Here is a 230,686-nt window from a genome sequence, read left to right on the forward strand (position 1 = left end):
TCCATACCACACGCGCAGCTTTAGGCTTGGCACGCTTACACGGCATCGAAATGCCTATCACCGAGCAGATGGCGCAAATTCTGGACGAGGGCAAATCGCCACAAGTTGCAATGCATGAGCTGATGACCCGTCCGGGACGCGACGAATAATCAAAACGCTATAGACTCAGACTGAGCGGGGATCATGATTCAGACGCTGTTTGGCAGTTTCAAACCTAAAGAAGACGAGCCCGAGAAGGAGAAAAAAGGCTTCTTCGACCGGATGAAACAGGCTGTCTCGCGAACCCGCGAGAGCCTGAGTGAGCGCATCGAAAGCGTCATTGCTCTCACACGCGAAGTCGATGAAGCTACTCTCGACGAGCTTGAGATGAGCTTACTGGCCAGCGATCTCGGCGTTACAACAACAACCGAAATCCTGGACAATCTTCGCGACAGAGCAAAGCGTCAGGGGATCAGCAGTGGAGCAGAACTTCGCGAACTGCTGAAGGAACAGCTCAAATCTATTCTGGATGAGCAAAATCGCCCGCCGCTACAGCTCGCAGAAGGGCCTGAGGTCATCTTCCTGGTCGGTGTTAACGGAACGGGGAAAACAACCACTTCCGGCAAATTAACCGCCTACTTCCGTGCTCAGGGGAGAAGTGTTCTTCTCTGTGCGGCCGATACCTTCCGTGCTGCCGCCATCGAGCAGCTGGAGGTCTGGAGCCAGCGCTCCGGTGCTGAGATGATCAAGACCAAGCAAGGCGGCGATCCCTCTGCGGTGCTCTTCGATGCCATGCAGGCGGCGCAAAATCGCAAGATTGACGTTCTGCTGGTCGATACGGCGGGCCGTCTCCATACAAAGTCCGGACTAATGGCCGAACTGGACAAGATGCGCCGCACAGCGCAACGCTTCATTTCCAGCGCTCCGCATGAAGTGCTTCTGGTGATGGACGCTACGACCGGGCAAAACGGGCTGCAACAGGCAAGACTCTTCAATGAAGCTGCAGGAGTCACCGGAATCGTACTGACAAAGCTCGACGGCACGGCAAAGGGCGGTATTGCTGTAGCTATTGCGCGAGAGATGAAGCTCCCGGTACGCTTCGTCGGTATCGGCGAGAAAATTGAAGACTTGCTTCCCTTTGATAGCGAGGCCTTCGTCGAGTCGCTGCTTGGAGCATCGTGAAGCCGTAAAATGCCGGTGAACAACACGAGTTCCGAAGACTATCGCTGGATGGAGCGGGCCCTGACACTGGCCGAACAGTCGGTAGGAGTGTCCTCTCCCAATCCCGCCGTAGGATGCGTATTGATCAAGAATGGCACTCTCATAGGAGAAGGCTTCCATCAATACGAGCTTAAGGACCATGCAGAAATCGCTGCTCTGAAAGCCGCTACAGATTCTCCCCGTGGAGCTACAGCCTACGTCACCTTAGAACCCTGCAGTCACACCGGACGGACAGGACCTTGCTCGACGGCATTAGTTGAGGCAGGCGTACAAAGGGTGGTTGTAGCTACAGGAGATCCGAATCCTCAGGTTCGAGGACAAGGATTCGAGAGACTTCGCAATGCTGGAATCGAAGTCCTGACCGGAATCAAACAAGACGAAGCACGTCGCCTCAATGAGGGCTTTGCCCGATGGATTCAAACGGGACGCCCCTTTGTGACCCTCAAAGCTGCAATCACACTGGACGGCCGGATTGCTCCCGCATCGACGCAAAGAAGCGCTCGCGAACCTTGGTGGATTACCGGAGCTGAGTCTAGAGCCGAAGTGCAAAAGATGCGGCACACCAACGATGCGATTCTGACCGGCGTAGACACCGTCCTGGCAGACGATCCGCTGCTAACGGATCGTAGCGGACTTCCACGCCGTCGGCCGCTGAAACGCATCGTCCTCGATTCGCAGTTGCGGACACCGCCAGCCTCGAAACTGCTCCAGAACAGTGCTAATCCAGCAACCATTTTCACCACTTGCAAAGACAGAGCGCGCATTCAGATGCTGGAGCCCTTCGGCGCCGAAGTTATAACGATGCCATCTGCAGAGGGCCGTGTTTCCCTCGATGAGGTCTTTGCTTATCTGGGTAAGAATCAGATTCTCAGCGTGTTAGTCGAAGCGGGAACGCGACTGAATACTGCACTGTTGGCTGGTGGATTCGTCGATCGCATGCGTCTGTTCGTGGCACCAATACTCTTAGGTGGCGATGCAGTACCTGTCTTCGAAGCTCTGCCGGAAGCAATGCGTTTCCCCGCCATTGAGACAATTCCTTACGGCAACGACTTGGCATGGAACGCTCTGCTGCGAGATCCTTGGGGAGAGACAATAAACTAGAAAAGTATGTTCACTGGAATCATCGAGCAAACAGGCACTATCGTCAGCGTAGAAGAACATGCGGGAGTTCGCCGCATTACCGTCGAAGCTCAGGGAATTGCGGAGCGCCTCAAAGAAGGCGACAGCTGCGCCGTCAGCGGCGTGTGTCTGACGGCCCTAGATGTAAACCCCAAATACTTCTATGCCGATCTGGCAGCAGAAACAGTCTCCAGAACATCGTTGGCGGCACTCAAACCCGGTTCGAAAGTAAATCTGGAACTGCCCACAGCAGCGGGCAGCCCATTGGGTGGTCACGTGGTTCAAGGACACGTAGACGGCACAGGAAAGCTTGTAGCTCTCGATCCTGTTAAACCCGGTGCAGAAGAAACAGACTGGTGGCTTAAAGTAACCATTCCACCAAACGTCCGCCAATACATGGTCGAAAAGGGTTCAATCGCTATAGAAGGCATTAGCCTGACTATCGCAGGATTCGATCGCGAGCAGAATATTGTCTCTGTCGCCATTCTTCCGCTTACCTATTGGCGCACCAATCTCCACTCGCTGGAAATCGGACAACCTGTAAATATCGAAGCCGACGTTCTGTTGAAGTTCGCAGCACAACAACAGCAGGACTCCTTCCAGCTCACAGAGACTTTTTTGATAGCCAATGGCTACTAAAGGATTTTGCGCTCAGGCCTGAACCGAAACACAAAATTTGGCAGCTTTCTTGCCGCGGGCATACCTGCAAAAAGCATCAGGGCATGATGGAAAATCATGCCCTGATGCTTTTTGCTTCCTTATCAAGTCTTATTCGTTTAGAGCATTTTTCGAATTAGTGTAGACCATTTATACAGAGACGGAACCAAGCCTGAGCATTATCAGGGGAAATAAGCTTGAGAGCGTCGGCTATAGCTTGCTCAAGGGATTCTCTGGTTCTAGCTTTGGCAGCCCGAAGCAGTTGTTTGAGCTTAGCCCAAGCCTTTTCGATCGGATTCAGATCGGGCGAGTAAGGCGGCAGGTATAGCAATTCTGCTCCAGCGGCCTCGATCAGCCTCCGTACGCCGTTGACCTTATGGGAACTCAAGTTGTCCATTACCACCACATCGCCAGCTGTCAGTGCCGGACAGAGTATGTGTTCGACATAGGCTAGGAATATCTCCGCATCGGTAGCGGCTTCGATGGTCATCGTTGCTACCATGCCACGAAAACTCATTGCTCCCAGGATGGTCATGATTTTCCATTGTCCTCCAGGAGTAGATTCGTGTATACGAGTGCCTCCGAGGCAACGGGCATAACGCCTCGTCATCGAAGTTGTCACACCACTCTCGTCAAGGAAGATCAGCCGTTCCAGACTTGTCGCCTGGATCTTGGCGACAAATTCTTGGCGTCGCTGGCGGTTCGCTTCGGTATCGCGTTCACTGGCATAGAGCGACTTTTTTTCAGCCGTAAACCCAGTTTCCGAAGTAGAAACCAAATCCGCCCCAAGCTCAGTTCCACGCTTGCTTCATTGTGCAACTTTGCTTGCACTTCAGCCAACGTTAAATCCGGCTCCGCTTCCACCCACGCTATTACCTGCTTTTGCTCTCTGGCTCCGACGTGTGGTTTTCTCCCGGGACGATGAACAACTCGCTCGGCTTGACCACTATGCTTCCGCTGGCTGGAAACCTTCTTCGCCCAACCTACACTTACTCCAAATAGCTCTGCCAATTCCTCCAGCGTCCCATTCCCATCATCATAGGCTGCTAGGAACTTACGTCGCAGATCATCTTCGTAGGCTTTCGCCATTGCTTTGCTTGTCGCTGAGTTTCGCCATGCTCAGTCTACACTAATTCGAAAAATGCTCTAGCTCTCGCACTTTTTGGGCTGCAAGCCCGGTAAGCCTTGTAACTCCGGTCTACACCTTTGCAGGAACCACTCCGGTAGGTTGCACCAGAGGGAGAGTAATCTGGCTATTTCGCATAATGCCAGACTTATGTCCTTGGGAATAAATAAGGGCGGCCAAGATAACTAACAACACCACCAATCCCACGAATAGCCACAATACAAACCTACCTACACCCTTCGGAGATGCCTCGTGTGCTGTTCCCACTACTTCCTCCATAGACACTTAATGGCTAGGAATCATGGGAAAGCAATGAGGTTGGACGGAAACGCCTTCCGTATGCCGAGAACCTTAAGTACTCAAGGAAGAAGTAACGCACAGAGCTTTTCGGCTGAGAAACTTAGCTGGGCGTAATAATGCCGCCAAGCAGATGACGGCGAGGAAGCAGAATCCCTCGATGATCGATCTCGGCAGACGGTCTTCCGGAAGGATCAGGACTATCTGCCTTCTCCTTCAATGCGGAAAAACACCGGGAGCACAAGGCGCTTTCCGGAGAAGCTGCCGTAGCTTCATGACAACAGACGCATATGTCCTGTGGCTGCATGATCTTGCTTCGTTCCCTTTCCGCGGAGTGCACAGTCAATTCGATTTTAGAGCATTTCAGCGGTCTGAAGTTCTAGGCTGCCTCGGCACGGCCCCAAACCATTCTGCGGAAACGTCTCACTGTATTTCGCAAATCGGGCATCATATGTAGCGTCTTTTGAACCATGTCCTGCCGTATTGTCGAAAAGGGGACCCGGCCATGAAAGACACGCCAGGAAAGAAAGACATACTCGAAACAGATCCGCCATTTCGGAAAACCATCGAGCTGCAAACGAGGGCGTAAACGTTCCGCCTTAGTATCTATCTCCATAGGATCGAAAAGATGCATCTCCTCGGATAGCTTGAAAAGCTTTGTACCCGAGTAGGGATAGAAGATCGATTCATAGATATCAATCGGCTCGCAGGCCCTTGCAACAGCTGCAGTCTCCAGAAAATCTGCCGCAGTCTCCGTAGGGGAACCAATCAAAACATACAGAACCACCCGGATGCCGTATTGCTTTGCGACTTTGCAGAAGGTAATCAGATCGGCATTGCTATAGGCCGGGCGATTCAGGATCTCCTTACGAATCCGCTCCGATCCCGACTCCAACCCCACATTCAGGCAAGTCAAATTCGCCCGCTGAAAAGCCGATAGCAAGGCATGCAGTTCGTCGCTCTTCTGGACCAGACGAGAAGTCACGGCGAGATTGGCGCGAAACACAATCGGCTGCTTTCTCTGAGCATTGAACTCGGCCAGACGATCACATAAAGCAATGGCCATAGCAGGAATCGAACCAATGGTCTCGATTTCCAGATAAAGACGGTTGATCTCAGGAAAACGGTCCACCAGCTGATTAATTTCTGCAATCACATTTTCGGGAGAGCGGTAACGAACGTATTTCCCGGTACTCACCTTTCGAAGTGCGTGATTTGAGCAGTATGTACAGCTGTAAGGACACCCGCGCCCAATGACCACACGGAAGGTGCGGTCTCCCTTCTTTACCCAGCGGGCCCAGTGATCGGGATTCGTCAAAGGAAGACTGTCGAGATCCCCGTTAAACGGAAGCGGAGCAGTACGATCAAGAACCGCCGTCCCAGGGACCTTGATCCATAAACCAGGGATACCGGAGGGTTGAAGATCCTGATCGACAGCCTCCGCATAAGCGACGGAGGCTGTCTCTCCTTCCCCCAGGCAAATTGCATCTACCGATTCACAAGCGATTGAATCTTCTGGATTTAAGCTGGGATGGGCACCGCCCACCAGTATCTTGACCTCACGGTTGAGAGCCTTGATTGCCTGGCACTGCTTAGCAATGATCGGGAATTGGGTGGTAACCGCTGTTGCCGCGACCATATCGCAGCCAAAATCGTTCACCATTTCTGCCGCAATTCGATCCAGCGGCGTCGCCGGACAGATTACCCAACAACGTACATCATGACCAGCGGATTCCAGACAGGCAGCTATCAGGCTCAAACCAAAGGGAGCTTGGCTCCAGGCAGGAAGAGGACGTTCGATATCCTCGAACTCTTCTACTGAAAATAGACAGGCAATGCGGGCCATTTCTTACCCTCTTCCTCCATGGCACCCAAAGTCGAAAAGCTAATCAAAAAATGAATCTCTAGAATAACAATGGTACTCTTTTGCCATTATCTTTTCTATAAACATATTATTCGATTAACTTTCCAAGATTCACGACAATCCTCCTTCAAGCTGCAACTACTCACACCGCCAATATTACGGTTTAGTTAACAGAGACAAAGTACCAGGCAAGACCATTCCATTCCCGTTTGCAGAATGGGATTTTTCGTGAATTTTGGACCACGAAGTTGCCCGACTGGCACGGAATTACCCCATACCGAGCTCTAGCCCGATAAACTATGAGAGATGGATCCCTCCGCGGTACGCATGATTGCAGTAGATATCGATGGAACCCTGCTCCCCGGAGTCGGACTTGCCATTAGTCAACGAAACTGTGCTGCCCTGCTGGCGGCAGAAGCTGCTGGAATTGAAGTGGTTATCGCCACTGGACGGCGGCAGAATTATGCCATGCCGGTGCTGGAACAGATCGGATTAAGCTCCGAGACAGCCATCATCACTTCCAACGGCACGGTTACCAGTACATTCTCCGGCAAGAACATCAACCGGAATACCTTAAGGCCAGAAACAGCTCGTGCCTTATGCGCTCTGCTGCGTAGCTTTGGAACTGTTGTTTTCACCTTTGATCGCGAAGGTCCTGGAACACTGGTCCTCGAATCGATTGACCGTCTCAGTTCACGGATATCACTTTGGGTCCAGGCAAACCGCTCCCAGCTGCTGGAGATAAAGCCTCTGGAACGAGCCTTTGATTCCGGAGAATCCGCGATCCAGGGTATGGTTGCCGGTTCTTTGGCCGAGATGGAACAGGCCGAAAACCTGATTCAACAAAGCCCCTTTGCCGGGGAAGTCGAGCTGCACAAAACGGAATACCCGGAACGAAATCTCTGTATTCTCGATCTCTTACCCCCCGGAATCTCCAAAGGCTGGGCTCTGAGAAAGCTTGCTGAAACCCGGAATCTTCCCCTGCAGGCAATTATGGCCATAGGGGATAACTACAATGATCTGGAGATGCTGGAAACGGTCGGACACCCGGTCCTGATGGGAAATGCTCCTCCTGAACTCCAGGAGTTAGGTACCCGCAATGGTTGGGAATTGGCCCCTCGGAATGATGAGGATGGCGTTGCCGTGGTCATTGAAGAGCTTCTGGAAAGATTGTCTCCTGCTGAAGACAAAGAGCAAGGAATGGTAGAGTTTTCGTGATGCGTGTTCACGTAGCAATCCTGCTGACAGCGGCGATCATGGCTGGCGGAAAGGCCCGTGCAGCGGAACACATCACTTTGACAAATGGCTTCGATCTGATCTGTGACCACCGTGAAGCAAACGGAAGCCATGTAAGGCTCTACACAACCTCTAACAATTTTGTTGAAGTTCGTGCGGACGAGATCGCTTCCATTGAAGCAGCGCCTGAGCCGCCTGCGGCGCCCCCGATTGCGCCCCTGGTTCCGGTAGTAAAAGCGCAAACAGACATCCCCACTATCACCAACCGTGCAGGGCAGAAACATAATGTAGATGTCGATCTGCTTGCCAGCGTCATACGAGCTGAAAGTGGGGGAAATCCTCGCGCTACCAGCCGCGTCGGGGCAGCCGGGCTAATGCAACTGATGCCTTCAACCGCGCAACAACTCGGAGTAGCAGACAGGTTCCACCCCGAACAGAACATCAACGGGGGAACGGCATATCTTGACTCTCTTCTGGTGAGATATCACGACAATCTGGCTTTGGCATTGGCTGCATATAACGCCGGGCCTGCTGCGGTTGATAAATACCATGGCATTCCGCCTTATCGAGAGACGCGCGCCTATGTGGCCCGAGTCATCCGGGAATTCAACCGGCGTGTTACAGCCAGACAAGCAGCTGCTGCTTCTTCTGTAGCAAAAGCCCCGTCAGATGTAGCCAGTCTGGCCCCCGCACAAACGCAAGACGGGGAAAAACATTAGGATTTGAAAAACAGCAAGGTGCAAATTTGAAAAAGAAACAGCTGATTCTCGGGCTGATCGTTACCTCAATCTTCATCGCTCTGATCGTCTGGGCATATCATCACATCCACTTCGATGGAAAGACCTTTCGCGAGCAGATTACACAGGCCGATTGGCGTCTCTTTCTCGCAGCAATCGGATGCATTTATCTGGCTTATATCTTCCGTGCCTATCGTTGGGCACTCTTACTTAAGCCGGTTAAGAAGGTTTCACCTTGGACGATCCTGGGGACTCAGGTTATTGGCTTCACAGCAGTCGCACTGCTAGGACGCGCCGCCGATCTTGTTCGTCCATACCTGGTAGCCAGGCGCGTTAAGCTTCCGATTGGCTCGCAGATGGCAGTCTATGTCGTTGAGCGGATGTTCGACTTTGGCTCAATGGCGCTAATCTTTTCAACAGTTCTGCTCTTCGCACCTAATCGTGCTGACTTACCACATCCAGAACTCCTTAAAAAGGTTGCAACCAGCGGCTTGCTGGGAACTTTTGCCCTCGCCGTATTTACAGTTGTCGTGCGCCTTTCCGGCGGAATTGTAGCGGGCCTTGCCGAGAGACTGCTTACACCTCTCTCTTCAAAATTTGCCCACTCTGTCGGGGAAAAGATCCGAACCTTTCGTGATGGTCTGAATACTCTGGCCACACCTCTCGATGTTGTATTAGCAACCGCCAACTCGCTCCTGATGTGGATACTCATTGTCTCGGCTTACTTTCTCATCATGCGAGCCTTCGTTGTATCGCCTCAGCTTGCACATATCACGCTCTCACAGGGTATGGTTATCGAAGCAACCAGCATGGTAGCCAGCGGGTTTCAGCTACCTGTTATTGGATGGTTTACCCAAATCGGAATTGTTAGCGCGGCGATGCGTACTTTCTTCGGTGTGGCGTGGGAACCGGCATTGGGTTGCGGCGCCATGTTGCTGATCATTACGTTCCTGTCCGTAATTCCGGTGGGACTTATCTGGGCACAGTTCGAAAACGTCTCGCTACGCAAGATTACCGAAGAAAGCGAACATGCCGGAGAAGAAGCATCTACGGAACCGGTCGCGCAGTAAACACCGACTAAACCCGACTACTACAAAAATCCGTGTGGCCCACTTCGCTTGCGAAAACAGGGCCACACGGATTTTTCTTATCTATTATTCGTTGAATGACTACAGTGAACGGCTACATCACAGAGCGAAGGGCTGCTGCATACTTTTCTGGCAGCGTCTTTTTCTTCATCTCGTGATCACAGAGGATATGGGTACTTTGAGCTTCGGCAAGTAATAGATCATCGGAGACGCGGACAGCCCGATATCCAAAGCGGATAACCGCACCACGAAGCAGTACCGGACGAGTCTCGATTCGAACTTCGTCATCGTATTTTGCAGAAGCTTTATATCGACAGCTCACGTCGACAACAGGCAAATGGCAGTCATCCTGAATTTCCATTTGCTTGTAATCAAATCCGAGATGGCGAAGTAATTCCACCCTGCCAATTTCAAACCAGACAAGATAGTTTGCGTGATACACAACACCCATCTTGTCTGTCTCGGCATAACGAACTCGTACTGTTGTAGCAAAACCAGACATTTCTCTTAAGTGTATCCTTCACGGAAAAAATTTAATTCCGAGATGTATCCATTTGTGTTTCAATGTCTTGCAGCACATCCTGACATGGAAATATATATTTGTCCTAACTGGCTGATTAAGAAACTACCGCTTCAGCCTTCGCAACAGATTCATGCTGGCTATCTTTTTTCGGCATTATTTGCCCTGCTCTTTGTATTCGTAATGCAGTGGATTCCGCACGTATGCCTGATGCGAGTATGTTTTGGAATTCCCTGTCCTGGTTGTGGAATTACCCATTCTCTTAAAGCTCTAGCAACTGGACACTGGCAAGCGAGCAGAACAGCCAACCCTGCAGGATTAGCTGTTGGACTTTGTTTCGTCTTTCAACTGGTCGCACGCCCACTTGCCATTACCCACATAGAGTTTTCCACCTTTGTACACCGGGGATCTCGCATATTAGGCGCCATCGCCTGCGGAGTAATCCTGATCCATTGGCTTTTTCAACTTTTCTTAGGGAGAATTTGATGCTCGTTTCCTGTCCTAAATGTACTCAACCTGCACCTACTGCTGGCTATCCAACGTGGGTAATTGTGGTCTGTATCTGCTGTTTCCCGGTGGGCTTTCTTGCCTTATTAGCAGGCAAGAAACCCTCAACATGTCCTCATTGCGGCTATATCTGGCAGGCATAGCACTAAATGATCCGAAGAACCAGAAGGCGATAATCATTTCGCCTTCTGGTTCGAGAAAGGTTCTATCCCTCTTTCTTAGGCTCCTTAGGGTTAGCTGTTTCGTCAGGAATGCGTGCCGTATGTTGCGTCTCAGGCTTGAGGATGTTGTGTTCCCGGCTGCGCTGTTTGTTCACATAAGCGCCCACGACCTGAGAGGCCAATACAGCCGAACCATTTCCCCAGCCACCGTGCATCCATAAAACTGCGACCACAATCTCAGGATTGCGCCTCGGAGCAAACCCTACAAACCAGGCATTCGCGCGGGTACTCTTATCTGCCGACACCTGTTTGTCACCGAAACTATGGCTGACAACTTGCGCTGTACCAGTCTTCCCTGCGAAATCGATGCCTTCCAAATGAGAGGTGTAAGCCGTTCCTCCCGGACCAGTCACAGCAGCCATACCGTCTGTAAGAACCTGCCAGGTAGAGGGCGAAATTGGAACAGTGGCATCTCCGCTGCCCGTAAAGCGCTCGAGTGTGGCCTGCCGGTACTCAAGCGGAAGCTGATCGAGATTGACCAGATGCGGCCGCTTGAAGACACCTCCAGAAGCAATACCGCCGATGGCACGAGCTAGCTGAATCGGAGTCACCTGCAAAGCGCCCTGCCCAATACCGACAGAGATTGTCTCTCCAGCAAACCACTTATCGTGGTAGTTCTTCAGCTTCCACTCTTCGGAAGGCACAACCCCGGAAACCTCATTCGGCAAATCGATTCCCGTCTTCTGCCCCAAGCCCAGGCGATGAGCCCATTTGGAAATGGTTCCGATGCCGAGTCTCTGGGCAAGTGTGTAGTAGTACGTATCGCAGGAGAATGGAATCGCGTTCTGAATGGTTACCGAGCCATGATGAGCATCGCAAGCAAAGAAGCGCCCGTAGAAGGAAGCGCCGCCCTGGCAATTTACGCGCAGATCTTGAGCTACATTCTCTTCCATTCCCGCAACCGACATGATCATTTTGAAGGTCGATCCGGGTGCAACCTGAGCCTGAATCGCATGATTCATCAATGGATGTTCGGGGTTCTGAAGATAGCTATTCCACTGGTCTCTCGATATATGGACAGAAAAATCATTTGGATTGAACGAAGGATGACTTACCAGCGCCAATATCTCGCCAGTGCGAGGATCCATGGCGACAATAGCGCCTTGTCGATTCCCTAGAGCCAGCTCTGCAGCCCGCTGAATATCGATGTCGATTGTCAGCTTAAGATCTCTACCCGGAATTGCCGGTTCTCTACCCACATTACCGACGACACGGCCATGACTGTCTACCTGAACATCCCGCGATCCGTCGGTTCCCCGCAGATATGCGTCGTAGGACTGCTCAATCCCCGACTGCCCGACAACATCTCCTGGCTCGTAGTACGCATAGCGGGGATCGTTGAGCATGTTGTCATTGACTTCACCCGTGTAGCCAATCAGATTGGCGGCAAAACCATTCGCCGGATACAGGCGACGCTGTTCATCGATCGTCTCCAGCTCCGGGAGTTCATTTCTGTGCGCTTCGATGAAGTCGTCTTCGTCCTGCGTGATATCGGTTTTCAGAGGAATGGGCTGATACTTGGGAGCATACCGATAGTGATCGAGAATTGCCTTGATTTGTTCCACTGACATGTGCAGACCAGCTGCGATCATCGGCAAATCTGCATCGATATTGTGGCCGGAGTCTCGGACCAGAAAACAGCTTTTCGAAGAATAGCTATCTACCAGTAAACGCCCTTCTCTATCATAGAGGCGGCCGCGGGGTGCAAGTATGGGGAGCTTCCGGACACGATTCTGCTGTGCAAGCTCGCGATAGTTTTCAGCACCAAGGACTTCCGCCTGCCATAGTCGGCCCAACAGGACAAGAAGAACCGCCACAATCACATATTGAAAGATTGAGAGTTTATAGGCTGGTAGTTTGCTTTCCTGTGAGAGTTTGTCTTCTTTGTCCAACATTGTGAAATGGCTCTTAAATCTCGCTTCTCTTCAATGATATAGCGGATTTCCGCGATAACTGGCCTGTCCACAACATAAGATCGGGAAAGAGCTTTCTCGTTCATTTTTCACATAGGCCAGCCAATGACGAAAGGAAGCTGCACACTCTATTTACAGGAAACCCTTACATATCAATTCAAAAGAAAAGGCGCCCGAACTGGGGCGCCTTTTCTTTTGAATTGATTCCAGCTTATGGCTTCAGCTTCGAGAAGATAGGAAGTTTCGCCACATCGTTGAACATCACGAAGACAGCAAAGAGCACCAGGACAACAAATGCCACCTGATAGATACGCTCCTTGAACTCTTGATTGATATCCCGGCGAATCAGACCTTCAATCGCCAGTAACAGAATCAGACCGCCATCGAGAATCGGTATTGGCAGCAGGTTGAAGATACCGAGGTTCAAGCTAATGATCGACATGAGCTGGATAATCGGTTGCCAACCTGGCATGCTGACGGCCAAACCCGTCTGTCGCGCGATTCCGACTGGACCGGAGAGGGTCTCCATTGCCATCCGACGCGTTACCATCCGGTGCAGAACATCAACAATCAAGCTTGAATTATGAAGGTTGAAGCTGACCGATTGCTGAATGGCCTGAGGTAAAGGCATCTGCTCTACATGGAAAGGAGGCTGCTCAGCCTCAAATCCAATCCGATAGAGTTTTCCACCACCGCCGTTCTCCGAAACCTGAGGCTTCAGAGTCAGATTAAGAACCTGAGAACCACGCTGAACTGCGATCTGAAGAGGCTTTCCCGCATCCTGTTGCAGAAAGGCAATCACTGACGGAACGGAATGCAGCTGTAATCCATTGACCGACAACATCAGATCGCCTGCACGCATTCCAGCTGGTCCTGCGGGCATAGCTGCTTCAACATAGCTGACCTTAATTGGAGTCGCCTGAACCCGTGGCAGCAATCCGAGTTTCTCGATTGAAAAGTCCTCTCCGCGGGTCGTGTCTACGATGTCCAGATCGGTAGAGATCTTCTGTCCATTACGCATCACCGCGACGGGTACCGACTGATTCAAGTTCAGAGCGGCACGGATACGGACCTGCTCCCAGGAGGGATTATCTTGCGTATCGAAATGAACAATCAGATCCCCCGGTTGAAGACCTGCACGGCCTGCCGGAGAATTGGCTGGAACGAAATCGATCACAGCCGGATCTGAGAGGTAATCCATCACCTCGTTGTGCATCATGTAGAAGCCAGTCATGAGCACAAAGGCCAGGATGAAATTGGCTGCCGGACCCGCAAATCCGATCAATACCCGCTGCCAACGAGGATGGGAGGTAAACTCTCCAGGATCTCCACTGGTAGCTTCGGCGGGATTCTCTCCCGTCATCTTGACGTAACCACCAAAGGGAAGCAGCGAAATCCGGTAATCGGTATCTCCGCGGCGAAAACCGCATATCCGCTTTCCGAAGCCGATGGAAAAGACTTCAACACGTACACCAAAGAGTTTGGCGACGATGAAGTGACCGAACTCGTGCACAAGCACCATGATGCCAAGCACGATGAGCATGGAGACAAAAGCAGTTAGGGCGAAGGGCATATTGGACGCTAACACCTTTTCCGCAAGAACGATCCGTTAATCACCCTATCGGGAAACGGGGGAAGCCTCGCGGGATGAAACAACAACCTCTCTGGCGGTTTGCCGGGCCTGTTGATCGAGAGCAAGCACCTCGTCAATCGTCGCCGGGTGGGTTTCGGGAGTTGCTTCGAGTACTTTCTCAATTGTACGCGGTATACCGAGAAACGGTATTCGTCTTTCGAGAAAGGCCTCCACGGCAACCTCGTCAGCAGCGTTCAAAGCAATGGGATGCGCCCCACCGTGCTCCGCAGCCTCATAGGCTAACCGTAAACAGGGAAAGCGCTCAAAGTCTGGCTGCTCAAAATCCAGATGGCTAAGTGCTTTCATATCAAAAGTTAGGGTCGACGCCGGCCTTTCCGGATAACTCAGCGCATAAAGAATCGGCAAACGCATATCCGTTACGGAAATCTGAGCCAAAATGGAACCGTCGATATACTCGACCAGCGAATGCACCGTCGATTGCGGATGAACGGTCACCTGAACCCGCGAAGGAGGGACGTCGAAAAGCCTGCAGGCCTCGATAATCTCCAATCCCTTATTCAACATGGTGGCGGAATCGATGGTAATACGCCGTCCCATCACCCAGGTCGGATGCTTCAAAGCCTGCTCGGGCGTAATGTGCTCGAAATCGGCCAGAGGCAGCTTACGGAAAGGCCCGCCTGAAGCCGTCAGCCATATCTGCTTGATTTCTTTAGCTGTTCCCACCCGCATGCATTGGTGCACGGCATTGTGCTCCGAATCGATGGGCAGGAAAGGAACCTTATGCTCGCGAGCGGCGCGATTCAGAATATCGCCGGCCGCAACCATACATTCCTTGTTCGCCAAGCCGATGGGCTTTCCAGCCAGAACTGCTGCATAGGTAGCCTGCAATCCAGCCACGCCGACGATTGCCGAAACTACGAAATCGACCTCGGGAAGAGTGGCACAGGCCACAGTCCCCTCAGTTCCATGCAGAACGTCAATACCGCTAATGCCCTGAGCCTTCAGGCGCTTCGAGAGCTCCTCTGCTCCTTCTTCCGTAGCAAGAGACACAACGCGGGGCCGCCAACGAAGACACTGCGCGTAAGCAGCATCTATGTTGTGCCCTGCAGCTAAAGAAGCCACAGCGAAGCGGTCAGGGTAAGCTTCGATGATTGAAAGAGTGCTTTGGCCTATTGAGCCGGTAGATCCGAGAATAGAAATGCGCTTCAAAACGGTTGGGAACTCGTGATTTAGAAATACTGTTGCGCTATCTGAGCGTACCACAGGACTGGCGCAGCCAGCAGTAAGGCATCGATCCGGTCCAAAATCCCACCATGACCCGGCAACAGGGTTCCAGAATCTTTTACCCCTGCACCACGCTTTAAAGCCGACTCCGCAAGATCGCCGAGCTGTGCCACTACATTCAGCACAATCGCCAGCAGCAACCAGTGAAATACAGATCCAGGATACGCCAATGCGCTGCTACCCCGCTTTGCAAAAAGGCTGGCAAGGAAAATCAGGAATAGCGTAATCAGGATGCTGGCCACAACCGAGGCAATGCTGCCCTCCCAGGTCTTGTTCGGACTGACAGCCGGTGCCAGCTTGCGGCGGCCATAGCTTTTGCCTACATACAGGGCCGCAGTATCACCAATCCAAACGACACAAAAGAGAAAAGTTAAGAGCGAGGGGCCATTTGCCTGTGCCCCGATCCAAGGAAGAGTGAGCAGAGAGAATCCGATGTAAATTAAACAAAAGACAGAGGATGCTACATCAGGCAATACCCGGTCCAAAGGACACCGCCAGATGCACACCACAAAGATCAACAAACTGAGAGCACTCAGGACCGGAGCAATCAGGTCCGGCTGTTGAAAACTGATAAAGAAAAGGACCGCCAGTGAAACCAGCAGGAGGATGCGGGGAGTGCGAGCACCCGCCCCATCCGCGATTGAGAGAAATTCCCAGGCTGCAAGTTCCGCCACAACACCCGTGGCAATGGTCAACAACCAAGTTGGAGCCTTAAAGACAAGCAACAGGACTAGGGGGATCAGAATCGCCGCTGTAAGGATTCTCTTCATTTTGCTGAGGATACACGGTCTAAGCCACTCTAGGGTAGCGGGCAGAACTCGATATCCGGAACCCGTTTCTATAGCCGGGACGTCTAAGGAACAGAAGGTTAAATTTATGAGCAGAAAAATCTTTCAGGGCTTGGTTGCCGGACTCGCTCTGGCTCTTGTGGCACCACCTTTTTTGCAAGCCCAGAGAAATGCGCAAACCGTGGTGACAATCACCCCGAAGGCGAAGCGCGAAGTAGCACCCAAAATACAGCAAGATGCAATTCGGGTCTCCAGCACTTCCGGAGCTGCTGAGGTAACCCAGTGGGACTGGGCGGGTGATAGCAGGTTGCAACTGATGGTTCTGCTAGACGATTCAACTTCAGGAAGCTTTGGACGCCAGCTTAGCGATGTCAAAGATTTCATTCTTTCGCTGCCGCCAAATACCGAAGTCAGCGTCGCCTACATGCAAAATGGCAGAGCAGTACCGACCTCGAATTTCACGCTCGACCATAAAGCCGCAGCCAACAGCGTACGTATGCCTCAGGGTATTCCAGGCGGAAATGCCAGTCCTTATTTTGTGATCAGCGATGTTGCCAAGAAATGGCCCTCCCTGAATCCGGCAGCACGTCGGGAAATCCTCATGATCACCGATGGCGTAAATCCCTATTCAGATAGCTACTTCGATCCGCAGGACCCCTATTATTTAGCATCTGTCCATGACGCCCAAAAGGCCGGACTAATCATTTACTCCATCTATTACCGTGGAGCAGGAAGATTCGCACACAATCCTTGGGTAGTCGACGGCGGCCAGAACTATTTGACTGGAATCTCAAAGGCTACAGGCGGGCATAGCTACTTTGAAGGCTTAGGCAATCCAGTCTCCTTGGCTCCCTTCCTCGAGGACCTGAGCCGACGTTTGCAGAATCAATACGAACTGAGCTTTACGTCTCCGCACGAATCGAAGAAAGAAACTTTGGCGGACCTGAAGCTCAAGGTGCAAACACCGGGAATGGAAGTCGAAGCTCCTGAAAAGGCACGCATAGGGCAACCGCTCACTCCGGGCTCGTAGAACTCACAAATCGTGGCATATACTTTCCGCTCTTTTCAGGGACTCCAGGGAAAGCAAGGCGGAAAGTATAGCCACACCGGCCTGCAAAGGGTCCTAACAGCAACTCATCTTTACAGGCCTCTCGGCCGGCCGTTCCATCTCGTCGGACGCGGACGGAACTGGCACGCCATGCAATGTTTCCCAGCATCTACGGCAAGAGGCTACTACTACCAGGACCACGCCTATAACAAACAGGCTCATCAGCGTTGCATCCAGATAACCCTGTAGAGCTGTTTCAGGCTTCTGCGTCATCGGCCAGAAAATCTCTACAACCGACTGAATAGCTGCAGCCAAAGTTGTGATTCCGACAAATAGCATTGGAATGAATGTGACCCACACATATTTCTGTTTCCCATGATTAACGAGGTACACGGAGCAAATCGCTAAAGCGACGGTGGCGAGAAGCTGATTCCCTGCACCAAATAGAGGCCAGATTGTTGCAATCGATCCCGTGTAGATCAAATATCCCCAAGACCCGACAACCATGACCGTGGCACAGATCAAGCCAGGAATCCAATTGGGATTCCCGAATGGCTTATAGACCTTGCCTAGCAACTCTTGCACAACATAACGAGCTACACGCGTTCCAGCATCCACCGTCGTAAGGATGAAAAGAGCCTCAAACATAATTGCGTAGTGGTACCAGTAACCGACCAACTTACTCATATACGGCAGGCCACGAAAGATATGAGCCATACCGATTGCAAGAGAGACACCACCTCCGGTTCTGCCCGCCAGATTCTCCCCAACTTCTCGCGATAAAGTATTCAAATCCGATGTGTGCAGCCCTAGCTTTGCAAAGACAGCGGGAGGAACATTGATTGCATAGTAATCACCAGGATTAAGGGAGCAAGCGGCGACTAGGGCGACTACTGCAACCAGGGCTTCAGCTGCCATTGCTCCATATCCGATGAAGCGCGCATCAGTTTCTTTATCCAGTAATTTGGGCGTAGTTCCCGATGAAATCAACGAATGAAAGCCTGAAATGGCTCCACATGCAATCGTCACAAACAGGAACGGAAAGAGTTTCCCGTGAATAATCGGGCCTCCGCCGTGAACATATGCTGTTACAGCAGGAAACTGCATTTGCGGATGCACGATAAAGATACCCAGGACAAGTAAGGTAATCGTTCCAAGCTTTACATATGTCGCCAAGTAATCGCGCGGCTCAAGCAACAGCCATACCGGCAATGCCGAAGCAATAATGCCGTAAGCCATCAGGATAAGAGTAATCTGATGACCGGAAAACACCAGGTAATGGGAATACGAGGACTGAGCAACAACATGTCCTAAGAAAACGGCTATAAGCAGCAGAATGATTCCGGCAATCGATGGCCCTCGTACGACAATCTTTCCAGCCTGCCCCTTAAACATCCAAATGCCCATCATCATGGCAATTGGGATAATCATTGCAATTGTGAAGACACCCCAAGGACTATTCGACAGCGAGTTAACAACTACAATACCGAGTCCACCTAAGGTCACCAGCAGAATTGATAGCACAGCAAGCATCGTAATAAAGCCAGCTACCGGCCCGATTTCGGCTTTTGCAATATCAGCCAAAGAGCGCCCCTTCTGACGCATTGAAGCAACCAGTACGGTAAAGTCGTGGACACAACCACCCAAAACAGCTCCGGCTACAATCCACAAGAAACCGGGAGCAAAGCCAAACTGAGCAGCGAGCGTTGGCCCGATCAGCGGTCCCGCACCGGCAATTGCTGCAAAGTGGTGTCCAAAGAGAACCCACTTAGGAGAAGAGACATAGTTCCGTCCATCTGCATATTTGTGGGCCGGCGTATCGCGTTTGTCATCGAGAGTAAGAACCTTTGCTGCAATAAATGCCGAATAGTATCGATACCCCAAGATAAAAAAGCACAACGCTCCAACAAGAACTGCTAACGTGTTCATTCAACTTATCCTTAGCTAACAATCGTGAAATGCAGTGGGGCAATCCCCTTATCGGATAGCCGCAAACTTAAAGATCATGTCTCCAGCCACCGTAAGTTGATTTCGAGAGTAAGATGTAGCACCTACAGGCCCGAAGGATGGTTGTCCGGCAAAATCGCCACGTATTTCCGGACGGAAGGTAAGCCACCGGGAGGGACTATACGCAACACCGATGGTGGCTTCGCCAAAGGAGCCGGGTCGAGAGGTATGCACGCCCTGCTTATCGTAGAACCATTCCCCCCTTGCATTGAGGTCGAACTTTTTGTCGAGGTGAAAGACAGTCATCGTCGAGGCTCCATAGGTTGCAGAGGTATTTCCGTTGTTTTTCTTATCCGCTGCGGACCAGGAAGAATCGAACTGCACGATCTGCTGCACTCTCGAATGCCAGTTATAGCGTGCTTCTGTATCGAGTACGGTCTGCCAGGAATCGGTATGGCCAGCGGCGATCGGAGCAGGTCTGGGACCTGTAAAAACTGTCGTTAAGAAAGATAAATTTCGAGAATGATTCGGCCGGTAAGTTACACGGGAAATATAATCCGGTGCACGCCCTCGCATCTCAAAAACCGTGTTATATCCGGCAACGACGCCTCCCGTTACATCCAGCGACGAGGTCGGATGCCAGGTTGCGATAGCCGCTGTTGCTGCCACTTGGAAGTTAATCCAAAAGTACGTTTGCGAATAGAGCGGCCGATATGGAGCCATGAGCGTTTCATAGCCAAGAGGCATGTTTTGACGGCCAAGCTGTAAATCGAGCGATCTTTTTGCTGGAATATGTACAGAGAGATAGAGCTGGCGAAAATCAGTCCCCATGTGCTTGCCCTGGGGACCAAAGTTATTCATCGGCCGCAACAGCGCAGCGTCCGACCCTCCATAAAAATCGGATCGGAAGCCCCAGGATAAGCTCTCTTTATCAGCCGGACGTTCCACAATCAGCCAGGCGCCATTGAGTAAAAACTCATTACCGAAGCGTGTCGGAGAAGGGGCAACACCCAACAGTCCATCTCCACTGGAGGCATAGCTATAACCGCCGTCGAGCCAGCCGTAAGATCGTACTCTGTGAGAGGAAAGCCATGCCGTGGTTGCATTGTCACGAAATAATGGAGTGAGATCTTCGGGGGAAGTTGCCTGGTAGCCTGTCTGATTCTTGCTAGGTTTCAGAGCATCCTGACTGCCGTTTATTTGTTTTTGTGCACGAGCAGCGCCGCACAAAACAACGACACAAACAAGTAACTTTTCCAGCGAACAAACAAGGCGTCCTAAGTATTGAAAGCTTCCTATTTCCCCTGTTCGTTGTTGCATATCTAGCATGGCATTCATCAACCTGAGCGGAATTTCTATGAATTCCAGTTCAGCACAATTCCACCCGGAGAAACAGAAGTGAAAATACGCATGCATTGTGCATTTTTTCTCAGCCAACAAACCTGGAGCATTTTCCGGATAGATATAGATTTGCCAACGATGGGAAAAAGCAGCTTTCTATCCGGCAAGCCTAAGGCAGTATTGCCAGGAACTTCGGCTTTTGATCGTCGGGAAACATGTTGCAGAAAGGGTGCAGGGAGAGCGTAGTTTGAAGTTTTGTTGTGGATGGCCCAATAAGACTAAGTCCGCAGCTAAGGTGGAATCTTGTCGAGATCTCACCTTAGCGTTGCTGGCAGAAGCTAGCTTTCACACTTAGTGTTAGGCCTGGCTGTCCTTCCCAATCTGTTCGATGTGATGTTGGAGATGTGCCAGATAGTCGCCGACCCAATCCTCAAGGCTCATCTCTGCCTGTCCAATTTTCACACGGGCATTCAGAGCCGTAGCTGGAGCATTCTCAAGGACTCGTCCTAGCAAACGATTCTCCAGACGCCACAAATCAAGAATCTCCGTCCAGGAATGTTGAACATAGCCGTGAAGGCTCACCCATCGCTCCTGCTCGTATTCAGGACCCTCGTAATGACCGTCGAGAACTGCCTTGACGATCCGTACATGGTTGTTCACCGCCGAATCACAGAGATGGCCTAGAATCTGTTTCCGCGTCCATCCGCCCGAACGCCAGGATTGCTCAGCACGTTCTTCTGTAACTGTGTTCAGAACTTTTTCCGCGATGGAAAGAGTGGAGAAAAACCTGTTAGCCAACTTGCCATTCTCAGCCGGGCTAGCGATATCGACTGCTGTCATCGAAAAGACTCCTCCGTCAATTCTTCTGGGGCCAAGGCAGACTTCAGCACGCCTGAATGCGTATGATTCGTAGACTGCTTGAGCACATGCAAAATCTCATGCGCCATCACACGCCCTGTCGCGCGAGCCAGAAGTTGCCGTTCTACCGTCCTAGGCTGAGAATTTAGCAGCACAGAAACCGAATCGGCGATCCGTTCGCAAGAGATGTGAATAAAGGGCTGTATCTCTCCATCCACATTGGGAACCCAGCCCAAAGGACCAGGAACAACTCTCTTGTCTTGAGCTACCGCACCACACCTGCCTGTAAAAGAAACATCCAGTATGGTTGGTTGACCTTCGTAGGACGCACTCTCTTTCGGGCCTAATTGCACCCATGAGGCTCTCTCCCAAAAATCCTTTGGCAGCTCTTTCTTCAGCTGTCGTGTAACTTCAGACCAATAGTCCGAAGACACGGGATGTTGAAGATGAAAGAAGACCAAAATCTGATCTTCACTTTTGGATACATCCGCTCCATTCGCAAAAGGCGTAATAGCCGCAAACAAAAGTGCGAGAAAAAGAGGCGCTACCCAAGATTTACATCTCGCGTAGCGCTGGAGGTAGTGATACAGAAACATCTCGGTTTCCTGAACAGCCATCAATTTCCGTTTCCGCGATGGCTGGTTCTATCCTGTTCGACGCAGCAGAATTGCGCTCTCCGAAACTTGCGCTCCAAATTCTATGCCTTCGAATCGGCCCTGATTGTTAGCTTGGACACAGAACATAAATCAGTCCAATAGATTGTTCAGATTGATATAATCTCTATAAGAGATTGCTATGGAATTCCGTCAACTCCAGATTTTTCTTGCTGTTGCAGAAGAGCTAAATTTCACACGGGCCGCCGAGCGAGCGCACTGCGTCCAGTCAAACGTAACTGCGCAGATTCAATCTCTTGAACAGGAGCTGGGCACCCCTCTCTTTGAGCGCCTGGGACGGAGAGTCCTGTTAACGGATGCAGGCCGTAGACTTCGCCCTTACGCTGAAAAAGTCCTCGGAACCATCAATGCCGCTCGAAAAGCAGTCTCCCATGGAGATGTTCCGCAAGGGCCGCTCTACATTGGAACCTCGGAATCGGTCTTGACCTACAGGCTGCCAGGGGTTCTGAAGAGCTTTCGGGAAGCATATCCGGCAGTGGAATTAGTCTTTCGCCCCTGCTCGGATGAACGCCTGACAGAGCAGCTGGAAACAGGAAAGATCGATCTGGCCCTTAGTATGTTGGACGATATCGAAAACCCGCGTCTGCAATGGGTTCGACTTCTGACCGAGCACATGATTGTGATTGCCAGCCCGGATCACCCGTTGAGTGCAAATCGCAAGATTGCACCCGACGATCTGAATGGGCAGACGTTGCTGCTAACCGAACCAGGATGCGCCTATCGACTACGTCTCGACAAGATCATGGCCACAAGGAATCTGCACCCTGCCAGCATCACAGAATTCACCAGTTCCGAAGCGATAAAAGAATGCGTTGCCTTGGGAATGGGACTAGGAGTTCTGCCGAAGATCGTTGCGGCATCGGAACTGCGGGAGAGACGGCTGGTAGCACTGGAATGGCAAGGACCGGCACTTGATATTGCAACCCACGTCGTCTGGCACAAAGACAAGTGGCGCTCAGCAGCTTTTGACATCTTCCTGGAAACTCTTGAGCGCGAACTCACCGAAAAGACAAATTAAACAAAACTTCACGAACATTTCGGTATTCGGATGAGTGCCTGATAGCGAGCTTATCGAGCGATAAGCTTAGGCTGCGATTTCGAAACCGGCTCCGCCTGCGCATTCTGGCCTAGGCCACCATATCGACGTTCGCGGCGCTGGTAGTCTTCGATTGCTTCGAGAAGATGAATTCCGCGGAAATCAGGCCATAACCGATCCGTCACATAAATCTCAGTGTAGGCGATCTGCCAAAGCAGGTAATTGGAGATGCGCATCTCTCCGGATGTCCGAATCAGCAGATCTGGATCGGGCATATGCGCGGTATAGAGATGCCTATGAATATCGGCCTCGGTGATGTGATCGATGGAGGTACCCTTCTGGGCCATCTCCTGATAGAGAGCACGGAAGGCATCGACCAGTTCGGAACGGGCTCCGTAGTTGAGCGCCAGCGTGAGAACAGTCCCGGTATTGTGGGCCGTGGACTCTTCCGCCCAACGCATCTTCTCCTGAACCTCTGAGGGCAGTTCTCCAATCCGGCCGATGTAGCGAAGCCGGATATTATTGTCCAGCATGACGCGTACATTGTTTTCCAGGTAGGAGCGCAGCAGCCGCATGAGGAAGTTCACCTCTGCCCGGGGTCTGCGTAGATTATTTTCCAAAGAAAATGCGTACAGAGTCAGCCAGGGAATACCGATACGAGCGGCGGTCTCGGTCACCAGACGAACCGTCTCGGCACCTTGCTGATGCCCGAAAAAGCGCTTCAAGGAACGCTTTCCTGCCCAACGCCCATTGCCGTCCATGATGATAGCGACGTGCTCGGGTATACGCCCGGGATTAAGACGACGGTAGACAGCCAGTTCTTCGGGCGAAAGTTGGTCGACGCGAATGGTCCGTTGGAATGACAAACGACTTCCTCAACTTTCTGACCCTAGCACATGCGAGAAAGCGTCGCAATGTGCAGTCAGAACGAGGCGTCGGAGGCGAGCCGAGGGTAGCCTCGGCTCGCGCAAGGAAAAGAGATCCAATGCCTGGGTAGAAACGCTATTCCGCCTATGTTTAGGCGGGACGACGCCGACCCAATGCCATATCCCGCACCTGGTTCAGGAACACAGAGCGCTGGAAGGCATCCAACTGCGAAACATAGGGCGCCAACTCCGACAAGAATGGATCGGCAAGAATGGCAGATTCTTCCTCATGTCTCCGGCTACGGGAATCCCGCAGCAAATCGCAGATATCTACTTCAAGTGCATGCGCAAGACGATCCAAAGACGAGAGGGTTGGAATAGCCTTCCCATTCTCGATCTTGGAGATGTAGGTGCGCGGCACCTGCATCCTGGTCGCAAGCTGACGCTGGCTTAGATGACGGGAACGCCGTAAATCACGCACAGCCCGGGAAACCTGCAGCCCCTCTTCTTCGACCTGTACGACTGCAGCAGGTGCAGACTGCACAAGTTGAGGTTCAGCTACGGGTGTTTCCTCTATGTCCAAAGGCTTGCGGCAACGCCGGCACAGAGAATTCGCGGTGCGAAACTGCACGAGATTGCAGTGCTCGCAACGAAGTACTTCACGCGCCTCAGCGGTGGCTAAGGTAGTTGCCATAGGTTGTAACGGAGTGCCAGAGCAAGGCCCCCGCAACAAGTGCGAATATTGTAAGCTCGCAACTCGTTGAGTCGTAATCTAGACTGCTAGTAAGGTATCTGCTTTGTCAAGTGAAAATTTAAGGACAGACGGGTACAAAATCCGAAAAAAACCTAGAACCTCCTAAAAATACCAAAGAAGACCGAGGATTCCCTGAGATGACACAGGAGTGTACCCGCCAACGAGCCTGGGAGTTGTTGACCGAATGGACCAAGGGAGACAGCCTGCGGAAACACGCTCTGGCCGTAGAGGCCTGCGTTGTTGCGTATGGCGAAGAGGAAGTTCTGCAAATGGGTCTCGTAGGCGAAGATGCAGAGGAGAAGATCAACCTCTACTCCGCAACCGCGCTGCTGCACGATTTCGACTATGAGCGCCATCCTTCACCCGAAGAGCATCCCTTTGTGGGAATCCGTCTGCTCACCGAACAAGGCTGGCCGGAAGAATTGCGCACCGCCATCCTGGGACACGCTGAATACTCCGGCGTGCCACGAGAAACGCATCTGGCAAAGGTACTGTTTGCCTGTGACGAGCTTGCAGGCTTTCTTACGGCTTGCACCTTGGTGAAACCCTCAAAATCCATTCACGATGTGGAAGTACCCGGAGTGAAGAAAAAGATGAAGGACAAGGCCTTCGCCCGTGGCGTGAATCGTGACGACATTCGCAAGGGAGCCGAGGAACTCGGAGTCGATCTCGACAAGCACATTCAGTTCTGTCTCTCCGCAATGCAGCGCCACGCCGTGATTTTGGGATTGCAGGGAGTAAATCACGCAACATCTCAGGTTGAAAGCACCAGTGAACAGGCATGAGCAGAGTCCGGAAGTGCCAGTTATCGCAAGATCGCCTTCAACTGCAGCCGGAAGATTGAGGCATCCCGGTTGCCCACTATAGCTGGCCTAGCCCTCCGTATTGCACCTAGAGCACGGACTCACCGCAGTTACTGATTAGCATTGCCCGCAGCGGTTATGCTCGCTCTATGGCTTCTCGGTCGAAAAAGAAAAAACATCAGGGAATCCAGTCCTGGTGGCCGGTCATCCTGGGAATCGCAATCACCCCGTTCACAGCCAAGACGGCAAGCATCCTGGTACTGAGCGGTCCATGGCCACTCCGAATGCTCTACCCTTTTGCGCAACTGCTACAGAGGCATGAATTGGGGCTTGCAGAAGCTACGGGAGAAACCTTTGCCCAGTGGATGATGTACCTGCAGTTCCCTCTTGAAGGACTGCTGATGCATTTCCTCCTCAAGCGCCGTTCTCTGGCGTTTTCCTTCCTCTGCGTTGCAGCAATCCATCTCGTCGCGGTGGGCCTGCTTACCTGGCTGAGCGGCGGAGTCCGATAGACCTTCTCATATGGTGGTAGTTACTCCACTTTTCGCGGAGATCGAAACTCGATACCAGATTTTCTCGCTCATTCCATTGAAAAACGATTAATCTTCCTGGAAAGCCACTTTCTTCCAATGGATCCGATAGACATAGCCGATAAAGCCATCGGGAACTCATTCACAAAAAAGAAGATCCGTGGCAGAAAGAAGTGCAGGAACAAACAGTGAGCATAGCAACATACTCGCGACGCAAGCGAATACTGAAACGGATCCTTCTTAGCCAGCTTAGAGTCCGTTTTCTGGTAGGACTGTGCTCGCTTCTGCTCGGCTATTTCCTTCTTATCACTGCTTTTTTCTGGGTATGGAAACGGCAGGGAGATGCTCATGCCGAGGTCTTTGGAATCCTTCTGAATTTCTCGGGATCGATCGTTACTGCCGCCGTCACCTTGGTCTACTTACACGTCTCCCGCAGGTCGCTAGCTACGGCTGAAGCAGCAACTGAACTTCAGCGGGAAGAGTGGCGAATGAGAATGACGGTTAAGCCCCGCTTCTGGCTCGTCCCCCAGCCGAATGGCAAACCCGTAAGCATTACTTACCGCCGCGATGAACCTGACGGCTATCGGAAAGATTCTCCCCGCGTGCATTACCACTACGACACGCTGACCTGGCCGGAGTATGTCGTGGACGTCTGGAATGACGGCGAGCGATCTATGCGCCTCTCCAGCTACAAACTCTGGGTAAAGGATGAAGAAAACATCTCCACCTCTGGCGAACTAGTCGGTTTCGTGGTTCCGCCGAATGAACTGAGAGTCTTCCCAGTCACAAAGGAGATTGTTTCCTTGCTGTTTCGCCGTCGAGAATTTGAACAGCGCTATGAGCGCACCCCTTGTGCGGAGACGGTCCTAGGTTTGCGACTCTACTACTCTGATTGGAGAGACGACGATCACGCCAGTCACGATATGTTCTACCTGATCCTGACTCCACCCTTTGTCAAAGAGATCACGGTTACGGCAATGGACCGGCGGAGATAAGCACCGCCTTCCGGCTCTGCTTTCGCAATTTGACGTTCAGTTACACCCGAAAGACATAAGCCCCATCTCAGGATGGGGCTTATGTCACTAACGAATCTGGCAACCTGTTTAGGCAAAGGGATCCTGAGCACGCAATTCGGCGACGATCTCAGCAGCTGCTTCACGCGCCCTGCCCTCTTGATCGGGAGGAAAGCTGATGGCTCCCACTCTGGCGTGTCCGCCACCACCGTAGCGTTCGCAGATCGAAGCCAGATTCACCATCTTCTCGGGATCGGCTTTGGTCCAGGGATTAGATCCCACGGCAACCTTGGTACGGAAGCTGGATTTCGACAGACCAATCGAGTAGGTCGCCTGCGGATGCAGATAGTAGGGAATGAACTTGTTGTATCCCTCCAACGGATGGTCGGTAATATCGAAATAGATCGTGCCGTTCTTCTCTTCCGAGCGATCACGAATCAAAGCCAGAGATTCCTGATGACGCTGCAAAAGCGGCGGCAGCAGGCTGGCCACGAATGGCTGCTCCAGAATTTCGGCAAGAGGCATCGAGGTCAGCAAGGGAATGAGGCGCGGAATGAAAGCTGGATCCTGCGTCGATTCGATAATCAGAGTCAACTTCATCGCCGGAGCCGGCATCTCTACTGCCGACTGTGGTGATTCATAAAGAGCCCCATCCACGATATTCGCCCAATGAATCAGGTCCGCCACCGGTTTGGTGTCGAATCCAAACTTCGTGGAAGCAATATGGGCTATAAAACTGGTGCAGGACGTGTAGTCGGGATCGAAAAACTTCCGCTTCTGGCCTCCAGGATCGCGCTGGCAGGCCAAAAAGTGTTCGTGATCCTCCGGCGTCAAGAACGCGCTCAGATGGTGATCGAACCACCAAGTGATGTTCGGAGAAGCCGAATACTTGAAGTCGACAATCGCGTTTTCGTCACCGGTAAAGTCAGATTCGTTAAAAAGAGCACCCGCGCGATGTACCAGCCCGTGGTACTCGTAAATGGCATCCTGCGCAATACATTCACGATGGAAACGGGAAAACAGCGATGCCGAGCAGGCTCCATCGAAGCACTTGTCGTGATAGAAAACGCGAACCCTCAACGTAATAACGCTCCCTGCCTTGCTAGATAATTTCACCAATCGGAAACTCTTAGCATTGCTTTGTATGAGCGGTCTGTCAAGCACTGGCTTCGGAATATCCCTTTTCGGGAGTCACATAATTTTCAAAATCGGCGGTGATCGGGGCCAAGATCGCCCCGAATTCCGCCATTTCGGGTGAGAAAATGAAATTTCGGCTCAACAGGCTGGGAAACTGCGCCACACCAGGCCCGAAAACGCGCTGTTGGTAAGGGAAGGAACGATTGCACGCCGCATCTCGTATGCTTGCATTACCACATTCCGTTTTTTCACAGCCTGTCAAAAGCTCCAGGACAAGATGAGAGACACAGAACTCACAAAGAAACATCGGCGGCCGTTCTTGCGGCTGCTGGCTTGGTTTGCGGTATTTCTGATCCTGCTGGCCGGTGTAGGAGTCGTCAGCGGTGCATTTTGGCTTCGACGCAGCATGCAGACCTCTCTGCCCCAGTTGGACGGACAAACTCGCCTGCAGGGCCTCTCGGCAGAGGTAGTCGTCAAACGCGATCAGCACGGCGTCCCGCATCTTGCCGCTCAATCTCTCGACGATCTCTTCGTGGCGCAAGGATACGTCACGGCACAGGACAGACTGTGGCAAATGGACATGCTTCGCCGCAACGCTGCCGGGGAACTGGCAGAGCTTCTCGGCCCCAGTCTGGTGGAGCATGATAAGGCACAACGACTGTTGCTATTACGCGCCACAGCCGAACGCATCACCGCATCGCTAAACGACCGCGACCGGCGTTTTTTCGAAGACTATGCCCGTGGCGTCAACCAGTACATTCAAGATCACAAGGACAATCTGCCCGCTGGCTTCCATGCCCTTGTTTATACCCCGAAACCCTGGCAAGCCTCAGACTCCATCCTGGTCGGCTTGAATATGGTCCAAACACTCGATCAGCACTTCCAGGACAAGCTAGGCAGAGAGCAGGTTGAAGCCCATCTGGGCCAAAAACTAGCAGCCGACCTATACCCAAGCGGATCGTGGCGAGATCATCCGCCTACTACTCCGACTCCGGATCTGACGGCGCCGCAGCAGGATATACCCGATGTCCCCCTCGACGAATCGCAGACAAAGCTGGAAGACCTGGTTCATCTGCGTGAAGTTCTTGGTAAACCCTCCTGTGCCGGATGTGCAGTCGGCTCTAATCAGTGGGTAGTTAGCGGGCTCCATACCGCGAGTGGCAAGCCGCTACTGTCGAATGACATGCATCTGGGGCTTTCGGTCCCGAATATCTGGTACGAAGCGGACCTCAAGGCACCGGCCTTCCACGCAGCAGGAGTCACTCTACCGGGAATGCCCTTTGTCATCGCAGGGCACAACGACCATATTGCGTGGGGATTCACCGCTCTCTACGGAGATACTCAGGATCTTTACGTCGAGAATCTCAACGGACGTGGCGAATATGAAGCAGCCGATGGTTGGCACCCCGTCCAGCATTCTGTTGAGGAGATCAAAGTTCGCGGCAGCAGGAATGTCACCCTCGATATCCAGAAAACGAATCACGGGCCGATCATCACTCCAATGTTGAAGCACGAATCGCGTGCAATCGCTCTACACTGGTCGCTCTATGAAAATATCGCCGGTGGAATCCCCATTTTTGATCTGAATGCAGCTTCGAACTGGCTGGAATTCCGTGCGGCAATGCAGAAATGGTGGGGACCGACGCAGAACGTAGTCTATGCCGACGACCAAGGCCACATTGGCTATCAGGCTGTTGGAGCTATTCCCCTACGTCCACAGGGCATTGCAGGAGTTCCGATCACCGATAAGCAGCATGAATGGCAGGGCTATGTTCCCTTTGAAGCATTGCCCTCCACGATGGACCCTCCCGCGGGAATACTGGCAACGGCAAACTCCAGAATCACCCCTGACGGTTATCCCTATGCTCTTACCCAGGGCTGGGCTTCACCATATCGCACGGAGCGCATCTACAAGTGGCTGGCGGGAAAAGACAAGCTGACCCGGCAAGACATGCTCACACTGCAGATGGACGTCTACAGCGAAGTCAATCATGAAATTGCCCAGCGCTTTTCCTACGCTATCGATCATGCTCAGAAGACAGACGAACGCCTGAGACAGGCTGCAGACCTGATGCGCACCTGGGACGGAACGATGACAGAGGACTCGGCTGCGGCTTCGATTGTAGAACGTAGTCTTGAAGCGCTTTGGCCTCTACTTCTCTCCCCAAAACTCGGCCACAACTGGGAAGCCTACCAATGGCCGGCTTCCGGCTTTGCCGAAGAAGAGATCATCATGCACGCCTCGCCCGATTGGCTGCCCAAGAACTACCGCAACTGGGACGACCTGATCGCAGACGCTGTCAGAAAAGGCATGGAGAATGGCAAGGCACCTTACGATGTGAAGAACTGGGTCTATGGCTCCTGGCATGTAGTCGACCTGGAGCACCCACTCTTCAAGCTGCTGCCATGGTTCAAGGATTGGACAGGAACAGGCAGCCGTCCGCTCTCCGGCGACCACACCACAGTGAAGGCCTCAGGACGTGAGTTCGGTGCCTCGCAGCGCTTCACCATGGATTGGAACGACATCGATGGTTCAACCGAGAACATCGTGATGGGAGAATCGGAAAATCCGCTGAGCCCCTACTACAGGGATCAATGGCCGGACTGGTACAGAGGAACGACATTTTCCCTTCCCTTTACGGATGGCGCGGTACAGGCGGCAACGACACATACACTGCGGCTGGTCCCCTGATGACGGAAAGGCTAGCTCCGGTTAGACGATCCCATTGGCAAGTTCTCCTGCTTCTCGGGGTGATTTCACTAATCGCAATTATCCCTCTCCTCCGGTGGGGAGCTTCGTGCGGACATGACTTCGATTTCCATCTTGTCTCCTGGATGGAAGCTTTGCGCTCCTGGCATGACGGAATCCTCTACCCTCACTGGACGACGAGCCCGAACTTCGGCGCGGGAGAGGCTCGCTTTGTCTTTTATCCGCCTCTCACATGGATGTTAGGTGGAGCTTTGGGCGCTATCCTCCCCTGGAGTTGGACAGCTCAAGCCTTTACATTTCTTGCTCTCTGGGCATGTGGCGCATCGCTGTACTTTTTCGCGAAGGAGTGGCTCACGAGAGAAGCCGCAGCTCTTGCGGCCTGTCTGTACATTGTCAGCCCCTATACGCTCTTTAACGCCTACGAGCGCACCGCTTATGGGGAACTGCTCGCCGGAGCCTGGCTTCCGCTCATCGCACTCTTCGCACTAAGACGGAAAAATTCCTGGATATGGCTAGCCCTCGCACTTGCAGGGATATGGCTCACCAACGCACCGGGTGCCGTCATGGGCGAGTATCTCCTGGCTGGGGTGGTAATCACTGCAGCAATTCAGGAGCGATCTCTCACACCGGTAATACGCGCCGGAAGCGCACAAATCCTCGGGCTGGGCCTGGCAAGCATTTACGTTCTTCCAGCAGCATACGAGCAACGCTGGGTAAGCATTACGGAAGCCATTGGCCCGGGAATGCGAGTACAGGACAGCTGGTTATTCGAACACACGGGACAGGCATTTCACGATCAGGTTCTGCATACTGCCTCCTGGTTAGCCGTTATTCTGCTCGCCGTTGCTGTTATCGCAGCTATGTTGACGTGGAAAAAGACAGAACGGGAAACTCGGCGCTGGCTATTGCCGCTGATGCTTGCCGTCCCGGTAATTTTCTTTCTGCTGCTGCCGCCCAGTGAATTTCTTTGGCAGCATCTTCCCAAGCTGAGGTTCCTCCAGTTCCCCTGGCGGTGGCTTGTGGTCGCCAGCCTTTCTGCTACAGTCCTCTTGGCCAGCGCTGGGAAGAATCTTGTTCATGGGAGATTTCAACGGTTCGTATTGCCAGTCTTGCCGCTTCTGGCTGCGGTACTTGTCTTTGTCTCATTCAAGTCCTTCCACTTTTACCAGTCTTGCGACGAAGAAGATGCAGTCTCGGCCCAGGTAGATCTTTTCAAGCAAGGGACCGGAATCGAAGGAACAGATGAGTATTCGCCACTCGGAGCAGACAATACCGCTATCCAGCAAGGGCTACCAGTAGTCCGCATTCTGGAAGACGCAGATGCCGATGCTGCTCCGGGAAATATTCCTAACCCGGAATGGAGCGGAGAAGAAGCCGACACAATGAAAGCCGCCATCAAAGTGGTGAGCTGGCAACCGGAGCACAAGCAGATTGTCGTCAGAAGCGAAGAGGAAGGCTATGCGGTGCTGCGATTGAGGGAATATCCAGCCTGGGAGGCTCGACGCAACGGGAAAGAGGTTTTGTCCCGGCCACAGCGTCCTGACGGGCTGATGGTTGTTCCCGTCGGTATAGGATCGAACGAGATCACAATTATTTGGAAAGCGACACCTGACGTCCTGGAAGCGCGAATAATCACCGGCCTTGCTATTCTGGGCCTGCTGGGAGCTGCACTTTGGAACCGAAAGGGTGCGCGTCAGGTATCATGAAGCCGATGCAAGTTGATGTAAAAACTCTCCTCTCTTCCGGCGCTCAATTAGCCGATGCGGCGCTGGAGTCACTGCTTCCTCCGGGAACGCAGGTACCGGAATCCATACATAAGGCAATGCGTCATAGCGTCTTTGCCGGGGGTAAGCGCTTACGGCCCATTCTGGTGATGGAAGCTGCACGGATGATCGCAGGAAGGCTACCTGAAGGCGTGGAACGTTTGGGAGCAGCCATTGAGATGCTGCACACCTATTCGCTCATCCACGACGATCTCCCGGCTCTGGATAACGACGACCTTCGCCGTGGCAAACCCACCTGCCATGTCGTCTACGGGGAGGCCATCGCGATCCTGGCTGGAGATGCGCTGCAGACTACGGCCTACGAGGTATTGGCGGGAATGCAGTGCCCGGCACCGGCCACCGTCGAGATTATTCGTCAGGTTGCTAACGCCACGGGAACAGTGGAAGGAATGATCGGCGGACAGGTCCTCGATCTCGAGGGCGAGCACAAGAAGCCGACCGCGGAAATGGTAGATGCTATCCACAGGGCCAAGACCGGAGCACTGATCCGTGTCAGCATCGTCACCGGCGGAATCTATGCAGGAGCGACCAAGGAAGACGTCGAACGTCTGGACATTTTTGGACGCAAGGCCGGACTAGCCTTCCAGATCGTGGATGACGTGCTCGATATGACACAAGATTCCGCACACCTGGGCAAAACCGCCGGGAAGGACCTCGCCAGCGACAAAGCAACATGGCCGGCAGTCTTCGGCATTGAGCAGTCCATACAAGACGCAGACAGGCTCATTGCTGAAGCCTTTGCTGTCCTCGAGTCCTATGGAGATCGCGCTGAGGGCCTCAAGGCTGTCGCCCATTATCTCGTCCAACGTAAGAACTAATTTGTATTCTCAGCGAATCACATAAGAAGCGCGGTTTCTGCAAGCAGACCGCGCTTCCTGCTTTTTGCGAACGATGATGAGAGGGATTTGATGTCTCTGACGGAATCCGATGTTCTGACTGCATTACGAGACTGCTTCGATCCCGAACTGAAGCTGAATCTCGTAGATATGGGCTTGATCTATGGAATCAGGCTGGAACCGGACACGGAAGCTACGCCAGCCTTCCCCAGACAGAAAGTGACCGTCCGTATGACGCTCACAACTCCAAACTGCCCGGCAAGTGGGCTGATTCTGGAACAGGTGCGTAACCGCCTTGCCGGCATTCCAGATATCAGCTCGACGGAGGTTGAACTGGTTTGGGAACCGAAGTGGACTCCGCATCGAATTAGTGAAGCAGGGCGCAGGCAATTAGGCATCGGAGCCCGCATCGGCTGATAGAACCTTTGCGGCTATTTCGTCAGCAGATCTTTCGCTCTGCGTCCCTGCTCTGCAATGTCCTCGACAATATCTTCCACTTTACCGAGGAAGTGCTGGGCGTTCTTGATATAGCTTGGAATATTCTCCCAGCACTCACGGGCAAGTCCAGGCTCCGAAAGTAGAGCGAGGGTGGTACCAGCGGCTGCGGTGGCAAGAGCCGCTTTTCTCTTTCCCGCAATTAAGAGCACCGCGCTGGCAATTAACGTCCCTGCGGCCGCGGTACGTGTGTAAGGAACCTCCGAAAGCTTGGGGAAACGTGCTTCCTTTTCGGGAAGAGTAAGAATTTCCATGTCTGTAATCTCTCTTTTTCGAAAATACTGATTGGGCTATGCTCGGACGAATATCTCAACTGAAATTTAAGATGCAAATCACTGTAGCCGGACCAGACCCCGGCTACTCCGTCACGAACATCTTTTGGGAGAGCAAAGACTTAATCGAGATCGAAATCGCGTATCGGCTTTACATCCGGAGATTCTTTGGACTTCCGGAGAGCCTCGGCAAACTTCTTCTCAAGCAAATCGGCCTTGTTTCGTTCAGCCTCTACCGATTGGCGGAAGATACTCTCCTTACGCTCATCCTGCTCACGCATCGCACGAGCAGCTGCTTCGAAGTCCTCGAAGGTCTTCTTGGATGGAGCCGGAGTGTGGCTGATCACGGCGCGTGTTTCTGCGTCGATCTTCAACATGGCCCCGCAATCGGGACATGCTACCTCAAAGATCGGGTTTTGCTTCTTTGCCATAACTGAAGGGTATTGTAGGACAAGAGAAAAGCGGCAAACAAGCCGAGAAACTTTTCCACCCCTCCTGGCTCCTGACAGCTCCAGCCCTGTCACACCTCATCTCAGATCGTGCAAGAGGGAGGACCTGCGCCAGGGCCCCCATGCACGATTCTGGAAGATCATTTCGGCTATTCCAGTGTCAAAGCAACTTTTACATCGGCATCGACGTCGCTCTTGTGCAAAAAGCCCATTGCTCCCGGATTGCTCTTAATAAAGGCCTTCACCGCTGCCGGCGTTGGCGCGTCACGAACGGAAGCCGCTGTCTTGCCGGTAAAGCTAGCCTGTAGCTGATGACGGGTGTATTCGCTTTCACTCATCCCACAGACCTTCTTTAGTGCTGCGGAGCGGTCGCCGCTCCCGGCCGCTCCCAGTACAACTACAACCTTTGCACCACCCGGCCAGTTGTTTACCTCTCCCAGCATCATCTTCTTAGCATCGTTTTTGCTAATTGCCGTTACTGGATTCCCTTTGTTTACTACTACAACCAACTCGCTCGCCCCTTGGGCAAACGAAGTCGATTCTATCTTCGCACTCCAGCACACCACTCCTACAACCAGAGCGCATAGCCACCTTACTTTCGCCTGCTTCATGCTGCGCTCCTTTTAGAAGGTGTATGTTAACTGCATCCCCACTTGGTTAATGGTCTTGTGCTGAACTGGCAACTGCTGGTTACCGTTCTCATCCTGGCTGAAGTTTTTCCAATCGTAGTGTGAATACTCGGTCTTCAGCGCAACGAAGGTATTCATATCCCAGCGCAATCCCACATCTGGGCCAACCCATCTACCAACCCAAGCATTATTGGGATCATGAAAATTGGGATTCAACCACTGATAACGGAAATAAGGCCGTAGAACTCCAAAGGCCTCTGAAATCTGCGCATAACCGCCGGAAGTATAGAGCGGCTGATTGGAACCACGGGCCTGATCCCGCATCGCCGTCCCCTCTGCCATAAATTCGAACTTCGGCTTGATATAAATCACATGACCCATGAAGATATTCTGTTTGTAATACGAAGCCGCATCGGGGAATGGAAATGCCGGAGTTCCATAACTTGGTAACGACGAAACTATCGGCACTAAACTTGCGTGATACCAGCTAAAACCCGTTTGCAGCCCACTTAGCCAATCCGGTCTAACATACACACCAATGTTCGTCGACTTACCTGTGTGATCTGCTAGGACATTAGCCGGTGTAGCTGTAGCTTGTAAGGAGTGAGATTGTTTCCCATTGCCCACCTCAGCGAACCAATGCAAACCAGTACTGCCACTGGGAAGCTTTCCCATTAAGGAAATGCCCACGTTGTGAACTGGCAAAGGACCACCGAGATCCTCAAAATTGAAGATTCGTGGACGATCAATCGTCGTCTGAAACCATGTCCCGTGATGAAAGGCCGTATTGTAATAACCCAGCATCGAATGCGTCCGACCAGCGGTAAAGCTGAATTTCTCACTTGGCGTATAGCTGATTTGCGCACGTTCCAGATCTACGCCCATTTCATTCGAAGCTTCTTCTGCCTCAAAGGCAATTTCAGAGAGATAGGAAAAATGATTTGCGATTTCCGATGTAACAAAAAGGTCCATCAGCCCCAAAGCAAAGGTACTATCTCCAGCCTGGGAGGGAACCATTGGCCCTGCCGGGTTACTACCAATCACAGCGAAATTCTGATCAGCAACGAAGGCACGCACATCTCCAAAGCCTCGAATCTTCAACTGCGGAAGATGTGGAATATTTACGGTTTCTCCTCCCATCCCAGCATCCATGGTATCCATGCCTTTGGCTTCAGCTTCTTTAACTGCTTCCGGCCCGGTAGATGCAGGCTGCTGTGGTGCAGTTTGCCCAGCTGAAATCGAAGATAGTGGAGCCTGCGGTGTACTCTTCGTCGCCAATGCAGTTCTCTCATTAGCTGCTTCGGACGCCTCCAAGGCCGCTAGCCTAGCTTCTATCTGCTTCATTTCATTCTTTAATTGTTCAATCTCGTCTCTTCTACTGCTTACCGCTTGTTGCCCAACCAATGGGAGCACTACACCAACAACAGCCAACATACTTATTCCGAAACGCACGCGTTGGCCCACCCACTTGACTCCTGTATACATAGAGACCTCCAAGAAGTTAGCCCAGCCTTCGCGTGTCTATCATGCGGCTGCATGATATTAGAAGGGCTATTTACGGCATGAAGCATTATCCAGAGATCTATCCATCGAGGCTATGGAGAAACGGTTCTGCAGGTTGATTTTTTGATATGCCAGCAGAGATTCATTGTGGGAATGGACAGACTGAAGCTACTGCTCTCTCATTTTCATAGAGATAGCTATGCTTCTAGTTCAAGCTCTACTTTCCTACTCTTTACAGGCGCAGAAGGAGATTCCGGCTATCTGTTGTTTATCTGCCGAACGCCGATATGAGATTTTGAAACCCCAGTCATTTTCGACCCTCTGGGCCTTGCTCGTGTTTCGTCATTTTTTCGACTGTCAAATTTTAGGGAGTCAAGTTAATGTTCAGAGGTTTGAGCATCAAGACCAATATCCTAGGGGTTCTCGCCACTCTGGGAGGGGGATACCTGCTATTGCTAGGAGTTGTGCAAGTTACAGCAAATGCTACGCACAACCACATGTACGGTATTTCTACCGCCATATTTCCGGCCGCAATCAAAATGCAAGAAGCAGAAGCATCTTTTGAACGGATGAAAAAACATTATGGCGAAGCAGTAGTGCTCAATGATTCCAATGTCTTACCCGATGCCGAAAAAGATGCAGAAGCCACTGCTGCAGCACTGGGAGAGGTTAAGAATGCACTACAAGGGACATCTGAGTTGGCGGGTCGCATCGAGACAATCTGCTCGCAATTTTCCACAACTCGCGAACAAGCTCGTAATCTCTATAAAAGTGTCGTCGGCAATGGTGTAGCCCCCAGCGAGACCTTGATGACCCAGATGAGTGAACTAGGCAAAACCAATGCCTCTCTCTCCGGTCAAATGTCTGACTTTAATAAGCAGATTGCTTCTAAATTCCAGGACGAACTCAATGCTGTAGATGGATGGTCCACGCGTAGCCGTATTTTCGGTGCGGTTATGTTCCTTTTTGCAATGACCGGATGCTTCTTCGCCTGGAGGATGATTCAGGTCAAAGTATTTGCCCCCTTACGCGCTTTGACTCTTCGTCTTCAGGACATCGCTGAAGGAGAAGGCGATCTCACCCAACGTATCGAAATTCAAGGCCGCAATGAGATCGATGAGGTTGGTATCTGGTTCAACGTATTTATTGAACGGATTGAAGGAATCTTTCATCAGGTCACGCTGAATGCTCAAACACTCGGCTCAGCCGCATCTTCTCTGGCTCAATCGGCCCGTGAAACTGCGGGCAGGGCTTCGAAGGAAAAAGATCAGGCAGCTAAAATCTCCGCTGTCATGGGAGAGATTTCCACTGCAATAGAGGAGATCAGCAAGACGACACAAGGAGCGGCCAACAATGCTCGCCAAGCAGAGCAGAATGCGCTTACAGGAGGCAATACCGTCCGCACCACGGTGGAAACCATTCTGCAATTGGTCGATGCCAACCGGCAAACTTCCACAAAAGTCGAAGAGCTCGGTCGCGCCTCCAATGCTATCGGGAAGATCCTCGATGTTATCAACGATATTGCCAACCAAACCAATCTACTTGCTCTCAATGCAGCTATCGAAGCTGCCCGTGCGGGAGAGCACGGTCGTGGTTTTGCAGTAGTTGCTGGAGAGGTTCGCCGCCTTGCTGAGCGTACTGGCCATGCTACAAAAGAAATTGACGAAACTATTCGCACTATCCAGCAGGGTACAACCGAGGTGGTCGCAGCAATGCGTTCCAGTTCGCAACACGTGGAAATCGGTGTTACATCCGCCCGTTCGGCAGGCGAGGCCCTCGACAATATCATTCACGGATCAGAATTTGTCGAGAAGATGATCACACAGATTGCTGCTGCAGCAGCAGAACAGTCCTATTCTCTCCAGTCGATGAGCGACAACATAAATGACATTGCTTCACTTATTCAACAGACGGCCGCAAGCTCGCAGGAATCTGTAGAGTCATGTCAGCAGCTTGACGGTTTAGCTCACGACCTTAGCCAATTGGTCGCCACCTTTAAGGTTCGTACAGTTGGGGCTCCCGTTGAAACAAGAGATGTGCAAAGGACTTACTTGCTTCAAACAAATTTTGCCGAAGCATAGCATACTTCCCGCATGGGTATAGACTGCCAAATACCAGTTTGAGCAATGGTGGATTGCCCCATTCTTGCGCAGCAAGGGTGGGTCTAGAGTCTCGACGTTTCTTGTGAAGGATACCAATAAAGAACAACGAAACATAACAGCAATTTCGGTCGTTGCAACCATTGGTCAGGCTTTGTGTCAGTCCTGCACCGGGGTAGCCGACCCGCGATAAATGAAACGGGAAGTCGGATTTTGATGTTTCTTATTAGGGATGGCCTTCAGGCCATCCGGAAATAGTCTTCGTTGAGAGAGATGAAACATTTTCGGTAACATATGCAACGGGAAGAACAAAGGCATTGAATCTATACCAGTTCGGGCGTTTTGGCCACAGCTTCCACGAGCGAAAGCTCTCTCCGCTGCATTCGTTACCGAGAATGCCTATTCATTATTAAGAGAATTTCCGCGGCTGGACTGAAGTCCAGTCCTGACACAAATCGATATCACAGCTTCAAGGCTGTTTCCTGATATTATTCCCTTGATTGCTGACGCTGGCTATCCTCTCTCGCAAAGGTAGAAACTCTAGGCCCCATTCTTGCGTAGCAAGGGTGGGGTAACAAAAGCTAGCAGTTCGGTAACCGTAACTTACTTCTCTCGCACGGTTACTGAAACTCAAGCCTACGTCATCCCAGATCCCTCTCTGGGAACACACCTATTCAGAAATAATCCAGGTTAGAGATACAGAACCTTATGCCCCGGACACTCGCTATCTGCAGCTTCAACTAAGGTATCTGCTAACTCCAGGCCATAGCGTGCGAAGAATTGGACACCGGTCAGAAAGCGCTCCTGAAGATGCTTCTGAGGATAGAGGTTTGTCGTAATCGCTGCGGCATGCCTTGCTAGTGAAGCTTCCTTCTGCAACTGGAAATTCGCAGCCATGCGGCGCAAGCGATTCATCTGGTAACGCATCTTGCTGGCAGAGGTATCAGCCGAGCGCCCCAGGCCGGGATCGACGGCGTGCATCCAGCTGGTAAGTGCTTCTAATTCGCTATCCAAAGCTCTTCCAGCGTTGGCCAGCTTCTGCTTTCCTTCAAGGGGCATGGCACGAGCAGCCAAGCGCTGCATCAATTCGTCTTCCGACTGTCCCCATAGGGAATCGACAGAGAGACCGTGCTTTTCCAGCAATTCTGCGATCGCCGGTTCGACGAGCGTAGCGGAAAAACGAGGAAGCACCGGAGTCGTACGCCCAAGAATCTTTTCGAACAAGACCTGCGACTGAGCGAAATAGGCTATCTCTGCGGGTCCACCGATATAAGCAGCTGTTGGAAGTACCGAATCCTGGAAGATTGGACGCAGTAGAGCACTGGGGCTCAAGCGCTCAGGCTCCGCATCGAGAATAGCCAGCAGATCGGCAGAAGAATAACGCTGATGCCCTGCTTGCCAATTTTCTCCACCGAGACGCTTTAAGGGCAAGCGTGCTCCGGTTTCAGCATCGATCAGGAAAAGGAGGCTGGTTTTGTCTGCGACCAAGACCTGCGAGTGGTAGCCGGCTGCCTGCAATTCGGTATCCCGTGCTGCCAGAGCATCATGGAACTCTTGTGCCCGCTCAATTGCCTGGCGAAGAACATTGGCACCTAATGCATGTACTTCACGAACAGAGGGATCGAAGACGATCAACCCTTGAGAGGCAAAAATACCGGAAATCAGCTTGGCAAAGGCCTGCGCGAAGGTCCTTCCCGGCTGATAAGCCTCGGAGATCAGATCCGCTACGTCGGAATACCCCAGAATGCCAACGGCTTCCTCGACTAACGGGATGATGGAATCATCAAGAATAATTTGACCGACGGGAACTTCAGCAGGGGGTTTTGCAGTGTAACGAAGAGTTTTGATCTCTTTGCCATCGATCAGGCTCAGATGATTGATCTCGGCAAAATCGTGATCTTCGGAGGCGAGCCAAAAAACCGGTACCGCAGGACAGTTTGCCTTAGTCGACTTTTGGGCCTTACAGATCGCGGTAGCAGCCTTGAAGGGCGTAAACAAGGGTCCGCCGAGCAATACGACCTGTTGTCCGCTAACAACAGCAGAAGCGCCTTGACGGAGGGCTTCGATTCCTACTCTCGCCTTTGCAGAGGAGTTTTGCTCCAGCAGCACATCGGCAATCCGCTGCCTGCGCTCCGGTGAGAGTTCCGGCTCGGCCAGATCTTCAACTTGCGTATAGGGGGTAGCGGAATAAAACGGCTTGATGGGAGACCGACGCTCGCAGTAGTCGAGGTATAGCCGGCTCATGTGCGGCAGAGTCGAAATTGGGTAACACTCAGCGTTCACGCAGCAGGCTCTCACTCTTCTTTCCTTCAGTTTCTCACGTACTTCAATCGGTTAACACCATCGCGTCTTTACATTCGATACAACTCAGGCAAGGATTGCAGCTACCCCCAAAGACTCCCCTTAACACAAAAAGCCCTTCGGGCCCTTCGACGAAGCAATCAGGAGTTTCTCAATCTCCCGCCGATTCCGCGAGGGCAGTTGCTCTAGGGCATACCTTGCCAGTTCACGATAAACGCGTGCAAGTGAAGGATGCTCATCCAGGGTCTGAAGATGCAAGGCAATTGTGCGGAAATCTCCCCTGGCAAACGGACCGCTAAAACTCTTTCCTGCACCGCGCGCCAAATAATTGCCAGTCGTCGCGTTAGCTATTCTGCCCACGAGCTGGCGGGCCCGGCTCCTAGAGAGCCCGGCAGAGATAGCCGCCTGTTCTGCCGCAACCACCGCTGTCAATACCAACGGCGAGGCCAAGGTTCCGGCAGCATGATAGATGGTTTTGCTCTCTGCCCGGAGAGCAAAGGAGCTTCCACCCAATCTCCGGATCAAGGCATTGAGCTCTCTCCGGACAACAGCATTCCCCGTCTCAACAGCAAAAGGAACGTCCTTCAGAGAGACGGGGCGACGCGTAGGAAAGCTCATCAGAGGGTGGACTGAAGCAATGGATGCCCCAGCCTGCTTCGCAGCGGCCAAGACCTCGGAACCGAGTGCACCGCTCGAATGCACAAGGACCTGCCCCTGAAGATTTCCACGATGGGCAACAATCTCTCCGCAAACGGTTCCGATTACACCATCCGGGACACAGAGCCAGAGAATCCGGGCATTTAACTTTGCCTTGCGGAAGGAGTCAGACACCTCCCCCTTCTTTTTCCGACGGATGATCTCGGAGATAGGAACTCCGGCACTGCGACAAGCTGCGGCCAACGACGAGCCCCAGTTTCCCAGCCCTACGATCACGACTCCAGGACGAACCTTCAAACTTGTACCAGAAGCCTGGGCAGAAGATGCTTTCATTGTAATTTCACACTATATTCTTTCGCCCGAAGATGTAAGCACTGAGCCATGCAGACCTCCTCCCGACCCATTCCAGCAAACGGGAGACTATTCCTACGGTGGTACCGTTAAAGATGCAACAGAACATTTCTGCTTTTCGCATGGCAAAAGCACACCGGAGCGTCTGCTTGCAGCTCAAGCAGCGTTCACTGGGGATTTTGAACAGATCGAAAAACAGAAATGCTCTCGTAAGATCACTTTCGACCTAAGGGAGAACAATGGCGAAACCAAAGAAGGCAACATCCGCAACCGCAAAAAAAGCAACACTGGTGAAAAAGTCGAGCAAGAAGGTAGAAGTTGTCTCGTCGAAACTTGCTTACAAGGGTCCCTTATTCAACGTCTACACCGATTACGTAAAGGAACCCGGCAAAGACTCAATGCGGCGCGACATCATTCGCCACAACGGTTCGGTTGTCATCCTTGCCGTCGACAACTCCAAGAGCAAGCGGGATCCATGGATTGTCATGGAGCGGCAGTATCGCCACGCAGCCGGTCAATATCTATGGGAACTTCCAGCCGGGAAATTGGAAGAGGGCGAAAATCACGTACTAGGAGCCAAGCGGGAACTATTGGAAGAAACCGGCTATAGCGCTCGTAAATGGTCTAAGCTCGTCCGTTACTACGCCAGCCCGGGCTTCCTCGGAGAATGGATGCAGGTCTTTCTGGCAGAAGGTCTGGTTGCAGGAGAAGCACAGCCGGAGGAAGACGAGTTTATCGATTTCCGTTTGGTCAAAATGTCGGAGATCTTACAAATGATCGACGAAGGCAAGATCATGGATGGCAAGACTTTGATCTCTGTCATGCTTTACGCAAGACAGCTTGGAGTAAGACGATAGTCTGAAATTTTTACCTAAATTTTTCATGACGAATTGCAATGTTTGCGCATAACTCTTTATTCACAGGAAAACCAATCGGCTTTGTCTTGCGTCTACGAAACAGCGGGCTTGAAAGCAGCCCGGCCTGAACGAATGCTCTGATAGGAAGGTCCAGGGCCTGTGGCTCAATATAAAGGCAAGGTGAAATGGTTCAATAACGCGAAGGGATATGGCTTTATCGGTCGTGATGACGGGCCAGATGTCTTCGTGCACTACAGCGCAATTCAACTGGAGGGCTACAAGAGCCTAAAGGAAGGCGACGAGGTTGAATTTGACATAGTTCAGGGGCAAAAGGGTCCCCAAGCGGACGCCGTCATTCGCTTGAGAGATACAGCAGCCTGAAAAACAAGCTAAGCGTACTGTAGTTTTGGCCATGAGAGATCTTCAAGGAAGGTAAAGAAGATTTGTGTGGTCTGAAACAATTAAAATGACCAAACGCTGGGTAAGGTCGCCTCTATCTGAGCGTTGCATCGATCTTTTCTGCAATGATCTTTTGAATGAAAGATCATTTCCACTCCTTCCGAGGGAGTAATCTTCAGCAAAGATCGTCTACAGTATTGAGGGAAGCGCAAGAGACCGACCCACGGTCTAGCTTCCCTTCTCTTATGGACAATCGCTCGATCGCCCAATTACTAGCCGAAACAGCCGATTTGCTGGAAATCAGCAATGGCGACCCCTTTCGTATCCGCTCCTATCGCCGGGCAGCAGAAGCCGTCGAACAATCGACAGTCCGCCTCAGCGATATCGCCGGAGACATGAAGAAGCTGCAGGAAATTCCCGGTATCGGCAAGGGAATGGCAGCAAACATCCAGGAAATCGAAAAAGCCGGAACCCTCCCCCTGAGAGAGGAGCTTCTGACGAAGTATCGCCCCTCCATGCTCGAACTGCTAAAGCTGCCGGGAATGGGCCCCAAAACCGTCGCTCTGCTCTGGGAGGCTCTGGAGATCGGCGATGTCGATCAGTTGGCTGCGGCCATAGATGCTGGCAAGCTCAATTCCCTGCCGCGTTTCGGCGCCAAGCAGATTGAAAAACTTCGCAAAGGAATTGAGGAATACCGCAAGAATACGGGACGCTTTCATCTGGACGAAGCCGAACAGGCGGCAGCACGAGTTTCGGAATACCTTCTCCGCCTCGAAGGGATCGAGCGCATCACACCGGCCGGTTCTCTTCGCCGTGGTAGAGAGACGGTTGGAGATCTCGATCTGCTGGTGACCGGTCCAGCCTGCGAAGAGTCCTGCGTAACAACTGCTGCAGAATATATGGCGGCATACCCCGGAATCGACAGCCTGATTGCCAAGGGGCAAAACAAGGTCAGCTTTCGGCTTCGCAACGGATTGCAGGTCGACGTCCGGCTTTTGCCCGAGAGTTCCTTCGGCGCCGCTCTGCAGTATTTCACCGGGTCAAAAACTCACAATGTTGCCGTAAGGCAGCGAGCGCTGAAATTTGGATACACCCTCAGCGAATACGCTTTGGCGCGCGTTGAGGACGGCTCCACGGTTGCCGCAAGGACTGAAGAAGAGATCTACAGCAAGCTGGGACTCGACTGGATTCCTCCCGAACTACGGGAAAACAACGGTGAACTGGAAGCGGCAGAACATCATCACCTGCCCCACCTGATCGAGAAGACTGACATTCGTGGCGACGTTCACATGCACACCGACGCCACAGATGGGCGAAATACAATTCGCGAGATGGCGGAGGCGGCAGCCGCACTCGGCTATCAGTACATAGCCATTACGGACCACTCAAAAAATCTTGCCATGACCAACGGCCTGGATGACCAGCGCGCACTGGAGCACGTCCGGCGAATCCGTGAGGTCAACGATGAGATGGAGGGGCGAATTCGCGTCTTCCCTGGAATCGAAGTGGACATCCTGGCTGACGGCGAGATCGATCTTTCCAATGATGTTCTGGCGCAAATGGATGTTGTTATTGCCAGCGTGCATACGCTGTTCAACCAGCCGGAAGAGCAGATGACAGATCGGGTCCTCCGCGCTCTGGAAAATCCCTACGTCCGTATCCTGGCACATCCGACAGGCCGTCTCCTGCTTCGCAGAGAAGGATTCAAGATGGACATGGAAAGAGTTCTGCGCCAGGCCTCGGCACTTGGTGTAGCCATGGAGCATAATGCCTATCCGGATCGCCTGGATCTCTGTGACCGGGATTTGCGGCTGGCAAAATCCTTAGGCTGCAGGATCGTTGTTAATACCGATTCCCACCACATTGGACATCTGGAAAAGATGAAATACGGCATCCAGCAGCTAAGGCGTGCCTGGCTGAAACCGGAAGACGTGCTGAATACACTCGACGCAGATGGCTTCCTAAGGGCATTGCGACCACGTCCATAATGCATCGAAAAGATATCGTTCTTTCCTTTGCAGTAATGGCAAAGCCAAGACTACGATGGAGAGTTTCTCCAGGCAGCACAATCCAGGCCGGAGTAAATAAGAACCGTGACACTATTCAAGTTCAACCCTCCGGGGCAAGAGCCCCCAAAAGGAACAACGGCGGATACCACTGCGCAGGCAGCAGACGCAAAGGCTCCAGCTCCGGAATCTGCTCCAGCAGCGACGGAAGCGCAGATTCAGCCGCAGGTGGAACAACAACCAGGCGCACCACAGAGCAATTTCGCTCCAGCGCCAGCACAGGCTCAAGAAATCCCCGTAAGGCCGAAACCCGCAGAGCCTCGGCCCCGACAGAAACCGACTGTCGCCAGCGAACGGATGCTTGCTGATTCCCCTGGGGGAGGAAGAAACGCCCTCATCGCGACGGTACTGGCCATGGTGCTGGTTGTAGCTGCCATTGGCTTATACGTCTACCTGGGAGAGAAACCTCCTGTTGCAGCCGGCGAAGTGACCAATATGTGGATCTACTCGGTTCACACCACGACCCGTCCTTTTTCCGGGGAAGGAGCAACGGGCCAGGCAAGCTCTTTCGACCAGGTTCTGATTGCCGCCAAAGTAAAACTGCGGAATCAGAGTAACCACCCCATTGTGCTTTGGGACATGTCATCGACGGTCAAAACCGATAGCGGGGAAACAGACGCATCGGCGGTAAGCAAAAATGATTTTCAGCGCGCTTTCGTTGCCTATCCGAAGTTGAGCCCGGCTAAAGGCACTCCTCTGATGCGCGAAACAATCCTTGAACCAGGACAGCAGATAGAAGGCATGCTGCTTACCCACTACACCATGACCAAGGACGAATGGGAAAAGAAGAGCAGCTTGAAGTTCAATATTATCTTCCGTTATCAGAAAACCCTCGTCCTGCAACCGCCACGCGAGATCGAAGTAATACAGTAACGCAGTACAAAAGCAGTGTAACGAGTACCAGAATCTCGCTGTATCCCATCAGTGCTGTTCAGCTCCATTCCAAATGTAACCTTTAGAAACACAAACCCCGTCCGAAGACGGGGTTTGTGTTTCTATTAAAGATATTCGGTTTACTGATTCTTTGGCGCTGAAAGATATCCGACTACCTGATTTTTGTTGTTGATCGAGTTCACAACGATCTCATAAAGAGCCGGAGTTTTGCCCGCATAGAACTGGATCGGCTCATTCAAAGTCTTGTCCTTCTTCTCAATCTTTTTGTCGTCCGCACTTACTTCCAGAGTGAAGCGATTGTGCTTCGAATCGGCTTTTTTCAATTCGAGACTGACGATGGAAATCGGCTGACGGGATTTCTTATTCAGAGTGAACTCAAAGTAATTCCGGTCTCCACGATGTTTCAGTAATTCCAGTTCGTCGTGATTGCGAGCAATCAAACCGCTTTGCATGCCCATATCACCGCGAACCGACTGCAGCTGAGAAAGTGCGCTCTGAGCATCGCTCTGCGCCTTTGTCACCTCGGTCTTCACTCCTCCGACATCGGTCTTGACGTTGGAAACCTCACTGGAGACAGCGCCGATCTGCTTACGATTCTCTTCAGCTGCAGCCTCAAGCCTCTTGGAATCGGTTTGCTGCTTTTGCAGCAGCGACTGAGCACGCATCTCAAACTGCTTCTGGGTGATTCCGACAGACTGCCCTAAAGCTTCAGACTCGACCTTGAGCCGGGCATTCGTCTTGTCCAGGTTTGCCGCCAGTTTCTCATTCTGAGTAACTAAATCTTGTGTCTGCTTGTCCTGCTGAGCAATACGTTGCGAAAGGTAATAGCTCCAGAGGATAGCAGCCAGCGCAGCCAAACCCACAACTACGATGGACACTATGACCGCGGGATGTGTTCCGGACCGGGAAGAGAATTCTGGCGAGTACTCGTCTTGTTCGTTCATAAATTTTGCCTTTCGTGATGAATCATGGCTGCGCCCGAGGACATGAGCATCCTACTGTACTGCAAAGGTAAATGTAGCTGAAAAATATCAGCACATTGCATTTTCCGATACGGACCTAAAATAGGCAGTATGGAAAAAACAGAAGTGATTCTCGCCGGAGCCGGCATCATCGGTCTGTCGACCGCCCTTCACCTGGCGCTCGCAGGCGTGCATGCCACTGTACTGGAACGCGGACGAGCGATGAGCGAAGCATCGGCGGCGGCGGCAGGAATGCTGGCAGCACACGATCCCGATAATCCTCCTGTTTTACAACCCATTAGCGAACTCAGCCTGCGGCTTTACCCCCGTTTCTTAGACGAAATTCAACGCCTAAGTCATCAAGAAATAAAAATGAAGACCAAGCTGACACTCCAGGGTTCGGCTCGGGGTAAGTCATTTTCCGAAGAAGAACGGAAATGTGGCCGATTGCTGAGTCCGCAAGAGGTCCAAGAACTGGTCCCGGGGCTAGTCACCACAGAACGGGACTTCCTCCTTCTTGAAGAAAATAGCCTCGATCCCCGGGAGCTCTGCTCTGCCCTGCCGAAAGCGGCAATTGCAGCCGGAGTCATGCTGCATGAAAATTTTGAAGTCACAAACATCGAGACCCTGGCAAACGGCATTCGCGTTCACTCGGACCAGGAAAGCTTTTCTGCATCGTCCTTTGTCAATTGCTGTGGAGCCTGGGCGGAAAAGCTATTGAGCAAAATTCAGAGCCCCGCTCCGGAATTCCTGGGCATCGAACCACGTAAGGGGCAAATCGTCACCCTCGCCAAACCCGAACTGGCTCAACTCTCTGTCGTCATCCGCACGCCGGAGGTCTACCTGGTTCCACGAGGGGATGGACGGATCCTGATTGGAGCTACCCTGGAGAGAGTTGGATTCAACAAGGAAGTCCGGGAAGGCACAACTCGCGCTCTGATCGAATCGGCGGAAGAGCTGTTCCCGCCAATTAAGGGTGCTCAGAGGCTTGAAAATGGCGTTTGGGCGGGATTGCGGCCGGGATCGGCCGACGGGTTGCCGCTAATGGGCCTTACCAGCCCTCGTCAATGGATCGCAACAGGGCACTTTCGCAATGGAATCCTGCTGGCACCGGCAACGGGCTACCTCATGGCCAAGCTGATTCGGGGCGAAAACTGCGAAATTCCGGTCGAAGTCTTTGGCCTGGAACGCTTTTCGCCAGCCGAGCTGTAATAATTCATTACTTCTCAATATTGTGAAGGGGAAAAAGCCATCTATTTCTCTAGATTGGCTACGACAAGTGACAACCGATAAAGCGCTGCGCTATAAAAATTGAATGTGATGTGACCTCCGATGGCGTTTTTCCCTAGTTCTACCGCCGCGGAGTCGGACACTTTTGCAGTAAGCATTCAACATCGTAAGCACCAGGAGAGTGGAACGCATGTCGACTACGGTCGCATCGAGAGGTCTGGAAGGAATTGTAGCCGCCAATTCCGGCGTTTGCTGGATTGATGGAGAAGCAGGAGTACTGGCATATCGCGGAATCGATATTCACGAGCTGGCAGCAAAGTCGACCTTTGAGGAGACCTGCTTCCTGCTGTGGAATGGGAAACTGCCGACCAAACCGGAGCTGAAGGACTTCTCGCAAGAATTAGCAGAGGCTCGTGTTCTGAATCAGGGGATTGTCGACCTGCTGAAGAGCTTCCCCACAAGCGCAACCCCTATGGAGGTACTGCGCACCGCCGTTTCGGCGCTGAGCTTCTACGACACCTACGAAAAGGCCAACAATCATGAAGCAAATTTGCGCAAAAGCTTTCATTTGACTGCGCAAATTGCAATGATTGTGGCGGTCTATGACCGAATTCGCAAGAATCTCCCCATCATCGAACCAGACAAGTCCTTAACCCATGCTGGCAATTTCCTTTGGATGCTGAATGGCGAAAAGCCTTCGGAGACGGCCACCAAGGCTCTGGACATTGCTCTGATCCTTCACGCAGACCACGAGCTAAATGCCTCGACTTTCACCGCTCGCGTAATCGCCGCAACCTTGAGCGATATTCATTCCGCTATCACCGGTGCAATCGGAGCTCTCAAGGGCCCCCTTCACGGCGGAGCCAATGAAGCCGTCATGCATATGCTCTTCGCAATCGATGCGGCTGGAGCCGACCCGGTTGAGTACGTTAAGCAAATGCTCGCGGAGAAGAAGAAGGTCATGGGCTTCGGACATCGGGTCTACCATACCGAAGATCCACGCGCGACTCACCTTCGCAAAATGTCGGAAGATCTAGGCAAATCGTCTGGAATTACGAAGTGGTTCGATATGTCGCGGAAGATCGAGCTCTACATCAATACGGAAAAGAAGCTGAATGCCAACGTTGATTTTTATTCTGCTTCCACCTACACCACACTGGGCATCGATCTCGATCTCTTTACGCCCATCTTTGCCGTTAGCCGTATTGCCGGTTGGACAGCACACGTCATTGAGCAAGTGGACGACAATCGCCTGATCCGTCCCCGTGCAGAATACCTTGGAGCTACCTACCCTGCGCCCTACATCCCAATAGAAGCGCGGTAAAACAACTTGTAAGACGTCCATAGGGGATGCCTCCAAATCTCTTGCTGAGATCTGGAGGCATCCCCTATACGCTTTATGGGAAAATTCCGCTGACAGCCAAGGTGCGTATTTCCGGAGCGTTACGTGAACCGCAGGTAGGTCAAGGTTGCGGAGTATGTTTTTGCTCGAAGGCCGGGCTGACTTTTCTTGTTTGATGACTTCTACGGCTGGTTTGCGCGGAAGCACGGTATTTGGGTAACAAGGAAGGCGAGTGATCCCGCCACAGCGAGGCAAGGGTAGCCGACAAGAATCAGGTTGCGCGCAAGCACACATCGAAGAAATATTTCTTGGGACACCGAACAGGTCGGACCTGCTGCGTCTCTGAACAAGTGAGGGCCGAAAGACGAACGATCGAGCTCAGGAAACGCTGCTGGTGCTGCGAGCCCAAGCAGGCGATGGCGAGGCGCTGGAACTCATCCTGCGACGAGCGCAGAGAGTGCTGCTCGGACATATCCGGAGAGTGACGGGAGACGAGTCCGCCCAGGATGTCCTTCAGGAGACTCTGCTCCAAGTGTGTCTGCACTTGAAGGAACTGCGAAAAGCAGAGTTTTTCCGGGCCTGGATGTATCGTATTGCAACGCGGGCAGCGTGCGCCTCTCTGCGACACTCGCGCTCGAATGATGGCCTGGATAAGGAAGTCGATGTCGAATTGCTGCCTCAGATGCGCGCTGCCTTCGACCCGGTCTTGGCAGACGAATTACAACGGATGCTAGAGCACCTTTCGCCCCCAACGCGTGCTGTCATCTCACTGCACTACTTTGAGGATCTACCAATTACTGAGGTTGCCGCAATTCTTAGCCTGTCGCCTGGGACAGTGAAGTCCCGGCTCGCATACGGGCTCCAAAATCTTAGGAGACTATTAGAACGAAACGGGGAATTACCATGACGGAGACGAACGAATCGATGCTTCGGCGGGCACTCGATGCCGCAGATCGTCGGCGCAAAGCCACTATTGCACTGACGATCGTATTCGCGGTCCTCGCTTGCTTTGTGATAATCGCAATGAATCAGGTAACGGACCTGCGAATCATGCTGATCGCGGGCTTCACAGGGATGGGGCTTCTCATTGCTGCCATCGGCTTGGCGAATATCGGGATTAACTACCGCAATACTGCGGCTGTACTAAAGGCGATCGCGCTAATGAGCGAGAAGGAGTGAGAAGCGGCGCGCACCGATTGGTCAGCGCCGTAACGATTCCCCTGAAATAGCGCCTTGCAGATCGCTCGATGCTCGATGGAACTTCCCGCCCAATCGGGAACGAAGCTACAAGAGCTTCAGCATCTGGCAGAGTTTCAGGTGGCAACAATAAAACCACATGACTATAGCGGCGGCCCAGACGTCGCACACAGCCCGGGAGTTGTAAGCAACATGCCTGGAGGGAGAGTGGAGGTCTGGGACATATCACTTCGGCTCGCATTGGCAACGGCTCTGGGTATGCATATGTCCGATGTTATAGGTGGGCCTAAATGGCTCTCTATTGACTGGAATTATAGAGATGGTTATGACATTGTCGCTATACCACCAGACAACTCCCCTGCCCGTAAACTCAAAGACCAGAGCTACGGTTGGTTAAGTGCCGAGTGGTATTGGCGGCAATATGGTTCGTATTCGATACCCCAACGAAATGCCACTCCTCTGAAGCAGAGGGATGCTTCCAAATCTCTTGCTGAGCACTGGAAGACATCCCCGGTAAGTTTTACTAAGAAGAATTTTGCCGACAGCCAAGTTGCTTATTTTCTGCTTGCGGGAGGAATAATTCCGTTCAACCGCAGATACTCAACCAGCTGTCCATAATGATCCATCATATGTGTCATGCCAATGGTGGCTGAACCGGCTCTGGTCCCACGCTCTGTCTGCTCAAAGGCATTCTGCGCTGTCATGCTGTCGATTCCCTTATGCGCTACCGCAAAGGATTCCTTCAGCGCCTGCACAATTGCAGCTTTGTTGCTCAGCTTCTTAATCGCCTCTCCGGCTGCGGGATCGGCATTAGCAGCTTTGCCGAAGAAGTAATAGTTCGACTCGGCAATATGTTTCACCATCTCGGCAAAGTTGTTCACGCCCTTGTATTCGCCTTGCGTGGGAACAAAGTTGTATTTGTCCTCAGGCATGGCATCCGCCAGGTCGACAATCTCCTTTTCGATACCACTGAGCAGCTTTCCGTAAACTTGTGCAGGAGGGACCTGGCTGCCGACAGCTGGATGGGTGGAAGATGACATCTGCGCAAACGTAAACGATGGCATGGCAAACAAGAGACACACCAGAAAAACGCGGATACTGAATCTCACGAAGTAGCCTCCTAGGGCAAATTGACAGCGCAAAAAGCCTAACAGCAAATTCAGCGAATATCCACGCGAGCCCCTAGATTCCCCTAAGTGGCTGCAATCAAAAAGCTTATTCGAAACGGAGATCCAAGTGTGTCATTTGAAAACCGGAGCTGGCCTTGGCGATTGCTTGGAATCGCATCGAATCGGGAACCTCGCTCATCCTCTTCTGTAGGGCAAACCCGGAAACATCTTAAAATGGAGGAAGAGGAGATTGAAACACAGCCGAAAGCTAATGGGTATTGACCCAAGCTGAAGCTGTTTCCCGTTATGCGGCGTGTTTACATGGATGCGAATGCCACCACTCCACTTCTGCCGGAAGTGTTGGAGGCGATGCGCCCATATCTGTTGGATCACTTTGGCAATGCCTCTTCGATTCATCAGCAGGGGCAACAGGCCAGGGCTGCCGTCGAGCATGCACGCGAGATTGTCGCAGAAATGCTGCACTGCCGTCCCGCAGAGATCGTGTTCACCAGTGGTGGTACGGAATCCGATAACATGGCGCTCTTCGGCCTGGTACAAGCAGGAGACCACGTCATCACCTCGGCAATTGAGCACCATGCAGTTTTGAACTCCGCAGAACGTCTTCGCGAACGGGGGATAGACGTAACCTTTTTAGGCGTCTCCGCGGAAGGAATTATCGATCCGGACGATGTGCGCCGGGCACTGACACAGAAGACAAAGCTGATCAGCGTCATGATGGCCAATAACGAAACCGGTGCTATCCAGCCGGTTGAGGAAATTGGGAAGATCGCTGCAGAAGCTGACGTTTATTTTCATACAGATGCAGTCCAGGCTGCGGGAAAGCTCCCTCTGGATGTGCGGAGCATTGGCTGCGATCTACTCTCGATTAGCGGGCATAAGATGCACGCTCCTCAGGGAACAGGAATCCTGTTCGTACGCCGTGGAACTCAGCTTGAGCCTCTCTTCTTCGGTGGACCCCATGAGCGGCAGCGCCGGGCAGGAACCGAAAATCTTCCCGGAATTGTCGGCTTGGGCAAGGCCGTTGAAATTGCAATGAAGAGCCTGAACGATGGCAGCCAGAAGAAAACGGTAAAGCTGAGAGACAAGCTTGAAAGCGGTATTCTGGCCGTGATCGGCGATGTCGGTATCAATGGCGGCAGGGTTCCGCGTGTTCCCAACACAACCAATCTCTGGTTCGATTATCTCGAAGGCGAAGCTCTGGTTATCGCATTAGATCTAAAGGGGTTGGCCGTCTCTGGCGGATCGGCATGCCAATCCGGGGCAACCGAGCCCTCGCATGTTTTATTGGCTATGGGATTGGGAGAAGAACGCGCACGAGCCAGCCTGCGCTTCAGCCTGATGAAGACCACCACGGAAGCCGATGTGGATTTTGCACTCGAAATCCTACCCGCTGCTGTATCCAGGCTTCGGGATATATCTCCCGTTTACGCCAAACGCGCGCTGGCTAACGCGCAATAAATCTCTGATCGGGTCGCCGAGCGACTAAGGAAAACAGTTTGCATACCGAGAACAACAAGACTATCGCCGTCGCTATGTCCGGAGGGGTGGACTCCTCCACTGTCGCGGCACTTCTGAAGGCCGAAGGTTACGAACTTATCGGCCTGACATTGCAGTTATGGAATCAGCGGCGACTGGCAGGAAAAGAGGGCATGCCGGAACAGGTTCAAGGGCGCTGCTGTTCCCTGGACGACGTCTACGACGCCCGCCGAGTGGCGGAGTCCTTGGGCGTTCCTTATTACGTTGTGAATCAGCAGGAGCGCTTCGAACGTGACGTTGTCCGTCCCTTTGTCAGCGAATACCTGGCTGGGCGGACGCCAATTCCCTGTTCCCTCTGTAATAACCACCTCAAGTTCGACCAGTTGTTGATCACGGCCCGGCAAATCGGTGCTGACAGGATTGCGACAGGCCACTATGCCCGGAATGAATACGATCCCGCTCGCGGACGTTGGATTCTGAAGCGCCCCTTGGATACGGCAAAGGATCAGACCTACTTCCTCTTTGGCCTTACTCAGGAACAGTTATCCCGTACGCTCTTCCCTCTGGGGACCTATACCAAGCCGCAGGTGCGGGAAATGGCAAGGGAACATGGCTTAGCACTGGCTTCAAAACCGGATTCCCAAGAAATCTGTTTTATCCCGGGTGGCGATTACAAGAAGTTTATCGATGCTTATCTGGAAGAACAGGAAGAAACATTACCGGACACAAAGGGTGAGTTAGTGAATACATCCGGAGAGGTTCTCGGAATCCACGAAGGGATTCATAACTTCACCATCGGACAAAGGAAGGGCTTGGGAATCTCATCTCCTAATCCGCTGTATGTCATTCAAATTAATAGTACTTCTCACGCAGTTACAGTAGGCAGTGAACCAGACCTGCTTAGCCCGGAACTCCACGCCCAGCAACTGAATTGGATTTCGATCCCGAGGCTGGAGGCCCCAATGCGGGTAACAGTTAAGATCCGCCATCGCCACGAACCGGCAGCAGCCACGATAGAAATGGTTGATACGGATACGGTTAGAGCAGTCTTTGATCACCCCCAGAGAGCAGTTACTCCTGGTCAATCGGCTGTTTTTTATGACGGGGATGAAGTGGTGGGCGGTGGCTGGATTTGCATGGCTAAAACAATAAGTCGTTGATTCTACAGTATTCAGATACTGGCAAGGTGTAAATAATTGATGTAACTATTTTTAGCGTTTCGAGAGTAAACTTTGCCAAAGATGGAACCTCTGTAGATCAAAAGGTACGATTGTGTCTTTAACACCACGCATAAGAAAAGCTACTCTCCAGATATCGCGCGTCTACGCGCCCAAGGAGATTTTCTATGCGCAACACACTTCGCAATGCAGCGATCATCGCCACCTTAACCTTTGCAATGACGTCATCCGCGTTTGCTTGGCCAACAGGTACCGATCCAAAACCCACGAGTCAAGCAATGATGTTCGCCATTCAGACTGTTCTCTCACTATTTGTCTAGCAGTCGAACCAATTTCACGTCAGAGCAACAGTGCATTGATTCTGGAGCTGAGCAAGAATGCATCTGCTCGTTAATAATGTTCTCTGGGCGATGGGGTTTATCGGCCACATCGCCTTGTTTTATATCCTGATTTTTCGCAAAAGGGCCCTAAACTTTCCGATTTTCACGGCGTCAATTGCATTTCTGATACTCAGAACTATCTCTCTGTTCCTGGTCCGTACATTCATGTCCAAGCATGCTTATTTCATAGCATTCTGGGCAGGAGCAATTCCCGACTATCTTTTGCAACTGGGCATACTGTACGAAATCGCGAGAAATGCATTATTCCCGGAGAGGCGACGGCCTCCAATCCAGTCATTTTGGATACTAGGTTTCCTTATTCTGTGCTCTATTGCTGTCACCATTATTGTGGCAAGTAACATGAACCATGGAGCTCCCAATTGGATTGAGAACCTGATCGAAACGACGAATCTGGCCTTTTCGGTCTTGAGATGTATGCTTTTTGCGAGCATCTCGGTCTTCTCAGGTCTACTGGGGATCACATGGAAGAACCATATTCAAAGAATCGCTACCGGGTTAGCCATATACTCTTTAATTGATTTAGTTGTAGATTATGAATATAGTGTGTACCATGCTGACTGGATAATTTATTATCACAGTATTGCTTATCTTTTTTCCCTAACTTATTGGATCTGCACGTTGTCTTTACCCGAGCCGGAACGAAGGCCACTCGCGCCCCAAGTTGAAGCATTGGTCTATAGAGTCCACCGGGCTGTCACTCTCGACAGGAAACTTCTAGAGGACTTTAGGGATCGCAAATGATCTGGCCACATATTGCAGTGCTACTTGCCTCACTGTTCTTGGCAGCAATGGGTTATTGGAGGCGCAGGCAAAGTAAACGCCTTACCTCGTGGGAATCCATCACCATGTCGATACGCTCTAATGCAGAGATTGAACGTGTCGTTGATCGTTTTGGTTGGAAAACAGAGTTAAAAGCCGGTAGCAACGAAATCTGGGATTGTATTGGCGGTCCCGCTGGCTTGGCCAACATATATCACAATGCCGGGATTTACGCGAAGCTTGCCGACTATGTCCTGCAGCATACCTCAACCATCCCCAAGACCATTATTGAAGAGATCTATACAGAAGCTGCCCAGGTAAGGCTTCTTGTTATTTTTGCTCTGGCCAATTATCTCCTCCTTCGCACTACGTCTTCTCACGTAAACGCTTATCGTGCGGTACAGCTTTACAGTGAAATGGCCAAGCACCTTACGGTGGTATTTCAGGAGAGGTGCCCTGCTCTCTTTCCCAAACTGATGGAAGTACTGTAAGCAACTTCATCAGCAGGAAAGATTCAGAAGAGAACAACCTCTCATTTGCAACTCCGCCGCTAATAGGCAGGCTCCGGCTGGAAGCTCTACCACTAGAGGGAATAATTAGATGCAGCACACATTTATCGATAACGCGATATGGGTGTTGGCCTTTTCGGGTGAGTTACTATTACTCTTTACTCTTATTTTTTATCGCTACGTCAAATCATTCCCTTTCTTTACCTTGCTAATGGCATACGAAATCGTGCGTGATGTAGTGTTGTTTCCAATCTATAGTTACTGTTCACCGCATACTTATTTCATTGCCTACTGGTCGTCGGCGGTTCTAGATTATTCACTGCAGTTTTGCTTCCTCTATGAAATTACAAGAAACCTCTTCTCTCCAGACAAGAAAGACCTACCAAGATGGACGTGGAAGAGGCTCTGTATTGTGGGAGTTCTATCCACTTTACTAACCTTACTTATTCTCTCGACGGTAAAGTTTAGCGCTCCCCAATGGACTAACAATCTCGTTGATGCAATCGACTTCACACTCACAGTTTTGCGTACATTGCTCTTCATAGGCATCGTCGCAGTATCAGGAATACTTCAAACGCCTTGGAAGACCTCAGTACAGAAGGTCATAACTGGCCTGGCGATATTTTCCATCATCGATTTGGTTGCTACCTACAATTACGCGATTTATCACACACTCTGGATAAATTATTACCAGCGAGCTGCATATCTACTCTCTCTCGGATACTGGATATGCACCCTCATCTCATGGCCTCAAATTTTAGTAATAATGGTGGCTCTGCTCCTGGCAGCAATTGGACAAGCGCAGAAAGTTAGTAGGAAACGCTTCAATTCCTGGGAGACACTAGCATCCTCCGTTCGTGTCTGCAGTGTCCTCCATTCGGAAACCGAAGGCCGGAGTGGTTACGTAGAAATTGATAAAATAAAGTTAAGAGATTTGCTGCACATCTATCACAACGCAGGTCTCTATGCTAAGCTCGCCGATTTTGCCAGTCAGCACACATCTTCGATTTCACCCGAAATCATCGAAGAGCTCTATACAGAGGCCACCCAAGTAAGATTATTGCTCTTATCGGCAATTGCCAGCCGCCTGGCCCACCGTATTGTCTCCTGCAAACTCAATACGGTCCGCGCTCTCAAGATCTATGAAGAGCTGATCGAACGCATCACAGCTGTCTTTGAAGAGAATTGCCCCACTCTCGTGCCCAGGTGGACTGAGATCCTATAAACACAATATGGCTCCCCAAACACGAACAGGCATCCCCTGTTGAGGGATGCCCGTTCGGATAAGCCGTTCGCTCTAGTTAAACGAAGAGATCTTTATCTTCGGGAGCATGAGATTTCCGCTCTTTGGAAAACAAGGTGTCCAGTCCCGCCCGGAGTCCGTTAAATACTCCCGAAATCTGACGAGCCGGTACTGAAACCACCTGCTGCACCACATTTGCGGCATGGTTCACACCATCCAGAGCCCCAGTAACCATGCTATTGATGCGCTCACTCTGCAAGCGGGTCTTGTCAACGATGCTCCCCACTGCGGAGTTGATATTTTCTGCCTGAGTCCGGAGTTCTTCCGAAGCAATGGTCAGATTTCCTACGGCTTCTTTAATTCTGGGGGCAACATCCTCCAGAAGATGCCGGGTAGAGATAAGAAGCGGTAATACCTGCGTCTTCATCTCTTCCGAAAGAGCATCGGCACGCCGCCATGCCTTGAGGCCTACAATAAGCATCCCCAGGAGAACCATGGCTTGCAGAAGAACGCCAAACGCAGTAACCGCAATAAAGATCTCAAGAAGTGTTGTTGGTTGAAATTGCATCGTTCTCTAACTCTCAGCCTGGTTTGGCGCTCTAATCCGGTTAAAGTGCTAGGTGATCATTAAGGGCGATCGTTGGCAGTGGAGCGATACGCCTGGCGTCCGGCATCGACGGCCGCTGTAACTTTATCACTCTGTTCGTTTACGAAATCCTTTCCTTTCGAAACGAACTCATCCCACTGTGCGCGGCCTTGATCGACATAAGTTTTGCCACGATCAATATACTCGCTCACCTGGGCCTTACTACGGTCAACCAGCACGCCTACCTGCTCTGCTGCCTCTTTGGAGCGAGCGCGAAGGTATTCTGTGCCTTCTCGTGCGCCTGCGGCTATGTCCTCTCGTGTTTCGCGTCCGCTTTTCGGCGCGTAAAGGACTCCGAGGAGAGCCCCCAAGCCCAGACCGGCTACGAACCAACCCAAACTGCTGCTACCTTGTTTTTCTGTCGCCATAATTTGGTTTCTCCTTGCTCCCGGAGACTCAATTCGAATCCAGGATAGTAACAAAACGGAACTTCCGGGGCAAATTCGTGTCTCTCCAGTTGATGCCCGAATTACCGGAGGTGCTGCCAGTAGTTTAGAGCAAATCCCGTATCGATATTGCTCCGCATAAAGAGGTTAGGCACGGTTTCCTCTAGAGGACAACCAGCAGCGGGTCCCCGTAGATTCGATATACGCCTGTCAGGAGGTTCGCTCCTCGCGTGCACTTCCTTGTGTGATGCGGTCCAAACTTCGACCGGACCAGTTGCTTACAGGGTTGCAGACGCGCAAAATTTCAGGGGGTTAGCCCCTGAAGAAGAGGGAATTTCGATAGGCTGAATACAAATGGCATAGACCAGCGTCTTATAAGAGATGGGACATGGCAGTGGCTAACGGAACTTTTCATTGCAAGAAGGGATTTAAAGAAATGAAAGCAGTGCAAAAAAGAACAGTTCAAATGCTGGGAGCAGCAATGATGGTCCTGCTGCTAGCCTTCAACTCTGGCTGCAAGAAAAGGACCGACACGTCAACCCAGCAGCCAGCAGCCCGTACAGATCAGCAGATCGCCAACGACATTCAGGCAAAGATTAATGGCGAATCAGCCCTCAATGGCCAAAACATTCAGGTCGCTGTTCAGGATGGCAAGGCAACTCTCGCCGGACAGGCAAACGACGACGCCTCCCGTGCTTTGGCCGCAAACGATGCCGGCTCTGTCGATGGCGTCAAGCAGGTAATCAACAACCTCATGGTTCAACCGCCCGCAACCGCCGCAGCACCGCCGGCAGCGGCACCGGCTTCTGAACCGGCACGTGATCGCAACAAGAAGAAGAATGCAGGAACCAGCTATCAGCAGCCTTCTTATCCACAGCAGGCCGCGGCTGCACCGGCTCCGGCTCCTGAACCAGTAAAGACCGTACCACCACCGGCTGCACCTCCGAAGCCCGTGGCGAAAACAGTCACCATTCCGGCTGGAACAGTCATTCCAGTTCGCATGACCGACGCACTGAACAGTCAGACGGCACAGCCCAACCAAAGCTTCCGTGGTGCTCTTTCCGGAGACCTGATTGCCGATGGCATGGTCGCAATTCCCGCGGGTTCTTCCATAATCGGCAGGGTTGTGGACGCGAAGGACGCAGCGCACTTCTCGGGTAGTTCTATGCTGTCGGTCGAGCTCACTACCATCAACGCCCACGGTCAACATCTTCAGGTTGTAACGGATGCTTACACCAAACAGGGTGCGGGACGCGGTAAGAATACGGCGGCAAAGGTTGGCGGCGGTGCCGCTCTCGGCGCCATTATTGGGGCTCTCGCCGGTGGCGGAAAAGGCGCGGCAATCGGCGCAGCTGCCGGTGGTGGATTGGGAGCTGGCGTAAATGGTGTCACTCGTGGCCAGCAGGTGGAAATTGCTCCGGAAACGCTCGTAAACTTCCGTCTGCAATCACCCATTACGGTTACAACTTCGCAGAATATCCGCAGCTACGACAGTACTCAACTACAGCAGCGCTAAGCCAATTTAGCTATTACCCGGAAATAAAGAAGGGGGAGAGTAGGGCGCAGGCCATACTCTCCCCCTTTTTCAATGTCTGATTCCGGCCAAGGAATAGAAAGTTCGCCCTCTCCCTGATATGTGTCGTTTCGCTGTGAATCGGAGACCGACAGCAGATCTGGTGTTGGGCGAAGATTTGGGGCGCCCGAACATCCTTGCAGGATTAATTCCTACGGATACCGATAACGCAACTATCAATCCTTGAGCTGGACCTGCACACATATAAAAGAGGGCCACACCTGGAAAGGAATGGCCCTCTTTGACTAGCAGCTAAGATTTGGTTCTCTTACGGCTTCGGTTATTGCACCGTCACGCGAAGAACCGTGTTGTGCACAACAGTCCCTTGATCGGGAACCTGAGTTGCAGTTGCGGTTACGACGATGTTGTAGCTTCCAGCAGTAGCTGAACTGCCGCCACCTGTACCACCACCTGTACCGCCGGAACCACCACCGCTGCTCTTACTACCACCACAAGCGGTCATTCCACCGATCAGGACCAGGAATAGGAACATCCCCAGCAGATCTCTCCAGCTTCTCCTGCGAGCAGGAATGCTAAAGAGGATGAGTGCGGCCAGGGCAACGCCGCTTCCAAGCCACCAGCGAGGATCTGCCTGATGCTGCAAGCTGCCTGTCGAGGTACTGGTTGTAATCGTTGCTGTTATCTGCTGAGGAGCCGATCCATTCAGCTGAACAGAGTTCGAAGAAAGCGAGCATGTCCCTGTAAATCCGGAAGGTGTCGCACAAGCCAATGTTACCGTTCCGGTATAAGCATTCACGGGGGTAAGGGTTAAGGAGAAAGTAGCAGTGGAACCAGCCTTTACCGCCGCCGCTGCTGGGGCAGGCAGGAAAGTGTAATCCTGCATCAACCCATTTTGGGTTAGCCGCAAGGAAGTGCTTCCGCTGGAGCCTCCAAGGTTATTGTCTCCGGTGTACTGCGCAATAAAGGTATCCGAACCAATTACCAAAGACTTTGCATTCTGCGATAAAGAGAAGGTTGTCGATGCTGTAGCGGTTCCTCCCGATCCGGAGAGAGAAGCAGCACCGAGAGAGGCTCCTGAAGTAAAGAAGTTCACACTTCCGGTTGGAGTCGTGCCCCCGCTTCCGGTGACGGTTGCCGTAAGTTGAAGCGTGTCACTGTCAACCGAAGAGAGAGTCACCTTCGTGTTGCTCGTCCCCGGAACAGAGGACAGAACTGTCACGGCTACAGAATTACTCGTTCCGCCACCATAGTTGGTATCGCCACCATACTTTGCTGTCAGAGTATTTGTTCCGACAACCAAGTTTGAACTCGCACTCTGAGAAAGGTTAGCAACCGAAATGACGCTGCCATTGGTGTCATATCCGGCTGTAAGCGGTGCGGTTCCCAGGATCGCTGTTCCGTTATAAAAAGTTATGTTGCCGCCAGGTTGCACAGCCACAGAACTGGCTTGAACAACTGCGGTCAAGGTAAAGCTTCCTGAGGCCGAAACTGTTGCGGCACTGCTCGCTAAAGTTAAGTTTGTTCCTGCTGCAGAAACTGAGACAGGCAGAGGGATTGAATTAGTATTGCTCGCGTTAAAGCTGGAATCTCCGCTATAGCTGAAAACCAGCGAATGTGATCCTAAGGATAGATTGCTCAAATAAACAGTTGCTATTCCGGTTACATCCAGGGGGAAGACACCTACTACGGTAGAACCATCTTTCACCGTAATAGCTCCGGTAGCCGGAGCGGGCATCTTGGAAAGGAAATCGGAACGAGAACTCGGTGTCCCTATCGCAGTGGGATAAACAGCGGCATCCAAAGCAATGGTGGTACCGTAGCCGATGCTCACATTGCTAAATCCTGTGATGAGGCTCCCCTGCGTGCTGGACTCATAGAGAGCAATCGCGCTGTTTTCCGGATTGACGGTAATCGTTGTAGCAGGAGAGGTACTTCCGGCAAAGATTCCGTCACCGGAATAATGAGCCGTCACACTGTAGGTGCCACCTGGCAATCCGGAAGAACTTGCACTGACAGTATTCTTCCCCTGCGACAAGGTTAGGTATCCATGATTCCCAGCTATAGGACTACCGTTGTTCGTGAGAAACGCAACATCGCCGGTCGGAGTCCCACCGGAACCATTCACTGTTGCGCTGAGGGTCACCGTCTGACCGTGGGTGATGCTGGTGGAACTCAACGATAATGACGTCGTCGTGGACTTAAGAGAAACAGTGTTCCAGTTACTTACCAGCTGACCGGCATCGACACTTCCTATTCCGGTCGCCAGATCATATCCAGTCTTTGCGGGATAACCGGAAAGATATCGAATTCCATTGATCGTAGGACCTGTGCAATCAGCCGTTCCAGCCGCACAAGCTACAGCATTTCCGCCAACGGTTATGTCGTGGAAGCTCGCAGGTTTCTGTGTCGCTAAGGGATAAAGAACAGCATTTGCGACACCCTGAGCGCCATACTTCTGCACCACGAGTGCCAGAATCCCGGCCATGGCAGGAGAAGCAGCTGAAGTTCCGCCTACCCCGGTAAACGGCAATGGGGAGGTCAAGCTGTTTGGATTTACATTTGCCGGACAATCGTCCGATGAAGCACAAACAGCGTAGGTACTGGAATTCAGACCAGTGGCAGCAAACAGAGAGACATCGGGAATATCTCTCACACCATCGGAGGGCACGCCGTTACCGGCTTGCCACGAGGGCTTCGAGTATCCGAGGCAAGAACCAGAATTGTTCACAAAGGCGCAAGTGCTGGGACCGCCTCCACCTGCACTGATGTTTGGATTCGCCGTTCCTTGATTTCCAGTTGGGTCCGAATCGTTCCAAACCTTCTCGGGGATGTATTTCAAAGCAGAACTGAAATCGGCATTGTTATTCGGAGGGGAAATAGAAAGATCTTTCCAGTAATTCCAAATAGAATTCGGGTCGCTGTAATAAAAATCGGTCCCGCCGACAGCGAGGTTATAAGGGGTAGAGGCGAAACCACTCACCGCTAGTCCCTGCTGCGCAGTGGTGTATTTATTCGGATCATCGCACGTGGCCGATCCACTGTCTCCAGAGGCGACAACAATGGTCATACCCGCTGCGGCCGCTTGTTCATAAAGACCAAGGATTTCTTGATTGCCGGAGTTTCCGAGACTGGTTTCGCAGGCACCAAAGCTGACATTCAGGACCTGCACCTGATTGTCTTCAATAGCGCGGATAAGAGCTAAATCGAGGCCATAGCCGACATTCGTATCTGCTGCTGTATAGAAATTAATGGTGGCCTTCGGCGCTACCGCACCGGCGATCTCGACATCGAGATAGGCCTCGAGTGAATCATTTGTGATGCCGGGATCATTCCCGTCAATAATGACGTTTGGAGTATTTGCAGGAAGGCCGAAGACTGAGCGGTAATTGTTAACGTAACTGAGATCGATATTGGAATCGCCGACAACGCCAATCGTTACTCCCGTTCCATTCGTACCTGCGCTCTGGAGCGATGACACGTTATAGATAGTATTCAGGTCGCCTGGAGTAACGGCAAAGAAATAGCTGGAACCACCATTGCTGGGATCATTGAATTGCGGAGTCGCCTTATGGCTCGTGGGATCCAGATTCATCTTGCCGAGAGTTTTTACCAACGGTTTCGGCCGGAAATTATTCAGCGATACCAAGCCTCTTACTACCGGAGATAATGCCGCAGGAATCTGCGGATCGGCAGTATTGGCGAAGTGCTTTTCTCCATTTACGACAAAGCTATGGATGCTGGTATGGAAAGCCTTCTGCACCTGACCGACAGTACCGGAGAACTCAATTGCAGTTCGTCCCTTGAGCACCCTCGAGACTGAAAAGCCTTGCTGTTGCAACCAGCCGCTAACGGCTTGAACATCTGAGTCTGCAGGACCATAAAGCTTCCCGAACTGCTCCGGAGTAAGCCATTTGTGAAAGTTCGGAGAGGCTGGATTGTGCACATCTTCAAGGAACTGCTTGAGTGCAGTTTCCTGCTCGGAGCTTCGCTGCAGTACCAACAGCATTCTTTCCGCAGGCGTATCGAGCGATGCCTGTCCTCTGTCGAACTGCGCGCGTGCTAAGGGATGGACATTCCCCCGCAACGTAATTCGCGAGTTCTCGTCTATTGCTTGTGTGATGTGGGGAACTTGGCTTCCGCCAGCGAATGCAGCTGACGTCTGCTGGGCCCTCAGAAGTTGTGCAAACATAGCCACACCAAGGAGCGAACTTGCTGTGACTAGCTTCAGGAAAGCAGAGCAATTGCGTACCATAGCTATCCTAAGAACACCTGGGTTATGGTTCTCCACTCGCACAAACAACGATAAATTTACGTTTTGTTGATAAGAAGAGAACGGCTAGACAACGCAAGACCGTTGGGGTCCCCTCCTCGCGGAGCACCGTGAGGCGGGATGGTAGATGGATATCTCGAAGCAAATTCCGGATATCAAGTTGCCTGAATACAGAGATTTAGAAAAGAGTTGCGCATAGAACTCTAATGGATTGTAGATCTTCCAATGAGCCACCAAATCTCAAATAGTGAATACCTCTAGGATCCTAATCCTTCTATCGTTATCCATCGGTTGTCACGATAAATGTGCAGCACGGACGAGTGTTCGATGACGGAATCTTCGATGCCGTCGTGATCGAAGCGTTGACCGGGAGCAAATTGCCGGAGTCTGGAGGGTGAGGCTGTATCAATGCCCCAGGAATAGCCTAAACGGCCACCGACATTTGTAGGCACCAAGCGGTCTAGATCCCGATAGGATGCCAATTCTACCGGTACGCCGATACCATCGCGAAAGACCAGAAGAGCCGACTCTCCATCGTGGGAGCACAAAACCGCCCAATCTTCGTGGCCTGCCTGATAGAAAGCACCATGAATCACATTCTCAGGCCGGCGAGCCTCCCAAGTCTGAGGCACCATACAGCTGCGCTGAGCCAAAACACTACGCACGGAAGGCGGCAATTCCGGAAAAGAAGAAAGAGGAAGCCGCCGAAGCCGATAAGGACGAGATTGCCCGGCGATCTGCAACTGCCCGGCTTCTATCTGCTCTTTGTCCTGCTCCTGCCCCCTCGTCTCACTTGCCGGGATTAACACCATCAATACAACGAGAATGACGATCGTTCTCACTAAGCTCACCGCAGAAAAGGTATTGTAAATCCAGCTAAGGACCGGACAGCCAAAAGGCGGTCAGCTGGTGAAGCGGTCAGCTAAAAACCGGTCAGCGTCGCTTCGTTCCTAGAAGAAAATCCTCTTCTCCAGTCATAAGCTATGGCCGTGTTTTGAAAACCAGCAGATTTGAATCATGCATGAACACCTTGTGCTAACAGAAGCGAAGCGACGCTGACCGGCTCTTAGCTGACCGAACTTTGGCTGACCGCTTTACCAGCTGTCCGCTTTACCAGCTGTCCGCTTTACCAGCTGTCCGCTTTTTAGCTGCTCCTTTATCGCTTATCCTTAGCAACGAGAGGATGCTCTATGCCTTTATCGTTTCGCACTTTCGTCGGAGGCCTGGTTCTGTTCGCAGCCAGCGCTCTGGCGACTCAGGGACAGGATCTGCAGTCGTTTGAAAAGCGGATTACGACCAAAGTGTTGCCCAATGGCCTGACCATCATCATCTGTGAACGCCCGGAAGCTCCGGTTTTCTCTTATTGGACTTTTGTCGATGCCGGCGATGTAGACGACCCTAGCGGCCAGTCGGGAATAGCCCACATGTTCGAGCATCTCGCCTTTAAGGGGACTACGAATATCGGCACAAAAGATTATGCCGCCGAAAAAACAGCCCTGGACAAGGTCGAATCGACCTACGCAGCTTACGACTACGAGTTCCGTAAGCGGGTAGGACAAGATCCGGCAAAACTGGCCCAACTCAAGACCGCCTTCGAAGAGGCTCGCAAAGAAGCCGATCAGTATGTAATACCTAACCAGTTCACGCAGATAGCCGAAGATAACGGAGCTGTCGGCCTGAATGCATCTACCGGCCTCGACGAGACACAGTACTTCTGGAGCATGCCTTCCAACCGCCTGGAGCTCTGGGCCTATCTGGAAAGCGATCGCCTCGCCAACACCGTCCCTCGCGAGTTCTACAAGGAGCGGGATGTGGTGATGGAGGAGCGCCGCATGCGTACCGACTCCAACCCGATCGGACGAATGGTTGAACAATTCCTGGCTACGTCTTATGTAGCGCACAACTATGGAAGATCCGGCATCGGCTGGCCCAGCGAACTAAGCCAGATCACAGCTTCGGAAGCCATGGCCTTTCATCGCAAGTACTACATCGGCTCCAACATCGTGGTTGCTGTAGTTGGCGACGTAAAAGCCAGCGAAGCCATGCCTGTCCTGGAGAAATACTTCAGCAAGGTTCCTGGCGGCCAAAAGCCCGAAGAGATGACAACCATCGAACCGAAGCAGTTCGCAGAGAAGTCGGTCATCTTGAAAGAACAGTCGCAGCCCTTCTACCTGGAAGGCTATCATCGCCCCGATTATCGTGACCCGGATGATGCCGTTTACGCCGCGATTACCGATATCATGTCCAATGGCCGCACATCGAGGCTCTATCGCAGCCTTGTTCGTGACCAGCAGATCGCAGCAGATGCTGAAGGCTTCAGCGGATTTCCCGGGGACAAATATCCAGGGCTTTTCGCTTTCTATGCCATGCCTCTTCCCAATCACACTCCAGACCAGATGAAAGAGGCTATCCACAAGGAAATCGATAAACTGAAGGCCAGCGACGTCAGCGACGAAGAGCTTGCAAACTTCAAGACTCGCGCACGTGCTTCATTGATCTATGGCCTGGGGAACAACGAAGGTTTAGCCGACCAACTGGCAAGCTTCCAGACTCGCTATGGAGATTGGAGAGAACTCTTCCACCAGCTGGACCGAATCGACAAGGTGTCGAAAGCCGACATTCGCCGCGTGGCGAATAGGGTCTTCGTCCCCACGAATCGCACCTACGCCATGATCGAAACCGAGGCACCTAAGCAACCGGCCGCAGCCGAAAAGGGAGAATCAAAGTGAAGAAGATCTTTGGGATCATCCCCGTCGCCCTCCTTACCCTGGTACTGCCCGGTGTTGCACAAAATACGCGCCCATGGGAACAGATTTCCGTTCCCAAGCTCCACGCTTTCAACCCCCAGCAGCCTAAGCGGGTAGTCTTGCCAAACGGCATTGTTCTCCTCCTTCAAGAGGACCACGAGCTGCCGGTCGTAAGCGGCTTCTTCGAAGTTCGAGGCGGTTCACGCGATGAGGATCCCGCCAAGGCCGGTCTGGTCGATCTCTATGGCCAGACCTGGAGAACAAGCGGAACAGCAACACAGGATGGAGACTCACTCGACGACCTGCTCGAATCGAAGGCTGCAAAGATCGAAACCAACGGAGACATCGACTCAACCTCCGTAAGTTGGAATTGCCTGAAGTCTGATTTCGACCAGGTACTTTCGCTTTCTATCGATCTTTTACTGCATCCCGCCTTCAAGGACAGCAAACTGCAACTTGCCAAGCAGCAGGAAGCCACCGGCATCATGCGCAGAAACGACGATGCCGGCGAGATTGCAAACCGGGAGGCAGCCAAGCTGGTCTACGGAGCCGCCAACCCCTATGCCCGACAGACTGAATTTGCGACGATCATGCCCATCACGATCGCCGACCTTGCAGCCTGGCACAAGAAGACAGTGGTTCCGAACAACATCGTTATCGGAGTTACAGGAGACTTCGATTCCGCAGCTGTTCAGCACAAGCTCGAAGAGGCACTCGGCAGTCTTCCCAAGGGAACCCCATGGAAGCCTGTAGAGCCTAAATTCGAGGGGCCCAAACCCGGCTATTACTTCGTCGACAAGCAGGATGTGAACCAATCCAACATCCGCATCGTAGGTTTGGGAACGCTACGCAGCAATCCCGATTACCCGGCTCTTTATGTGATGAATACGATCCTGGGTGGGGGTTTTGGTTCACGCCTCTTCCAGCAAGTCCGTACTCGCTTGGGATACGCTTACGCCGTTGGCGGTGGCTATGGTGCCTCCTATGATCACCCAGGCATGTTCCGCGCCATGGCCGGAACCAAAAGCGAAACTACGGACGATGCCATTCAGGCAGTCCTGCAACAAGTCGATGGCATGAAAACTCAGCCGGTAACAGAAGATGAGCTGAAAAAGGCCAAGGATTACATCCTGAACTCCTTCATCTTCGAATACGACTCGAAAGATAAGATCCTTGCAGCCAGGGCCAGACTGGAGTTCTACGGATACCCGGCGGATTACATTGAGAAGTTCCACGATGCCGTGGAGAAAGTAACCATCCCCGATGTAGAGCGGGTAGCAAAAAAATATATTGATACCAGCAAAATGGCTATTCTGGTGGTCGGCAACTCGTCTGAGATCAAGCCACCCCTAAGCAAGCTTGGTACCGTCCAACCGATTGACATAACTATCCCAATGCCTTCGGGCATGGGCGGAAAGGGTGAATAATCCCGTGAAGTTCGCCGTTATTATTATGGCCGCGGGTAAGGGCACGCGGCTGAAATCCAGACGCCCTAAGGTACTGCACGAAATTGGTGGCCGTGCCCTCTTGGCACATGTCATCTCCGCTGCGTCACAGATTGTGCCGCCGGAAGATATCTTTGTCGTCATCGGACATGAAGCCGAACGGGTAAAAAGCGCGGTCGCTTCCACCGGAGTGCAATTTGTATTGCAACAGGAGCAGCGCGGCACTGGACACGCTATCCAGTGCGCGGCACCGCACGTTAAGGATTATGATCATCTGCTGGTTCTCTCCGGCGATGTTCCCCTCATTCGTACGCAAACAATTCGTCAACTGCGCGACTTCCATATCGAAAAACACGCAGCCATGACGATTCTTACAACCGCCCCGGAAAATCCCTTTGGATATGGCCGCGTCATTCGCAGTCATCACGATCCCATCGAAGTAACCTCAATTGTGGAACAGAAGGCTCTGACTCCGGAACAGGAACGGATACATGAAATCAATTCAGGTATCTACGCCTTCAGGAAAGATGACCTTTTCGATCATCTGGGCTTCTTGAAAACGGAAAATAGCCATCAGGAGTACTACCTCACCGACATGGCCAAATTGCTGGTCTCTGCACACAAACGTGTCACGGCCATGCAGATTGAGCGTCATGAGGAGGTCCTGGGAGCCAATACCATTGCCGAGCTGGTCGCTCTGGACAGCACGTTTCGAGCGGAAGCTGCAAAGCGGCTTATGGATTCCGGGGTTACTATTTACAAACCGGAAACCTGCGTCATTGATGCAGAGGTAACAATTGGCCCGGATACTATTATCGAGCCATTTGTCCAACTACTCGGAAAGACCAGGATCGGTGAAAACTGCCGCATCCGGTCCTACTCTGTCCTGGAAAATGCCACGATTGGGAACGAAGTCCTTATCCGCAATGGCTGCATTATTGCCAATTCACAGATCGGCAGCCATGCACTGATTGGGCCTTACTCGCATGTCCGTCCAGACAGTGTGATTGGAGAGAAAGCCCACATCGGCAATTTCGTTGAGACAAAGAAGGTGAAGATTGGAGAAGGCTCCAAGGCGAACCATCTGACATATCTTGGCGATGCTGAAATCGGCAGCGGTACCAATATCGGCGCAGGTGTAATTACCTGCAATTACGACGGCGTCCACAAGCACAAGACCGAGATCGGCAATCAGGTCTTCGTCGGTAGTGACTCGACCCTCGTTGCTCCTGTCTCCGTCGGGGACGGGGCCTATGTCGCAGCAGGTTCTTGCATCACGGACAATGTTCCACCGGATGCTCTTGCTCTGGGCCGTTCCCGTCAGGTCACAAAGCCGGAATGGGTTAGCAATCGTCGCGCACAGGCGGTTGCAGCGAAAGAATCAAAGTAGATAAACCAGCAAAGAGGGGAGAGTGTACGAGCTTCAGTCTCGTACACTCTCCCCTTTGCTGTTCTCAAGCTTCTACCTGCGTTAGGGCATTTTGTCTGCATCAGAACTTCCCAGGAACATGGCTTCCAGGCGATAGGACAAAGACGATGCGTGATGTATTCAAGGGAGCTCTGGCCGGTTTGGCCGGGGGAATCGCAGGCTCAGCAGCTAACCCAACTTCCGCAGTTTGAGGTAGGCGAAGACTATTTTCGTAACCATTTGAGTACCTAGGAAGCAGCAAGTGACTTTGTTTGCAGTGAGGTCTTAGGGGAAGGATGGCTGCGATGAGCAAAAACACGATGTAGTGACGACCAACCCACTTGAATCTCGGCAGATAGTGGGTAGCATGGCGGCATGTACTTGCGGCGCTGCTACCGAAGCAAGGACGGTAAACGGCATGCGTATTGGGCCTTGGTGCAGAGTTGTCGCACGGCACGAGGACCGCGCCAGCGAGTTATAGCCTGGCTAGGCGCGATGGACGAGCAAGGGCGTCTGGGTATCAAGCATTGCGCCGAACAACAGGAGGAGCGTCAGCCCGGGCTGTTTAGCCAACCTGCAGCAGAGTGGGTCGAGGTCGATCTCAAACGGGTGCGGGTGGAACGGAAGCGAGAGTTTGGTGGACCGTGGATAGGCTTGGAGCTGATGCGACGTTTGCAGCTGGATCAGTTTTTCGCCGAGCACCTACCCTCTGGACGAGAGCCGGTACCGTGGCCTTTGATGGCGATGGTGCTGGTGTTGGGACGGCTCTGTTCCCCTTCCAGCGAATTGGGTGTAGCGGAGCGTTTCTACGAATCCAGCGCGTTGTCCGATCTGCTGGGAGTCCCTGCAGAGAAGGTCAACGAGGACCGCTTGTATCGGGCGTTGGATGCGCTATTACCCCACAAGGCAGAGCTGGAAAAGCATCTAAAGGAGAGGCTGGGCGAGTTATTCACGCTGGATTATGACCTGTTGCTTTACGACGTGACCAGCACTTATTTCGAAGGACAAGTAAAGGGCAACCCACAAGCCCAGCGAGGGTACTCCCGAGACCATCGTTCTGACTGTAAGCAGGTCAACATCGCACTGGTAGTAAGTCGTTGCGGAATGCCGTTGGGCTACGAAGTGTTCGCGGGCAATCGACATGATTCGACTACAGTCGAAGAGATCGTGCAGCATGTAGAGAAGCTGTACGGACGCGCCAATCGTATCTGGGTAATGGATCGTGGCATGGTTAGCGAAAACAACGTAGCGTTCTTGCGTGAAGGTGGACGGCGCTACATCTTAGGCACGGCCAAACAATCGTTGCGAAAGTTCGAGCGGGAACTGTTGGCCACCGATTGGCAACAGGTACAGGAGGGGCTGGAAGTACGAATCCTTCCAGCACCAGAAGGCGAGGAAGTTTTTATCCTGTGCCGCAGTCGGGAGCGGCAGGGCAAAGAGCAAGCTATGCATGACCGTTTCGAAGCACGCATCGAACAGGGATTAAACAAGCTTGCAACCAGTTGCTCGAAGAAAAAACAGCACCCCTTGGTAGTAGCCAATCGGGTGGGACGATTGTTGGGCGAGAATACGCGAGCCGCAGGTTTATTTGATGTTCAGGTGGAACAACAACCAGATGGCCGGGCTCAGCTGCGTTGGAGCAAGGTGGAAGCTTGGCGTCAATGGGCTCGCTTGAGTGAAGGCTGCTATATGCTGCGCAGTAACGTTGTCGATTGGAGTGGTGAGGATCTGTGGCGAGCCTATATTCAGCTGACCGAAGCCGAAGCTGCTTTTCGGGTTCACAAGAGTGATTTATCCATCCGCCCAGTCTGGCATCACAAGCAAGGCCGCGTGGAAGCACACATTCTGGTTTGCTTCCTGGCCTACGTGCTCTGGAAAACTCTGGCTGCCATGTGTCGTCAAGCTGGCCTGGGCGACGAACCCCGGCAGGTATTCCATATCCTGTCGGAGATTGCCTTGGTGGATGTTGTACTCCCCACTCGCAGCGGGCAGGAGCTTCGCAAACGCTGCATCAGCCAACCCTCCGAGCACCAACAGATCCTCTTGCACCGGTTAGCTCTTAAGTTATCCACTACACTGGAAATTTCACCAATGTAGTGGAAACTTTCACAAAGTCACGCTGAAAACAAAACTCTTACCGTTCTAACTGCGGAAGTTGGGCTAAGGCTTATGCGGAAAAGCTCATTCCGCCAAGAACCGAAGGCCAGGCACCGCCACCAGTTGTTCTGGTGGAGCGAACTGTCGAACATCCTCTTGATGAAAAAGAGAAAATAGTAGCCGCTCAGGGTCTTCACTGGGTCTTTGGAGCCTTTATTGGCGCAATCTACGGGGCGGTTGTGGAGTTCCGGCCGAAGGCCAAGGCTGCAAACGGCATCGCTTTTGGACTACTACTGAACCAGTTGACTCATGAAGGAATACTTCCCGCTTATGGGCTTGCAGCCACAGTTCCCGAACAACCGCGGAAGGGAAAACTGAGCGAACGGACCACTCACGCAATTTATGGAGCGGTCACGGAGCTAGTACGATCTGGAGTCCGCCGTCGGCTCTAATTCCCGGATGCAGGACAACTCGCACATATTCAAAGACTAAGGCACCTCTGCGGCTAATCCCCTCTCACTCATGAATTCATGTGGAAATGCTATAGAATCCGGCTATAGCGTTGTCGATATTCGATGTGGCCCAAAGAGACGGATACAAGACCTTCCAGCCGCAATCGACAAGAAACGCCGTAGCTACGATGAAATGTCCTTACTGTGGGTTTACGCAAGACCGGGTTGTTGATTCGCGCGAGAGCAAAGAGGCGGAGTCCATCCGGCGGCGCCGCGAATGTGAGCGGTGCAACAAGCGCTTCACTACCTATGAGCGCATCGACGAGATTCCTTACATGGTCGTCAAGAAAGATGGCCGCCGGGAAAAGTTTGAACGGCAAAAAGTATTAAGCGGTCTTCTGAAGGCCTGCGAAAAGCGGCCTATCTCCGCGGGAAAACTCGAAACAATTGTCAATGAAACCGAATCCTTCTTGATGGACTCGCCTGAACGGGAGAGGACAACCAAGGAGATCGGCGAGCTGATCATGGATCAGCTCAAGGGACTGGATACTGTCGCCTATATTCGTTTCGCCAGCGTGTACCGTGATTTCACGGACGTGCGCGAATTCAAGGAAGAATTAGAACAACTGCTAACCAGCAGAGACTCAGCTCGAAGGAAGAATAACCAAACGAAAACCTAACCCGCATTTGTATCCAAAACTGGAGAAAATACAACAATATGGCAAGTGGCAAGGTGCACAAGGTAACGCTCATCCCCGGCGACGGCATCGGCCCGGAGGTCTCAAATGCAGTCATACGTATTCTTAAAGCATCCGGCGTGAAATTCGACTGGGAGCGCTACGATGCAGGGGCGGATGCCTTTGCAAAGCATAACGAATACATTCCCAAAGAACTTTACGATTCCATCGAGAAAAATCGTGTCGCCCTCAAGGGCCCGGTAACGACCCCCATCGGGGGTGGCTTTAAATCCATCAACGTTACCCTGCGAAAGAAATTCGAACTCTATGCAAACTTCCGGCCAGTAAAGAATCTTCCCGGCCTGGAGACTAAATATCCCGGCGTCGATCTCATCATCATCCGCGAGAACACTGAAGGTTTATACGTCGGTCTGGAACATGAAGTCGTTCCCGGCGTCATCGAGAGCCTTAAAGTCATTACAGAAAAAGCCTCGACGCGGATTGCCCGCTTTGCCTTTGAATACGCAAAGAAACACGGCCGCAAGAAGATTCATGCGATTCATAAAGCCAACATCATGAAGCTCTCCGACGGGCTCTTTCTGAGCTGCTCCCGCAAGGTCTCGGAGTCCTTTCCTCAAATCACCTATGCAGAGCACATCATCGACAACACTTGCATGCAATTGGTCATGAATCCTTACCAATACGACATGCTGTTGCTTGAAAATCTGTATGGTGACATCGTCAGCGACCTCTGCGCGGCCTTTGTCGGCGGCTTAGGCCTGGTGCCTGGAGCGAATATCGGCGCTCAGTGTGCCATCTTCGAAGCGGTACACGGTTCCGCTCCCGATATTGCAGGCAAGGACATTGCGAATCCAACAGCGCTGCTGCAATCAGCAGTCCTGATGCTGCGCCACCTTGACGAAGGAGACGCTGCCGACCGCATTCAAACGGCACTGGAGAAGGTCTATGGCGAGAAGAAAGCACTTACCAAAGATGTAGGCGGCAGCTCCGGAACCAGCGCTTTTGCCGATGCGGTTGTCGCAGCTGTCGAAGAAACTGCTGCCCGGTCTTAGTTTCAGGATCTGCGGCGGAACAAAACACAAGATCGGTGCGACACGGACTCACATAAGCTATCGCCGCATGTGAGACGAAACACCATTGAGGCTTTGATTTCGCCGCCAGCCACAACCGAAGAGTACCGGCAGAACTCCGGTGTCATTCGGAATGTGGCACTCCTTTGATCGTGCCTTCGGCACACTTACCAAGAGTTTAAGAGCTAGGAGCCAAAGCTATTCATGAAGCAAATACTCATTTTCGGCTTAGCGATCATAGTTCTATCCGGAATTCCTGGTTGCAAGAGCAAAGCGGGACCGGAACGCGAAGGACAACCAGCAATAACCCGCCCCCTGGCGAAAATTGACTGGAACACGGCTGGAACAGTCACCGGCACAGTGAAGTTTTCCAAGAAAGCTCCGCCACCGGTTGAAATAGATATGGCACAAGACCCTGTCTGCGGTCTTGCCGCAACGAACATGAGCGAACAGTTCGTCGTGCACAATGGCAAGATGTCCAATGTCTTTGTGTACATCAAGGACGGTTTGGGCAATGTCAGGTATCCCATTCCGCAGAAACCCGTGATCCTCGACCAGAAAGGCTGCCGGTATGTCCCTCACGTCATCGGCGTCGTGGTGGGTCAGCCGGTCGAGTTCACGAACAGCGATGCCACGATGCACAACGTGCACATGATGCCTCAAATTGGCGGGAACCAGGGTGTCGACATCTCCCAGTCACCTAAGGGTGGAACCACCGCACGAACCTTCTCCAAACCGGAGCTGATGATTCCGGTTCGCTGCAACAATCACCCATGGATGCAGGCATTTATCAACATTTCCGAAAATCCGTTCTTCGCCGTCAGCGATGAAAACGGACATTTTGAGATCAAGGGGCTGCCTCCCGGAACCTACACTCTGGGACTTGTGCACGAATCTTTGGGCGAGAAAAGCGTAACTGTCACGGTGAAAAGCCAGCAGGCAACAACGCAGGATTTCCAGTTCTAGAGTTTCAAAAAGAAAGATCTGATCCCGCGATATAGAACGACATTGGGGCGGATACACATTTGTACGGTTCGAAACCCGCCCCAGTACGTTAAAATTTTCACCAATCCCATGCAAACGAAACGGCAAATCGGCATTTTAGGTGCGACCGGCATGGTCGGACAGAGATTCATCCAATTGATCGAAAACCATCCCTGGTTTGAGATCACATGGCTCGCGGCAAGCGATAAGTCCAGCGGCAAGAAGTACATAGATGCCGCCAAGTGGAAGCTCGACACTCCTTGCCCCAAGCGGATCGCTGAGATGACTGTCTCTCCCGCCACTCCGAAGGGTGCGCCGAAGATTATCTTTGCGGCGCTCGATGCGGACATCGCCCGCGAGCTGGAACCCCAGTTCGCCGAGGCTGGATGTGCGGTTATCTCGAACTCTAGCGCCTTTCGAATGCATCCGAACGTGCCGTTAGTGATCCCCGAAGTTAATGCGGAACACCTGCATCTGGTTGAAGAGCAGGAATGGCGCAAGAAGTCGGGTGGATACATCGTCACCAATCCCAACTGCTCGACCATTGGTCTGGTTATGGCGCTGAAACCGCTTGAAGAACGTTTCGGCATTGAACAGATCTTTGTCACCACGATGCAGGCGGTAAGCGGCGCGGGATATCCCGGCGTGGCCTCCATGGACATTCTGGGCAATGTTGTGCCCTTTATTAAGGGCGAAGAAGAGAAGATGGAAGCCGAGACCCTCAAGCTTCTCGGTCACTGGGAAGGCCACGAGGTCAAGCCCCTGGACGCAAGGATGAGCGCTCATTGCAACCGTGTCCCTGTCGAAGACGGCCACACGGAAAGCGTCTCCATCAAGCTCAAGAAGAAAGCGACGAAGGAAGAGATTCTAGCCGCCTGGGCCGAATTCCAGCCCTTGAAGGGGCAAACTCTTCCCATGGCTCCGGAACAGCCCGTAGAGTGGCTCTCCGCCCCAGATCGTCCCCAACCGAGATTAGATCGAATGCGTGGCAACGGCATGGCTGCCTCCGTGGGTCGCTTGCGGCCCTGCGGCCTGTTGGACTGGAAGTTCACGGTCCTGTCACACAACACGATTCGCGGCGCTGCTGGCGCGGCAATCGTAAATGCGGAATTGCTGGCCTCCCTAGGCAAGCTTGATCCGCTACCGGTGCACGCATGAGCTTAACGTTAATGAAGTTTGGTGGTACGTCCGTCGAAGATGCGGCGGCGATGGAGCGGACAGCAAAGATCGTAGCTGGACGCATAGCGCGCGGGAAACGGCCAGTCGTAGTCGTCAGCGCAATGGCAAAGGTAACAGACCAGCTGTTGGCAGCAGCAGCAGCAGCAGGCCGTGGAGACCGCAGCGGAGCTCTGGCCATCAGTGCCCGGCTTCGCGCCCGTCACCGCGACACAGCAGCCGAATTACTCTCTCCCCGGGGAGCAGCCCTCATGCAAGCCTGGCTGGATGAGAAATTCGACAGCCTGGATGAGATTCTTCGTGGTCTCGCCGCCATCCTGGAACTAACCCCTCGCATTTCCGATCTCGTAGTCAGCTACGGGGAACGGCTCTCCAGCAAGATGATTGCCTCGGGTTTCGCCGAGCGTGGAATCAAGGCTATCCACGTTGACTCACGCGATTGCATCATCACCGACTCGCAATATCAAAAGGCCACTCCACAGGAGGAACTGATTGAAAAGCGCTGTGCTGAGAAGGTTCGCCCCCTGGTAGACGCCGGTCAAGTGCCGGTAATGGGCGGTTTCATTGCTTCGAATGAAGCAGGTGTCACAACCACTCTCGGCCGGGGCGGCTCGGACTTCACCGCAGCACTTATCGGTGGAGCTATGAACGCCGAATCCATTGAAATCTGGACGGATGTGAACGGCATCATGACGACAGATCCTCGTGTCTGTCCCGATGCTCTGCGCGTAAAGGTCGTCAGCTTTGAAGAGGCTGCCGAAATGGCTTACTTCGGAGCCAAAGTTCTTCATCCTGCAACGATTCTTCCCGCAGTCAAGAAAAACATTCCGGTGCTCGTCCTGAATTCCAGGAATCCTGAGAATGAAGGAACACGCATCATTTCACTGGCTCCGCACTGCAAGAGCCCCTTCAAGTCGATTGCGGTAAAGAAAAAGCTCTCCATTATCGATGTTGTCGCCAGCCGCATGCTGATGACCCACGGATACCTGAAGGAGATCTTCACGGTATTCGATAAGCATCAGTGCGCCGTCGATATGGTCTCGACTTCCGAAGTCAGCGTTTCTCTGACCGTAGATTCGACAGATAAGCTGCCCGCTATCGCAGCCGATCTGAGCAAGCATGCCGATGTGAAGTACGAGGGCAAGAAAGCTCTTGTCTGTCTGGTCGGAGAGAACATTCGTGGACAGAACGGCATTGCCGTGCAGGTATTCAATGCCGTAAGCCACATCAACGTGCGAATGATCTCCCAGGGAGCAAGCGAGATCAACATGAGCTTCATGATCGAAGAGGAGGATGCAGATGAGGCGGTACGCTCTCTACATGCAGCCTTCTTCAAGGATCCCGATCCTGACATCTTCGACGTAGAGGCACGCGCTGCCGCTGCTCCTGCTGCAGGGGCCAAATAGCATGCTCTTTTTAGTTTTGGGTACAGGGAAAACGGGCTCGATTGTTGCACAGATCGCCCACGAGAGGGGCCATGGCGTACGGGTTATCGGTGAAGACGAAAATCATAACGCCTCGGCCTTGACCGCTCCATGTCTTGCCGGTGTAGATGCCGTTATCGACTTCACTACGCCGGAAGCTGTTGTGCCAAACATGAAAGCATGTTTGGCAAATGGCGCTCGTATGGTTGTCGGCACAACAGGTTGGTATCAGCATCTGGAGGAGATGCGCGCTCTGGCACTTCGCCGGAATGCTGGCCTTCTCTATGGAACCAACTTCTCTGTCGGGGTACAGACCATGTTTCGGGTAGTGCGAGAGCTGGCAACCGCAGCAAAAACCGGCTATCGCTTCTCTATCACCGAGACACACCACGTGACGAAAAAAGACGCTCCCTCGGGAACGGCTCTTTCCATTCGTCAGGTTGTGCAAGAGGTCAACCCGGACTTGGACGTAGAAATTACTTCCAAACGCGAGGGCGATGCTTCTGGAATCCATGTTCTCGAAGCTCGTTCCGAAAATGACGTTATCGAGATTCGTCACGAAGCGTTTTCGCGCCGAGGATTTGCCGAAGGTGCTGTTCGCGCAGCAGAGTGGGTTGCAGGAAAGACCGGCTGCTGGGACTTCCGGGAGATCTTCGAGCAGATATAGAAAAAGCAGCTAAGGTCCGGGCAGCTGGTAAAGCGGGCAGCTAAAAGCCGGTCGGCTAAGAACCGGGCAGCTAAACCTGCTATCAGCTCTAGACTTTCATCAATTATGAGCGCTACCGATCTCAACCCGGCAGCGCTCATCAGCTTTCCTAAGCCACTCGCATAACAATCAAACGCAATCTATTCATACAAGAATCTGGCAGCTATAGCATTTCCCGAAAAGATGTAGACCGAAGCAATAGAAGTTGGCGCGGCTTTCCGCCAAAGAAAGCCGCTCTTCACCCTACTTAGAAAATTCACAGTATTTCGGGAAATGCCTTAAGCACCTTTCTGCTGACCGCTTCACCAGCTGACAGGACCTTGGCTGACCGGCTTTTCGCTGACCGCTTCTCAGCCGCTTGATATAGACTCCAATTGTTATGGACGTGATGGGTTGTGGTACGGCGCTGGTAACTCCCTTTCGGGAAGACAGCTCGATTGATGAGCAAGCCCTTGTTTCGCTTGTAAATTGGCAGATTGAATCTGGAATCAACTTTTTGGTGGCCTGTGGTTCCACCGGAGAAGCAGCCACGCTGAACGACGAGGAATGGCTTCACGTTGTGCGGCTTGTGGTTGAAACATCGGCTAAGCGCGTTCCTGTATGGGCAGGATGTACCGTTAACTCTACCCGTGAAGCTGTTGCTAAAGCTGAAAAACTGGCAAAGGTTCCTGGCGTTGATGCAATGCTGACGGCCAGCCCTTATTACAACAAGCCCTCGCAAGAAGGACAGTACGTGCACTTCCGTGCAATGGCGGAAGCCGTCGCTCCGCTGCCGGTTGTGCTCTACAACATTCCGGGCCGTACGGCGGTTAGTATCTTGCCGGATACAGTGGTTCGGCTGGCACACGACGTTCCCAATATCATTGCAATCAAGGATTCAGGCGGGAATCTTGCACAGACTGCGCGGATGATCCATGCTCTTCCGTCGAATTTCCGCGTCTATTGTGGAGACGACAACTTAGCGCTGCCCTTCCTCTCTATCGGAGCCTCGGGTTTGATCAGCGTAGCTGCAAATGAAGTTCCCACAGAATTATCGGAAATGGTAAATGCCGGGATACAAGGAGATTGGGATACTGCTCGCAGCTTGAACAAGAAATATTTCCCTCTCATGGAAGCAAATTTCCTGGAATCTAATCCAGCCCCGGCAAAAGCCGTTCTCGCCATGATGGGCCGCATGAAGGAATCTTGCCGCTTACCGTTAATGGCACCCAGCCGTGAGACCAAAGCGCGTCTGGAAAAGATAGCGAGTGAATTGGGACTCCTGGCCCATGCGCGGATTGGCTAGAACAATTCCTCGTGGGTGTATCCCAGCGTAAAAAACCATTTATTCCCTATACCCCATTCCTGTCCGTGTGCCCTCCGGCGACCCGATACAGGTCGCAAGAGGGCATCCGGACTCCTCCTTCACGGAAGCTACCCCAAAGCCTTATGGCTTGAAGACTTCCCTGCTGGAAGCAGGATATTGTCAGTCAGGATCGTCGAAGGATCACAGGCCAAGTTGCAGATCCTGGTAGACTCTGGCATACGGAAAAAGACATGAGCCCCGATAATTCCCTAAAACCGCAAATTGAGAAATTTTTCGCAGCTGGAGCTGCAGCTGCCAACGATTCCGGAGCAGTCCACGCTTTCCTGGAACTGCGAGAGGCGCTAGAAAGCGGAAAGATCCGCTCTGCTGAACCTGATTCCAGCTCTCCTCTTGGGTGGAAGGTCAACGCCTGGGTAAAACAAGGAATCCTGCTTGGATTCCGTCTGGGTGTAATGCGAGAGATGGGCGGAGACGAATTTTCCTTTATCGATAAGCACACCTATCCGGCACGTCGCTTTGTCCCAGATGACGGCGTTCGCATTGTTCCTGGCGGTTCTACCGTCCGAGGGGGAGCCTTTCTGGCCAAAGGCGTTGTTTGTATGCCCCCGATGTATATCAACGTCGGAGCGTACGTGGATGAGGGCACGATGGTCGACTCTCACGCCCTGGTAGGAAGTTGCGCTCAGATCGGTAAGCGTGTGCACCTCAGCGCCGCAGCACAGATTGGTGGCGTTTTGGAGCCGGTCAACGCCAGTCCTGTAATCCTGGAAGACGACGTTCTGGTTGGCGGCAACTGCGGAGTCTACGAAGGAACCGTTGTTCGCCGTAGAGCTGTTCTGGCGGCAGGAACCATCCTGACTCGTGGAACTCCGGTCTATGACGTGGTTCGAGGAGAGGTACTCAAGGCAACAGCCGAGACTCCGCTCATTATTCCGGAGGGCGCAGTCGTCGTTCCCGGCTCCCGTGCCATTCGAAAAGGTAAGGGCATGGAATGGGAACTCAGCCTCTACACCCCTGTAATCATTAAGTATCGCGACGAGAAGACAGACCTGAGCACGACTCTCGAAGATTTGCTTCGGTAGTCTTTGTCTTGTATGGGTGTTAGCATCAAAGATTCAAACAATGCAAGCAGATAAGCTGAAAATCATTCCGCTGGGCGGCCTGGGCGAGTTCGGCATGAACTGCATGGTGCTGCGCTGGCAGGACGACATTATTGTGATCGATGCCGGGTTGATGTTCCCGGAAACCGAGCTCCTCGGCGTCGATATCGTCGTGCCGGATATTACCTACCTGGTTGAAAACCGAGAGTTCGTCCGGGGCATCATTCTGACCCACGGCCACGAAGACCACATCGGCGGCCTGCCGTGGATTCTGAGCGAACTGAACGTACCTGTTTATGGCACAGAATTCACCTTGGCGTATGTAGAAGGCAAGCTGGAAGAGCAAAAGCTGCTGGACCAGACAGAGTTGATCGAAATCGCCCCGAAGAAGAAGTTCACGATTGGCCCGTTCACAATCGAGCCAATTCACGTGACCCACAGCTTGGTGGACTGCGTCTCCTTGGCGATTACAACTCCCGTCGGGGTTATCATCCACACCGGCGACTTCAAGATCGACCTCTCGCCGCTGGACGATAAACCCTTTGATTTGCATACATTTGCGGATTACGGCAACAAAGGGGTGCTGGCTCTTCTTCAGGATTCGACCAATGTCGATCGTCCGGGATATACGCCGGGTGAGGCATCGGTTCGTCCCCGTCTGGATGAGATCTTCTCCCGGACGAAGAAGAAACTCTTCTTTAGCTGTTTCTCCTCCTCGATCTACCGGATGAAGATTGCGCTGGAACTGGCACAGGTACACCATCGTAAGGTCGCAATCATCGGTCGATCCATGGTCGAATCCTCTGAGATTGCCCAGGATCTGGGATATCTCAATGTGCAGCCTGGCTTGATCATCAATCCAGGACAGATTCGCGATTATGCTCCCGAGGAGCTGATGGTTCTGATCAGCGGCACCCAGGGAGAACCCATGAGCGCCCTCTCTCGGGCGGCCGTTGACAATCACAAACATGCTCACATCGAACCGGGAGATACGGTGGTTCTCAGTTCCAGGGTCATTCCGGGGAACGAAAAGAGCATCTTTCGGGTCATCGATCACCTTTACCGGCGGGAAGCTCAGGTCATCTTCGACGATCATGCTTCGGGTTTGATCCACGTCAGCGGACATGGCAGCCAGGAAGAATTGCGGCTCCTCATCAACTTGCTGCGTCCGAAGTTCTTTATTCCAGTCCACGGAGACTACCGGCATCTGAAAAAGCATGCCGATCTGGCGCTTGGCACGGGCGTAATTGACACAGCCCTCCTGCTTGAGAATGGCGACGTCCTCGAGCTCGGCCCGGACAGTATCCAGAAGGGCGACCGAGTACAAGCTGGTCGGGTGCTCATTGATTCCGGCTCCACAGCCGATGTAGTTGAGGATCTGGTGATTCGGGATCGCCGGGCTCTCAGCGAGGATGGAATTGTCCTGCCGATCATTACGATCAACAAGATCACAGGCAAGCTGGAAGCTCAACCGGAAGTCGTAACCAGAGGCTTCGCGGCTGGGGACCTGACGGAAGAGGCTCGCAGTGTTGTACTAAAGACCTTGGACGCCTCCACGGAAGAAGAACGCGGGGATTACGGTGTCGTCAAAGAGAAGATCCGTATCGATCTCAAGCGTTTCATCCAGAAATCGACTGGACGGCGGCCCCTGATCATGCCGGTAATTTTGGAGCTCTAAGCAATTTATTAAAGAGACAAAATTAGCTGGAAGATGGATTTACAGAGAGGGAAGGATACGGTTGAACCGTGCCCTTCCCTCAGCTTTTGCTGCCTACAAGAGTTGGGTCACTTCAACAAATCCATAAATTCTGCTGCACTCAGTACCTGCGTCATGGGCGTCTGAGGAAATACCTTATCGATCAGGCAGTTGTGTACTTCGGCATCCAAATCGGCGCAGCAATCCTTAATCACAATTGTCTGATAATCAGCGTCAGCGGCCTGAAGAAGCGTTGAAAGTACAACTCCGCTCGTAGAAATGCCAAACAACACAAGAGTCTTGATTCCCTGCGCTCTCAAGATCATGTCCAGAGCGGTACCTGTAAAGGCACTGGTTCGATGCTTGGCAATAACAACTTCCTCGCCAACAGGCCCAACCTCTGGGTGAATAGACATGTCGTGTTGTTCGACGAAGCTCTTTACCGTGCCGTATAGAGGATTACCCGAGCCTACCTCGGGAACTCCAGGCCGGAAACCGATCTTGGCATGAATAATCCTTAGCTGACGATCTCTGGCGCTCTTCATCAGCTGCGCAGTCCGTTCCAGAAATTCACCATCTTCCTTGAGATAGATATCTGTAATGGGGATCTGAAGATCCATGCTAAGTACAGCTGTACGTGGCAGATCCAGAGAAAATTGGTCCGTCATGGCCCTCCTCGAAGATATAACTTGCGACCGGCCGCAATCGTGCCGGCTCTCAACAACACACTCGAAAGGTAAATCTTCCGGCAATAGCGAGCAAATCAAGGGGTAAAGGACGCAGTCCCTGCCGTACGGCACAAGGGCAGTTGGACCAAAATCCAGTACGATTGAGATATATGGCACAGGAAGAATTGCTTCAACTCCATGAGATCCAGCAGGCTCAAAAGCGGATTTCCGGCGTAGCTGTCCATACTCCGCTAGTCCGTCTGGAATCGCCCAATCTTCAAGATCAGGCATTTCTGAAAGCTGAGAGCCTTCAACCGATTGGAAGCTTCAAGCTACGCGGTGCATACAACAAGATCGCCAGTCTCTCGGAAGAGCAACGCAGCCGGGGAGTAATTGCCTATTCCAGTGGGAATCATGCTCAGGGAGTCGCTTATGCTGCCCGGGTTTTAGGGATTAAGGCGGTAATCGTTATGCCGACCAATGCCCCGGAGGTAAAGCGGCAGGCGACGGTTTCCTTGGGGGCCGAAATTGTATCGGTAGGCCCATCCAGCATAGAACGCCAGCAGAAGGCCGAGGAACTGGCAGCAAATTGCGGCTACTCCATCATTCCTCCATATAACGATCTGGAAATCATTGCCGGACAGGGAACTTGTGGGCTTGAAATTTTGGAAGACCTTCCCGAAGTCGACCTGGTTCTCGTTCCTACAGGTGGAGGGGGACTTTTGAGCGGAATTGCAGCCGCAATCAAGTTGAGCCGCCCTGAGATCAAAGTGATCGGAGTCGAACCTTCTCTAGCAGCTGATGCCTCAGAGAGTTTCCACACCGGCCATATCGTCACCTATACGACAGAGCAGACCGCTCGCACGCTGGCCGATGGTTTGAGAACCCAGAATATCGGGGAAAAGAACTTCGCCCATCTGCGCGCTTTTGTGGATGCTATGGTCACCGTTACAGAAGAGGAAATTCGGGCAGCCATGCGCGAAATCGTCTTTCGCTCCAGATTAGTTCCGGAGCCAAGCGGCGCTGTAACCGCAGCAGCACTGTTATTCCACTCTGCTTCTTTGCCCTCATACAAAAAAGCAGTTGCAGTCGTAAGTGGCGGAAATGTAGAACCAAACGTCTTAAAAGCAGTACTAGACGAAGCATAGAGTAGATCTCCATCTATCGCAGCACCAGAAAGAAGACGGACCGGCGATGAACTCACGTATTCTATCCGCGATGCGGAAACTACATTTGCAACTTGCTTTTGTTTCGACCCTGCTGGTTTCAGCTGCCTTCGCTCAAGATCAGGCAGCACCTCCCCATGGGCAACGCGCAACCGTCCTTCGAGAAACGATGCTCTACGTCGCTCCGGATAAAGGGGCAGCGAAAGTAGGCCGCATTACTCCGGGCCGGGAGATGGTGATTGCAGAACATAGCGGAAAATGGCTACGCGTTTTCGCAAACACCGACACCATAGAGGCGCACGAAAAGGATGCTCCGATCTTTGGACAAGAGGCAGCTCCTCCACCAATCTCCGGGTGGATGGAAGAGAAGGGAGTCGTCTCGGACTCGACGCCTAAGGGAGATCTAATTCTCTATGGTGAGGCCGCCACACAGGAACGGGCAGCTAGCGAGCCACACTCTCCTCCACGAGCCGCACAGGATGCGCGCCTACTCTACCGCCGTCTGGTAGATTTCTTTCCCAGCTCCAATCTTTCTCCTGAAGGAGCATGGCGTGCCGCCGACATTCGTTGGCAGTTGCAGAAAGCTGACGCCTTCTCTCGTCCTAGCGCGAAAGAAAAGGAAAATTATGTCCGCGAGCGTCTGGACGATGACGAGCTCAAGAAGATCGAGAAGAAATATCCGGGCAGCAAGTGGGCAGATCTGGCAGCCTATGACCGCATTGACAATCAGGTCTGCGGTGACTGGCAAGGCTCCGAAAAGTGTCCAGAGAAAGAAACCAACATCTACGAGAAATACGCGGCGGAACATCCCGACGGTCCCAAGACCGCAGAGGCGCTCTACAACGCCGCATGGCGTCAGTCCGTACTGGTGGACATGTATGATGCAGATAACAACCGCAAGCGCTCTGAAGAAGCCAAGAAACACGCTCTAGATTTAGCTGCAAGGTTACAAAGTCATTTTGCAGCTTCGGATTATGCGGCAAGAGCACAGAGCCTGGTGTACAAATTGGAACAGGGTATTCCTATCTACGGAAATGAGCGCGAATAAGACCGGCTTTTCCCTGACTGCATCTACTGGATGTCGATATTGATCGACTCGTGTCAGAGAGAATGGCTATAGCCGCCGCCTGGATATTACGAAAGGACCAATCTAGCTTTGAACGATTACATCTTGTCTGTACTGCTGGGGATCGTCGAAGGCCTGACAGAATTTTTACCTGTAAGCTCGACGGCACACCTCCGGATTGTGGAGGCGTTGCTACATATTGACCTGACCAGCCCCTACTGGAAGATGTACACCATCGTGATTCAGCTTGGCGCTATTTTGGCACTCTTGCTGCTCTTCCTGGGTCGAGTGGTGGATTTCATTCGTACCTTCCCCAAGGGAGAAAACGGGGATCGGACAGTACTCAATCACCCGCTTACTCTCACGATTGTTGCTTTCTTCTTTACAGCCGCGCCATCTCTCCTCTTTACCAAGGTCATCGGAAAGCATCTGGAGAGCCTGTACGTCATGGCCTTTTCGCTGCTGATCGGCGGCATCATCATGTGGGTTGTCGATGCCATCAGCGACCGGCGCGATCCGGAGACAAAAGATGTCGAAGAAATGTCCCTCCTGCAGGCAATCTGGATTGGCCTGTGTCAGGTGACTTCGGCGGTCTTCCCCGGAACCTCCCGTTCCATGTCCACCATCGCAGCGGGACAAATCGCCAATATGACGCGCCCGGCAGCTCTGGAATTCAGCTTCCTGGTCTCAATCCCGACCATGATTGCGGCAACCGGATATGACCTTCTAAAGACGCTTCATCCCCACACCTCCGAAGCCACAGCCGCAATTGCTCCGCTGGTAATGACCGGACATGACTGGGTGATCCTGGCAATCGGCTTTATCGTCTCCTTTGTCGTTGCTCTGGGCGTTGTAGAGTGGTTTCTGCAGTGGGTTCGAAATCATGGCTTTGTGCCGTTTGCTGTTTACCGCATCATCCTGGGCATCGTTCTTCTGGGACTCCTGCTCAAGGGCGTAAAGCTCGGTTAAAGCTGAAATCTGGAACATCGCTGTCTCATGCCCCTGCAATGAGGATGGGACAGCGATAGTTCGAACCGCAGGACCCCCGCCGCGCAAGATTTATTCTCCCGAAGTGCTCAGTAGCAACTCCCTGCCGCTCCTCTGCTAACTCCTTTATTGGCAATAGTTGACAAACCAGACAGGCAAATACCTCTACCGGATCAATTTTCCCCGGTTTCCGAAGTCGATACCCTCAGGAGCCGGATCACATTTTCTCCTGCTTGGGCCCATCCCATCTTTGGGATAATCAATACTGCTCTGGTGTCTCAATATCTCGTTTTCAGGATCCGCTGCCTGCAAGCAAGGCACGGGGCTCTACTCTCTACGACTGAAAACGGGGTTGTGCCTCCTGCGTCCTCACTCGACGCCGAGAAAGCACGCCGCACGCTCTGAATGAAGCCAATCAAACTGGTACTTACACCCACTCGTCACCGCCGCCTCAATGAAATGATTGGGCTTATTCTGCTGGTGGCCGCGGCACTCCTTTTCCTCGCTCTTGTTTCGTATCACGCAACGGACCCCTCCCTCAATACCATCGGGGGATACACAACAGGACGGCCCGTTCGCAATTGGGTTGGAGTTGTCGGAGCCAATCTGAGCGATTTGCTCCTGCAGATCGAAGGCATTGCGGCCTTCTGCTTCCCGGTATACCTGGGAGCCTTGGGCTACACATGGCTTCGGTCACGTCCAACCGGTTCACCAAAATCGAAACTGGCAGGCCTGACACTCTGCTCAATCTTTACCCCAACCTTGGCAGCGCTCTTGCCAGGACATCTGCATTGGGCTCACGCCATTCCTATTGAAGGCCTCCTGGGACGCCTGGTAGCAGACGAGCTCATCACCTATCTGAACTTCCCTGGAGCCTGCGTCGTTGCCATTACGGTCGTAGGCATCGGCATTTATCTCAGCACCACCTTCAGCTTCAGCACTGCTAGCGAAACGCTTGCGATACGCATGGCCTTCATACATGCCTGGCGTGATCGCTGGAATAACTGGAAAAAACGCCGCCAGGCTCGTAAGGCCGAAGCACAGGAGAGGCGTGCCGCCGAAAGAGCCAGGAAGGCAGCAGAGAAAGAAGCCAAACGGAAAAGGCACAATCCGGAAAGCCCTATCGACGATCTGGATGTTCCAGCAGTGCGCCGTCAGGATGGCTTTGCCGAGCTATATCCTGAACCGGAAGCTCCGGCAACCCTCTGGGACGAAATGCCACGGGCAGTGGTTCCCGACCCCGAACCTGAGCCTGTTCCAGAGCCGAAGATCACCGAACCAATCCGCCAACCGCAGCCCGTTGCCGAGCAACCAGCTCCACAAGCAAAACCCCAGACCTCCGGAATCGCTGTCAACGAGCGAGCTGATGCAGCACTACAACCCGTAACCGTCACGCAAAAGCACGTTAGCGGTTACAAATTGCCACCGAGTTCCCTGCTCTTCCGTAGTGAGACACCTCAGGTTGTTCGGGAAGACGAACTGCGGGAAGAGGCGCAGATCCTTGTAGAAAAGTGCGGCGAATTCGATGTCCGCGGACAAGTGACGCAAATCAACCCCGGCCCTGTTGTCACGACCTTCGAATTCAAACCTGATCCTGGCGTGAAATATAGCCGCGTGACAGGACTGGCAGAAGATCTCTGTTTGGCAATGAGTGCCGAAAGCATCCTGATCGAGCGCATGGCAGGTAAAAGCACCGTCGGCATTCAGGTGCCAAACCATGATCGCGATACCATCTGGCTGCGCGACATTATCGAGTCAGACACCTTCATTAAGGCAAAATCCAGGCTTACCCTTTCCATGGGGAAGGACATTAATGGCCGCATCGTAACGGCAGATTTAGCCACGATGCCTCACGTGCTCATCGCAGGTTCTACAGGAAGCGGTAAGTCCGTCGCCATCAATGCCATGATCATGTCCATCCTCTACCGCTGCACACCGGAACAGGTGCGCATGATCCTGGTCGATCCCAAGCGCGTAGAACTGGGAATGTATGACGGTATCCCTCATCTCTTTACGCCGATCATCACCGAACCTAAGCTGGCAGCTAACGCTCTGAAAAATGCGGTCCGTGAAATGGAACGCAGACTCAAACTGTTAGCCTCGCGCAGCGTTCGGAACATCGATCAATTCAATAAGCTCTTCGAGAATGGCAGCCTCTTTGAGGATGATGACGAACAGGGACCACTTCCATACATCCTGATCATCATTGATGAGTTGGCCGATTTGATGATGCTCGATAAGGCCAATGTAGAAGAAGCCATTACACGTCTGGCCCAGATGGCTCGCGCCGTCGGAATACACCTTGTGCTTGCAACGCAGCGGCCATCGGTCGATGTCATCACCGGATTGATCAAAGCTAATGTTCCAACACGTATTTCCTTCCGGTTGGCAACCAAGGTGGACTCACGCACTATCCTGGACTCGAACGGTGCAGAGAGCCTGTTAGGTCGCGGCGACATGCTCTTCCTGCCACCCGGAACCTCGCGGCTACAGCGTTTGCATGCTCCCTTCGTTACGGAAAAGGAAACTGCAGCTGTCGTGGAGTTCTGGAAGAATCAAGGCGAAGCGCAGTATGCCGAAGGCTTCCTGGAATCGCCTAAGGACGAAAAAGGACGCGATCTTGACGGTGATGGCGGTGGAGAAGAGGACAACGATGAACTCTTCGACGATGCGGTAAGGCTCGTCTTTGAATTTGGAAAAGCCTCGACATCTCTGCTGCAAAGGCGTCTCCGCATTGGTTATGGCCGCGCTGCACATCTGATCGACATGATGGAGCGTGACGGACTCGTTGGACCTGCCGATGGATCGAAGCCACGCGAAATCTTGAAGTCTCCCGGATGGTTGAACGAGACCGAAGAGTCTATGAGATAAGGACAGGCCCTTGCCTGCGGTATTGGCGAGGGCTCACTCCGAATTCCGAACGAAAGGCCCGGTTAAAGTTCGATACATCTCCGAACCCACAGTCGAAAGCAATATCGAGGACCTTCCGAGGTTCATCCATCAACCTGACAGCTGCCTGACGCAGGCGGGACCGAAGGACATATTGATGAGGTGTTAGTCCTGTGACCTGCTCGAAGACACGTAAGAAATGGTATGCACTTAACCTCGCTATCTTTGCCAGCTGCTGAAGAGTGAAGTCGGCACTTGGCTCATGCTCCATCATCCGAATAACACGTGTTACCCGTTCCTCTGCCATTGGTATAGTCGTGCCAGTCCGAGGAGAGAAATCCCCCACAAGCTTCATTGTCTGAACAGCTAAGCGAATACCCAGCTCTTCCCAAGAAACAACTCTTCCGTACATAAGGCCAGCAAGAGCGCCAGCCACCAAGGGAGATAAAGACCGCAAAGGTGGAACCCTTATCGCTTGAAAAACTGGCCGTTGACTTCTATCCCCCGCACTTGAGGCAAGATCTTCGAACATCGCTTCTGAGTAGTGGAAAGCAATGCAACGGTCTCCAGTACCATGCTCGTGTCCACATTCAAAACTCTGTCCTGGATTACCAAGCAAAAGTGAACCTGGCATCATCAATTCACGAGTTGCCGTTGAGCGGCCACCAAGTCCGGTCCGATATTGGAAACTGCCTTGAATAACAAGCGCGATGGAAAAGGTTGAGTGCCGTTCTTCAAAAGAACGATCTTGCGGACCAGCGGTACAGAGAACATCGTCCACAGACCAATCATCACCGCTCGCCAACGAGCGAGAAGTAATCTCTCCGCGCGATCCTGTCACTGCACGACGGGTAAGAGCCCTTTTCAACGAGAAACCAGCATCACGGTGCGCAACTCTTCTTGATGAAAGGTCTGCGCCAGCTTTCGTGTCTCCACCACATCCATGCTGATTTTGTTTTGGTTCCACCGCAATTTTTGCCAAGAATTCGTCTCCCAGGGAGCCGTATAACCGGACCAGCAATACGGAAGGGATACATCTTCCCTTCTCCGATTGCATCTTGGATGTATTTTAGGAGCCTTTCGATGACTACTGGCACGATTGAAGAAAAAGTAGATTTCCTACAAACGCTGGCCGCAGCCGGTCGTAACTCCGAAATTCCTGAGGATCTGGATATTTATGGCTGGCTCATCGGAAGCTGGGAGCTGGACGTCCGATTCTATCGTACCGACGTTTCTACACAGAAGCTTAAAGGCGAAGCGCACTTCGGACGAGTATTGGAGGGCAGAGCGGTACAAGACACCTGGATCATGCCGCAAAGAACCGATCGCACAGCTGTTATCGACAGAACCTGCAATATGTACGGCACAACCTTTCGTATGTGGGATCCTGCCATTCAGGCATGGCGCGTGACCTGGATAAATCCAGTAACAGGCATGCGAGACGAGCTTATCGGCAGACGCCAGGGTAATGAAGTTATTCAAGTCGGAACTCATTCGAATGGAGTTCCCATACGCTGGATCTTTACAGAAATTACAGCCAACTCTTTCCGCTGGATTGGCGATGCTCTCGACACAGATGGAAAAAGCTGGAAGCGTGAAGGAGAATTTCTGGCTACACGGACTCGCTAAAGATGTAAGTATCGGAATCACTCAGGTATCCGCGCGGCCATTCTTTCAAGAACCGGAACAGACACTCCTTGAGTTGCTATCACTGCAACACGGTGGAAAGAATGGCCACACCTCAGGAACTTATTGCTGAACAACTAAGGTGAAATTCGAAGACGACTGTAACTTTCCGCATGTCGCTGTCACCACCACAGCATAGCTCGTAGAGTTCGAGGAACCTTGCCCCTTCAATGCCACGATGCCGGAACATCCAGCCAGTCCACCCAATGTCACAAGGAAAAGCATCAGAATCATAACCCGTTGGCGCGAAACTCTTTGTCTCCGTATTTGAAAAGGCAGTATTCCCATAAACGGCAGCAACATGCCGAATAAAACAGGCTTTCCAAACAGAGCACTCGCAGTTTGAACATGGCTCATATCGATCGTAAGAGTCACAACGGTTTCGGAACTGCCTGCTTTAACTACTTGCGGAGAAAATGTAGCAACGGCTCCCGAGGGCAGACCAGCTATCGAAAAGGTCACATCATCCGGCAAAGTTGACGCCCCACCGGGCATGACCGTAAAGCTATAGAGAATCGAAGACCCTTGTTTTACGGTCTGAGACGGAGAACCGGTCACACTCACGGAGAAGGTATCCATGACCTTTAATACAACGGTCGCCGTACTCGCCGAATAATTCTGTGTGTCCGCAGGGAAAAATGTAACGGAGAGGGTGTTGTCTCCACCCACGGGTGTGGTACCGGCTGCCGGGCTATAAACAAAAGATCCAGAGACGGAGGCCGTCGCATTCAGCTGGGTACTGCTCAAGGAGGCTCCATACGTTATCGGCTGCGGAGTCGCCCAGCTTATGACAGGAGTGGCCTTATTCACGGTCAATACAACCTTAGCCGACGTTGACTCACAGTTTGCCGCATCGTCGGGATCAAAGGTCACCGATAATGTCTGATTCCCGCTATCTAGGACCGTTCCCAGTGCCGGCTTATAGCTAAACTTTCCCGGGACAGAAGCCGCTGCATTCAGCTGGGTGCTGCTCAGAGAAGTTCCATACGTTATTGTCTGAGGGTTCGCCCAGCTTATGACAGGAGTAGCCTTATTCACGGTCAATACAACCTTAGCCGTGGTTGACTGATAGTCTGCAGTGTCATCGGGATCAAAGGTTACCGATAACGTCTGATTTCCACTCCCAAGAATCGCTCCAAGCGCCGGTTTATAACTAAACTTTCCGGAAACGGAAGCCGTCGCATTTAGCTGGCTCGCGCCTAATGGATTGCCATACGTTATCGGTACCGGTGCGGCCCAGGTAATCGACGGTGTTTGTTTAGCCGCCTTTACAGTTAGCGGCACTGTTGTTGTGACTATCGCATAATCTTCTGTGTCATTTGGAGTAAAGACAACTGAAAGGATATTGCTGCCTGCCAGCAACACAGATCCAGCCGCGGGATTATAGGCAAAGGAACCATCTACAGACGATGTTGCATTTAGCTGGATTCCACTCAATGCGGTTCCATAGACAATATCCGATGGCTTGGGCCAGGTAAGCGCAGGTATTGCCTTATCTACTTCAAGCATCATCGAAGCTGAAGCAGCATTGTATCTCGTAGCATCGGCTGGAGTGAAAGAAACAGCTAGAAGATGATTTCCAGCCTTAACAATTGCGCCTGATGCAGGGCTATACGTAAACGTACCGGCAACGGACGAGGTGGCATTCAACTGAACACTGCTTAACGCAGTTCCATAGGTAATCGCCATAGGCATAGACCAGGGAATTTCCGGCGTTGCCTTATTCACGGTCAAGCCTACAGTCTTTGTAACCGGCAAATAGTTTGCCGTATCGTCTGGAGTGAATGTCACAGACAAACTTTGACTTCCTACATCGGGCACCGTTCCGGCAGCAGGAGAATAGGCAAAGCTCCCAGAAACAGAAGCCGCTGCATTCAGCTGTGTACTGCTAAGAGCTGTCCCATAGGTGATGGCTGCAGGCGAGGACCACGTAACGGCGGGTGTAGTTCCAGCATTTGCTGTCAACGTAAATGTAGCCATCGTGCTCACACCTGAAACACCAGCGTGAGCAGTCAACGATCCGATAGTGGTCGGAGTCGCCACGACAGAGGCTTGTCCAGTACTGTCCGTTGTCGCCCTTCCACCATTGCTGAAAGTGAGCCCAGCACCGCTGAAGGTTACTACAATGCCGGCAAGAGGCTGATCACTGGCATCTGTCACCCTAGCGGAAAGAGGGCTTCTAAACGCCATCCCCAAAGCAATAGCCTGATTTGAGCCGCTCGCTACGCTGATAGCTGGAGTAAGTATTGTTTCCGTAATGTTGGCGCTATAACTACGATTGAAAGAAGCATCTCCCTGATAAATGGCTTGAATAGAATGATTACCAGCTGCCAGTGAAGAAACTACAAGAATCGCATGACCACTCCCGTCCAATGTGCCCTGACCAAGAAATGTTCCGTTATCTATAAAATTCACAACGCCGGTAGGCGTACTACCAACACCTGAAACGGTGGCAGTAAAAGTCACCGGAGACCCCATATTTGCAGAGCTCACATCGGTGGCAAGCGAGGTAGATGACAGACCCAATACAACAAGAAATGGATACGTCGTTATATTGCCGCTATCTGGCGCAGTCCCAGCCCCCTGATTTCCATAGGCAGCATAAACGTACAGCATATGTAGCCCCTGCTCCATTCCATCGAGGGAGAAGCTGTAGTTGGCAGGATTAGCTCCGCTTGCAGAATTTGCCGTTGCCTGTTTCCAGGCACCCTGTGTGGTATCAACCTGATAATAGAGCGTTGAAGATGCAAGGGCATTCGGGGAAAACGAACTCGTCACTGTAGCAGTAAACGATGGGCTTCCAGAGGTAGTGCCATATACATGTAGTCCTGGAATTGCATGAGCATCGGCAACCCCGGTTACGACGGTGTTTAGAGGAACCTGTTGAATCGTAGCTTCCGACAGGACCGATACATTCGCAGTATTCTCATTTGCGAAATAAGCGTTATTGGTTACTGGATTGACTGCCACAGCAGCAGGAGTGATTCCAATAAACACCGATGCAGTTGTATTCGTTGTCCCATCGATAACGGTCACAGAACCATTTCCACCTGCAACATAAACCTTGTTGGTCCCAGGATTCACCGTGACATCGTTAGGATAGGAGCCGACCGCAACAGAACTAACAGCATTTGTTTCACCATCGATCACTAAAACAGTGTTTTCATGGCTATCCCATTCAACTATATAAATCTTGTTCGTTAGAGGATTTATGCTTATTTGATAAGGAGAATCTCCCAAAGGAGCATTTCCAACCGGAATCGTAGCAATCGTTGTATCGCTTGAACCATCAAGCACCGTGATCGTGTTGCTGGCCCAATTACTCACGTAGACTTTGTTTGTTACGGGATTCACCGCAACGGCGCGAGGTTGAGTGCCTACGACTACCGTCCTTAAAGCAGTATCGGTAGCTCCATCGATCACCGTAATACTATTGCCGAACCAGTTCGCAGCATAGATTTTATTGGTAACGGGGTTTACTGCGATTCCTCGAGGGTTATAGCTGACAGGAACCGAGGTCGTGGCATTCGTCGCTCCATCGATTACGCTCACATCGCCGCTATCCCAGTTGGCAACATATATTTTATTGGTGACTGGGTTTACAACTATACCCCGAGGAGAAAGACCAACGGGTACATTCGTTGGAGTGTTTGACATCTCATCGATTACGGTTACATAGCCGTGGTCATTCGAGACATAGACCTTGCCAGTTACCGCGTTTACGGCAATAGCCCAGGGATTCGGCATGGCAGTCACGGGAGTGGCCGCATTGTTTCCGCCGTCAATCACCGTGACGTCTCCACCCGCGTTGTTTCCCACATAGATTTTGTTAGTTACCGGGCTGACAGCCACCGTAAAAGGATGTGCGCCTGCAGGTATCGTAGCGGCTATGGAATATTTCGCTCCATCGATCAGGGTCACATCATTACTATCGGCATTGGCAATGTAAACCCGGTTTGTCAGGGGATTCACGCCCACCCAGCGCGGCCCTATTCCCGCCGTCGCAAATTGACTCGAACCATTGCTTGCGCCATCGATAATGGTCAGATTTCCGCCATGATTGGCGACGTAGATCTTGTTCGTCTGAATATCTATTGCGAGAGCAATAGGACCCGTTCCAGCAGACACACTACTGACAGCATTCGTGCCGCCATCGATTACCGTAACGTCGTTGCTGGCATAATTGGCAACATAGATTTTATTGCTGAGAACATTTACGGCGACCGCGTCCTGCTGGCCTCCAGGTGTAGTCACGATCGACGCTGTACTACTCGCCCCATCAATTACAGTTATATTTCCGCCATAATTACTGACGTAGATCTTGTTTGTGACCGGATTAACCGCTATTCCATTGGGAGAAGTTCCCGAAGCAACTGAGCTCGTGCTGTTCGTTGCCCCATCGATCACAGTTATGTCGTTACTTCCGAAATCTGCAACATAAATCTTATTGGTGACCGGATTTACCGCAATTGCACGTGGAGTTGTTCCGACTGAAACTGTCGCAATGCTGGAGGTTGTTGCTCCATCGACTACCGTAACGGTGTTGTCCCCGGAATCCGCGACGTAGATCTTATTGGTGACTGGATTAATAGCAATTGATGAGGGATTGAGACCTACAGTGACAGTAGAGGAAACGGCATTTGTCTCGTCTATGATGCTGATGCTTTGTTCACCTGAATTTGCAACATAGACTTTATTGGTGAGCGGATTAGCAGCAACTACCTTAGGGTTGATCCCCACAGCTATCGTAGTTGTAGCACCATTCTTCCCGTCGATGACGGTTACACTGTTATCCCCATAGTTGGCAATATAGACCCTGCTTGTTACAGGATTGATTGCCCCAGACCATGGAGTGATACCTGAAGCAACAGTTGCAGTCACAGTTTGTGCCTGCAATAGATATTGGCCGAGGAATGCCGTAACGGCCAGAGCCCCCCAAAAGACAACACTTCGCCTCATCCGCATCTTGACGTGCATGCTTCCTGATTCGCCCAAAAGGTTTCTTATCTACGTCGGGGGAACGCAGCCTATTCTTTTTCTTTCAATTGAATTGGTACTTTGATAACTATATCGGTTGTATTTGCCATATTCGTCAGTACCTTATGAAGTGTTTCCTTGTGGCTAAAATATCTAATCCCACAATGGTCACAACCAGCCGAGTACGAGCAGGGAAAAAGTAACTTCAACCTTAACGATCTGCGTACAAACCTATAACTTTCTAATAAACGGCAGGACATCGTTCCTGAAGGTTTCTTGGGTTCAACGCAGGGTGGGGAAATGCTACTCAGCAGGGATTCGATGTTCCCCATCGTAAGGTCCTAAGATGTTGAGAAGATAGATATCTCCAAGATACGGTATAGGGAAGCAGGCCCATGGATCGAATCCCATGGGCCTCTGCAATTCGACCTGAAGCTCGGACCAGGTAATGATCTACAAGCTTCCAATTCGGTTACTCCGCAGCACCCTCTACCGATTGATTCTGTGCCAGGAGCACTCTTTGCCAGACAAGAACCGCTGCTCCACGTAACCGCGCAGCATCGCCATCCAAGGCAGCCGCAATTCGTGGAATTCTCCTGGACAGGGCTCGAGAGGTCAGGTGACTTTCTATTAACGGGCCGATTCTTCCCCACAGGCTTGCGCAATCGCCAACAATCAGAATGACTTCCGGTGCCAGACTGGTAACGATGTTAAAGATCCCCCGGCCCAGTTGATGTGCCATCCTGTCGATGGCCCGCAAAGCATATACGTCCCCCTCTTTAGCCAGAGCAACAAGCTCGGAAAAAGAAGGGAGGGGATGCTTTGGATTTTCTTCCTGGTAGTAGCGTAATGCCGCACGATTGGAGGCCAGGGTTTCCCAACAACCACGATTTCCACAACCGCAACTAGGCCCATCCGGGTCGAGAGTAATATGTCCAAACTCCCCAGCCATATCATCCATACCGCTGACCAGGTTTCCGTTTACAAGGATGCCAGCTCCAATTCCTTCGGAAACCGAGACGCTCACCATGTTGGGAATATGAGCGTAGTCACCCTGCCATCGCTGGGCCACGATCGCCGTATTGGCAGCATTGTCCATCACGATAGGCATGCCCATGGCTTTTTCCAGCTCATCGAAAAGGTTCGGCCGGCTCCAGCGCATATTCGGAGCAAATAGCATCTCACGTGTTTTCCAGGAAACGCGTCCGGCAACACTGATACCGGCTCTATCCAAGATGCGGTCTTTAAACATCTTCCGGTAACTGCGTACAATGCGTGTCGTCTCTTGAATGACGCGCTTGAAGCTTGTGGCTGGAGCTTCGCTGTCGGGAATGTGAATCGTCTCCCGATGAAGGATCTCTCCATTAATATTCACGGCAGCGACGTGGACCGAGTCCGGCCGCAGATCGGCAGCAAGGACCACATGATGATCGTTGGCATGAAGAATAGTGGGACGCCGTCCTCGTGGCAGTTTCCCTAAAGCTCCCTCCAATACCCAGCCTTCTCGAATCAGCTGATCGATAATCACCGAGACAGTGCTGCGCTGCAGCCCGGAACGGCGCGCAAGATCGGCACGGGAGATTGGCTGGTGCAAAAGGACAAGGCGTAGCAGCGTATCGTGATTGATTTCACGCGCTGTTTCGCTGGATGCTACACGAGGATTCTTAGGAGACACGACTCGATTCATTTGCAGATCTTTCTCTGTGCGCCACTCAAATTTCAAAGCTGGCGCTTTTACTAAGAAGACAGAAACCTAATTCGTTCTGTCACCAGATTCAGTTCTACTGCTTCCTGGATCGATGTCAATAAAGTCCAGAGGGGCAAGATCCTTACTTCCCGATAGCCCGACGACCTTCACGATATCGCCTGGTAGCAGGGATACTCCGCTTATTCGACGACGTGTGGCAGTATGCCCATCAAGTTTATTCGAGGGCAGGTCATCCGTGTTAATCCATTCATCGATCTTCTGATCGTTTCTGAAGAGCTGATACCTGGCACCGCCAGGAAGAGGATCGAAATAGCCAATATTGAGGTCATACCATCCGGCTGTTCCATGAAAGGGAAGACTCGTCGAACAGAAGGGAGCTGAAGATTGACAGACTACAGCCTTCCCGGATGAAGCTGTCTCCCAGGGATGCACCTCTACCGGAATATACCCGGAGAGCGCCATCTGCTCAGCTTCAGTCCTATTCGGATGATGGCCTACGCGGCCAGCAACATCCGGTATTCCCGACATTTTCAAGAACCATTCGCAAATCGCATCTCTCCATACTTCCGCATGGCCAGATTGATAAGTCAGGCGCCTCAAGACTTCTGAGTACACCTCGTCGGAAACGTGACCGTGAAGTTCTTTCCAAGCTCCCACCTGTGCGGTGGCTCTTGCTGCCGCCTCATAATGGGTATCGTAAATATATTGAACTACGGTCTTTCCGGAGTGCAGCCTATACCCATAGGAAACGTGATGAAAGAACAGCAACAGCTCATCCGGACAGGTCGTAAGCGATTCATACCTTTCTTGTAACTCTTTTGGATACTGACCGGTATAGCCAGTACCGGTTGCCATCGTACGATCCATTCCAATTCCCTGAGTATCGCCACGATGCCATTGCCCCCATCCGTTGCGTTCTGAAGATTCGATTCCAGGTCCGTAATGAATGCCAATAATATCCGTCAGAGTTCCAGCTCCAAGAGGACCGGTATAACCTTCGTAGATCGGCCAGGAGCCTAGCTCCAACTGACTGACAATTTCCAATACGCGGGGATCGGTTCCAAAGGTAAGAGCCGTCCACTCATGCACTATTTGCTCCGAGCTGAGATCGGGATTCCAGGCAAGACGTCCGAAGCCGTATAGATTCGCCAGGGCCAGTGGATGACCTAACCAATAACGATCCAATCCAACGTTCGTTACGGCAACAAATCCGCCGACTGGGCGAGAGAAAGTATGGCCTTCAACAATATCCTTTACCTTTGAAGACCGCCCTTCAACCGCATACATATCGGTATCGAGAGCCTCTTTCCACATGGGAACCAGGAAACAGAGATGCCGCTGCTGACCGGTGTATTCCTGAGTAACCTGAAGTTCAATCGCCTCGTTGCTCTTCCGCAGCCCGGCAAACAACGGAGATACAGGTTCGCGAGCCTGGAAATCGATAGGTCCATGCTTGATCTGGATAATGACATTGTTTTCGAATTGCCCATCATATGGCCGGAAGTTGTCATAACCAGCGCGTGCTCTGTCGGCCTTGAGATTTGTCCAATCCAAATGATGGTTATAAACAAAGCCTCGATAAAGGACATATCCACCATGCGGCTGTAGAGCCCGAGCCAATACATTCGCGGCATCTGCGGGACTGCGCTTATATTGCGAAGGACCGGGACGCCCTTCCGAATCCGCCTTGACGACAAAGCCGCCAAAGTCGGGAATCTGCCGGTATATCTCCTCCACTTTTTCTTTCCACCATGCCGCTACTGTTGGGTCGAGAGGGTCGAAGGTGCTGAGCTTCCCAACGGCCCTAGGGCTGCTCAGATCGACAGATAACGAGAGCTTCACACCATAAGGGCGAAAGGCTTCGGCGATTCTTGCTAATTGAGGAAGGAAGGAGGAATCGAGAATGCGCAGATCGGCATTCACATTATCTACGGTGCAGCCATTCACCCCGACGGAGGCCAGAAGCCGAGCGAACTGCGCCGCACGAGAGAGATCCGGAACTACCTTGCCCTCCGCAAAGAAGATAGATTTTCCGGCATAACCCCGTTCAATCGAACCATCCAGATTGTCCCATTGATTCACCCAACGTACAGCTACAGCGGGACTCTGGACCTCTGACAATTGAGCAAGATTGTGTCCTTGAGCCATCTCCCGTAAAAGTGCATAAGCACCATAAAGGATTCCGATATCACTCTGACCGAGAACGAGGTAGTAACGCCGGCCCTGATGCTGGATAGTACGCAGGATATACCCCTCAGGGGCCAGCTTTGCAGCTGTAGAGATTTCGGGGAACTCTGCCCGCAAGGTATCTACTGTACCGAGAACAATTGCACTTCTATCGGGAACACTCGATTGAAAGCGCAAAACCTTTCCGAACATCGTCCGCATTCCACTCAGGATCTCGTCCCTTGCCGTTAAGGCGACAGTAGAATTTTGGCGAACGACAACGACATCCGGCACCTCTAGATCGGGTCCAAATACTTTCGAGGATTCAACAGCCGAATAGCTGAGCCAGGCCTTCCATGCAGTATCGGCGCTACACATTGGGCAGGACAGGCAGACAAACAAAAGTGCCCAGAATAAAAGAGAATATTTCCTGCCCCATCGCCCTAAAGTTCGTCTCTGCATCGCTACTCTCACCATTGCAATCAATCCTCACCGGAACCCTCAAAAGCTCAAACAACCGAGAAAATAATCTCTTGAGGACTTCGCCCCGAATACTACATGACCGGGACACGAACTAAAAGAAAATCCAATACCAAAGCCACAAATATTGTTTATCCAATTTGAATAAAGTTTCTCCTGCCCCGGTATCGTTTATATACAGGACAAAATATTTTCTACAGAAAAGATCCATCATTCCGATTCCGCCACACAAGGTCGCAATCGTTCAAAGAGCCGGAATTGGGCCACTACAGGCGACGGGCTTATTCCTCAATGTGGAATCCTTGCCTTCTCCCTGCCATTTCCGGTAGAAGGGGCACAAGAACTCTTTTGTCTTTTTGTGGCCACCCGCACCGAAAGAATGCGTACAGGAAAAGACAAATAGCGGAAAGGGATCTCTACACAATGGGAAGCAAAACCTTTGGGAATGCTGGCGCTCGACTCATTTCCCTTGCATTTCTTGCATCACTTTGTCTGCATGCCTTTGGCGCGGCAATCAAGACTCAGGATCGGGATGAAAAATGGAGAGAAGAAATTCGCAAGACTCTCTTCGTTTCCAAGACACTTCCGGCATTGGACGCGAAAAACTACGGAAGCTTTTCGCCCGAGCCTGGAATTGTCGCAGAACGCATTACCTATGCAACAGCGGATGGAATGCGAGTCCCAGCAATTGTGTATCGTCCCGCCACACCGAAGAAGAAACTTCCCGGCATTGTTGTGGTCAATGGACACGGAGGCGACAAGTTCACCTGGTATGCCTTCTATAGTGGTGTTCTCTTCGCCAGAGCTGGAGCCATGGTGGTCACATACGACCCAATTGGAGAAGGCGAGCGCAATATCGACAGAAAGTCACGAGCCGGATCTCATGACAAAAACGTCGATACTCCTCACTGGGGACAGAAGCTTACCGGTTTAATGATTACCGATCTGGAGCAAGCTGTCGCATATCTTGCGCAACGCCCAGAGGTAGACGCCAAGCGCATCGGAGTAGTCGGCTACTCGATGGGTTCTTTTATCTCCGGCATCACAGGAGCAATCGATCCACAGATCCAGGCCTTGGTTCTTTCCGGAGGAGGCGACTTCGATACTCCCGGCGGATACTGGGATAGCAGCAAGCTTCCATGCCAGGGCCCGGCTTATCGCGCACTACGCGTCGCACTTGGAGATAACCGGCAATCGATCCTCTATACCTTGAATGCGGACCGGGGATCGACATATATCATGAACGGCCTGGCAGATGCAGTTGTCGATATCCCTCATCATGGACCCGATTTCTTCGATGAGCTAAAGAAGCAGACTATTGCTCTGCATGGCTCATCCAAGAACGTATTCGAAACTGTCTTCTACCCTGGAATCAATCATCGCACTTCGTGGGTAAACCGAGACGGCGTCCTATGGCTTGGCAAGCAACTCCACTTTGCCAATTGGAGTCAGGCATATATACAAAAGGCACCATTAACACACATCAGCGAATGGGCTCGAGCTAATAACGTAGATTTCAATAAGAACTTCCTTCGCGAGGATCGTGAAGGCGGGTTGATGGCCGTCGGCGACAAGATACCTGCAATTTCCCGCTCCGATCTCATGGTGCTCACGGATGCGGAATGGCAGGAACAGAAGGACTCACTCACCTACGAAGCATGGGCTGCCAAAATAATGGCCGAAGAGAAGGGGCAATAAAATCGCTCCTCAGCAAAACGGGGCAGACCATCTTTGGTCAGCCTCATTTTTGCTGCGAAGCATTCTGTTGAGCTCGGCCCGCCTGCCAGGCCTTCCCGTACTTCCAGCTCACATAGGCCGAATGTGAGACGTGGAACAGAAGCCCCTCCCGTCCATCGAGAAATCCTAATCGAAAAATGTAGTTGTACAGAAATGTCGCAATAGGATTCAGCAAGGTATTCCAGAAGAAAACAAAGGCACTGCGGCTTGTCTTTCCTTTTCGCAGCATCAGCGGAATACTTGCAGTACTGTAGCGGTCCATGTGCTCGATATAAAGAGGCAGCGTCGGATACTGATAATGCAACAGATCCGATTTCAAATTCCCGATAGGTCCATCCCATTTAGGCGTGGCATGTGGCTCCGTATTCTCAGGCAGGCGCGCTGTCCCTTGACGAAAGAGCCGCAACTTGCGATCCGGATATAAACCGCCGTGACGCATCCAGCGGCCAAAAATCAGATTGAGGCGTGGAACCCAATATGCCTGATATTTCGGATTACCCGCCAGCAGGGTACGAATCTCCTCCGCAAGCTCAGGAGTCATCACCTCATCTGCATCCAGAGAGAAGACCCAGGGAGAAGTGCACTTATCGATCGCAGAATTCATTTGCCCGCCGTAGCCCTTCCACGGCTCATGGAAGATTTTGGCGTTATAGCGCTGCGCAATAGCTAGGGTGTCATCGGTTGAACCTGAATCTACAAGAACGATCTCATCTGCCCATGCCACGCTGTCCAAAGTACGGCCGATATTGGCCCCCTCATTCATGGCAATCAGAGCTATTGAAAGTTTCGCTGAAGGATTCGAATCCTGTGGCAGGGCTTGCGATTCATGAGTCGACTTGCGCTCTTCCGGCATGCGTTCATCCTAGCAATATCTGCCAGGCTCTGGCAGGAACAATTTGCACAGAGAGCAGCAATCAGGCATCTACAATGCCGGCTCGAATGGCATAGCGGATGAGTCCCGCCAGAGAATTTACCTGAATTTTGCGCATAACCTCGGCCCGATGCGCCTCTGCCGTACGGGTACTGATGCCAAGTTCGTTGGCGACTTCTTTGTTGCTCCTGCCGTCGGCCAGCAACTGAATAACTTCAAGCTCCCGAGCACTCAAAATGCCCTCCACAGAGGAAGAGCCTGCTGTCCGTCTCGCTCCGGAAAGATATGTCTTCAAAAGCGTCTCGACCACTCCCGCCGTAAAGTAAGGCTTCCCCATGGACAGAGCTTCAACCGCTGCCACAATCTGAGAATGAACATCGGATTTTAGAACGATTCCGCGCGCCCCGGCAGTCAACACCTCGCGAACTACTTCCTCGCTTTCATCCATGGTGTAAATCATGATGGCGCTCTCCGGAACCTGTTGCCGGATCTGCCGAGCAGCTTCGACTCCGTTGATCTCAGGCATATTCAGGTCGAGGATGACAACGTTGGGATGCAGTTCCACTGCCATATCGACTGCCTGGCGTCCGTTGGAGGCCTCACCACAGACCGTCCAGCCCTCATGCTTACAAAGCAGATGGCGCAATCCCAAACGCACAACATGGTGATCGTCAGCTAATAGGATGTGGGTCATAGATCATTCACTACCCACTGGCATCGTAACTCGGATTGACGTTCCCGTCGAAGACGACTGCACTTGAAAATCGCCGCCTAACTGGCTGACTAACTCCTGCATGCCCGAAATGGAGGCTCCGGCCACGATCATCCTCTTTTGAGTCCAGTCTTCCTCTACATGCATACCGAATCCGTTATCTTCCACTGCCAGGTGGATATATCCGGATTTCTTTTCCAGACGAATCACGACCGTATCTGCATGAGAGTTATGAATCACTTTGGCCAGACTCTCTTGTGCAACTCGAAACAAAATTTCTTCCAACTTGCGAGGAAGAACTCCCACCTCTCCGAATTCAGAGAGAATATTCGCCGACGTATGCTTCGAAAGTCCGCCAAGATAGGACTGCAAGGAAGAGACAAGCCCCTTGCCATCCAACGCAGGCGGATCCAGAAGGAAGACAATGCGACGAATCTCCTCCAGTGCCCGAACACTGACGGCTCTGGTCTCCTGCAGAAGCCGCAAGTGCTTGGCTTCCACCTTTCCAGAGTCAAGCATCCGCTCCAAACCGGTTGTAACCGTGACGAGATCGCGCTCGGTGTGCTCCTGCAGATCGCAGGAGATCTTGCTCCGATCCTCCTGCTGAATCTCCATCAACTCCCCCGCAAGATCTCTGAGCTTCTTTTCGGTTCGCTGTTGGCGGTATCGATAGCGAAGCAGAATCAGGATCAGGACGAATTCAAGAAGAACAACTGCTGAAACGGTCAGAACCTGCCAGCGATGCAGTTCCCAGAAGGTGGGGCTTCGAAACAATATCACCGAACCGGGAGGCATTTCTTGAATATCCACATGCCATCGTTGCACCTGACGCCAATCGAACATCCATTGCCGCCAACGGGTAGAAACCTCGGGTAATGGCATGTCTCCTTGCATCAGACGAATCGACTCTTCTCCGATTCGAGAGCCTAGCAATGCCCAATTGATTACATAACCACCCACAATCCCTGTACCAAGATCAGTGTCCGAGGTCGCATAGATAGGAGCGTGGGAGACAGAGGCCAGACTTGAAAGCACATCGTGGGATAAATACTGCTCCCCATTCGGCCCCCGTGAATATGTCACGTAGAGCGCCAATGTCTTCTCATTCTCACCAGCCAGTTTTTGACCAAGCTGCTGTACGCTCGACGAGGAAGCATCTTCGAACTGAAGATCGGATTTGAAAGTCAAGACCTGTTGAAGAATAGCTTCCCGCCCTACATTGTCGCTGGTCGCCGCAATCAGCAGGAGCTTCTTGGCATCCGGGTTCAAACGGGACATGCGCTCCAGCGTTCCCGCGATATCAATCGTGAGCGGCATGATGAGATCGCGCTTCCCTTTTCTACCGATTGACTTCTCCAGCAGAACGGTATCGCCACAGTAGATCGCCGGAACATCGGGAAAGAAAGGCGAGGCAGTGTTTCCGATATAAATCACGAGGTCCACAGGGCGTTGCGAATACTTGGTTCGAATCCACTGCACAGACTGCTCACGTGTCTCCGGAAACTGGCCAATATCCAGAGATTCGCGATAGATCTCCGGAGCCTCGAGATTATTGTTCCTCAAAGTCGTACGTATACTGCGCTCCATTTCCAGATGCCCGGGAGTCGCTTGCTGTGTCTCATAAATCAGCAGGATACGTTTTGGAGCAACAGCAGCTGCCTGAAAAGAAAATGCAGGTGGGGCAAACACTAGAAAGAGGAACAGGCAGAAAAATTCGCACTGTTCCATGACTCGAGTACGTATCGCCATTTGAAGAAAAAGCCTTGTAGGCACCTCAGATAGAAAGAGTTGCCCAAATCCTCCGCCCTTCTGCTTCTATCCGAAGACGGATTTAGACGTTTGCACACTCTCCTGCAGACGGAAAGTCTCGGGTTTTTGACACAGATCGATTGCCGTCCTTCCATCTTTTCGGATAAATGAGCCACAAACTTGAGGAGAAAGGACTCGTAGTTTCCGCAATCAGAACAGGTATTATTCCGAATTTACCCGGGGGCTCTTTCTTCATAGAATTCTCTTAATCAATCCAGTAATTAATAGGAATTCTCAAGGGAAGTTCAAACCCAGCCAGGGGGAACAGAAGAAAACTCCGGCATAGGTGAGGGCGTTTTTCCTTCTTCTTCGGTCTGCTGCATTTGTAGTAGTTCCGGCAGCACCTTGAATAAAACAGGTGTTTGCTCGTTGTGTAAGCTCTTTGTGTTACCGATGCAAGACCTGAAAGTCTTTGGGCGTCTCGCGATCATAGCGATACCCAATCTCTCAGCGGACTCTGTTTCCTGTTGGATACTTTTTCCATAGCTGGGTAGTCTTGATTAAAGAAAAGATCAGCAGGCGTGGCTCTTGTCATAAAACAGCCACGCCATTTTTGTTTTGAACCGACCCAGCAAAATCAGGCTACATGCTCCGTTCCCTCTGACAACCCTTTCTCCGGCCGAGAACTCTGCATCCTCAGCATTTGCAATTTGAGGCGTTCAGCATTCACTTCCGCGCCGATCAACATCGAAAGAGCCACCAGATAGAACCACAGCATCAGGCCGATCACCGCACCCAGCGACCCGTAAGCCGAGCTGTAGTTAGTCATGTGAGCCAAATAAAGATTGAGTCCCATAGATCCCAGAAACCATCCTGAAACGGCAATGATGGCTCCCGGCAGCGTCGAACGGAAACTGTGAGTGCTATTCGGCCCCAGAAAATACAACAGCTCTACTCCCAACATAAAAGTGACGAAGGTAACTGTTAGTCGCGCTACGGGCCAGAGCAGGTCGAAGCTCTCCGGCAGATGCAGGAGCTCACGCAGAATGTGTCCAAACCATGGCCCTGCCATCAAGGTAAGCAAGGAGATTGTGGTCAATATCCCCGTAGTGAGCGTCAAAAACAGTGCCTGAATCCGGTCCCGCCACCACGGCCTGTGCTCCTTTACGTCGTAAGCAATGTCCAAAGCCTCAATGGTTGCCGAAAAACCTCCGCTGGCTGCCCAGATGTAACCAAGGAACCCAAAGGAAATCAACTTGCCATGAGGAGCCGTCCGGATGCCTGCCAACGCTCTTTCCACAATGGCCATAGCGTCATGGGGAATAAGCGTGCGGATGATCGCCAGCAATTGACTGAAGGCGTCCGGTAAAGCCAGATACCCAAGCAAAGAAGAAAGAGAAATCAGCAAGGGGACCAGAGCCAGAAGAAAATAAAAGGCCAAGGCCGCAGCAATCACGAAAGCCCGTGTACGAGACAACTCGTTGTAAATTCTGGCAGCAAACGCCCGAAGGGACCTCAACCCCGGACCGGCAGATCTGACGTATTGCGAGAAATCTCTCAAGGAAGCACCGTAGCAGCATCTGTTGCGATGAAAACAATGGTTCTGGAGATGTGCGTAATAGGCTAATCCGGAAATTCGGAGCACAGGAGGATAGTCGATATCCGTCTCTTGGGGGATAATCGCTCGATGCCGTTTCGCTGCTTCATCCGGCATAAGATCTGAATTTCCGGCCAGTTCGGAGCGACAGCAGTCCATCCCCATCTTCAGGAGCAAACATGAAGCGCTTGTTCGCATTCCTCGTGGTATTTACCACGTCCTTAGCCTTCGCCATCGAACCGCAGAACGTCTCCTACCCCAGTGGCGGCGAAACCATCCATGGCACGCTTTATCTGCCTGAAGGAGCAGGACCCCATCCGGCAATTATCGTGATTCACGAGTGGTGGGGGCTGAATGGGTGGATTAAAGAGCAGGCCGACCGCTACGCCTCCCAGGGATACATAGCTCTGGCAGTCGATCTCTACCGGGGACAGGTAGCTAACGACGTTGAGACCGCACACGAGCTCTCCCGGGGGTTACCTCAGGATCGAGGTGTACGAGATCTGGTCTCGGCGGTGGCTTATCTCAGGACACGTAAAGATGTGACCGCCAAAAAGATCGGAGCAGTCGGCTGGTGTATGGGTGGGGGATACGCTCTTCAATTGGCTATTGCCGAGCCTTCCCTGGCGTCTGTAGCTGTCAACTATGGAGCGTTGGTCACCGATCATTCGGCTTTGGCAAAGGTTCACGCCAGCCTGTTGGGCAACTTTGGGGGGAAGGACGGCGGAATTTCTCCACAGAATGTTGAGGAGTTTGAAAAGACGATGCGACAGTTAGGCAAAGAAGTAAACATCAAAATCTACCCGGAGGCAGGTCACGCTTTTGAAAACCCCGGAAATGAAAAAGGCTTTCGTCCAACCGACGCTGCCGATGCCACCCAAAGGATGGACCATTTTTTCGAGACGACATTAAAGAGATAATCGGCTGATTTTAATAGAGTTAAATATTAATTCTTTTAAGAACGCGGGAATTTTTGCCGCAATATTTCTGAGATGTCGCGATACGGGATATTGTCCAAAAAAGTAACACTTTGGAACCGAAATAGGCTCCCAATAAAAACAAAATGAAAAAAACCTTGCCTCTCCTGAATCATACGTGTTAACTATGCAGCCAACACTTCTAAAAAACTCTACCTCAGAGTTATTTCACTGAGGAGAATGTGTGGGCATAGACCATCTTATGAAGATTGGCACAACTATTCGGGGATATCGTCTACAGAAGGGCCTTTCGCAGGGTGATATTGAAAAGCGGACGGGCCTTCTTCGTTGTTACCTTTCACGTGTTGAGAACGGGCACACCGTCCCTTCGCTAGACACGTTGCAAAAAATCGCTGTCGCGCTTGAACTGCCATTGGCTCAATTCTTTGCTGATGACTCTCTCGGTCGTGAGATGAATACGCAAAAGCTGAGTGACGAGGAGCTTCGCTTCCTGACTCAGATTCGTCGCTATTCATCGAATTTGAATGACAGTGACCGTAAGCTGTTGCTGGCGATGGTAAAGAAGTTCGCGACAACAGCAGCAAGATAGGGTAGGGCTGAATCACGGCAAGCTTGCCGAATGCACCCCTTAGATTCGGTGGGTTTGTGGAAGGTCGATGCCTGCATCTTTAGGCCTCGGTAACGATATTTATTACCGAGGCTTTTCCCTGCGCTTGGTTCTAGCGATAAAGAGATCTTCTCAATGACGCACGATATAAACCGTGTCGATATAGAAGGCAAAGAACGTCAGCATTGCCACTACTACAGCAAATGCGATACGCCGGCGATAGAGAAAATACCGGCGTTCGCTTCCTATCCTTGGGATCAATAAAAAACCCAGCAGCAAGCCACAGAGAAATCCTCCGAGATGCGCCATATTGTCGATCTGGATCGCGGTATGGAAGAGCCAGGTAGAGCCACCAATGGCGAAATTCAGCAGGGCAAAATAGATTACACTCCGCCGTAAACCGCGCAACTCGCTTGGCGCAATCGGCAGGCGGGGAGACTTCAACAGCACGATCAGGACTCCAGCCAGACCAAAGACGGCTCCGGAAGCACCGGCACCGACAGCCTCAGGATGCACCGCCACGGAAAGCAAATTCCCGGCAGCACCGGAGAGGATGTAAACCGCCAGCATCCCAAAGGGACCTAATAGAGGTTCGCCCAACAGGCCCAGATTCCAAAGGCACCACATATTGGTTGCCAGGTGCACGATTCCCACATGAACAAAGGTGGCCGTTACAATACGCCACCATTCGCCATAGAGCACGGCAACACCGTAATCTGCGCCCCAGTGAATCAGTTCCTCAGCCTGAGGACTGATAGCTGACACCCCCCGGAAGACCATAGCAACAAAAACTAAACAGTTAATGGCCACCAGAATGTAGGTCGCCGGAGCATAAGCCCAGCGCGAGGGACGCTTCGGTGGCTCCGGGGTAGGTGGCAAAATTTCGGCGTCGGTGATTACCGGCTCGGGTGACTCCATATATCAAAGCTATCGTGGTATTGGGAAGACAGACAAATTCTGGGCTCAGGAAAAGCTACAATTTGCATGGGCCTGCTATTCCCTTCTGGGAAGGTAAGCACAGCGGGAATCCATGTGGTTCAGAATAGAGAGACAGGGGTAAATTACGTTCTTTTGCTCTCTCTCCCCTACAAAGACTTGGTGCTTGAGAGGCGCCAGGGAAATGCAACGCAACAGAAAGGAAAGCAGACTTGAGCGGGATCAAGAAGATTCGCCGCGCGCTCTTGAGCGTTACGGATAAGACGGGCCTGGTCGACTTCGCACGTGTCTTGGCAGACTTCGGCGTCGAATTGATTTCTACGGGTGGTACCGCCCGTACTCTTCGTGAAGCAGGGCTGACCGTAAAGGACATCAGCGATCTGACCGGATTTCCAGAGATGCTGGATGGACGGGTTAAGACACTACATCCGAAAGTTCACGGTGGATTGCTCTACATCCGTGGTAAAGCCGAGCACGAAAAGGCTGTAGCCGAGCATAGTATTCAGCCAATCGACTGCGTTGTCGTAAACCTTTACGCATTCCAGAAGACAGCGGAAAAGCCGGGAGTACACTTCGGCGAGATTATCGAAAATATCGATATTGGCGGTCCTTCAATGGTTCGCTCAGCCGCCAAAAACTTCGAGGATGTCGCCATCGTAACCGACGTTCACGACTACAACTCGCTGGCAGAAGAGCTCAAAGCAAATCAGGGAGCCTTGGGCCGCGAAACACGCTGGAAGCTCGCACGTAAGGCCTTTGCCACCACTGCCGCTTACGACACCGCAATTGCCAATACTCTGGAGATAGTTGGCGATGCGCCTGAAGCTGAAGCACCCGCTACCTTCGCCGCCAAAGATCTCTTCCCTGCTGCACTCCGCCTGAACTATCCACTGGCAGCCAGCCTTCGCTATGGAGAAAATCCACACCAGAAAGCAGCGTTATACGTCGAGGGCAGTGGCTGCGGTATCGCCGGGGGCAAACAGCTACAAGGTAAAGAGCTCAGTTATAACAACCTGGTAGATCTGGATGCCTGCTGGGAACTCGCTCAGGAATTCGATGAGACAGCTGTCGCTATCGTCAAGCACACAAACCCCTGCGGCACTGCGACTGGAGCTACGGTTCTGGAAGCTTACGAAAAGGCTCTGCAGACAGACCCGGTCTCTGCCTATGGCGGAGTTATCGGAATCAATCGCGAGGTCGACGGAGCCGCAGCTGAGGTAATCGCGAAGCTCTTCGTCGAAGCAATTGCAGCTCCCTCCTTTACGCCCGAAGCCTTGGAGCGCTTCTCCGCGAAGAAGAATCTGCGGCTTCTGGTGGTGCAAAAATCGGAGGCAGCTCGCGTTATCAAACAGGTCTCCGGAGGCCTGCTCCTGCAGGATGCAGATCGCGGCCACGTTCAGGCGAGAGAGCTGAAGGTTGCCACCAAACGTAAGCCCACAGATGCGGAATTGAAATCGCTGCTCTTTGCCTGGCGTGTCTGCAAGCACGTGAAGTCGAATGCCATTGTCTACGCCAAAGATGGACAGACTTTGGGGGTTGGCGCCGGTCAGATGAGCCGGGTCGATGCTGCCAAATTCGGAGCAATGAAGGCCTTGCTTCCTCTGACAGGATGCGTTGCTGCTTCCGATGCTTACTTCCCATTCCCAGATGGATTGGAAACGGCAGTCAAGGCAGGAGCTACAGCGGTAATTCAACCTGGGGGTTCGGTACGCGATCAGGAAGTTATCGACGCGGCCGACCGGCTGGGAATCGCCATGGTCTTCACGGGAATGAGGCACTTCCGGCACTAAACACAACTGTTGTTGTGGAGGGTTTCCGGACCCTCCACAGTCCATAACTTCGTCCAATCTCCCGGTTTGCAACTCTTGTCACCCGGTTCTTCTTCATTCCTTCACGCTTCTCCCTGATGCGATACTGAAAGGTGCCCAAGCTAGAGACTCTGTGGACAGACCTGAACGCCAAGGTGCGAAACATGGATTGGTTTCGCGGCCTGCGCGCTGGAACCGCACTTAGTGTTCCGCTTCTTGTCGGAGCAGCCACCGGTAATGCAAACTTCGGCTGGGCTGCGCTAGGCGGCTTCGAAGCCATCATCTCCGATCCCGGAGGCCCCTACCGTGCACGGCTGGGCAGCCTGGGAACTCTTGCCCTGGGTGGAGCCGTAGGCTGCGTTCTGGGCACAGTACTTGGCACCGATCGGGTCTGGGCTATTCCCGTCACGGTCGTTTTCTGCTTTATCTGGAGCTATCTGAGTGTTTTAGGGCCACCGTTTACCTCTGCCGGAGGTTTGGTGCAGCTCCTCTTCTTCTGCGGACTCGGATATCCGGATATTTCTCTGCACGAAGCGGGAATTCGTGGGCTTTTCCTCATTGGCGGCTGCATCTGGGCGATGGTGCTGTCGTTCTTCTTGTGGCCAATCGATCCGTATCGACCAGCCCGCTTTGCCATTGGAGCGGTATATCAGGAGCTTGGCTCCTTTCTGAACAACGTCCACGAGCTGAATTTGCGGAAGCGAAACCGTCCGGCACTCTGGCACAGGCTGGCACGCCATCATCAGAGCCGCCTGCGCATCTTGCTGGAACAGGCTCAATCCGCTGTAGCCAACGTTCGGAGACAATCCAGGGCCGAAACGCGAAGAGGACGAGAGCTGGTAGTCCTGCTCGAATCGGCAGACATTCTCCTGGCCCGCTCCGTCGCGCTCTCGGAATACATGGAGATGACGGCTACGGAAGACGCGTCTCCCTGCACGGTACGGGGTAAATCAGCTGTCCTGGAATTGGCCCGGATGGAAATCTGGGTAGGAACAGTCCTACGCCGCAGACTCGACGATCTCGAAGAAACCTTGCGCCATTACAGAGCTCGCCTGGAGCGTTTCCCCGTAGAGCTCTTCCAATGCATGAGCCGGGAAGATTCCGCTGGCCAGTTCTTCATGCATCAGATTGCCGACGCTACTCAAAATCTCGATGCAGCCATGGAAAGCGCCGTAACCATCCGGCTGGGACATCGGCCAGAAGGCCGTCCTGCGCGACGGATTCGAAGGCCCATCCGTGCACGTCTGGCCAGATCCAAAAACAACGGCATACTCGATCAGCTGGTAGCAAACTGGCATTCTGAGTCCCTCATGCTGCGCCATGCGGCCCGCGTGGCTTTGGTTTGTGGATTGGACGTCTATATCCTTCAGCTCTGGTCTATCGATCACGGCTTTTGGCTTCCACTCACCTCCCTGATGGTGATGCAGCCTCATGTCTCCGGGACCTTTCGGCGTTCCCTTCAAAGAGTGGGCGGAACTGTTGCGGGAGGCGTTTTTGCCGCGCTCCTTGCCGTGCATCTACATTCCCCGCTGGCGACAGCGATTGCGCTCTTTCCACTGGGCTTTCTGTCGCTTAGCGTTTTACCAATCAGCTATTCCCTCTTCTGCTTCTTCCTGACACCTACCTTCGTTCTGGCTTTTCTGCCCTTTTCCGGAGACTGGGAACTGGCAATCATCCGCGTCATCAATACCTTCATTGGCGCCATCATCGCCATGGCTGCAATGACGCTGATCTTCCCGGTAATGGAGCGCAGCCGCCTCGGAAAGCAGCTGGTGCGCAGCCTGCAGGCCAACCGGCACTATCTGGAGCAGCTGGCCTCACTTTGGCAAGGAACTCAGAACCATAGAGAACTGGCCCTCGCCAGACGAGCCACCGGGCTGACACACAACGACACAGAAGATTCTTTTGAAAGAGTTCTAGCCGAGCCCTCATTGCGCCGTGGTTCGTCGGCCACGATGGAAGCGACACTGGCTTTTGTAACGTATCTACGACGATTTGGTTCCAGCATCACCTCACTAGCTTCCTTTCCGGGCCAAGAGCTGTGGAAGACCTCTCCAGCTATTCAAACGAGACTGCAGAGGCTTGCTAATCAGTTGCAAAATATAGAGTTACAGGTAAATGGATCCATTCCCGAACCTACACAGCCAGAGGCTACAGAGACACAGACTGTGGCAGAAATGGCACGCCATAACGGAGAGAAGCAGCTTGTGCGTTTGGAGAAGCAAGCTGGTGTTCTGAAACGGTCTTTGGAAGTGATGAAAAGAGGAGGACTTCTTCCCAGTCCAACAAATTCGGTAGATTCTGGTCAATCGGGAAAAGTACAGTAATAGGAAGTAACTCTCCGCATCGATAACCAGGGTACAATCGTCTCTATATTCTGAAGGGTGGTTGCTACCCGTAGGCAGGCATCAGAAGTCTGATAGAGGGTACTTTCTAGAGAAGACATGTCCAAATGGCGTGCCTCCATCACGGCAAGGAATAAGGTATTAGTCTGAGGGATTCCCAAAATGACCAGTAAGCCGAACACTCCGTCGGCAACGACGACGGGCAAGCCAAGCTATATATCGACAAGTGCCCTCACCATAGGGAATGTCTCTACCTCTGCATATTCTTCAAGTCGGTCCAACATGCCTAAGTATTTTCTTTCTTTAGCAAGTGCTCTTTTAGCCACAGTAGTGTTGCCCTTTGGTGCAGCAGCGCAAACAACGCAAGCCAATAACACCGAAGTGAAAAAGGTCTCCGGATCCGCGGAAACAGCTACTACAGAAACGGATCGGTCAACGGCCTACTACCACTTCTCTCTGGCGCACACCTATGCGGAGATGGCAACCACGCAGGGCCATCCTGAATATGCCAACAGAGCTATTGAAGAATACAAATTAGCATTGAATGCCGATCCCTCGTCCAAGTACCTGAATAACGGGCTGGCAGAGCTTTACTACAAGACAGGAAAGATTCGGGATGCTGTCCTGGCAGCTCAGGACCTGATCAAGAAGGATCCAAGTAACCTTAATGCGCACAAATTGCTAGGCAGAATCTATCTGCGCTCTCTCGGAGAAGGTCAGCAGACAGGCCCGACAGAAAAGGTTTTGGAACTTGCAATTGCCGAATACGAAAAGATCGTCTCTTTAGCGCCTAAGGACCTGGAAAGCCGTCTGCTTCTGGGGCGCCTGTACTCGGTCAATCATGATTCAGCGAAAGCTGAGGCGACCTTCAAAGCGGCACAGACACAAGATCCGGGCTCGGAAGAGGTAGTCCTCAACCTGGCAAGGCTCTATAGCGACCAGGGAGATCTCAAGCGTTCCATCCAGGTAATCGAAGCAGTTCCGCAGGATGACCGCACTCCGCAAATGGAATATATCCTGGGCGCGAGCTACGAGCAGGACAAGGACACCAAGAAGGCCATAGCGGCTTACCGGCGTTCCGTCGATCTCGAACCGGAGAACCTGGAAGTGGCGCGGGCGCTAGGTCAGGCACTGCTCAATGACAACCAGCTTGAGGAAGCGCTGAAGATCTATCGGGACATCACCTCGGGAGATCCTCAGGATGCACAGGCACTTCTACGAATCTCGGAGATTGAGCGCCGTCAGGGACACTACGATACGGCTCTCTCAGACCTCAAGAAGGCCAAGGCCCTGATCCCCGACTCGCTCGAAGTTAATTACAACGAAGCTCTGCTGCAAGACTCACTAGGACATTACGAGGAGGCAACACGTCTTCTCGAAAAGCTGGTCTCTCAGTCGGAACATCCAAGTGGTGCTTATTCCGAACAGGAAAAGGGCAATCGCGCTATTTTCCTGGACCGCCTGGCCATGGTTTACAACGAACAGAACATGACCAAGCAGGCAATCGAAGCCTACGGCAAGATGATCGATCTTGGCGGTCAATACTCTGTCCGCGGTTATGAGGGGCAGGTAGATGTCTACCGTGAAGCGCACCGCTACAAAGACGCTCTGAACGTGGCCCAGACTGCAAGCCAGAAATTTCCTAAAGACCGTTCTCTCAAGATGATGCTGGCCAGCCAGATCGTCGATGCAGGCAAGCCTGATGATGCCTTTCAGCTGATCCGGTCCATGCTGAACGGTACCGCCGAAGATCGTGAACTCTATATGGCCATGGCTCAGATGAATACCCGTCTGCGTCGCTGGAAAGACGTAGAGGACAATCTGGTAAAGGCAGAACCCTTGACGACCAAGCAGGAGGAGAAGATCTATATCGCCTTCCTGCGGGGCACGACCGAAGAGCGGCAGAAGCACTACGATCAGGCAGAGCAACAGTTCCGGCAGATTCTTAATCTCGATCCCAGCAACACCATGACTCTGAACTACTTTGGCTACATGTTGGCCGATCGTGGAGTCCGGCTGGACGAGGCACTAAAGCTGATTCGCAAGGCTGTGGAACTGGACCCGCAGAATGGGGCCTATCTGGATTCACTCGGCTGGGTCTACTTCAGAATGGGTCAGTATGCTCTCTCGGAAGAGAACCTTCGCAAAGCGATTGAGCGGATGTCGACCGATCCCACAGTCCACGACCACTTGGCTCAGGTCTACGAAAAGACCGGACGTCTAAAGCTGGCAGCAGCGCAATGGGAGATCGCGGTTTCACAATTTGCAGTTACACTTCCCGCGGATACAGAACCTGGGGAAGTCAGCAAAGTCCAGAAGAAGCTGGAGACAGCTCGCATTCGTCTTGCGAAGCAGGAGGCACAAAATCCTCCTAAACCCATCGTCGACGCTGAACAATGAAATCCTCATCCATACTGCACAGGCTGCCCTCAGCCTGTGCGGTGAGTGATGATCACGCCAGCCCACTCTCGGCACGCGTTCATAACGAACCGCCTCATCCCTATCGCTCTCCTTTTCAACGTGACAGAGCACGCATTATTCATGCGCGAGCTTTTCGTCGTCTTGCGGGCAAGACGCAGGTCTTTACTTATCGTTTTTCCGATCACTTTCGTAGCAGACTAACCCACACCATGGAAGTGGCTCAGATCGCACGCGCCATGGCCAGAGCCTTGGGCGTGAATGAGGATCTCACCGAAGCATTAGCCTTAGTCCATGACATTGGCCATCCGCCCTTCGGCCATGCTGGGGAGCGGGCATTGGATCAGGTCCTGCGAAATCATAATCTCCGCTTCGATCACAATCTGCACGCCTTACGTATTGTCGAGTACTTCGAAGAACGTTATGCCAGCTTTCGCGGCCTGAACCTGACACTCGCAGTCAGGGAAGGCATCATCAAGCACTCGCATGATTACACTGTCGAACAGTACCCGGAATTGTCTCCATACTTTCTGGATAAGCGTCCGCCGGTAGAAGCGCAATTGATCGATCTTGCCGATGAAATCGCTTATCTCACGGCAGATATCGACGACGGTCTGGAGGCGGGAATCCTCTCGCTGGACAGCGTGCGCACGGATGTCCCACTTTTCCGGGACCACTACCGCGCCTTGGCAGAAAAGTATCCGGCAGCAGAACGCAAACTGGTAGCCAGTGAAGCGCTCAAAATGATGCTGAATGCTTTGGTGGGTGACTTGATTGCGGAAACGTTGCGTCAGGTGGAGCAGCGCGGCATCGAAACTCTCGACGATATCCGTACAACTCCGGTCAGAATCGTCACACTTTCGGAAGAGATGGAAGCCCTTCGCGCCGAGATCAAGCGTTACCTGTATAAGAATCTCTACGAGAGTGAACCGCTACAGCATGCACAAAAACAAGCAGGCATGATCGTTCAAGAACTCTTCGAGGCTTGGACTCACGATCCGGATCTTCTGCCGGAAGATCATCGAGCTCGTATTGAGGAAGAAGGATTAGCCAGGGCTGTCGCCGATTACATTGCCGGAATGACAGACAGCTTCATCCTGTTGCAATACTCGAACTGGCAGAAGATGAACTAGAGTTTTCCTTCCACCTCATCTTCCTTGCATATATTTCGCGCCTGCAATCTTTGCCGATCTGCCGTTATTCCTCGCGTAACAGAACCAAGGGATCGACGGCGAGTGCCCGACGCGCCGGAATCCATGTCGCAACCATCCCCAGCAAAAGCATAGTTGCGGTGATTCCGCCCATCACCCAAGGATCTTTTGGGGTGGCCTGATAGACGATTTGCGAGAGCACGCGTGTAGAGAGTACACCCAGCACGAGACCTGCAGCCGAACCGACCGTCAGCAGACGAAGCGCGCGTCCAAGCGATGTGGACAATATCTGCCGCTTCCCCGCACCCAGCGCCACGCGAATGCCCAGCTCACGCAACCGCTTACTCACCACGTAGGAAGCCATGCCGAAAATACCGGTCACGGCCAGCACTGCACCGAGTAAGCCGAGCACGCCCAATGCAACCGTAGCGACTCGTGCGGCAAATAAGGCACTATCCATCCCCTCATTCCACGGCCTCACTTTAAGGGGAAGTGCTGGATCCAAATTGTGCAGCCTTGTCCGCAGCACCTCTGCAGTCTCGTGGGGATCACGGTGTGATCGCACCACCATCCAGGTATTACTTGTTGGATGTTGCAGGAAGGAGAAAAACATAGCTGGTCTTTGCTCTTCGGTCAGCGTCCGGTACTTGCCGTCTTCTACCACGCCTACGACTTCTGCGCGCATTCCGCCCCAGTATTTGAAGTGGGCACCGATGGCCTTGTCCACCGATCCAAAGACTTTCTCCGCAAAGTACCTATTTACAAGCGCCACCTTGGGAGCATTCTTATCGTCATGCAGAGTCAGATTCCGGCCCGCCAGCAGTTTTGTTCCTGCTGCATTAAGGTATCCCGGCGAGATTCTGTAACACATTGCATCGGCAGCAGAGTTGCCTGGCCGAAAGTCCGTGATGTTGTCGGCAAAAACATCGCTGTCGCTCCCGCCCAGCCCCAGAGGAATCTGATCGATATATCCAGCTGCCACGACACCTGGAATCGCCGCAGATGCTTCCTCAAGGCGTTGTTGCATCTGGGGAACACGCTCTTCCGAGTACCCGGCCATGTGCAAATCGCTTTCCACGAGCACCGCGCTTTGGGGCACAAAGCCATAACTGCTATGCAACGACCGTTCCAGTCCGCGTACCGCCACAAAAGAAGACGTCACCAGCACCGCGCAGATGGCGATCTGCACCGCCAGCAGAACGTCACGCAACCCAAATCTCCTCATGCTTCCGCTATCGCTCATGCCAGTTCGAATCGCTTGCCACGGATCGGAACGCAAGACCTGGCGTACAGGCACTAATCCAAAGAGGAATCCGCATATGAGCGCCAGCAGCAAGGCGAGAACATAGGTACGGACATCAGGATTCACCGGTATATTGATTGGAACATCCGGAATCGGATGCCATTCGCTCAAAACGTGCAGAATGGCTACGCTACCGGCAAGACCAAAGACTCCTCCGCAGACGGATACGATTACGGCCTCCGACAATAACTGTCGGAGAATACGGCTGCGTCGTGATCCAAGCGCTAAACGAAGCGCAACTTCCTTGACCCGATCCGAAGCGCGTGCCGTAAACAAATTACCCAGATTCGCACATGCGGCTAGCAGAATCAGGCCCGCAAGCAGCATCAACCCAGCCATAAATGCACGCGCCGGTCCGCCAAGCATGTCTCCCACGAGACCTGGACGCGCCAGGGTAAACTTGATTCCCTCATCATCATGCGGATAGGCTTTGGCCAGCCTGGCTCCTATCGCATTCAGGTCTTCTGTCGCTTGCGCCGTCGTTATCCCGGGCTTGAGATGTCCAATGATAAACGAGGAGTGGTTTCCGCGATATTTCAGCCCATCAGAGCCCTCTACGAGCGGCTTTTCCACAATAGGAATCCAGAACGCAGGCGAAAAGAACAGCTCCGTGCCACGGAAATCGGGAGGTGCAACCCCAAGAATGGTGAACGGATGTTTGTTGATCTCCACCGTGCGGCCCACCACTCCGGCATCGTCGTGAAAAGTACTGTGCCACCAGGCATAACTCAGCACGAGATAAGGCGCACTGTTCATGCCCTTTTCATCTGAAGCATGGAAAAAACGGCCTAAATAGGGCCGAATGTGCAAGGCGTCAAAGTAATTCCCGCTTGCCATGTATGGCCATGCTGTCGACGATTCTCCACCGATATTCACCCCGACGGAGCCGCTGATATCGAAGGTAACGAGGCTCTCGAATGTCCGGTTCTGATCCCGCAGATCAAGGTAGTCAGGATAAGAGTGCGAGGGATATTGGAACCGTTGCACCGTATAGAGGCTCTGGCCATCGGGCACATTCACAGGCCGCAGAATCAGGGCATTCAAGACGCTGAATACCACCGCATTTGCACCGATTCCCAAAGCCAAGGTGATGATTGCCGTCAGAGCGAACCCTGGAGCCTTCCGTAACTGCCGCATCGTAAATTTCAGATCGCCGAACATACGTTGACTTCCTGTACGCAAACACCTGCCTGGGAGTTCCCACCCCGAGTCATTTACGGGGATAATTGTTATAACCCTTAGCTGCACACTGCATGCACAGCTAACACCCATGTTCAAAATCGAACGATCGTCCATTCATTTGAAAGAACCAGGCAGCACTCAGGGCCAGGGATGCCGGAGTGACAATTGGCAGAAGGATTGGCAAGGAAAGAATAGGGCTTAGGACTGTTCCCTCATAGCCCAACAACTTGCGAGGGCTCCCATTGGGACGGTTGTAGCTTTCACGGCTTAAAAGATACGGATGCCACTGATCTGACATTCGACTGAACGAGATCGTTCCGGAGAAAGATCCCGCCACAGCCTCGCGAGAATCATTGATTGGAAAGTACAGAGGAAGCGGGGAGCTTCCTCTGCGCTACTGAACCTTCCCCTGGGGACGAAGGCGTCTCAACTCCTGGGCGCAAGCAACAGCATTGAGGGCAGCAAGCTTGAGATTGTCAAAAGCAGCCCATATCCAGCATTGACGCACCTGTCCGGTACCTTCGGCACGGATGCGGACCTGGATGTCTCCCTGCCCTGCCGTATTCAGATTGCTAGGAGCATCTGCATCCAGAAGAGCCACGCTGATATGCTCGCCACCGAGCGCCGTCTCAATCTGTTCCACCGTAACCGGCTTTTCGAAATCGATAGCGAGAGACATGCCATGACCATGAAAGACAGGTACATGGATCAGTTGGATCGCTAACTGGGGCAATCTTCCGCCTGAAAGCATGGCGTAATGCCGCCGGATACGACCTTCCATCTCCGAAAGGTTGATCTTTGCCGATTCTCCGAATACAGGTGTGGCATTAAAGGCAACCTGAATGTCGTACACACTCCGCGGCAAGCTCTGGAAGCTCAACAAACTCACCGTCTGCTGATGCAATTCGTCCATAGCGGCCCGGCCGAACTCCGAAGCGGGTTCCAGCACAGTAGCCGAAGCGGTTGCGATTGCGGTCAGGGCCTTTAGCCGAAGCATGATCAGAGCCAAAGCCAATGCGGCAGGATGAGCGGGAACAATCGCCGGTGTCTTTAGATCGGGGGACTCGGGCAGCGCGGAAGAGAGCATCTCATCGCCTACCCAGGGGGCCCGGACCAAAACACCAGACTCATGCTCCAATGCGCCGGAGAGGTCCAAGATACTGGATCCAGCGGCAAGAGCACTATTCCAGTGCTTTTGCGTGACCTCGGGGGTTCCGGTGAAGAAGGTAAAGTCTACATGGGCAAAGGAGGCAGGATCTATCTTCTGGATAAAAGTAACTTCATCCGCGACAGATTCCAGCTGGCCTAGCGATTCTTCGTCGTCCATCAGCAAAAAGCTGGAAGCCGCAAAAGCCGATTCACCCAGTACTTCATTAATTTCTTTGCCGCACAATGAAGCGGCACCAACGATAGCAATCTTGTACGTAGCAGGCATCAGATGATTTATGTGTGAGAACTGGGAAGTGGTGCTCCATGAGCTTCAGAACGTCTAGCCCGCGACCAGGAATACGCAGCACGAGCAAATATTCCTGAAAACATATAGATGAATGCAAAAGCAAACAATAATACCTGAGACCAGGCTACCAATGCATAGACAAATATGCCCAGCAGAACCATGAGCTGGAAAGGATGTCGATTGGCAAAATTGATCTCTTTACCGCTCCAAAATCTCCAGGTACTAACCATCAGGAAGCCTACCAGTCCAACCAGGCACATCCACATGATGGCCAGCCACCAATTGAATACTGGAACTCCTCCAAAGAAGTGCACCACAGCGGCAATTAGCCCCGCTGCTGCTGGAATCGGCATGCCGACAAAGTACTTCCGGTCTGGACGCCCGGGATTTTTAGGCACAGGGTTCGTGCTGATGTTGAAGCGGGCCAACCGGCTGGCCCCACACAGCAAAAACAGGAAGCAAACAAAGGCTCCGGCCTGAATCAGCTTCTGGCGGAACATCGGGTCGATGGTGTCCGGCAGCATACGGAAGCCCCAAGTAAAGGCCAACAAACTGGGAGCAACTCCGAAGGTAATCACATCCGCCAAAGAGTCCAGCTCACGGCCAAACTCACTGGTCGTATGCGTCATACGAGCAATACGGCCATCCAGTGCGTCAAAGGGAATGGCAAAGCCAATCGCCAATGCCGCATAGTCGAAATGATGCTGCGCCTGAGCCGTCCCCTGCAAGGTTTGCGTGATGGCATAATAGCCGGCAGCGATATTGCCTGAAGTAAAGAGGCTAGGCAAGATGTACATTCCCCGCCGAGTACGATGGCGGCGCTCTTTACGAATCAAAGCTGCCCTCCTACGACTGTCTGAGCCAAAATTGATGAACCGCCACGAACTCGCTGGCCCTTTTCGACGGCTACAACAGCCGATCCGGGAAGAAGAACATCTACTCGCGAGCCAAACTTGATCAGCCCTACCCGCTGACCTCTCGTCACAGCATCCCCCGCCTTGAGCGGAAAAACAATCCGTCGGGCAAGGAGACCGGCTATGAGCTTGAAGGTGACTTCAGTGTTTTCGCCACGAATCGTCACAGCTTTTTGTTCATTCTTTACGGCAGAGTCAGGATTCATGGCGTTCAAGTAGAGTCCCTTTTGATAAAGGACATCGCTCAACACGCCAGAAACAGGAGCACGATTGACATGAACATCGAAAACACTGAGAAAAATACTGATTCGCTGCCTCGGACCAGTGGGAGTCTCGATTCTGACCACCTCTGTTACCAAGCCGTCGGCTGGAGAGACAACAAGCCCCTCTCCTTCCGGAATCAATCGTTCCGGATCGCGAAAGAACCACAGGAAGAAAGCAGCCAGAAGTAGGGGAGGAATAGTCCACCCCCATGCCGCAGTGAAAACATAGACCAACACTGCAACAGCTAGCAGTCCAAGCCCGTAGAAGTATCCGTCTCGCACCATTTCAGAAGACCTAGCTCTCAATTATATAGAGCTATCCTTCCCCCTGGGCGATATACCCGGACTCTGGGCTTCCCCTACTTCTCAGCTATCTTCTTGTGTGTCTGTAACACACAGTGTTTTAAAGGTTTCTGCTAAGCAACCATGACTGGGTGCTCACGCTGCAATGCAGTGATTTGATCTTTCAATCGCAGCTTCAACTTCTTCAGGCGTACTTCTTCCAGCTTGTCCTCGTCAGATGGATAGGGTTTTTGCAAGAGCGCTTCAAGCTGCTGAGCGTAGTGACGGTGTTCCTCTTCCAGCCGCCGCAAATCGTCGCCCAGCACCTGGTTCTTTACTTCATCCATATAGGACACCTCCTGTCTCTAGGACGATCCAAACTACTCTTTGGGAGGGCCAGTTGCAACGCAAAAAATCTAATAGATTTCCACTGCAACCGGCTCTGTTCCCGCACATCGGCGGAGGGCCCTAAAAGATGAAGAATTTAGGCGAACTTTGGTACTCAGAACGAGAAAAGATCTTCCCAAAACAGACCGGAGAAACAGGGTAACTTAAAGGCTGACTGCAGCAAGACATCCAGCCAGTGGAATACAGATGAAAACCTGAGTTGCCCTTAGAGCTCGCAACGCATATGGAGAGCGTCTTCACAGGGTGAAGAGTAGTAATTGGGCCGCCTTCCCACCAAAACGAAGCCAAATCGCCGATAAAGAGCGATTGCCGCTACATTTGAGGGGCGTACTTCCAGAAAAACACACTCAATTCCTAAAACCCGCAGCTCCTCGAGTACGGCTGCAAGCAATTGAACTCCGGCTCCTTGCCGTTGGATCTGCGCCGAAACACATATGGACTCCAGCTCAGCCTCTCCTGCCAGAGGAACAGCAACAGAGAAGCCGACTACACTGCCTCCCCACTCCAAGACAAGGGCTATCCTCGAAAGACGGTCTTCCCCGACGGCAAGGCACAATTCATAGTCCTGCCTTTTCCAGTGAGGAGCTGTTGCAAGAGATTGTTCTATTGCAAGAACCTCGGGAATATCCCTTTCGGCCATCTTGCGAACAATAAAGGCGTTCATTGCTTTAAGGCAGCATCGAGCTTTGGCTTAGAGAAAATCTCGGCATCGGACCGCCGCAGATAATTCCCATCCAGAGAAACTACGTCTTCAAAAGCTCCAGCCCGGAATCGTTCCACAACCAGAGGCACAGCATCGGCAGCAGAGGGTTGGGAAACGAGAACAGAGCAGGCTTCAGGCAAGAAGGCGGCCAACGGCTCCTCACAGATTCCGACCTTCTCCGCTCCTGCCGTAGCCTCACGCAATCCCTCTCTAGTCAGCAGTGATTCCTGAGCAGCAGAATCGGAGCGACGGAGGTATACCTCGCCCCTGCCAGCATCAAGGACCGAGACAGAGGTCCCTGCCAGACGTGCCAGGACCTCCAGGCGCGAAACCGCGATGAGAGGCTTCTTTCCTACTTCTGCGAGAGCTTTGGCCGTACTGACGCCAATCCTGATTCCGGTAAAGCTTCCAGGCCCGTGCACCACGGCGATAGCATCCAACGCTGCCAGAGATATCCCTGCCTGGGCATAGCTCTCCTCAATTTTTGAGACCAGATACAAGGAAAAGGTCTTTCCGGCCAATTCCTGGAGGGAGAGAATGCGCATATTGTCGGGTTCGCCTTTAGCAATTGCTACGGAACCGGTGTTGCTGCAGGTATCAATAATCAAAAAAATCATTTGAAGTCTTTCACGGGAACGCTGGAAAAACACTCATGAATCTTTGCCTATCGGTCCAATTGGTAGATCATGAGGGAGGGCCTCAGCAGGCACCACATCCAGCACTAGAATAACGCCCCCGGAGGAAGCTTTCCCGTTGAGCACGACCACGGCCACGCCGAGTACCCTGAAAGACGCGACCGCTTCTTTCCATCAAACCTGGCGGCCAAAGGCAAATCCTTGGGCGATTGCGATTACCGTTACCCTGGCAACCTTCATGGAGGCACTAGACTCCTCGATTGCCAACGTCGCAATGCCGCATATTGCGGGAAATCTTTCTGCCAGCCGTGACGAAGGAACATGGGTTCTGACCAGCTATCTGGTTGCGAATGCGGTAGTGCTGCCGATCAGCGGCTGGATTTCAAACCGCATCGGACGTAAGCGCTTTTACATGATCTGCGTTGCGCTCTTTACTCTCAGTTCCCTGCTCTGCGGTCTTGCCCCATCTCTCGGCTTTCTGGTCTGTCTGCGAGTCCTTCAGGGAGCCGCAGGCGGAGGACTCCAACCCAGCGAACAAGCGATTCTGGCAGACACCTTCCCTCCTGCCAAGCGGGCCATGGCGTTCTCCGTCTATGGAATGGCCGTAGTCCTCGCTCCGGCTATAGGGCCGACGATTGGAGGATGGATCACCGACAACTACAGCTGGCGATGGATTTTCTTCCTTAATATCCCGGTTGGCATTCTCTCGATTTTGCTGACTACCCGACTGGTGGAGGATCCGCCGTATGTCGAAGCACGCAAGAAACAGCGGGAAGGTGTCGATTACTGGGGATTGGGATTGCTGGTTCTTGCCGTCGGCGCGTTACAAATCATGTTGGACAAAGGGCAGGAGGACGACTGGTTTAGCTCCCGATTTATCGTCGCCTGTTTTGTAACAACCATCCTCGGCTTTGTGTTTTTCCTCTGGCGGGAAGTGTCGGTCAACCATCCAATCGTAGATTTAGGACTATTCAAAAATCGTAACTTTGCTATGACTCAATTGGTGATGCTGATGATTGGCGCATCACTCTATTCGGTCACGGTGCTCATCCCGCAATATCTGCAAGAGTTGATGGGGTATACGGCAGAACGCGCAGGAATGGCCATCTCTATCGGCGGCCTCGTTCTTATGCTGCTCTTTCCTGTAGCGGGTTTCATTGCACCCAAATTCGACCAGAGACTGATTGTCTCTTGCGGATTCCTGGTCACAACCTTAGGGTTGATGCGAATCACTCAATTAAACCTCGGAATCAGCTTTGGCACCGCCATCAGCTGGCGAGCCATCATCGCCATCGGGTTACCCTTTCTCTTTGTGCCCATCAATGTCCTCTGTTACGCAGACATTCCACAAAATCGTAATAATGAAGTAAGTGGTATGTCGGCACTCTCTCGCAACCTGGGCGGCAGCTTCGGAATTTCATTTGTCACAACACTGCTAACCCGCAGAGCACAAGCTCACGAAACATATCTCGGAGCTCACTCCGGACCGGGAATGCCGGCTTACGACCATCTCAGTGGAGCCTTAACGGGAGCATTTGAAAAGAGCGGACTCTCCCATACCGATGCGGCGTATCACGCTAGTGCGCAAATTTATAACATGCTGCACATCCAGGCCCGAACGCTAGCCTACGTAGATACGGCGTGGGTTTTGGTCGTCTTAACAGCTCTCCTGATTCCTATCCCTTACCTCATGAAACGGCCTAGACGAAACTCCTCTTCAGGGGCAATGCACTAACTTGATGCCAAGTAAATATCCTGTCCGGGGCCACACCCAAGATCTGGCACTACGCATCCTTCAAGTGTCCACGAATATATTCCTTGTGGAATCGTTCTAGTGTCCTGAGTCATTAATTTGTCGACAAGATGGAAGATGCTTTTATCGTTTGGTCATTATTTTGGAGCCGATCGCAAATTGGTTTGCGGAAAGTGAGGGCGTAGAATTGGCCGTCTCTTAAAATCTTAAGCTCAGTCTCCTCCATTTCTGGAGGTATCAGACTAATCGGCGCTTCGACGGGCTCTTTACGATCTTTATACAGGCCGCCCGGCATCTTCTCATATACGTCCTTAACATGCTTTTCTGTTTCATCAGCAATCAATAAAAGGCTGCCTGGTTTAGCAACGCGAATCATCTCACGGATGGCTTGGGCACGATCATTAAAGAAATTAATGCCACCCACATGGAATACAACATCGAAGCTATTGTCCACGAAAGGCAGAATCTCTGCATTCCCCATATAGAGGTCGGCCTTCAACTTCCAGCGGCGCAGGTTTTCCTTGCAATTAACCAGCATTTCAGCAGAGAGGTCGAGTCCTGATAAGGCGACGTCGCGCGGAAGATACTTGAAATTGAGACCTGTCCCGACTGATGTCTCCAGAACGGAATCTCCTGGATTGACTTCAAGTAAGTCTATATAGCTTCGGAAATAGGCGTTTCGATCCCAACCTCTTAATGCGGCGAAGACACGTTGTATGTCGTCGTAGAAACCGCCAATGGCCTCATAAAGACGCCGATATTTGCGGTTGTCGCCAACAAGTTCATGAGATCGGAGAAAAACAGGGATTCCACCTTGAATGGGGAATTGCTCTCCCGCTGCACTGACCAATATTTCTCGCCCATGTTGTGAGAACACCTGCAAAGGGCTACCACTATAGGGGCTCCGTAGCTTGGCGAGGGCTCTGGATTTCTGTGCCCAGGATTGAGAGACTCTTGCGCTAGCCAGGGCCCAACCCGCAAAAACAAGGACACCGCCGATGCAGATCCATCCAAATACCGGAGCTAAAGGATGGGCTTCGGCCCTTGTGCTATGTAAGTGGTAGAAGACCGCTGCCACTAGTGACACAGCAAACACAGCACAAGTCTTAAGTACCGGTTCTTCCCGGTTCCACATCCAAACAATCACAGCTGCAAGCCAATAGAATACAAACTCCGAACCCTTACCTGAGAAGCTTGGGCTAAACTTCGTTTTCCACTCGAGTAGAGACATTGCCATTCCAGCAAGAGGCAGTGGGAATGTAGACACAATCCCCGGCAGATGCCGGCTTGTCAGTCGATGAAAAGTAAAGGGCAGGATGCTGCAAATACAAGTAATTACAAGCAGTAGGTGGCTAGGAAATGAATCGTGCCCGATGAGCGTCGCGGTTCGATTAGTGAACAGCACACCTGGAAGGGAGAAAATCATCATCCAGCAGAAACCTCGCAGAGGTTTTTGAGTTCCTGCGAACCATGTGCCACTGATTGGAGCAGTGAATAGCCCCACTGCTGGAATGAACCACCCCAGAATGAAGGTACAAGCGATAACCCACGCTGTAAGCTGTGATAATCGGCTGGAGCGAACGTTGGTGTACATCCTAGTGGCCGCCTTTCTGCGTATTCTTTCTTCGCGGGATTTTGGCTGGGCCCAAAGATTTGGACGTGCCTTGAATAGGTTGGTTGAGGATAGGAAGCCCCTTTGCTGACTTAGAATCCTTTCCGCTGAGGGCCTTCATGGATGCAAGCTCAACTAAAGTTGTTTCGCCCCAGTCCAATGCGGTCTGGGTAAGGGCAATTCCCAGTTTGAGAGTGAGCATCCAATAGGGACGAGAAGGACTTTGAGAGGGACTCTTATTGGCTATCTTTTCAATTCCAAGCAGAGTATTCAGCATCTGCCGGTTCTTTCTTTGAACTTCCTCGACATGTCGAATCGAAACTTCAGGATCGGCTTCACCCCCGAAGAATAACTTCAGGAGAAACTCGTTGCGAGGCGGGTCGTTGTGGAATGGTTGGGCAAGCCATTCTCGCAAACAAGATCGACCCTTAGCCGTTAACATATACTCCTGCCGACGCTTTGCTTTCGACACTGATGGGCTCGGTCGAATCAATCCTTCGGCTGCTAATCGCTGCAAAGTCGGATAGATCTGGCCATAGCTCTCGCCCCAAAAACTTCCAACGCTGCCTTCTATAGCTTTACGAATGTCGTAACCCGATTTGTTGGGTTCGATGGAAAGCATTCCGAGAATCACATAAGCAGTTCTCTTGGGAATCAAAACATCTGAAAGATATATCTGACAGATATAGATGTCAATCATATTAAAGTTGAATTTTGGCCAGAGATGTATCGGTACCGTCCACCTGACTGTGGATTTACTAGCTGGTACTACTAATTAAGAAGCAAGGGAGGGAAGGGGCCAGCTTCGGCTAGGCCCTTCTACATTTGGCGGTGTCTACAAGACGGGTATCAGGGTATGACTTTAATCGACCGGACGAACTCTGGCCTTGGGAATATGCGGGAACATCACATCCTGGTTATAAGCTGTTTTCAAACGCCTGCTCGAGATCTGCAATCAAGTCTTGAGGGTCTTCGATTCCAACCGAGAGACGAAGCAAGCCATCGGTAATCCCGATCTTTGCGCGTCCTTCCGGGCTCAAAGCAGAATAAGTAGTCGTAGCCGGATGCGAGATCAAGGTTTCCACCCCGCCAAGAGATTCGCCGGGAGTACATAAGCGAAGCGCTTTTACAAAGGCATGGGCACGCTCCGAACTCCCCACATCGAAGGACAAGAGAGAACCAAATCCTGTCTGCTGCCGTTTGGCAAGCTCGTGCTGCGGATGCTCAGGAAGTCCGGGATAAAGAACTTTACTTACCTTTGGATGCTTCGCCAGATATGCAGCAAGCGCGCGGCCATTGCTATCGTGCTGGCGCATGCGAACAGCCAGAGTCTTCACTCCACGCAAAATCAGATAGCACTCGAAGGGCGAAAGAATGGCTCCAATACACTTCTGTACAAAAGCAAAGCGGTCACGATGCTCCGGTTTGCTGCCTATCAATACACCGCCCAATCCGTCGGAGTGACCATTCAAAAACTTCGTCGTCGAATGCATCACGATATCTGCGCCAAGCTCAAGCGGGCGCTGGAAATAAGGAGAGAGGAAGGTGTTATCTACACAAAGCTCCACTCCATGTTCATGGCAGATATCTGCCACAGCACGTATGTCAGTAAGCTGTAGTAGAGGATTGGTCGGGCTCTCCAGATGCAAAAGCCGGGTATTAGGCCGAATTGCCGCACGCACCTCTTCGAGGTTGCTGGTGTCGACATAAGAGAACTCGATTCCATAGTTCGACACCACCTGGTTAAAGAAACGCGAGGTTCCGCCATACACGTATTTACCGCAGAGCACATGATCGCCTGTCTTCATCATGGCAACCAGTGCCGCGATTGCGGCCATGCCACTGGCAAAGACCTGAGCGGAGCTTCCACCCTCCAACGCACTCAAGCTCTTCTCCAGGGCATCTCGAGTGGGATTGGATACTCGGGAATATTCGTAACCCTTATGCTCACCGATTCCGGATTGAGCATAGGTGGAACTGGCATAAATCGGAACGTTTACTGCACCAGTTACAGGATCGGGCGATTGCCCCGCGTGAACTGCGAGAGTAGCGAATCCCTGGGATTTATTTGCGCTCATGGCGTTTCAGAACAGTACTCCTTTCGATAAAAAGTACAGTCATTTGTCATGAAACGCCAATAGAAAGCCGGGGAATATCACCGACCCACAAACCAACATATCCCTCTGGCAATGAAATTCTGTTGCCGATCTTTAGAAAACCCTTTCAATTACCCACAAGTGGAAGAGAGGAAATCAGAAGGGTTGTGGGTAATTGAAGGCTCAATGCTCGAACAAAAATCGAGCAGGCAACAGCTATGCGGCTCTTAATGGACTGGAAATCTCGCCACGCTCGATCTTTTCCTGACACTCAATGCAATACGGCGTCCAAGGTAAAGCCTCCAAACGCTTAAGGCCGATCTCCCGCTCGCACCGAACGCACTCTCCATAGGTCCCCTCATGAATTCGTTCGATTGCCTGATGAACCAGAATTAATTGAGAAGCCCCATTGGTGCCCTGTGTATAGAGCATCTCTTTCTGGTAGGCGTGAACGGCACGATCAACCGGATCTTTTGTTTCTTCCGGGGCGCCGATTTCACGGCCTTGTTCCACCGCCGCGAGCATTACCGATTCAAGTTGATTCTTCAGAATTCGCAGTTTTTCCTCAAATTTACGAGCCATTTCCGGGGATTGGGACACTTTGGCCAACTCCTTCTGCACAACGCATTTTTGAACTATGTCTTTCCAGCAGCGTGACGAATATTTGACGCCAGACAGAGCCAAAGATTTGCTTGGGTGCCAAGACTTTTCTTTTATCCCATCGTCTTCGCCATAACCGCTTGCATTGAAGGGAAATCAACCATTAGGCTGGTATCTATGTACGAGGATTTCCACGTAACAGACCGATGGACTGGAGAGGACCTGCATTGCCGCTGGAAGGCCAATATAGTAGCTGTTGCCACACGACATGCAGACGCGGTAGACATCAGGTTTGACGTCAATGGACGCCCCATGTGGATTGCTATGCCCCTTCAGGCCTGGGTCGAACATAAACGGAAAACCAGTTACGCCATCACTGACGCCTTGGCTGCACAAACTGCAGGGCACTATCTCAAACAATCTATCGAATCAGGCTTCGATGCCAGTCGGGAAATGTACACGATGAGCGTCGAAGAAGTACTGGAGCACCTGGAAGTTGTACTCGGAGAAGCAGGTCACACCACGGCTCTGCCCACACTTCCCATAATCGCCTGAAACGTATCGATATAGCAGATTCTAAAGAAGGGGCAGGCTCACAGGCTTGCCCCTTCTGCTTTTCCGCGCAGCTTTTCCTAAGGGCCAACCCCGTAAATGGGCGCGCATCGAAGCTTTTGGCACAGGGCCAAAACACCTGAGACATTTCCCACGCAACTGTAACCGAAAGCACAAAAAGGCAGTACCGGATTGTTGCTGCTACGAGAAATTTTTCTACACGGAGGATATTGCCAATGAAGATGGACACACTGCGCGAATTATTTGTTGAAGAATTGCAGGACTTATATTCAGCAGAAAACCAGATCACCCAGGCTATTCCAAAGCTCATCAAAGCTGCGGAAAGTAAGCAACTGAAACAGGCACTCGAATCACATCTAAAGGAAACCCAGCAACAGATCGAACGGCTGGATCAGATCTTTGAAGCCTTGGAAGAAGAGGCAGAGGGTAAAACCTGTGAGGGGATGAAAGGCTTGATCAAAGAGGGCGAACAAATCGTCAAAGCCTCAGGAGAGCCTGAGGTAATCGACGCCGGCATCATTTCTGCCGCTCAACGCGTTGAGCACTATGAAATCTCCGGCTACGGAACAGTACGCACCTATGCAGAACTTTTGGGCGAGAAAGAAGCTGTTCGTCTGCTAGAACAAACCCTTCAGGAAGAAAAGGCTGCCGACCAAAAACTAAACAAGATCGCCGCCTCTATCAATGTGGAAGCAAAAGCAGCGTAAAAACAGCTCAGCTATAGCTTGATTGCGATTCTCAACCAGGAAACCGAAAATGCGCGACTACGAACAGAGTGAATCTCTATTTCGCAGTCGCGCAATCACCTACTTTCAGGATGAAACTTCTTCCGCTAACGAATCTTTCGCTAATCGCTCTTTAGCTTTTTACTCTTCGTAGTGCAGCAGACTAAAGACATCCAAATCCGGGAAGCGCTCACGGCCTTTCAGAAAATCCAGCTCAACGGCAAAGCCCAGCCCTACAATATGGCCGCCCAACTGGCGTACCAGCTTCACAGTGGCCTCCATTGTGCCACCCGTTGCCAGAAGATCATCGACAATCACCACGCGTTGTCCTGGTTCGATTGCGTCCACGTGAATCTCCAGCGAATCAGTGCCGTATTCCAGGTCATACGTAACTCGAGCTGTCTTGGCGGGCAGTTTGCGAGGCTTGCGGACTGGCACAAATCCGGCATTCAGACGATAGGCCAACGCTGGTCCAAAGATGAAGCCGCGAGCCTCAATACCAAGCACCAGATCGACATCGTCAGCAATGTAGTGGGCAGCCAGTGCATCCACCATCTGGGCAAAGCCGCGCTTATCTTTTAAAAGAGTGGTGATGTCATAAAAAAGGATCCCAGGCTTGGGAAAATCCGGCACGGTACGAACCAAAGTTTTTAGAGGTTCGCAATCAATCAATTTCTGCATGTACTTACCAAGCTCCTTCAATCGTGAACGGCCCCAGGCCTTCGGCTTCCTTCTCCATCAACTCATGTTCAATAACTGAGTCGACACGGCTGCCACGTGACCCGCGATGCAAAACGGTGCGAAGTTCGGCTAGCTCCTCCGGCGTTCCCGAGGCAACGACCTCAACATCGCCATCCTCCGTATTCCGTACCCATCCGCACAAACCGATTTCTGCGGCTTCGCGGTGTACGAACCAGCGGAATCCAACCCCCTGCACACGCCCCTTAACCAAATAATGACGGACCATAATGTTTTATCCCGTCGCGCAGTCGTTACTCCCAGCCAGGTGTGAATCGTCATCGTTGGTCCTTTCGGGTTCCAACTGTGTCCAGATTCACCTACCCGGAGAACATCGACAATGGAAACGGGCGAGTCGATGTCAGTGTTGCAGATGGAGCTAAACGACGCAAGCGACCTGAGAAATCATCCGAAAAGCAAAACGGCGCAGCCGAAGCTACGCCGTCCACCAAAGAAGATTTTATGCACGAGAGAGATAGGCACCTTCGGCGGTATCCACACGGATCTTCTCGCCCTCGTTAATGAAAGGAGGAACCTGAACCACCAGACCGGTCTCAAGCTTGGCCGGCTTGGTAACGGAGGAGGCTGTTGCAGACTTCAGTCCGGGTTCGGTCTCAACGACGGTCAGCTCGACGGTCTGAGGCAATTCGATACCGACCGCAACGCCGTCAAAGAACGAAACCTTGATCTGAAGATTCGGGATCAGGTACTCAACGGCATCGCCCAGCGTATCGCGCTTTAGCGGAGTCTGCTCGTAGTTTTCCGGATTCATGAAGTAGTAGTCATCGCCGTCGTTGTAGAGAAAATCCATGGCGACTTCGTCCACGATGACACGATCAATAGCATCGGCAGAACGGAAACGGTGCTCGAACATTGCACCGGTACGCAGGTTGCGCAGCTTAGCTTGGATGAAGGCGCGCAGATTGCCAGGGGTACGATGCTCAACACTGAAAACAGCATGTAGCTGGTCGTTATGCTTGATGATCATGCCTGGGCGCATTTGTGTGGCGGGAATCGCCATAAACTTGAAAGCTCCTTACTTTGGTCGCTGGATATTTGGCTGGATTCTGGCTCAGCTCGATGCCAAAGGACGAGGGTTCGGGACACCCACTCCCAAAAAGGCATTTTAACGCAGAATGCCGTCCGGGCGAGATGTTGCCCGAATAGAAACCCCGCTCACTTGCCGAACATATGACTGAAAAAGTGCCCGATCCGATGGAAAAAACCGCCTCCGGCAGTTTCTTTTTTCGGTTGGGGAGCAGGTGCTGCGCTTTCAGTGGCAGCCGCACTGGTAGCCGGAGCAGATTCCGGAGCATCCACAGAGCTGCTCTTCCCCGTCTGGCCATCGTAAGAAAGCTGGGCCGTAACCTTTGTCTGCGTCTCTCCCGGGGTAGTGGCAGGAGCTGAAGCAACCGGAGGCGCCGTTAGACCCGTACTGACAGCTACAGGAAAAGAATTTTCCCCGGGAGGCGCCGATGGGGGGCACCCGCAAGATTCCTTCTCCCGGTCCACAACATCACGCAAGCTGCCATGCTCGAAGAGAACTCGCTGATTCGCCTGAACTCTGTACGCCCCCTCCTCAAAGGGGCTGCTCACGGTAACGTATGGCGCATTATCTCCTTTATTTTCAATGCAGGTATCACCTTTAGCGTTAATCCGAAGGCGTAAATCGGCCTTTCCCGGTCCGGAAACTAGAATGCGAAAGTCCGGGGTCATTACCACGTCAGAGTATTTTCCCGCAGACAAATGGGCTTCGAGAGCGCCCCGATCCAGACCCAAAAGCAAGCCTGCCCCATTGGCATCAACAGATTTGTCCGTCGCCAGATGAACCACTGAAGTAGAGCAGAGTTGAATGTCCCCCCGGTTAGGAAGGGTAATCTTCACGGCCTTTTCCCCAGCAGTAATGGTTCCGCTCGCTCCAATGGATGCTCTGCCGTTGGCCACTTCCAACGCGCCATTGATCTTCGCTCCATCTACAGGAACATAGGCGATGGGGGTCTGCGCGTAAACCGCAGTAGCGGTGCAGAGGGCGAGCAAGAGGAGTGACTTGCAACTCACGAAGCTATAGCTCCAAGAAATTCTTAATCAGACGCTTACCGTCCGAGGTCAGCACACTTTCCGGGTGAAACTGTACGCCCTCGATGGGGTACTTCCGATGGCGCAGGCCCATGATGATGTCCCCGGTGTGAGCTGAAATTTCCAATTCTTCCGGCAGCCCCTCCTCGGAAACGATCAAGGAATGGTAGCGGGTACAGGTCATTGGACTTGCAATCCCTTGAAAGATGGTCTTTCCATCGTGCTCCACTTCGCTGGTTTTGCCATGCATCAGCTGAGGAGCGCGAATCACCTTGCCCCCAAACGCAGCCCCGATGGACTGATGGCCTAAACAGACCCCCAAAATGGGCACCTTACCTGCAAAGTGTTGAATTAGAGGAATGCTGATACCAGCCTCTTGAGGGGTACAGGGACCTGGAGAGATCACAATGCGTTCAGGCTTCAGAGCTTCAACCTCTTCCACCGTCAGCTCGTCGTTACGGTGAACAGACATCTTGGCGCCCAATTCACCCATGTATTGCACCAGGTTGTATGTAAACGAGTCGTAGTTATCGAGGACGAAGATCATGCCTTTTCCAGTGTACGGCCTTTGAATCGAGTTGTGGTCATACTCCCTTATGCTACCGGCCGGAAGTAGTGCTACGCTTCTCTTCGGAGGAGAGCGCCGATGAGATCTCTTTCTTCTCTGGTATTTCTTTTAGCTTCCATAGGCGTATTGGCACAGACTTCCTCGGACACCTCAACTTCGGTCCAGCCAACAACGCCCGAGCAAATCAAGCACTTCCATATCCAACAAAAGGATTTGATGGTTCTGACCTCGGCCAGCCAGAAATGCCCGATTGTCTTTACCGCTGCAAAACTGGATCGGCCGGCGGAGTACATGCCCGCCGCAACTAGCGCACAAGAGAAGTCCAAGGCCAATCTGCACCTGTCTTTTTCAAACCCAGGTGGCAAACAAATAGCCGCCATGGCCCTAACCGGCTACCTCAAAGTGAAGCCAAACCGGTATGCACTGGATGCAACCGAAATACAGATGCCGCTTACCTTTACTCCGGCGACCGATGAGATCGGGTCGGAAGCCGATATTCCGCTACTGAGAAATATCGTTGGCTTTGACCATCTCACACTGGACAGCGTGACCTACAAAGATGGCAGCGTATGGCACTCCCCGAAGGAGCATCATTCCTGCAGCTTTACTTCCGGAAGTGCCCAAAGGGTAGCGAAATAATGAAAAGCAAGGGATTCAGGCGGTAGCCGCTTCGCACGGCGCCGCCCTCCCCTAAAAAAGGAACTAGCCCTGCCGTGCCCGCTCGATAGAGCGAATCACCGCCTGAGCCTTATTCAGCGACTCCTGGTGCTCAAGTTCGGGAACAGAGTCCGCCACAATCCCCGCACCAGCCTGCACATAGCCCTGTTTGCCTTTTACGGTCATGCTCCGGATGGCAATGCAGGAATCGAGGTTCCCGGAAAAATCGGCATAAAGGACGCTACCGCCATAGATCCCGCGACGCGTCGGTTCCAATTCTTCGATGATCTCCATGGCCCGCACCTTCGGAGCGCCGGAGAGCGTTCCTGCCGGGAAGCAAGCCCGGAAAGCATCCACAGGAGACAGGTCCGGCCGCAACTTGCCTTCGATGGAACTGACAATGTGCATCACGTGAGAATAACGCTCCACAAACATCAGCTTCTCGACCGCTACGCTTCCGTATTCGCTGACCCGGCCAACATCGTTTCGGCCGAGATCCACAAGCATTACGTGCTCGGCGCGCTCTTTTTTGTCGCTCAACATCTCCGCCTCGAGCCGCTGGTCTTCTGCCTCATCTCCGCTGCGACGACGAGTACCGGCGATCGGACGATAGCTGATCTGGTTCTGTTTCACCTGGACAAGCAGTTCCGGAGAGGAACCTAGCAAATGCAGGCTGTCGGAAACCTTCCGCGTTCCCGACTTCCCAGCCTTGGAGCGTCCGGAACCATTTTCTTCAGAGCCGCTAAAGCGCAGGAAGTACATGTAAGGGGATGGATTGATGATCCGGAGCGCCCGGTACACGGAAAAAGGATCGACGCCCGGTTCGACATCAAAACGCTGAGAGAGCACCACCTGGAAGATGTCGCCCGCGGCGATGTACTCCTTTGCCTGGTCGATAGCCTTCATAAAATTGGCTTTACGGGTACGCGCCTTGATCTGCAGCTTCGAGGAGATCTTCGGCTTCGGCAACTTGGGCAGAGGCTGCATCAGCCGCCGTTCCAGCCGGTGCAAACGGGTCGTAGCGTCGGCATAGGCATCCTTGGGCTTCTGCTTTCTCACATCCGCTGTAACGATAAGCAGAATTTCCTTCCGGACATGGTCGAAGGCCAGGACCTCGTCAAAAAACATCAGGCAAGCATCCGGAACGCTCTGCTCGTCTTTCGTTAAATCCGGCAATTTCTCAATCTGGCGGACCACATCATAGGCGAACACACCCACCGCTCCAGCACTGAAGGGGGGCAGACCGGGCAGCCGGGCAGGTTTATGGCCGGAAAGAGACTCCTTCAGAAGCTCGAAAACATCTCCCTCTAGCTGGCGGATCTGCTTGCCTTCGCGGATTGTGATCTGACGACCCCAGGAGAGGATCTTCTTATAGGGACGAATTCCGATAAATGTATAGCGGCCAAGCTTTTCGCCTCCCTCAACAGACTCCAGCAAAAAGCATTCCGGCTCGTTTTGCGCAATGCGCAGGAAAGCAGAGACGGGAGTTTCCAAATCGGCCGTCAGCGTTCGGTAGACCGGCACCAGGCTGTGTTCGCGGGCCAATTTGAGAAACTCTGTCTTACTAGGCAGGACTAGCTCTTCATAGGGCATCGTACGCATAAGTGTAAATCGTTATTCCAGATGGTAACGCCAGGTTAAGTACTCTCTTTTCAAACGGAACGTGACTTTGGATATGCTAACTTTCCGATTACAGCTACGAAAAAGACATGGGGAGCCGATAGAGCATTCTAGGTTTCGCTTTAGACCCGAAACTGCGGATTGAGTGGCCGCTTCGTCAAAGGACAGAAGCCCTCATTCCGCTCTTTTGGTGTTGATAGGGGCGGAAAGAACAGCCAAACCAGGTGAATTTTTGGATGGACCATACGACAACCTTGGCAATGGGATAAAGGAACTCACCGCGAGCCGGAAATGATGTGACTGGCCGCAAATGACTTCCTGACGGCAAACCGATGAAAATGTTCTACACAGCTTGGATGCAGAATCGTTGGCTCTTGCCGACGGCCTGGCGCAAGCCTATACTCGGCTGGTTTGGCCTGGATGAGTTTCAGACACATCGGCAGGCTGTGTGTATCTGGGAAGAAAGGGAGCCTGCATTGAACTTCGAAAGAAAAATGAATGCGTATGATTCCCCCGCCCTACGTCCTGATGCCTCCAAAGAGCCGATTTCCACAGAGTGGAGATTAAGATCGAGGGCGACAGACGCAAGAATGTTTGGAGAAATTTATGGCAACAGTCTCGCTTGAGCAAGAAATTAACCCATGGGAAGCGCAAGCCGCACGATTCGACTTTGCAGCTCGCAAGCTGAATCTGGACGAAGGCTTATGGAAAGTCCTACGCTATCCCGCCAGAGAGATCATCGTACATTTCCCGGTCAGCATGGATGATGGAAGTATCCAGATGTTTACCGGCTTCCGGGTGCAGCATTCGATTGCCCGTGGTCCCGGAAAGGGTGGCATTCGTTATACACCCGATGTCTCTCTGGACGAAGTACGGGCCCTCGCTAGCTGGATGACCTGGAAATGCGCTGTCGTTAATATTCCCTTCGGCGGAGCCAAGGGTGGGGTTATCTGCGACCCCAAGAAGATGAGCTTGGGCGAGTTGGAAAGAATGACCCGCCGCTACACCTCGGAACTAATCGAATTCCTGGGACCGGAAAAGGATGTTCCAGCCCCGGACATAAACACCAATGAACAGGTCATGGCCTGGATCATGGATACCTACTCCATGCATATGCGCCAGACCGTTACCAGCGTTGTCACCGGTAAGCCTTTGAATATCGGTGGATCGCGCGGACGGCGGGAAGCCACCGGCCGGGGCATTCGCGTTATGTGCGATGAGGCCCTTCGTTACCTGGGAATTCCTCTTGAAGGCTGCCGCGTCATTATCCAGGGCTTTGGCAATGTGGGATCCAATGCTGCCCGCCTGCTCATGGAAAAGGGCTACACCATTATCGGAATAGCCGAAGTCGATGGCGGCATCTACAACCCCAAGGGAATAGATGTAAATCAGCTGGCAGACTACCGGCAGAGGAATGGCTCCATTCTGGGGTTCAGAGGCGGAGAAGCCATGCCCTCGGAAGAGCTGCTCGTCACCGAATGCGAAATTCTGATTCCGGCAGCCACCGAGAATGTCATCACCAGCCGTAATGCCGATCAGATCAAGGCACGCATTGTTTGCGAAGGCGCCAACGGGCCGACAACTGCAGTAGCCGATGAGATCCTCGCAGACAAGAAGGTCTTTGTCATTCCGGACATCCTGGCCAATGCCGGCGGGGTAACCGCCTCCTACTTCGAGTGGGTTCAGGATCGCCAGGGCTACTTCTGGAAGGAAGCCGTGGTCAACGAGCAGCTAGAGAGCATTCTTCGGGAAAGCTTCGACGATGTCATGCGGTACTCGGAAGCTCACGCGGTGAATAACCGAATCGCCGCCTACATGCTTGCAATTGATCGCGTGGCCTTCACCATCCGCCAACGCGGCATCTACGCTTAGAGCATTTCCCGAAAAGATGTAGGCCGAAGCAATAGAAGTTGGCGCGGCTTTCCGCCAAAGAAAGCCGCTCTTCACCCTACTTGGAAAGTTCACTGTATTTCGGGAAATGCTTTAGGTAATGCTTCTGTATTCATGCAGGTCACTTTCCGATGAAGTGGCCTGCATGAAAATTCCACTCATGCAGCCGCTCGAAACCGCATTCCCTTTACTGTATCCATTTCCCTTTCAGGAATTTGCCGCCTAGTGGCAAGAAAGACACACTCTGACTCAATCTCTCTGAGTGGTGCATAATGACTGTTGGGATGAGTTTAAGATCTTCCTAGATCCCATACCAGAGTTGCCACGTGAATCTTCCGAATTCCATTACGATGAGCCGCATCTTCACGGTGCCGGTCTTTCTGTGGATACTCTCGCCACACTTTCCAATTCAAGGGACCCACGGCGAGCAGGAACTGGTGGCATCCATTCTGTTCATTCTCGCGTCGATCACTGACGGACTCGACGGGTACCTGGCCCGCAGCCGTGGACAGATCACCACCATGGGGATGCTGCTGGATCCATTAGCCGACAAGCTGATGGTCACTGCTGCCTATATCGCCCTGGTGGCCTATAACCCTCATGTCGTAAAAGTGTGGATTGCCGTCCTGGTCATCGGCCGTGAATTCCTGGTCAGCGGCTTGCGATCCATAGCTTCGGCAGAAGGCTTCACCATCCAGGCAAGCGACCTCGGCAAACTGAAGACCGTAATTCAAATCGTCTCAGTGGTTGCTGCAATTCTTGCTCACCGCTGGTTCGAGTGGCATTTTGGCTGGTTCATCCTTCCAGTTGAGTGGACCGCACTAACTGCCATTTACTTCATGGTAATAGTTTCTATCATCTCTGCAGTCGATTACTTCGCAGCTTTCTGGAAACAAATCGATCATGCCTCTGCAGACCGCCGCAAGAAATCGTTCGTTCTAAGTCGGCGCAAAAAGGATATCTCGCCTTCAGCTGACAAAATCGGCAATTCATTTAGAATTGACAAATTATAAGAGCAAAGTTTGTAACAAGCTCTTTGTTCCTGCGTCTTGTGGTTCAGTGAATATACGCTGAACTGCATAATAAGGCGTGGGACAGGTCTATTTCCTAGTTGCTGTATTTTGCTTTTGCCTCAGTGTGTGAGCTGATCGAGACCAAAGATAGAGCATCGTCTCGCATCGCAATCCCTCTAAGAGGTACTCCCGCCAGAGATGCAGTACTCCGTTGTAAGGGGAGATTACTCTGAACACCACGTTGAACCTCTTAAGGCAGCGACTAGTAAAAAGTATTTTTTATCTGTTCTGTTCAGCAACTGCAGTACAACCGGGCCTCATAATCGATGGTCAACTCCAGGCACAGGAAACCTCCGGCTCTATAGCCGGAACAGTTACAGACCCCTCCGGGGCTTTAATTCCACAAGCGACTATCATTCTCCGAAGCTCAAGCGGCAAAGCACAAACAATTCACTCCGACTCCGGTGGAAACTATACGGCGCAAGGCTTGCTCCCCGGCCTCTATTCGGTCTCCGCGTCCGCTACAGGCTTCTCCTCTTTCCATCGTGAGCACATCTCGATCCGCCCTGGGCAGAGCTTACACATGAACATCTCTCTCAAAATCGAGGCATTCAGCGAGCAAGTCACCGTATCGGATGAGCCAGAAGGACTGGACACAAGCCCGGGAAAGGGTGGGGGAGCCACCATCCTCCGCGGCTCAGATCTCGATGCGCTCTCGGACGATCGAGATGAGCTTCAAACCGAACTTGAGGCAATGGCCGGCGGAGACGGCGAATCAGGCAATCAGTTTTTCATCGACGGATTCTCAGGAGGCAAGCTTCCCCCGAAAGAAACCATTCGAGAGATTCGTATCAACCAGAATCCCTATTCCGCCCAATACGATTCCTTGGGATGGGGACGCATTGAAGTCTTCACCAAACCTGGTGCAGACAAGCTTCACGGCGAGTTTGGAATGAGCGGCAACAACTCTTCCTTTAACACAAAGAGTAAATTCGTCAATACACAACCTCCCTACTACTCCTACGATCTCTTTGGACATCTGACAGGCCCGGTTAATAAGAACGCCTCCTATTTCGTGGAACTCTGGCGAAGTGACAGCCAGGACAACTCCATCATCAAGGCTTTGACACTGGATTCCGACCTGAATCAGATATCGATAAACAAAGCTGTAGCTACTCCATCCATTTCAACTTCATTCAATCCACGACTCGACTGGCAGTTGGGGAAAGATAATACCCTGACCCTACGCTATCAACTCGATCAGACAAATCGGGACAACGCCGGAGTCGGACAATTCTCTCTGCAGTCGCAGGCCTATAACAGCAGTCTCACAGTACAAACCTGGCAGATCGGAGATACGCAGGTCTTTGGACCCAAGATAGTCGACGAGATGCGTTTTCAGTACATCCGCTCTCGCTCGCACCAGGCATCAATTGACTCTTCTCCAACCATCATCGTGCAAGGATCATTTAACGATGGTGGAAACAATCTTGGCTCCATCCGGGATAACAACGATAAGTACGAATTCCAGAATTACATCAGTGTTGCCGCAGGAAAGCACTTTGTTCGCTTTGGAGGAAGAGTGAGAGTTGGCCGTGACGCCAATCGCTCTGAAGCCAATTACAACGGCGAATTCATCTTTCCTTCTCTGTCGGCATATCAGCAAACAAAGATTTGCCTCAGGAATGTAAACGATCCGGCGATTCGTCCCCAGTGCGGAGGCGCTTCTCAATTCAATATCACGGCTGGAATCCCCAATATCGTCGTATCTCTAGTCGATACCGGACTGTACGCGGAAGATGATTGGAAGGTAGGGAAAAACGTCACGCTGAGTTACGGATTGCGTTTTGAAAGCCAGACGCAGATCGATGATCATGCAGACTGGGCACCACGAGTCGGCCTCAGTTGGGGCGTGGGATCGAAAAACGGCAAAGGACCTAGCTATGTAATCCGAGCAGGCTACGGCTGGTTCTATCAGAGATTTGCCTCCAACTCGGTATTGCAGGCACAACGGCAAAATGGACTCTTGCAGCAGGAATATGTTGTAACCAATCCCGATTTCTTTCCCCAAATACCCGAAATCAGCAAACTTGCAGCCAAAACAGATGCCACGGTCTATCGGATCAATCCAGCCATTCAATCTCCGCTGAATATGGTGGCGGGGATAGGTGTGGAACACAGCTTAGGCAAGCATGGCAACATCTCTGTCAATTACATGAACAGTCGCGGCATTCATCAGTTCCTTACTAGAAACATCAACGCGCCGTTACCGGGAACCTATGATCCTAGCGATCCCTCCAGCGGGATACGTCCTTACGGAGGCAATCACAATATCTATGAATACGAATCTCAAGGCACCGGCCGTCGAAACAGGTTCTTTGTAAACGGCAATATAAATCAAGGCAAAAATCTTTCGCTCTTCGGCTCTTACACTCTGAGCTTCAATAAAGCCAATGAATCCGGAATTAGCAGCTTTCCTTCTAACCAATACGACTTGGACGCCGATTGGGGGCGCTCAAGTTCGGACAACCGACACCGTGCCTTTCTCGGCGGCTCAATACGGCTTCCCTATAGCATCCGCTTCAATCCCTTCATATTCATGCAATCAGGCAGTCCGTTCAATATCGTCTTAGGCAAAGATCTTAACGGCGACGCACAATACAACGATCGTCCTAGCTTTGCCAATGACACAAGTAGAAGTTCCGTCGTTCGCACAAAGTGGGGAGTCTTCGATACCGCGCCCCTATCCGGACAAACGACTATCCCCATTAACTACGGAAGAGCACCTGCCGTTTTTATGCTGAACGCTTCGCTGAGAAAATCGATAGCTTTCGGTCCGGAAGTAAAAGGGCCAGCCAGTTCTCCAGCGCCCAACAATAAAGCAGAAAAGCCCCACGTCGACCGCCAGTATCAATTGGATCTGGGAGCCTATTCCGGGAATGTAATCAACCGCGTAAATTTAGGCCAGCCGGTGGGAACACTAAGCTCCCAATACTTTGGCCAGTCCACATCGCTCTTTTCCTGGTCCTCGTCCGGTTCGGCGAACAGGACGATAGAACTATTTATGCATTTGAGGTTTTAAAAACAGCTAAGGTCCGGGCAGCTGGTAAAGCGGATAGCTAAACTCCGGGCAGCTAAAAACCGGGCAGCCGGTTACCGATACTAACTCAGCTCTTATTTGCTCTCCATCCGTAGTCAACGAAAGGAGAAGGCAAAGTCGAAGGCCGGGAAATAATCTATTCCGCTGACCGGGTTTTAGCTGTCCGCTTTACCAGCTGCCCGGTTCTTTGCCGACCGGAGTTTAGCTACCAAGAGAAAGGCCGCCTGTTAAGGCGGCCTTTCTCTTGGTCACTGCCAGTCCGGATTAAGCAGGAATCAGGATGCGACTATCCTGCGGTGTGGTAGTCGTCGCTGGTCCGCTCGCGGCTGCCGGTGCAACTGGAACAGCATGCGACGCCGAGGTGCGGGTTAAGCGATGAACGAAGTGGTAAGGAGGCCAAGGCCCTGAAAGTTGCATCTGGCAGTCTTTCAGCAGGGCTAAGGCGCTGGTGTACTTATTCTGGTAGCGCTCAACACATTTCGTGTCGATCAGGTGCGCGATATCCAGGAGGATCTTTCCGGATTCCGTTCTCCGACAGGTAATCTCTTCATCCAGAGGCAAAAACATCCGATGCATCTGGAAGGAAACGGAACGAGCCCGCGTCTGCCGCTCCCGCTGGCGGGCGGCACTTTCACGCAAACTCGATAAATATTCTTTGCCTACCGTTTCAAGAACCGCCGCTTGGACCTGGTCACGGCAGCCATCGTCCACCAAGACTTTCAAATGCATCTCGGCCTTGCCGCGCAAACGGTCCAGGTTAGCCAGGAATTGACGTTGATTCGAGCGAATGGATCGCCTTAGAGCTTCATCTCCGGCAAAAATAGTTCCGAAGCGGAAAGGCAAAACTGTGGAAGAGCGGAAACAGTCAGCGATTACACGTGCATGATCGACGCCTGACTTCTGCTCCAGTGGTTCTTCGGGATTGTGTTCACTAACAATTACAGCTAAATCACTGGCTGGATATAAAAATACTTGGTTACCTTTAATGCCATAAACCGAATCCATTGGAACGGGCTTACGGTGACGAGCGAGTTCAGGAAAAGCCTGCTTCTCACCAATGCAGTAGGCATACCATGCCATAGGGAGTCACTCCGCTTGCCGATATCCCTTACGGGCTACCGGGATGTGTGGTAACGCTCTGGTTGGGGAACGACTTCATAACAGGGCTGCTAGCACGTCTGTTTATCCAAACTGTGCCGCACTATCGGTGGGAATAGTACGTGGCCGAAATAACACTTGGCAATGTCTCACATCACGAAAACTGAACCAAGCTTCAATTTTTGGAAACTTCATTTTCATAAAAGTAAAATAATTTTTGTAATACAAAAACAGCCAAACTATGAATTTTGTTTCATATAGAGAGAAGCTAACGGGAAAATTTAGCGAAAATTTTTATTCCAAAAAGGAAAAGGCCGGAGAAAATTTTCCTCCAGCCCAGACAACTTCATGAACATCGCCTAGTGATGTAGACGGAACAGAATCCACCCCTGTAAGCCGAGAACAACCAGCAGGAGCAGGAGTACAAAAACGCCGATGATCTTGGCAGTCCGGGTTGAGGAACGAATCTCCTCGATTTTTTCCAGCTGCTCCCGATTCCGGTGGTCGACTTCCTCCCGAATTCGAACCAGTTGCTCCTCAACTCTCTTGAGCTGCAGGTTCTGGTTCTGCACCTGGCTTCTCAGATCTCGTTGCGAAGACTGCATATCGGCAACGGATCGCTCGATGGCCTTGGAGCTTTGATTTTGTGGGACCAGAACGGAAGTAACTGGAGCTAAAGCAGATGCGATCCCGCTGTCCAGCAGAGGCAGAACTCGCGCGATGATGGGCAAAGTGGAACGTACCTTACCGATGAAACCGAGAAAACCCTTCTGAGAGGTTCCCGTTGGCGTTGTGGTCTCTTCTTCAATCGCCAATGCCACCTCAGCCTTCTCCAGAGAGGCCTGGGTGCCCTCCGGGGGTTTTGCTGTATTGCTATGGGGTTCAACAGCCAATTCCGGCAAATCGTTTATCCCTCCGCTGCGGAGATCGAAGCCTTCGAGTGAAAATTTCTTTTCGGCCATGAACAGATCCTTATCCTTGAACGTTACAGATAAAGGCACTCTCTGACCAGGTGACAGAGCTGGAGTATTTTCCGCAAAGATGCAAGATCAGGACACGGAGACATACGCAGCTTTCCACAAAAGAAAACTGCTCCTCGCTGTCCGCGGCAAATCTATACCTATGCGGGAAATACTCTAAACCTCCGAAGATTGAGCCCTCTGCTTCAATGCATGTAGTACCACGCGCAGCATATCCTCCTCCGGAGCGGGTTTCCCGGTCCAGATTTCGAATTGGCGAGCGCCCTGTTGTACAAACATCTCCACTCCGGTAATCACCTGCAGATCCTTTTCCCGAGCCATTCGCAGTAGCGGTGTCTCGATTGGGTTATAGACCAGATCGAAGACAATCTTCGCATTCAACTCTTCCGGTTCGAGAACGTGTGTGGACTTTACGCCAGACATCCCGCAAGGGGTGGCATTCACAATCACGTCAAACTGACTCTTGGCCATCTGATCCTGGCGCACGACCTTCGCATGGGCCTCGCGAGCCAGCTTTTGGGCCGATTCCTGTGTCCGGTTGAGGATATAAACCTCTGCGTGTTTGTCCTTCAATCCGAAGACAGCAGCCCTTGCGGCGCCACCAGCCCCTAAAACCAGTACCTTGGCACCCTTGAGAGGCAAACGCTTCTCCAGCGGCCGCACAACGGCAGCTACGTCGGTATTAAAGCCATAGAGCTTGCCATCCTGGGAGCGGACAATCGTGTTCGCAGCACCGATCTTCGCCGAGAGCGGATCGGCCTTTTCCAGGTGAGGCATGATCTCTTCCTTCAGAGGCATCGTGACCGAAAGACCGCTGAAAGGCACCTCCCGAACCAAAGTGAGCAGATCGGACAGCTTTGTCGTCTGCAGCGCCAGGTAGACCGCATTCACCGTTTCTTTGCGGAAGGCGATGTTCTGCATGATCGGGGAAAGCGAGTGTTTGATCGGATTACCGGCAACTCCATAGATCCGAGTCGCCTTATCCAGCTGGTTGATGCGATAGGTCTCCGCCAGAGTCCGGGCATCGATTTGTCCGGGGGCAGTCTCCGCACCCGGGGAGGAAGAAGCAAAGGTGAAAACCGAACCGGCACGCAAGCCCAGGACGCGACTGATAACTCCTTGCTCACCCATGCAAATTCCAACCATGTGGGCCAGTTCGCTGGTCCGTTCCAGGAAATGCATCATGGTCACGTTGTCGGTTAACGACCTGGCTGTGGAAACCACCTTCAGGAAATCCGCCGCAAAGGGCTTCATCCTGTCAAAAACGTCGTCCAGCCCTTTAGTCGTTGTGAAATCGTGATAACTGATCAGGATTGCTGCTCCGCATGCCCGCAGCTTCTCCAACTCCGCAGGAGTGGCGGCCTCTGCACTTTCCAACTCCAAATCGACAATATGAAAGCCGGAAGTCGCAGCCTTTTGCAGCACCTCGAATTCGGCCGCAAGCGTTCCCTTAAACTTTCCTCCGTTTGCCTCCCGTCTGCAGGTCCCAATCGCCGTAATGTCTCCACGGCCGGTCAAGAACTCTTCCAGCTGTGGGATCGCGGCAAGTGGCTTGGGCAGATAATCCAGGCGGAACTCCAGAAAGGAGCTGTCAGCCAGAGCGGCCTTGGCCTTCTCCAGCATCTCTGCAACAGAGGACCCCAGAATGGCGACGCAAACCTTTCCGATCCGTAGACGTAGATGTTGATGTTGCTTTGCGGAACTTGCAGTTGTCGTATGCATGGGGGTTCGCAGCGAATCTTAACGAGACTGGGGCGAGGATGCAAGTGCAGTCCGCCCGCTTTTCGTTGTTTTGAAGAAGATTTGCGCCAGGATACTGAGTCTAATCTGTTTGAGTACAAGAGAAGGAAACACTGGAACCGGTATTTACGCCACCTTTGAATTTAAGGTAGTTTTTCGAAATCACTTGAGTCTGTGTTTTCGAAAAACACGGCATCGGTGCTGATACCAGCCGCATTGACCAGAGAGTGTTACACCTCGATATTGAATGGATTTGAACATAAACAGGAGGAATCTTGTCAGAACAATCTTTCTACGCTTGGGATGGGCTAGCTGAGGGAAACGCAGCAAAGGTGGAAGAGTGGGTGGACGCTCGCTTGTTGGCGAAGGAGCAAGCGATAGAGAAGCTCCTCTCTGTTAACGGCCAGAGGACGTTGGAAAACACGCTACATCCCTTCGATGAGGCGCAAACCGAGCTGTATTCGGCAGGATCGCAGGCCGGGCTGCTGCACAGCGTCCACCCCAGCAAAGAGATTCGCGACAAAGCCGAAGTACTCACGCAAAAGATCTCGCAAGCTGCTACAGAACTGAGTCTGAATCAGGATGTTTACCAGGCGCTGAAGACTCTCGATTTGAAAGAAGCTTCTCCTGCAACCCGTCACTATGTGGAAAGGACTTTGCTGCAGTACCGTTTAGCCGGTGTCGACAAAGACGAAGCCACCCGACAGCGCATTCGCGAACTGCATAATGAGGCAACAAAACTCTCTCTGGAATTTGGACGCAACGTACGGGAGTGTGTTCATCACGTAACGGTCAAAGACGCCTCGGAGCTAAACGGACTTCCCGCAGACTATATTGCCAATCACCCTCCGGCAGAAGACGGCACAATCACTCTGACAACCGATCCACCCGACATGATGCCGGTGATGACCTACGCCTCCAGTCAGCAGTTACGTACCCAGATGTTTCTTGCCTACAATACGCGCGCGTATCCGGAGAATCGCCCTATACTGCTGGATCTGCTCAAGACGCGTCAGGAGATTGCCAACATACTCGGCTATAAAACCTGGGCCGACCTTGCAACAGCAGACCAGATGATGGGCTCTGCCGACGCGATGAAGGAACTCTTTCAGGAGCTGGAGACTGCATCGAGAGATGGAGCCGCACGCGAGTATGAGATGGTTCTAGCTTTCGTTAAGGAAAAACAACCGGACCTTAAAGAGATCGATGCTGCCGGTCGCGGATTCTGGTATGAGCAATATCGCCGTGCCGCCTTCGACTTCGATTCTCAATCGGTGCGTCCATACTTCCCTTACGCCCAGGTGGAAAAGGGGATTCTCGATACCGCTTCCAAACTTTTCCTCGTCGAATTCCGCAGAGCTCCCGATGCCGCGGTGTGGCACTCCTCCGTCTCAGCATGGGATGTCTTCGATCAAGGAAAACAGATCGGGAGATTCTATTTGGACATGCATCCCAGGACAGGAAAGAGCAAGTGGTTCAGCGCCTTCCCACTCGTCTCGGGAGTGAAGGACAAGCAACTTCCTGAAGCAGCTCTCATCTGCAACTTCCCTGGAGGAGACAGCGGAGATCCGGGACTGATGCAGTATTCAGATGTCGTTACCTACTTCCATGAATTCGGACATCTGATGCACGCAATCCTCGGCGGACAAGTGCCCTGGACCGGCGTAAATGCTTTTTCTGTTGAAGGAGATTTTGTCGAAGTTCCATCTCAGATGTTGGAAGAGTTTTTCCGGAATACACATCTGCTGCAGAGCTTCGCACACCATTACGAAACAGGGGAGCCTATACCATCGGAAACAGTCGAAAGGATGAATCGAGCGAGCGCCTTCGGTCGCGCCGATTGGGTCCGCTCACAGCTCTTCTATTCGACGTATGCATTGGAGACACACAGCTTGCCTGCGAGCGAAATCAATCTCGATAAGCTCTTCGAGGAAGGCTATAAACACCTGCTTCCATATGCCTGGATCGAAGGCAACAGAATGTATGCCAGCTTTACGCATCTCACCGGATACTCTTCGAACTACTACACCTACTTACTGGACAAGGTCATCGCACTCGACTTCTTCAACCAGTTCGATTCAGGGAATCTCCTCAGCGGTCCTACGGCAATGCGTTATCGCCGAAGCATCCTGGAACCAGGCGCAACCAAACCCGCAAAGGAGTTGGTAGAAAATTTCCTCGGCCGGGAACATACGATGGAAGCACTCAAGAAATGGATGAGTGCGGAATTTCTGAAATAGAAAGTTCGCTTCTTTCAACCAAAGCTGAATCCCCGGCAAACCTTTCTCTGGTTTGCCGGGGCTGGAATCAAGAAGACATGAATCACACTTCCAGATGGAAATAGTACTCCCAGGTTTCAAAAGAGAAACATGGAATCCATTGACTTGAGGGAAAACCAGTCCGACAACGCACAAAAAAAAATCTACATTCCTCTTTAGCTCGCCGCATCAGAAAACCCTCTGAGTTCCTTACACGTCCTATTTCGGTGAAGAATCTGTCACCAATGAATCATGGTTGCATTCCCGCCAGAGCAATTTCGGCGCATGTGTATCCGGCAACTACGAAACACCTAGGTCTTCTTTAAGAGAACTTGTCGATAAAAGAATCATTCGTCGTAACGGACACAAGCACGCCCAAATTGCTCGCTACGCTCCCAATGCTCAAGCAGGATGTAACAAGACAGGGATCTTTATGCTCTGGAGTGTCCATAGTTGTCACAGTCCGTTTGGAATAGTGTTTCAAATTGAGAATTTCGGGACACAGGAAAGCCTTAGGTTAACAGTTGGGGTAAAACTTTTGTTTTCAGAGATGTAAGTGTTAGACCGGGACAGCTACAATGCGACCATGCCTCGCTCCTCTCCATTTCAAGCGCTTATTGCTGTAGATGATGCTGTGGCCCTCGGTGCGCTAGATACCTTCTTTGCGGTAAGGGGAGATAAGTGCGAGTTAGTCAAATCCAAAGCTGATTTGACGGAGTTTCTTCATAGACTCCACCCGGACATTCTGGTCCTGGAGATCGATCAGAATGCGGAATTACTCGAAAACCTGAAGCAATCATTCCCTGAGATTCCTATCGTTGTCATCGCTGAGGGCAATCCCGACGTTGCATTTCGTGCTGCACGCAATGGAGCAGTCGATTTTTTCACTCTGCCCATCGATGTGCATGAAATGACCACGCGCCTGAGCCGCATCGTATCCAAACTTGGAACCAGTCCAGGAAGCAACGGATTCGAGACGTCGAACAATAAGCCAACCAATAAATATCAGCAGGCGCTGAATGAGTTTCCAAGCCTTTTCAGTTCTACTCCGCGCATGCGGGAGATCCGCGACACCATTGACAAGGTAGCCACTACAAGCGCAACGGTGCTCATCCGTGGAGAGAGCGGTGTAGGCAAAGAGATTGTTGCCCGCATGATTTACGCGCGCTCGCAGCGCAATTTGAAACCCTTCGTAAAGGTAAATTGCGCAGCGATCCCCAATGATCTGCTCGAGAGTGAACTCTTCGGTTACGAGCAAGGTGCTTTCACCGGAGCAACGCGTTCAAAACCGGGTAAATTCGAGCTTGCTCACAGTGGCACGCTATTTCTCGACGAAATCGGGGAAATGCATCCCGCACTGCAGGCCAAACTGCTCCACGTCCTACAGGATGGTGAATTTTCCAGATTAGGTGCGAAACAGGACATTGCTGTCGATGTCCGTGTCATCTGCGCTACGAACAAAATCCTCGAACAGCGGGTGGCGGAAGGTCTTTTTCGCGAAGACCTCCTCTTCCGTATCAACGTCGTCACAATTCACGTACCACCGCTTCGCGAACGACGCGATGAGATTCCGATCCTAATCGACTACTTTCTGAATAAGTATTCAGGGGTTTACCACCGCAAGGTCACACCCTTGGGAGACGATATTATGCACTTTCTCTCCCAATACTCCTGGCCCGGAAACATCCGCGAGTTGGAGAACCTCTGCAAACGATATGTGATCGTCGGAGGAGCTACCCAGATTGTCCGGGAACTCGCAGCCCGTTCGGCCGAACGTTCTGCAGCGGGAACAGAAAAGCTCCAGGAAGCTGAGCTTGAGATCAAATCGGTCATACCAAGCTCTTTACTTGAGATTGGCCGCCGTGCCGCCTGGAAGGCAGAAAAAGAAGCGATCAGGGAAACCCTGGCCAGCACCCGCTGGAACAGAAAAGAAGCAGCACGTAGATTGCAGGTTAGCTACAAAGCGCTTCTCAACAAAATCAGGCAGATGGAAGAGGAAAACGAAATTGAGCCCCAAGATTCTCTTTAGTGGTATCCAAATACCACCTTTGAGCATCCTTCCCTGAAGAGGCGGTGAATTACCAAAAGGAATCTTGTCAAAATTAAGTTGTAGGTATAAGGGAATGTGGGATTTAGCACTTTTTCAAAAAAGAAAGCAACTTTGGCGCTCAAACTGCAGTCTTACTAAGCAACACAAGAGGCAATATCTACTGAATACCCATCCCGGAAGTGCATCTTTGTGAGGTCCGTTAGGACCATCGCCTTTCAAATCCCCCTGGCTTCCTTCCCTTAAATGCCTCTAGAGCGGGCCCGCCGGAAAGCGGGCCCTGAAGCTCTCCTCAGAAGATCTAACTCTACTTCAGTCTCCCGCCTGCCATCAGTATCACAAATCACCGTTAAAATGAGACGAATGCCTGTTTCTATCGATCACCAGAAATCTAAGCCTACATCTGTTGTAGATCTCGACAGGCTGCTCGCTGCCGCAGGACTGGAGCGCAGCAAGCGTGCCAGGAAAAGCATCGTCCAATCAGCAGTACAGGATCAAAGCGAAGAGCTGCCCATCCCTATCAAAGCCTCCGCCAAGAACGTAGGTGTTCTTACAGTTGAGAACTGGAATCGTTATGACTGGCTAGTTAACGGTTTTAGCACTCGAATAGGTGGAGTCTCTACAGCGTATTGCCCGGGAGAAAACAGAGGAGATCTAAACCTCGGATTCACCGCCTCCGACACCAGGGAGAATGTACTTGAAAACCGGCGTCTTTTGCTCAAGAGACTAAATAAGGGCTACGGAAAGAAGTCCCTTCCAGCACTCGTCACCCTCCGGCAAATTCACTCAAGCGTGATTCACAGAGTGGACCGTGCCGACGCGGATCGGGAACTCCCACTCAAGGGAGACGGAATGATGACGGATGAACCTGGACTGGTTCTAGGCATCCAAACCGCCGATTGCATCCCGGTGCTGATCGCAGATCGCAAACGGAAGGCTGTGGCCGCTTTTCATGCTGGCTGGAGAGGCACGCTTAAGAGGATTGTGGAAAACGGCGTCGGTCGTATGCGACTGGAGTTTGGTTCACGTCCGGAAGACATGATTGCCGCAATAGGACCCGGGATTGGCTCCTGCTGCTATGCAGTCGGCGAGGAAGTCCACCACGAATTTCTTTCTCAGTTTGCTTACGCGGACAAGCTCTTTCACGAGGTTTCAGACTCCGACCCGGTAAAGGAGAAGTATCCGCTGCTCTTTCTCACCGCGCGTGCCCCCGGACACTCCAAGCTTGGACCAAGCCTTCACCTGGACTTGGTAGAGGCCAATCGTCGGCAACTCCTGGATGCCGGACTGAAGGCAAAGTCGATCTGTCTCACAGGAGAATGCACAAACTGCGCTCCCGATCGCTTCTTCTCATACCGCGCATCACAAGGATTCACTGGCCGGATGTTGTCAGTGATAGGCGTAAGGAAATAAAGGCACACAACTCGCCAGCTCTCGATGACGAGAGAAAACCAAGCCCCTGTTAGGCAAATCTAGAGAAGGAGAGGAATGTGATATCCCGCATTCCTCCAAACACACTTCGAGGGACACGGGATATCCGTTCTCATTGCGTCAATACATCGTCCTTCGGACGATGCTAAATCCGGGGTAAGACCCCGGAACAATAGCCTCCCACCGTAATACGGCGGTAAAACGTTTCAGGCAGCGGTATCGGTGGATCCCGCAGCCATCTCCTGTCCGCCACCCTTGGAAGAATGATTTCCGCCAGGGTTCACCAAGTCGCGCAATTCCTTGCTCGGCTTGAAGTACGGAACACGTTTTGCTGGCACGTCGACACGAGCACCTGTTTTTGGATTGCGCCCGATGCGGGGTTTCCGTTGCCGGATTCTGAAACTGCCAAACCCGCGGATCTCAATCTTATCGCCCGATCGTAAGGCTCCAATGACAGATTCAAAAATGGTATCGACAATGACTTCCCCGTCCCGGCGCGTCAAATCGCCGAGTTGAGTGACTTCTTCGACTAAATCTGCTTTGGTCATGGCCGGCCTGCTCCCAGATATTTTAAGAATAAGCTAGTTGCCTATGATGTAGATGCAGATTCTACGGGATTTATTTCCAAAGAAAGTAGAAATTCGCATTTCTTTCCAAAAGTTTACCCGGTCCTGGGAATAGATCCGACGGATCTCCCGTCAGGATATCGAGTAAGCCCTTGTGCGGCACCTTCGGCTTAACTACATTTGGCTCCCCGGAAAGGCCTACTTGGTGAGCAGTTTCGAGGAGAGCATCACGAAAGGTACCTATTTTGTCAATCAAGTGCAGGGGCATGGCCTGTTCTCCGGTCCAAACCCGTCCGCTGGCAACAGCACGTACCTGCTCGACTGGCAATTTGCGGCCCACGGCAACATCACGAATGAACTGGGTGTGCATGTCATCGATGAGGCCCTGCATATAGGCTCGCTCTTCGGGAGTCAGCTCACGCATAGGTGAACCGGCATCCTTCAAAGCACCAGCTTTCAGCGTTTCGTTCTTCAGCTTCGCCCATTTCAGAAGATCGCCGTAGTTGATCCACTCGGCAATAACGCCTATGGAGCCCACTACCGATGCTTCATTGGCATAGATCTTGTTTGTCGCCGAAGCAATGTAATAAGCCCCGCTAGCCCCTTCGCTCTCGATGGCGGCAACAATTGGCTTCTTGTGCGCTTCTCTGACCCGGCGTACCTCGTGATACACCTCCTGGGAAGCTGCCGCTCCGCCACCCGGCGAATTGATGTGCAAAATAATCGCCTTGATGGAGTCGTCCTGATCGAACTTGCGAATCTGATCGACCAGGGTATCTGCCGACATAATGACGCCGTCAACATCGATTACACCGATGCTGCCGCCGCTACGCAGCGAGCCAAGACCAGAGGATTCTCCGGAAAACGACTGCACTGTTACCCAAACAAGCAGGCACACAGCCAGGACAAAAGCAGCGAAGAGTCCGCCGCCGATTAAAAGCCAAAATCCGAAAGAATGCCGTCGAGGTTCGTTCATAGCCGGTGAGTTTAGAGCAAATCCATATAGGTGTATACCGGTATTCATAACAGTGAACACCGGTCGGTTAAGTTATTGGTCCTACCTCGTCCCTGACGAAGATGTCCGCTTGCCCGATTTTGAACTCTGAGGATAGTAGCCGGCTCGAGTACGGACATTCAGCTTCTTGAAACCCTGAGCCTTCGCTTCCACCTGGACACGACGATATCCGCCAGCACTATAGGGTTTTGTCGAACGATACCCAATAGTGTACTGGTTACGAATATCCTTCGCGACCTCCGTCGCAACGGCGTCCACCTCTTTTAACGAGTGAGGAAAGAAGGCGGCGCCACCGGTCTCATCCGATAAAAGTTGCAGAGCTCGACGCGCCCGGCGGGATTCCCGTCCCGACATTTCATCGCCGAAGAGCAATCCGATTGAGTAAACGACCGGCCCTTGCAGCTCCTGCACACGACGAATCGTCTGCTCCAGAGTGAGGCTGGAAGCATTATCCTCGCCATCGGTAACAACGATTAGAACCTGTTTAGGACGTTTGGCAGCTTTTGCCATCTGATCGGCAGACGCAACAATCGTGTCATACAGAGCCGTGCCGCCCTTGGACTCGATGTGCGCCAGACCATCCCGCAACTTGTTCACGTCCGAAGTGAAATCCTGGTCAAGGTAGGGTTCGTCGGCAAAATTCACCACGAACGCCTCATCCTGAGGGTTCGAAGCTTTTACCAGGTCAACAGCCGCCGTATTTACCGCCGGACGCTTCTTGTACATGGAACCGGAATTATCGACCAGAAGCCCCAACGAAACGGGTACATCCTGATGCTGAAAGCTGGCGATGGTCTGTGGAACGCCATCCTCCAAAACACGGAAGGCGTTCTTGTCCAGAGTGGTAACCAGATGATTGTTCTCATCCAGTACGGTTGCATTCAGTACGACTTCTTCAACATCGCGGCGAAGGACATAGCCTCCGTGCGTATCACGGGAGATATCGCCTGAAGGAGCCGAAGAAGATGAAGGTGCACTTCCGTTCGATCCTGGAGCAACCTCCGGATCAGGAGAACGCACCGGGTCGTGATCCACAGCTGGAGGTGTCTGCTGGGGAGCGCTGGCAGAGTTCTGCTGAGAAAAAGCAGCACCGCCCTGCCAAAGGGCTAGAACCAATATCGTGATGCTTGCAATCGAACACTTACTGCAATGGCGCATAGTATCCCGTACGGGCATGGACAGTAAGCGGAGGCAGCCCTTGAGGCTGCAACAGCTTTACTTTCAATTTACGCCACTTTCCATCACGTTTGAGATCATCGGAGTGATAGCCGAGCACATATTGGTTCCTCAGCTCTGTAGATATCTTCACAGCGATGTCTCCCATGTCCGCCAAATCGTCTACACGAAAGAGCCTGCCGCCGGTTTCTTCACTGATGTCATGCAGAAGCATCGGACCTAGGCGCTCTTCGCTGGTCGGTGCATACGGGTCGAAGATGCCAATGGAATAAATCTGCACATCGGCTTCACGTACCTGAGAGCGAACTTCGCCTTCCGTATATCGGCTGCGATTGTCGCCACCATCGGAGACAACCAGCAAAGCCTTCCTGTCGTATTTTGCCTGGGCCATTTTGTTTACGCCGAAATAGATCGCATCCAGCAAAGCTGTCCTATGCCCGGAGTGGACGGTTAATAAGCGAGCTTCGACATCCTCTATCGAGGAAGTGAAATCCTCAATCAGTTCCGGACGATCGTTAAATCCAATGACGAAAAATTCATCTTGAGGATTAGCGGTTTTCAGGAACTGAAGGATAGATTCTCGAGCCCGTACCAGTTTCGACGTCATGCTTCCACTCAGATCGAAAATGATGCCGATCGAAACCGGCGAGTCCTCACAGGAGAAACTCCGGATCTTCTGCAGAGCGTTGTTTTCGTAAACAGAGAAGTTCTTGCGATCAAGCCCCGTTACCAGACGGTTCATGGGATCGGTCACTGTGACCGGAACCAGCACAAGGTTTACATCCACACGAATGCGCGATCCAGGGCGAGCACGCAACGCTTCCGCACCCTCCAAAGGAGCGGGTTCGGAGGGAAGAGCTGACGTCTTGGGCGCGGGCGGATCGACATGAACTTTATTCAGCTGGTCCTCTTGCCCCTGCGCTGTTGGTGCAAGAGACGGGAACAGAATCAGCATAGCCATGAAAAAGAGCACTGCCTGCAAGCGGCAGAGAACGCCTCTATGGCCCAACATCGGGGAAATACTGGCGGTCCGGTCTCGTCTTGCGAGCGCCATGATCCTCACCCTCAATGGCTGCATCCTAGCACGGCGAATTCTACGGCAGCACCTATAACTTTAGGATGCAATAAACATAGTTTTGCGGCCAGCTATTGTTATTACCAGCCTGCCCTTCAGCCTGTTGGTAATATCCAAAGCGGAACGCCTTTCCGGGGTTCCGGCGTTGAAACAGACTTGCTGCGTTACAATCGAGCCAAATCCCAGCGGCACCGATTGCGCGCAAGACCGGGGGTTACGACTGCATGGCCCGTCTCTATCCTTTTCGAGCTCTTCGCTATAACCAGTCACTCGTAAAACTGGAAGAAGTAGTCACGCAGCCTTATGACAAAATCACACCGGCGATGCAGCAAGCCTATTACCGCCGCAATCCCTACAATCTGGTGCGAATCATCCTAGGGCTTCCGGAGTTGTTTGACCAGGAGAAGGACAACAATATTTACGAGCGCGCCGCTCGAACACTAACGGAATGGCGTCAGAAGCAGATATTGGTCGAAGAAAAGGAACCTGCACTTTTTGCCTACTCTCAGCGCTTCCGCATGCCTGGAGGCACCGAAATCCTGGAGCGCAAGGGATTTATCGCGCTCGGGGAACTTTATGACTACTCCGAGCAGGTAGTCTTCCGTCACGAACAGACTCTTTCCGGACCCAAAGCAGATCGCCTGCGGCTTTTGGAAGCTACTCACGCCCACTTTGGACAGATTTTCATGCTCTATTCCGACCCTGCGCACACCGCGGAAAAGATCCTCTTTGCGGACTCGGAAGCTCCGGAAGTAGAGGTTACCGACGAATACGACGTACAGCATCGGCTGACAAAAATAAGCGATCCGCAGACCATCAATCTGCTGCTCTCCACAATGAGAGACAAGAAGCTGATCATTGCCGATGGACATCACCGTTATGAAACGGCCCGCAATTACTCAAAAAACTTTGCCTCCAAGACGCAGCCCTCGACAGAACGCAATCCTGACGATCTTCCGGCCCCTCCCTACCCCGAAGCGGCCGCTATGATGACTTTCGTCAACATGGATTCGGAAGGCTTGCTGATTCTGCCAACACATCGGGTCGTCTTTGGACTCCCGAATTTTGCTCCGGCAGATTTCGTTCGCCAGGCAGGGAAATACTTCCGCCTGACCGCAATCCCGGAGACTGGGACAGAAGCTCTTCTCTACAAATTAAAATCGACCCCGGGTACGGCGTTTGTAGCTGCAACTCACGATGCGACCTGGCTGCTCGAAGCTAAAGCTGAGGAGATCGCGGCAGAGCTCAGCCAACTTTCCCCGAGGCAGCGCCAGTTGGACCTGGTACAACTGCACGCCGTGGTCCTGGAGAAGCTTTTGAATATCACTCCCGAAGCAATCCGCGAACAGAAAAATCTGCGTTATCTCCGCGATGCAGGAGAAGCCCTGCAGCAAGTTCGCAACGGAAATGCCGATATTACCTTTTTGACGAATCCGGTCACTATGAACCAATTGCGTGAGGTAGCCTTTGCCGGAGAGGTTATGCCTCAGAAATCCACAGATTTTTACCCTAAGTTACTGAGCGGCTTAACCATCTATGCAATGGAGCAGTAAGACGAGAAAGGCAGCGGTTCTTGGGGTCGTCTTCACTTTCCTCAACACAGCTTTTGCCCAGCAGCCCGCAACACCACAGCTTCCCGCTACGCAGACGCCCGCAGTGCAGCCACGCTTTGTAGTTGTCCTGGATGCAGCTCATGGCGGCCAGGACACGGGGACAAAACTCAACGACAAGCTTTATGAGAAAGACGTCACCCTGGCCTTTGTGGGGCGCTTACGGTCGGCTTTATCGGCCAAAGGAATTCAGGTTGTAAACATCCGTGAGGGAGATGCCCTGATTCCTGCTCTCAATCGTGCGGAGGCTGCGAACCGGGTTCAGGCAGCTGCCTGCATTAGTTTGCACGCTACCGCGACCGGTACGGGAGTCCACCTGTTTACCTCATCGCTCGCGCAAACAACGTCGGCCAATTTCCTGCCCTGGCAAACGGCTCAATCGGCCTTCACGACTAAAAGTTTGAAACTGTCGTCCGAAATCAATGCAGCCTTGGCCCACACGGCAACGCCGGTGACCCTGGCACGAACATCACTGCAGCCTCTCGACAGTTTTGCCTGCCCCGCAGTCGCACTGGAAGTCGCACCTCTGGCCGCAACCGGAGGCAAACCGGCACTTAGCCTCGATTCCGTCGATTACCAGAAACGTGTAATCGATGCTGTTGCAGCGGCGCTAGTAGCGTGGCGCAACGAATGGAGGCAGCAGCCCTAATGCCCAAGTATCAAAAGATCACGCTCTGGGTGCTGCTCTCGGTATCCGTCATCATGGCGCTCATCCTGATACACCTGCGGCAGAAGGCTGAAGATCGCCTCCTCGGTGGCCAGGATACCTCCCCTGTAGTCGTTCCAGCCGGTGCTGCGCATGAAACAGTATCTCTTCTGGTGGCAAATGATCTGGATGGCTCATTAATGCCCCAAAGCCGGCAGATTCCACTGCCCACCGACCTCGGAGCCCGGGCCCGGGTCTTGCTGGAAAGGCTGTTCGAAATCTATGCTGATCCAAAGTCCTCACATCCAATCGCCATACAAGGCGGAGCAGTGGATCAGGTTTTTCTGGTTCCTCTGTCCAGAGACACTAATGGCGGCGGCACAGGGGTTATGGCTGTCGTCAATCTAAAAGGAGCTTTTGTGGATGCTCATCCTTCCGGCATCGAGGCCGAAACATTGACAATTTTGTCAATATGCGGAACTCTCCATGCCAATTTGCCTCAGATTACCCAGGTGCGTTTTTTAGTCGATGGAGAACAGAGGCAGACTCTTGCAGGCCACGCCGACCTTACACGCGCATACATGGCTAGCAGTGTAGCCACCGGGAGCCAGCAATGAGTTATCCCGTAATTGGGGTCTTCGATTCAGGATTTGGCGGGCTGACAGTATTAAAGGCGTTAGAAAAGAAAATTCCTCAAGCCCAGTTTCTTTACCTCGGCGATACGGCTCGCCTGCCGTATGGTTCAAAATCCCGCGCTACGATAGCCCGCTATGCGGTATCCAGTGCACGTTTTCTTGTCGATCAGGGGGCGCAATTCCTGGTAATTGCCTGTAATACGGCTAGCGCCATGGCACTCGATGCAATACGGACAGCGGTTCCCGTGCCTGTCCTGGGCGTTATCGAACCGGGAGCAGAGTGGGCACGCAGCAACTCGCGGACAAAAGACGTCCTGGTCATCGCCACGGCTGCGACCGTCGAGAGCGGAGCCTATTCGCAGGCCTGTAAAAATCGCGGCCTCCGCGCACACGAAAAGGCCTGCCCCCTGTTGGTTCCGCTGGTGGAGGAGGGATGGATCAACCATCCGGTCACGGAACAGGTTGTCTCGATTTACCTGGATGAGCTTGCAAAGGAATCCCGGACAGCCAATCTCCACCCGGACACCCTGGTTCTGGGCTGCACCCACTATCCCCTGCTTCGCAATGTGATGGAAAAAGCAGTCAAATCGGACATCCGGATCATCGATTCTGCCGAAGCAACGGCGGACGAGGCCGTTCATTGCTTTGCCCTGACTGACTGTAAAGAAGCACCTCCGGAGGTTCGTTCCCGCTTCTTTGCCACCGATTCCGTGGAGAAATTCCGCCGTCTGGGATCGCAGTTTCTTTCCCGTCCGCTGAGCGAGGTTCAGTTGGTGGACCTCGGCGGCTGATATGCTAGACCTTTGGGCAGAAAGTCATTGAGAGTGTCTGCCTGTTGGAGGAAAAGAGATTCATGCTGAATCTTGAAGGACGGACTGCCGTCATTTTTGGATTAGCGAACAAGCGTAGCATCGCATGGGCGATTGCCCAGAAATTGCAGCAGGCAGGCGTACGTCTGGCTATCAGCTATCAGAACGAGCGTCTAAAGGCGGAAGCTGACGAATTGATTAAGGAACTGCCCGGTGCAGAGTCCTTCCAGTGCGACGTTTCCAAAGACGAAGAGATCGATGCTCTCTTCTCCGCTCTGAAGGAGCGCTTCGGCAAACTGGATATTCTGGTGCACAGCGTTGCTTTTGCCCCCTCCGATGAGCTGAAGAATGACTTTCTGCAAACTTCGCGCGAAGGCTTCCGGATCGCTCATGACATCAGCGTTTATTCGCTGATCGCTGTCAGTCGCGCTGCGGCCCCGCTCATGACGGATGGTGGCAGCATTATGACCATGACCTATTACGGAGCTGAGAAGGTAGTTCCGCATTACAAAGTCATGGGAGTCGCCAAAGCTGCACTGGAAGCAACCGTGCGCTATCTGGCCTACGATCTGGGCAAACAGAAAATTCGTGTCAATGCCATCTCTGCCGGTCCGATCAAGACCCTGGCAGCTCGCGGTATCGGCTCCTTGGGTGACATGCTCAAGTACCACGCGGACCGTGCGCCTCTAGGCAGGAACGTCGACCAATCCGAAGTAGGTGGTACAGCGGTCTATTTGGCATCGGATCTGTCCAGTGGCATCACCGGGGAAACGATCTACGTCGACTGCGGCTACAACATTGTTGGCTTCTAGAAGCCGTTTAGATCCGTAAACGACAAGCTCTTATGGGGAAGGACACAGCTTTGGCTGTGCCCTTCCCCATTCAGTTTGGACTTTTGTAGAGCCGCTGTCTTTCTTCTTTGGAGAGGAATAGAGCCTGAAGGCGGACAGGTTCTCCTACATTCATAAAGAACAAATCGCCTTTCCCCAATAACTTCTCTGCCCCGGAAACACCCAAAATGACCTGCGATTGTTTTGCATCGGTCACCTTCAGACAGACCCTTCCGGAGAGATTGGCCTTGATCACACTGGAAACGACATCGGCCTTTGGATACTGCGTAGCCAGCACCAGATGAACGCCCGAAGATCTTGCCTTCGCACCTAAACGGGCGATGGAACTCTCTATTTCCTTGCGCGCAGCCTTTTCGGCGATCAGATCCGCATACTCGTCACAGAAACAAACAATCCGCGGCATCTGTCTTCCTGTGGCCTCCACGTAGGAAGACAGATCGTCGCAATGAGCATCCTTAAAAATCCGAATACGCTGTTCCATCTCTTCAATGAGAGAAACCAGCAACTCCGGAACCAGCGCTCCTTCGGGATGGACAATGCCCATTCCCTTCCACAGGAATGGAGACCCTTCCAGATCCTCGAAAGCACTATATTTCGGATCGATCGCGACCAATCGCAAAGTATCCGGAGTATTGGCCAGCAACAATCCGGCAATTGCAGAACGCATCCACTCACTCTTGCCACTGCCTGCTGTTCCTGCCACTAGCAGATGAGGACAAATACTCTGGGAGAGATCCGCATAGTGGATCGTCCCCTTCAAATCCAGGCCGACTGGGACTTTGGCTGATCCGAAGCCACGGTCAATTGTCCCCAAATGCTGCTCGAATGTCGAGAAAAGCACGGGTTCGGGGTTCCGACGTTGCACATCGATAACAAGCTTTCCGCCATCTTTGCGAATTAGCGGAGGATTTTCCAACCGGAGACGAATCTGTAAGTCCTCACTCCTGGCCGTAACCAAGGAAACGCGGACGCCTCGACCGGGCATAATTGGAAATCTCAAGAAAGAGGGCCCTACGACAGGCTCCCCATCCAGGCGCACTGGAATCCCGTACTGAGCAAATACCGACACAATGCCGTAGCCGACCTCGCGCACTTCATCGGTAACAGACTCGTCGATTGCGGGAGTGGTTTCGGCAGTGGAGCTATCCGTTTGAGATTCCGGAGCAATGCCAAAGGGAGGCTCGCCTGTAACGCCTGCAAGCTTTCCAATCAGATTAACAAGCGCTTGTCGCGCATTTTGCAGTTCAGCATCGGGAAAGAAGAGCTCTTCCCGCTCTGGACGAAACGACACTAGAGCCATCGCTCCTTTGCGCCCCATTCCGGAAGCCTTCAACATCTCGTAATACAGGCATACTTGCGCAAGATCTATAGCGGGAGCAGCATTTCCCAGCTTAAACTCTAGAACACACCAGCGGCCGGTCTTGCGGTTATTCCACACAGCATCGGCTACACCCGTAACTTGAACCGTATGAGTCCAGCCTGGTTCCTTCAGCTCCCAGCTCAGTGGGCATTCCGCAAAATAAAGGCTGTCCGTGCCGTTCCACTTCTGCTCCCTTTCGTCGAAGTGCAAAAGTCCATCCTGAATTGCATCCCTCAAGAGTTCCGAAAGCCAGCAACACATAGCGTTCGTTGCCCGCCATAGATTCCATACTTGGCTTCCAGACTCCGCAAGAGCTGCCTGATTGGCTGTAAGCCGGGGGCCAAGCAGGCGATCATAGACATGCTGTAAAAGCCGCTTTTCATCTAGCCCGACATCCGAACCAACCACTGATTGCCATTGCTTTTCCGTATCCGGTCCCATCAGATCGGAGAAGATTTCATGAAAAATCCGGCCAGTCAAAGCACTTGCTGAACTTTCGCTTGCAGCGTTCGATTGCGAGTACTGCTGCCACAACGCCTGCCTGATTTTCGAAATGGAAAGCTTTACCATTCCCGCGCTCCTACTTTGCGCCGGTTTCTGAAATAGCACGGTAAAGAACACATGTGTTCCCACCAGCAACCCCAAACAACGCCGGATGACAACGTGCAAAAGCTTCCACCTCCTCCGTACTGACCTCCAACTGACTGGCAGCATCCTCCAGACGAAGGACTCTTTCTGTATCCAGCAATGCCGTAAGAGCAGTAAGCATCTTCACCGCAGGCTCTCCGCCTAAACCGTCAAACAAGTCATCGAGAGGCACCGGAAGATGACCGGATAACCAGCTCTCTACCGAAGCTGGAGACAGAGCATCTCCGCGAAAATCCAGATCTCCCGAGCGTGCATCCGCCAGCAATTCATTCATGGCGTTTAAAGCAGCCATTGCCTCCGGCTCCACAGAAACAAGGCGACCGCCCCGTTTCCGCAACGCAGCAAGCTTCTCCTGCGTCGATGCGGCATTACGACCTATGCCCCTTCTCGCGTCGCGAAAAATAGCAAGAGAAGGAATCTCTGCGGGCCACTCGTTTTGTAACTTTTCCAGACGCCTGGCCAGTGCTCCACCCTGTGTACTCTGGTTACACACGGCTACAGCCATCGGTGTTGCTCCACGAACGAATCCCTCCAGGACCGAGAAGCGCTGGGGATCGGCTATTTCGTACTCCAGGCCTCGCAACCGAAACAGTGAAGGTAATCCGGCACGAAGCACCCGGTCCGACTTCTCAACCGGACTCGAGTGAAGACGGGCCTGAAAACTATCTTCCAGAAAGGACTCAGGGGAACGCTCTTCCGCAGTAACCTTCCCACTTTTCCACATCTCGAAGAGATCGGAACAATGAAAGATCACCTTGCGTGCTACCAACACCCCTTCGCTAGGGAAACGCTCCTGGAGTATCTTCAGATCCAGTGGCCAGATCATGCCCTCGTGCTTTTGTCGCTCTTCGCGAAGGTCCGGTAAAGTATCCAGACGAGCAGAAGCGAGATGGCATGCCTGCTCCCAACTCAGAGGGAGCAAGACACTCTGCCTGCGCATCAGCCGATCCCGATCCTGGCTTCCAATCGCCCCCTTAAGCAAACTCGGCATCAGTCCTGTTTGTACGCAGGAAAAAATCGCCGCGTTATGCGTGTTGTCATAGAGTGCCGCAAGAACATGTCCGAGTTGCAAAAATCCCGCGCTGTCTCCGGAATAGCTTTCGAGAGCTTCCAATTGATCAAAACAAAAGATCACAGGAACCGGAACGATGAACTTGCATAGCAAACAAACAATACGTTCGCTCTCAGCCTCGAAATCCTCGTCCTCTCGTCCCGATGCCAGGCCTAGCGTCTCCATTGAGGATTGAGGAAGTTCGTGCCCTTTCAACCAGGCAGCCGCATCGGCAAGGAAAGTTCCGTGCAAAAGATTCTTAAGAGCTATTCCGAGATTTCTGTTTTCCTCTGCAATTTCATCCGCTGAGCTCTTTAAAACCGAATGCAGGATTCTTGCCCCATCTTCGCGCCGCCTCAAGAGCACTTCTGCCAGACGCTCACGAATCAAGCGCCATAGCATCCTGTGACTAGAAACCATACGAATAGGAACAAATACCGACAATTCACCTTGCTGCTCGCGTTCCTCAAGCCACCGCTGCAAACGGCCAAGAAGATGAGTCTTGCCGCTTCCGGGATCTCCATAGAGCCAGAGCGATTGGGTTGACCCGCTTTGACGCACATCATTTACGAGTTCCTGACATCTCCGAAAGGCCTCTGCATTAATTTCCGCAACATCGGCGCGCTCCCGATCAAGATCAATGCCTGCGACAGAACTAAGGAATGGATTCAGCATGGTTTCCTGCTCAACCGTTGTCCCGGAGTGCTATGGCCACATACTGCGATCCATCTCCTCCATCGACAAACTCATCGAGTTCCTCCTTGGAGAGCCCGTAGGGATGATGATGAGCGCTTAAATAGACTCTCTTGTCCTCTCTAAGCTGCAAAACTGCGCAATCAAAGGCCATCTTATCTACAGAGGAAAGCCGCAATTCGCTGCGAAGGCGGTTCATCAATACCGGAATCCCCGGCTCCGGCTCCATCTTCCGAAGGGCCTCCAGAATACGCTCTTCCAGACCTAACAGATTGCTGGCTTCTGACCGCACAATGGAATCGCCTTCACCCCCTGCAACAGTTGAACAAAAGAACAGCTCAGGGTTGATCCCCGACTTTTCCAGCCGCTTCCCGGCGAACTCACGCAACACCACCAAGTAAGACGCAGGATCGACACTGCCAATCAAGTCCTTCTCCAGCCCAAGGGCGGGATAACTCTTCAGCTGACCGTTTTTCAACAGCTCCAGAACGCGAGCGCGAACGCTCACCTCTGTAAACCCGGCAATCTTAATCTCCGGACGCTTTCGGGCACGCACCACGCAGAACTTCACAATTGCCTGATCGAGAAACTCTTCCCGGCTGCAATGCCAGTAACACTGCTTACTTCTTGCGTAGTCTCCCCAGAAATAGATCCGTGATGCATTTAGGCCCACTTCTATTGTTTCTTTGAGCATTGGCTCTGTAATGCCGCTCTTCTTTACAAGAGCTTTCTTCAAAGCGGCATAGCCGATCGGCTTTTCTACGGCTGCCAATCGAGAACAGACAGTATCCAGTAAATCCAAATCCATCAATGCCCTCCAAGGATTCCCGGCATGGCAAATAACTGCTCACTAATCTTACAAAGAAAGTGTTTGGGTCCTTTGAATTTCCCGGAAGAAATTGCGGCATTGTTGATTAACCGAAAAAATACCCCATAAAACATGCCGACTGAGGAGGCAAACACTACCCCTCGTGGCGAGGAGGGAGCACCCCTTAATCTAGAGACAGAATTATCTATTCAGTTTTCGTAACCCAGATTTGGCGATCCGGCACCCGGTAAAGATTAATCCTTCAACGTCACTGTAATACGGCGAGCGTCGCCACCAGTGGACTGGATTGCGATTTCCCCGTTGGCCCGCTTCATCACGCTCTTGAACTTTTCACCCCACTCGACCAGAACGATGCTGTCTGGGGTCATAAGATCATCAAGCCCAAGGGATTCCAGCTGGCGCTCTCCCTCGAGACGGTAGAGATCGAGATGATAAAGCGTAACCTCCTGCCGATGGCCGTCTACATCGCGAACACCGGTATATTCGTGAATTAACGTAAAGGTTGGACTGGTCACCTCGTCGGGCTCTGCTGCGTCAAGTGCCTGAGCGATGCCTTTTACAAGCGTCGTCTTGCCAGTTCCAAGCTCTCCCCGAAGGATCAGGAATTTAGGCGGTTCCAGGAGACGAACGAGTTGGCGCCCGACTTCGACCGTATCGGCGCTCGAATGGGTCTCAAATTGATGGGCGTCGGTAGTCTTGGTCATAAGCATTCCTTCTTCATCCTGGTAGGTAGTCCTTGTATCCAAACATACCCGTGTTGGTCCCTAGACTGAAAGCGAAAAGCACGAAAAAGATGAGCTACAGTATCCGTCGCGAGTAAAGTATGCTCGTCCTGCTCCTCCAAAGCAAAATCTGCCGAAAGTCCGTGCAAATAAACCGCTGCTTCCACCGCCTCCGCAGGATTCCGGGGATACTGTGCCAGCATTGCAGCCACAATTCCCGTCAGGATGTCGCCTGAGCCGCCCTTCGCCATTCCCGGATTTCCGGTCGTATTCACTGCGATGCGGCCATCGGGATGAGCAATGAGTGTTCTCCACCCTTTTAGAACCAGCGTAACCGAATATCGCAGGGCAAAATCCCGCGCAATTTGCTCCCGGTTCCCCTGGACCTCTTGAATACTCTTCCCCACCAGCCTCGCCATCTCTCCTGGATGAGGAGTCAGCACCACGGTTCTCACTTTATCCTTTGGCAACACATCCAGATGGCCAGCCAGCGCGTTGAGCGCATCGGCGTCGATGACCACCGGCAGCACTGTCTTCCGCAACAGTTCCCGAACCAACTCCGAAGCATCGCCGGCTTGTGAAATACCCGGACCCACAGCAAGCACCGTTTTCCGATCGAGGACCTCTTCAAGCGCCTGCGGTTGCAAATTGCTCAAACTTATCTCGCCATAGGGACCTTCCTGCAGAGGAAGAGTCATTAGTTCGGGAGTGATGCCCGCAACCGACGGCAGGATGGATGATGGCACAGCGGCGGTAACCAAACCAGCGCCGGAACGCAGGGCAGCTAAGGAAGCCATAGCAGCAGCGCCGGGCTTTCCTCTTGCTCCCGCCACGATCAAAACATGCCCAAACTTGCCTTTATTCGAATCCGGCTTCCGCGGCTGCTCTGCAATTGCCTTTGCGGCACCTGCCCATGAAAGACCTGTATCCGAGAGAATCGCTTCCTCAGGCGAACCAATGGGAGCCATAACAATCGCTTCGGAGTAATGACTGGTCAGATTTCCATAGATATGGGCAATCTTCGGAGCCGTAAATGTAACCACGGCATTTGCCGGAAATGCATTATCCATCGAAGCCGAACGGGAATCGGCATCCCATCCCGATGGCAAATCGACAGCAACGACAAGAGCATTGGACACACGCACACAATCCAGCAGACGATCTCGCACAGCCAGTGCAAGTCCACGTAAAGGAGGCTTGAAGCCGGTTCCCAGAACCGCATCCAGAAACAGGTTTGCCTCTCGGAGAAGCGAGTCGTGTGCAGGAAGCTCTTCTTCTGCCAGTACCTCAACTACGTGACCCTCGTAGCGTTTGAACATCGCTCCAGCGTCGGTAGAGAGCCTGTCGGAGGATCCCAGCAGCAGCACGGTCACCTGGCATCCTGCGTCAGCCAGATAACGCGCAGCAACAAAACCATCGCCGCCATTATTTCCACGGCCACACAGAACGACGACACGTTGTCGGGTCGGAAACTCAGCAAGAACAAATTTGGCAACCGAGTGGCCGGCATTTTCCATGAGCGTTAGAGAAGGAACACCATACCGCTCGGATGTAAGGCGATCCGTTTCCCGCATCTCTGCTGAGGTCAGAATCTTCACAATGAAAGGATAGCTAAGAAGCGGCCAGCGAAGAAGCGAACAGCTAAAATCCGGTCGAATAAAGTCCGGTCTACGAGTTTCACCGTGTCTACAGCCCTTTCCTTCAACGGAAATCATTGGGAACGGAACCGGCGGACAAAAAGAGAGCCCATCAACCTAGTTTCCATTGGCTGATAGGCTCTCTTGAGTTAATTGAAAAATGCCATCGACAGCAATTAGAGATAGAAACACCAGCATCCAGCTGCCCGCTTTTTAGCCAACCGGATTTTGGCTAGCCGCTTTATCAGCTGGCCGCTTCTTAGCTGCGTTTCTCACTCCTTCACCCGCACCTTCGGTTCAACCGATAAACCAGGACGCAGGAGATGATCCTTGTTCTGATCCGGATTGGTCAGGTCAATACGCACAGGAACACGTTGAACGACCTTCACGTAATTGCCGGTTGCATTCTCCGGCGGGAAGAGGCTGAGCATCGAACCGGTAGCTCCACCGATCTGTGTGATCTTGCCATCGTACTTACGGCCATAAGCATCTACGCTGATCGAAACTGCCTGTCCGGGACGCATATGGCGAAGCTGCGTTTCCTTGAAGTTGGCAGTAATCCAAACATCGTCCAGAGAAACCAGCGTCATCATGTTTTGGCCGATTGAGATATTCTGACCGGCCTCAATGCTCTTGCGAGTGACGATACCGGCAACCGGAGTAACGATCTTCGTATAGCTCAGATTCAGCTTTGCCTGTTCCAAAGCCGCGCGAGCCTGTTGCACCTGAGCAGCAGCTTGATCCGCACGTGCTTTCTGAATAGCTACCTGTTGAGGACCGGTCTGTGCATTCTTGAACTGGGCCTCGGACTGAGATAAACGTTCGCGAGCTACGCGCACGCCTTGTTCGGCAGCTGCCTGTCCGGCCTGAGAGTCCACCAATGCAGCTTTCTGCGCATCTGCGGCAGCCACGGCTGCGTCATATTGCTGGCGAGAGATAACGTCTTTCTGAACCAGGGGCGTATATCTCTGCAAATCCAGCTGTGCCTTTGTGTTGTTGGCTTGAGCCTGGGCAACCTTTGCCTTTGCCGATTCCAACTGACGAAGAGACTGCTCGATCTGGGCATGAGAACTGGTTACATCCGCATTCGCCGAACGAAGAGTGCTACCAGTATTGATCCCGGTAATCGGAACGTTAACCGTCGCGGCCTGATAACTGGCCAAAGCACTGTCGAGTGCAGCCTGATCCTGCTGAACAGCTACTTCGTAATCTTTGGGATCAATCTCAGCAACCACCGTGTTCGCAGGAACAAACTGGTTCTCATCCACATTCACTTTTATGACATGTCCGGTGACACGAGAGCTGATCTGAATCAGGTGTCCGTTGATCTGGGCATCGTCAGTGTCCTCGTAATAAGTTGAGTGCCACCAGAAAAGCCCACCAATTACGACAACAGCGGCAATGACTCCTAAAATGATGAAACGGCGACGCGATTGCGGACGCGGATAATCATTTGATTCCGCTGTATCATGCGCATCTCTATCCGTTTGGCTGGAGCGCTCAGCGATCTGTTCCGCCACGATTACTTTCCTCCTACGTAGTCCTTATAGTTCTGGGCTACACCGAGAGCCCGAGCCAGAGAGAGCTTGGCAATATTGTGTTGATACAGGCTTCCGACATACTGGTCGTTGGCCTGGGCTACTGACTGTTGTGCCTGTGAAACGGCAAGATTGTCTGAAACGCCCGCTGCATACCGCTGCTGGGCTTCGCTCAGGGCCTCTGTTGCCAGCTGAACATTACTGTGAGCCACTTCAACCTGACGGGCTGCTGATTGGATGTCCAAAATACTATTGCGAACATCTGCATTTACCTGGGCCTGCAAATCGCTCAGTTGCGCACGTTTTTGCTCGAGCTGTGCTTGAGCGGCGCGGGCATCTCCGCGCAAACGGGCCTCCTCAAAAACGGGCACGCTTGCGGTTCCCACTGCATTTCCAGTCCCGTGCGAATTACCCAAGGTCGGACCAATCAGCCCATAGTCACCTTGAAAATTCACGGTCGGTAAACGCTCAGCCTTCGCAGCCTTATATGACTTCTCAGCCCCCAAGGTCTGTTCATTCGCAGCCAACAGATCCTTGCGGTTCTCAAGCGCCTGTTTTACAGCGGCAGCGACATCGATATTGTCCAGAGCCGCATAGGGGGCCTGATCGGCCAGTTCAAACTTCTGCTCAAGAGGGAGACCAATCACCCGGGCCAGAGCAATTTTGTCCTTCTCATACTGATTCCGAGCCGATATCAGCGATTGCTGCTGCGTCTGGTAATCGACCCGGGCACGGAGTTCGTCCAGCAATGGAGCGGTACCGCTTTGATGGTTGGAAACAGCCTGATCCAACGATACCTTCGAAGTATCAACCTGAGCTTGAGCTGTCTGGATACGAGCGGCATCGGCAATTACTAACAGATAGGCATTGCCGACAGTCAGGACAACCATGTCCTTTGCATCCTGAGCCGAAAGATTGGAAGCCTGAAAGTTATGCCGCGATGCAAGATAGTTTTGCAGCGAAGAAACATTCCACAACGACCAATTGAAGCTGCCCCGAATGTCCGTGTAACTAAATGGACCAATAATCGGAGAAATTCCCGGGATATTCAGTCCTTGCGCTTGCAGGTTTACCTGTTCCAGGGCTTCACGCGCGGAAACATCAACCGTAGGCAACAGCGCTTGTAATTGCTGAAGGCGCTGGCCCCCCGCGGACCGGATATTGGTACCGGATAGGATAAGTCCCAAATTGTGCTGTAATCCCCGTTTGATGGCCTCGTCAAGGGAAAGCTGCAGCACTGAATCCGTTGCCTTTTCCGTAATCACACTGCCCCGGAAACCGTTTCCAGAGCTTTGAGCGGCAGGCAATTGGACGACCGCCGATGAGCCGGATCCGGCACTCCCCGACTCCTGGGCAACGGCTGACATCAATAGACATGCCCCCGCAAACAGGGTGGATCCCCACCGAATTGTTCTTAAAACCTGAAAATTGTTCACTTGGGAACGACTCTCACCTAAGTACTGTTTGGAACTTTGGATGCTCGACCGTAGCCGAAATGTGCAAAAAAGAAGCTTCTAGAGCATTTTCTAGGATGCTTTAACGAACACAAACAGACCCTTTGTGTTCTTCAGCACACAACCCCAAGTTTATTGCTTCCACTGAGATAAAGGGGAGCAACAGACTGTGAATCTTTGCTCGCCCTGGCCCGGACTAACTTGAGACTTCCGGCACCTGGGAAGACTGCACCAGGAGCGAAGTAAGCGAACACAGAGTTTGCCGGAAGATAGCGCTTACACCTTCAGGACTCCAACCACCGGCCGATGGACCTGCATTCTCTCGTAATAATGTCGCAGTTTGACTTCCGGAAAGGCCGGCAATGGCTCTTAGAACAAAGATCGCGCGCGAAACAGAAGACAACTGCTCCAACCACTGCCGCATACGCTCACGTCCCGCCCCTTGGAATAATTCATTCAATTGAGCAGCAGAGATTCCTACCGCACTCAATTCATCATCCTCCAGGCAAGAATTAACCTCAGAGGCGCTTTCCGGAGCGATAAATGACGGTTCGTTTCCTGCCGCAGCAAGACGAAGCGCTGCTACCATGACTCGTTCCCGGACAATACGGCGGGAGCCCTCAGGATCGGCACAGGGATCGATTTCGGACTCTTGAAGCCCGGCTTCCACAGCGGTGACGGCTTTGCTTTCATCGCCGAGCAACAACGCTGCGAGCTGGAAGAGCTCAAGAGCAGCGCGATCTGCACTCAGCAATTGTTCTGATTTACTACAGGGATCATTGCTCATGGAATCTCTCCTACTTCCAGTCTAAGGCAGGCTCTTCCATCCTCCTAGAGAGACTCGGAATCCGTCAAATTACCCGTATGGTTAAATTCCGTTACGTCATCCTGAACTTTGTAGCTCTGCCAGCATTTAGCGATAGCTAGTAACGAACTCTAGACAACCTTCCCATCAACTGTTGTTTTCGTATTACATTCACATCTCAAAATCGCATTTCCTGTATGACAATTAGTAGAGACGATAAGGTGTAGGCTCTACATTGATTTGCCCCCGAACTGGGCATACCCCTGGAATCCGTCTGACACTATGCCGACAACTGTTCTACGCCGTCAACGACACTTCATCAGCCGCGATGCCTCCTGGCTGAACTTCAACCGTCGTGTGCTAGAAGAGGCTCAGGATCCCTCTAACCCGCTTTTGGAACGATTGAAGTTCCTTGCCATTACGGCCAGCAACCTCGACGAGTTTGTGGAAATCAGGGTCGCGGGTATCCTGCAGCGAATTGAGGACGGCTACCACGAACCCGGTTTCGATGGCCTCACACCGCAGGAGACCCTTGCGGCAATCGCCGATGATATGCAAAAGTTTGTCAGCGAGCAGTATCGTTGTTGGAATGAACAACTTCTTCCAGACTTAAGGAAGAACGGCGTCCGCCTTCTGCGCTGGGACGAACTAAGTGAAGAGGCGCACCGGCATGCCGTCTCCTTCTATCAAAAAGAGGTCGACCCGCTTCTTACGCCGATCACCATCGATCCCGCACATCCATTCCCGCGCGTCCTGAACAAGGCCATGTGTCTGGCATTGATGCTGCGCCGCAAGCGTAAGGGTTCTGCCGGACCTGTTCTCGGTGTGGTAACCGTCCCAAGGACATTACCGCGACTGGTTCCCCTTCCCTCAGAAGAGGGAACGAACGATTTTCTCTACCTTCATGACTTGATCGAGCAGAATGCCGCCGGGATGTATCGCGGATACGAGATTCTTTCCAGGGCTGCGTTTCGAGTTACTCGTAACTCGAACCTCTATCTCCAGGAGGAAGAATCCCGTTCCTTACTCGAAAGCATTCGCGCCGAACTGCATAACCGTAGAAAGGGCGACGCCGTAAGGCTGGAGATTGAAAATAATGCCGACCCGGAGATCATCGAACGTTTGCGCATCAACTTCGAGTTGGACGACTTCCAGGTATTCAAGACAGACGGACCGGTTAATCTTTCCCGCCTGATGTATCTCTATAGCGAAACAAAGAGACCGGACCTAAAGTTTTCGTCTTTTGTGCCTCACGCGCTGCATCTGAGTCGCAAAGCAACAGACTTATTCGACGATCTACGCCACCGCGATATCTTGCTGCACCATCCTTATGATTCTTATGACGCCGTCGTCGGCTTCATTCAGTCTGCAGCGCAAGATCCTCGTGTTGTCACCATTAAACAGACTCTCTATCGAACAAGCTCCGACTCGCCAATGTTCCAGGCCCTCACGGAAGCTGCACAAAGTAAAGAGGTAACTGTAGTCGTCGAGCTAATGGCCCGCTTCGATGAAGCCTCTAATATCCGCTGGGCACGTGATCTTGAGGATGCCGGAGTACAGGTCTTCCACGGAGTAGTAGGCCTTAAAACCCACTGCAAGCTGGCAATGCTTGTTCGTCATGACGAGGATGGCGTAACTCGCCGCTACTGTCACTTGGGAACCGGCAACTACAACCCGGATACTGCTCGTTTCTACACAGACATAAGTTTCTTGACCTGTGACACGGAAATCACCGAGCGAGTACACATGGTTTTCAACTATCTAACAGCTCATGCCGAATCGGATGACTACCAACCACTGCTGGTAGCGCCATTAACGATGGCTGAAAACTTTATTCGCCTGATTCATCGCGAAGCAGAACATGCTGCTGCAGGACGCCCGGCACACATCATCGCCAAGATGAATTCTCTACTCGAGCAAAGTGTGATCGAAGCACTCTACCAGGCATCGAATGCCGGCGTTCAGATAGATCTGATCGTGCGCGGTATTTGTGCCCTTCGTCCAGGAATCAAAGGCATGAGTGAGAACATCCGTGTCAGCTCGATCGTTGGCCGATTCCTGGAACACAGCCGGGTCTTCTACTTTGAAAATGGCGGTTCCGACGAAGTTTATTGTGGCAGCGCCGATTGGATGCCACGCAACCTCTTCGAACGTTGCGAAGTTGTCTTTCCGATCCGAGATCCCCAATTGAAATCCAGATTGAGGTGCGAGATATTGGCTGCCTGCCTGGCCGATACGGTAAAAGCTCGCATCATGCAGAGCGATGGACAATATATCCACGCACACAAATTGCAGAAAAGCGCACCGCTCTTTAACTCTCAGCAGTTCCTGATTCTTCTCGCGGAAGGGAAAGAGTCTGTCAGCAACATCCCGAAGTTCCCGGAACCGATCAAGAAGAAGCCTAGAAAAACAGCGCGCAAGACCGACAATACTCCGGCGGCAGACTAGCCTGTGCTTGCAAAGCTACTGTAGAGCCCCGCGTGCCCATTTCGCAGCAAAGCGAAACGGAGCGGCCAGGGCAATTTCGGAGTAACGACCATTTATACAGCGCTCCCGTTACGGCAACCTGCACAGCGTCCTTCTCCGGAAGGACACCGTGACGATGGATTGCTCTAGAGTGGGGTGAGCCAAGACTTCCATATCGGCAACCGGGCGCGGCTTTAAAACTTACCCCTGTACGGCTACCTTTACCGCAGCCGATTTTGAACATGAAAATAAATTTCATAAAGCTGGCTTGGCTTGCGCAACCGGCGCTTAGTAGCTAAATCCCCTCTAGCTGCTTTACACTGATTCTCATGCGGCGCTTGATTGCCATTGTATTGCTACTAATATGGGGCTACTCCCTAAGCGCGCCGCTGCTCGCTTCTTCTATACGCGAAGAAAACACTGTCCCGGCCTGCTGCAGAAAGAACGGCAAGCATCACTGCACAATGGTAATGGCCACGAGAAGAAACCAAGGCGCCTCAATCCGGGAGAAGTGCCCGTACTCCCCCAAAACTGCAACAGCGGCCAATAATACTTCGCCATTTCTTTTCAGTACTGGTATCTTCTACGCCGAAATTGTCAGCCATCCGGCAGCCAATTCTCAAACAGAAGCACGATATCGAATCTCTTTCGACCGTAGCAGGCAGAAACGCGGCCCTCCAGCACAGCACACCCTCTAGCCGATCTTCCTGAACCAGCTGCACGGCGCAAATAAGTCACAGCACAGCGTGTATTCCAGTCCGGTTGGAAGATCATCCGCCTTCTATTCACACGACCATAGAATCCGGCTCTTCCTAGTGCGCCCCTTCGCATTTCGAGAGCGATGTCCGGTATTCGCTAGTTGACGAACCATTGATAGATCTGGAGGTTGCGGTGCGACGAGTTTTCGTCTCATTTCTCTTTTTATCTCTTATTGCCCTCTCCGCATTCGCTGTAATTCTTACTAATGTCCGTGGAGTGATTCACGACCCCGAGCACAAACCGATTGCGGGTGCCAAGGCAACGCTACAGTCAAAGACCTCTGCTTTTCAGCAAACGACAAAAAGTAACGCAGAGGGAGTCTTTGAATTCTCCGCAATACCGGCAGGAGAATACGTTGTGACCGTAGAAGCATCAGGATTCGCCCCTCAGGCTCAAATAATCGAGCTAACTTCAGGCAGCGCCCCCGTGCTGCACTATCAACTTGCCATTGCCTCTCTCCAACAGAATGTGGATGTAACAGCCACAGCCGCTGGGCCCGATACTGAATCCTCCACAAGGACAACACTGATCACTCGCGAACAGATAGCCCACTACGCCGGAGTCGATTCCACAAACAGCTTCCGCATCGTGACAAATTTCGTTCCCGGCGCATACATGATCCATGATCAGCTGCATGTTCGCGGAGGACATCAGATCACCTGGGCTATCGATGGCGTACCGCTGCCGAATACCAACATCGCCTCCAATGTAGGTCCGCAATTCAATCCCAAGGACGTAGATTATCTTGAGGCTCAGAGTGGAAGTTTTGCGGCAGATTACGGAGACCGCACTTATGGAGTCTTCAACGTTGCCACGCGTACCGGCTTCGAACGTAATCGCCAGGCGGAACTTGTCACCAGCTATGGCACCTACAATGCCACCGACGATCAATTAAGCTTTGGAGACCATGGTGAGAAGTTTGCCTATTATGTAAGCGCAAACGGCAATCGCTCCGATTACGGTTTGGAGGCTCCGACCAGCGTAAATCTTCATAATCATGCTTCAGGCGGTGGAGCCTTCACCTCTCTTATTTACAACGCAAGTCCTCGCGATCAGTGGCGCTTCAACGGCGGTTTCCGCGCAGACTACTATCAGGTTCCGAATGATCCGGAGATGCAGGCCAATGCCATCAGGGATCGGCAGAGAGAGCAGGATGGCTTTGCAACTCTAACCTGGGCTAGAACTTACTCGCCGGGGATTCTGCTTACCATCTCACCTTTTTACCACTTTAATCGTGCAGCATTTGAAGGGGGACCCGCCGATTCCCCAATTACAACCAATAACCGTGCTTCCAATTACGAAGGTGGTCAGATTTCTCTCTCTGAAGTAAAGGGTAAGCACAACGCCCGGGCCGGACTTTACGTCTTTGGACAGCAGGACAACACCCTCTTCTCTCTTGTAGCAAATGATGGCAGCAATCTTGCCTTCCGGCAAAAGGTCCATCCAGGAGGGGATCTGGAAGCTTTGTTTCTCGAAGATCAATACAAAGCAACTTCCTGGCTAACGCTCACTGGCGGAATCCGTATGACTCACTTTGCCGGACTTCTCAACGAAAATGCAGCCGATCCCAGGGTTGGTGTGGCGATTCGCATCCCGAAAACAGGAATTGCAATCCGGGGAGCGTATTCACGTTTCTATCAGGCGCCTCCACTAGATACTGTCTCAGGACCTCTCGAACAATACGCACTTACTCAAGGCCTCGGATTCGCTCCATTGCATGGTGAGCGCGACGAGCAGCATGAAGTTGGCATAAGCATTCCTATCCGAGGATGGGTTGCAGATTTCGATTACTTCCGCACCGGGGCACACAATTTTTTCGATCATGACGCCATCGGAAATTCGAATATCTTCCTTCCTCTTACAATCAGCTCAGCCCGCATCAAGGCCTATGAAGCGAACCTCCGCTCGCCGATGCTCTGGAAGCACATGCATGCACATCTTGTTTATTCGAATCAGCAAACACAAGGATTTGGAGGTACCAACGGGGGCTTAACCGACTTTAGTCCTCCACCGACCGGCGGATTCTATCTGGATCACGACCAACGGAATACGCTGGCAGCCGGAGCAGATGGCAATCTCCCCTGGCACGCCTTCGCGGCACTCGACATAAACTATGGTTCCGGCTTTCTACGGGAGGACGGGCCAGAACATTTGCCTAGCTATAGGACCTTGGACCTCTCGATAGGAAAGAACTTTGGCGAATCTCTCATTGTTCGCCTGTCGGCAACCAACTTTACAAACAAGCGCTATCAACTGGACACAAGCAACACCTTTGGTGGCACGCACTTTGCCGACCCAAGAATGCTCTCTGTTCAGATTCGCTATAAATTCCATTACTAAAACCCTGGGTGTCAGGCTGTAGCTTCTGTTGGAGCCAGGCAACGCATGGCCATTCATAGAAAAGGCCATGCGTTGCCAAGTAAAATAACTTTGTGGTCCTAGTTGCTTCCCCTTCCATAACACGCAGGAACTTTCCGGTGCTACTGCAAGTACCTTCGCCTCTGCGCTGGTGGCACTTGCTTAGTCTGGATGCACCTACCGTTGCTGCACTATGGGCATGGAGCTTTGCCCAATGCTTCCATCTTGTCCTGCCACTATATTCTTTAGCAATTCTGGCCCTGGGCACCTGGGCAATTTACATAACCGACCGACTTCTGGACGGCTGGCGTACATTGCCGCAAGCAGAAATGCGAGAACGGCATCACTTTTACCGTCGCCACTGGAAGGTCATGACAAGCGTGCTTCCCCTGATCGGGGGAACTTTGCTGTGGCTCATCTTCACATACATGCCGATTTCCGCACGACGGGAGGACTCAATTCTCTTTCTCGTCGCCTTCGCTTACTTCGCAGCAGTTCACTTCAAGTTCACCAGGAAGAGGCGCTGGTTTGCTAAAGAGATGTTCGTAGGGTTTATTTTTGCTGCGGCGACAGCCGTTCCAGCTTGGTCCCGATCATCAACTCATTCTCCCTCCTTCGCCATTGCGGTCGTATTCTTCGCTATTCTGTGCTGGCTAAACTGTGTAGGCATTGAAAGATGGGAAAGTCAGGATGGAACCGCACATAAAGCATTTCCTCTTACAACCGCGGCGGTTTTGGCACTGGGAATCCTCGTGCTCTACTTCGCCGTATATATGCACAGCCCCGCAGAGAAGCTCTTCTTAGTGGAGGTATTTAGTGCAGGTCTTCTTTTGCTCATCGACAAGTTACAGATCAGGCTCAGCCGAATGACGTCGAGGGTCGCTGCAGATCTTGCGCTCTTGACCCCGATACTGATCTTTCCGTGGTTCGCATGAGCAGTCCGAATTTTGACCGGATCGCTCGCCTCTATCGCTGGCTTGAATATTTCAGCTTCGGGCTGCTTTTGGACAATTGCAGGAATGCGTTTTTGGCTCATCTTGGCACATCACAAAGGGCCTTGGTGTTAGGAGATGGCGACGGCCGATTCACAACTCGCCTTCTTGCTTCAAATTCAAGCATCTTCGTCGATGCCGTCGACGTAAGTACTGTGATGCTATCGCTGCTGCAGAAAAGAGCATCAGCAGCAGGAATACAAGACCGCTTGAGAATACACGGGCAAGACATCCGAAATTTTCATCCTTCTGCCGGTTACGATCTCGTGATCTCCCACTTTTTCCTGGATTGCCTGACGGAACCTGAACTACAAACTCTTGCATCAAAGATCCGCAACTCGCTCTCAAGCTCCGGACAATGGATCGTTTCAGAATTTGCGATTCCCCATACTCCCTGGAAAAGAGGAATTGCTGTATTCCTGATCGGCTTTTTATATTGCATCTTCGGTTGGCTTACAGGTTTGCAGACTAGGCACTTGCCGGACTATACCGCAATTCTGGAACAGGAGAATTTTGTCTTAAATAAGAGCAGATCCAGACTTGGGGGAATTCTTGTAAGCCAAATATGGATACCGAGAAGTTGATCCGTGAGCAACCGGATTCCATTGTGCTCGTCTAATGAGAGGAGCGAGGTTTCAGCGTGGCGACTATCCTGCTTTATATTTCAGCTACTCTTCAGGAAGCTGAGTACGAAGAAATTGAGGTAATTCGTCGGTACAGCATGTGGAGCTGGAGGTTGTGGCCTGAAGATATAGCAAATGTCGCACCTGGCATAGATCCCCCAACCGGACCTGATCCCGATCCAGATCCAGACCCCAATCCGGCTCCGGAACCGGACCCTGAACCTGTGCCTCCTCCATCACCCAATCCTGGACCAGACCCAGGTTTTCCTATCGACCCGTTTCCGCGACCGGTACCTGTCAGAGTTACAACTGTCTTTCAATTCCAATTCAATCGAGAAATCGGGTAAGGAGTCCGCGAATAAAGGTCTCCTTCGCTCGAATCGTAATCGTCTTCCTCACTCTGTTCACGCACCTTCGGCAATCCACATTTACCCTGCATTCATCCCGGGCGCCTGTGCAGAGCCGCTGCTGCCGACCCGCTCTCGCGGCCGCACTCGCAAAGGCAGGCGCAATGCAGCAAAGAAGGCTAGAAGATGAAAGACACATAACAACCCGAAGGTAGCCGTAAAGGCTCCTGACCTTTGGCCTGAAATTGAAATCGAAGCTGTTCTGGAGTGCAGGAAGATCGCAAGGATAGTTGTAGCAGTTGGCCCGCCCAGGCGCTGCACGATATTGATAGCGGTCGTAGCAATTGGAACTGCCTCTCTTGGAATTGACGAATACGCAGCAGCAATGGAGGGAATACCGATTGCCCCCATACCAACACCGCGGATGAAGAGCGCGATACCAATAACGCTCATCGATAGAGCGGAAGATGGCAGCAAAGCAAAGGGCAAGGTTCCAAGCAATGCAATCAGAGAACCACTGGCACTAACTCTACGCGGGCCGAAACGATCCGTAAGTGCTCCCATAGAAGGATAAGAGCAGAGCATCCCGACGCCAGCGGGAGCTAGCAGCATTCCAGTCTTCTCGGGTGAAATGTGCAGCTCCGAAAGCAGGTAGAGCGGCAGTAGCATCTGTCCGCCAAAGGCAATAGAATTCGTGAGAAACTGAGCACAAGCAGCGGCATTGAAATGCGAATCCCGAAAAAGATTCAAATCGATGAGGGCAGCATTTCCCCGCCTGAGTGCATGCCAAACAAAAGCCATCAGGAGGAAAAGAGATATTGCTAATCCCAACGGATATTCCGACCCACGGAAAGGATTACTCCCTAATCCCTCAAAGCTATATAAAAGCAAAACCAATGCCGGAGAAATCAACAGGAATCCCACAAGATCGAAACTTCTCGCTCGTCCGCTGACACCATCTTTCGGCAATATCCAAAATGCCAACAGCGTAGCCAAAATCCCAATGGGAAGGTTGATAAAAAAGATCCATCGCCACGAGGCGTGTTGCAGAATCAGTCCGGCGAGAGAAGGACCGCAGATCGGACCAAGTAGAACAGGCACAACGATAATTCCGGCTACACGTGCAATATGGCGAGGTGCCTCTCTGGCAACCATCATCTGCGCCATCGGAGCAAGCAGCCCTCCAGCCATCCCCTGCAGTACCCGCGCCCCAATCAAAGCTTCTGCCGAAGGTGAAAACCCACACAACACCGAGGCAAAGGTGAATAGCGCAAAGCATCCTATATAAACACGCTTCGCGCCGATCCGATCTACCAGCCAGCCACTCAAGGGAAGCATCAGAGCTAGCGCCAAGAGATAACCTGTGATCACCCACTGCAATGTTGCCAGCGTGACATGTAGCTCTCGCCCCAAAGTTGCAAGGGAAACATTCACTACAGTTGAATCGAGGCTGGTAATCAGAGGCCCGAGCAGCACCACCCCGCACAACTTCCATACGCGAGGTTCGATGCGCTCTACCGTCGAATTGGAAACAAAGCTCATCCTCTTACTGCATCCAAAACTGCCTGTGTAGTGCGGACACGCCCCATACGCGGAAAGATGTTTTCCGTAGCAAACCGATGTGCCTCAGCGCTCACTGTGCTCATAGCATCTTCTACGAAGACCACCTCGTAACCGCGGTCAAATGCGTCTCGAGCGGTGGACTCAACGCCAAAGTTAGTTGCTATCCCTCCCAACACAATCGTGCGAATTCCTCTCCGGCGTAATTGCTGGTCTAACTCCGTACCGTAAAAAGCGCCCCACTGCCTCTTTGTAACCACAAGATCGGAAGATTGGATAGTAAGTGTTGAAATCAGCTCCGAAGCTTCCGCCGGAGGTGGAGGAGAATTGGGATCTCGTATGGGCAAATCCACAGGTAAATGCAGCACGTCCGAGATCAACACATGCACAAAGACAATGGTTGCACCAGCGTCCCTCAGACCATCGGAAAGCTGGATGGAACGCTCAACAACTTCATCGCTTGTGTACGGAGCCAAGGACCGTCCGAGAATGCCATTTTGCAAGTCGATTAATACCAATGCGGTGGAAGCGGGATTGAGAGTCAGAGATAAAGACATGTGAGAACCCCTCCGAATATGAGGATACCCTCATATTCTTAAAGCTATAATATGAGCATGCCCTCAGATATGTCAACGAGTCGAAGAATTCCCCAACAAGAACGCGGAGAGCGGCGTGTTGCACAACTGCTCGATACTGCAGCAGAGATACTGGCTGAAGTCGGTTACGATGCTTCTACGATGACAGAGATTGCAGAACGCGCAGGTTCCTCCATCGGAGCGGTTTACCAGTATTTCCCCAATAAGGAAGCTCTCGTCCGTGCTCTTCGGGACAAGTATAGGGATGAAATGCGGAGCCACTGGGCAAGGCTAGCAATGTTTCCCGAGAGCATATCTGTCGAGCAGATGGCACACCGCTTCATCGACATCGTGGTCAGCTTTGTAGAAGAACACCCAGCTTACTTTGCTGTGCTCGACGCACCAATCAAATACAACCGGGACCGGGCGGCCAAAGTTCGCTTCCGGGAGCAGCTAGCGGATGTTTTTTTGAATAGGCATCCTGAATTATCAAAGGAACGCGCTTATCGGATTGCTAACGTCTCATTGCAAATCATTAAAAGCATGAATCTGCTTTATGCCGATGCCAACGTGAAAGAAAGGGTAGAGCTTGTTAAGGAGTACAAGATTGCACTGACCGGATATCTGAAATCGACGCTGGTATTGAGATAAATCCCGAGAGTCCAATTCCTGCACACGGAATGTCTTAAGGCCTAAATCTAATAATGTAAGCATCGGCAACCGAGCAGCAGCCACATCGGACTGAAGATGCTCGGCTACCGATACACCCTTTTCCTAAAACTTAAGGCCTTACTCCTGCCTGAATTAACGCATCCGCCCAGAGCTGATATCCAGCATCACTCGGGTGCGTACCATCCGGCATCATCGTACGAGGTAATGTGCCATCCGGAGTAAGGAACTGTTGACCGATATTAAGAAAAGTAACTTGAGGTTTGCCGGAAAGGCGCTGAGACAAGAGCTGATTCAGCTTTTGGATCGGAGCCCGCAAGGGACTGTCCGGCTTCTCACCTCTGGGCAAAATAGCCATCAAGAGAATGCGGCTTTGAGAAGAGCGCAGGTGGATCTCATCGTAGATGGCTGCTATTCCATCGACAATCTCCTCTGGCGTATTCGCACGTGCATTCTTCGTGCCTGTGAGATTATTCGTACCTATCGCCAAAACTACCCATTGAGGATTGATGCCGTCGAACTCTCCTTGACGAAGCCGCCACAGAACGTTTTGCGTGCGGTCCCAGCCAAAGCCCATATTCATCACGGGCTTCGCGCCGAAGATTTTCTGCCACGCCGTTGGTCCATTCACATGACTTCCATTGGGCAGTCCTCCCCAGAAATGGGTAATGGAATCCCCAATGGTGACGACACGCGGCTTTAGCTTCTTTTGAAGATCCAGTTCCGCATGATGCCTCGCATACCAATCATAGGAATCCACCTCCAGCTTAGGCACTGGAATCAGAGCGGTATTAATATCCGTCATGGATGCAATTGGAACCTGCGGAGCATCTCCCATCAGTTTTGCCAAGGTAGGCTCAATGGCTTCAGCCATCATGCGTTGTCCGTTCGAATCCGGATGTAGAGCTTTACCAGGATGAGCCAAACGCGGATCGTAGAAGATAGAAGTATTCAAGACACCGTCGCGGAAAAAGATCGAGCCGATATCGAGATAAGTCACGCGCGGATTCTCACCGTAGCAGGTGGACAGGTAACGGTTCACAGCCCGATCACGCTCTGTTTTGCTATCGGAAATATCACTCGGCAAAATCCCCAGAAGCAGAATCTTCGTTTCCGGCAAGTGCTGTTCCAGAGAAGCAACAACCGCATCGATTCCGGTCTCAGTCTGTTCTGCCGACTGATTTTCGTGGCCGGTATTGTTGGTCCCTATCAGCAGAACGACAACCTTTGGATGAAGTCCATCTACCTCGCCATGTTCCAGACGCCACAGAACATGTTCTGTAGCGTCACCACTAAAGCCAAGATTCAGGGCCTTGCGAGGTTCATAAAATTGCTTCCAGGTCGGCTGAAAATTCTCATCCGGGAGACGATCCTTATCGTAGTTATTGGTGATGGAATCACCGATAAGTAAAAGTTGCGCATCCGGTTGGTTATGAACGGCCTCTAGCACAGCCTTATGACGATCACCCCACCAAGACTCGCCGAGACGATCTGATGGAACAATGGCAGGATTTGCAGCACCCACTGCCTGTGCCAGACAGGAAGAAGCAAGAATGAAGACAGGCAGAAGAAGCGCAATCCGCAGGAGAAGACCGTACAGCGAAGATTTTCGGCTCGTAGATTTCACGCACGTATTTTACAAGCTCCCCTATCCTTCATCGGAGGGAAAGGGGACGCGCCAACGAGCTGCCGACCCAAACTAGAAAAGTCGGTACGAGCCTGTGTTCTTCACTCGCAACGAAGTACTGTTTGCGGCTCAACCTTCGTTGCCCGGCGTGATGGGATCCAGGATGCCACAAAAGCAACGGCAGTCAAAAAGAACGGCACGAGGGTAAAGGTTATTGCGTCGTGCGGTTTAACTCCATAAAGGAAGCTACTGGCAAATCTTGCCACCATCCAAGCTGCAGGCAGTCCGACGATCACGGCAATCAGGGTGAGCAGCAAGCCTTGACGAAGAACCAGACGTTGTACCTCCCCAACGCGCGCACCGAGCGCCATCCGGATACCAATCTCGCGTGTACGGCGGCTTACTGAATAGCTCATTACGCCATAGAGTCCAACAGCAGCCAAAATCAAACCAACAAGACCGAAGACACCGAATAGCGTACCAGCCAGACGAGGAAGGAAGAATGCATCCCGTAAATGTTCTTCCATTGTTGCCGTATTGAAGATAGCCATCGAGGAGTCCAGGGAATGAATCTGATCGCGAACAGCGTTCGCAAGATTTCCAGAATCTCCCGAATAACGAACCAGCAGGGAATATCCCATGCCTGAAGGATCGCTGGCTACATTCTGATCAAGCAGACGATAAAGAACCGGGCGGGGCTTCTCCCCCAAGGTACGTGACTTGGTGTTCTGGACCACACCGATGATCTGATAGGTGACACCTCCACCCGAAACCTGCTGGCCAAGAGGATTCTCTCCACTGAGTATGCGCTGAACAAAGGTTTGATTGACCACCGCGAACTTAGTTCCCGTAGAGCGCTCGGAAGCAAAATCACGACCGGCAAGACGGGCGATCCCCATAGTTTCAAAATAACCGGGAGTAACCATAAACAGATCTACTGTCGCGGTAGACTCCGAAGAAGTCGATCCACTCTTAATCAGGAATCCATCACTGCGATGTCCTCCCGAAAGCGGTACACCATCGGTGCATCCCACAGAGAGGACGCCAGGAAGAGTCGCCACATTTCGACGTAGTTGTGTGAGGAACTGAATCGTGCGCTCAGAAGTATAGCCCTGTGTCTGCGGATCGACCGCCATCATGAGGATGCCATTCGCGCGGAAACCAATAGGAATATCCGCAGCATACTGTAAGCTGCGCAGGAAAAGTCCAGTAGCACAGAGCAGCACCAGGGACATCGCAATCTGGCTGACAACAAGAGTATTGCGCAACGTCCACCGTCTCCCTGAACGGGCAAGTGCATCTTCCCCCTTCAGCGCATGAGAAAGGAGCGGACGTGAGGCTACGAATGCCGGAATAACGCCAAACAGCAATCCGGAACCAATGCTGAGTGCAAAGGCATATAGCAGAACCCTCCAGTCGATGCTAAGACTAAGGTCAATCGGAACCGGCGCAGGAAGGTGGAAGGAAGAAAGCCCCTGAAGAGAGCACAATGTAAGGCCGATGCCGAGAAGCCCCCCACCGAGGGAAAGTAATGTACTCTCCAACAACAATTGACGGAGAAGCTGACTGCGCGTAGCACCCATTGCTATGCGCACCGCCATCTCCCGCTCGCGACCTGCAGCTTGAGCCAAAAGCAGGTTGGCCATATTCGTACCGGCAATACAGAGAACGAGCAGCACAATAACACCGAGTACGGCCAGAAATAACAGGATAGAGGAGCTGTCGCGAGGAGGAAGTGCTCCTGCCCGCTCAAAACGAAAGCCTCCGTCTTTATCCGTATCCGGATGAGCGGTTGCAAGACGTTGTGCCAGTACGCTGAGTTCCGCTGTTGCCTGCTCCGTTGTAACTCCGGGAGCCATTCGCCCAGCAACCTGTAACCAGTGTTGTGAACGTGTTGTCCAATCCAAAGGCGTAGACTGCAAGCGTTCGAGAGTTCCCAGCGGCACCCAAAATTGAGGAGCCAGAATAGCATCCAGCCCACGAAAGGAAGGGGGCGCTACACCAACCACAGTGAATGCCTGTCCGGAAAGAAGTATTGTTTTGCCAACCACAGCCGGGTCCGATGCAAAGTAGCTCTTCCACAAGCCATGGCCCAGAACAATTACCGGAATATGTTCTTCCGAATTCAAGAAACCTCGGCCAAGTGTCATCGAAAGCTGGGTGACATCGAAATAGTTCGACTTTGCAGCTTGTCCCCACACCCGTATGGGTTCGCCGTAGCCACTGAGAGAAGCGGGCAATAGATCGAAATAAGCGGTAACGCCGGAAAAAGATCTGGTTTGCTCCTGCACATCTTTAAAAGCTGGCCAGGAGAAAGAATTGATTTCATTCTTGTGAGTCGTATGCAAGTTCATCAAACTTGCAGGCTCGCCAACTGGGGCAGGACGCAAAACAAATCTGCTGACAATGGAAAAGATAGTGGCGTTTGCTGCGATTCCGAGAGCGATGGAAAGAACCGCCGCACAGACGAAAACCGGAGACTTGGAAAAACGCCTCAGCGTGTAAGTGAAATCGCGCCACAAAGTAGTCGGAGACAGGAATGTTCGTATCTCCTTTTGCCGTTGCTGCAGCAAGGCAACATTGCCAAACTGCCGGCGTGCAGCCGAAGCTGCTTCTGCGGGGGACATTCCCTGCTGAATAAATCTATCGGTAAGCAGCTCGACATGCATCTGAATCTCATCGTCGAAATCGCTGTCTGCTTTCCGTTGATGAAACAGCTCTTGAAGCTTTGCGAGGAGGATACGAAGTCGAGCACGCATGGCTTACCTTTGCCCTTCCAGCTGCAACAGACGGCCAATAACACCGGAGATTCGCTCCCAGTTTTCCGTTTCGAGTGCCAGCTGTTTCATGCCGCGTTTGGTAATGGAATAGAACTTGGCCTTACGGTTATTCTCGGAAGCTCCCCACTCGGAGGTGATCCAACCCTGCTGCTGCAAACGCAAAAGCGAGGTATAGACAGTTCCCTCATTCAGTTGCAAAACATCCTCGCTGATCTGCTCAATCCGGCGGGCAAGTCCAAAGCCATGCAGAGGCCCCAAGGCGTTCAAGGTCTGCAAAATCATTAAATCGAGTGTACCTTGTAAAACTTCGGATTTTTTGGCGTCCACAATCTCTCCTTTGGACATTGCAAAGAAAGTAGCACCATTCCTTTGGAATGTCCATAGGAGATTATTTAAGCCGAATCAAATCTGAGAGGCGGCCAGAGGACTGAGGATCAGATTGGAAATATTGCTTACGATCTGCTCAAAACCATAGCGGGAAGAACTCGATAGCTTCTTCCAATCAGGATCATTACGAAACTTGTCCCATTGTGCGGTCAGCTCCGCGAGATCACTAAAACTCAGCATATAGGTCAGATTAGGAAGGTGAGGACCAATCAAGCCATCGCCGTAAAACACCTGCCGAAAACCCGCCTTCCGAAAGATCTCGAATTCACCATGGTGGAACATCTCTACTTTTCGAACGTGATCTTGATTACTGGGACTCTCATATGTCCGCAACTGGAAGATCCGCTTAGTGCTGGAGCTATCGAACTTTGGAGGTGTTAATTTCGGCCAGCCTTCAAAAGCAATCAGCAGAGAGCTATCTACACGAAGGAAGGCAGGCTCTTTTGCTGGGGCGCTCCAAAAAGACTCGGCTGTTTTTATAAACTGTTCGTCCTGCGCAAGGTGCAGTTCAGCTGTCACCAAAGCTTCCAGAGAACTTCCAGGAATCAACAAATAATAGGCCGGAGTATCCGGACCGATATCGAGCTTAAAGGCTCCTATGGGAGAAAGGCCCGAGCGATTCAACGCAGGAATAAGGGCCTCTTCGAAATAGTGCTCCGTAAGCTGCAGCTGTGGCCCTGTCTGCAGGTGATACCTTCGCAATTCGTAGTACTCACGAGGTTTTTGAGCTGCGGCTTCGGTTGCCGCGTTTGAGGCAAACGCAGCAGCCGATAGAGCAAGAGAAGATTTTAGGAATCGCCGTCTGTGCAAAATCTCTCCTTTTTATTCATCACTGAATGTGGTTACGAGTCTGACCTTTTATCGGTCCTCCCGGCCATAGGCTGAGGACTCCCGATCCATCTCTTCAGGAGTAATCTCATGCGCGGCCAAAATCACCCGATGACGAAATATTACGGTCTTGCCCTTCTCCAGAGTGAAATCAAGTGGCGCAGCAGAAGGATCGAAGATCTTTCTACCTAAAGGGTTCGCGGCAAACAATCCATAGCCCCGTGCATGCCAGTAGGTCGGATAGTCCGGATTTTCAGGGTGATCGATAATTGCAACTGAAACTGTATCTTCCCCGCGCTTCCCGGTTAGGATGCACCACTTCCCTCTAGTTCCCCAAACCGCGTCACCTTTCTTCCCTTCGCTGGTGAGATAAATGCCCGTAGCTCCTGGTACATTCTGGGCCTCAACCTTCGTGGCAACACCATTGGCGTCGGTAAAGGTTCCGCCCTTCTCATTGGGAGATTCAAGCCATCGTGCTACACGTATCCCCAGAAGCCCTTCCTTGTCGTCATGGAAGACGACGCGATCGAGCGCATGCAAGGTTGTAATCCGATCAACGACGCGCGAATTTTCACTTTTGGTAAATACATAACGCGTGTTTTCTCGAAGGATCTTTTCGTTATTGCCTGTGATCCATACAGTCTCGACCACCAGTTCTCCATGATCGGCACCGTTCTTCATAGACAAGATTTTTTCATGCTCAATCGTGCCCATTTTGGTGCGGGACTCGGGCTTGATGGCATCGGAGTTATTCCAAAAGTCAAAACCATTCACGTTGCCATAGTTAAACCACATCCCTGCATGATGATGATGATCCGTCCGCTCTCCTGGCAACGGGGCAAGAGGATAGCCTCGTGTTACCGTAATTCCGCCAGGAGCAATCAGCGGATAAAGGACAGGCTTTTTCAACGTTGTCGGCCAGATATAAGAGGTAAAGGGTTCCCCATCGATGGTTATATCCACGCGCCGGTTCTCCGCATCCGAGCGAAGCTGAACACCTTTCGTCGACGACGCAGCTGACACATACCCAGGCATAGCAACGAGTACAAAGAGACAGCGGAGCAGCAGCTTACGCATAGGCTTGTCCCCCGACCAGCACCTGCTGTGTCTCATTATTGAAGGTAACCCTCTGCCCTGTCTGAATCGCAGCTATCGTCATACATAGAGCGACGGAATGACTATATCCAGCCTCAATATTGGCATTGGGCTGCTTTCTCGAACGCACGCACTCCATCCAGTTGCGCATATTGGCAGAAGTCATTGAATCGGCGCCCGTATTTGCAGATGTCTCCACTTTCTCGACATTCTCCGTCAGGGAGAAGCTGCCCAACAGATTTTCTTTCATACCCATCTCAGCTGCGGCTCGTGCTTGGAGCCCTCCTTCAGGAGTGACTCGCTGCTTATCCATATCGAGCATGCCGCCGTTCGAGTAATAGAGCTCCTTAATGCCTCCGGCAGAGTTCGTCTGTCGCGAAGAGTAGATAACCTGAAATCCCTTTGTTGGGTCATTCACCGGACCATAATCAAAAACTGCGGTCAGGGTATCCCAATTCTTCCGGCCATCTTTCCATAAATAGAGTCCACCATTCGCTACCACACTGCGAGGATGAGGATATCCACTGAACCAGTGAACAGTGTCGATCTGATGCACCAGCCATTGATCCGGAATTCCTGAGGAATACGGCCAGAAGAGACGGAACTCAAGATACTTGCGGGCATCGAAGGATTCAGGCGGACGGTTCATCAGGAATCGCTTCCAGTCTGTGTCCTGTTCCTTCAAGAGCGGAACCACATTGGGACGCCGCCAGCGTCCGGGCTGATTGACGTTCCACGTCATCTCAACCATCACAATGTCGCCAAACTTTCCGGAACGGATGTACTCGTAGGCCTGCTGATAGCTTGGAGTACTCCGCCTTTGGGTTCCAATCTGTACGATCTGTCCGGTCTGCTTCACCGCATCCCGAATTGCACGAGCATCGGCCATAGTATTTGCAAGCGGCTTTTCGACATAGGCATCTCGCCCGGCCTTTACAGCTTCAACGCCATGAAGCGCATGCTGAAAGTCGGCCGTAGCAATGATCACAGCATCGACATCTTTTCTTTCATAAAGCTCTTCATTGTTGCGTGTCGTAACTATTGAATGACCGCTGAGCTTCTGCAGGAGAGCGGCACCTTCCTCACGGCGACGACTCCACAAATCCGATACGGCGACGAATTCGAAGTTCATCTCCTTGGCATGCTGCTGGAAAGAAGGAACCAACGCTTGACGAGCACGGTCACCGGCGCCCACCAGCCCTACGCGAATCCGATCGTTTGCGCCAATAATGCTCGCATAACTGGAGGCATTCCACGATACCGCTGTACCGGCCAATACTGTGCTACTCATTTTCAGAAAATCTCTTCGACTCGTATCCTCTGGCGACATCGACTGTCCCTCCCAATGGCATTTGCTTCGACAGATTGCGCAGACAGGTTCTTCTCCGTCAGCGTGCGAAGTTTACAGATTTCGTGCAGGTGTTGTCTCTTAAGAAATGATTCTCTGTTTGGAAAAGGCGCATTCTGTAGATCGGTGTTACTCCGGTAGTCACTCTTCCGGTACTCCGGAAGCATCTATTCGCATCATAAGAATTGCTTGTGCCGAGGCGAATCAACCCAGAAAAGGAGCACAGACAATGAGTAAAGCCGACGTGGTTTACGATCCACCCAAAGAAGAATCTCCCGATATTCCGCAAGCGATCTCAGAATTCTGCAATGGCAAAGATCTTCGCACCAAGCTTGGGCAGGCAATTCGAGCTTCCACCGTCGATGAACAAGGTTGGCCACATGCGGCAGTACTAAGCGCAGGCGAAGTTCTAGCTATCGATAGCCGGACCTTTCGAATTGCACTATGGCCAGATTCCGGGACCACCAAAAACATTGTCCGAGATGGCCGTTTGACTCTTACCTTTCCGTGTTGCGGAGGACTCTACGAGTTCCGCTTACAGGGGAAGGCAATAGCCGAACAACAAACGAAGTACCATTTGAAATTCTTCGAGACAACTACCATCAGTGCAAGAAGACATCTTTCGCAATACGCCGATGTTGTCAGTGAAGTGACCTTGAAGATCCATCCTGAAGAAGTTGAACGGGTGTTGCAGAGGTGGGAAGAACAGATTGAAGCTCTTCGGAATTGTGCTAAGAGCGCGGCAGCATGAAATAGAAATATAGGGGGAGGGTTATGAGGTATTTCTTCTCCCCTTATCTCTGCGTCCGTTTCAGATTGAAGACTCGCCCTCTTGCAGAAACGCCACCATGGCGCGCATTGCAATTTTCCTCTTGCTTTCCAGAAGGAGAAGATGTGTCGCTTCGGAAATCTCCAGCCAACGCCGCTTCGAAGCACCAACCAGAGCACGGAAATAACCTTCAGCTAATTCCAGAGGCACATCCTGATCCCATTCTCCATGGACCAATAACACTGGAACGGTGATTTCTCCTGGATTGTAGAATGGCTTTCCTGCGGCCCAATACTCACGAACATCCGCCACAGCGCCACTGGGAGCACGAACTATATGCGACGACGAACTGCCGGGCCACGGATCACTTTCTAGAGCAGCTTCCAGCCATTGCTCAAACCAACCTTCGGGCAACAGGGATCTCCGCTTCTCCACTGGAACGCCATCAAACCAACGTTCACGAGCGGCAGGAACAGAAATAACGCGATAGGCGCCAAGCTCCCCACCATTGTCGATACGTGGCCTTTTCGATGTCACCCATTGCGGAGCCACGAGAATCAGCTTTCGAATCTTGTCATTATTACGACTGCTATAAGCACCCGATACACTGCCACCCCAAGACATTCCTATCAAGTTCAGCTGCTCAATCCCATTCTTATGCAGAACAAAGTTGACGGCTGAGGACAGGTCCCGTACAGCTACGTCCGTTCGAACAGCTGGAGGATTTTTCTCCGCCGCTACTTCCATCTCCGGCGGACGCGACGATCCGCCGTATCCGCGCACGTCCAAGGCATAGACGTCGTAACCGCGGCTGGCTAAATAATCGAGAAACGACGCTCCTTCGAAGGGAATATCAAACAAGACGCCACTCGGGTAGGTCGCCCCGTGCATTAAGAGCACTGTTCTTTCGGCAGAGGAATCCTGATGGGAAGGAATCCACTTATGCCGGAGGTGCAATCTGGTTCCTGGAGTATCACTTTCAATCATCAGATCCTCAGCAAGGATCGTTTCCTCTAGTTGTAAATCACGAATCTGCTCAACACTCACAGTTTTTCCTTCCTTGTCCTCAGAGATAACGCCATTCAAAACCATCCGTGCCTGTAGTAATTCGTCCGGCAGAGGTTTCAGGGAAATGGGAACTAAAATAAAATGCGCCTCTCTCTGCGGCAAATTGCAAAACCCACTCACGGGAACGCCGTGCTTTTTCTGCCGACTCACAATAGATCGAGTTCAGTTGTGGAAAGTAGACTTGCAGTGGATGATGCATCACGTCTCCGGCGAAAATTGCTTCCTCGCCATCGGCACGGAAAAGGATCGACATGTGCCCGGCACTGTGCCCGAAGGTCGGCACGAAAGTAAAGCCGTCCAGAACCTCTGCCCCATCCGGCCCAACCGGCTGCGCCTGTCCTGACTCGATGATCGGCAGAATACTGTCCAAATAGATCTGATACCGCCAGTCTTCCCTGTTTGCTGGATTTGTATAGAAATCCAGCTCCTGCACAGGAAAGAGATGTTTCGCGCGAGGGAACGTCGGAACCCAGCGTCCATCGATCAGCTGAGTGTTCCATCCAACGTGGTCAACATGGAGATGCGTATGCAGAACATAATCAATCTCCTCGGGAACTGCACCTGCAGCTTTCAACCTTTCCAGATACGGCTCCTGTAAATGATCAAGTACAGGAAATCCTGTGCGTGACTTTCCATTTCCAGTGGCTGTATCAATCAGCACGGTATGTTGTGAAGTACGCACCAGCCAGCTGTGAATACTGCGTAAGAGACCTTCTGAGGTCCATTGCCGAACTGAATCTGACGAATCCGGTTTCAAAAGATTGGAACTCCACTCCGGATACAACGCCTCAGGAGGAATCGCATCGAGCAGAATCTCAGGGACGCGCGTGACCGTAGCCTTCGCAAGCTCGTATGTTGTTGAGATTTGGTCAAGAACCGTCATTTCAATCGTTTCTCCTTTGGTTTTCGAGCTTGTTTCGCTTCGAATACAAAATCAGTCTAGAAATGAACGGCCTCGCGATATGCCATAATCTTGCGTTTCTATGTCACGGATTTGCTTTCTACGGAGCGAAATTTCCCGCGTCCATTACGGAGTCAGCTCATCCAATAGGCACCTACTTTAAATAGGGGTTCAGGCATTCCATGCAACACTCCGCAGCCTCTCCACAAACAATCAAACGGGGTCCTTCGTGGGAGGATCACAAGATAAAGGCACCTGTAGCCATCTTTCGCCAGATGCTTGCTCCGCAGCATTCCGAGCAGGAACACAAGTTGTCGCGCTATCAGTTCTCAATCCAGTTGGGCAGCCCTGCACAGGTCGAATTACTCCAGGACGGGAAAAGGGCAACCGGCATACTGCATTTTGGAGACCTGACCTGGACACCCGCAGGCGACTCTTGCCGTGGCATCTGGCATCAACCGCGTGAGGTCGGCTTCGTTACTTTGTCGGAAAGCTTCGTGCAACAGACGGCAGATGAGGTTGGAGTCTCCTCCCTGCCCAATCAAGCCTTCTTCAAGTTCAACGATCCCCTTATGCGAGAACTTGTCCTGGCACTCGTAAACTGCGAAAGCGAAGATCGCCTCTATCGGGAAAGCCTGGCCAGCACACTGACGGTGCACCTGCTAAGAACTATTGATATCCCGGGACGTAAGTATCTGCCTGAAGCAGGAAAGCTTACTTCCAGGCAGCTACAGTTAGCAATCGACTACGTCGAGGGCCGGCTTAACGATGAAATCGAACTTCAATCCTGGGCGAAAGAGGTTGGTATGAGCCTCTATCATTTTGCCCGCCTCTTCAAAAGGACCACAGGACTTGCCCCGCATCAGTTCGTTCTACAGCGCAGAGTTGAACGGGCAAAGTCCATACTGGCAGCAAGCGACACGCCCTTTAGCGCTGTTGCTTACGACTTAGGCTTCGCAAGCCAAAGCCACTTTAACCGGGTCTTCCGCCAGCATACACAAATGACTCCAGGGGAATGGCGCTCTTCCAGACAATAGGTATCAGGACGATTCAAGGAGAGGTTCCTGTGGATCTTTCAAGCCGATACAAAGAGTACATCGCGTGTTTAAACAGAAGAGATCTCGCCTCGCTCGGGCAGTATGTGCATGAAGACGTCACGTACAACGGCAAGCGGATTAGCCTGGACGGCTACCGAGCCATGCTCGCTGGCAACTACGAGGATATCCCCGATCTACACTTCGACATTGCACTCCTCGTAATGCAGTTCCCCTTCGTGGCGGCAGTTCTCCGTTTCGACTGCCATCCAAAGGCGAAATTCCTTGGCCTCAGTATCAACGGCCGTCACGCATTGTTCAGGGAGAATGTCTTTTACATGTTTCATGAAGGCAAGATCCAGGAAGTCTGGTCTGCCATCGATAAAACCGGACTAGAAGAAACCCTCCGGTAGCATTGAAGGCATCGAGAAACACCCATACATCCCTTGTAAGGCCAACTCTTCCGGATACCGCAATATCCGAATATCTCTCTATAATCTTGAGCTGTGGCATAGCTGGAAGCCATATCTTTATTTCCGATATCTACAATCTCACGTCACGGAGTCTATGTGGTTTCAACTGCCAGGAAATGCTCTCCTATGATTGTTCGCCTGTTCAGCCTCATTTTTCTCTTTACCAGTGTTCTTTTTGCACAAGACAATCCCGAGTGGACTCAGCCCTTTCCGCCGCATCGTGTTATAGGAAACATCTATTACGTCGGAAGCAAGGATCTCGCGGCTTTTCTGATTACCACCCCACAGGGACACATTCTGATTAACAGCAATCTCGAAAGTTCGGTGCCTCAGATCAAGAAAAGTGTCGAGAAGCTCGGCTTCCGTTTCAGCGATATCAAGATCCTATTGATCAGCCATGCACACTTCGATCACTGCGCCGGAAGCGCCCTAATCAAGAAGCTGACCCATTCCGAGTACATGGTGATGGATGCCGATGTCAAAGAAATCGAAGATGGAGGCAGAAGCAACTTCCAGTACTCCAAGTCTCCAAGCATGTTCTATAAGCCCGTAAAAGTTGACCGGATTCTGCATGACGGAGACCAGGTCAAGCTCGGAGATGTCATTCTCACCGCCCACAAAACTGCCGGACACACCAAGGGGTGTACGACTTGGACGATGAAGGTGGTTGAGGGTGGAAAACCCTACAATGTCGTGATAATTGGCAGTCCGAACGTTAACCCCGGATATAAACTTCTTAGGAACCTTGATTACCCGGAGATTGCACAGGACTATGAACACACCTTTCAGACCCTGAAGGCACTCCCCTGCGACGTCTTCCTCGGCGCCCATGGAAGCTACTACGATTTGTCTGAAAAATTTGCCCGTCTGAATAAGGGACAAGCGAATCCGTTTGTCGATCCGGCAGGTTATCAGCAATACGTTTCAGAGCGCGAACAGGCATTTCGGTCAGAACTGGCCCGTCAAGAACATCAGAAGTAGTAGTAACTCACCTTACCCCTGGAAGGTTGAACGCCTTTCCAGGGGCCTAAAGATTCAAAGTTGATCTCTGGAAAAGAAATAGAAAACCGCCTCTGGGCAAGGAACGCTCCAAGGCTCCAATACTTTCCCACCTACGGGGACAATTGTTACAATTGTGTTAATAAAGACTGACGGGCTAAGCGGGTACGATTCCCTACCTTTGCCAGCAAGAAAGAACCCACACCCATGAATGTCTACATTCTTCGTCACGCCAGTGCTGGAACACGGCGTGCTAATCCAGTACTGGACGCTAAACGCGGACTCGATAAGGAAGGCAAGGAGCAGTGTCTCTTCATCGCCAGATTCCTGAATAAGCTTGATATCCAGTTTGACCTGATTGCCTCGAGCCCCTTAAAGAGAGCACTCCAAACGGCTGCGCTCGTTGGCAACGAAGTCGGATACGACACAAAGATCCAGCCGACCGAGGTATTGGCTCCTCTGGCAACGGTAAAGTCGTTTACGGAATTTATCGGTAGTATTTCTAACTGCGAAAACGTGCTTTTGATCGGGCATAACCCGAACCTCCAGCATTTTCTCGGCTCGCTGATCGCTGCGCCAGGGAAGGCAAATGTCCGGCTCCGCAAAGGTGCGGTGGCACGTGTCGATCTGGACAGACGTCCGGGAACATTACTCTGGATCTTCGATCCCAAGTTGCTGAAGACTGCTTACACCAGCGTGACAAAAAGCTCACGCCGGAAGATTTCCAAGAAGTAGGCAGCTTCTTTTCTCAAGGACCACATCTCCAACTCCGCACCGGTACGCCCCTGATAAAGTTCGAACATCACGCGCTTGGGATAGACTCCGATTTTGACCTTTACAACGTCGCTAGCCCGATCCTGATTGAGTGCCACAGCCAGACGCAACAATGCCCCCGCCTTTTTCACATTCTCATGCTCGGCTACCGGGATGTAGCGCATGGCCCGATCTGTCGGCTCAGGGCGGCTCTTCCCTAAATAACGCGCAATGGCAGAGACAACCGTCCGCTGCAGGCGTGTAAACCCGTAGAGCTCAGAGTTGGCAATAATGTACTGGGCATGCCGATGATGTCCCTGATAGTTCAGGAATTTTCCCACATCCTTCATCATCGCGGCAGCTTCCAGCCAATGCTGGTAATCCGGCGGTAGATTATGTACCCGCTGCAACTCCCGGAACAATTGAGCAGAATGCCCGCGAACAGCCTCGGCCTGCTTCAGATCTACGCCATAGCGAGTACAGGCAGCCAGGATTCCCTCCCAACGCTCCTGTTCGAACTCGCGGTGTGCCGTGGTTCTGGGCGACTGGAGTTCGGCTACCATCTGAGCCAGGATTCCGTCCCTCAGTCCAGAGGGAGAGTAGCGAAATCCGGGAAGAGAATAGCTCTCCAGCAGTTCCGAGTAGACGTAGGCTCCGGCAATGATGATCTCGGAGCGACGAGGGCCAATGCCCGGGATGGCGCTACGATCGCTATTTTTCAGCTTTACCAGCTTATCGGCCAAATGGCGGACAGCTGGCGTAGGCACAATTTCGGAGTTCTGCTTCTTCTTGGCTCCTTTGGTCGACGCCTTCGCCACTGTCTTACCGGCATCAGATAAGGCCGCCGCCGTTCCAGATGTGGCAATTACCAGAATCTCTTTCCCTGCCTGTGCATGCACCACCTTATGGGCGCGACGCAATTCACGAGCAATAAACTGCTTCATCCGAGCAACTTCCTGGCTATCAGGAGGATCGGTGGGTAAAAACTCGTGGGTCAGACGAACAGCTCCCAAGGGCAGACTGACAGTTTCTACAATTCGTTTCTTGTTGGAATAGGTAATCTCGCAGCTACCGCCACCGAGATCTACCAAGATGACTCGTCCATCCGTCCCCGACTCTGTATTCATCACCCCGTGATGAATCAGGCGGGCCTCTTCCAGACCGGAGATAATCTCGACGGTCCAGCCTGTCTCGGCCTGAACCCAGGCAATGAAGGCCTGAGCATTACGCGCGTCGCGCATGGCCGCTGTAGCTACAACTCGAATCTGATCTGCGCCAAAGGACTGTACTGCACGTTGAAAGCGCTTCAACGCCCGGAGAGTACTCGCCATCGCGTCGGGCGAAACTAATCCCGTTTCAAAGACACTTGCGCCCAGCCGTGTGACTTCACGGTCTTCATGAACCACCTTCAGACGGTTCTGCACAATTCGTGCAATCTTCAGCCTGCAAGAGTTTGATCCGATATCGATAGCCGCAAAGGTCTGCATCGTTCTCCGTTTCGTACCCTAGATGAGCACATCCATTCAACAGGCGATGCACTCCAACAGCATTCTTCACCGGATCACACTAAAACCCGAATGTTTCGATTGCTGCATCATCATATCGCCGGTCAGAGGTTTCTGGCATTCTACAAGGGGACGAATACGATGAGGATGCAAATTTGTCCTGGCCGCAACGGCACAAGCCGATTCCATCACCATTGATTTTTTTAAAGGCGCATCGTCGCGGGAAACACCAACGGCCTCACCTCATTGTTCTTTTCATCAAAAGGCTCCAGCCCCCGGGCTTAAGCACCACTCCTCCACGCTCAGCGGCCATTGCTCGAAGGTAAGAGACGCAATTTCAGTTTCTCCGTAGTTTTCAGAGCTTCCTGATATTTATGAGCTACCTGCTCTTCCAACTGTCTTACCAAATCGGCATCATCATTCTTCAGTGCTGCTGAAGCTTCTTCCGACAGAACCAGCCAGTCATGCCAGGCCCCAATGGAATCCTGAATCTTCTTGATCCAATCACCAACCTGCTTTGCTTTTGCGCTCTGCCGAGCAGACTCCGTCAGATATCGAGCCTTCTTGATCTTCTTGCGGAAATCGTGAAGCGTTGAGGCGTTCAGCTGAGGAATTTCCGTACAGACCCGGACGAAGACCTTCAACGCAATGCTGGCAGGAGAATCCTCTGCCCTCCCGGCACGCACCTTGTGACCGTAATTCTCAAAAAATCTCCGGCTGAGTTTTTCAACCTTAGGCAGACGCTTTTCAACCTGTTTCCGCAGCCGAGCGGCGTAGCGGTCACGTCTGTTACGTAACCAGTCGTCCAACAATTCTGCCTGTTTTTCCAGGAGGGTCTTTTCCTGTGGACTAGGAACGCTCTTTTCCAGCTCTCCCTGTTTGCCCTCTTCGTGCAGCTTGCGCCCGGCTTTGCCGATACCGGTGTACTTCTCCATCAATTTCCGATGGACGTCCAGATCCCGAACCTCTCCCGCCGCTCGACGAATTTTCTTCATCTGCCGCATCCAGGACTCTGCCGACTTTCTTAGAACCCCGTCTGCAAGCTCTCCCCGCTCGAAGAGGGACTCCAGTTGAGCTTCCAAACGACGAGTTCCGGTACGGACGCGATGAACTTCTTCCACTCCGGGATTCTCCAGTGTGCGCTGCAAATCAGCGATCCAGACGGAAGTCAGATGTCCGAGCCAGCTATCGGCAGAGTTGGAAGAAGTCTGGTCCGCACCTCGCCCCTTTCCCGAATTACGAGAATTGTTCCATATAGAGGTATTCATTGCGCTCTGCCTCCTTCCCAGGCTCTCAGACTGATATTCTTCTTCTTGAATTCAGAAACGATCATGAACTCTCCTTCAGCGACCTCTGGCCGGGGCCGGAGCACTTCTCCCTTCCTTGTGTGGACGCTGCTCTTGGCAGTGTTTTTTGCTGTTCACTTTACCGCCCTCTTTCAGCCTCCTCTGTTAGACGACGCCGATGCCACCCATGCACAGGCAGCCCAGCACATTCTCGAAAGCGGGGATTGGGTAACCTTAAAGGTCAATGGTATCCGTTATTTAGAGAAGCCTCCTCTTCCTTACTGGATTGTGGCTCTCGACTATCGCGTCTTTGGGGAGAACTCCTTTGCCACACATTTACCGATAGCCCTCTCGATTTTGGGTTGCACGATACTCGCGTGGCTATGGGCAAAGCAAGCTTGGGGCGATCGATCAGCCCTCTATGCTGCCCTTGGGATGCTGACTTCGGCAGGGGTTTTTCTCTTCACACGGATCTTTATTCCAGAGGCGTTGCTAAGCTTCTTTCTGGCACTCGCTCTTTATTGCTTTCTGACTGGTCTTGAGTACTCGAGGCCTGGACGGATCTACGTAACCTGGGCAGCTCTGGCACTCGCCGTCCTGACCAAGGGGCTGATCGCTCCGGTTTTCTTCTTCGGAGCCGTCATCCCCTACTGCATTTTGAGCGGCCAATGGCGCCGCTGGAAGCAGATGCAGATTTTCACGGGCCTGCTCCTCTTCCTGGCAATTGCCGCCCCATGGCATATTCTGGCCGGTCTGCGGAACCCGGACCAGGGACATCCCTTAGGCAACATTCCGACACCGGGCAATGTTCACGGCTTCTATTATTTCTACTTCATTAACGAACATGTCCTACGTTTCCTCGGTCACAGATACCCTCACGATTACGCCAAACTGCCAGGAATCTATTATTGGGCGCTTCATCTGGTCTGGCTCTTTCCCTGGAGCCTCTTTGTTCCGGTTGTTATTGCCAGAGCGTGGACGACCCGTAAGCAGTGGATGGAATACCTGCGGCCCCATCATGGAGACACGGTAGATTTCTACATCGACAACGCGTTGCGCACTGACGTAGCAACCTACGTCGGGCAATTGAAACTCCGCACACGCACGACATGGCTGCTTTCTCTCTTTGCGGCCTTCATCCTTATCTTCTTTGCCATTTCGACCAACCAGGAGTACTACACCTGGCCAGCCTATTTCCCTCTGGTTGTACTGATGGCTGGAGCTCTGGCACGTGTCGAACAAAGCGATAAAGAGGAGGGCAAGGGCTGGCTCACACTCTCGCATGCGGCATTATGCGTTTTCGGTTTGGCAGCTTCGGGAGCTTTGGCCTGGGGACTATGGGATTCGAGGAATATCCCCCACGTCAATGACATTGGCGCGCTGCTGGCACACCGCGAGGTTGCCGGCTATTCGCTCTCGATGGCTCACTTCTTCGACCTGACAGGCCCTTCGTTTGCAGCTCTTCGCCTGCCTGCAGCTCTGGCCGCCATCGCACTCTTCGTCGGACCACTCTTGAGCTGGGCCTTCCGTGCAGGAAAGAAGCATGTCGCAGCGACAACTACGCTGGCTCTCATGGCAGCTCTCTTCCTGATCGCCGCACATATCGCTTTCGGACGCTTTGCACCAATGCTTTCGTCGAAACCAATGGCGGACATAATCAACCAATACGGCACGCCGAACGACACTTTAATGCTGTACGGAGATCAGGCAGACGGATCGTCTGTGATCTTCTACACGCATAACCGGCTACATCGTCCTGCTTACCTCGTAGAGGGCCGCTCTACTTCTATGATCTGGGGGTCTTATTATCCGGATGCCCCCAAGGTCTTCCTGGAAGATAGAGATCTTGTTTCTCAATGGCAAACAGGATCACGCAAGTGGTTGTTTGTTTCCGGAAACAAGCACGCACATGTCGAACAGATCCTTCAGGGGCAGCTCTATCCTGTCAAGGAATTGGCAGACAAAACACTCTACACGAACCAGCCTATTGTTCTGCATTAAAAACAGCTGCAATATTTTTAAAATTGCAGAAAAAAGGCATGTGCATTTAGCACATGCCTTTTTTCTGCTAAGTACGCCAACCTAGAACTTGTCACAACACGATGAAACTTCCAGCGGTAATCAGGTGCAGCGTCCTTTGACGGAAACATGCATTAAGTTTTATCAGATTTGCACTAACATCTCCGGGCAATTTATTATCATCCCGCTATGATTGAATAACCGAAGGGCAGCACCCGGTTAGGTGCTGTAATGAGGGGATACGACCATAGTGATTTCATCCCTCCCGATCTTCGTACCTGGAGACGGGAAGTAAATCGATCGATATGCAAGATGACACCGCGTAAGAGAAGCAGAATCTCATAACTCAAAAGCACGCGGGCCTCATCTCTCCTTTTCTTTTTCGTCCCCCGGATCGGAATAAGGATCAATCGAAATGAAATGTTCTATTCTGAAAGCCCTTGTCGTCACAGGCTTAGTGGCACTCAGCCTTCCTTCTTTTGGACAAAAACTAACTTGGCCTAAAGATGGCGGAACTCAAGTCTTCGGAGATATTGGCGGTTCCGGTGACAGACATGGAGTCGCAACAACCATCTTCCACGGCCAAATCTATATGGCTTATACCAGCGCATCGAGCTGCGATGGCTCAGGTGAATGCACCGTTTACATCACCAGCAAGCAGTATGGTGGAGTCTATGGATCATATAACCGTGTTTACAACTCCGGCTTTGTTAACACAGGCTATGCCGTCAGCACAGATAATCCAGCTTTAGCGACAGCTAAAGTTAATGGGCAAGAAGTTTTAGTTCTTGCCGTAAATTCCGGTGGATCACTGGGGCTCCTCACCTCCACCGATGGATCGACCTGGGCATTGCATGGAATCGCTGGAGCAGCTTATTCCATCTCCTACTCTCCATCCTTAGCCGTTGACCCATCGAACCCCAACATGGTTTACCTGGGCCTCCAGAATGCAAATGGGAATACTCCACTTTTATGCCCATTCAATGCTGCGTCTCCTGCCAGTGTCAACTGTCAGAATCTCAGCAATTTCTTTGCAATGTGGTTTAATCCTGCCCTAGCCTTCTGGAATAACCAACTCTACATGGGCTTTGAAGAGCGCAGCTCCCACTGCTTATATTTCTATCGATACACTCCTTCCTCCAACAGCTTTGAGTTCTGGAGTCCAAACAGCTGTTCCGAACGGACATCGGCATCACCGTCCTTAGCTGTTCACAATGGATATCTTTATGTGGGCTTCAGCACGAATGACAGCAGTAAAAAGTTCACAACACTGATAAGTACCAATGGAAGTGACTTGGGCAATCGACAACAACCAGCATGGAAGATGGATGGCCCCCCAAACCTTCTCGACCTGAGCCCACTTGGCGTAAATTATCTCTATAACACCTTTGCCTATAGTAATAACGCCATTCAGATCTACGGCTATTAATGCATCCTCTACCTCAAAGTCAAACACGCAGTATAACTGCCGTATTGGGGATTGCGTTGCAATCCCCAATACGGCCAATCGATTCCATTTCAGAGGACCATTTCCCATGCTTTGTCGGATTGCGACTTTATGTTTTCTCGTTATATGCGGCATAGAATCATGCCTCCTGCATGCTGAAGAAGAAAACACAAGCAGCTTGTCCGGCACGGTAAACACTAAACAGTATGGACCTGTTTCAGCCGATGTTTTGATCTACCGCCTTGATGTTCAAGATGGCATGATCTTTCCGCGTCTTTCCTGTACGACCAAAGCAAGTGCCCAGGGGAACTTTCGTTGCGAACGTTTGCAGGCTGGCGTTCATATCTTCGTGGCTACTTTCCCCAAGACCCCGGCGCTCAACGTCGAGCAATCGGACACCGATCCAATGCATCCTAAGCCATCGCCCAGCCAATCGAAACCTAAGTTTCCACTCTTCGCGTTTTATCCGAATCCGAGCGAGCTGCCGATCACAAGCCTTATCCGTCTTGCTAAAGGGCAATCTCAAGCCATCGACATCTCTATCGATGCTGAGGAAACATCAACGCTGAAGGCAATTCCTGCCCAGGGAGAAGCTAGCGGGCAGATACAGATCTTCTTACAGGGAGAGGACTTCATTATTCCACTTAACACGCAAGCGGGTATCGATCCTCTGGACGGCCACTATCAGTGGGAGGCAATACCGCCCGGCACTTACAAACTGGTAGAAAACTGGAGTAGAGGAAGCGAAGTACACCGTGCCGCACAGTCAGTAACACTGCCCGCAACCACGACGAAAGAGATTTCTCTCTTGGGGAATCAGTTCTCTACTGTTCAGGGGAAGGTGGTAGATGAAAGCGGAAAAACAGTTACAAAAGCAAGCCTCATTCTAGATGCCTCCACAGAGAAGCAAACTCTGCACTACAGATCCTCCACCAGACAAGACGGATCTTTCGTCTTCAGAGACGTCGCTCCCGGCTATTACAGAATTGCATTTAGGGCTGGCAGTCATTCGTATATCGGGCAACTTTCCATTGGCGGTAGGCTGTCGACGAACAACCAGTTGTCGGTGGAAGACGGGACGTCTGCACAAACTCTTGTTCTCACCAGGATTGCAGCAAATGCCTCTATCTCGGGAATTCTGAGGATCAATGGCACAGCGCCGAAACCGGGCGTAGTTATCCAGTCCGTCGAATCACACACGGCTATGGTTATACCCAGCTCAGAGAATGGAACCTTTACCGCCAGCGGCTTTGCACCTGGAGAATATCGGATCTATGGATGGGAAGATATTACTGCAGTTCCATACAACAGCCAGGCGTTCTTATCCCGGTACACCGACCATGCTGTAACAGTGCATCTCGATGCAAGCTCCGCACAAACCGGAATACAAGTCGAATGCAACCGATCCGATTTCCAGTAACAACTTCTCAGTTGCTCTATGTTGTCACTGTAGCTTCGTGCTTATCGCTTTGACCTGTAGACGTACTGCGCATTAATCCACCGAAACCAAGTTCATAGATCTCTCCGCGCCACAGGATCTTATTGCTGGCATAGCTGGCAGCCCAGAAACAGAACCCCATGAAATCGCGTATCGGATAAAGCAGAGCTACGCGCCAGACAGGGCGCTCTTCCAGAGCCGAACCACCCACTAGCACGGCCATTATCATCCGAGTCAGCACGCTCCAGCCCAGAGAGGCCAATGCCAGCGCCCAACTTCCGGCAAGCAAACCGGCAAAGGCTCCAAGCAATCCGAAGGGCAGGCTGAAAGTAAGAGAAGTCCCAAAATGTCCTTTGGGACGGGAGAAGCGAGTGCTCTTCATCCAGCGCACCTGATGCTTCATGGAAGAGACAAAAGTCGAATTCAGGATCATGTGATCGATGACATGATCGCTCAAAACCACCGTGTAGCCGCGTTCCGCTATCAGATTGCCCAGAACAAAATCGTCGGCGCAATAGGCACCCAGAACACCGAAGCCACCTATTTTCTTCACGCATTCGCGACGAACAGCCATGGTTGGCCCAAGGGTGAAGCGCATCCCCTCCAACATTCGCGCCACCAATACGCCGGAAGTCATCTCAATCGACATCCCGGCAGCCTCAAGACGTGCCCAAAAACCGCCATCGGCTGCAACACCGCGATAAGGACACGTGACCGAGCCTACATTGCTGTCCTGGAAAGGCTCCACAACTCCGGAAATATAATCCGGGGTTACGCGAACGTCGCTATCGCTGATGATAAGAATGTCATACCGCGCAACTACCGCCATCTTTTCAAGCGATCCAACTTTCGCGTTGATATAACGCGGCTCACCGGTGGTGAGGAATTGAACAGGAATATGCGGATAGCGCGCTGCAACTCTGCGTGCCGTCTGCAAGCCTTCGTCGTTTTCATGACGTGCGCAGAATAGGATTTCGTACTTGGGGTATTGCTGCTGAAAAAAGCTCTCCAGATGCTCTTCCAAATGAGGTTCAGCACCATGTACCGGCTTCAGAAGGCTGACGGGAGGCGTAAAGAATTTGTTCTTTCGGTTGCTACGATTACTCAAATAGCTCCGAGTTCCCATCAAGACCAAGATCGAATAGATGGTCGACGTGAATAAGCCAAAGAAGCTGATACCGAGGAGGAGTTTCGTGATCAAAACGCAGAAATCCTAGTCTCTCTACACAGGTAGAGGGGTAGAAAAGTTTAGGCGGAAGCAATAGTCCAACAACAATAGAAGGGGGGATTCGTAGTGAATCAGCGCTTCTTCTCAGCAGACCGCGGCACCATGACGGGCTTCCGCAACGGCACAATAGCAGAAGCGGAGGAAGTAGGCTGACCGGCTTGCTGCATTCGTGTCACCATCTCTGATCGTACATAATCCACGAAGCTTTGCATCTGCCGGTTCATCTCCTCCATGCGTTCCCGCATTTGAAGGATAATGGCGATTCCGGCAATATTCACGCCTAAATCTCTTGCCAGATTCAAAATGAACTCGAGCCGCTCCAGATCTTCGTCTGTATAGAGCCGGGTATTCCCTTCAGTACGAGAAGGCTGAAGCAGCCCCTCCCGCTCATATAAACGAAGCGTTTGCGGATGAATCTCGTACATCTCGGCAACCGCCGAGATCATATATGCGCCCTTAGATTTCCGCTTCGTCGCCATTCTTCAACCCCGAACTAATCATTTCTATAGCAACTTACTTCTGCGATGTAGAACTGATCTTTGACGGAGTTCCTATACCGTCATCACTTTGCTCAATTCGACATCGAAACCAAATGCCTCATCTCGCACACTCTTTCCCCAAGATCCAGCAAATTTACCGCGGACATGGGGTAAAAGTTGAGTTCATTCTTCTCCACGAAGGCAAAAAGAACAAGACTCAAAACCGATTCCGCAAATCATCTACCCCTACAGTCTGCCAAAAATGGCACTGCGTGGATCTTCGGGATTGAGACGTGCAAATTCTCGCAAAATTTCCTTCGACCGCTCATCTTTCAACTGCGGCACCACAATCTCTACCGTCACGATCTGATCGCCGCGGATTCCATCCTTTACAGCCGAAGGAACACCCCGTTCGCGCATTCTCAGTTTCTGCCCGCCCTGTGTGCCGGGCGGAATCTTGAGCTGTGCACGACCATCGATCGTAGGTACTTCAATCTTCGATCCCAGTGCAGCTTCTGCCATCGTAACCGGGACTTTGACATGAATATCGTCGCCTGAGCGAGTAAAGATAGGGTGATTGCCGATCTTCACCGTCAAATACAGGTCGCCTGCGGAACCTCCGCCGACGCCCGCATTCCCCTTTCCGGCCAAACGGATACGCTGCCCGTCACGAGTTCCCGGCTTAATCCGGAACTCTACTGGTTCGATCTTGCTTTGCGTCCCCTGTCCGGAACATGTCGGGCAAGCATTCTGCATCTTCCCGGAACCGGCGCAACGGGGGCACTGGATATTAAACTTCATGCGCCCGCCCATTTGAGTTACCTGACCGGAGCCATGGCACTCTGGGCATTGGACAGGACCTCCCGTAGAGGTCTTCCCTTTGCAGGTTGGGCATATATCCTGACGCTGTACCTGGACACGCGCCGTGCCGCCTTTGATTCCAGTCCAGAAATCTACATTTACCTGGTATTCAAGGTCGGTTCCGGATTGAGGCCCCTGTGGGCGCTGTTGCCCGCCTTGCGAGAATATTCCGGAGAAGATGTCCCGGAAGCTTCCCCAGGCAGACTGACCGCCGCCCGGACTCTGATGGTGCCCTGCATTTCCCTGGAATCCAGAGAAATCAAAGCCTCCGAAGTCAAAAGGAACTCCCTGCTCTCCAGGACGTCCATAACCACCCCGAGCAGCAGCTTCTGCAGCCGCTGGATCAATCTGATCCGAGTAGAAGCCTAACTGGTCGTAGATCTTACGCTTCTTCTCATCACTCAGAACATCATTGGCCTCGGAAATTTCCTTAAAGCGCTCCTCTGCCTTACGATCTCCGGGGTTCACATCAGGATGATATTTACGCGCCAGCTTACGAAATGCCTTGCGAATCTCCTCGGCGGTTGCTGTCTTCTTCACACCGAGCGTCGCGTAGTAATCCTTGTGTTGTGTCGTGGACATGTGATCTCAAATTACGCCGGGACTCTTCAGCCCCGCTTTACACATTACACCGCTTATTCCTTGCGCCTTCCTCACTCAACTTCAATTCAGAATCCGGCAGCCTTCAATCTCTTCCCAAAAGGACTTTTTGTGAAGACCGTCGCCGTCAGCGAGGAATTGCATTACCGCATGGGAAACCAGAGCTTCGTTCTTGCAGCTGGCCTGTACCCCGAGGTACTCAACGAATCCCAGGGCAAGCCTATCATGTTTGAGCCCGGCTCCAGTATCAGCTACTGAACTGATAACTCTAGAGTTCCCTCTTCGGGGCTGCAAGACTCTTTTGAAAAGCTGAAAAGCCGGCGCCGGGGTTGCTCCAATGCAGCTTCAGTCATCCTGCGAGCACCAACTTCCGCAGGGAATTCCGCATATCCGGAAGATTGCTGCATTGGGCGCGCCGCCTTATTCCTCTAGTTCCACACCAACCTTGCTTCTACTGGCTCTAGCCGCCAAAAGATATCCGGTTCCACCCGGCTCATTTTGGAGACAAACTGCTCCGCCTCTTCCCGAGTATTGAAGACCATCTTGCTATAAACCTGGCCAGCTCGGAGTTGTTCACACTGCCATACAGTCTGGGTCATAATCAACGCTCCGCTTTTCTCCCACTGAAAACTCTGGGGCGTCCCAATACCGCATGAGCCGCCCCACAACCTCTCTACAGTGGACTTTTTTGCCATCCTTACGGCCCGAATTACTAGCGCCGTAGGGGCTTTTGGCCACTACCTCAGAATTTTCTAACCTTTACTTCTGTTCATCGACCTGTAACTTCAAGGGATGAATACCACTTATGTGTGGATTCATCCCCATATAGTTACTTCTTGTCCTCTACATCCACATACTCGGCGTCGATGACACCCTCGTCCTTCTTCTCCTCGGTGGTCCCGGCCGCAGCCTGAGCACCGTCGGTTGGAGGAGCAGCGTTTCCAGTCGAAGCATTAGCATTTGCCTTGTACATCGCCTCTGCCAGCTTGTGAGAAGCCTGGGTCAGCTTATCCTTGGCTGCATTCAACTCAGCCGGGGAAGGCGTGCCCTCAAGGGTCTTCTTGGCTTCGGCCAGAGCCGCTTCTACTTCGGACTTCTCCGCTCCGGAGACCTTGTCGCCGTTGTCCTTCAACATCTTCTCGATGTTGTAGACCAGATTATCCAAGCCATTGCGGGCTTCGATCTCGTCGCGCTTCGCCTTGTCCTCGGCGGAGTGCGCTTCAGCTTCTTTAGCCATCCGTTCCACTTCGTCCTTGCTCAGACCCGAAGAAGAGGTGATCTGAATACGCTGATCCTTGCCGGTTGCAAGATCCTTTGCGGCTACGTTCAAGATGCCGTTCGCATCGATATCGAAGGTAACTTCGATCTGAGGAACGCCACGAGGAGCCGGAGGGATGCCGCTTAGCTTGAACTTGCCCAGCGTCCGGTTCTGCGCAGCCATCGGGCGCTCGCCCTGCAGTACGTGAACCTCAACCTCGGTCTGGCTATCCGCAGCCGTCGAGAAGGTCTCAGTCTTCTTGGTCGGAATTGTGGTATTACGCGGAATCATCGGCGTAGCCACTCCGCCCAGAGTCTCGATTGAAAGAGTCAGCGGCGTCACGTCGAGCAGGAGCAGATCCTTTACTTCTCCAGCCAACACACCGGCCTGAACCGCGGCTCCGATCGCAACTACCTCGTCCGGGTTCACACCACGGTGAGGCTCTTTACCGAAGAGCTGCTTTACCAGTTCCTGAATTCGAGGCATACGGATCTGGCCACCGACCAACACGACCTCATCGATCTTGCTGGCGTCTACACCGGCATCCACCATTGCCTTCTTGCAAGGCTCAAGAGAACGCTGCAGCAGGTCTTCCACCAACTGCTCCAGCTTGGCGCGGGTCAACTTCTTGACCAAGTGCTTTGGACCGGTTGCATCGGCTGTAATAAACGGTAGATTGATCTCGGTTTCCAACGTAGTCGAGAGCTCGATCTTGGCCTTCTCAGCGGCATCCTTCAGACGCTGCAAAGCCATCTCGTTCCCCTTAGACGTCAGATCCAGACCCTCATCCTTCTTGAACTCGTCGATGAGCCAGTCCACAATGCGCTGGTCGAGGTTGTCGCCGCCCAGGTGAGTATCGCCATTGGTCGACTTCACCTCAATAACACCCTCGCCGACTTCCAGAATCGAGATATCGAAGGTACCGCCACCGAAGTCATATACCGCGATGGTTTCGTCCTTTTTCTTATCCAGACCGTAAGCCAGAGCAGCTGCCGTAGGCTCGTTCACAATGCGCTTGACGTCCAAACCTGCAATCTTGCCGGCATCCTTGGTCGCCTGACGCTGGGCATCGTTAAAATATGCCGGAACTGTAATAACGGCTTCGGTTACAGATTCGCCCAGATAAGCTTCCGCAGCCTTCTTCAGCTTCTGAAGAATCATTGCCGAAACTTCGGGCGGGGTATATTCCTTCCCCTGCGCCACAACGGCAACGTGATCGCCCTGCTGGACTACTTTATAGGGCACCATCTTCATTTCGTCGTTCACTTCATTGAAGCGCCGCCCCATAAAGCGCTTAATGGAATAAACCGTGTTGTCGGGGTTGGTAATCGCCTGGCGCTTTGCCACCTGTCCTACCAACCGTTCACCGCTCTTTGCGAAGCCAACAATGGAAGGGGTAGTACGGCCGCCTTCTTCGTTCGCAATAACCTTTGGCTCTCCGCCTTCCATCACGGCGACGACAGAGTTGGTCGTGCCGAGGTCAATACCGATAATCTTTGCCATGGTAGTTACGTCACTCCTAAAACATGCGTCCGATTTGCAGCTTCGCATGTGAGTCACTTATTGTCAACCTATCTGATGATATCAGTAGCGCCCCGGATGCACCAAAAAGAATCTTCTTTTTGAGCCTTCCGGCATCATCCTGACCTCTTATGGAGTGGATATCCTCGAAACAGGAAGACGCCTGCATCTCAATATGTTTTAGGCAGGACCCGATTCCGCGAAAGACCCTGGTACCGATGGCAGCAGAGATTACATCTTCAAATTCCAGTGCTCACGATGTAAATCCTTGGATAATAGCAATTTCCGTCATGTTGGCGACTTTCATGGAGGTGCTCGATACCGCTATCGCCTCCGTCGCCCTGCCCTACATTGCAGGTAGTTTGTCGGCCAGCAACTCGGAAGCGACCTGGGTATTAACCAGTTATCTGGTTGCAAACGCAGTCATTTTGCCGGCAAGCAACTGGTTCTCCTTGAAATTTGGCCGAAAGAGATTCCTGATCACCTGCGTCGTGATCTTTACGATTGCCTCCTTCTTCTGTGGAGCCGCCCCCTCGTTGGCCTTCATCCTGATCGCCCGAGTCATCCAGGGCGCTGGAGGGGGTGCCTTGCAGCCGCTCTCGCAATCGATTCTCCTGGAAAGCTTTCCGCCAGCTAAGCGAGCGGCTGCTATGGCCTTCTTCGCCTTCGGGATCGTGGTCGCTCCGGTTCTGGGCCCAACCCTTGGCGGCTGGCTAACCGACACATATAGCTGGAGATACGCGTTCTACATCAATATTCCGGTCGGAGCGCTGGCTGTCTTCATGATCAGCCGCTTCGTCCATGACCCGCCATACATCAAGAATGCAAAGGTCGGCCCCTTCGATAATCTCGGCTTTGGACTGCTCGCGGTCTGGACCGGATGTCTACAAATCGTTCTTGACAAAGGGCAAGAAGACGATTGGTTTGGAGCAGTCTGGATTCGCTGGGCGGTCTTCTTTCTAGTTGTCGCCCTCGTATGGTTCATCATCCACTCCTGGAGAAAGAAGCAGGCCCTGGTTAATCTGCGCATCCTGAAAAACTGGAATTTCGGGGTTGGCTGTTTCTTGATCACCATGCTCGGGGTGGCAATCTATACGACCATCACCATCCTGCCGTTGTACTACCAGGAGATTCTCGGCTACACCGCTTTTACGGCCGGTCTGGTCGTAGGACCTCGTGGCTTGGGATCTATTGTCGGAATGCCGGTTATCGGATGGATAGGCAACAAGATAGACAATCGTCTACTTTTGACCTTGGGATTCGTGGGATTTGGCATATGCTCCGCAATCTTCGGAAACGTCAACCTCGGAATAAGTCCAACAACACTGTTGGGCCCAATTCTGATCACGGGATTTGCGCTGAGCTTTGTCTTTGTCCCAATTACCACCCTGGCATATGGGACTTTGCGCAACGAGGAGATTGGCAACGCCAGCGGTATCTTCAATCTATTGCGTAACATCGGGGGCTCGATCGGTATTTCTACGGCACAAACGCTCTTAATCCGACGGGCAGACCTCCACCAGGTGCAAATTGCAGGGAGCGTTCCCTCTTCGAACTACTGGTTGCAGGAGCGAGTTGCAAATCTCTCCAATTTCCTGGGCAGAGGACTTGGACAAGCGGCTGGAAATAAAGGGGCCTACGCGACCATCTATCGACAACTGGAACAACAAGCGTCCTTATGGGCCTTTGTCGACGTCTTCCGCTGGACAGCGCTACTGGCATTCCTCTGTGCAATAGCGGTCTGGCTATTCCGCAAAGTAGATCCGGGAAGAAAAGCTCCTGCTGGAGCCCACTAACAGGTCACGCCCGAAAGCACTGAGAGGTGGTTCCTTTTCGCTCTCAAAGGGCGAGGAGGTATCGCCATATTCTTTCGGGCTGCATCCGACGAAGGAGATTGGTATTTCCGTCTCTTCTGAGCCCCTCCGGACGTTACAGATGAGATTCTCCTAATTACTAAAGATGAATATGGAGGCTTAGTCTATATACATGAAGATTACTCCCCCTGTTGTACGAAAACCTCTTTATTTTGTTGCACTTTTAACTCTTGCGCTGGCTACATTGGGCCCAATATCAAAAGCCGAAACCGGCGTTTATGCAACCTTTACCGCAGGCAAGACCGGATCTCCCAATACCGACTGGATTTACGGCCCAACCGTTGGAGCCTACTTTGATTCCAAGCACCTCCCGGTTGTGGAATGGGGAGCTGATATAAGAGGAGTCTTCCTCGGAGGCAGCGGCAAAAACCAGATACAAAGCGGTTTGGTCGGACCCCGAATTGCCGCACATCTTCCTGTCATCCCCATAAAGCCCTACGCTGAAATGCTGGTAGGAGTGGGGCACGCTCAGGCCAACCAGAGCTCCGCGACGAAATTTCAGTACCAGGGCTTGATAGGCGCCGATGTCACAGTACTTCCGCGCATCGACTGGCGAGTTGTGGAATTCAGCTATGGCGGACTTCCCAGCTTCAATGGAGGAACGAATCCCAAGACCATAAGTACTGGTGTGGTCTTCCGTGTCCCCTTCCTATAAACCATTCGAATAGCATTTAGACAAACGCTCCTGAAGACCGCTGGCTTCAGGAGCGTTTGCATTAGCGTCAAGGCTTTTGAAGCCCTGAGAATCCTTCTCGATAACGCAAAGATCCTCTCCTTGTCCGCAGGAAACACTTCCTGGCGTTAAGGTTAGAGACATATGAGAAGAATCAATTCCTCTGATGTATTGAAACGCTTTTGTTTTGTTTTCCTTTTTGCTCTTACGCTAGTGACACTTTCCACTAAAGGATTAGCGCAGACGGGTATATATGCCACCTTCACTGCGGGGAAAACTGACCTGCCAAATACTGACTGGATTTATGGACCCACAGTAGGAGCTTATTTCGATTCCAGCCATTTTCAGGCGCTGAAGTTAGGTGCCGATGTTCGTGGAACCTTTCTGGGCGGCAGTGGCAACACACAAATGCAGAGCGTGCTTGTTGGACCAAGAGTTGCCGTTCATGTACCCACGGTCCCGGTGAAACCTTATGCCGAATTGCTCATCGGAGCAGGACATATACACGTTGGGCAAGGCTTCGCCGAAAGCTCGGAAACAAAATTTCAGTATCAAGGGGTTTTCGGTGCCGATGTAACCATACTTCCGCGCTTTGATTGGCGCGTTGTGGAATTCAATTACAGTGGTTTATCCGACTACGCTAACGGCATCCACCCTAAATCCATCAGCACTGGATTAGTCTTCCGGATTCCAATGCTATAGACCGTCAGCGGAGAAAGGGCGCGGTTCAACCGTGCCCCTCTCACATCTACTTCTCCACCATCCACACCTTCTCCAAGGGCTGAAAACTTCGGCTCTCGGGCTCATAGGCATCAATTGTTCCGGCAAGAATGTCGTAGTACCAACCGTGGACCTGTAGAGTTCCCCGCTCCAAGCCTCGAGCAACTTCAGGATGTGTTTTCAGATTTTTCAGCTGAGCAACGACATTGGCCTGAACCAGTCGTTCTAGAGGAATTTCTCCGTTCTGCAAGTCACCGCAGAGTCCGGTAGACTTCCACCCCTCATCCACATAACGAAGCCACTGCTGTGTCGTTGGCAGCCCCACCAAAGATGTTCGCCGGACCGCAGCCTTGGCAGCTCCGCAATCCGAATGTCCACAAATGATGACATGCTTTACCTTCAAAACTTCAACGGCATATTCCACCGTTGAAGAAACGCCACCAGGAACATCTCCGTAAGGAGGCACAACGTTTCCAACGTTTCTGCAGATAAACAGATCGCCCGGCTCAGTCTGAAAGATGAGATCTGGGACTACACGGGAATCGGCACAGGTAATAAACAGAAACTCCGGAGATTGTCCCTCAGAAAGAAGGTGGAAATGATCTTTTCTCTCCGGAAAAGCTTTCTCGCGAAAACGGGCATAACCATCAAGCAAGCGCTTCATCGCAGTTTTTCATCTCCTCCTTTACCCTATCTGGAAACGCCCCAAACCGCCAACCTCTGCTTTCCGTACAAGGAGAAGTTCTCCCCAAACAATTGACGCCAACATCAAAGTGCCCACTTCCCGCCAGAATATGGCTGAGGAAATGGGCGGCAGAGGCTTGCGTTCCCAATATCTATGATCCAGCAAACTTCCAGATCACTCGTAACATCACGAACCGGAATTGCTCTAACTATCGAGTCTCAGGAGGAACAGGATAAGCAGGAGCTGCTCCAGGAGAAGTCACGACCAGGTGCTCAAAGATGACTCCAGGATCACCATAGACCAAGCGTAGCTTATGGTGTCCGGATTTAAGCATTCCTAACGCCACGTTCTGTATTGCAGAATTTCGTAGCACATTTTCTTCCCAGGCAGAAACCTTCTTTTCCCTCTCCTCGGAGCCACTGGCATCGAGTAACTGAGGAACACCGCCATCAAGAATAACCGCATAGTTCAGCTTGTGGTCGGAGTCGATTGGAAATGTCGGTAACAGATGAATAGCAAGATTTGACTCAACATCTCCAGCCGTATCGAAGTCATACTCCAACCAGGCATCATTGGAGGAAAGAGTAAGCTGTTTTTTCGAAACCCACTTAGCCGAGGGCGTCACACCAGGAGCGCCGTACACCATGGAAGCATTGGATATTCCAAGCTCTGGCAATATCCTCCACTGCGCACTGTCGCCATCGTGCTTGCGGGAGAAATGGGCAGCATTCATAGATACGGTCCGACCTTCACTCCCGGGTGCAGCTCTCCATGATTTCGGCAAAGCAACATCAGATCCGGAGTTCTCACCCGTAAGAGGCATTTCAAACACATGCCGTTCACGAGGCGCAGCGGACATCATGCCTTCCCATTTTCCGTGAGCTATCGAATTGTATTGCTGTGTCAGCTGCTGAATATTGTCATACGCTGCATGTGCCTTTTCGGCATCCTCACTTGCCTTCTGTTTATCGCCTCGCGACGCATCCAGATAACTACGATCCGCCCATAGAAACTTGGCATTCTGCGAGGCAGCAGCCTGAATCGAATAAGAAACAAGCTCGAAATAGGCATCTTGATACTCTGCCGGCATCTGTTTGCCTAATGCCGCAGCCTCATCGCTGAGCGTATTCCAGGCAGACAGACGTGTTTGATTCTGATCTCCCCAGGCCAAGGGATTGAAGTCTGTGCGTTTAACTCCGTCATCGTAGCCGTTGAATCCCATAAACTCCGGCTTACGCACAAAATTCAACTGGTAATACTTCTCCATAAGAGCGGCAATGCGATCCGTGAAAACCGGAGGAAAGTGTTCGGCACTCCACTCCTTCAAAAACTGCCTTTGACTTAGCTGCGAAAAGGAAGGCTCATCCCATGCAAGCTGCAAGAAGTAATCCATATCCCATTCGGAGGGCTTCAAATCACCGACATTCAGGATCCAGAGTTTCCGCACCTTGTGATCCCAGGCTTTCGTCATCTCCTCACGAATAAGTTCCGGCGGAGTGGTACAAAGCCATAGATAATCATGCGGACGCCCCCAATAGGAAACGTGATAATACAAGCCCGAACCGCCCGGCCGTTTTTGCTCTTCCGCATTGGGCAATTGGCGGATATACCCGAAATTATCGTCAGTCCAACCTAAGGTAACATCCTCCGGAACTTTCATTCCGACACGATATAAGTCAATAGATTCTTTATAGAGCCAGATAACTTGCGGAATCTTCTTAAGGTCCGGATTCACTTCTTCACCTAACATCTGCCGCTGGGAACTCATGGCCTGTTCGACAAGATGTGCCTTGACCTCCTTGGACCCGGTAGCTTCGAGTCCCGTGTCATGCAGTCCGCGCATCCCAACTGTATAGAAGTTATCGAAACGTCCATTCTCCACCAGACGCTGCTTCCAATAGCGGTCAATATTTGCACGATTGGTTTGATAATTCCAGGGACCGTCACGGTTTAGATCCCATTCGCCAACATTGTTTCGAAGCAAGGCTTCGGAATGGGAAGCTCCCATCACGATTCCCCAGCGATCGGCTAAAAGCGCATTCTCCTTTACAGCATTAAAGGCCAAGGTCCCCGGATGCATTGCAGGCCACAGCATATTTGCATGAAGCCTCAAAAGTAGCTCAAAGATGCGTACATAAGTATTCGGACCAATGTTCTTCAGCTCCGGATCCATCTTTCGAGCGGCCCAAGGGCGAAGCCCCCAGTCCTCGTCATTCAGAAAGATTCCCCGATACTGCACCGAAGGCTCATGCTGTAGAAATGTCCCGGAACGAACCCCAATGGACTGGCGATGCTTCACCGGTACATCAGCCCACCAGGCCCAAGGAGAAACACCCATCTGACGGGAAAGCGTGAACAATGCAAAGGCCGTTCCTCTACGATCGCTCCCAGCAATCACAAGAGCCTGTCGCACGCCGGGAAAGGGCTCTTTCACCACCGTAGTCACGGCACTCTCCCACTTGCCTTGAACCGAAGCGGTATCCAGTTTCCCGGCAGAACACAAGCGGTCCAGCAAAGTACTGTGTCCCAGGGTTCCAACAATAATCAGAAATGGCTGCTTCTCCGCACTTTCTGCGGACAGAATCTGTGGCTTACTTCCCACCACGCTTTCGATATCCGACGCAAAGGCATTCGCCCCCAACTTCACTGTCTCACTGTCTTCAGTGGCAACATAAATCGGAGCGACCGATCCGCTCTGTGCAATCGCGAATGCCCCGGGAGGCATCGCGGTGTCGAGCAGGACCATTCGAGCATCTGTCTTGTCTGGTGATACAGATTTCGTTTCAGATGAGAGAAATGGGCCACCCAATACAAGGGCAAGACCCAGCAAAAGCATATTGGATAAAAAGCGATACATATCGAAAAGCAAGCCTCTTCGTCGGAATTCCAGCCGATCTCTAGGGGATCCTGTTCAAGTAGATCCCATTGGAATGGCTTTTGAAAAGGACTCTCTCGACAATTCTGCTCGCCCGTTCATTTGCCCGCTGTATTACTCTTTTGTTTTGATCTGCAAGTAAGGAGACTTCCCGCATGGCTGTATTAAAAAGCTGGCTGCCTGCTGTTACCCTCAGCGTTCTTACGCTCGCTCTTCCCTCTCTTTGGGCTCAGCCTGTCGATAGCATCAGGCCTGAACTCCGCACCAAGATAGATGCTGCCGCTTCCGAAGTCCTCAAGGATACCGGAGTTCCTTCCGCCTCCATCGCTGTCATCCAGCACGGCCAACTGGTCTACACGCACGCATACGGCAAAGCGCGGCTACAGCCGGAGACAAGCGCAACCCCGGACATGCGCTACTCCATCGGCTCAATTAGCAAACAATTTACAGCAGCAGCGATGCTTCTCTTGCAGGAAGAAGGAAAGCTCTCTCTAGACGACAAGGTTGCAAAGTATCTTCCACAGCTGACCAGGGCCAACGAAGTCACATTGCGAATGCTGCTGTCGCACACCTCCGGTTATCAGGACTACTGGCCGCAAGACTATGTAATGCCTCCGATGCTGAAGGCCACCACCAGCGACGAGATTCTCAAGACCTGGGCTCAGAAGCCCCTGGACTTTGATCCGGGGACACGGTGGCAGTACTCAAACACAAACTTCGTCATCGCCGGTCGCATCGTTGAACAGGTATGTGGCAAACCGTTCATGGAGTTCCTCAAGCAGCGCATCTTCACACCGTTAAAGATGACATCCGTTTACGACACGGACGAAGCACGCCTTACTTCCGCAGATGCCACAGGATATTACCGTCATGCTCTGGGTCCTCTCCGTCCTGCTCCCAAGGAAGGCCGCGGTTGGATGTTCGCCGCAGGTGAACTCGCAATGACGCCACATGACCTCGCTCTGTGGGACATTAGTCTGATCCAAAAATCTGTTCTCAAACCTGAATCGTATTCGCAGATGTTCTCGGAAGTGAAGCTTACAGACGGTAAGGGCACCAGCTACGGATTGGGTGTCGATGTCCTGCAGAGACTCGGACACCTCTCTATTGAGCACTCAGGAGAGGTCTCCGGCTTCGTCTCTGACAATATCGTACTGCCGGAAGACGGAGCAGCAATTACCGTTCTCACCAATCAGGATGCAATCTCCGCAGCATCGCAGATTGCCCGGCGGGTAGTGCCTCTGCTTCTGGGAGAATCGGCTTCCTCAAACCAAGCGGAAGAGCAGGCCTCCGCAATCCTTGCCGATCTACAAAAGGGCAAAATCAACCGCGCTCTCTTCACTGACAACTGTAATGCCTACTTCTCGCAGGAAGCGCTAGACGACTTTGCCAGCAGTCTTGCGCCTCTCGGAAAGCCACAAAGCTTCCGCCAGATGCATGAACAGCTACGTGGCGGCATGACGTTCCATGCCTTCCAGGCGGATTTTCACGGAACGCGACTGAACATCACGACCTATCAAATGCCTGATGGCAAGTTGGAGCAATATCTGGTAGCGCCAACACAGTAGTGCCGCCCGATCAATCCAATCGAAATAAGTCCATTAGCTACAGCCAGATCGAAGAGCCCCGACATACAGAGTATGCTGGGGCTCTTCGCTTTTATGGCACAGGGTATGCCATTCGGAGAAAGGGGATAACTCTTCTGCTTCCATAGCTTTGGCAAACCTTGGCGCAAGAACTGACCCATGCAGTCCCAAAACGAGCTTCCGGAAGAAAAGGTTAGGCTTACCGTTCTATTGCGAGAGAAGATCCATTCCGATAAATTACTTACTCCCTTTTCCCTCTTGTGAAGAGATATCTTTCCATTGCGTTATTTGTCCTACTTTGGCCATCTCTCCTTTGCGGGCAGCAGTATGTCTTCCATTCCTACCGACAGCCGGACGGGCTGAGCAACCTATCTCCACTTGTAATCCGGCAGGACCAGCAAGGCTTTCTTTGGATCGGCACGGAGAATGGGCTCTTCCGTTTTTCCGGTTCGGACTTCGATGCAATTGGCGCAGATCATGGATTACCCGAAAGTTTTATCAGCGAGTTGTACATTGCGCCTGACGGAACTATCTGGGTAGGTACTAGAGAGAACCTCTATCGCTGGCTCGGGCAGAGATTTGAACCGGCGCTCAAGAAGAACAGGCTCTCGGTCACCATGAGCTCTTCGCTGACGGCTTTCGGTCCCAATCAGCTGCTCCTGGTAAGTGGTCGAAAGCTGCTACTCCTTCAGTCTGCCGATCAAGGCCAAACTTGGAGCAGTAGCTCGTTCTTTTCTCAACACGAATTACAGGTCACCACACAGCTCAACGAAATTGAAAGCATCTATGCAACGCCAGAAGGAGATCTCTGGATGGGCTGTGCGCAGACAATATGTCAATACAGTCACCATCAAACGTACATTTGGAATCAATCCAAAGGAGTCCCGAAAGAGGCCTGGTCTACCTTCTTACGTGCCAGAAACGGTTCTATTTGGGCGCAAGGCAAGCACAACCTGATTGAACTACCTCATCACAGTGCCAGGTTTCTCAAACGGACCTTTGCCAGCGACAGGCTCGACACCGTATATGCCCGAAGGCCGTTAGCCGAAGATAAAAACGGCAACATCCTGGCGAGCGCAGATAACGGAATCCTCCGCTGGGACAATCTGCAGTGGCAACACATAGATCGGGCCAATGGACTAAGTGCTGGACACATTACGGAACTCTTCTTCGACGAGGAGGGGGACCTATGGCTGGGAGCATCCGGACGCGGCCTGGTTCACTGGATCGGCTATCGCAACTGGAAACATTGGACCAGCCATCAAGGCCTTCCCGATGATCAGATTTGGACAGAATTCTCCGACAGCCAGAACCGACTTTACATTGGTACCGGCTTGGGCATGGCGATTCTGGATAAAGCGACGCAGAAGATCATGCCACTTCGCGATGCTGTCTCTGGAGTCAATGGACAAGTCGGAGCCTTTGTCGAAGACGGACGACACAACATTTGGGCAGGCACCTTCTCCGGAGCGTTAATTCATATCAATGCTCGTACACTTAAGCCGACTCGAGTTGCCGATCTGCCTCTCATCTATCATCTTGTGCGCGATCATGAAGGTCGAATCTGGATATGCACAAATAAAGATCTGTATGTCCTCGACCTTCCAAAGCTGGGAGCTAAACCAAGACGTGTCGACGAGGCCTCCGCACTCGCAGCAAATGCCAGACGCATCGCCACTCATGCCTCCGTAACACAATCTGCAGGAATCTGGTTCCTCTCAGACAATGGCCTTCTGCGTTATGACCGAGAACAATGGACTCGACCGGTTATTCAAGGGCTCCCCGGACATGTTCATCTAAAGCTGCTTACTGCTTCCCGGAATAACTCACTTTGGGTAACAGGTGAAGATGGCGGCTTATGGCATATCCGGCAGGAAGGAGAAAGAAGTGTGGCATCGCCTCTGCCCATAGGGGCAAATCTCGCACACGCGGAGTTGTTGACAATCCTCGAAGACCATCGTGGTTGGTTATGGGTTGGTACTGATCGGGGAGTCGCAGCCTGGAATGGATCACAATGGAGATTGGTCAATCAGGAAAGCGGGCTCATTTGGAATGACACTACCCAAGATGGCATTCGGGAAGATAGCGATGGATCAATCTGGATAGCTACAAGTAACGGGCTGACGCATCTACTTCGTCCGGAGGAGATCTTCCACCCCATCCACTTACGTACGCTCGTAACGAGTATTGAGCGAGATGGAGCTATCGTTCCGAACGATCGCTTCTTCTCCTTGCCTTGGTCGCGCGAATCCATTCAGTTTCACGTTGGAGCGCCCTCTTTTCTAAATGCATCGTCGCTGTTCTACCGATATCGTCTTGTTGGCCTGGATACAAAATGGGAAACAACCAAGACCCCTGATATCCGCTATACAGCCTTGCCTCCTGGAAGCTATCGGCTTGAGATCGCGGCGACCAACAATACTCTCGATGCAGTTGCCGATACGGCAATCGTACTGTTCCGAATACTCCCTCCCTGGTGGCAGACAAATACGTTCTACGCTGTATGCTTTCTCTTGATCTCGGTGTTTATCTTTCTCCTATGGCGCTGGCGCACGCGCCGTCTCCTCATCCAGCAACACCGCCTGGAGACCCTCGTTCATCAGCGTACGGCAGAGCTCGAACTATCTCAGGAACAACTGCGGAGGCAGGCCACTTACGATGGCCTAACCGGTTTACTCAATAGAACAGCCATACTCGGAATCCTGAATGAGCAAATAGAACGCGCCCATCGTGAACACTCTTCCCTGGCCGTAATTCTTGCCGATCTGGATCACTTCAAAGACATCAATGACACCTATGGACATCTGGCTGGAGATCAGGTATTGAGAGAGGTCTCAACTCGTCTCAAATCCAACATCAGGCCCTACGATTATGTCGGACGCTATGGTGGAGAAGAACTGCTCCTGATTTTTCCCTGTCACCATTCGCAGAGCGATCCGAACTTCACCATTCGTCTTGAGGGGCTACACAGATGCATCGCTGGAGCACCCATTAGCATTACCAGTCAGAAGGGCGAGATCTTTGATCTCGTCGTCACATGTAGTTTCGGTGTTGCGTGGCTGCAATCCGAGAATGGCCAGACACCTCAAAAGAAGTGGGCAGAACATATCCTCCATCTCTCAGACGCAGCACTGTATCGTGCAAAGCATCTCGGACGGAATCGCATCGAATTCGCCTGATATCGATGTAAGCTGGAACGAGTGCCAACAGGAGCTCCGAAGATCACGATGCCCAGCAAGCAATTGGTTCTATCTCTACAGAGAAAATTCCACGAAAACCAGGAACGCACGGAACATCTGATATCTCTGATTCCAACAGACCATCTGACTTGGCGGCCTGAAAATGAAAGCGGAAACTACAGTACTATTGGAAATCTTCTGGGTCATATGCTCTGCTGTTTTGGAGGCTTCTGCGCTGTCATGCACAGAGCCTTTCCGGAAGAACTCAAGCACATCGCCGACCTTCGCTTGCTTGAAGTCAATCATTTCTGCCATCAGGAAGAAGCAATCGAGCGTATCCGCCTCTACTCAAAACATGTAGACGAAGGATTTAGCTTGGCCGAGGACAGCGACCTGGAGCGCCTTCTTCCCACCGTCTTCGTTCCTGAAGGAGAAACCATGCTTACGCTTCTCCTCAACAATCTCGAACATCTCACAAGCCACAAATATCAACTCTTCTTCTATCTGAAATTGTTGGGTCTGCAAGTGGGTACCAGGGATATCTACCATTTTCATAAAGTCGGATAAATCGACTTCTCAGACACTACTCTCAGTATCGCCAAGCAGATCCGGTCTTACCGCTCCGACGTTCCCCTTGGAACATTTGATCCCGTAAGGTAGACAGTAAAACAAAGATGTTGGAGACTGAGCTGCGAAGTACATCCAACTACGGGGAGCACTCGTTATGAACTATCGGACACTAGGCCGTACAGGATGGAAGATTTCAGAGATCAGCTTTGGCACCTGGGCTATCGGAGGCTCCTGGGGACCGGTCGACGATAAGCAGTCAATGGCGGCATTACACGCCGCAATCGACTCTGGCGTGAACTTTCTGGACACAGCCGATGTCTATGGCGACGGCCGCTCAGAACGGCTGATTTCAAAGCTAAAGAATGAGCGCAAAGAAGAGATTATCGTTGCCACGAAGGCCGGTCGCAGGCTCTCCCCGCACGTGGCCGACGGTTACACCGAAAAAAATCTGACAGAGTTCGTCAATCGCAGTCTGCAGAATCTGGCGACCGACTCGCTGGACTTACTCCAACTTCACTGCCCGCCAACCGATGTGTATTACCAGCCTGAGGTCTTCGATGCTCTCGATTGCCTGGTAGAGGCCGGAAAGATCCGTCACTACGGAGTCAGTGTCGAGCGCATCGAAGAAGCTCTCAAGGCAATCGAGTATCCCAACGTTAAAACCGTTCAGATCATCTTTAATTGCTTCCGGCAACGCCCGGCAGGTCTCTTTTTCGAACAAGCGCAGAAGAAAAATATTGGAGTTCTGGCACGAGTTCCCCTCGCCAGCGGGCTGCTCAGCGGCAAGCTACGCCGTGACTCCAGATTTGCCCCTGACGATCACCGGAACTTTAATCGCAGCGGAGAAGCCTTCGATGTAGGAGAAACTTTCTCCGGGGTGGATTACGATCTGGCTCTCGATGCGGTGGAACATCTGCGAGACCTGCTTCCCCCAAACATGGCCATGAGCCAGTTCGCACTTCGCTGGATTCTGATGTTCGACGCCGTTACCTGCGCTATTCCAGGAGCAAAACGCCCAGAACAGGTCATAGAAAATTGCCATGCTTCGAGCCTTCCGCCACTGTCGCCCGAAATAATGACTGCCGTAACCCGGATCTACAAAAAGCGGATTGGACCGCTCGTCCACCAGCGTTGGTAATAGAAGTTGAGGGCGAGCCCTAAATTCGCCCTTTCTTCGGCAATCCTTAGGTAAACTGAGAGGGAAAACTATGTTTGAGAACCTTTCAGAGAAGCTGCAGCGCGCATTCAAAAACCTACGCGGCCAGGGAACCATCACCGAAGAGAACATCGGAGAGGCCCTGAGGGAAATCCGTGTCGCTCTGCTCGAAGCCGACGTTAACCTGAATGTTGTCAAAGACTTGATCGAGCATATCCGGACTAAGGCCGTTGGTCAGGAAGTCTTGACGGCACTCTCCCCGAGCGAGCAGGTCATCAAGATCGTTCGCGATGAGCTGATGGTCATCCTGGGGAAAGACACAGCAAGGTTTAAGTTCGCCTCCCAGCCTCCCACAGTCATTCTGATGGCAGGCCTGCAAGGTTCCGGTAAAACAACGACTTCCGGCAAGCTGGCTGCATGGCTGCAAAAGGGCGGCCACCGCCCGATGCTGGTCTCCGTCGACGTCTACCGCCCGGCTGCGCGTGAGCAGCTGAAAGTTGTCGCCGCCTCGATCAAGGCCAACCTCTATGAAGGTGATCAGAAGGGCGAAGCTCCTGGGACTCCGCTGGTCGAGCGCTTGGCCAAAGAGGCGAGGCGCGAGGCCGTAATCTCCGGCTGCGATACCCTCATCGTCGATACTGCAGGCCGTTTGCACGTGGACGAAGAGTTGATGGTCGAGATGCAGAAGCTGAAGAGCCTGCTCAATCCGCAGGAAATCCTCTTCGTAGCCGATGCTATGACAGGCCAGGATGCGGTACGTTCCGCAGACGAATTCCACAAAAAGCTGGCCTTAACCGGTGTCGTCCTGACCAAGATGGACGGCGATGCCCGCGGTGGCGCAGCTCTGTCCATCCGCCATGTAACCGGCCAGCCCGTAAAGTTCATCGGCGTCGGCGAAAAGCCGGATGCCTTCGAAGCCTTCCATCCTGACCGTATTGTTGGCCGAATCCTTGGAATGGGCGACATCATGACGCTCATCGAGAAGGCCGAGGAGAAGCTGGACAAGAAGAAATCGGAAGAGTTCGCCCGAAAGGCACTCTCTGGCGATGGATTTTCGCTGGAAGACTTCCGCGATCAGCTCCGTCAAATCCGTAAGCTCGGTTCCCTGCAAAGCATCATGAAGATGTTGCCTTCCGTTGGCCCATTTCAGGGCATCCAGCAGATGGCCGATCAGGTTGACGAGAAGCAATTCGTTCGCGTGGAAGCAATCATCAACTCCATGACGAAAGTCGAACGAAATAATCACGAGATTATTTCCGGAAGCAGACGTAAGAGAATTGCTGCCGGTTCAGGAACCAGCGTCCAGGAAGTAAACCAACTCTTGAGGCAGTATGCGCAGATGCGTAAGGTGTTCAAGTCCGCCTCGAAGGGTGGAGGACTGCAACGCGGTCTAATGCGCGGTCTGGGCGGTCTTGGAGGTATGCGCGGCGGTTTTGGACGTTAGAGCGTTTATTGATTTCCGGTGTTGGCCGGAACGGATGTTTGAATGGCTACTCTACGAAAGAATAGCCATTCTTTCGTTACTCCTGGCTGGCCAATATTAAGACTACAATGCTCTAGGCCTGGAAGTAGAGGGACACGAATCATGGATACCATTGCCCGATTGCAAGATCAGCTCGACGAAATCACAGCGAATACGCGAGAACTTGTACAGGAAGAGCGACTCGCAATTGGGGAACGGGCAATTGAAGATCTGTTTCTTTCCGGAGCTGAAAACCGCATTCTGCCTGTAGGCGCTAAGGCCCCGGAGTTCGCGTTGCCGGATTCCAATGGTAGAGAGGTTCGCAGCCAGGACATGCTCTCTCTTGGACCCCTCATCATCAAGTTTTTCCGTGGCCGGTGGTGCCCCTACTGCGTGACGGAGCTGGAAGCATGGCGTGACCTCTATGGAACCATCCGTTCCCGTGGAGCTCTGCTGGTAGCCATCTCACCGCAGACGGTTCGTCAAAATGATTTTGCGGTTCAGCAACATCTATTTCCCTTCCCGGTTCTCTCTGACGAGGGATGCAAGCTGGCCGACCAATTCGGTTTGGTCTACCAGGTTCCTCCGTTTCACCAGAATTACTACCGCAGCATCCTGGTAAACATTCCCTTCGTCAACGGAGACGAGAGCTGGAAGCTTCCTCTGCCTGCGACCTACGTAATCAACCAGCAGGGCGAGGTAGTCTTTGCCGAGGCACATGCAGATTTCCGTGTCCGTCCGGAACCAGCCGACGTCCTGGCCTCAGTGACCACACGAGCCCGTTTCTAGACTCTGCAAAAAATAAATTATCTTCTGATTTTTCTTTCAATTGCAGGCCAATGGCCTGCAATTGCTATTTGTGTCTAGTTTCCCACACCCTGCGGTTTGACCCAGACCCCCTCGATTGTTACTATCAGATTGCGGGGTGGAGCAGCCTGGTAGCTCGTTGGGCTCATAACCCAAAGGTCGCTGGTTCAAATCCAGCCCCCGCAACCATTCTGAAGGCGGTTTCGTGAAACGATACCGCCTTTTTCATTTATGTCGTGAGTTCCCGACAAACCGTATTTCGTTTACGTCTTTTGAAACACAAAAACCAACGCTTCTACATTGCCACCCGCGAAGATCCATCGCATATACAGTCGTTATACTCGTAACAAGCTTTGCAGAAGTGCGCCTTGGTGATGATCGTGAAATTAATTGGCGAGAGCAAATGGATATTACTCCAGGGTGCCACAGTACATGAGTTTACCGATGTTTTTACTCAGAGCGACCAGTGACGGTGCAGCGGAGCACTTTGCCGTCAGGTAAGACTAAATCGTACTTGTCCCCGATTTGAATGCGATTGGTTCCCGAAGTCCCATCTATGGATCGCGCATGATAGTCCCCCAATGGCAGGTCCAAGGAGTGAAAAGGGTCCTGATTAATACCAGTATCACTTCGCAATTCAAACTTCTTCCCATCTGCGGCGACATCAGCATAGATGACATCCATGCACTTTTCCCACGAAGGTTTCAAAGTCTGAGGCTGGCAGTAAGATCGGACATGCGTACGATAAACGTGCAAGGCGATCGGATAATCCATGCTGTTTTTTACACTCGGCAATCCCTGTCCATAGCGAGTTTTTTGACCAGATAAGCTTGCTGAACAGAATAGAACTACGGAAACAACAAGGAGTATGATGTGGGGCTTTTGGCGAGATAGGTTACTCATAACGAAGAGCATAGAAGGTTTCGTACGTTACGGAAAGCCTGGTTCTGGGAAGTGTCGCCATCGCGAGAGCTTCTGCGCATTTTCGGAAATAGTGTGAACTTTCTGAAGGTGGAGAGGAGGGCGTTTTCTTAAGGTAAGGCTTGCCGAAAGCGTCTCCTCTCGAACGCTGGATAGAACAAATTCTTTGAGCATCCTGGCAATCTTTCGTTTGTCGTGTCTCTTGCCTCTTGTGGTCGAAAGATATACACGTTCGTGAACTGGCCTTGAGTTCGCAATGCATAGTAAAGCTTCCGCGCGTCTTCGATGATTTCTCTGTGTACCGATTCTTCTGCGACAGGAAGAGTCCCATGAACGCTACTCGCGGGTCGCACAGCACTTCGCGAAGCTCAATTCCTAGTACACCACTTCCAGATTGAATCCTGAAGTCTAGTTCCCCCCCCCAGGAATCTCACGGGCGGTATCGGCATACCCGCCTCACGCGCTTTGCCAAGAACCAACCCTCACTTCTCTTCTGTTCCGCGTGCGCGTGCGTCATATTAGTTCAATGCTTCTGCAAGTCTATGTTTGATGTTCGCGGCTAATTCTGGAAATCCTGTCCGCGATCTCCCACCAGGAACCAGAAGCGACTTTCTCGGAAGAATCTGCGGCTACTTATTGTTGAAGAACCCGAAGATGAACGTCGTGAACAAAACGAAGTCACCCCAGCGAATGAAATCGCCCGTTGCAATCCCAATCACGACCGATAAAACGAATATGCCAGGTACGAGCAGGGCGCCTTTCGGGGTCGGGACCAAGTATAAAGTGTCATTCGCAACCGCCGCGAAACCGGTGGCCTCCCCTCCATGTGCCTGAGTTCCCCGGCTGTGGAGCGGGAGACGCTAGGAAGGACGCTTTGAAATGACTCGACCAGAGAAGCCATCTTAGAGATTCACGAATTCGATCTTGCAGCCCTATGACAACAAACGAGACGCTGATCACAGCAACCATAGCCAATGCAGCCACCCCCCGCAGGCGTTTCTTCCCACGCAAACTTGCAATCATGATAAACGCGAGTAGTGCTATGCAGACTACTGGCACCACGACGAGAAGTAATAGTATGAACCTCGCATATGGGCTGTAGACACGATAGCGAATCCCGTCCCGGTTCCCACCGGGAGTGGCCAATTGAAGTGGCCGCTGGCCTAACTCTGATCAATGAAAAGAGTTTACCTTTTGAACCCGTCCGGTACTTGAAGCTGTCACGACCTCCGCGAGAACTGCTGATTCTGAATGGGGTCCTGTGAACAAATCCAGCCCCGCAACCTTCTGAAGGCTGTGCCGTAAGACGGTACCGCCTTCCACCTTTGCGTCACACGTTTTTAGCGAAACGATCCGCTCGTGTTTTGAATATCCAAAGTCGCCAGCGTATTCACTGACATTCACTTCAAGTGAAAACGGGCGACAGCGCATAGCGCCTTTAACTCAACATCAAAGACTCTAGTAAATAGCATCTGCGCTTTCGTCGGTCCGAACTTCATGTTCCAGCAACACTTCAGTCATATCTAGTGTGCCCTTCTCAATAGAATCTGCGAGGGGATCGTGAGGTATGCCTTTTGCTGATAATTTTGCATTTAGCTCCTTTTGATGGTTTATGGTCTCAAGATAACTGCCGAGCATTTCATCATGCGTCTTTTGTGAATCCTCCTGCTGTTTATGCGCCTTATCATAATGTTCGGGCGTCTGCAGGATGGCATAAATCGTGGGATTCTTCGATGGATCGTTCAGAAACCCGTTTAAGGACAGCCGGTATTTGGATTTGGTCCAAATCGCTTCTCTTGCATTGGCCAGCTTCCCACTGCCGCTTTTGATCTCCGAAGGCTTGCCGTATTGGGCCGTCAACAAGTCCAGAGCGCTTTGCCACGTGTTGTGTTCTTTGACCTGAATCACAACGAGCTTGCCGTTGCTGAATCCGTAATGGCTTATCGAGCCTTTACAGAAGTCAGTCTCTTTCACGTCATCTTTATAACAATGAATAAATCCGCTATAGCTCTTATTCGTGAACTTATTAACAGCCGCACAGTCTCCCGACAACGAACCCTTGCAAGAACTGACGAAGTTCTGTATGAGATGCGATTCAGAAGCGAACGACGAAACTGACTCACCCAACATATAGCCGTGAAGGTACGGCTTTGAATCACCTTTACACGCAATTGTCCAAACAGCCAAAATCCCAAGAAAAGCGAAGCCAAACTTTCTCATATATTATTTATCGAGAAAGTTAGGTAAAACATCAGTCGAGGCTTACTTGCGAAAACAGGTAATGCTAACTTCGAGCCAGGCAGGAACGACCTTGCTATCCTCCACCTTATGGAGGCGAGAGGATAGCATTACACCAGTAGCCTTTTTGCTCATCGCTACTCAATTGGTCGGTTTAGCGAGTTGCCCGCCTACAGGTACAGGCTTTCCAAAGCCAGGAGTGCCATCCTCTTTCCAACTGAAAGGTTGAATTCGCGGACTACGATGACCTCCGCATCCTTGGTGAGCTTCGGGGTTGGCGTGGTAAATCAACCAGTCTTGCTTACCGTCAGGAGATTTGAAGAACCCATTGTGCCCGGGACCAAACGCGTGCGCCTTGGAATCTGTCTTCAGGAGTGGATGCGATAGCTTCTTCCAGGATTTGGCCATCAACAGATCGGAATCAACAGCTGCGTGCAGAGCTCCGAGGGAATAATTATCCGTCCAGCAACCGGAACCTGAAAACACAATGAAAATATCCCTCCCGTGAACAAGAGCCTCCGGCCCCTCATTTACCTTCACGTGCTCTCCGTGAGGCAGATCACCATGCTTTTCCCAACGATGATGAGGAGACGATATCAGCGTCCGCGGAGAATCGATTGTCCACGGATTGCTCATATGTGCAATGAAGATATCCTGCTCACCATTATGGTCCTCCTTCCATCCGGACCACACCATGTAATGCTGGCCATTCACTTCGAAGACATCGCCATCAATGGCCCACCGATCGGTGGCATCCGCGACTTTCCCCTTGAATGTCCACTCTCCTTGCAACGGGTCGGGGGAAGAGTTCTCAATCACGAAGATGCGATGCATCGCGTTCTCGCCATCATCGGCAGCGAAGTAGATGTACCACTTGTCATTCCAGCGGTACAGTTCCGGAGCCCATATGTCTTTGGACCACGGTTTCCCTGGCTCTGGCGTCCAAACCACCTTCTTCTCAGCATCTCGAAGATTCGTGATGTCTCGTGTCTTCCACAAGGTCAGATTCCCGCCAGTCGTATTCGTATAGAAATAGTCACCCTTCCACATGAATACCCAAGGATCTGGACCTGACTCTTTGAGTGGGTTGATAAAAGTTGAATCCGATGTGCCTGATTGAGCAGGGAGTGCAGACGATAAAAAACACGTACAAAATAAGGCGAGGATTAATCGTAGATTCAATTTGCAGCGTTGTGTTCTGGTCACTGTACTTTCTTTCTTGAAATCGATTAGCAGCCCATTCAGGCGGTGTTTGGATAATTCGGCTTCGTCCGTGCTCGAATCGAGACTAATTCACGAGACGCGCACTATAGCAGTTTGCAAAGGTATAGGCCGAAGCAGGAGAACAGTTA

The 230,686-nt window shown here is 52.1% G+C and carries 189 protein-coding genes, 1 tRNA gene and 1 pseudogene (1 of these 191 only partly in view); 99 read left to right on the forward strand and 92 right to left on the reverse strand.

Annotated elements, in window-relative coordinates:
* The 4 genes in view from AC6I7T_RS09605 to AC6I7T_RS09620 are tightly spaced (at most 34 nt apart) and all read left to right on the forward strand, a layout consistent with a single transcriptional unit that may run on beyond the window.
* Nucleotides 1-149 carry the final stretch of an NAD(P)H-dependent glycerol-3-phosphate dehydrogenase gene (locus AC6I7T_RS09605; RefSeq protein ID WP_497793153.1) on the forward strand. It extends 859 nt beyond the left edge of the window, so 149 of the gene's 1,008 nt are visible here — the last part of the coding sequence; its start codon lies beyond the left edge, outside the window; the stop codon is at nt 147-149.
* Between the two features lie 34 nt (nt 150-183).
* Nucleotides 184-1,161: a signal recognition particle-docking protein FtsY gene (gene ftsY, locus AC6I7T_RS09610; protein ID WP_497793154.1), complete on the forward strand. Its 978-nt coding sequence runs from the start codon at nt 184-186 to the stop codon at nt 1,159-1,161.
* A 9-nt stretch (nt 1,162-1,170) separates the two neighbouring features.
* On the forward strand, nt 1,171-2,301 hold the full coding sequence (gene ribD / locus AC6I7T_RS09615) for a bifunctional diaminohydroxyphosphoribosylaminopyrimidine deaminase/5-amino-6-(5-phosphoribosylamino)uracil reductase RibD (RefSeq protein ID WP_497793155.1): 1,131 nt from the start codon (nt 1,171-1,173) through the stop codon (nt 2,299-2,301).
* A gap of 6 nt (nt 2,302-2,307) precedes the next feature.
* On the forward strand, nt 2,308-2,958 hold the full coding sequence (locus AC6I7T_RS09620) for a riboflavin synthase (RefSeq protein WP_497793156.1): 651 nt from the start codon (nt 2,308-2,310) through the stop codon (nt 2,956-2,958).
* A 154-nt stretch (nt 2,959-3,112) separates the two neighbouring features.
* On the opposite strand, the gene AC6I7T_RS09625 is transcribed toward AC6I7T_RS09620, so the two are convergent.
* The 4 genes from AC6I7T_RS09625 to AC6I7T_RS09640 all read right to left on the reverse strand — a co-directional run bounded on the left by AC6I7T_RS09625 (nt 3,113) and on the right by AC6I7T_RS09640 (nt 6,245).
* Nucleotides 3,113-3,754 (reverse strand): IS630 family transposase, encoded by a 642-nt coding sequence (locus AC6I7T_RS09625; RefSeq protein WP_497788089.1) that lies wholly within the window; start codon nt 3,752-3,754, stop codon nt 3,113-3,115.
* 420 nt (nt 3,755-4,174) lie between these two features.
* Complete coding sequence (locus AC6I7T_RS09630; RefSeq protein WP_497793157.1) at nt 4,175-4,369, reverse strand: hypothetical protein; 195 nt, start codon at nt 4,367-4,369, stop codon at nt 4,175-4,177.
* Between the two features lie 133 nt (nt 4,370-4,502).
* Nucleotides 4,503-4,706: a hypothetical protein gene (locus tag AC6I7T_RS09635; RefSeq protein ID WP_497793158.1), complete on the reverse strand. Its 204-nt coding sequence runs from the start codon at nt 4,704-4,706 to the stop codon at nt 4,503-4,505.
* Between the two features lie 72 nt (nt 4,707-4,778).
* A complete protein-coding gene (locus tag AC6I7T_RS09640) occupies nt 4,779-6,245 on the reverse strand; it encodes a B12-binding domain-containing radical SAM protein (RefSeq protein ID WP_497793159.1) in 1,467 nt (488 codons plus the stop codon).
* A 324-nt stretch (nt 6,246-6,569) separates the two neighbouring features.
* On the opposite strand from AC6I7T_RS09640, the gene AC6I7T_RS09645 reads away from it, so the two are divergent.
* Genes AC6I7T_RS09645 through AC6I7T_RS09655 form a run of 3 tightly spaced genes read left to right on the forward strand, consistent with a single transcriptional unit; the run spans nt 6,570 to nt 9,306 of the window.
* Nucleotides 6,570-7,481 (forward strand): HAD family hydrolase, encoded by a 912-nt coding sequence (locus tag AC6I7T_RS09645; protein WP_497793160.1) that lies wholly within the window; start codon nt 6,570-6,572, stop codon nt 7,479-7,481.
* Entirely contained in the window at nt 7,481-8,218 is a 738-nt protein-coding gene (locus AC6I7T_RS09650) for a lytic transglycosylase domain-containing protein (protein ID WP_497793161.1), read from the forward strand. The genes AC6I7T_RS09645 and AC6I7T_RS09650 overlap by 1 nt, the downstream gene beginning before the upstream one ends.
* A 26-nt stretch (nt 8,219-8,244) precedes the next feature.
* The gene (locus tag AC6I7T_RS09655) at nt 8,245-9,306 is read left to right on the forward strand and encodes a lysylphosphatidylglycerol synthase transmembrane domain-containing protein (protein ID WP_497793162.1); all 1,062 of its coding nucleotides are present in this window, start codon (nt 8,245-8,247) and stop codon (nt 9,304-9,306) included.
* 112 nt (nt 9,307-9,418) lie between these two features.
* Here the strand turns inward: AC6I7T_RS09655 and AC6I7T_RS09660 are convergent, their stop codons facing one another.
* Nucleotides 9,419-9,826, reverse strand: a complete 408-nt coding sequence (locus tag AC6I7T_RS09660; protein WP_497793163.1) for an acyl-CoA thioesterase — start codon at nt 9,824-9,826, stop codon at nt 9,419-9,421.
* Between the two features lie 228 nt (nt 9,827-10,054).
* Here AC6I7T_RS09660 and AC6I7T_RS09665 point away from each other — a divergent pair, with 228 nt between their 5' ends.
* Nucleotides 10,055-10,330: a DUF2752 domain-containing protein gene (locus AC6I7T_RS09665; protein WP_497794583.1), complete on the forward strand. Its 276-nt coding sequence runs from the start codon at nt 10,055-10,057 to the stop codon at nt 10,328-10,330.
* A gap of 226 nt (nt 10,331-10,556) precedes the next feature.
* Here the strand turns inward: AC6I7T_RS09665 and mrdA are convergent, their stop codons facing one another.
* The 4 genes from mrdA to AC6I7T_RS09685 form a co-directional block, all read right to left on the reverse strand.
* Nucleotides 10,557-12,467: a penicillin-binding protein 2 gene (gene mrdA, locus AC6I7T_RS09670; RefSeq protein WP_497793164.1), complete on the reverse strand. Its 1,911-nt coding sequence runs from the start codon at nt 12,465-12,467 to the stop codon at nt 10,557-10,559.
* Nucleotides 12,468-12,696: 229 nt separating this feature from the next.
* Complete coding sequence (gene rseP / locus AC6I7T_RS09675) at nt 12,697-14,058, reverse strand: RIP metalloprotease RseP (RefSeq protein ID WP_497793165.1); 1,362 nt, start codon at nt 14,056-14,058, stop codon at nt 12,697-12,699.
* 45 nt (nt 14,059-14,103) lie between these two features.
* Nucleotides 14,104-15,288 (reverse strand): 1-deoxy-D-xylulose-5-phosphate reductoisomerase, encoded by a 1,185-nt coding sequence (locus tag AC6I7T_RS09680; protein ID WP_497793166.1) that lies wholly within the window; start codon nt 15,286-15,288, stop codon nt 14,104-14,106.
* A 20-nt stretch (nt 15,289-15,308) separates the two neighbouring features.
* Nucleotides 15,309-16,133, reverse strand: coding sequence for a phosphatidate cytidylyltransferase (locus tag AC6I7T_RS09685; protein WP_497793167.1), 825 nt, complete (start codon nt 16,131-16,133; stop codon nt 15,309-15,311).
* A 106-nt stretch (nt 16,134-16,239) separates the two neighbouring features.
* Here AC6I7T_RS09685 and AC6I7T_RS09690 point away from each other — a divergent pair, with 106 nt between their 5' ends.
* A complete protein-coding gene (locus tag AC6I7T_RS09690; RefSeq protein ID WP_497793168.1) occupies nt 16,240-17,181 on the forward strand; it encodes a vWA domain-containing protein in 942 nt (313 codons plus the stop codon).
* A gap of 93 nt (nt 17,182-17,274) precedes the next feature.
* Here the strand turns inward: AC6I7T_RS09690 and AC6I7T_RS09695 are convergent, their stop codons facing one another.
* The 4 genes from AC6I7T_RS09695 to AC6I7T_RS09710 form a co-directional block, all read right to left on the reverse strand.
* Entirely contained in the window at nt 17,275-19,128 is a 1,854-nt protein-coding gene (locus tag AC6I7T_RS09695; RefSeq protein ID WP_497793169.1) for a carbon starvation CstA family protein, read from the reverse strand.
* Between the two features lie 48 nt (nt 19,129-19,176).
* The gene (locus tag AC6I7T_RS09700; protein WP_497793170.1) at nt 19,177-20,466 is read right to left on the reverse strand and encodes an outer membrane beta-barrel protein; all 1,290 of its coding nucleotides are present in this window, start codon (nt 20,464-20,466) and stop codon (nt 19,177-19,179) included.
* 378 nt (nt 20,467-20,844) lie between these two features.
* On the reverse strand, nt 20,845-21,327 hold the full coding sequence (locus AC6I7T_RS09705; protein ID WP_497793171.1) for a DinB family protein: 483 nt from the start codon (nt 21,325-21,327) through the stop codon (nt 20,845-20,847).
* Nucleotides 21,324-21,962 carry a hypothetical protein gene (locus tag AC6I7T_RS09710; protein ID WP_497793172.1) on the reverse strand — a complete coding sequence of 213 codons (639 nt, stop codon included), beginning with the start codon at nt 21,960-21,962 and terminating at the stop codon, nt 21,324-21,326. The genes AC6I7T_RS09705 and AC6I7T_RS09710 overlap by 4 nt, the downstream gene beginning before the upstream one ends.
* A 178-nt stretch (nt 21,963-22,140) precedes the next feature.
* On the opposite strand from AC6I7T_RS09710, the gene AC6I7T_RS09715 reads away from it, so the two are divergent.
* Nucleotides 22,141-23,037 (forward strand): LysR family transcriptional regulator, encoded by an 897-nt coding sequence (locus tag AC6I7T_RS09715; RefSeq protein ID WP_497793173.1) that lies wholly within the window; start codon nt 22,141-22,143, stop codon nt 23,035-23,037.
* A gap of 50 nt (nt 23,038-23,087) precedes the next feature.
* Here the strand turns inward: AC6I7T_RS09715 and uppS are convergent, their stop codons facing one another.
* Both uppS and AC6I7T_RS09725 read right to left on the reverse strand, forming a co-directional pair.
* On the reverse strand, nt 23,088-23,921 hold the full coding sequence (uppS, locus tag AC6I7T_RS09720; protein WP_497793174.1) for an undecaprenyl pyrophosphate synthase: 834 nt from the start codon (nt 23,919-23,921) through the stop codon (nt 23,088-23,090).
* Between the two features lie 151 nt (nt 23,922-24,072).
* On the reverse strand, nt 24,073-24,615 hold the full coding sequence (locus tag AC6I7T_RS09725; protein WP_497793175.1) for a helix-turn-helix domain-containing protein: 543 nt from the start codon (nt 24,613-24,615) through the stop codon (nt 24,073-24,075).
* Between the two features lie 197 nt (nt 24,616-24,812).
* On the opposite strand from AC6I7T_RS09725, the gene AC6I7T_RS09730 reads away from it, so the two are divergent.
* From AC6I7T_RS09730 to AC6I7T_RS09740, 3 genes are all read left to right on the forward strand, one after another.
* Nucleotides 24,813-25,460: an HAD family hydrolase gene (locus tag AC6I7T_RS09730; RefSeq protein WP_497793176.1), complete on the forward strand. Its 648-nt coding sequence runs from the start codon at nt 24,813-24,815 to the stop codon at nt 25,458-25,460.
* Between the two features lie 167 nt (nt 25,461-25,627).
* Nucleotides 25,628-25,990, forward strand: coding sequence for a hypothetical protein (locus AC6I7T_RS09735; RefSeq protein ID WP_497793177.1), 363 nt, complete (start codon nt 25,628-25,630; stop codon nt 25,988-25,990).
* Between the two features lie 206 nt (nt 25,991-26,196).
* Nucleotides 26,197-27,003, forward strand: coding sequence for a hypothetical protein (locus tag AC6I7T_RS09740; RefSeq protein WP_497793178.1), 807 nt, complete (start codon nt 26,197-26,199; stop codon nt 27,001-27,003).
* Between the two features lie 108 nt (nt 27,004-27,111).
* On the opposite strand, the gene AC6I7T_RS09745 is transcribed toward AC6I7T_RS09740, so the two are convergent.
* Nucleotides 27,112-28,101 (reverse strand): phosphoesterase, encoded by a 990-nt coding sequence (locus tag AC6I7T_RS09745; protein WP_497794584.1) that lies wholly within the window; start codon nt 28,099-28,101, stop codon nt 27,112-27,114.
* Nucleotides 28,102-28,435: 334 nt separating this feature from the next.
* On the opposite strand from AC6I7T_RS09745, the gene AC6I7T_RS09750 reads away from it, so the two are divergent.
* The 4 genes from AC6I7T_RS09750 (at nt 28,436) to AC6I7T_RS09765 (ending at nt 33,905) form a co-directional block, all read left to right on the forward strand.
* Nucleotides 28,436-30,850 (forward strand): penicillin acylase family protein, encoded by a 2,415-nt coding sequence (locus AC6I7T_RS09750; protein ID WP_497793179.1) that lies wholly within the window; start codon nt 28,436-28,438, stop codon nt 30,848-30,850.
* A complete protein-coding gene (locus tag AC6I7T_RS09755) occupies nt 30,754-32,574 on the forward strand; it encodes a putative glycosyltransferase family protein (protein WP_497793180.1) in 1,821 nt (606 codons plus the stop codon). The genes AC6I7T_RS09750 and AC6I7T_RS09755 overlap by 97 nt, the downstream gene beginning before the upstream one ends.
* Nucleotides 32,571-33,470, forward strand: coding sequence for a polyprenyl synthetase family protein (locus tag AC6I7T_RS09760; protein ID WP_497793181.1), 900 nt, complete (start codon nt 32,571-32,573; stop codon nt 33,468-33,470). Before AC6I7T_RS09755 ends, AC6I7T_RS09760 begins: the two co-directional genes overlap by 4 nt.
* A gap of 90 nt (nt 33,471-33,560) precedes the next feature.
* Complete coding sequence (locus AC6I7T_RS09765; protein ID WP_497793182.1) at nt 33,561-33,905, forward strand: metal-sulfur cluster assembly factor; 345 nt, start codon at nt 33,561-33,563, stop codon at nt 33,903-33,905.
* Nucleotides 33,906-33,919: 14 nt separating this feature from the next.
* On the opposite strand, the gene AC6I7T_RS09770 is transcribed toward AC6I7T_RS09765, so the two are convergent.
* From AC6I7T_RS09770 to AC6I7T_RS09785, 4 genes are all read right to left on the reverse strand, one after another.
* Nucleotides 33,920-34,237 carry a hypothetical protein gene (locus AC6I7T_RS09770; RefSeq protein WP_497793183.1) on the reverse strand — a complete coding sequence of 106 codons (318 nt, stop codon included), beginning with the start codon at nt 34,235-34,237 and terminating at the stop codon, nt 33,920-33,922.
* 140 nt (nt 34,238-34,377) lie between these two features.
* A complete protein-coding gene (locus tag AC6I7T_RS09775; RefSeq protein ID WP_497793184.1) occupies nt 34,378-34,686 on the reverse strand; it encodes a hypothetical protein in 309 nt (102 codons plus the stop codon).
* 167 nt (nt 34,687-34,853) lie between these two features.
* Nucleotides 34,854-35,315 (reverse strand): type 2 periplasmic-binding domain-containing protein, encoded by a 462-nt coding sequence (locus AC6I7T_RS09780; protein ID WP_497793185.1) that lies wholly within the window; start codon nt 35,313-35,315, stop codon nt 34,854-34,856.
* A gap of 12 nt (nt 35,316-35,327) precedes the next feature.
* Nucleotides 35,328-36,818: a hypothetical protein gene (locus AC6I7T_RS09785; RefSeq protein WP_497793186.1), complete on the reverse strand. Its 1,491-nt coding sequence runs from the start codon at nt 36,816-36,818 to the stop codon at nt 35,328-35,330.
* Nucleotides 36,819-37,216: 398 nt separating this feature from the next.
* Here AC6I7T_RS09785 and AC6I7T_RS09790 point away from each other — a divergent pair, with 398 nt between their 5' ends.
* On the forward strand, nt 37,217-38,917 hold the full coding sequence (locus AC6I7T_RS09790; RefSeq protein WP_497793187.1) for a methyl-accepting chemotaxis protein: 1,701 nt from the start codon (nt 37,217-37,219) through the stop codon (nt 38,915-38,917).
* A gap of 708 nt (nt 38,918-39,625) precedes the next feature.
* On the opposite strand, the gene bshC is transcribed toward AC6I7T_RS09790, so the two are convergent.
* Together bshC and AC6I7T_RS09800 are read right to left on the reverse strand one after the other, a co-directional pair.
* Entirely contained in the window at nt 39,626-41,218 is a 1,593-nt protein-coding gene (gene bshC, locus AC6I7T_RS09795) for a bacillithiol biosynthesis cysteine-adding enzyme BshC (protein WP_497793189.1), read from the reverse strand.
* Nucleotides 41,219-41,338: 120 nt separating this feature from the next.
* The gene (locus AC6I7T_RS09800) at nt 41,339-42,226 is read right to left on the reverse strand and encodes a Rossmann-like and DUF2520 domain-containing protein (RefSeq protein ID WP_497793191.1); all 888 of its coding nucleotides are present in this window, start codon (nt 42,224-42,226) and stop codon (nt 41,339-41,341) included.
* Between the two features lie 257 nt (nt 42,227-42,483).
* Here AC6I7T_RS09800 and AC6I7T_RS09805 point away from each other — a divergent pair, with 257 nt between their 5' ends.
* The 4 genes from AC6I7T_RS09805 (at nt 42,484) to AC6I7T_RS09820 (ending at nt 46,439) form a co-directional block, all read left to right on the forward strand.
* Nucleotides 42,484-43,101: an NUDIX hydrolase gene (locus tag AC6I7T_RS09805; protein WP_497793193.1), complete on the forward strand. Its 618-nt coding sequence runs from the start codon at nt 42,484-42,486 to the stop codon at nt 43,099-43,101.
* Nucleotides 43,102-43,260: 159 nt separating this feature from the next.
* The gene (locus AC6I7T_RS09810; RefSeq protein ID WP_497793195.1) at nt 43,261-43,482 is read left to right on the forward strand and encodes a cold shock domain-containing protein; all 222 of its coding nucleotides are present in this window, start codon (nt 43,261-43,263) and stop codon (nt 43,480-43,482) included.
* A gap of 263 nt (nt 43,483-43,745) precedes the next feature.
* Nucleotides 43,746-45,488, forward strand: a complete 1,743-nt coding sequence (gene polX, locus AC6I7T_RS09815; RefSeq protein WP_497794585.1) for a DNA polymerase/3'-5' exonuclease PolX — start codon at nt 43,746-43,748, stop codon at nt 45,486-45,488.
* A gap of 105 nt (nt 45,489-45,593) precedes the next feature.
* Nucleotides 45,594-46,439 (forward strand): hypothetical protein, encoded by an 846-nt coding sequence (locus tag AC6I7T_RS09820; protein WP_497793196.1) that lies wholly within the window; start codon nt 45,594-45,596, stop codon nt 46,437-46,439.
* 140 nt (nt 46,440-46,579) lie between these two features.
* On the opposite strand, the gene AC6I7T_RS09825 is transcribed toward AC6I7T_RS09820, so the two are convergent.
* On the reverse strand, nt 46,580-47,404 hold the full coding sequence (locus AC6I7T_RS09825) for a hypothetical protein (RefSeq protein WP_497793198.1): 825 nt from the start codon (nt 47,402-47,404) through the stop codon (nt 46,580-46,582).
* Nucleotides 47,405-47,533: 129 nt separating this feature from the next.
* Between AC6I7T_RS09825 and AC6I7T_RS09830 the strand changes: the two genes are divergently transcribed.
* From AC6I7T_RS09830 to AC6I7T_RS09850, 5 genes are all read left to right on the forward strand, one after another.
* Complete coding sequence (locus tag AC6I7T_RS09830) at nt 47,534-48,634, forward strand: NAD(P)/FAD-dependent oxidoreductase (protein ID WP_497793199.1); 1,101 nt, start codon at nt 47,534-47,536, stop codon at nt 48,632-48,634.
* 208 nt (nt 48,635-48,842) lie between these two features.
* Complete coding sequence (locus AC6I7T_RS09835; protein ID WP_497793200.1) at nt 48,843-49,976, forward strand: citrate synthase; 1,134 nt, start codon at nt 48,843-48,845, stop codon at nt 49,974-49,976.
* A 412-nt stretch (nt 49,977-50,388) separates the two neighbouring features.
* Nucleotides 50,389-50,901, forward strand: a complete 513-nt coding sequence (locus AC6I7T_RS09840; protein ID WP_497793201.1) for an RNA polymerase sigma factor — start codon at nt 50,389-50,391, stop codon at nt 50,899-50,901.
* Nucleotides 50,898-51,173, forward strand: coding sequence for a hypothetical protein (locus tag AC6I7T_RS09845; RefSeq protein ID WP_497793202.1), 276 nt, complete (start codon nt 50,898-50,900; stop codon nt 51,171-51,173). Before AC6I7T_RS09840 ends, AC6I7T_RS09845 begins: the two co-directional genes overlap by 4 nt.
* Before the next feature lie 75 nt (nt 51,174-51,248).
* On the forward strand, nt 51,249-51,809 hold the full coding sequence (locus AC6I7T_RS09850; protein WP_497793204.1) for a hypothetical protein: 561 nt from the start codon (nt 51,249-51,251) through the stop codon (nt 51,807-51,809).
* Here AC6I7T_RS09850 and AC6I7T_RS09855 read toward each other — a convergent pair.
* Complete coding sequence (locus tag AC6I7T_RS09855) at nt 51,746-52,300, reverse strand: DinB family protein (RefSeq protein WP_497793205.1); 555 nt, start codon at nt 52,298-52,300, stop codon at nt 51,746-51,748. The two genes, AC6I7T_RS09850 and AC6I7T_RS09855, sit on opposite strands and share 64 nt — an antisense overlap.
* Nucleotides 52,301-52,606: 306 nt before the next feature.
* Here AC6I7T_RS09855 and AC6I7T_RS09860 point away from each other — a divergent pair, with 306 nt between their 5' ends.
* From AC6I7T_RS09860 to AC6I7T_RS09880, 5 genes are all read left to right on the forward strand, one after another.
* Entirely contained in the window at nt 52,607-53,779 is a 1,173-nt protein-coding gene (locus AC6I7T_RS09860) for a cysteine desulfurase family protein (RefSeq protein WP_497793206.1), read from the forward strand.
* A 38-nt stretch (nt 53,780-53,817) separates the two neighbouring features.
* On the forward strand, nt 53,818-54,957 hold the full coding sequence (gene mnmA / locus AC6I7T_RS09865; RefSeq protein ID WP_497793207.1) for a tRNA 2-thiouridine(34) synthase MnmA: 1,140 nt from the start codon (nt 53,818-53,820) through the stop codon (nt 54,955-54,957).
* A gap of 185 nt (nt 54,958-55,142) precedes the next feature.
* Nucleotides 55,143-55,295 carry a hypothetical protein gene (locus AC6I7T_RS09870; protein ID WP_497793208.1) on the forward strand — a complete coding sequence of 51 codons (153 nt, stop codon included), beginning with the start codon at nt 55,143-55,145 and terminating at the stop codon, nt 55,293-55,295.
* A gap of 926 nt (nt 55,296-56,221) precedes the next feature.
* Nucleotides 56,222-56,626, forward strand: a complete 405-nt coding sequence (locus AC6I7T_RS09875; RefSeq protein ID WP_497793209.1) for a hypothetical protein — start codon at nt 56,222-56,224, stop codon at nt 56,624-56,626.
* 109 nt (nt 56,627-56,735) lie between these two features.
* The gene (locus AC6I7T_RS09880; RefSeq protein WP_497793210.1) at nt 56,736-57,869 is read left to right on the forward strand and encodes a hypothetical protein; all 1,134 of its coding nucleotides are present in this window, start codon (nt 56,736-56,738) and stop codon (nt 57,867-57,869) included.
* Nucleotides 57,870-57,945: 76 nt separating this feature from the next.
* Here the strand turns inward: AC6I7T_RS09880 and AC6I7T_RS09885 are convergent, their stop codons facing one another.
* Complete coding sequence (locus tag AC6I7T_RS09885) at nt 57,946-58,455, reverse strand: hypothetical protein (protein ID WP_497793211.1); 510 nt, start codon at nt 58,453-58,455, stop codon at nt 57,946-57,948.
* Nucleotides 58,456-58,514: 59 nt separating this feature from the next.
* Complete coding sequence (locus tag AC6I7T_RS09890) at nt 58,515-58,901, reverse strand: YtxH domain-containing protein (RefSeq protein WP_497793212.1); 387 nt, start codon at nt 58,899-58,901, stop codon at nt 58,515-58,517.
* A gap of 454 nt (nt 58,902-59,355) precedes the next feature.
* On the opposite strand from AC6I7T_RS09890, the gene AC6I7T_RS09895 reads away from it, so the two are divergent.
* A complete protein-coding gene (locus AC6I7T_RS09895) occupies nt 59,356-60,435 on the forward strand; it encodes a BON domain-containing protein (protein WP_497793213.1) in 1,080 nt (359 codons plus the stop codon).
* A gap of 337 nt (nt 60,436-60,772) precedes the next feature.
* On the opposite strand, the gene AC6I7T_RS09900 is transcribed toward AC6I7T_RS09895, so the two are convergent.
* Both AC6I7T_RS09900 and AC6I7T_RS09905 read right to left on the reverse strand, forming a co-directional pair.
* Nucleotides 60,773-64,705 carry an Ig-like domain repeat protein gene (locus AC6I7T_RS09900; RefSeq protein ID WP_497793214.1) on the reverse strand — a complete coding sequence of 1,311 codons (3,933 nt, stop codon included), beginning with the start codon at nt 64,703-64,705 and terminating at the stop codon, nt 60,773-60,775.
* A 275-nt stretch (nt 64,706-64,980) separates the two neighbouring features.
* On the reverse strand, nt 64,981-65,565 hold the full coding sequence (locus AC6I7T_RS09905) for a hypothetical protein (RefSeq protein ID WP_497793215.1): 585 nt from the start codon (nt 65,563-65,565) through the stop codon (nt 64,981-64,983).
* 348 nt (nt 65,566-65,913) lie between these two features.
* On the opposite strand from AC6I7T_RS09905, the gene AC6I7T_RS09910 reads away from it, so the two are divergent.
* From AC6I7T_RS09910 to AC6I7T_RS09975, 14 genes and pseudogenes are all read left to right on the forward strand, one after another.
* Entirely contained in the window at nt 65,914-67,452 is a 1,539-nt protein-coding gene (locus AC6I7T_RS09910) for a M16 family metallopeptidase (protein ID WP_497793217.1), read from the forward strand.
* Nucleotides 67,449-68,897: a M16 family metallopeptidase gene (locus AC6I7T_RS09915; protein WP_497793219.1), complete on the forward strand. Its 1,449-nt coding sequence runs from the start codon at nt 67,449-67,451 to the stop codon at nt 68,895-68,897. Before AC6I7T_RS09910 ends, AC6I7T_RS09915 begins: the two co-directional genes overlap by 4 nt.
* Nucleotides 68,898-68,901: 4 nt before the next feature.
* A complete protein-coding gene (glmU, locus tag AC6I7T_RS09920; protein ID WP_497793221.1) occupies nt 68,902-70,305 on the forward strand; it encodes a bifunctional UDP-N-acetylglucosamine diphosphorylase/glucosamine-1-phosphate N-acetyltransferase GlmU in 1,404 nt (467 codons plus the stop codon).
* A gap of 393 nt (nt 70,306-70,698) precedes the next feature.
* Nucleotides 70,699-72,420: an IS1634 family transposase gene (locus tag AC6I7T_RS09925; RefSeq protein WP_497793222.1), complete on the forward strand. Its 1,722-nt coding sequence runs from the start codon at nt 70,699-70,701 to the stop codon at nt 72,418-72,420.
* 68 nt (nt 72,421-72,488) lie between these two features.
* Nucleotides 72,489-72,872, forward strand: a pseudogene (locus AC6I7T_RS09930) (DUF1440 domain-containing protein); the annotation flags it as partial.
* 188 nt (nt 72,873-73,060) lie between these two features.
* On the forward strand, nt 73,061-73,552 hold the full coding sequence (gene nrdR, locus AC6I7T_RS09935) for a transcriptional regulator NrdR (RefSeq protein ID WP_497794586.1): 492 nt from the start codon (nt 73,061-73,063) through the stop codon (nt 73,550-73,552).
* Nucleotides 73,553-73,590: 38 nt separating this feature from the next.
* The gene (locus AC6I7T_RS09940; RefSeq protein ID WP_497793223.1) at nt 73,591-74,622 is read left to right on the forward strand and encodes an isocitrate dehydrogenase (NAD(+)); all 1,032 of its coding nucleotides are present in this window, start codon (nt 73,591-73,593) and stop codon (nt 74,620-74,622) included.
* Nucleotides 74,623-74,844: 222 nt separating this feature from the next.
* Entirely contained in the window at nt 74,845-75,606 is a 762-nt protein-coding gene (locus AC6I7T_RS09945) for a hypothetical protein (protein ID WP_497793224.1), read from the forward strand.
* 108 nt (nt 75,607-75,714) lie between these two features.
* Nucleotides 75,715-76,782 carry an aspartate-semialdehyde dehydrogenase gene (gene asd, locus AC6I7T_RS09950; protein ID WP_497793225.1) on the forward strand — a complete coding sequence of 356 codons (1,068 nt, stop codon included), beginning with the start codon at nt 75,715-75,717 and terminating at the stop codon, nt 76,780-76,782.
* Nucleotides 76,779-78,206 carry a lysine-sensitive aspartokinase 3 gene (gene lysC / locus AC6I7T_RS09955; protein WP_497793226.1) on the forward strand — a complete coding sequence of 476 codons (1,428 nt, stop codon included), beginning with the start codon at nt 76,779-76,781 and terminating at the stop codon, nt 78,204-78,206. Before asd ends, lysC begins: the two co-directional genes overlap by 4 nt.
* A gap of 1 nt (nt 78,207) precedes the next feature.
* The gene (dapB, locus tag AC6I7T_RS09960) at nt 78,208-78,891 is read left to right on the forward strand and encodes a 4-hydroxy-tetrahydrodipicolinate reductase (RefSeq protein WP_497793227.1); all 684 of its coding nucleotides are present in this window, start codon (nt 78,208-78,210) and stop codon (nt 78,889-78,891) included.
* A gap of 418 nt (nt 78,892-79,309) precedes the next feature.
* Entirely contained in the window at nt 79,310-80,215 is a 906-nt protein-coding gene (gene dapA / locus AC6I7T_RS09965; protein WP_497793228.1) for a 4-hydroxy-tetrahydrodipicolinate synthase, read from the forward strand.
* A gap of 251 nt (nt 80,216-80,466) precedes the next feature.
* Entirely contained in the window at nt 80,467-81,318 is an 852-nt protein-coding gene (locus tag AC6I7T_RS09970) for a 2,3,4,5-tetrahydropyridine-2,6-dicarboxylate N-succinyltransferase (RefSeq protein ID WP_497793230.1), read from the forward strand.
* A gap of 40 nt (nt 81,319-81,358) precedes the next feature.
* On the forward strand, nt 81,359-83,014 hold the full coding sequence (locus AC6I7T_RS09975) for a ribonuclease J (RefSeq protein WP_497793231.1): 1,656 nt from the start codon (nt 81,359-81,361) through the stop codon (nt 83,012-83,014).
* Between the two features lie 107 nt (nt 83,015-83,121).
* Here the strand turns inward: AC6I7T_RS09975 and AC6I7T_RS09980 are convergent, their stop codons facing one another.
* Nucleotides 83,122-83,700 carry a cysteine hydrolase family protein gene (locus AC6I7T_RS09980; RefSeq protein ID WP_497793232.1) on the reverse strand — a complete coding sequence of 193 codons (579 nt, stop codon included), beginning with the start codon at nt 83,698-83,700 and terminating at the stop codon, nt 83,122-83,124.
* 170 nt (nt 83,701-83,870) lie between these two features.
* Here AC6I7T_RS09980 and AC6I7T_RS09985 point away from each other — a divergent pair, with 170 nt between their 5' ends.
* From AC6I7T_RS09985 to AC6I7T_RS10000, 4 genes are all read left to right on the forward strand, one after another.
* Nucleotides 83,871-84,848 (forward strand): threonine ammonia-lyase, encoded by a 978-nt coding sequence (locus AC6I7T_RS09985; RefSeq protein ID WP_497793233.1) that lies wholly within the window; start codon nt 83,871-83,873, stop codon nt 84,846-84,848.
* A gap of 46 nt (nt 84,849-84,894) precedes the next feature.
* The gene (locus AC6I7T_RS09990; protein WP_497793234.1) at nt 84,895-85,914 is read left to right on the forward strand and encodes a tetratricopeptide repeat protein; all 1,020 of its coding nucleotides are present in this window, start codon (nt 84,895-84,897) and stop codon (nt 85,912-85,914) included.
* A 108-nt stretch (nt 85,915-86,022) separates the two neighbouring features.
* Nucleotides 86,023-86,901, forward strand: a complete 879-nt coding sequence (locus AC6I7T_RS09995) for an undecaprenyl-diphosphate phosphatase (protein WP_497793235.1) — start codon at nt 86,023-86,025, stop codon at nt 86,899-86,901.
* A 423-nt stretch (nt 86,902-87,324) separates the two neighbouring features.
* Nucleotides 87,325-89,790: a DNA translocase FtsK gene (locus AC6I7T_RS10000; protein ID WP_497793237.1), complete on the forward strand. Its 2,466-nt coding sequence runs from the start codon at nt 87,325-87,327 to the stop codon at nt 89,788-89,790.
* Here the strand turns inward: AC6I7T_RS10000 and AC6I7T_RS10005 are convergent.
* The gene (locus AC6I7T_RS10005; RefSeq protein WP_497793238.1) at nt 89,780-90,790 is read right to left on the reverse strand and encodes a helix-turn-helix domain-containing protein; all 1,011 of its coding nucleotides are present in this window, start codon (nt 90,788-90,790) and stop codon (nt 89,780-89,782) included. The two genes, AC6I7T_RS10000 and AC6I7T_RS10005, sit on opposite strands and share 11 nt — an antisense overlap.
* 101 nt (nt 90,791-90,891) lie before the next feature.
* On the opposite strand from AC6I7T_RS10005, the gene AC6I7T_RS10010 reads away from it, so the two are divergent.
* Nucleotides 90,892-91,437, forward strand: a complete 546-nt coding sequence (locus AC6I7T_RS10010) for a hypothetical protein (RefSeq protein WP_497793240.1) — start codon at nt 90,892-90,894, stop codon at nt 91,435-91,437.
* Between the two features lie 120 nt (nt 91,438-91,557).
* On the opposite strand, the gene AC6I7T_RS10015 is transcribed toward AC6I7T_RS10010, so the two are convergent.
* From AC6I7T_RS10015 to AC6I7T_RS10025, 3 genes are all read right to left on the reverse strand, one after another.
* Nucleotides 91,558-96,453: an Ig-like domain repeat protein gene (locus tag AC6I7T_RS10015; RefSeq protein ID WP_497793241.1), complete on the reverse strand. Its 4,896-nt coding sequence runs from the start codon at nt 96,451-96,453 to the stop codon at nt 91,558-91,560.
* 490 nt (nt 96,454-96,943) lie between these two features.
* A complete protein-coding gene (locus AC6I7T_RS10020; RefSeq protein ID WP_497793242.1) occupies nt 96,944-98,158 on the reverse strand; it encodes an ROK family transcriptional regulator in 1,215 nt (404 codons plus the stop codon).
* A gap of 66 nt (nt 98,159-98,224) precedes the next feature.
* On the reverse strand, nt 98,225-100,807 hold the full coding sequence (locus tag AC6I7T_RS10025; protein ID WP_497793243.1) for an alpha-glucuronidase family glycosyl hydrolase: 2,583 nt from the start codon (nt 100,805-100,807) through the stop codon (nt 98,225-98,227).
* Between the two features lie 441 nt (nt 100,808-101,248).
* Between AC6I7T_RS10025 and AC6I7T_RS10030 the strand changes: the two genes are divergently transcribed.
* Nucleotides 101,249-102,523: an alpha/beta hydrolase family protein gene (locus tag AC6I7T_RS10030; protein ID WP_497793244.1), complete on the forward strand. Its 1,275-nt coding sequence runs from the start codon at nt 101,249-101,251 to the stop codon at nt 102,521-102,523.
* A gap of 43 nt (nt 102,524-102,566) precedes the next feature.
* Here the strand turns inward: AC6I7T_RS10030 and AC6I7T_RS10035 are convergent, their stop codons facing one another.
* The 4 genes from AC6I7T_RS10035 to AC6I7T_RS10050 form a co-directional block, all read right to left on the reverse strand.
* Nucleotides 102,567-103,415: a glycosyltransferase family 2 protein gene (locus tag AC6I7T_RS10035; RefSeq protein ID WP_497793245.1), complete on the reverse strand. Its 849-nt coding sequence runs from the start codon at nt 103,413-103,415 to the stop codon at nt 102,567-102,569.
* A gap of 61 nt (nt 103,416-103,476) precedes the next feature.
* A complete protein-coding gene (locus AC6I7T_RS10040) occupies nt 103,477-104,127 on the reverse strand; it encodes a response regulator (RefSeq protein ID WP_497793246.1) in 651 nt (216 codons plus the stop codon).
* Between the two features lie 3 nt (nt 104,128-104,130).
* Nucleotides 104,131-105,894 (reverse strand): ATP-binding protein, encoded by a 1,764-nt coding sequence (locus AC6I7T_RS10045; RefSeq protein ID WP_497793247.1) that lies wholly within the window; start codon nt 105,892-105,894, stop codon nt 104,131-104,133.
* Between the two features lie 637 nt (nt 105,895-106,531).
* Nucleotides 106,532-107,650, reverse strand: coding sequence for a YihY/virulence factor BrkB family protein (locus AC6I7T_RS10050; RefSeq protein WP_497793248.1), 1,119 nt, complete (start codon nt 107,648-107,650; stop codon nt 106,532-106,534).
* Nucleotides 107,651-107,670: 20 nt separating this feature from the next.
* Here AC6I7T_RS10050 and AC6I7T_RS10055 point away from each other — a divergent pair, with 20 nt between their 5' ends.
* Together AC6I7T_RS10055 and AC6I7T_RS10060 are read left to right on the forward strand one after the other, a co-directional pair.
* Entirely contained in the window at nt 107,671-108,411 is a 741-nt protein-coding gene (locus AC6I7T_RS10055) for a dienelactone hydrolase family protein (protein WP_497793249.1), read from the forward strand.
* Nucleotides 108,412-108,670: 259 nt separating this feature from the next.
* A complete protein-coding gene (locus AC6I7T_RS10060; RefSeq protein WP_497794587.1) occupies nt 108,671-109,018 on the forward strand; it encodes a helix-turn-helix domain-containing protein in 348 nt (115 codons plus the stop codon).
* Nucleotides 109,019-109,168: 150 nt separating this feature from the next.
* Here AC6I7T_RS10060 and AC6I7T_RS10065 read toward each other — a convergent pair whose 3' ends face one another.
* Nucleotides 109,169-109,954, reverse strand: coding sequence for a rhomboid family intramembrane serine protease (locus tag AC6I7T_RS10065; RefSeq protein ID WP_497793250.1), 786 nt, complete (start codon nt 109,952-109,954; stop codon nt 109,169-109,171).
* A 239-nt stretch (nt 109,955-110,193) separates the two neighbouring features.
* Here AC6I7T_RS10065 and purH point away from each other — a divergent pair, with 239 nt between their 5' ends.
* The 4 genes from purH (at nt 110,194) to AC6I7T_RS10085 (ending at nt 117,676) form a co-directional block, all read left to right on the forward strand.
* On the forward strand, nt 110,194-111,762 hold the full coding sequence (purH, locus tag AC6I7T_RS10070; protein ID WP_497794588.1) for a bifunctional phosphoribosylaminoimidazolecarboxamide formyltransferase/IMP cyclohydrolase: 1,569 nt from the start codon (nt 110,194-110,196) through the stop codon (nt 111,760-111,762).
* Between the two features lie 182 nt (nt 111,763-111,944).
* Nucleotides 111,945-114,107, forward strand: a complete 2,163-nt coding sequence (locus tag AC6I7T_RS10075; protein ID WP_497793251.1) for an FUSC family protein — start codon at nt 111,945-111,947, stop codon at nt 114,105-114,107.
* 180 nt (nt 114,108-114,287) lie between these two features.
* Complete coding sequence (locus tag AC6I7T_RS10080; RefSeq protein ID WP_497793252.1) at nt 114,288-116,525, forward strand: tetratricopeptide repeat protein; 2,238 nt, start codon at nt 114,288-114,290, stop codon at nt 116,523-116,525.
* Complete coding sequence (locus tag AC6I7T_RS10085; RefSeq protein WP_497793253.1) at nt 116,522-117,676, forward strand: deoxyguanosinetriphosphate triphosphohydrolase; 1,155 nt, start codon at nt 116,522-116,524, stop codon at nt 117,674-117,676. The genes AC6I7T_RS10080 and AC6I7T_RS10085 overlap by 4 nt, the downstream gene beginning before the upstream one ends.
* Before the next feature lie 64 nt (nt 117,677-117,740).
* Here the strand turns inward: AC6I7T_RS10085 and AC6I7T_RS10090 are convergent, their stop codons facing one another.
* The 7 genes from AC6I7T_RS10090 to tsaB all read right to left on the reverse strand — a co-directional run bounded on the left by AC6I7T_RS10090 (nt 117,741) and on the right by tsaB (nt 124,822).
* Complete coding sequence (locus AC6I7T_RS10090) at nt 117,741-120,158, reverse strand: ABC transporter permease (RefSeq protein ID WP_497793254.1); 2,418 nt, start codon at nt 120,156-120,158, stop codon at nt 117,741-117,743.
* A gap of 415 nt (nt 120,159-120,573) precedes the next feature.
* Complete coding sequence (locus AC6I7T_RS10095; RefSeq protein ID WP_497793255.1) at nt 120,574-121,614, reverse strand: Asd/ArgC dimerization domain-containing protein; 1,041 nt, start codon at nt 121,612-121,614, stop codon at nt 120,574-120,576.
* A gap of 8 nt (nt 121,615-121,622) precedes the next feature.
* Complete coding sequence (pssA, locus tag AC6I7T_RS10100; protein WP_497793256.1) at nt 121,623-122,471, reverse strand: CDP-diacylglycerol--serine O-phosphatidyltransferase; 849 nt, start codon at nt 122,469-122,471, stop codon at nt 121,623-121,625.
* Complete coding sequence (locus tag AC6I7T_RS10105; protein WP_497793257.1) at nt 122,468-123,097, reverse strand: phosphatidylserine decarboxylase; 630 nt, start codon at nt 123,095-123,097, stop codon at nt 122,468-122,470. Before AC6I7T_RS10105 ends, pssA begins: the two co-directional genes overlap by 4 nt.
* Nucleotides 123,098-123,228: 131 nt before the next feature.
* Nucleotides 123,229-123,441 (reverse strand): DUF465 domain-containing protein, encoded by a 213-nt coding sequence (locus tag AC6I7T_RS10110; protein WP_497793258.1) that lies wholly within the window; start codon nt 123,439-123,441, stop codon nt 123,229-123,231.
* Nucleotides 123,442-123,707: 266 nt separating this feature from the next.
* Nucleotides 123,708-124,166, reverse strand: coding sequence for a ribosomal protein S18-alanine N-acetyltransferase (gene rimI / locus AC6I7T_RS10115; protein WP_497793259.1), 459 nt, complete (start codon nt 124,164-124,166; stop codon nt 123,708-123,710).
* Nucleotides 124,163-124,822: a tRNA (adenosine(37)-N6)-threonylcarbamoyltransferase complex dimerization subunit type 1 TsaB gene (gene tsaB, locus AC6I7T_RS10120; protein WP_497793260.1), complete on the reverse strand. Its 660-nt coding sequence runs from the start codon at nt 124,820-124,822 to the stop codon at nt 124,163-124,165. Before tsaB ends, rimI begins: the two co-directional genes overlap by 4 nt.
* Nucleotides 124,823-124,958: 136 nt before the next feature.
* Here tsaB and AC6I7T_RS10125 point away from each other — a divergent pair, with 136 nt between their 5' ends.
* Nucleotides 124,959-126,575, forward strand: coding sequence for a DHA2 family efflux MFS transporter permease subunit (locus tag AC6I7T_RS10125; protein WP_497793261.1), 1,617 nt, complete (start codon nt 124,959-124,961; stop codon nt 126,573-126,575).
* Between the two features lie 112 nt (nt 126,576-126,687).
* On the opposite strand, the gene AC6I7T_RS10130 is transcribed toward AC6I7T_RS10125, so the two are convergent.
* The 4 genes from AC6I7T_RS10130 to AC6I7T_RS10145 form a co-directional block, all read right to left on the reverse strand.
* Nucleotides 126,688-128,019, reverse strand: coding sequence for a methyltransferase domain-containing protein (locus AC6I7T_RS10130; protein ID WP_497793262.1), 1,332 nt, complete (start codon nt 128,017-128,019; stop codon nt 126,688-126,690).
* Nucleotides 128,020-128,188: 169 nt separating this feature from the next.
* Nucleotides 128,189-128,905 carry a PadR family transcriptional regulator gene (locus AC6I7T_RS10135; protein WP_497793263.1) on the reverse strand — a complete coding sequence of 239 codons (717 nt, stop codon included), beginning with the start codon at nt 128,903-128,905 and terminating at the stop codon, nt 128,189-128,191.
* Between the two features lie 217 nt (nt 128,906-129,122).
* Nucleotides 129,123-130,283 carry a trans-sulfuration enzyme family protein gene (locus AC6I7T_RS10140; RefSeq protein ID WP_497793264.1) on the reverse strand — a complete coding sequence of 387 codons (1,161 nt, stop codon included), beginning with the start codon at nt 130,281-130,283 and terminating at the stop codon, nt 129,123-129,125.
* Between the two features lie 234 nt (nt 130,284-130,517).
* The gene (locus AC6I7T_RS10145) at nt 130,518-130,901 is read right to left on the reverse strand and encodes a TraR/DksA family transcriptional regulator (RefSeq protein WP_497793265.1); all 384 of its coding nucleotides are present in this window, start codon (nt 130,899-130,901) and stop codon (nt 130,518-130,520) included.
* 96 nt (nt 130,902-130,997) lie between these two features.
* Here AC6I7T_RS10145 and AC6I7T_RS10150 point away from each other — a divergent pair, with 96 nt between their 5' ends.
* Both AC6I7T_RS10150 and AC6I7T_RS10155 read left to right on the forward strand, forming a co-directional pair.
* Entirely contained in the window at nt 130,998-131,456 is a 459-nt protein-coding gene (locus tag AC6I7T_RS10150) for a hypothetical protein (protein ID WP_497793266.1), read from the forward strand.
* A 233-nt stretch (nt 131,457-131,689) separates the two neighbouring features.
* Nucleotides 131,690-132,181, forward strand: a complete 492-nt coding sequence (locus tag AC6I7T_RS10155) for a YciE/YciF ferroxidase family protein (protein ID WP_497793267.1) — start codon at nt 131,690-131,692, stop codon at nt 132,179-132,181.
* Between the two features lie 159 nt (nt 132,182-132,340).
* On the opposite strand, the gene AC6I7T_RS10160 is transcribed toward AC6I7T_RS10155, so the two are convergent.
* From AC6I7T_RS10160 to AC6I7T_RS10180, 5 genes are all read right to left on the reverse strand, one after another.
* A complete protein-coding gene (locus AC6I7T_RS10160; protein ID WP_497793268.1) occupies nt 132,341-132,880 on the reverse strand; it encodes an adenine phosphoribosyltransferase in 540 nt (179 codons plus the stop codon).
* A 4-nt stretch (nt 132,881-132,884) separates the two neighbouring features.
* The gene (locus AC6I7T_RS10165) at nt 132,885-133,166 is read right to left on the reverse strand and encodes an acylphosphatase (protein WP_497793269.1); all 282 of its coding nucleotides are present in this window, start codon (nt 133,164-133,166) and stop codon (nt 132,885-132,887) included.
* A gap of 231 nt (nt 133,167-133,397) precedes the next feature.
* Nucleotides 133,398-133,958, reverse strand: a complete 561-nt coding sequence (gene efp, locus AC6I7T_RS10170; protein WP_497793270.1) for an elongation factor P — start codon at nt 133,956-133,958, stop codon at nt 133,398-133,400.
* A gap of 155 nt (nt 133,959-134,113) precedes the next feature.
* The gene (locus tag AC6I7T_RS10175; RefSeq protein WP_497793271.1) at nt 134,114-134,995 is read right to left on the reverse strand and encodes a nuclease; all 882 of its coding nucleotides are present in this window, start codon (nt 134,993-134,995) and stop codon (nt 134,114-134,116) included.
* Nucleotides 134,996-134,999: 4 nt separating this feature from the next.
* Nucleotides 135,000-135,560 (reverse strand): anthranilate synthase component II, encoded by a 561-nt coding sequence (locus AC6I7T_RS10180; protein WP_497793272.1) that lies wholly within the window; start codon nt 135,558-135,560, stop codon nt 135,000-135,002.
* A gap of 99 nt (nt 135,561-135,659) precedes the next feature.
* Here AC6I7T_RS10180 and AC6I7T_RS10185 point away from each other — a divergent pair, with 99 nt between their 5' ends.
* Nucleotides 135,660-136,220 carry a hypothetical protein gene (locus tag AC6I7T_RS10185; protein WP_497793273.1) on the forward strand — a complete coding sequence of 187 codons (561 nt, stop codon included), beginning with the start codon at nt 135,660-135,662 and terminating at the stop codon, nt 136,218-136,220.
* Nucleotides 136,221-136,283: 63 nt separating this feature from the next.
* Here AC6I7T_RS10185 and trpE read toward each other — a convergent pair whose 3' ends face one another.
* Nucleotides 136,284-137,831, reverse strand: coding sequence for an anthranilate synthase component I (gene trpE / locus AC6I7T_RS10190; RefSeq protein WP_497794589.1), 1,548 nt, complete (start codon nt 137,829-137,831; stop codon nt 136,284-136,286).
* A 633-nt stretch (nt 137,832-138,464) separates the two neighbouring features.
* On the opposite strand from trpE, the gene AC6I7T_RS10195 reads away from it, so the two are divergent.
* From AC6I7T_RS10195 to AC6I7T_RS10205, 3 genes are all read left to right on the forward strand, one after another.
* Nucleotides 138,465-139,730 carry a Glu/Leu/Phe/Val family dehydrogenase gene (locus AC6I7T_RS10195; RefSeq protein ID WP_497793274.1) on the forward strand — a complete coding sequence of 422 codons (1,266 nt, stop codon included), beginning with the start codon at nt 138,465-138,467 and terminating at the stop codon, nt 139,728-139,730.
* Between the two features lie 344 nt (nt 139,731-140,074).
* Nucleotides 140,075-140,761: a CDP-diacylglycerol--glycerol-3-phosphate 3-phosphatidyltransferase gene (gene pgsA, locus AC6I7T_RS10200; protein ID WP_497793275.1), complete on the forward strand. Its 687-nt coding sequence runs from the start codon at nt 140,075-140,077 to the stop codon at nt 140,759-140,761.
* Between the two features lie 241 nt (nt 140,762-141,002).
* Complete coding sequence (locus AC6I7T_RS10205) at nt 141,003-143,843, forward strand: TonB-dependent receptor (RefSeq protein ID WP_497793276.1); 2,841 nt, start codon at nt 141,003-141,005, stop codon at nt 143,841-143,843.
* 282 nt (nt 143,844-144,125) lie between these two features.
* Here the strand turns inward: AC6I7T_RS10205 and AC6I7T_RS10210 are convergent, their stop codons facing one another.
* The 3 genes from AC6I7T_RS10210 to aroE form a co-directional block, all read right to left on the reverse strand.
* The gene (locus AC6I7T_RS10210) at nt 144,126-144,941 is read right to left on the reverse strand and encodes a GvpL/GvpF family gas vesicle protein (RefSeq protein ID WP_497793277.1); all 816 of its coding nucleotides are present in this window, start codon (nt 144,939-144,941) and stop codon (nt 144,126-144,128) included.
* Nucleotides 144,942-145,318: 377 nt separating this feature from the next.
* Complete coding sequence (locus AC6I7T_RS10215; protein WP_497793278.1) at nt 145,319-145,921, reverse strand: hypothetical protein; 603 nt, start codon at nt 145,919-145,921, stop codon at nt 145,319-145,321.
* 174 nt (nt 145,922-146,095) lie between these two features.
* A complete protein-coding gene (gene aroE, locus AC6I7T_RS10220) occupies nt 146,096-147,661 on the reverse strand; it encodes a shikimate dehydrogenase (RefSeq protein WP_497793279.1) in 1,566 nt (521 codons plus the stop codon).
* Nucleotides 147,662-147,954: 293 nt separating this feature from the next.
* Here aroE and AC6I7T_RS10225 point away from each other — a divergent pair, with 293 nt between their 5' ends.
* The 3 genes from AC6I7T_RS10225 (at nt 147,955) to pgeF (ending at nt 153,397) form a co-directional block, all read left to right on the forward strand.
* On the forward strand, nt 147,955-149,919 hold the full coding sequence (locus tag AC6I7T_RS10225; RefSeq protein WP_497793280.1) for a M3 family metallopeptidase: 1,965 nt from the start codon (nt 147,955-147,957) through the stop codon (nt 149,917-149,919).
* 574 nt (nt 149,920-150,493) lie between these two features.
* Nucleotides 150,494-151,966 carry a sigma-54-dependent transcriptional regulator gene (locus AC6I7T_RS10230; RefSeq protein WP_497793281.1) on the forward strand — a complete coding sequence of 491 codons (1,473 nt, stop codon included), beginning with the start codon at nt 150,494-150,496 and terminating at the stop codon, nt 151,964-151,966.
* A 381-nt stretch (nt 151,967-152,347) separates the two neighbouring features.
* On the forward strand, nt 152,348-153,397 hold the full coding sequence (pgeF, locus tag AC6I7T_RS10235; protein WP_497793282.1) for a peptidoglycan editing factor PgeF: 1,050 nt from the start codon (nt 152,348-152,350) through the stop codon (nt 153,395-153,397).
* 224 nt (nt 153,398-153,621) lie between these two features.
* Here pgeF and AC6I7T_RS10240 read toward each other — a convergent pair whose 3' ends face one another.
* The 4 genes from AC6I7T_RS10240 to AC6I7T_RS10255 all read right to left on the reverse strand — a co-directional run bounded on the left by AC6I7T_RS10240 (nt 153,622) and on the right by AC6I7T_RS10255 (nt 157,226).
* Nucleotides 153,622-153,963, reverse strand: a complete 342-nt coding sequence (locus AC6I7T_RS10240; RefSeq protein WP_497793283.1) for an HU family DNA-binding protein — start codon at nt 153,961-153,963, stop codon at nt 153,622-153,624.
* A gap of 70 nt (nt 153,964-154,033) precedes the next feature.
* The gene (gene sppA, locus AC6I7T_RS10245) at nt 154,034-155,005 is read right to left on the reverse strand and encodes a signal peptide peptidase SppA (RefSeq protein WP_497793284.1); all 972 of its coding nucleotides are present in this window, start codon (nt 155,003-155,005) and stop codon (nt 154,034-154,036) included.
* Nucleotides 155,006-155,038: 33 nt separating this feature from the next.
* A complete protein-coding gene (locus AC6I7T_RS10250) occupies nt 155,039-156,154 on the reverse strand; it encodes a VWA domain-containing protein (protein ID WP_497793285.1) in 1,116 nt (371 codons plus the stop codon).
* Entirely contained in the window at nt 156,138-157,226 is a 1,089-nt protein-coding gene (locus tag AC6I7T_RS10255; RefSeq protein ID WP_497793286.1) for a VWA domain-containing protein, read from the reverse strand. Before AC6I7T_RS10255 ends, AC6I7T_RS10250 begins: the two co-directional genes overlap by 17 nt.
* A 245-nt stretch (nt 157,227-157,471) precedes the next feature.
* On the opposite strand from AC6I7T_RS10255, the gene AC6I7T_RS10260 reads away from it, so the two are divergent.
* From AC6I7T_RS10260 to AC6I7T_RS10280, 5 genes are all read left to right on the forward strand, one after another.
* Complete coding sequence (locus AC6I7T_RS10260; RefSeq protein ID WP_497793287.1) at nt 157,472-158,800, forward strand: DUF1015 domain-containing protein; 1,329 nt, start codon at nt 157,472-157,474, stop codon at nt 158,798-158,800.
* On the forward strand, nt 158,784-159,506 hold the full coding sequence (locus AC6I7T_RS10265) for an N-acetylmuramoyl-L-alanine amidase family protein (protein WP_497793288.1): 723 nt from the start codon (nt 158,784-158,786) through the stop codon (nt 159,504-159,506). Before AC6I7T_RS10260 ends, AC6I7T_RS10265 begins: the two co-directional genes overlap by 17 nt.
* Entirely contained in the window at nt 159,506-160,120 is a 615-nt protein-coding gene (locus AC6I7T_RS10270; RefSeq protein ID WP_497793289.1) for a GerMN domain-containing protein, read from the forward strand. Before AC6I7T_RS10265 ends, AC6I7T_RS10270 begins: the two co-directional genes overlap by 1 nt.
* Nucleotides 160,117-160,929: a glutamate racemase gene (murI, locus tag AC6I7T_RS10275; protein WP_497793290.1), complete on the forward strand. Its 813-nt coding sequence runs from the start codon at nt 160,117-160,119 to the stop codon at nt 160,927-160,929. The genes AC6I7T_RS10270 and murI overlap by 4 nt, the downstream gene beginning before the upstream one ends.
* Nucleotides 160,930-160,991: 62 nt before the next feature.
* A complete protein-coding gene (locus AC6I7T_RS10280) occupies nt 160,992-161,759 on the forward strand; it encodes an enoyl-ACP reductase FabI (protein ID WP_497793291.1) in 768 nt (255 codons plus the stop codon).
* Nucleotides 161,760-161,829: 70 nt separating this feature from the next.
* Here the strand turns inward: AC6I7T_RS10280 and AC6I7T_RS10285 are convergent, their stop codons facing one another.
* The 8 genes from AC6I7T_RS10285 to AC6I7T_RS10320 all read right to left on the reverse strand — a co-directional run bounded on the left by AC6I7T_RS10285 (nt 161,830) and on the right by AC6I7T_RS10320 (nt 172,517).
* The gene (locus AC6I7T_RS10285; protein WP_497793292.1) at nt 161,830-163,728 is read right to left on the reverse strand and encodes a DNA translocase FtsK; all 1,899 of its coding nucleotides are present in this window, start codon (nt 163,726-163,728) and stop codon (nt 161,830-161,832) included.
* A 10-nt stretch (nt 163,729-163,738) separates the two neighbouring features.
* Nucleotides 163,739-165,532: an ATP-binding protein gene (locus AC6I7T_RS10290; protein WP_497793293.1), complete on the reverse strand. Its 1,794-nt coding sequence runs from the start codon at nt 165,530-165,532 to the stop codon at nt 163,739-163,741.
* Between the two features lie 10 nt (nt 165,533-165,542).
* Nucleotides 165,543-166,358, reverse strand: a complete 816-nt coding sequence (locus tag AC6I7T_RS10295; protein WP_497793294.1) for a hypothetical protein — start codon at nt 166,356-166,358, stop codon at nt 165,543-165,545.
* Between the two features lie 254 nt (nt 166,359-166,612).
* The gene (gene tsaE / locus AC6I7T_RS10300; RefSeq protein ID WP_497793295.1) at nt 166,613-167,083 is read right to left on the reverse strand and encodes a tRNA (adenosine(37)-N6)-threonylcarbamoyltransferase complex ATPase subunit type 1 TsaE; all 471 of its coding nucleotides are present in this window, start codon (nt 167,081-167,083) and stop codon (nt 166,613-166,615) included.
* Complete coding sequence (locus tag AC6I7T_RS10305; RefSeq protein WP_497793296.1) at nt 167,080-168,699, reverse strand: NAD(P)H-hydrate dehydratase; 1,620 nt, start codon at nt 168,697-168,699, stop codon at nt 167,080-167,082. Before AC6I7T_RS10305 ends, tsaE begins: the two co-directional genes overlap by 4 nt.
* A gap of 311 nt (nt 168,700-169,010) precedes the next feature.
* Entirely contained in the window at nt 169,011-170,258 is a 1,248-nt protein-coding gene (locus tag AC6I7T_RS10310; protein WP_497793297.1) for an HlyD family secretion protein, read from the reverse strand.
* 2 nt (nt 170,259-170,260) lie between these two features.
* On the reverse strand, nt 170,261-171,643 hold the full coding sequence (locus tag AC6I7T_RS10315; protein WP_497793298.1) for a TolC family protein: 1,383 nt from the start codon (nt 171,641-171,643) through the stop codon (nt 170,261-170,263).
* A gap of 283 nt (nt 171,644-171,926) precedes the next feature.
* On the reverse strand, nt 171,927-172,517 hold the full coding sequence (locus AC6I7T_RS10320) for a hypothetical protein (RefSeq protein ID WP_497793299.1): 591 nt from the start codon (nt 172,515-172,517) through the stop codon (nt 171,927-171,929).
* A 300-nt stretch (nt 172,518-172,817) separates the two neighbouring features.
* Here AC6I7T_RS10320 and ppk1 point away from each other — a divergent pair, with 300 nt between their 5' ends.
* From ppk1 to AC6I7T_RS10345, 5 genes are all read left to right on the forward strand, one after another.
* A complete protein-coding gene (gene ppk1 / locus AC6I7T_RS10325) occupies nt 172,818-174,983 on the forward strand; it encodes a polyphosphate kinase 1 (RefSeq protein ID WP_497793300.1) in 2,166 nt (721 codons plus the stop codon).
* 909 nt (nt 174,984-175,892) lie between these two features.
* Nucleotides 175,893-178,100, forward strand: coding sequence for a TonB-dependent receptor (locus AC6I7T_RS10330; RefSeq protein ID WP_497793301.1), 2,208 nt, complete (start codon nt 175,893-175,895; stop codon nt 178,098-178,100).
* A gap of 137 nt (nt 178,101-178,237) precedes the next feature.
* Nucleotides 178,238-179,053, forward strand: coding sequence for a hypothetical protein (locus AC6I7T_RS10335; protein ID WP_497793302.1), 816 nt, complete (start codon nt 178,238-178,240; stop codon nt 179,051-179,053).
* The gene (locus tag AC6I7T_RS10340) at nt 179,050-179,694 is read left to right on the forward strand and encodes a class I SAM-dependent methyltransferase (RefSeq protein ID WP_497793303.1); all 645 of its coding nucleotides are present in this window, start codon (nt 179,050-179,052) and stop codon (nt 179,692-179,694) included. Before AC6I7T_RS10335 ends, AC6I7T_RS10340 begins: the two co-directional genes overlap by 4 nt.
* 56 nt (nt 179,695-179,750) lie before the next feature.
* Nucleotides 179,751-180,080, forward strand: a complete 330-nt coding sequence (locus tag AC6I7T_RS10345; RefSeq protein WP_497793304.1) for a hypothetical protein — start codon at nt 179,751-179,753, stop codon at nt 180,078-180,080.
* Between the two features lie 81 nt (nt 180,081-180,161).
* Here the strand turns inward: AC6I7T_RS10345 and AC6I7T_RS10350 are convergent, their stop codons facing one another.
* Together AC6I7T_RS10350 and AC6I7T_RS10355 are read right to left on the reverse strand one after the other, a co-directional pair.
* Nucleotides 180,162-181,622: a DHA2 family efflux MFS transporter permease subunit gene (locus AC6I7T_RS10350; RefSeq protein ID WP_497793305.1), complete on the reverse strand. Its 1,461-nt coding sequence runs from the start codon at nt 181,620-181,622 to the stop codon at nt 180,162-180,164.
* Entirely contained in the window at nt 181,619-182,197 is a 579-nt protein-coding gene (locus AC6I7T_RS10355) for a hydrolase (protein ID WP_497793306.1), read from the reverse strand. Before AC6I7T_RS10355 ends, AC6I7T_RS10350 begins: the two co-directional genes overlap by 4 nt.
* Before the next feature lie 69 nt (nt 182,198-182,266).
* Here AC6I7T_RS10355 and AC6I7T_RS10360 point away from each other — a divergent pair, with 69 nt between their 5' ends.
* On the forward strand, nt 182,267-182,866 hold the full coding sequence (locus AC6I7T_RS10360; RefSeq protein ID WP_497793307.1) for a TetR/AcrR family transcriptional regulator: 600 nt from the start codon (nt 182,267-182,269) through the stop codon (nt 182,864-182,866).
* A 130-nt stretch (nt 182,867-182,996) separates the two neighbouring features.
* Here AC6I7T_RS10360 and AC6I7T_RS10365 read toward each other — a convergent pair whose 3' ends face one another.
* From AC6I7T_RS10365 to AC6I7T_RS10390, 6 genes are all read right to left on the reverse strand, one after another.
* The gene (locus AC6I7T_RS10365; RefSeq protein WP_497793309.1) at nt 182,997-184,511 is read right to left on the reverse strand and encodes a GDSL-type esterase/lipase family protein; all 1,515 of its coding nucleotides are present in this window, start codon (nt 184,509-184,511) and stop codon (nt 182,997-182,999) included.
* 101 nt (nt 184,512-184,612) lie between these two features.
* Nucleotides 184,613-187,270 (reverse strand): ABC transporter permease, encoded by a 2,658-nt coding sequence (locus AC6I7T_RS10370; RefSeq protein ID WP_497793310.1) that lies wholly within the window; start codon nt 187,268-187,270, stop codon nt 184,613-184,615.
* Nucleotides 187,271-187,273: 3 nt separating this feature from the next.
* A complete protein-coding gene (locus AC6I7T_RS10375) occupies nt 187,274-187,636 on the reverse strand; it encodes a PadR family transcriptional regulator (RefSeq protein ID WP_497793311.1) in 363 nt (120 codons plus the stop codon).
* Nucleotides 187,637-187,693: 57 nt separating this feature from the next.
* Nucleotides 187,694-188,488: an NIPSNAP family protein gene (locus tag AC6I7T_RS10380; RefSeq protein WP_497793313.1), complete on the reverse strand. Its 795-nt coding sequence runs from the start codon at nt 188,486-188,488 to the stop codon at nt 187,694-187,696.
* A gap of 48 nt (nt 188,489-188,536) precedes the next feature.
* On the reverse strand, nt 188,537-189,583 hold the full coding sequence (locus tag AC6I7T_RS10385; protein ID WP_497793314.1) for a DUF6807 domain-containing protein: 1,047 nt from the start codon (nt 189,581-189,583) through the stop codon (nt 188,537-188,539).
* A complete protein-coding gene (locus AC6I7T_RS10390) occupies nt 189,576-190,892 on the reverse strand; it encodes a Gfo/Idh/MocA family protein (RefSeq protein WP_497793315.1) in 1,317 nt (438 codons plus the stop codon). Before AC6I7T_RS10390 ends, AC6I7T_RS10385 begins: the two co-directional genes overlap by 8 nt.
* Before the next feature lie 286 nt (nt 190,893-191,178).
* Between AC6I7T_RS10390 and AC6I7T_RS10395 the strand changes: the two genes are divergently transcribed.
* A complete protein-coding gene (locus AC6I7T_RS10395; protein ID WP_497793316.1) occupies nt 191,179-191,700 on the forward strand; it encodes a pyridoxamine 5'-phosphate oxidase family protein in 522 nt (173 codons plus the stop codon).
* Nucleotides 191,701-191,760: 60 nt separating this feature from the next.
* On the opposite strand, the gene AC6I7T_RS10400 is transcribed toward AC6I7T_RS10395, so the two are convergent.
* Together AC6I7T_RS10400 and AC6I7T_RS10405 are read right to left on the reverse strand one after the other, a co-directional pair.
* A complete protein-coding gene (locus AC6I7T_RS10400; RefSeq protein WP_497793317.1) occupies nt 191,761-192,765 on the reverse strand; it encodes an alpha/beta hydrolase in 1,005 nt (334 codons plus the stop codon).
* A gap of 19 nt (nt 192,766-192,784) precedes the next feature.
* Nucleotides 192,785-193,669, reverse strand: coding sequence for an MBL fold metallo-hydrolase (locus tag AC6I7T_RS10405; protein WP_497793318.1), 885 nt, complete (start codon nt 193,667-193,669; stop codon nt 192,785-192,787).
* Nucleotides 193,670-193,869: 200 nt separating this feature from the next.
* Here AC6I7T_RS10405 and AC6I7T_RS10410 point away from each other — a divergent pair, with 200 nt between their 5' ends.
* The 4 genes from AC6I7T_RS10410 (at nt 193,870) to sixA (ending at nt 196,928) form a co-directional block, all read left to right on the forward strand.
* The gene (locus AC6I7T_RS10410) at nt 193,870-194,724 is read left to right on the forward strand and encodes a helix-turn-helix domain-containing protein (RefSeq protein ID WP_497793319.1); all 855 of its coding nucleotides are present in this window, start codon (nt 193,870-193,872) and stop codon (nt 194,722-194,724) included.
* Nucleotides 194,725-194,753: 29 nt separating this feature from the next.
* Nucleotides 194,754-195,134: an ester cyclase gene (locus AC6I7T_RS10415; RefSeq protein WP_497793320.1), complete on the forward strand. Its 381-nt coding sequence runs from the start codon at nt 194,754-194,756 to the stop codon at nt 195,132-195,134.
* Between the two features lie 186 nt (nt 195,135-195,320).
* Nucleotides 195,321-196,175 (forward strand): subclass B3 metallo-beta-lactamase, encoded by an 855-nt coding sequence (gene bla, locus AC6I7T_RS10420; RefSeq protein ID WP_497793321.1) that lies wholly within the window; start codon nt 195,321-195,323, stop codon nt 196,173-196,175.
* Nucleotides 196,176-196,400: 225 nt separating this feature from the next.
* Nucleotides 196,401-196,928 (forward strand): phosphohistidine phosphatase SixA, encoded by a 528-nt coding sequence (sixA, locus tag AC6I7T_RS10425; RefSeq protein ID WP_497793322.1) that lies wholly within the window; start codon nt 196,401-196,403, stop codon nt 196,926-196,928.
* Here sixA and ppx read toward each other — a convergent pair.
* Nucleotides 196,880-198,433: an exopolyphosphatase gene (gene ppx / locus AC6I7T_RS10430; protein WP_497793324.1), complete on the reverse strand. Its 1,554-nt coding sequence runs from the start codon at nt 198,431-198,433 to the stop codon at nt 196,880-196,882. The two genes, sixA and ppx, sit on opposite strands and share 49 nt — an antisense overlap.
* A 320-nt stretch (nt 198,434-198,753) precedes the next feature.
* Nucleotides 198,754-199,719 carry a CHAD domain-containing protein gene (locus AC6I7T_RS10435; protein ID WP_497793325.1) on the reverse strand — a complete coding sequence of 322 codons (966 nt, stop codon included), beginning with the start codon at nt 199,717-199,719 and terminating at the stop codon, nt 198,754-198,756.
* Between the two features lie 63 nt (nt 199,720-199,782).
* Between AC6I7T_RS10435 and AC6I7T_RS10440 the strand changes: the two genes are divergently transcribed.
* The 3 genes from AC6I7T_RS10440 (at nt 199,783) to AC6I7T_RS10450 (ending at nt 204,623) form a co-directional block, all read left to right on the forward strand.
* A complete protein-coding gene (locus AC6I7T_RS10440; RefSeq protein ID WP_497793326.1) occupies nt 199,783-201,738 on the forward strand; it encodes an ArnT family glycosyltransferase in 1,956 nt (651 codons plus the stop codon).
* 433 nt (nt 201,739-202,171) lie between these two features.
* On the forward strand, nt 202,172-203,185 hold the full coding sequence (locus AC6I7T_RS10445) for a hypothetical protein (protein ID WP_497793327.1): 1,014 nt from the start codon (nt 202,172-202,174) through the stop codon (nt 203,183-203,185).
* Nucleotides 203,186-203,381: 196 nt separating this feature from the next.
* Nucleotides 203,382-204,623, forward strand: a complete 1,242-nt coding sequence (locus AC6I7T_RS10450; RefSeq protein ID WP_497793328.1) for an MSCRAMM family protein — start codon at nt 203,382-203,384, stop codon at nt 204,621-204,623.
* Between the two features lie 16 nt (nt 204,624-204,639).
* Here AC6I7T_RS10450 and hpnI read toward each other — a convergent pair whose 3' ends face one another.
* The 3 genes from hpnI to AC6I7T_RS10465 form a co-directional block, all read right to left on the reverse strand.
* Nucleotides 204,640-205,842, reverse strand: coding sequence for a bacteriohopanetetrol glucosamine biosynthesis glycosyltransferase HpnI (gene hpnI / locus AC6I7T_RS10455; protein WP_497793329.1), 1,203 nt, complete (start codon nt 205,840-205,842; stop codon nt 204,640-204,642).
* 98 nt (nt 205,843-205,940) lie between these two features.
* Nucleotides 205,941-206,348 (reverse strand): MerR family transcriptional regulator, encoded by a 408-nt coding sequence (locus tag AC6I7T_RS10460; protein ID WP_497793330.1) that lies wholly within the window; start codon nt 206,346-206,348, stop codon nt 205,941-205,943.
* A 246-nt stretch (nt 206,349-206,594) separates the two neighbouring features.
* Entirely contained in the window at nt 206,595-207,791 is a 1,197-nt protein-coding gene (locus AC6I7T_RS10465; protein WP_497793331.1) for a DnaJ C-terminal domain-containing protein, read from the reverse strand.
* Here AC6I7T_RS10465 and AC6I7T_RS10470 point away from each other — a divergent pair, their 5' ends adjacent.
* Complete coding sequence (locus AC6I7T_RS10470; RefSeq protein ID WP_497793332.1) at nt 207,792-208,067, forward strand: hypothetical protein; 276 nt, start codon at nt 207,792-207,794, stop codon at nt 208,065-208,067. It begins immediately after the preceding gene.
* A gap of 170 nt (nt 208,068-208,237) precedes the next feature.
* On the opposite strand, the gene AC6I7T_RS10475 is transcribed toward AC6I7T_RS10470, so the two are convergent.
* The gene (locus tag AC6I7T_RS10475) at nt 208,238-208,408 is read right to left on the reverse strand and encodes a hypothetical protein (RefSeq protein ID WP_497793333.1); all 171 of its coding nucleotides are present in this window, start codon (nt 208,406-208,408) and stop codon (nt 208,238-208,240) included.
* Between the two features lie 230 nt (nt 208,409-208,638).
* Nucleotides 208,639-210,570: a molecular chaperone DnaK gene (dnaK, locus tag AC6I7T_RS10480; RefSeq protein ID WP_497793334.1), complete on the reverse strand. Its 1,932-nt coding sequence runs from the start codon at nt 210,568-210,570 to the stop codon at nt 208,639-208,641.
* A gap of 236 nt (nt 210,571-210,806) precedes the next feature.
* Between dnaK and AC6I7T_RS10485 the strand changes: the two genes are divergently transcribed.
* From AC6I7T_RS10485 to AC6I7T_RS10495, 3 genes are all read left to right on the forward strand, one after another.
* On the forward strand, nt 210,807-212,384 hold the full coding sequence (locus AC6I7T_RS10485; RefSeq protein ID WP_497793335.1) for a DHA2 family efflux MFS transporter permease subunit: 1,578 nt from the start codon (nt 210,807-210,809) through the stop codon (nt 212,382-212,384).
* A 190-nt stretch (nt 212,385-212,574) separates the two neighbouring features.
* Complete coding sequence (locus AC6I7T_RS10490) at nt 212,575-213,117, forward strand: hypothetical protein (protein ID WP_497793336.1); 543 nt, start codon at nt 212,575-212,577, stop codon at nt 213,115-213,117.
* A 162-nt stretch (nt 213,118-213,279) separates the two neighbouring features.
* Nucleotides 213,280-213,837 carry a hypothetical protein gene (locus AC6I7T_RS10495; RefSeq protein ID WP_497793338.1) on the forward strand — a complete coding sequence of 186 codons (558 nt, stop codon included), beginning with the start codon at nt 213,280-213,282 and terminating at the stop codon, nt 213,835-213,837.
* A 46-nt stretch (nt 213,838-213,883) separates the two neighbouring features.
* Here AC6I7T_RS10495 and AC6I7T_RS10500 read toward each other — a convergent pair whose 3' ends face one another.
* Both AC6I7T_RS10500 and AC6I7T_RS10505 read right to left on the reverse strand, forming a co-directional pair.
* Nucleotides 213,884-214,519 carry a carbonic anhydrase gene (locus AC6I7T_RS10500; protein WP_497793339.1) on the reverse strand — a complete coding sequence of 212 codons (636 nt, stop codon included), beginning with the start codon at nt 214,517-214,519 and terminating at the stop codon, nt 213,884-213,886.
* 229 nt (nt 214,520-214,748) lie between these two features.
* Nucleotides 214,749-217,397, reverse strand: a complete 2,649-nt coding sequence (locus tag AC6I7T_RS10505) for a glycosyl hydrolase 115 family protein (protein ID WP_497793340.1) — start codon at nt 217,395-217,397, stop codon at nt 214,749-214,751.
* Nucleotides 217,398-217,570: 173 nt separating this feature from the next.
* Between AC6I7T_RS10505 and AC6I7T_RS10510 the strand changes: the two genes are divergently transcribed.
* From AC6I7T_RS10510 to AC6I7T_RS10540, 7 genes are all read left to right on the forward strand, one after another.
* Nucleotides 217,571-218,983, forward strand: coding sequence for a serine hydrolase domain-containing protein (locus tag AC6I7T_RS10510; RefSeq protein WP_497793341.1), 1,413 nt, complete (start codon nt 217,571-217,573; stop codon nt 218,981-218,983).
* A gap of 278 nt (nt 218,984-219,261) precedes the next feature.
* Nucleotides 219,262-222,180, forward strand: coding sequence for a ligand-binding sensor domain-containing diguanylate cyclase (locus tag AC6I7T_RS10515; protein ID WP_497793342.1), 2,919 nt, complete (start codon nt 219,262-219,264; stop codon nt 222,178-222,180).
* A gap of 48 nt (nt 222,181-222,228) precedes the next feature.
* Nucleotides 222,229-222,747 (forward strand): DinB family protein, encoded by a 519-nt coding sequence (locus tag AC6I7T_RS10520; RefSeq protein WP_497793344.1) that lies wholly within the window; start codon nt 222,229-222,231, stop codon nt 222,745-222,747.
* 157 nt (nt 222,748-222,904) lie between these two features.
* Nucleotides 222,905-223,888: an aldo/keto reductase gene (locus AC6I7T_RS10525; RefSeq protein WP_497793345.1), complete on the forward strand. Its 984-nt coding sequence runs from the start codon at nt 222,905-222,907 to the stop codon at nt 223,886-223,888.
* 70 nt (nt 223,889-223,958) lie between these two features.
* Nucleotides 223,959-225,350 (forward strand): signal recognition particle protein, encoded by a 1,392-nt coding sequence (gene ffh, locus AC6I7T_RS10530; RefSeq protein WP_497793346.1) that lies wholly within the window; start codon nt 223,959-223,961, stop codon nt 225,348-225,350.
* 141 nt (nt 225,351-225,491) lie between these two features.
* The gene (locus tag AC6I7T_RS10535; RefSeq protein ID WP_497793347.1) at nt 225,492-226,157 is read left to right on the forward strand and encodes a peroxiredoxin-like family protein; all 666 of its coding nucleotides are present in this window, start codon (nt 225,492-225,494) and stop codon (nt 226,155-226,157) included.
* Between the two features lie 130 nt (nt 226,158-226,287).
* Nucleotides 226,288-226,364 (forward strand) — tRNA-Met (locus tag AC6I7T_RS10540).
* A 261-nt stretch (nt 226,365-226,625) separates the two neighbouring features.
* On the opposite strand, the gene AC6I7T_RS10545 is transcribed toward AC6I7T_RS10540, so the two are convergent.
* From AC6I7T_RS10545 to AC6I7T_RS10555, 3 genes are all read right to left on the reverse strand, one after another.
* Nucleotides 226,626-226,859, reverse strand: a complete 234-nt coding sequence (locus tag AC6I7T_RS10545; RefSeq protein ID WP_497793348.1) for a hypothetical protein — start codon at nt 226,857-226,859, stop codon at nt 226,626-226,628.
* 1,695 nt (nt 226,860-228,554) lie between these two features.
* Nucleotides 228,555-229,004 (reverse strand): hypothetical protein, encoded by a 450-nt coding sequence (locus AC6I7T_RS10550; protein ID WP_497793349.1) that lies wholly within the window; start codon nt 229,002-229,004, stop codon nt 228,555-228,557.
* A gap of 471 nt (nt 229,005-229,475) precedes the next feature.
* On the reverse strand, nt 229,476-230,384 hold the full coding sequence (locus tag AC6I7T_RS10555) for a glycoside hydrolase family 43 protein (protein ID WP_497793350.1): 909 nt from the start codon (nt 230,382-230,384) through the stop codon (nt 229,476-229,478).
* Nucleotides 230,385-230,686: the final 302 nt, after the last annotated feature.

The organism is Humiphilus diazotrophicus (assembly GCF_059726315.1).

Coding starts and splice junctions, on each gene's coding strand:
- ftsY (WP_497793154.1), top strand. CDS start 184: ATGATTCAGACGCTGTTTGGCAGTTTCAAACCTAAAGAAGACGAGCCC.
- ribD (WP_497793155.1), top strand. CDS start 1,171: ATGCCGGTGAACAACACGAGTTCCGAAGACTATCGCTGGATGGAGCGG.
- AC6I7T_RS09620 (WP_497793156.1), top strand. CDS start 2,308: ATGTTCACTGGAATCATCGAGCAAACAGGCACTATCGTCAGCGTAGAA.
- AC6I7T_RS09635 (WP_497793158.1), bottom strand. CDS start 4,706: ATGCAGCCACAGGACATATGCGTCTGTTGTCATGAAGCTACGGCAGCT.
- AC6I7T_RS09640 (WP_497793159.1), bottom strand. CDS start 6,245: ATGGCCCGCATTGCCTGTCTATTTTCAGTAGAAGAGTTCGAGGATATC.
- AC6I7T_RS09645 (WP_497793160.1), top strand. CDS start 6,570: ATGGATCCCTCCGCGGTACGCATGATTGCAGTAGATATCGATGGAACC.
- AC6I7T_RS09650 (WP_497793161.1), top strand. CDS start 7,481: ATGCGTGTTCACGTAGCAATCCTGCTGACAGCGGCGATCATGGCTGGC.
- AC6I7T_RS09660 (WP_497793163.1), bottom strand. CDS start 9,826: ATGTCTGGTTTTGCTACAACAGTACGAGTTCGTTATGCCGAGACAGAC.
- AC6I7T_RS09665 (WP_497794583.1), top strand. CDS start 10,055: ATGCGAGTATGTTTTGGAATTCCCTGTCCTGGTTGTGGAATTACCCAT.
- mrdA (WP_497793164.1), bottom strand. CDS start 12,467: ATGTTGGACAAAGAAGACAAACTCTCACAGGAAAGCAAACTACCAGCC.
- rseP (WP_497793165.1), bottom strand. CDS start 14,058: ATGCCCTTCGCCCTAACTGCTTTTGTCTCCATGCTCATCGTGCTTGGC.
- AC6I7T_RS09685 (WP_497793167.1), bottom strand. CDS start 16,133: ATGAAGAGAATCCTTACAGCGGCGATTCTGATCCCCCTAGTCCTGTTG.
- AC6I7T_RS09690 (WP_497793168.1), top strand. CDS start 16,240: ATGAGCAGAAAAATCTTTCAGGGCTTGGTTGCCGGACTCGCTCTGGCT.
- AC6I7T_RS09695 (WP_497793169.1), bottom strand. CDS start 19,128: ATGAACACGTTAGCAGTTCTTGTTGGAGCGTTGTGCTTTTTTATCTTG.
- AC6I7T_RS09700 (WP_497793170.1), bottom strand. CDS start 20,466: ATGCAACAACGAACAGGGGAAATAGGAAGCTTTCAATACTTAGGACGC.
- AC6I7T_RS09705 (WP_497793171.1), bottom strand. CDS start 21,327: ATGACAGCAGTCGATATCGCTAGCCCGGCTGAGAATGGCAAGTTGGCT.
- AC6I7T_RS09710 (WP_497793172.1), bottom strand. CDS start 21,962: ATGGCTGTTCAGGAAACCGAGATGTTTCTGTATCACTACCTCCAGCGC.
- AC6I7T_RS09715 (WP_497793173.1), top strand. CDS start 22,141: ATGGAATTCCGTCAACTCCAGATTTTTCTTGCTGTTGCAGAAGAGCTA.
- AC6I7T_RS09725 (WP_497793175.1), bottom strand. CDS start 24,615: ATGGCAACTACCTTAGCCACCGCTGAGGCGCGTGAAGTACTTCGTTGC.
- AC6I7T_RS09730 (WP_497793176.1), top strand. CDS start 24,813: ATGACACAGGAGTGTACCCGCCAACGAGCCTGGGAGTTGTTGACCGAA.
- AC6I7T_RS09735 (WP_497793177.1), top strand. CDS start 25,628: ATGGCTTCTCGGTCGAAAAAGAAAAAACATCAGGGAATCCAGTCCTGG.
- AC6I7T_RS09750 (WP_497793179.1), top strand. CDS start 28,436: ATGAGAGACACAGAACTCACAAAGAAACATCGGCGGCCGTTCTTGCGG.
- AC6I7T_RS09755 (WP_497793180.1), top strand. CDS start 30,754: ATGGCCGGACTGGTACAGAGGAACGACATTTTCCCTTCCCTTTACGGA.
- AC6I7T_RS09760 (WP_497793181.1), top strand. CDS start 32,571: ATGAAGCCGATGCAAGTTGATGTAAAAACTCTCCTCTCTTCCGGCGCT.
- AC6I7T_RS09765 (WP_497793182.1), top strand. CDS start 33,561: ATGTCTCTGACGGAATCCGATGTTCTGACTGCATTACGAGACTGCTTC.
- AC6I7T_RS09770 (WP_497793183.1), bottom strand. CDS start 34,237: ATGGAAATTCTTACTCTTCCCGAAAAGGAAGCACGTTTCCCCAAGCTT.
- AC6I7T_RS09775 (WP_497793184.1), bottom strand. CDS start 34,686: ATGGCAAAGAAGCAAAACCCGATCTTTGAGGTAGCATGTCCCGATTGC.
- AC6I7T_RS09780 (WP_497793185.1), bottom strand. CDS start 35,315: ATGAAGCAGGCGAAAGTAAGGTGGCTATGCGCTCTGGTTGTAGGAGTG.
- AC6I7T_RS09785 (WP_497793186.1), bottom strand. CDS start 36,818: ATGTATACAGGAGTCAAGTGGGTGGGCCAACGCGTGCGTTTCGGAATA.
- AC6I7T_RS09790 (WP_497793187.1), top strand. CDS start 37,217: ATGTTCAGAGGTTTGAGCATCAAGACCAATATCCTAGGGGTTCTCGCC.
- AC6I7T_RS09800 (WP_497793191.1), bottom strand. CDS start 42,226: ATGAAAGCATCTTCTGCCCAGGCTTCTGGTACAAGTTTGAAGGTTCGT.
- AC6I7T_RS09805 (WP_497793193.1), top strand. CDS start 42,484: ATGGCGAAACCAAAGAAGGCAACATCCGCAACCGCAAAAAAAGCAACA.
- polX (WP_497794585.1), top strand. CDS start 43,746: ATGGACAATCGCTCGATCGCCCAATTACTAGCCGAAACAGCCGATTTG.
- AC6I7T_RS09825 (WP_497793198.1), bottom strand. CDS start 47,404: ATGAACGAACAAGACGAGTACTCGCCAGAATTCTCTTCCCGGTCCGGA.
- AC6I7T_RS09830 (WP_497793199.1), top strand. CDS start 47,534: ATGGAAAAAACAGAAGTGATTCTCGCCGGAGCCGGCATCATCGGTCTG.
- AC6I7T_RS09835 (WP_497793200.1), top strand. CDS start 48,843: ATGTCGACTACGGTCGCATCGAGAGGTCTGGAAGGAATTGTAGCCGCC.
- AC6I7T_RS09845 (WP_497793202.1), top strand. CDS start 50,898: ATGACGGAGACGAACGAATCGATGCTTCGGCGGGCACTCGATGCCGCA.
- AC6I7T_RS09850 (WP_497793204.1), top strand. CDS start 51,249: ATGGAACTTCCCGCCCAATCGGGAACGAAGCTACAAGAGCTTCAGCAT.
- AC6I7T_RS09860 (WP_497793206.1), top strand. CDS start 52,607: ATGCGGCGTGTTTACATGGATGCGAATGCCACCACTCCACTTCTGCCG.
- AC6I7T_RS09870 (WP_497793208.1), top strand. CDS start 55,143: ATGCGCAACACACTTCGCAATGCAGCGATCATCGCCACCTTAACCTTT.
- AC6I7T_RS09875 (WP_497793209.1), top strand. CDS start 56,222: ATGTCGATACGCTCTAATGCAGAGATTGAACGTGTCGTTGATCGTTTT.
- AC6I7T_RS09880 (WP_497793210.1), top strand. CDS start 56,736: ATGCAGCACACATTTATCGATAACGCGATATGGGTGTTGGCCTTTTCG.
- AC6I7T_RS09885 (WP_497793211.1), bottom strand. CDS start 58,455: ATGCAATTTCAACCAACAACACTTCTTGAGATCTTTATTGCGGTTACT.
- AC6I7T_RS09890 (WP_497793212.1), bottom strand. CDS start 58,901: ATGGCGACAGAAAAACAAGGTAGCAGCAGTTTGGGTTGGTTCGTAGCC.
- AC6I7T_RS09895 (WP_497793213.1), top strand. CDS start 59,356: ATGAAAGCAGTGCAAAAAAGAACAGTTCAAATGCTGGGAGCAGCAATG.
- AC6I7T_RS09900 (WP_497793214.1), bottom strand. CDS start 64,705: ATGGTACGCAATTGCTCTGCTTTCCTGAAGCTAGTCACAGCAAGTTCG.
- AC6I7T_RS09910 (WP_497793217.1), top strand. CDS start 65,914: ATGCCTTTATCGTTTCGCACTTTCGTCGGAGGCCTGGTTCTGTTCGCA.
- AC6I7T_RS09925 (WP_497793222.1), top strand. CDS start 70,699: ATGTACTTGCGGCGCTGCTACCGAAGCAAGGACGGTAAACGGCATGCG.
- nrdR (WP_497794586.1), top strand. CDS start 73,061: ATGAAATGTCCTTACTGTGGGTTTACGCAAGACCGGGTTGTTGATTCG.
- AC6I7T_RS09940 (WP_497793223.1), top strand. CDS start 73,591: ATGGCAAGTGGCAAGGTGCACAAGGTAACGCTCATCCCCGGCGACGGC.
- AC6I7T_RS09945 (WP_497793224.1), top strand. CDS start 74,845: ATGAAGCAAATACTCATTTTCGGCTTAGCGATCATAGTTCTATCCGGA.
- asd (WP_497793225.1), top strand. CDS start 75,715: ATGCAAACGAAACGGCAAATCGGCATTTTAGGTGCGACCGGCATGGTC.
- lysC (WP_497793226.1), top strand. CDS start 76,779: ATGAGCTTAACGTTAATGAAGTTTGGTGGTACGTCCGTCGAAGATGCG.
- dapB (WP_497793227.1), top strand. CDS start 78,208: ATGCTCTTTTTAGTTTTGGGTACAGGGAAAACGGGCTCGATTGTTGCA.
- dapA (WP_497793228.1), top strand. CDS start 79,310: ATGGACGTGATGGGTTGTGGTACGGCGCTGGTAACTCCCTTTCGGGAA.
- AC6I7T_RS09970 (WP_497793230.1), top strand. CDS start 80,467: ATGAGCCCCGATAATTCCCTAAAACCGCAAATTGAGAAATTTTTCGCA.
- AC6I7T_RS09975 (WP_497793231.1), top strand. CDS start 81,359: ATGCAAGCAGATAAGCTGAAAATCATTCCGCTGGGCGGCCTGGGCGAG.
- AC6I7T_RS09980 (WP_497793232.1), bottom strand. CDS start 83,700: ATGACGGACCAATTTTCTCTGGATCTGCCACGTACAGCTGTACTTAGC.
- AC6I7T_RS09985 (WP_497793233.1), top strand. CDS start 83,871: ATGGCACAGGAAGAATTGCTTCAACTCCATGAGATCCAGCAGGCTCAA.
- AC6I7T_RS09990 (WP_497793234.1), top strand. CDS start 84,895: ATGAACTCACGTATTCTATCCGCGATGCGGAAACTACATTTGCAACTT.
- AC6I7T_RS10000 (WP_497793237.1), top strand. CDS start 87,325: ATGAAGCCAATCAAACTGGTACTTACACCCACTCGTCACCGCCGCCTC.
- AC6I7T_RS10010 (WP_497793240.1), top strand. CDS start 90,892: ATGACTACTGGCACGATTGAAGAAAAAGTAGATTTCCTACAAACGCTG.
- AC6I7T_RS10015 (WP_497793241.1), bottom strand. CDS start 96,453: ATGAGGCGAAGTGTTGTCTTTTGGGGGGCTCTGGCCGTTACGGCATTC.
- AC6I7T_RS10020 (WP_497793242.1), bottom strand. CDS start 98,158: ATGAATCGAGTCGTGTCTCCTAAGAATCCTCGTGTAGCATCCAGCGAA.
- AC6I7T_RS10025 (WP_497793243.1), bottom strand. CDS start 100,807: ATGCAGAGACGAACTTTAGGGCGATGGGGCAGGAAATATTCTCTTTTA.
- AC6I7T_RS10030 (WP_497793244.1), top strand. CDS start 101,249: ATGGGAAGCAAAACCTTTGGGAATGCTGGCGCTCGACTCATTTCCCTT.
- AC6I7T_RS10035 (WP_497793245.1), bottom strand. CDS start 103,415: ATGCCGGAAGAGCGCAAGTCGACTCATGAATCGCAAGCCCTGCCACAG.
- AC6I7T_RS10040 (WP_497793246.1), bottom strand. CDS start 104,127: ATGACCCACATCCTATTAGCTGACGATCACCATGTTGTGCGTTTGGGA.
- AC6I7T_RS10045 (WP_497793247.1), bottom strand. CDS start 105,894: ATGGCGATACGTACTCGAGTCATGGAACAGTGCGAATTTTTCTGCCTG.
- AC6I7T_RS10050 (WP_497793248.1), bottom strand. CDS start 107,650: ATGGACTGCTGTCGCTCCGAACTGGCCGGAAATTCAGATCTTATGCCG.
- AC6I7T_RS10055 (WP_497793249.1), top strand. CDS start 107,671: ATGAAGCGCTTGTTCGCATTCCTCGTGGTATTTACCACGTCCTTAGCC.
- AC6I7T_RS10060 (WP_497794587.1), top strand. CDS start 108,671: ATGAAGATTGGCACAACTATTCGGGGATATCGTCTACAGAAGGGCCTT.
- AC6I7T_RS10065 (WP_497793250.1), bottom strand. CDS start 109,954: ATGGAGTCACCCGAGCCGGTAATCACCGACGCCGAAATTTTGCCACCT.
- AC6I7T_RS10075 (WP_497793251.1), top strand. CDS start 111,945: ATGGATTGGTTTCGCGGCCTGCGCGCTGGAACCGCACTTAGTGTTCCG.
- AC6I7T_RS10080 (WP_497793252.1), top strand. CDS start 114,288: ATGACCAGTAAGCCGAACACTCCGTCGGCAACGACGACGGGCAAGCCA.
- AC6I7T_RS10085 (WP_497793253.1), top strand. CDS start 116,522: ATGAAATCCTCATCCATACTGCACAGGCTGCCCTCAGCCTGTGCGGTG.
- AC6I7T_RS10090 (WP_497793254.1), bottom strand. CDS start 120,158: ATGTTCGGCGATCTGAAATTTACGATGCGGCAGTTACGGAAGGCTCCA.
- AC6I7T_RS10095 (WP_497793255.1), bottom strand. CDS start 121,614: ATGCCTGCTACGTACAAGATTGCTATCGTTGGTGCCGCTTCATTGTGC.
- AC6I7T_RS10105 (WP_497793257.1), bottom strand. CDS start 123,097: ATGGTGCGAGACGGATACTTCTACGGGCTTGGACTGCTAGCTGTTGCA.
- AC6I7T_RS10110 (WP_497793258.1), bottom strand. CDS start 123,441: ATGGATGAAGTAAAGAACCAGGTGCTGGGCGACGATTTGCGGCGGCTG.
- rimI (WP_497793259.1), bottom strand. CDS start 124,166: ATGAACGCCTTTATTGTTCGCAAGATGGCCGAAAGGGATATTCCCGAG.
- tsaB (WP_497793260.1), bottom strand. CDS start 124,822: ATGATTTTTTTGATTATTGATACCTGCAGCAACACCGGTTCCGTAGCA.
- AC6I7T_RS10130 (WP_497793262.1), bottom strand. CDS start 128,019: ATGATTTTCTCCCTTCCAGGTGTGCTGTTCACTAATCGAACCGCGACG.
- AC6I7T_RS10135 (WP_497793263.1), bottom strand. CDS start 128,905: ATGATTGACATCTATATCTGTCAGATATATCTTTCAGATGTTTTGATT.
- AC6I7T_RS10140 (WP_497793264.1), bottom strand. CDS start 130,283: ATGAGCGCAAATAAATCCCAGGGATTCGCTACTCTCGCAGTTCACGCG.
- AC6I7T_RS10155 (WP_497793267.1), top strand. CDS start 131,690: ATGAAGATGGACACACTGCGCGAATTATTTGTTGAAGAATTGCAGGAC.
- AC6I7T_RS10160 (WP_497793268.1), bottom strand. CDS start 132,880: ATGCAGAAATTGATTGATTGCGAACCTCTAAAAACTTTGGTTCGTACC.
- AC6I7T_RS10165 (WP_497793269.1), bottom strand. CDS start 133,166: ATGGTCCGTCATTATTTGGTTAAGGGGCGTGTGCAGGGGGTTGGATTC.
- efp (WP_497793270.1), bottom strand. CDS start 133,958: ATGGCGATTCCCGCCACACAAATGCGCCCAGGCATGATCATCAAGCAT.
- AC6I7T_RS10180 (WP_497793272.1), bottom strand. CDS start 135,560: ATGATCTTCGTCCTCGATAACTACGACTCGTTTACATACAACCTGGTG.
- AC6I7T_RS10185 (WP_497793273.1), top strand. CDS start 135,660: ATGAGATCTCTTTCTTCTCTGGTATTTCTTTTAGCTTCCATAGGCGTA.
- trpE (WP_497794589.1), bottom strand. CDS start 137,831: ATGCCCTATGAAGAGCTAGTCCTGCCTAGTAAGACAGAGTTTCTCAAA.
- AC6I7T_RS10195 (WP_497793274.1), top strand. CDS start 138,465: ATGGCAACAGTCTCGCTTGAGCAAGAAATTAACCCATGGGAAGCGCAA.
- AC6I7T_RS10210 (WP_497793277.1), bottom strand. CDS start 144,941: ATGGCATGGTATGCCTACTGCATTGGTGAGAAGCAGGCTTTTCCTGAA.
- AC6I7T_RS10215 (WP_497793278.1), bottom strand. CDS start 145,921: ATGGCCGAAAAGAAATTTTCACTCGAAGGCTTCGATCTCCGCAGCGGA.
- aroE (WP_497793279.1), bottom strand. CDS start 147,661: ATGCATACGACAACTGCAAGTTCCGCAAAGCAACATCAACATCTACGT.
- pgeF (WP_497793282.1), top strand. CDS start 152,348: ATGCCTGTTTCTATCGATCACCAGAAATCTAAGCCTACATCTGTTGTA.
- AC6I7T_RS10240 (WP_497793283.1), bottom strand. CDS start 153,963: ATGACCAAAGCAGATTTAGTCGAAGAAGTCACTCAACTCGGCGATTTG.
- sppA (WP_497793284.1), bottom strand. CDS start 155,005: ATGAATACCGGTATACACCTATATGGATTTGCTCTAAACTCACCGGCT.
- AC6I7T_RS10250 (WP_497793285.1), bottom strand. CDS start 156,154: ATGCGCCATTGCAGTAAGTGTTCGATTGCAAGCATCACGATATTGGTT.
- AC6I7T_RS10255 (WP_497793286.1), bottom strand. CDS start 157,226: ATGGCGCTCGCAAGACGAGACCGGACCGCCAGTATTTCCCCGATGTTG.
- AC6I7T_RS10260 (WP_497793287.1), top strand. CDS start 157,472: ATGGCCCGTCTCTATCCTTTTCGAGCTCTTCGCTATAACCAGTCACTC.
- AC6I7T_RS10265 (WP_497793288.1), top strand. CDS start 158,784: ATGCAATGGAGCAGTAAGACGAGAAAGGCAGCGGTTCTTGGGGTCGTC.
- AC6I7T_RS10270 (WP_497793289.1), top strand. CDS start 159,506: ATGCCCAAGTATCAAAAGATCACGCTCTGGGTGCTGCTCTCGGTATCC.
- murI (WP_497793290.1), top strand. CDS start 160,117: ATGAGTTATCCCGTAATTGGGGTCTTCGATTCAGGATTTGGCGGGCTG.
- AC6I7T_RS10280 (WP_497793291.1), top strand. CDS start 160,992: ATGCTGAATCTTGAAGGACGGACTGCCGTCATTTTTGGATTAGCGAAC.
- AC6I7T_RS10285 (WP_497793292.1), bottom strand. CDS start 163,728: ATGGTAAAGCTTTCCATTTCGAAAATCAGGCAGGCGTTGTGGCAGCAG.
- AC6I7T_RS10290 (WP_497793293.1), bottom strand. CDS start 165,532: ATGCTGAATCCATTCCTTAGTTCTGTCGCAGGCATTGATCTTGATCGG.
- AC6I7T_RS10295 (WP_497793294.1), bottom strand. CDS start 166,358: ATGGATTTGGATTTACTGGATACTGTCTGTTCTCGATTGGCAGCCGTA.
- tsaE (WP_497793295.1), bottom strand. CDS start 167,083: ATGACCAAGACTACCGACGCCCATCAATTTGAGACCCATTCGAGCGCC.
- AC6I7T_RS10315 (WP_497793298.1), bottom strand. CDS start 171,643: ATGTCAGCCGTTGCCCAGGAGTCGGGGAGTGCCGGATCCGGCTCATCG.
- AC6I7T_RS10320 (WP_497793299.1), bottom strand. CDS start 172,517: ATGAGCAATGATCCCTGTAGTAAATCAGAACAATTGCTGAGTGCAGAT.
- ppk1 (WP_497793300.1), top strand. CDS start 172,818: ATGCCGACAACTGTTCTACGCCGTCAACGACACTTCATCAGCCGCGAT.
- AC6I7T_RS10340 (WP_497793303.1), top strand. CDS start 179,050: ATGAGCAGTCCGAATTTTGACCGGATCGCTCGCCTCTATCGCTGGCTT.
- AC6I7T_RS10350 (WP_497793305.1), bottom strand. CDS start 181,622: ATGAGCTTTGTTTCCAATTCGACGGTAGAGCGCATCGAACCTCGCGTA.
- AC6I7T_RS10355 (WP_497793306.1), bottom strand. CDS start 182,197: ATGTCTTTATCTCTGACTCTCAATCCCGCTTCCACCGCATTGGTATTA.
- AC6I7T_RS10360 (WP_497793307.1), top strand. CDS start 182,267: ATGTCAACGAGTCGAAGAATTCCCCAACAAGAACGCGGAGAGCGGCGT.
- AC6I7T_RS10370 (WP_497793310.1), bottom strand. CDS start 187,270: ATGCGTGCTCGACTTCGTATCCTCCTCGCAAAGCTTCAAGAGCTGTTT.
- AC6I7T_RS10375 (WP_497793311.1), bottom strand. CDS start 187,636: ATGTCCAAAGGAGAGATTGTGGACGCCAAAAAATCCGAAGTTTTACAA.
- AC6I7T_RS10385 (WP_497793314.1), bottom strand. CDS start 189,583: ATGCGTAAGCTGCTGCTCCGCTGTCTCTTTGTACTCGTTGCTATGCCT.
- AC6I7T_RS10390 (WP_497793315.1), bottom strand. CDS start 190,892: ATGAGTAGCACAGTATTGGCCGGTACAGCGGTATCGTGGAATGCCTCC.
- AC6I7T_RS10395 (WP_497793316.1), top strand. CDS start 191,179: ATGAGTAAAGCCGACGTGGTTTACGATCCACCCAAAGAAGAATCTCCC.
- AC6I7T_RS10405 (WP_497793318.1), bottom strand. CDS start 193,669: ATGACGGTTCTTGACCAAATCTCAACAACATACGAGCTTGCGAAGGCT.
- AC6I7T_RS10410 (WP_497793319.1), top strand. CDS start 193,870: ATGCAACACTCCGCAGCCTCTCCACAAACAATCAAACGGGGTCCTTCG.
- bla (WP_497793321.1), top strand. CDS start 195,321: ATGATTGTTCGCCTGTTCAGCCTCATTTTTCTCTTTACCAGTGTTCTT.
- sixA (WP_497793322.1), top strand. CDS start 196,401: ATGAATGTCTACATTCTTCGTCACGCCAGTGCTGGAACACGGCGTGCT.
- ppx (WP_497793324.1), bottom strand. CDS start 198,433: ATGCAGACCTTTGCGGCTATCGATATCGGATCAAACTCTTGCAGGCTG.
- AC6I7T_RS10435 (WP_497793325.1), bottom strand. CDS start 199,719: ATGAATACCTCTATATGGAACAATTCTCGTAATTCGGGAAAGGGGCGA.
- AC6I7T_RS10440 (WP_497793326.1), top strand. CDS start 199,783: ATGAACTCTCCTTCAGCGACCTCTGGCCGGGGCCGGAGCACTTCTCCC.
- AC6I7T_RS10445 (WP_497793327.1), top strand. CDS start 202,172: ATGAAATGTTCTATTCTGAAAGCCCTTGTCGTCACAGGCTTAGTGGCA.
- AC6I7T_RS10460 (WP_497793330.1), bottom strand. CDS start 206,348: ATGGCGACGAAGCGGAAATCTAAGGGCGCATATATGATCTCGGCGGTT.
- AC6I7T_RS10465 (WP_497793331.1), bottom strand. CDS start 207,791: ATGTCCACGACACAACACAAGGATTACTACGCGACGCTCGGTGTGAAG.
- AC6I7T_RS10475 (WP_497793333.1), bottom strand. CDS start 208,408: ATGACCCAGACTGTATGGCAGTGTGAACAACTCCGAGCTGGCCAGGTT.
- dnaK (WP_497793334.1), bottom strand. CDS start 210,570: ATGGCAAAGATTATCGGTATTGACCTCGGCACGACCAACTCTGTCGTC.
- AC6I7T_RS10485 (WP_497793335.1), top strand. CDS start 210,807: ATGGCAGCAGAGATTACATCTTCAAATTCCAGTGCTCACGATGTAAAT.
- AC6I7T_RS10490 (WP_497793336.1), top strand. CDS start 212,575: ATGAAGATTACTCCCCCTGTTGTACGAAAACCTCTTTATTTTGTTGCA.
- AC6I7T_RS10495 (WP_497793338.1), top strand. CDS start 213,280: ATGAGAAGAATCAATTCCTCTGATGTATTGAAACGCTTTTGTTTTGTT.
- AC6I7T_RS10500 (WP_497793339.1), bottom strand. CDS start 214,519: ATGAAGCGCTTGCTTGATGGTTATGCCCGTTTTCGCGAGAAAGCTTTT.
- AC6I7T_RS10505 (WP_497793340.1), bottom strand. CDS start 217,397: ATGTATCGCTTTTTATCCAATATGCTTTTGCTGGGTCTTGCCCTTGTA.
- AC6I7T_RS10510 (WP_497793341.1), top strand. CDS start 217,571: ATGGCTGTATTAAAAAGCTGGCTGCCTGCTGTTACCCTCAGCGTTCTT.
- AC6I7T_RS10520 (WP_497793344.1), top strand. CDS start 222,229: ATGCCCAGCAAGCAATTGGTTCTATCTCTACAGAGAAAATTCCACGAA.
- AC6I7T_RS10525 (WP_497793345.1), top strand. CDS start 222,905: ATGAACTATCGGACACTAGGCCGTACAGGATGGAAGATTTCAGAGATC.
- ffh (WP_497793346.1), top strand. CDS start 223,959: ATGTTTGAGAACCTTTCAGAGAAGCTGCAGCGCGCATTCAAAAACCTA.
- AC6I7T_RS10535 (WP_497793347.1), top strand. CDS start 225,492: ATGGATACCATTGCCCGATTGCAAGATCAGCTCGACGAAATCACAGCG.
- AC6I7T_RS10545 (WP_497793348.1), bottom strand. CDS start 226,859: ATGGATGTCATCTATGCTGATGTCGCCGCAGATGGGAAGAAGTTTGAA.
- AC6I7T_RS10555 (WP_497793350.1), bottom strand. CDS start 230,384: ATGTGGAAGGGTGACTATTTCTATACGAATACGACTGGCGGGAATCTG.